This window comes from Pseudomonas sp. W2-17, assembly GCF_041060445.1.
In the GTDB taxonomy this organism is placed as follows: domain Bacteria; phylum Pseudomonadota; class Gammaproteobacteria; order Pseudomonadales; family Pseudomonadaceae; genus Aquipseudomonas.
On record NZ_JAUFNS010000002.1, the window covers coordinates 115,344 to 343,135 of the forward strand.

The window sequence follows — 227,792 nt, forward strand, 5'->3', positions numbered from 1 at the left end:
GTGGTGTTCGCCATTCGTGACCGCACCAGCCAACTGATCGGCGCCGCATTTCTGATGATGTTCTGGATCGCCGCATGAGCGCACCGTTGTATTCCTGGGGACGTTTCCCCCGTCGACCGCAACGCGGTCACGGCTGCGTGTGGCTGGACGAACTGCCGGCGCAGATGGACCGCGTGATCGGCGCCCACCGCAGCAGCCTGCCCTACGGCAACGGCCGCAGCTACGGCGACAGTTGCCTGGCCGCCAGCGACGAAGTGCTGCACATGCGCTCGCTGGACCGGCTGATCGAGGCCGACTGGACCACCGGCGTGATCAAGGCCGAAGCCGGCATCACCCTGGCGGAAGTGCTGGCCGTGGCCATCCCCCAAGGCTGGTTTTTGCCGGTGACGCCCGGGACTCAGTTCGCGACGCTGGGCGGCGCCATCGCCAACGACGTCCACGGCAAAAACCATCACCTGCGCGGCACCTTCGGCCGTCATGTGCTGGGCTTCGGCCTGTTACGCCATGGCGAGCCGGAAGTGGCGTGTTCGCCTGATGCCCACCCCGACCTGTTCGCCGCCAGCATCGGCGGCCTCGGCCTGACCGGGGTCATTCACTGGGCGCAGATTCAGCTGATGCCGATCCGCGCCAGCCAGATCGACACCACCACCGTGCGCTTCGCCAATCTCGCCGAGTTCTTCGCGCTGTCTGCCGAGCTCGACGCGCGTCACGAGTACAGCGTTGCCTGGGTCGACTGCCTGGCCAAGGGCGCCGACACCGGACGCGGTGTGTTCATCGTCGGCGATCACGCGCAGTACGGCTCACTCGACGTCGGTCAGCGCAAGAAGCTCAGCGTGCCGCTGACGCCGCCGGTGTCGCTGATGAACAAAATCTCCCTCAGCGCCTTCAACAGCCTGTACTGGCGCCTGCACCCCAGCCAGCGCAAGCAGGGCCGCAGCGCTTACGAACCTTTCTTCTACCCACTCGACCGGATCCTGCACTGGAACCGTATTTATGGCCGTCGGGGGTTTCAGCAATACCAATGCGTGGTGCCTGCGGCGAACGCCCAAGCGGCCATGGGCGAACTGCTGCGCACCATCGCCGACGCCGGCCAGGGCTCGTTCCTCGCCGTGCTCAAGCGTTGTGGCGACATTGCCTCGCCGGGTCTGCTGTCATTCCCGCTGGAGGGCACTTCGCTGGCGCTGGATTTTGCCCAGAGCGAGGCGCTGGAAAACGTTCTGTTCCCGCGCCTGGACGACATTGTTCGCGCTGCCGGCGGGCGGTTGTACCCGGCCAAGGACGCCCACATGAGCGGCGCCGATTTCCGACGCGCCTACCCCGCCTGGGAGCAGCTTGAAGCGCTGCGGGATCCCTCTTTGATGTCCCGTTTCTGGAGCCGTGTGATCCTATGAAAACTGCAGTGAAGAAAATCCTGATCATCGGCGCCACCTCCGCCATCGCCAGTGCGTGCGCACGGTTGTGGGCCACGGAAGGCAGCGATTTTTTTCTCGTGGCGCGTAACGTCGAGAAGCTGCAGCAAACCGCCGCTGACCTCAAGGCGCGCGGGGCGACCCACGTCACGCTGCACGAGATGGACGCCAACGACATCGAGGCGCACCCGCTGATGATGGGGCGCTGCCTGACCGCTCTGGGACAGATCGACATCGCCCTGATCGCCCACGGCACGCTGCCGGACCAGAAGGCCTGCGAGCGCGACGTGCACATGGCCCTCAAGGAATTCGCCAACAACTGCACCTCGGTGATCGCCCTGCTGACCGTGCTGGCGATGCAGTTCGAAACCCAGCGCTGCGGCAGCCTGGCGATCATTTCTTCGGTGGCGGCTGACCGAGGCCGCCCTTCCAACTACCTCTACGGCAGCGCCAAGGCGGCGGTGTCGACCTACTGCGAAGGCTTGCAGGCGCGGCTGTTCAAGGTGGGCGTGCACGTCACCACCATCAAGCCGGGATTTGTCGACACGCCGATGACCCAGGGCCTGTCGTTGCCGGCGGCCTTGCTCGCACAACCCGCGCAGGTCGCCCAGCGCATCGTCAAAGGCATCGCCAACAAGGTGCCGACGCTCTACGCACCGGGTTTCTGGGCGCTGATCATGCTGGTCATTCGTTCGATCCCGCAGCCGGTGTTCAAGAGGCTGAATCTATGAGCGAAGCCGTGCCAGAGCCTTCGCACCTGTCCGGCTGGCGTTACCGCGCGGTGGTGCTGTCGGTGGTCGGTTCGGCGCTGGGGTATCTGGGCTTTTCGCTGTGGGGCGGCTGGCAGGCGGTGGGCGCCGCAGTGAGTGAGGTCGGATTGGTCGGCATCGTCATCGCGCTGTTCATGTCGTCGGTCAATTACGGTCTGCGCTTTGTGCGATGGCAGACCTACCTGAAGGTGCTCGGCCATCCGATGCCATGGCAGCCGAGCCTGAACATTTATCTGGCCGGGTTTGCCCTGACCACCACGCCGGGTAAGGCCGGTGAGGCGTTGCGCGGCGTGCTGCTGAAACGCTGGGGCGTGCCCTACCCGCAGAGCTTCGCGGCGTTTTTCAGCGAACGGCTTTCGGACCTGTTTGCGGTGGTGTTGCTGACCCTGTTCGGCCTGTCGCTGTACCCCCAGGCGTGGCCGATGATCGTGGTCGGCGTGGCGCTGGTGGCGGTCGGGCTTGTGGTGCTGTCGCAACGTCGCCTGCTTGAGCGGATCACCGAAACGGTACCGGCCGGTGGCAGCAAGGTGCTCGGGCTGCTGCGCCATCTGCTGCAGGTGCTGGTGCATGCGCAGCAATGCCATCGCCTGCGCCTGATGCTCGGCCTGACCGCCTTGAGCGTCGTCGCCTGGAGCGCCGAGGCCCTGGCGTTCGACTGGATTCTGAAATGGATGGGCGCCGACATCCCGCTGACCTTCGCGGTGTTCGTCTACGCCCTGGCAATGCTGGCCGGCGCAGTGAGCTTCATGCCCGGCGGCCTCGGCGGCGCGGAGGCGGTGATGGTCGGGCTGCTGGTCTGGAAAGGCATGAACAGCGCCGACGCCGTGGCCGCCACCGTACTGATTCGGCTGGCGACGCTGTGGTTCGCCGTGGCCATCGGCGCGGTGATGCTGATCAGGCTCAAAAGCGAGGCGGCGACGCCTCAGGCTCAACCGATTCAATAACGCTTTTCGACGGGATTAAGGGACAGGAGTGCAAGTCATGGTGGCAGCAGTACGTTATCGAGCGTTGTTTGGCATTCCCCTGTTGCTGGCGGTGGCCGCCGTCCTCTGGAGTTTTCTGGCGTCCAGCGGACCCATTCAATGGATGGACAATGGCACTTTCATCGCCGACGCCTCGGAGGGCCGCTACTTCAGCGACACCCTCGGGCCGCTGGATCACCCGTTGTACCTGTTCGTCACCACGGCGCTGTTCGCCCATTTCGGCCCGTTGGTGCTGAGCTTCATGAACTCGATGCTGCTGATCCCGCTGGGCTGGGCGATCTTCCGTCTGGCCAAAGGTATCGGCGCCACGTCGCAGCAGGCCTTGCTGGCGATTGCCGCTGCGGTGCTGTGCCATTGCGTGTTCTGGGTCTCGACCAAGGCCGAGGTTTACTTGCTGCACACGCTGCTGGTGACCCTGGCGTACATGGTGCATTTTCGCGATAAATCGCGTCTGGGCCTGCTCACCGCGTTGTTCGTCATCGGCATCCTCACTGGGCTGGCTGCGGCCATTCATCAACTGACGTTCATCGTGTTGTTCCCGCTGTATGTGCAACTGGTGTGGCAGCACAGGGCGCGGGTTTTGCTGACGATTCCGGGGTTTGTGCTGGGCTTTGCGGTGGCGATTCCCGGTGTTCTGCAGGAGATGCAGAATGGCCTGAGCCTGATCGACATCGGCCATCGTTACCTGATCGGCATCCCCGACAACCCCACCGAGCAAAGCTGGCAAGGCTCGCTGTTTCGCTTCGACGACATGTGGCACGAAAAGAACTCGGTGGGGCTGCTGATGCTGTCGTTGCTTGGCCCGCAACTGGTGGCGCTGGTGCTGTTCCCCAGAAGCCGGCGCCTGCGACTGTTGTGGTGCGCGGCGGTGCTGAACTTCATCTTTGCGGTGTCGTACAACGTCACCGATCGTTTCACGTTTTTCCTGCCGGGTGCGGTGCTGTTGAGCATCATCGGCGTGATCCATGTGCAGGCATGGCTGGCGCGTCGCAAGGCCGCCGTCGTCGCGTACGCCCTGCCTTTCAGCGGCCCGGTGACCATTCTCGCGGTGTACGCGGTTTACGCCAGCGGCGCCGTTTCGCTGCCGACCCACAAGGAAGCGCTGCCGTTCCGTGACGATATCCATTACTTCATGGCGCCGTACCTGCGGGACCGCTCGGCGGAAACCTTCGTGCACAGTTACGAACAATCGGCTCCGCAGGGCGCGCTGATCGTCGCCGACTGGACCCCCAACGGTGCGCTACGTTCGGCGCAGGCCAGCGGGTTGCTCAAGGGTCGAACGATAGCGCTGTGTGAAGGCGCGCAGGACATCGAGTCTTATCTGAACGGCCCCGGGGCCTTCCTGGCGCGGACCAGCTACTGCTCGAGCATTTCTGATCGCTTTGATCTGCAGACGTTGGCGGTGGGATACGAGCTGCGCGCGAAATAAGCAAACCTCGTTGATCGTGGATGACCGTTCGTCGGGACGAATGCACCTCTTGCATTCCCCGACTGACCAATAGGTATCCATGACAACAAAGGGATTCACATCATGATCAAGACAAAATTGACTGCCCTGACACTCGCTGGCCTGATGGCTGTTGCTACTGGCTCCGCATTTGCAGGTTCCACCGGCCCGACCGATCCGATCGACAAGAACGGTCCTAAGCCAAGCACCTCCACCAGCGGTCAGAGCAGCGACGGCAGCTCGCCAGGCACGTCGACCCCAGGCACTAAAGGCATGGGCAGCACCAATGGCACCAACCGCACCGACGCTGATGGCGGTGGCATGACCAACGGCAACGGCATGGGCGGCAGCGGCGGCGGTACTGGCGGTGGCGCAAGCGGGTCCAGCGGCAGCAAGTAATCGCTGCTGTGCTGACAGTGTGCCCTTGAGCGCGACTGCGCAGGGGGCAGCACTGAATACGATGAAGGGCCGAATGTGATTCGGCCCTTTTTTCGTTTCTGGGGATCAGCCATTGGTCCCGTGATCTTCTGGGCAATTGGACGTAGCCGAGTTGCTTCTGCGGGCTTAGCGTAGTGGTCATCAATCGCTGCCGGATGATCCGCTCATGAAACCCCTCAATCCCCTCACCGCCCCGCTCTGCTGGCTGGCCTTCGCCGGCTTGCTGTCCGTGGGGAGCGTCCAGGCCCACGATGCCGAGCAGGAAAAGGTCACCGTGCTGGAAGAGCACCCGATGCTCAATGCACCGGGCAAAAAGGCCATGGTCCTGACCGTCGATTACACGCCGGGCCAGGCCTCCATCGCCCACAGTCACAGCGGCAGCGCGATCGCTTACGTGCTGGAAGGCGAGGTGATCTCGAGAGTCAACGACGGCAAGGCGATCACCTATAAGGCGGGCCAGACGTGGTACGAGCCGGCTGGCTCCAAACACTACGAATCGCGAAATGCCAGCGCCATCCAGCCTGCGAAGTTGCTGGTGTTCATTCTGCTGGACGACAAGGCCGACATCCTCACCCCTCTGCCGAAGTGATGCCGCTGTCCCGTGGGACCGGCTTTAGCCGGGAAGGCGCCGGGCGTCACACCGCAAAAGCCGGCAGAGAAACCCGGGGCTAAATTTTCCGCCGCCGCTGTCGATACGTTATTCGTAGAGCCCGAAATGTCGGGTCGGACCGGATCAGTGAAAGGCACAGGTATGTACACAAACATTTTTCTGCTGGTAGAGCATGGCCGCGATCAAGGTGAAGTTTCTGTTTTGGGCTGGTTCGATGACGAACGCGCCGCGCAGGACACCGCCGAGGCGATGGAGTGGAAAGCGTATCGCGATGAAGCCAAGCGTCATCACCAGTGGTCGAGCCAGCCCTTGCTGCCGCCGGACCAGAATCCTCATCGGCGATTCTGGGTCAAAGGCATCTCCAAATTCAGCCACACCCCGGCACCCCGTTCGTGGGCGGTGCATTGATCCCTGTTGCGCAGAAACTCAGCGCAGCGGGCACCGCCAAGGTGCCCCGTTTCCGGCAATGTCCAGCTCCTTGATCTGTGGAAGATCGCGGAGATGCCCTAGCGGTTTTTTTGGGTGTTGATGAAGTTCAGAAAATCATGGGAGGGCAATGCTTTCGAGTACAGCCAACCTTGAGCGTAATCCACCTTATGCATTCGCAGGTAATCCGCCTGATGGGGGCTCTCGACCCCCTCGGCAACAATGTCCAGACCCAGTGTTTTAGCCATTGCAATAATATGCGTCACCACCGAACTGGACGCTGACGATTTATCGATGGCGTCCACGAAAGATTTATCTATCTTGAGCACATTGACCGGAAGGCGCTCAAGGTATTGCAAACTCGAGTACCCCGTACCAAAGTCATCGATTGCAATCCTGAACCCCAGCGCCCGCGCTCTTTCAAGTGTCGTAACGGCCGACTCAACATCAATGAAGCCTCGCTCAGTTGCCTCTATCCATATTTGACTGTTGTCAATCATGGAGCCTTTCAACGCATGATCAAGCGTGTCAAGAAAACGCCCGGATTTCAGATCATCTGCACATATGTTGATGGCGACATGGAGATCACGGTTGTCCCGTAGAAGTGGCGCCATGTCTCGGACGACGCCCTGGATGACTTGGTCAGTGATGGGCAAAATCAGCCCTGTTTCCTCAGCCAGCGGAATGAACTGATCAGGGGCCACAACCGTTCCGTCTGGTCTCAGCCATCGGACCAATGCCTCGGCCCCTGTACATTGTTCTGTTTCAAGATCAATGATCGGTTGATAGTGGACAGTGAACTCCCGCTGGGCGATTGCGATCTGCATCTCCGCCATCGGCGAGAGTCTGATGCGCATGATTCGGATCACGGATAGCACAACGACGAAACCGATACCTATGCCAATCGGCAGCATCCAGGCCAGCTCGCTGTAAAAGCTTGTGTCGACGCTGGTAATGGGCTCCATCACAAGCGCGGACCAGTCGTCCTGAGTGGAAGCCGCATGGAGATAGTCTTTATTATTTCGATCGTGACTTGATGCAAGTCGGGAGATCGTCTTTTCATCCGCGCCCCGAGAGATATTCACTAACTGACCTTGGTAAAAAACCCCGAGCTGCATTCGATCATCCAGAATGATGTCGCTCAGCCTTTCTGCATTTATAAGTACGTTGTAGGCACCACGATGGATGATGGTAATCGGCTGGATCCCGTGGTCACGCGGGATGAGGCGAACATTGATTTTATAGCCTCTCGCATCGGTATAGGTCGACGTCGTCGATCCAGACAGTATCGACGTGACGCCCCATGAGGTACAAGCAAGCGACCCTTGCTCAAGATAATCAATTTCTTCCACCGCACGAGTGTTCACGGTCGCTTTTCGCATCAACGAAATATGCTCGGGAGAGCACGGAGTTCCGGACCAGTTCTCCATGTCCGATATAACGTTGAGTCCTTGCTGCAATGACAAACTAATGTTTTTGAGAGCCCGCTCGGAGTAGGTCTCCAAATGCGCTCTTTCTTTGGCCAGGGCCCTTTCCCAGGAAATGTAGGCCATCGTTATCATGGGCAAAACAGCCCCTATCAGCCCTGACAGGGTGGCTATTATGATGACTCTTGATTTACGCATTCCCTTGCCTCAAAAAATGGACTCATCCTTTATCGATGATCATGACCTGGCGTTCGGAGTTTGATTTATCCTGGACTACCGGGCAAGGAGGCGGAAGGTTTTGCCACCCGAACACTTTGCGCCGACTTTCTTTCCGCGCTCTCAATGCAAAACGGAAAAACGCTGACGTTCGGGCCAGTCACACATCACCTCTCGAAAACCGAGAGGCCACCCACGCTCTGGACGGATATCAACCACCTGGGATAGCGTGCGCCTCCAACGAAACTCGAGGCGTCCACATGACCGACCGTCAACTCATCGTCCCGGACGAAATGCGTCTACTCGCCGAGCGCGCGGGCTATGCCCCTGCCATCAAGGTCGGCAAAACGCTTTACTGCGCCGGTCAGGTCGGTCGCACCCCTGAGCTGACAGTCATCGAAGACCCGGAGCAGCAATTCCTGGCCGCATGGGAAAACCTGCGGCTCGTGCTGGCCGCTGGAGGATGCACCTTCGAAGACGTCGTCGACCTGACCACCTACCACGTCGACCTGCACCGTCACATGGCCGTATTCAGGGCGGTGAAAGACAGCGTCTTCCCTCGTGGCACCTGTGCATGGACATGCATGGGCGTCAGCGAACTGGCCCGGCCCGGCCTGCTGGTGGAAATCAAGTGCGTGGCGGTGCAGCGCTGATCATCAGAGGCGTGGCCAGTGTGAGCGACACGCAGGTGCATCGGCTTCGGGAAACCCAGGCTGATGCGTCAGTTATCCCGACGCTTCAGCCTGCCAGTCACCCTCAACGCGCGGTGATTTTCCACGCGCGGTGGATTTTGCCGTTGCGTGCAAAGTCCGGGTCGACGGTGTGCTGGGTGATTTCCTCCACCGCATAACGCTCCACCAGCGTCTCTTCGAGCTGGAACTTGCGGAAGTTATTGGAGAAATACAGCACGCCGCCCGGCGCCAGGCGCGCCATCGCCAGGTCGATCAGTTGCACCTGATCGCGCTGCACGTCGAACACGCCTTCCATGCGCTTGGAGTTGGAGAAGGTCGGCGGGTCGATGAAGATCAGGTCGTACTCCTCGCGGCTGGCCTCCAGCCACACCATCACGTCGCCCTGCTCCAGACGGTTCTTGTCCGAAAAGCCATTCAGCGACAGGTTGCGACGCGCCCAGTCCAGGTAAGTTTTCGACAGATCGACACTGGTGGTGCTGCGCGCGCCGCCTTTGGCCGCGTGCACGCTGGCCGTCGCGGTGTAGCAGTAGAGGTTGAGGAACCGCTTGCCCGCCGCTTCGCGCTGGATCCGCATGCGCATCGGCCGGTGATCGAGGAACAGGCCGGTGTCCAGGTAATCCGTGAGGTTGACCAGCAGCTTCACGCCGCCTTCGTTGACCTCGTTGAATTTACCCTGGGCGCTCTGGCGCTCATACTGCTTGGTGCCGCTCTGGCGTTCGCGACGCTTGACCACCACGCGGCTCTTGTCGATGCCGAGCGCCTGAGGAATGGCCGCCAGCGCATCGAACATGCGGATCGAGGCCTTTTCCGGGTCAATGGACTTCGGCGCGACATACTCCTGAACGTGGACCCAGTCGTGGTACAGGTCAATGGCCATGGCGTACTCGGGCATGTCCGCATCGTAGACGCGGTAGCAGTCGATGCCTTCGCGCTTGACCCACTTGCTCAACGCCTTGACGTTCTTCTGCAGGCGATTGGCGAACATCTGCCCGCCTTCGCTCAGGCGCGGTTGCTCGATGACCGGAGCGGGGGCCGGTGTCGGCTTGATCGGATTGCCATTCTTGTTGTACTGACGCTCTTGGGGCTCGTCCGGCGCCTGATCGTAAGCGGCTTGCTCACGCTCGGCCTGACGCTGCTCCGGGGTGCGACGCTCGCCGGTGACGAACTGATCCGGCAGCACTTTGATCAACAACAGCTTGCACGGCAGTGCGCCGTTCCAGAACGCGTACTGCTTGTGGCTGCGAATGCCCATGCGCTTGCCCAGGTCAGGCGCACCGGTGAACACCGCCGCTTCCCAGTTCAGGCAGGCCTGACGCAGACGTTCGCCGAGGTTCTGATAGAGGTACAACAGGCTGGCTTCGTCACCGAGACGCTCGCCATACGGCGGGTTGCAGATGACCAGACCGGTCTGGTTCTGGTCGGGACGCGGCTCGAAGGTCGCCACTTCCCCCTGATAGATCTTGATCCACTCGCTCAGGCCGGCGCGTTCGACGTTGTTGCGGCCTGGCTGAATCAGCCGCGGATCGGCTTCGTAACCGCGAATCCACAGCGGCGGCTTGGCCAGACCCGCTTGCGCACGCTCCAGCGCTTCGTCGTGCAGTTTGCGCCATATTGCGGGCACGTGGCCCAGCCAGGCCGAGAAACCCCAGCGCTCGCGCTTGAGGTTGGGCGCGATGTCGGCGGCAATCATCGCCGCTTCGACCAGGAAGGTCCCCACGCCGCACATCGGGTCAGCCAGCGCGCCGCCTTCAGCGGCAATGCGCGGCCAGCCAGAACGAATCAGGATCGCGGCGGCCAGGTTTTCCTTGAGCGGCGCGGCGCCTTGCTGGAGACGGTAGCCGCGCTGGTGCAGGCTGTGGCCGGAGAGGTCCAGGGACAGAATCGCTTCGCCGCGGTCCAGACGCAGGTGCACGCGCAGGTCCGGGTTGAGCTTGTCCACCGACGGGCGTACCCCGTCTGCCGTGCGCAGGCGGTCAACGATGCCGTCTTTGACCTTCAAGGCGCCGAAATGGGTGTTGTCGATGCCCGAACCATGACCGCTGAACTCCACGGCCAGCGTGCCTTCCGCTTCCAGGTGGTCAGCCCACTCGATGTCATGCACGCCGTGGTAGAGGTCCTCGGCGTCCTTCATCGGGAAACGCTTGAGCACCAGCAGCACCCGGTTGGCCAGACGCGACCACAGACACAGCCGGTAGGCGGTTTCCATGTCGGCGGTGCCGCGGATGGCGGAAGTGTGTTCGCGGGTTTCCTCGAGACCGAGGGCGGTGGCTTCCTCGGCCAGCAAGCCTTCGAGGCCTTTTGGGCACGTGAGGAAAAGTTCGTAACGGTCCGACATGAGTATTCCAGAGCCTAGGGCTATAGCGGCCGGACAACGCATTGTCCGGCCCGATTCCAACAGACGCCTTTCAAGGAGGACGCCTGCGCGGCACACAGTTTGTGCCTGTCCCTCGCACCGATACATTTCGAGTGCGACGGTCCGCCAGCGCATGGACGCCGACGTTTTGATATTAAAAAACCACTATTCAGCACGACGGTGGCTGCAATAAAAAGTCACATCGCTGACCCTTCGTCGTTTTTCCACTGACCGCAAACGGCCAGCACTCTCAATTGCGAAACACTTGCACCGCCATGGGAAAGCCCCGGTTAACAGGGGTCCCCTCAAAAAACACTTGTCAAACGAGTGGTTGCTTATGGTCTTAATGCCTGAACGGTTACGTTCTTATGACAAAACGATCATTCACAGCGCATCTTTCATTGGTTAGAAATCACCCAAGGTCATCGCCGCAACGGCGGCGGCCTCAAGCCCGCGACGCCGGCAGCGGGCCGCTAACGGCAGAAGATTTTCTGCCGGACCTCAACCTGAGGTCTCCAGGGACATTACAGTCAACAAACGAGGGCAACACCCTATGAGAAGACTTAAGCGTGATCCGATGGAAAGAGCATTTTCGCGCGGATACCAGTACGGCGTATCCGGTAAATCCCGTGAGCTTTGCCCATTTACTCTACCGTCAGTGCGTCAAGCCTGGATCAATGGCTGGCGAGAAGGACGCGGCGACAACTGGGACGGTATGACCGGCACTGCGGGCATTCACAGACTCAACGAACTTCACGCGGTCGGCTGACGCCACCCTTACGTTACAGCCTGACCTAAAGCTTCTTCGACATTCCTGATCGCTTCATCATTACCACGCACGCCCCACCCGGGCGGCGGGCTAAAGCCCAAGAGGGGTTCCAGTCGGAACCCCTCTTTTCGTATACGCCGTTAACGACTGGACCGCTTAGCGAGTCATCGACGCAATCGCGTCCACCGACTCGCGAATCAAAGCCGGCCCTTTGTAGATAAAGCCCGAATAAATTTGCACCAGACTCGCCCCCGCCGCGATCTTCTCGGCTGCGTGCCTGCCTTCGGTGACGCCGCCAGCGGCAATGATCGGCAAGCGCCCGCCCAACTCACCGGCCAGCACCTTGACGATGTGCGTGCTCTGTTCGCGCACCGGCGCGCCCGAAAGCCCGCCCGCTTCGTCACCGTGGGGCAAGCCCTCGACGCCCTTGCGGCTGAGGGTGGTGTTGGTCGCGATCACCGCGTCCATCCCCGATTCCAATAACGCGCTGGCCACCAGCACGGTCTCTTCGTCGCTCATGTCCGGGGCAATCTTGATCGCCAGCGGCACGCGTTTGCCGTGGATCAGCGTCAGGGCTTCCTGACGTACCCGCAGGGCTTCGAGCAGTTGCTTGAGCGAATCGCCGAATTGCAGGCTGCGCAATCCCGGCGTGTTGGGCGAGCTGACGTTGACGGTGATGTAACTGGCGTGGGCGTACACTTTGTCCAGGCAGATGAGGTAGTCATCCACGGCACGCTCAACCGGCGTGTCGACGTTCTTGCCGATGTTGATGCCCAGCACGCCGTTGTACTGCGCGGCCTGCACCCGGCTGACCAGCTGGTCGACGCCCAGGTTGTTGAAGCCCATGCGGTTGATGATGGCTTGGGCATTGGGCAGACGGAACACGCGCGGTTTTGGATTGCCCGGCTGCGGGCGCGGCGTGACGGTGCCGATCTCGACGAAACCGAAGCCCAACTGGGCGAAGCCGTCGATGGCCGCGCCGTTCTTGTCCAGCCCCGCCGCCAGCCCGACCGGGTTGGGGAAGCGCAGGCCCATGACGGTCACCGGCAACTGCATCGGCGCCTTGTTGAACAGGCCGTTGAGCCCCAGACGCCCGCCCGCTCCGATCAGGTCGATGGACAGATCGTGGGAGGTTTCCGGGGAGAGTTTGAACAGTAACTGGCGGGCCAGGTTATACATGGGCGGGGGCGGCTCGATTGCGGCTGGGATCAGCGGCGGATTATAAACGCCGGTACGGGCGAAGCGCGAGGCATGTCGAGAACTTTGCTTACAACCTTGGCTCACGCTGGCATATGGCTTGCTTGGTGTCCTGTATCAACTCGATCCAATGGCGGAGCGAGACACAGGACAATGACGTCGCTGGCGCCCCGGGTCAATCGGGGCGAGGCGGCGTTTTTTTTGGACGATCGGCAGCGCTGACCAGCGCGTCGGCCTCCACGCGGAATGACACTCATGAATGACACGCTTACCCCCTCGCTGGCCTGGGTCAACGGCAGCGATGCGCCGGAATTGGCCAGTGTCGACCTCGGCTTCATGGCGCTGACCGACAGCGCCTCGCTGATCGTCGCCGCGACCCAGGGCTTCGCCCAGCCTTACGGCCTGCACATCAACCTGCACCGGCAGACATCGTGGGCCAACCTGCGCGACAAACTGGTCAGCGGCGAACTTCACGCAGCCCACAGCCTTTACGCTCTGGTTTACGCCGTGCAATTGGGGCTGGCCGGGCCTGCAAAAAACATGGCCGTGCTGATGGGGCTGAACCAGAACGGCCAGAGCATCAACCTGTCGAGGGCGCTGCAGGATGCCGGCGTGACCACTCCTGAGGCACTCGATCGGTGCACGCACCAAAGCGACTCAAAACTGACCTTCGCCCAGACCTTTCCCACCGGCAATCATGCGTTGTGGCTGTATTACTGGCTCGCGAGCCAGGGCATTCATCCGCTGCGCGACGTCGACAGCGTGGTGGTGCCGCCGCCGCAGATGGTCGAACACTTGCAGGCCGGGCGCATCGACGGTTTTTGCGTCGGTGAGCCGTGGGGCGCCAGCGCGGTTCAGCAGAACCTGGGCTTCACCCTGGCAACCTCCCAGGCCATCTGGCCGGATCACCCGGAAAAGGTGTTGGCGTGCAGCCTGGAATTTGCCGAGCAGTACCCGAACACCGCGCGGGCGCTGGTGATGGCGGTGCTTGAAGCCAGCCGTTTCATCGAAGAAAGCATCGACAACCGGCGCAGTACCGCGCAGCTGCTCAGCGCCGCCGAGTACGTGAATGCACCGGTGGGCGCCATCGAATCCCGGCTGCTGGGCGAGTACGACGACGGGCTCGGCAACCGATGGCGCGACCACCACGCCATCCGATTCCATGGCGACGGTCAGGTGAACATGCCCTGGCTGTCCGACGGCATGTGGTTCATGACCCAGTTCCGCCGCTGGGGATTGCTGCGCGAAGACCCGGATTATCTCGACATCGCCCGCAGCGTCCAGCAACTCGGCCTGTACCGCCAGGCCGCCGAGGCACTGGGCATTGCCGTGCCGCCGTCGGCCATGCGCAGCAGCCAGTTGATCGACGGCAAGATCTGGGACGGCAGCGACCCGGCGCGTTACGCCCGCAGCTTCAAGCTGCACGCGCTGGCCGATGCGGCCCTCGTTCATGCTGATCGCTGAGGAGACGCCGATATGCTGCGAATCCTGTTGATCAACGACACCCCCAAAAAGGTCGGTCGCCTGAAAGCGGCGCTGACTGAAGCCGGCTTCGAGGTCATAGACGAATCCGGGCTGATCATCGACCTGCCCGCCCGGGTCCAGGCCGTGCGCCCGGACGTGATCCTCATCGACACCGAATCGCCGGGCCGTGATGTGCTGGAGCAAGTGGTGCTGGTGACCCGCGATCTGCCGCGCCCGATCGTTATGTTCACCGATGAGCACGACCCGGTCGTGATGCGCCAAGCGATCAAGTCCGGGGTCAGCGCCTACATCGTCGAAGGCATTCACGCGCAACGCCTGCAGCCGATTCTGGACGTGGCCATGGCCCGCTTCGAAAGCGATCAGGACCTGCGCGCGCAACTGCATGCCCGCGACCAGCAACTGGCCGAACGCAAGCGCATCGAAACGGCCAAGGGGTTGTTGATGAAGATGAAGCAGTGCAACGAGGAAGAGGCCTACACCCTGATGCGACGCCAGGCCATGAGTCGGCAGCAGAAACTGATTCAGGTGGCGGAACAGATCATTGCCATGAGTGAGTTGCTGGGCTGAGCCTTATCATTTTAGGGCCGGGCGTGCTTTTCATTCAGTCCGTCTGATCCAGCCCGTCTCTCCTGCTCAACACCCCGGGCACATTTGGCCCATGTATTGCTAGCTACACATCACAGGTAGCCAACGGCGGTTGCCCACTCACGACAAAGACGTCGCACCCCTTCGCGTAAGCGCACAGGGCTGCGGCGTTTTTTCGTTTTTGCCCTGAACACATCGGGGCGGGTGGAGTGCCGGTCTGGTGCTTCGCCTGCATGACCTGACCCGTAGCGGTGCGAGCGACATCTCCACCGAACACGAATCCCTGCAGATGAGGTGGTAGATGAACACGAGTTTCTGGAAAGCCGGCCATAAACCGACACTGTTCGCAGCGTTCCTGTATTTCGACCTGAGCTTCATGGTCTGGTACCTGCTCGGCCCGATGGCCGTGCAGATCGCCGCCGACCTGCACCTGACCACCCAGCAACGCGGCCTGATGGTCGCCACGCCGATTCTCGCGGGTGCGGTGCTGCGCTTCATCATGGGCATGCTCGCCGACCAACTGTCGCCCAAGACCGCCGGAATCATCGGCCAGGTCATCGTCATCAGCGCGCTGCTGGGCGCCTGGCAACTGGGCATTCACAGCTATGAACAGGCGCTGCTGCTCGGCGTATTCCTTGGCATGGCGGGCGCGTCTTTCGCGGTGGCCCTGCCCCTCGCCTCCCAGTGGTACCCGCCGCAGCACCAGGGCAAAGCCATGGGCATCGCCGGCGCCGGCAACTCCGGCACTGTGTTCGCGGCACTGATCGCGCCCGTCCTCGCTGCCAGCTTCGGCTGGAACAACGTGTTCGGCTTTGCCGTGGCGCCATTGCTGCTGACCCTCATTGCCTTCTCGCTTATGGCAAAAAACGCCCCGGAACGCCCCAAAGCCAAATCCATGGCTGACTATTTCAAAGCCCTGGGCGACCGCGACAGCTGGTGGTTCATGTTCTTCTACAGCGTGACCTTCGGCGGCTTCATCGGCCTGGCCAGCGCCCTGCCCGGCTACTTCAACGATCAATACGGCTTGAGCCCAATGACGGCGGGTTACTACACCGCGGCCTGCGTCTTCGGCGGCAGCATGATGCGCCCCCTGGGTGGCGCCCTCGCCGATCGCTTCGGCGGGATTCGCACGCTGTCGGGCATGTACGCCGTCGCCGCCATCTGCATCGCCGCCGTCGGGTTTAACCTGCCCAGTTCATGGGCCGCACTGGCGCTGTTCGTCGCGGCCATGCTCGGCCTCGGTGCCGGTAACGGCGCGGTGTTCCAGCTGGTGCCGCAACGCTTTCGCAAGGAGATCGGCGTGATGACCGGCCTGATCGGCATGGCGGGCGGCATCGGTGGCTTCCTGCTCGCCGCCGGGCTCGGCGCGATCAAGCAGAACACTGGCGAGTACCAACTGGGCCTGTGGCTGTTCGCATTCCTTGGCGTGCTGGCCTGGTTCGGCCTGATGAACGTCAAGCGTCGCTGGAGAACCACCTGGGGCTCGGCCGCGGTCACCGCCGCCCGTGTCTAGGCCGTGAGCGTCAATCCGCCTCTGACGCCGGTCGCGCCCACTGCGACCGGTTTGCAACTGCGCGTCGCCGAATTCAGCGCCACCGGGCCGCGGGCGGAGAATCAGGACGCCCTTCGCGTGGTCACTCCTGCTCCGGCGCTCGCGGCCAGCAAGGGCTATCTATTCGCCCTCGCCGACGGCGTCAGCCAATGCGCCGATGGCGGTCTGGCGTCCCGGGCCACGCTGCAAGCGCTGGCGATGGACTACTACGCGACGCCGGAAACCTGGAGCGTTGCCCAGGCCCTTGACCGCCTGCTGCTGGCACAAAACCGCTGGCTGCTGGCCAACGGCTTGTTGACCACCCTCAGTGCGCTGGTCCTGCGCGGGCGCCGCTTCACCCTTGCCCATGTCGGCGACTGTCGTGTGTACCGCTGGCACTCAGGGCTGCTCCACCGAATCAGCCAGGACCACGTCTGGGAACAGCCAGACATGCAGCATGTGCTGAAACGCGCGCTGGGTCTGGATCGATACGTGGTCATGGATTACCTGGACGGCGAACTGCGGCCCGGCGAGCGCTTGCTGCTGGCCAGCGACGGCGTGTGGGCAACGCTGGGCGATGACCGAATCGGCTCGATTCTCAACGAGCAGGCAGATCTGGACACGGCTGTCCGAACGCTGGTCAACGCCGCGCATCTTTCGGGCAGCGCCGATAATGCGAGCGCCTTGCTGATTCAAGTGGATCAACTGGGCTCGGACAGCTTGGGCGAAACGCTGCTGCAACTTCAGCAATGGTCTGCCCCACCCCTTCTCAAAGCAGGCCAGACGTTTGAAGGCTGGCAGGTCGAAACGCGCTTGAGCGACTCGCGACAGTCCCTTCTGTATCGCCTACGCGATAGCCAACAGCAACCGTGGCTGCTGAAGACGCTGCCGCCCTCACGCGTTGACGAGGCCGGCGCGGCAGAGGCCTTGTTGCTCGAAGAGTGGTTTTTGCGTCGCGTCGCGGGTCGCTTCTTTCCCGAGCTGCACCCACTCGGCCAGCGCCAGCATTTGTACTACGTCATGCGCGAGTACCCCGGGCAGACCCTGGCTGACATCTTTGAGCAGGAAGGGCCGATGGCGATGTCGCCGTGGCTGAGTCTGGCCAGGGAGTTGATCGCTGCCGTTGGTCTGCTGCACCGGCGCAACATCATTCACCGCGACATCAAGCCGGAGAATCTGCTGCTCGAGCAGGCGGGAGGTTTGCGCCTCCTGGATTTCGGGCTCGCCTACAGCCCGGGCCTGTCAGTGGATCAAGCCGGCGACGTACCCGGTACGCCCAGCTTCATGGCGCCTGAAGTCTTTGAAGGCGCAGAACCCAGCCCGGGTTTCGACCTGTATGCCGCCAGCGTCACGCTGTATTTCCTGCTGACCGGTCATTACCCCTACGGCGAGATCGAGCCTTTCCAGCGCCGCCGCTTTGGCAAACCGCTGTTGGTCAGTCGTTACCGACCGGATGTCCCGGAGTGGTTGGAGCAGCATCTGCAACGCGCGCTGCAGGCTGATCCGCTGAAGCGTTTCGAGACTGCCGAGCACTGGCTCGTGCATTTTCAACAGGGCGAACTTTCGCCGCTGGATAAACGCACTGTCCCACTGCTGGAACGCGAGCCGCTCAAGGTTTGGCGTGCAATTGCCCTGATCTCGCTGCTGATCAATCTGGTTTTGTGGGCTTTGCTGCTCAAACGCTAATGCGGGCTTAGTCGCTGAAGGGCATCGGCTTAGATGGATCCAGGTTTATTTCTGTCTATTCGCTTAGACGATCAGACCGGGAATGAATGAGGACGAGAGGAGGTTAAATCGCAGGCAAAGAAAAACCCGGCCGGAGCCGGGTTTTTCGTGAAGCGAGGCTAATTACTTAGCTTGGGCTTCTACTTGTGCTTCTACGCGACGGTTTACAGCGCGGCCAGCGTCAGTTGCGTTGTCAGCAACTGGGCGGGTTTCACCGTAGCCAACCGAGTTTACGCGGTTAGCGCCAACACCGTACTGGTTAACCAGAACTTGCTTAACGGCGTTTGCACGACGCTCGGACAGCTTCTGGTTGTAAGCGTCAGGACCGACGGAGTCAGTGTGACCTTCAACAGTGGTGGTGGTTTGTGGGTACTGCTTCATGAAGTCAGCCAGGTTCTTGATGTCGCCGTAGCTGTTTGGCTTCACAACCGACTTGTTGAAGTCGAATTTAACGTCCAGCTCAACGCGAACGACTTCAGCAACAGCTGGGCAGCCGTTAGCGTCAACAGTCACGTTTGCAGGGGTGTCAGGGCACTTGTCAACGTTGTCGCAAACGCCGTCGTTGTCGCTGTCGGAGCACACTTCAGCTACTGGAGCCGGTGCTGCTTCAACTTTCTTCGAACCGCCGCCGAAGTTCACACCGATACCGACGCTTGGCGCCCACTCGGTGTCGCCTTGGTCGATGTTGTACTGAGCTTCGACGCCAGCACGGGCATAGAAGTTGTCAGTGAAGTACAGCTTGGCACCGCCGCCGATGTTGGCGAAGGTGGAGCGGTTACGACCGTTGCTGCCGTTCTGATCGATGCTCTGATCGGAGAAACCAGCCGAAACGTATGGACGCAGCATGTCGCCCGGGTTGTTGAAGTGGTACAGAGCGTCCAGAGCGGTGTTCGCGCCCTTGATGTTCTGGCCATTGTCGCTACGGACGTTGTGCACTTCGTCATAGCCCAGACGCAATTCAACGTCGTCGGTCAGGAAGTAGCCAACAGAACCGCCGAACAGGTTGCCGTCGTTTTTGAAATTACGAGCGCTGTCGAACTGTTCTTTCTTGGCGAAGCCTTCGATTTCGACTGCGCCTTGGCCTTGAGCCAGAGCGCCGAACGAAGTTGCGGCAACAATAGTACCAATGGCCAAGCCCAAGGTGTTTTTCAGTTTCATCCGTTAAATCCCCATCTGGTGATTGTAAAGCAGTCCCCCTTAGCGAGAGACAACTCGTCGGCAAGTCTATCAGAACTTGCCTGCTCGTTAGAGATATTTGCACCGAGTTAAGTTTCGGTAACGCCTGCAAATTTCTCACGTAATTTATCAAGTGCCCGTTTGTAACGCATTTTCGTGGCACTCAGGCCCATGTGCATGATGTCGGCGATCTCCTGAAATTCCAGCTCTGCGACAAATCGTAGCACCAGAATTTCCCTGTCGATCGGATTCACATGCACAAGCCAACGATCAAGCCCGCCCTTTTCTTCTGGTTTCGGCGTCTTTTCTTCCGACGCTTCCTCGAGGGGGTCAAGACTCAAAGCGTCCAGCAACCGACGCTTTCGCCGCTCCTTCCTGTACTGCGTGATGCATTCGTTGTACGTGATGCTGTAGAGCCAGGTTTTGAACTTCGATTTACCCTCGAAGTTCTTCAAGCCATACAACACCTTAAGCATCACTTCCTGACAGACATCGTCAGCATCGCGATCGTTCCCCAGATACCGTGCGCAGACGTTAAAAAGTGTCCGCTGGTAACGACGCATCAGCTCTTCGTAGGCACGCGTCACATGAAACAGCTCGGCGTGCGAACGCGCAACCAGCTCCTCATCGGAGAGCTCGCGTGGGTCGTAGCGCAGAGAGGGCGTTTGAGCGTTATTCAAAACAAGTCGTGCCGACAGTCGGGTAGATGTCCGCCGCGTCCGGGAATTGCCCGGGTTTTGCGGCGGCATACATTAGCAGATTCGCCGGCTCAACGGCTGCTCACTCGCTGCTCGAGGAGGATTCGGTTGGACAAAGACACCAACTCGCCTTCCTCGGTCAGCAGAGTGGTCTTCACCGTGCCAATTTCTTCGATCTGCCCTTCGACCTCACCCACACGCACTTGTTGCCCTACCTGGTACAACTCACGTACATAAATTCCTGCCAGGATCTGGCTCGCGATTTCGCGGCTTCCCAGGCCCATGGCCAGCGCAACGGCCAGACCAACGGTAATCAATCCGATAACAATAACGTGGTTCAGCAGGTCGGTTTTGACCTCCAGCTGACTGATCGCCACCGAAATACTGATGATGATCACCAACCACTGGGCGATTCGCCCCAGGCCGGCCGAGTAATCCAGGCCCACCCCTTCGGCGGCGCCCCGCACAATACCGTTGACCAACTGCGCCAGCAAGACACCTACCAGCAACACCAGCGCGGCACCGAACACCTTCGGCAGATACAGCGCCAGCATGTCCAGCGTCGCCGAGACCCGCTCCAGCCCCAGCGATTCTGCCGCCGACACCAGAAAAATCAAGAGCACGAACCAATAAACGATCTTGCCGATCAGGGTCGAAATCGGGACCTGAATGCCCGCGCGGCTGATCAGCTTGGTCAAACCGGTGCCGCCCATCAGGCGATCCAGACCGAGTTTGGCCAACAACTTCGAAAGCAGGGTGTCGAGCAGCTTTGCCACCACGAAGCCCAAAAGCACTACGACCAGCGCGCCGAACAGATTCGGGATGAAATTCGCGACTTTAGTCCACAGCGCAGTCATTGCGGTAACCAGGCTCTGCGTCCAGAGATCCAATTCCATATTCAATCAGCCTTGTCTTGTGTACCGGCACCGGTAAACGTAGTACCGGCACGTGTCGCCTTGCGGCGGGAAACGGGTGAAACGTGAGCGGAGCCGTTATTGACGGCGATCATCAAAGCCTGCGTGCAACGCCCCAGAAGACTGAACAGATCACCGGCGCCCACCTGACGGTTGGCGGTCTTCAACACTCGGCCCAGAACGGCATCGTCGTCCCGGCTGCTGGACGACGAGTTGAGCATGTCTCGCAGTGATTCTTCAAACGGGTCGTGCATAGGCACCTCACGCAATGTCACTGAAAGACGCAGCCCATTCTGCCTGAGTCACACGACACACCTGAACGCCTTCCGATTTTTCATCCTCACACCCAGCGCAAACGCTTGAACAGCCACATCTGGCCGACGGCCACAATGAGCATCAGGCCGCAGGCGTACACAAATCCGTAGGGATTTTCCGACCCCGGGATGCCCCCCACGTTGATCCCCAACAATCCTGTCAGGAAGCTCATCGGCAGGAAGATCCCAGTGATGATGCCAAACCGATACATGGTCCTGTTCATTCGCTCGTTGAGGCGCCTGTCTTCCGCCTCAAGCACCAGCCCCACGCGCTCTCGGGTCAATTCGAGCTCTTCGAGATAGCGCGTCAGGCTGTTGTTCAATTCGTTCCAGTAATCCGCATCGTCTTCTACGAACCATGGCATCTTGCTGCGCGTTAGCTGGGCGTAGATTTCGCGCTGCGGTGCAAGGAATCGACGCAGTCCCGCCGCTCGCCTGCGGATGTGAACCATGTTGCCGTGCTCGGGCAGATACCGCTCGTCGGCATCTATGCGTTCTTCCATGTCATCGACCAGTTCGGTCAGCTCGCTGACCACTGCCTGAACCTTGTCGGTGAGAAACTGAGCCAGATACAACAGCAATTCCGAGGCTGTTTTCGGGCCCTTGCCTTCGTTCAACGACGCGATCAGCTCGTCGGTTGCGCGCAGCGAGCGCAGGCGCAACGAGATCACCCGCTGGGCGGCGGCAAAAATCCGCACCGAAACCATGTCTTCCGGCTCGGCGCCAGGGTTCAGGTTGATCCCGCGCAGGAACAGCAACAGCTCGTCGTCGGGCAAGGCCAGCAGCCGTGGCCGTGTGTTTTCTTCCAGCATCAGGTCACACACGAACTCGCTGAGACCGCTGGTCTTGCGCAGCCAGGTCTGGGTCTGCGGATGGCTGCGGTCCCAGTGGAGCCACACACTTTCGTGGGGCTCCAGTTGAAGGCCATCCAGTGCAGTTCGGGGGATGGAACGCGCCCCGCCCTTTCCGTCCAATACGAGGGCATGAACCAGCCCCCACTGCGCGTTTGTTTCGTCGAACATTCGTGTCCTTGCTGAGTGAATAGCGACCAGCGTGAAGAGGGATAAAACCGATCAGTCCGGCATCTTCAGTGCGCTGGGCGAAACGATGATGCCGTTGTTGTCGGCATAGATGAACTCGCCCGGCTTGAACGTCACACCGCCAAAGGTCACCACCTTGTTCAGGTCACCGAGGCCACGCTTTTCGGTCTTGAGCGGATGACTGGCCAATGCCTGCACGCCGAGGTCGGTCTGTGCCAGTACATCAACGTCGCGGACGCAGCCAAAAATAACCATGCCCTCCCAACCGTTTTTCGCTGCTTTTTCGGCAATCATGTCGCCGAGCAATGCGCAACGCAGCGAGCCTCCACCGTCCACGACCAGCACTTTTCCGTGGCCAGGCTGGTCGGCCTGCTCGCGCACCAGCGAGTTGTCTTCGAAGCACTTGAGCGTGACGATCTCGCCGCCGAATGAATCACGGCCACCAAAGTTGCTGAACATCGGCTCCACCACCTGAACCCGCTCAGGGTAGGCGTCGCACAAGTCCGGGGTGATGTAATGCATGGGTAACTCCTGTCAGAAAAGCTCTGTGATGAGGTAGACAACCACTAGGATAGACGGCGACGAGAATAGGCGGACTGTTTGCACGCCCGACGCTCCACCGTGTTGCATCCTTATATAGCACCTCACACAGAACACAAACCTGACCAGCGAGTCGCCACCTGCCGTTCGGCCCCGGCGATGAGAATGGGTGCAGCTTAGCGACAAGTCGGCGCCCAAGGAATGGTTGCGCCCGTCACAATCACAGAGTTGCCATCATGTTCAGCGTTGATTCAGCCTCTTCTACAGCCACATGACGGTTCAGCCAGTCCGCTACGCGCGGCCACACCTGGGTTTGCGCGGCTTTGCTGACCAGCATCGGCACGTGGCCGAAGTCTTCGCTGAAGCCCTGTTCGCGGCCCAGGACGAGAAACGTCTTGTCTTCGCTGCCGAACCGCTCGAAGAGCTCGCGGCACGCCCATTCCGGGTCCTGATGGTCGCCAGCGCCAGCCACGCACAGCAGCGGGACCGTCACCTGTTGCAGCCCGGCCCACCAGTCCTCCTTCTTGTGCCCGAAGCCGCCGAACAGGCCGTGCCAGCGCATGCTTTCCAGCAGGACGCCCATGGGCTCGTCTTCCGGGCCGCGCTTGAAACGCGGGCCTGACACGTGCTCGAGGCGTTTAAGCAGCAGCCGTGCAGCCCATTGCAGCGGCGGTACTTTCAGCGGCCAGTGGCTTCGGGTGACCTGACTGCCGAACAGCGCCACCGAGGCCGCATCGTCCGCCGTCAGGTACTGCCCGCCGAATGCTGCGGCCAGGGTCGTGCCGCCCAGGGAGTGGCCGATCCAGTGGGGCGCCTCGCCGGTCTGCTCGCGCACGAACGCAGCGATGGCCGGCAGATCAAAGCGGGCGTAATCGGCCACGCAATTGGTTTTGTACGCACTGTTGCGCGCCGACAGGCCGTGACCGCGCATTTCCGGGATCCACACATCGAACCCGGCGCGGGCCAGATACGCGCCCAGGCCGATGCCCTTGGGCGAGTACCAGAAGCGCCGATTGGAAAAGCTGCCGTGCAGCAGGACCACCGGCACGCCTCGGGCATCCGGTGCAGCCACAAGACCCAGCCGGGTGACGGCGATTTCGACAGTGAAGTCCGGGCTGTTGCCGGGTTTCAAACGATAGACGTCCTCGGTCAGGTCGCCACGACGCTCGGCACTGATCAGGGCCACGGGAAAGAGATGACTGCTGCTTTGCATGGTGCTTTTGCTGGACGCTCTTGGTGGATGGGTGAATGGCGGTTGCGCGGAACAGCAGGTTGACGCTGCCAGCGCATTGAGAATCACCCACAAAAAAGGGCGGATTCGTTAAAAACCGCCCTCTCGGGAAACCGGCCCATGGAAACGGGCCGGCATCTTACTCGATCTGCATCAGGTTGGAGCGTCCTCTTCGGACAGGAAGAACCAGGTTTCCAGTACCGAATCGGGGTTCAGGGACACGCTTTCGATCCCCTGCTCCATCAGCCAGCGCGCCAGATCCGGGTGATCGGACGGGCCCTGGCCGCAGATGCCGATGTATTTGCCGGCCTTGTTGCAGGCCTGAATGGCGTAGGACAGCAGCTTCTTGACCGCAGGATTACGCTCGTCGAACAAGTGGGCGATGATCCCGGAATCACGGTCCAGGCCCAGGGTCAGCTGGGTCAGGTCGTTGGAGCCGATGGAGAAACCGTCGAAGAACTCAAGGAACTCATCGGCCATCAGGGCGTTGGAAGGCAGTTCGCACATCATGATCACGCGCAGACCGTTCTCGCCACGGGCCAGACCGTTCTCAGCAAGTAAATCGATAACCTGACTCGCTTCGCCCAGTGTGCGGACGAACGGCACCATGATTTCGACGTTGGTCAGGCCCATCTCGTTGCGCACGCGCTTGAGGGCACGGCATTCCAGCTCGAAGCAGTCGCGGAAGTTTTCGCTGATGTAACGCGACGCGCCACGGAAGCCCAGCATCGGGTTTTCTTCTTCCGGTTCGTAGAGCTTGCCGCCGATCAGGTTGGCGTATTCGTTGGACTTGAAGTCCGACAGGCGCACGATGACTTTTTTCGGCGAGAACGCCGCGGCCAGGGTGCTGATGCCTTCCACCAGCTTCTCGACGTAGAACCCGACCGGGTCGTCGTAACCGGCGATGCGTTTGTCGACGCTTTCCTTGATGTCCTGGGGCAGGTTGGCGTAGTTCAGCAGCGCCTTGGGGTGCACGCCGATCATGCGGTTGATGATGAATTCCAGACGCGCCAGGCCGATACCGGCGTTGGGCAGCTGGGCGAAATCAAACGCGCGGTCCGGGTTGCCAACGTTCATCATGATTTTGAACGGCAGGTCAGGCATGGCGTCGACGGAGTTCTGCTTGATGTCGAAGCCCAGCTCGCCCTCGAAGATGTAACCGGTGTCGCCCTCGGCGCAGGACACGGTGACGCCCTGACCTTCCTGCAACAGCTCGGTGGCATTGCCGCAACCCACTACCGCCGGAATGCCCAGCTCGCGAGCGATGATTGCTGCGTGGCAGGTGCGCCCGCCGCGATTGGTGACGATGGCGCTGGCGCGTTTCATGACCGGTTCCCAGTCCGGGTCGGTCATGTCGGAGACCAGCACGTCGCCGGGCTGGACCTTGTCCATCTCGGATACGTCCTTGATGATCCGCACCTTGCCGGCGCCGATGCGCTGGCCGATGGCGCGGCCTTCCACCAGAACGGTGCCCTTTTCCTTCAGCAGGTAACGCTCCATGACGTTGGCCGAGGTGCGGCTTTTCACGGTCTCGGGACGCGCCTGCACGATGTACAGCTTGCCGTCGTCGCCGTCTTTGGCCCACTCGATGTCCATCGGGCACTGGTAGTGCTTTTCGATGATCATCGCCTGGCGCGCCAGGTTGCTGACTTCCTCGTCGCTGAGGCAGAAACGCGCGCGGTCGGCCAGGTCGACGTCGATAGTCTTGACCGATTTGCCGGCCTTGGCTTCTTCGCCGTAGATCATCTTGATCGCCTTGCTGCCGAGGTTGCGGCGCAGGATCGCCGGGCGACCGGCTTCAAGGGTGTTTTTGTGAACGTAGAATTCGTCCGGGTTGACCGCGCCCTGTACGACGGTCTCGCCCAGGCCGTAGGCGCCGGTGATGAAGACCACATCGCGGAAACCGGATTCGGTGTCCAGGGTGAACATGACGCCAGCGGTGCCGGTTTCAGAACGGACCATGCGCTGCACGCCAGCGGAGAGCGCCACCAGCTTGTGGTCGAAACCCTGATGCACGCGGTAGGAAATGGCGCGGTCGTTGAACAGCGAAGCGAACACTTCTTTTGCCGCGCGGATCACGTTTTCGACGCCACGGATGTTCAAGAAGGTTTCCTGCTGACCGGCGAAGGAGGCGTCCGGCAAATCTTCAGCAGTGGCGGAAGAGCGCACGGCCACCGCGATGTCCGGGTTGCCCGCCGAGAGCTCGGCGAAGGCGGTGCGGATTTCGGCGTTGAGCTTCTCGGGGAACTCAGCCTCCATGATCCACTGACGGATCTTGGCGCCGGTTCTCGCCAGCTCGTTGACGTCGTCGACATCCAGCGCGTCGAGGGCCTGATGGATCTGATCGTTCAGGCCACTCTGCTCGAGGAAATCACGGTAGGCCTGAGCGGTAGTGGCAAAGCCACCGGGAACGGACACGCCTGTGCCCGCCAGGTTGCTGATCATCTCGCCGAGGGATGCGTTCTTGCCCCCCACGTGCTCAACATCATGTTTGCCGAGCTTATCGAGGGAAACTACGTACTCTACCAAGGTGATCTCTCCACTAACCGGTTATTGTTGGAAACGCTTTGGTGCGGGAATCGCGGCGATTGAAAACGGGTAGAATGCGGCCAGCCATGGCCCGCAAGCCGGCCTATCATATCCACAAATTGTCTTCAGCTTAAGGCCCCGGGGCGCAAATGAAACGATCCGCTTTTTTCATCTCCGATGGCACCGGCATTACCGCCGAAACCCTTGGCCAGAGCCTGCTAGCGCAATTTGAGAACATTACGTTCAACAAGTTCACGCGCCCCTACATCGACAGCGTCGAGAAGGCCCGGGCCATGGTGCAGCAAATCAACAAGGCCGCCGAGAAGGACGAGGCCCGTCCGATCATCTTCGACACCATCGTCAATCAGGACATCCGAGAGATTCTCGCGACCTCCGACGGCTTCATGATCGACATCTTTTCGACCTTCCTCGCCCCGCTGGAGCTGGAGCTTAGTTCACACTCCTCCTACTCGGTGGGGAAATCCCACTCCATCGGGCACAACTCCAATTACATGGAGCGGATCGAGGCGGTGAACTTCGCGCTGGACAACGACGACGGCGCCAGAACCCATTACTACGACAAGGCCGACATCATCCTGGTGGGCGTGTCGCGTTGCGGCAAAACCCCGACCTGCCTGTACATGGCCATGCAATTCGGCATCCGTGCGGCCAACTACCCGCTGACCGAAGACGACATGGAGCGCCTGCAGTTGCCCGCTGCGCTGAAACTGCACCGGGACAAGCTGTTCGGCCTGACCATCGACCCCGACCGCCTTACCGCCATACGGCACGAACGCAAACCCAACAGCCGCTACGCCAGCTATGCCCAGTGCGAGTTCGAAGTGCGCGAAGTCGAGGGCCTGTTCCGCCGCGAAAACATCCCGCACATCAACTCCACGCATTTTTCGGTCGAAGAAATCTCGGCGAAGGTGCTGGTGGAGAAAGGGGTCGAGCGGCGGTTTAAATGATTGAGACAGCATTAGAGTTCTAGAACTGCATCGCTGACCTTCCCGCTGATGAGGGACTGTGGGAGCGACCGGGGTGGCGCTCCACCTTGCTCGCAAAGAGTTCGGCACATCCGCTAAATCTTCAGCGGCTGAAATACCGTCTTCGTGAGCAAGCTCACTCCCACACTGACAGTGCTTGCCGCATGATTACGCAGCGTCTGCACTTTAGAAATTGTCACCCGGCACCCGCACCCATCCTTCCATCAAAACACGCGCGCTGCGGCTCATGATGGCTTTTTTGACTTGCCATTCGCCGTCGACCAGGACCGCTTCGGCGCCGACACGCAGGGTCCCCGATGGGTGGCCGAAGCGCACGGCACTGCGCTCGCCGCCGCCCGCTGCCAGGTTGACCAGTGTGCCCGGAATCGCTGCCGCCGTGCCGATGGCCACTGCCGCGGTGCCCATCATGGCGTGGTGCAGTTTGCCCATGGACATGGCGCGGACCAGCAGATCGGTGTCCTCAGTCGTGACCCGCTTGCCGCTGGAAGACAGGTAGTCCGCAGGCGCGGCCACGAACGCCACTTTGGGCGTGTGCTGACGCGTCGCTGCCACCTCGACAGTGCCGATCAGCCCCATGCGCACGGCCCCATAGGCGCGGATCGTTTCGAACATGCTCAGGGCTTTCGGGTCGCTGTTGATCGCGTCCTGCAATTCGCTGCCGCTGTAACCGATGTCACGGGCGTTGACGAAGATCGTCGGGATGCCGGCATTGATCATCGTCGCCTTGAACGTCCCTACACCCGGCACCTCAAGCTCATCCACGAGATTGCCGGTGGGGAACATCGAGCCGCCAGCGCCCTCCTCGTCCGCCGCCGGGTCCATGAACTCCAGCTGCACTTCCGCCGCCGGGAAGGTCACGCCGTCGAGCTCGAAATCGCCGGTTTCCTGCACCGCGCCGTCAGTTATCGGCACGTGGGCGATGATGGTTTTGCCGATGTTGGCCTGCCAGATGCGCACCACCGCCACGCCGTTGCGGGGGATGTGCGCCGGGTCAACCAGACCGTTGCTGATGGCAAACGGGCCAACCGCCGCCGACAGGTTGCCGCAATTGCCGCTCCAGTCGACGAAGGGCTTGTCGATGGCGACTTGGCCGAACAGGTAATCGACGTCGTGATCGGCTTTTTCGCTCTTTGACAGAATCACCGTTTTGCTGGTGCTCGACGTCGCACCGCCCATGCCATCGATTTGCTTGGCGTAGGGGTCGGGGCTGCCGATCACCCGCAGCAGCAAGGCGTCACGGGCCGGGCCGGGAACCTGCGCTGAGTCAGGCAAGTCCTGCAGAAGAAAAAACACACCCTTGCTGGTGCCACCGCGCATATACGTCGCGGGAATCTTGATCTGTGCTGTGGAAGCCATGAACTGTTCCTTCTTGTTCTTTCTTATATAGAGAGCAGAGCGCGCGGCGGCTCAGGCGACGGCCGAGGATTCGAGGAAGTCCTGGGCGAAGCGTTGCAGCACGCCCCCGGCTTCGTAGATCAACACCTCTTCACCCGTGTCGAGGCGGCAGATCACCGGCACCTCCACACGTTCGCCGTTCTTGCGCTGGATGATCAGCGTCAGCGTGGCACCCGGCGTGCGCGCGCCGATCACGTCGTAGGTTTCACTGCCATCGATGCCCAGGGTCAGGCGATTGGTGCCCGGCTTGAACTCCAGCGGCAGCACGCCCATGCCCACCAGATTGGTGCGGTGGATGCGCTCGAAGCCTTCGGCGACGATTACTTCGACGCCCGCCAGGCGCACGCCCTTGGCGGCCCAGTCCCGGGACGAACCCTGGCCGTAATCGGCGCCGGCGATGATGATCAGCGGCTGCTTGCGCGCCATGTAGGTTTCGATGGCCTCCCACATCCGCGTGACCTGGCCTTCCGGCTCGATCCGCGCGTAGGAACCCTGCTTGACCTTGCCGTTCTCCACCACCATTTCATTGAACAGCTTGGGATTGGCGAACGTGGCGCGCTGGGCCGTCAGGTGGTCGCCGCGATGGGTGGCGTAGGAATTGAAGTCCTCTTCAGGCAGGCCCATTTTGTCCAGGTATTCGCCGGCCGCGCTGTCGAGCATGATCGCGTTGGACGGCGACAGGTGATCGGTGGTGATGTTGTCCGGCAACACCGCCAGCGGACGCATGCCCTTGAGGGTTCTCTCCCCGGCCAGGGCGCCTTCCCAGTAAGGCGGGCGGCGAATATACGTGCTCATCGGGCGCCAGTCGTACAACGGCGCGACTTTCGGGCCGGTGTCTTCGTGGATGGCGAACATCGGGATGTACACCTGACGGAACTGCTCCGGCTTGACCGAGGCCTTTACCACCTGATCAATCTCGGCGTCGCTTGGCCAGAGGTCTTTCAGGCGGATTTCTTCGCCATTGGGCCCAAGACCCAGCACGTCTTTCTCGATATCGAAGCGGATCGTTCCGGCGATGGCGTAGGCCACCACCAGCGGCGGCGAGGCCAGAAACGCCTGCTTGGCGTAAGGGTGAATGCGCCCGTCGAAGTTGCGGTTGCCCGAAAGCACTGCCGTGGCGTACAGGTCGCGGTCGATGATTTCCTGCTGGATCACGGGGTCCAGCACGCCGGACATGCCATTACAGGTGGTGCAGGCAAACGCGACGATGCCGAAACCCAGTTGCTCCAGCTCGCCGGTCAGCCCTGCTTCATCGAGGTACAAGGCGACGGTTTTCGAGCCCGGCGCCAGGGACGACTTGACCCAGGGTTTGCGCGTCAGGCCCAGGCGATTGGCGTTGCGCGCCAGCAGGCCTGCAGCGATGACGTTGCGCGGGTTGCTGGTGTTGGTGCAACTGGTGATGGCGGCGATGATCACCGCGCCGTCCGGCATTTCCCCCGGGGTTTCCTCCCAAGGCGCCGCAATGCCTTTGGCGGCCAGATCAGCGGTGGCTACACGCGCATGGGGGTTGGACGGCCCGGCCATGTTGCGCACCACGCTGGACAGATCGAAACGCAGCACGCGCTCGTATTCGGCCGTGACCAGACTGTCGGCCCAGAGCCCGGTGTGGCGGGCAAAGGTCTCGACCAATTGCACCTGCTGGTCTTCGCGACCGGTGAGCCGGAGGTAGTCGATGGTCTGTTGATCGATGCTGAACATGGCGGCGGTCGCGCCGTATTCGGGGGCCATGTTCGAGATGGTCGCGCGGTCGCCAAGGGTCAGCGCGCGGGCGCCTTCGCCGTAGAACTCCAGGTACGCGCCGACGACTTTTTGCTGACGCAGGTATTCGGTCAGTGCCAGCACTACGTCGGTGGCGGTAATGCCCGGTTGCGGACGGCCCGACAGTTCGACGCCGATGATGTCCGGCAGGCGCATCCACGAGGCACGGCCGAGCATGACGTTCTCGGCTTCGAGGCCGCCGACGCCAATGGCAACGACGCCCAGCGCGTCGACATGGGGCGTGTGGCTGTCGGTGCCGACCAGCGTATCCGGGAAGGCGACGCCGTTCAGCGTCTGAATCACCGGTGACATCCGCTCCAGATTGATCTGATGCATGATGCCGTTGCCCGGCGGGATCACTTCGACGTTCTTGAACGCCTGCTTGGTCCAGTTGATGAAGTGGAAACGGTCTTCGTTGCGACGGTCTTCAATCGCCCGGTTCTTGCTGAAGGCGTGCGGGTCGTAGCCCCCGCATTCAACGGCCAGGGAGTGATCGACGATCAACTGCACCGGCACCACCGGATTGACCTGCGCAGGGTCGCCGCCCATGTCGGCGATGGCGTCGCGCAAGCCGGCGAGGTCCACCAGCGCGGTCTGGCCGAGGATGTCGTGGCAGACCACGCGCGCCGGAAACCACGGGAAATCAAGATCGCGCTTGCGTTCGATCAATTGCGTCAACGAGGCCGTCAGCGTCGTCGGATGGCAACGGCGCACCAGGTTTTCGGCGAGCACGCGGGAGGTGTAGGGCAGCGTGGCATAGGCGCCGGGCTTGATCGCATCGACCGCCGCGCGGGCATCGAAATAATCCAGCACAGTGCCGGGCAGGGCTTTGCGGTATTCAGTGTTCATCGTCAGGACTCGATTACGGAAAAGTTACGGGTGGAGAGCCCCGTGGAACTCCCCTTTCCCCGTCAGCGCTGTTCGATGGGCACGAATTTGCGCTGTTCGACGCCGATGTACTCGGCGCTCGGTCGGATGATGCGGTTGTTGGCGCGCTGTTCGAACACGTGGGAGGCCCAGCCGGTCAGGCGCGAGCAGACGAAGATCGGAGTAAACAGCTTGGTCGGAATGCCCATGAAGTGATACGCCGAGGCGTGATAGAAGTCGGCGTTGGGAAAGAGTTTCTTCTGTTCCCACATGGTCTTGTCGATGGCTTCGGACACCGGGAACAACACCGTGTCGCCCACCTCCTCCGCGAGCTTTTTCGACCAGCCCTTGATCACCTCGTTACGCGGGTCGTTGTCCTTATAGATCGCGTGACCGAAGCCCATGATCTTGTCCTTGCGTTCGAGCATCGCCAACGTGCCACGGGTCGCTTCTTGGGCCGACGAGAACTTCTGGATCATCTCCATCGCCGCTTCATTGGCGCCGCCGTGCAAAGGCCCGCGCAATGTGCCAATGGCCGCCGTGATGCAGGAAAACAGATCGGACAGGGTCGATGCGCAGACCCGGGCGGTGAAGGTCGAGGCGTTGAATTCGTGCTCGGCGTAGAGAATCAGGGACACGTCCATGACCTTGCGGTGCAGTTCGCTCGGCGCCTTGTCCAGCAGCAGCTTCAGGAAGTGCCCGGCGATGGACACCTCGTCGGTGACGCAGTCGATGCGCTTGCCTTCGTGGCTGAAACGGTACCAGTAGCACATGATCGCCGGGAACGCGGCGAGCAGGCGGTCAGTGGAATCGAGCTGTTGGGCGAAACTGGCTTCGGGCTCGAGATTGCCGAGCATCGAGCAGCCGGTGCGCATGACGTCCATGGGGTGGGTGTCGGCGGGAATGCGCTCGAGCACTTCTTTCAGCGCCTGGGGCAGGTCACGCAGGCCCTGGAGTTTCTTCAGGTAACCGTCGAGTTGTGGCTGAGTCGGCAGTTCGCCGTACAGCAGCAGGTACGCGACTTCTTCAAAACGGGCATCGGCGGCGAGTTCACGCACGTCATAGCCGCGGTAGGTCAATCCGGCGCCGGCCTGGCCGACGGTGGACAACGCGGTCTGTCCGGCCACTTGGCCTCGCAGGCCTGCGCCGCTCAATACTTTTGCTTCAGCCATTGCTGTCTCCAGTCTTGTAGTTGTGTGGGAATCGGCAATTCAGTTGCGGCTTTTCTACGATTTCTTCTGCGCAAACAGGGCATCGAGCTTCTGCTCGAACGCGTGATAGTCGATGCGCTCGTACAACTCCATGCGCGTTTGCATGGTGTCGATGACGTTCTTCTGCGTGCCGTCGCGACGAATCGCGGTGTAGACGTTTTCCGCTGCCTTGTTCATCGCGCGGAACGCCGACAGCGGGTACAGCACCAACGCCACTTCGGCGGACTTCAGCTCGTCGGTGGTGAACAGCGGCGTCGAGCCGAATTCGGTGATGTTGGCGAGGATCGGCGCTTTCACCCGGGAGGCAAACAGCTTGTACATCTCAAGCTCGGTGATCGCTTCAGGGAAAACCATGTCCGCGCCCGCTTCGATGCAGGCAGCGGCGCGGTCCAGAGCAGACTCCAGCCCTTCCACCGCCAGCGCATCGGTGCGCGCCATGATCACGAAACTGTCGTCGGTTCGCGCATCCACCGCCGCCTTGATCCGATCGACCATTTCCTGCTGCGAGACGATTTCCTTGCCGGGCCGGTGACCGCAGCGCTTGGCACCAACCTGGTCTTCGATGTGCATCGCCGCCGCGCCGAACTTGATCATCGACTTCACCGTGCGCGCCACGTTGAACGCCGAGGCACCGAAGCCGGTGTCGACGTCCACCAGCAGCGGCAGGTCGCAGACGTCGGTGATGCGGCGCACGTCGGTGAGCACATCGTCCAGACCGGTAATGCCGAGGTCCGGCACGCCGAGCGACCCCGCCGCAACACCGCCGCCGGACAGATAAATGGCCTTGAAGCCGGCCCGTTGCGCCAGCAGCGCGTGGTTGGCGTTGATCGTGCCGACCACTTGCAGCGGATGTTCACTGGCGACAGCGTCACGGAAGCGTTGGCCGGGAGTGGTTCTTGTGGTCATTGTTCACCTCGGGCAGTGGCAGCGTGGAAGTGCTGCTCAATGTTGCGTTTAGATGCGGCAATGTGGCGGCGCATCAACAGCTCGGCGAGCTCGCCGTCACGTTCGGCGATGGCATCGAGAATACGGTGGTGCTCGGCGAACGCCTGGCGCGGGCGGTTGGGCGTCGTCGAAAACTGAATGCGGTACATGCGCACCAGTTGGTACAGGTCATCGCAGAGCATCTGGGTCAGCGTGCTGTTGCGCGCGCCCTGGATGATCCGGTAATGAAAGTCGAAATCGCCTTCCTGCTGGTAATAGCCGACGCCGGCCTGAAAGGCGCTGTCGCATTCATGGGTTTCCAGAACCCGGCGCAGCTCGTCGACCTCTTCAACGGTCATGCGCTCGGCGGCCAGTCGACAGGCCATGCCTTCGAGGGATTCGCGGATTTCGTACAGCTCGACCAGCTCGGCATGGCTCAGGGAGACCACGCGAGCGCCGACGTGGGGCACGCGGACCAACAGGCGCTGGCCTTCGAGCCGGTGAATGGCCTCGCGCAACGGCCCTCGGCTGATGCCGTAAGTGCGCGCCAGTTCGGGCTCGGAGATCTTGCTGCCGGGGGCGATGTCGCCTTTGACGATAGCCGCCTGAATACGGCGGAACACGTTCTCGGACAGGGTCTCGGCATCCACGGGCGAGGCAGGCAGAATTTCTGCGGCATCCAACATTGTTGACACCTGCTGATTGAATGCCAGCAAATCTAGCGAAATAAGCCAGATTCGTCAAAGCAAAACAATTTATTGTCGACAATCTCCTCATAGCGACACTTTTTGACGAAATGTCCTACAGCTCGTATCCGCGCCGCCCTTCGCTGGTGCCGTAAAAGCTTCATGCTAGAATGCCGGCCGCCTCAGAACGCCCACGCGGGCAGCAGGCGGCTTTCGCAGGAGCGGCACCCTTGGTCAAACCAAAACCACTTTTCGACGTCAAAGCAGCTTCTTCACTTTTCATCGCGCCTGGACTTATGAGCCGCCACCCTCTTCTCTTCCTCTTATCCCTGTACCTGCCAGGCCTCTTTTTGCCCGGTTTTTTTCTCCCCAGCCTGGCCCTGGCCGCTGAAAAGACGGTGTATGGCCTGAACGAATATGCCGAGCTGGCCGACATCGACCTGCAGGTCGCGGCCAAGCTGGACACCGGCGCCAAAACCGCCTCCCTGAGCGCCCGCGACATCAAACGCTTCAAGCGCAATGGCGATTCCTGGGTGCGTTTTTACCTGGCCATCGACGACGCCCACGAGCACCCCATCGAACGCCCCCTGGCGCGGGTCAGCAAGATCAAGCGCCGCGCAGGTGACATCGACGCCGATGACGACAAGAAATACACCGCACGCCCGGTCATCAGCCTGGATGTCTGCATGGGCGGGGCGCTGCGCACCATAGAAGTGAACTTGACCGACCGCAGCGCATTCCAATACCCGCTTTTGATTGGCTCCGAAGCCCTCAAGCACTTCGATGCGCTGGTCGATCCAAGCCTGAAATACGCAGCGGGCAAGCCTGCCTGCGTCAATGCTCCAACCGCAGAGTAACGACATGCGCTCTCTTACCCTCCATCTGAAGATCCTGATCGCGACCCTCGTCACGCTGGGCATCTCGATCACGGCTTATCAGATATTGGTACTCGGCATTCCGGTGACCGAAGATGAAACCGACGACCTGTGGAACATCGACGCCAAGGTTGAGTTCGTCGCCAACCCCAAGGACACGGTTAAGGTGCAGATGTACGTGCCGCCGCTGTCCCGCGATTACATCAGCCTCAATGAAAGCTTCATCTCCAACAACTATGGCGTGAACGTCAACCGCGCCGACGGCAACCGCAAGGTCACCTGGTCCGCGCGCCGGGCCACCGGCAATCAGACGCTGTACTACCGACTGGTATTGACCAAGCGCTACAGCGGCGAGAAAGCCAAGATCAAAGGCCCGATCTTCCGCGACAGCATCGTCATCGAAGGGCCGGAAAAAATCGCCGCCGACGCCCTGCTTGCGCCCATCCGGCAGCACTCCGCCGATGTCGAAACCTTCGTCAGCGAAGCCATCAAGCGGGTCAACAATCTAAGCGACGACAACGTCAAACTGCTGCTGGCCGGCGATACGTCGGTGGCGAACAAGGCGCGCATCACCGAAACCCTTTTGTCCATCGCCCACGTGCCAGTGGAGAAAGCCCACACCATCCGCTTGGTCGCCGATCAGCCGCAGTCGCCGGAACTGTGGCTGCGCAGCTTCAATGGCAAGGACTGGCTGTATTTCAATCCGGAAACCGGTGAAGCGGGCCTGCCCCAGGACCGCCTGCTGTGGTGGATCGGCAATGACAACCTGATCTCCGTCGAGGGCGGCAAAAAGGCCACGGTCAATTTCAGCCTGAACAACAGCGAGATGAACGCGATTCGTCTGGCCAAGCTGACCGATGAAAGCACCGACGCCGACTTCCTCGAGTACTCGCTCTACAGCTTGCCGCTGCAAACCCAGCAAACCTTCATGATCATGGTGATGATCCCGATCGGCGTGCTGGTCATCCTGATCCTGCGCAACCTCGTGGGCCTGCAGACGCTGGGGACCTTCACCCCGGTGCTGATCGCGCTGGCGTTTCGCGAGACCCAGCTGGGCTTTGGCATCGTGTTGTTCACCATCATCACGGCGCTGGGCCTGTCCCTGCGCTCGTACCTGGAACACCTCAAGCTGCAAATGCTCCCCAGGCTGTCGGTGGTGCTGACCTTCGTGGTGGTGCTGATTGCTGCCATCAGCCTGTTCAGCCACAAGTTGGGCCTTGAGCGCGGGCTGTCGGTGGCGCTGTTCCCGATGGTGATTCTGACCATGACCATCGAACGCCTGTCGATCACCTGGGAAGAGCGCGGCGGTGGGCATGCCATGAAAGTCGCCATCGGCACGCTGTTCGCGGCCTCCCTGGCGCACATCATCATGAGCATTCCGGAGTTCATCTACTTCGTGTTCACCTTCCCGGCGATCCTGCTGATTCTGGTGGGCTTCATGTTGGCGATGGGGCGTTATCGCGGTTATCGGCTGACCGAGCTGATTCGCTTCAAGGCCTTCCTCAAGGAAGATGCCGAGCGGGAACACCATCAATGATCGGCTGGTGGAAAACCTGGAAGGCGCTGGAAGCCAAGGGGATCATGGGCATCAACCGGCGTAACGCCGACTACGTGCTCAAGTACAACAAGCGCAGCCTCTACCCCATCGTCGATGACAAGATCATCACCAAGGAGCGGGCCATCGCGGCGGGCATTCATGTGCCTGAATTGTACGGGATCATTTCCACCGAAAAGGAAATCGACAAGCTCGACACCATCATCGGCGGGCGCAGTGACTTTGTGATCAAGCCCGCCAAAGGCGCGGGTGGCGACGGCATTCTGGTCATCGCCGACCGTTTCGAAGAGCGCTTCCGCACGGTCTCCGGGCGCATCATCAGCCACGATGAAATCGAGCATCAGATATCCAGCATCCTCACCGGGCTGTATTCCCTGGGTGGCCACCGCGATCGCGCGCTGATCGAATACCGGGTCACGCCCGATCAGATTTTCAAGAGCATCAGTTACGAGGGCGTCCCGGACATCCGCGTGATCGTGCTGATGGGCTATCCGGTGATGGCCATGCTGCGGCTGCCCACCCGGCAGTCTGGCGGCAAGGCCAACCTGCACCAGGGCGCCATCGGTGTCGGCGTCGATCTGGCGACCGGCCTGACGCTGCGCGGCACCTGGCTGAACAACATCATCAGCAAGCACCCCGACACCACCAATGCGGTGGATGGCGTGCAACTGCCGAACTGGGACGGTTTCATGAAGCTCGCGGCTGAATGCTACGAGCTGTGCGGGCTGGGGTATATCGGCGTCGACATGGTGCTGGACCAGGATCGCGGGCCGTTGATTCTGGAGTTGAATGCCAGACCTGGGCTCAACATCCAGATCGCCAACGATTGCGGGCTGACTCACCGGACCGTGGCGGTGGAGAAGCGGCTGGAAGAGCTGGCGGCGGAAGGTGTTCAGGAAAGCCCGGAAGAGCGGGTCAGGTTTGCTCAGGGGTTGTTTGGGCACGTTTGAGCGTCTGTCTGTTGATCACGATGTTCAGTGTTCCTCTGACACATTGATGCCGCTCACACCGGCCCCTTCCCGGCTGAAGCCGGTCCCACTAAATACCGCGTGCTGTCAATGGGACCGGCTGAAACGCCGACTGTTGGCTGGACCTCGACTGTGGGACCGGCTTTAGCCGGGAAGACGTCAGGCGTCACACCGCAAACCCCGAGCCGAACTCCCCAGCCACAACCCCTGCTAAATGAAGATTCTCCCCCTGCGGCATCCCGTCCCTAGAGAACCCCCGTTTATCGCTGTATAGTTTTTTACATACCGAAACAATGAGTGACAGATGTCTTCTGCCAAGCTGTATTCCCCTCTGTTGCTCAGCCTGTTGGCATTGATCGTGACGGCCGCCTGCGCGCTGTTGCTGGGGCGTTATCACGTATCAATAAACGACCTCTGCTCGTTTGTCGCAACCATGCTGGGCATCAGCGACATGCCCGCCCGGCGCTACGACCTGCTGCACAGCCTGATCATCGAGGCGCGCCTGCCACGGGTCATCGCCGCGGTGCTGGTGGGCGCCGGGCTTTCTGTTTCGGGCGCGGCGTATCAGGGCGTGTTCCGCAATCCGCTGGTGTCGCCGGGTTTGCTCGGCGTGTTGAGCGGTTGTGCGTTCGGCGCTGCGCTGGGGATCATCTGGCATCTGCCGCCCTTGGCCATTGCGCTGGTGGCGTGCGTGACCGGGCTCATCGCCGTGGCGGTCGGTCTGGGCATCGCGCACATGTTCCAGACCCCCTCGATCCTCCTGTTGGTGCTCGGCGGCATTGTCGCGAACGCCCTCTTCACCTCGCTGCTGTCCATCGCCCAGTACATGGCCGATCCGCTGGACCAGTTGCCGAGCATCGTCTATTGGCTGCTCGGCAGCCTCAGTGCCGTGGACGTGCAGGCGCTGTGGATCATCGGCCCGATCCTCGCCATCGCCATCGTGCTGCTGTGCCTGACCGGCCGCGCCATCGACGCGCTTTCCCTGAGTGATGACGAGGCCCTGAGCCTGGGCGTGCCGGTCGAGCAGATTCGTGGCGGCCTGATTGTCCTCACCACGCTGATCTGCGCACTCACTGTGAGTCTGGCGGGGATGGTCGGCTGGATCGGTCTTTTGATTCCGCACTTGGCGCGGTTGCTGGCCGGCCCCGGCAATACGCGTCTGCTGCCCCTTAGCGCCTGCCTGGGCGGGATCTTCCTGCTGGCGGCCGACGGCGTCGCCCGAAGCGTGTCGGCGGGAGAAATCCCCCTCGGCATCATTACCGAGTTGTTCGGCGCGATCGCCTTTGTGCTGGTGCTGCATCGCGTGCGCAAGGGTTGGCTATGAAGCGCTTGCAGGCCCGCGGACTGACCTATCGGATCGGCGAGCGCTTGATCCTCGATAACGTCTCGCTGGACATTGCCGCCGGCGACAACATTGCCCTGCTGGGGGCCAACGGCGCCGGAAAAAGCACGTTGATGAGGCTGCTGCTGGGGTTGCTGACGCCGCACTCCGGCGAGGTGCTGATCGACGGCCAACCGATGCGCTCGATGAAGCGCCGCGCCGTGGCCCGGCAGATTGCCTACGTGCCGCAGAGCCACGTCCCGAGCTTTCCGTTCAGCGTCGCCCACATCGTCGGGCAGGGCCGATTGCCCACAGTGGGGCTGGGCCATGCACCGAGCCGCGACGACAAAACCTCTGTGCAGCATGCCCTGACCGACCTGGGCATCCTGCACTTGAGTGAACGGCCGTACACCGAACTGTCCGGCGGTGAGCGCCAGTTGGTGCTGATCGCCCGGGCCATGGTCCAGCGCGCCAACATCATCGTGCTCGACGAACCGGTCACCGGGCTCGATTACGGCCATCAGTTACGCCTGCTGGCCTTGCTCAAGCGCCTCGCTGCCCAAGGCATCAGCATTCTGTCCAGCACCCATCGCCCCGAACACGCCCTTGCGTCGGCCAATCGCGTGCTGGTGCTGCACGACGGCCGACTCATCGCCGACGGCTCCCCCCACGACGTCATCGACAGCGCGCTCATGGCGCGTCTTTACCAGGTCGCCGTCGAGCAGATCGACACCGGCGGCCACCGCTTTTTTATTCCTTGCTGAGTGATTTCATGATCCGATCCTTTTCCACGCGCCTGGCGTTCGCGCCGCTGTTGTTGGGCGGCTTCGCCCAGGTCAGTCTGGCGCAAGAAATGACCCTGGCGCCGCTGGACATCAGCGCCGAACAGTCGATTGCCGATCAGGCGCGGGAGAAGTCGGCGACCCTCGGCCCGATGGGTGAGCGCAGGCTGCTGGACACGCCCTACTCCATCAGCGTGCTGTCCTCCGACCTGATCGACAGCCAGCAGCTCAAGAGCTTCAAGGACATCATTCGCTACATGCCCTCGGTGCAGGCCGACGGCGCCCGGCCGCAAACCCGGGGCCTGCAGGGCAGCGTGGTGCAGAACAGCCGGCTGGATGGCCTCAACGTGGTGTCGACCACCGATTACCCGGCAGAACAACTGGGCGGGGTCGAAGTGCTGAGCGGCCTGTCGGGGTCGCTGTATGGCCCGGCGAATCCGGCCGGCACGTTCAACCTGCTGTCGAAACGCCCGACGGACTTCACCCGCAATCGGGTGACGGTCGGCGTAGGCACCGGGCTGACCTGGCTCAAGGCCGCTGACCTGAGCGGCCCGTTCGACCCGGACGGCAAGATCAAATACCGCCTGAACGTCGCCGACGAACAGGGCCAGAGTTATGCCCCCGGCAGCACCTTGCGCCGGCAGCTGGTGAGTCTCGCCACGGATGTCCAGATCAATGACGACAGCGTCATCGAAACCAACGTCAGCCACTACGACTACCTGTCCAAGGGACTGCCCGGCAAGTTCGCCGTCGCCTCGGGCGTGACGCTGCCCCACGCGCCGGACCCGACCCGTAGTAATCTCGGGCAAAATTATTCCGGCGACAACAACACCACGGACACCGCCAGCGCGCACTTCAAGCACGACTTCGACGGCAACTGGAAACTCGACGTCGGCGCACTGCGGCAGATCGCCGACCGAGAATCCACCGCGGTCACCAACACCCTGATCAACAACGCCGGCACCTATCGCAGCTCGGTGGCGAGCGCCACTGCCAGCCGTTTCACCATCAACAGCTACCTGGCCAACCTCAACGGCAGCGTCTACACCGCCGGTATTCGCCACGACCTGACCGTTGGCGTCACCGGCTTTGACTGGGACAACTACAACCCTGTAGCCGGCGGCACAAAAACCCTGGGCACCGCGTCCTTGAACAACCCGGTCGCCTTCGACGAGCCGGATTTTCCTGACTTCACAGACCGCTATCACTCGGCCAACGCCCGCCAGCGTTCGTTCGTGCTGGGCGACACCCTGACGTTCACACCGAAATGGAGCCTGATGCTCAGCGGCAGCCAGAGTCGCCTGACCGCCGACAACTATTCCCAGGCGGGGGTCCACACGTCATCACAAGACTCGGGCATCAGCACGGCGAGTAGCCTGATGTACAAGCCGGTGGACGACCTGACGCTGTACCTGACCTACGCCGACAGCCTGCAACAGGGCGACAGCGCGGCGGCCGGCAGCAGCAACGCCGGGGCGATCCTGTCGCCGTATCGCAGCCGGATGTGGGAGCTGGGCGGCAAATGGGTTGCGCGCGGGGTCAACCTGTCGCTGGCAGCATTTCAGATCAAGCGGCCGTTCGCCTACACCCAGCCGGATAACCTGTATGCGGTCGCGGGTGATCAGCGCAATCGCGGGGTGGAATTTCTCGCCGACGGCGACCTGACTCAGAATCTCAAGATGTTCGGCGGCATCACCTGGCTGGACCCGAAGCTGCTGTCCACCGGCAACGAAAACACCGAAGACACGCGCATCGTCGGGCTTTCACGGATGACGGCCAGTCTGCTGACCGAATACCGCATCGATCAGGTGCCGGGCCTCGCCGTCAACCTCAATGCCCGTTATGCCAGCGCCCGCCCCACCGACGATAGCAACGATCACTGGGTGGGCAGCTACACAACCTTCGACACCGGCGCCAGCTACACCACCCGGCTGATGAAGCGCGACACGGTCTACCGCCTCGAAGTCACCAACCTGGCCAACGAACGCTACTGGACCAACATCGTCCCCGGCGGGCTGAACGGCTACACCGGCGCCGGGCAAGCCAGCGCCACACCGGCCGCGCCGCGCACGGTGCAGGCGTCGATTCAGGTGGACCTGTGAAGATGCGGCAGTTCGGCATGCGCCATTTGCTGAGAGGCTTGTTGAGCGGTGTGCTGCTCGTCAGCCTGAGTGCCGGCGCCTTCGCTGGACCGCACAATGCCGGCCAGAAGAGTCAGGCCCCTCCGCTGAAACCCGGACAAGTGCAGGACGATAACGGCCAACGGGTCAGCATTCCCACCGAACCCGCGCGCATCGCTGACGCCTGGTATGCCCATCACGTGTTGCTGATGACGCTGGGGGCCGGCTCGCGCATTGTCGCGACGGTCAACCATCCTGAAAGCCAACCGTGGATGTTCAAGGTTCTCCCGGCACTCCACCAGGCCACGGCCATCGAAGGTACGGCGTTCAATGCCGAAACCTTGCTCGCCGAGCACGTCGATCTGGTGTTCACCGCCCTCGGCGACCGGCAGGCCATCGCCTATCGACAGCTCGGCCTGCCGGTCATGCAGATGGGCTACACGGACCTCGCCGGGCTGAAACGCTCGATGCTCAACACCGCCAGGGCCCTCGGCGGTGCGGAACCCACTGCGCGGGCCATTGCTTACAACGGGTTTCTGGATCAGCAGCTGGCAGCGGTCAATCACGTAGTCGCCGGTATCCCGACTGAGCAGCGGCCAAAAGTGCTGCACATCGCGTCAGTGAATCCGCTGAAAGTGGATGGCGCCGATACGTTGATCGACGACTGGATCAAGCTGGCCGGAGGCCGCAATGCCGCGACGGGACTCAAGGGCAATATGCAGATCGTGTCGGCTGAGCAGTTGCTGGCCTGGCAGCCGGATGTCGTCATTCTCGCAGCGAACGCAGGTCAGCTGGATCAGGCAGCGCAACCGCAGTTGCTGAACCAGCTTGATGCCGTGCGCAACGGGCGCGTCCTGCGCAACCCGGCCGGGGTTTTCCCGTGGGACCGTTACGGCACCGAAGTGGTGCTTCAGGTGGCGTGGGCCGCGCAGCAGTTGCATCCGGCGTTGTTCCCGAACGTCGACATGGCGGCACGGACGATGGACTTCTACCGGCGCTTTTTCGATTACCCGCTGACGCCGGAGGAGGCTCAACGAATTTTGCACGGCGAGCCGCCAGCGACTGCGCCTTCCCCCTAGGACTCGCCCTTGGGGAAGACTACAATCGCCGTCCTCGCGCACTGACTGATCCACGCCTCGCATGCCAACTTGCTCCGTACACCCGCTGCCCTATCACGCCGACCCCAGCGGCTACTTCGCCCGCGTGCGCCTTGCCCCGGGCGCCGTGCTGCTGGACAGCAGTCGCCCGAAGGCCGACCGTGGCCGCTTCGATCTGCTCAGCGCCTGGCCGCTGGAAACCCTGCAGCCGGTGGCAGACGAATCCGGGCCGGCCTTTCTTCAGCGCCTGCGTGAATCACTGGCCCGCCTCGGCGAAGCCGACCTGCCCGAACACTGCGCGCTGCCGTTCGCCGGTGGATTGATCGGCTATCTGGCGTATGACTTCGGCCGCCTGTTCGAACCCCTGCCCGATCAGGCCATCGATGACTTGCACCTGCCTTCCGCGCGGTTGGGGCTCTACGCCTGGGCGCTGATCAGCGATCACCACGAGCACACCAGCCAACTGGTGTTTCATCCTGCCCTTGATCACGTCGAACGCCAGCGCCTGATCGCGCTGTTCGAGCAACCGGCGGCGAAACGGGATGCATCGTTCAAGCTGACAGCACCCTTCGCGCCGGACATCGATGCCGAGCAGTACCGACAGGCCATCGTGAGGATTCACGCCTACATCCAGGCCGGTGACTGCTATCAGGTCAATTTCTCCCAGCGTTTTCGCGCGCAGTACCTCGGTGATCCGTGGGCAGCGTATCAGGCGCTGCGGGTCGCTTGCCCCACGCCGTTCGCCGGGTATCTGGCCCTGCCGGAGGGGGACGCAGTGTTGAGCCTGTCGCCGGAGCGGTTCGTGAAAGTCAGTCAGCGCCAGGTCGAGACCCGGCCTATAAAAGGGACGCGTCCGCGCGGGCGGGATGCCGATGAGGACGCCGCGTTCGCTCAGGAGCTGCTTTCGAGCGCGAAAGACCGCGCCGAGAACCTGATGATCGTCGACCTGCTGCGCAACGACCTGGGCCGGACCTGCCGCATCGGTTCGGTAAACGTGCCGGAGCTGTTCAGCCTGGAGAGCTATCCCAACGTGCATCACCTGGTCAGTGCCGTCACCGGCGAACTCGCCGACGGCAAGGACGCGCTGGACCTGATTGGCGGCAGTTTTCCGGGTGGCTCCATCACCGGCGCGCCGAAGATCCGCGCCATGCAGATCATCGACGAACTGGAACCCAGCCGTCGGGCGCTGTATTGCGGCTCGTTGATGTACCTGGACGTGCGCGGCAGCATGGACAGTTCCATCGCGATCCGCAGTTTGCTGGCAAAAGACGGCCAGATGGCGTGCTGGGGCGGAGGCGGCATCGTCGCTGATTCGCAGTGGGAGGCGGAATATCAGGAGACCTTCACCAAAGTGCGGGTGTTGATGCAGACGCTTGAGGGGTTGTGAGCGGCGTGGCGGGTGCGGATGGACCGACTCTCGATCGCGCAGACACCGCGCCGCGAGGCGGCGAACACGGTCCATGTGGGAGTGAGTTTGCTCACGAAGAGGTCGGTACATCCGCTAAATTTTTACCGGCAGGAATGCAGTCTTCGCGAGCAAGCTCGCTCCCACAGGATCGTGGGTCTCCTCAGGATTTCGGCCGGTTCGTTGGACCTGTAGGAGTGAGCTTGCTCACGAAGAGGCCAAACCAGCCAGCTACTTTCTCTGGGAAATGACAGTAAGCCTTCGCGAGCAAGCTCGCTCCCACAGGATCGTGGTTCGCCTCAGGATTTCGGCCGGTTCGTTGGACCTGTAGGAGTGAGCTTGCTCACGAAGAGGCCAGCCCAGCCAGCCGCTTTCTCTGGGAAATGACAGTAAGCATTCGCGAGCAAGCTCGCTCCCACAGGATCGTGGGTCGCCTCCGGATTTCGGCCGATTCGTTGGACCTGTAGGAGTGCGCTTGCTCACGAAGACTGCATTCCGGTCACTGGAAATCTAGCGGATGTACTGACCTCTTCGTGAGCAAGGTGGAGCGCCACCCCGGTCACTCCCACAGGTTTGCCGCCCGCCAAAGCACCCGTATCCTCACCGCTTTCAACCAAACGGCCCGACGTTTTTTGTTACCATCTGCGCCATTACGAGCGCCTAAGCGCCAGCCCTGATCAGGAAGCCGCCCAGATGAACCACCCTTTCGACGTTGATGACATCGCCACCACCTTCGCCCACAAATCCCCGTCCGACATCCTCAAATTCGCCTTTCAGCACTTCGGCGACGACCTGTGGATTTCCTTCAGTGGCGCGGAGGACGTGGTGCTGGTGGACATGGCCTGGAAGATCAACAAGAACGTCAAGGTGTTCAGCCTGGACACCGGCCGGCTGCACCCGGAGACCTATCGCTTCATCGATCAGGTCCGTGAGCAGTACAAAATCGACATCGACATCGTCAGCCCGGACCGCGAAAAGCTCGAGCCGATGGTCAAGGAAAAGGGCTTGTTCAGCTTTTACCGCGACGGCCATGGCGAGTGCTGCGGGATCCGCAAGATCGAGCCGTTGCGCCGCAAGCTGTCCGGCGTTACCTCTTGGGCCACCGGTCAGCGTCGCGACCAGAGCCCGAGCACGCGCAACAACGTCGCCGTGGTGGAAATCGACAGCGCGTTCTCGACCCCAGAGCGCAGGTTGTACAAATTCAACCCGCTGGCCCAGATGAGCAGCGCCGACGTGTGGAACTACATCCGCATGCTTGAACTGCCCTTCAACACCCTGCACGAGCGCGGCTTCATCAGCATCGGCTGCGAACCCTGCACGCGCCCTGTCCTGCCGAATCAGCACGAACGCGAAGGCCGCTGGTGGTGGGAAGAAGCGACGCAGAAGGAATGCGGGCTGCATGCCGGGAATATGATCGCGAAGTCCTGAGCGCAGATCGCAACGCTGTAGGAGTGAGCTTGCTCGCGATGACGGTCTGGCAGACGCCGTTCAGCGCCTGAATTGACGCATCGCGAGCAAGCTCACTCCTACAGGTCAAGCGCAAGGCGTGACCCGCAGGTCGGGCCTGTTAATGCTCCGGCAGCTCAACGCCGGCAAACAGCTCTTCCAGTTCCTGCTTGTTGTGGCACTGAATGGCTTTGGCCATGACGTCGCGGGTCAGGTGCGGGGCGAATTTCTCGATGAAGTCGCACATGAAGCCGCGCAGAAAGGTGCCACGGCGGAAGCCTATCTTGGTCACGCTGGCTTCGAACAGTTCGCTGGCGTCGAGCACCACCAGATCGCTGTCCAGCTTCGGGTCGACGGCCATTTTCGCGACGATACCAACGCCCAGTCCCAGTCGCACGTAGGTCTTGATGACGTCAGCGTCGGCGGCAGTGAACACCACTTTCGGCGTCAGGCCACGGTGGCTGAATGCTTCGTCGAGTTTGGAACGTCCGGTGAAACCGAACACGTACGTCACGATGGGGTATTCCGCGAGAATCTCCAGGGTCAGCTTCGACACCTTGGTCAGCGGGTGGCCCTGGGGCACGACCACGCAGCGGTTCCAGGTGTAGCACGGCATCATCACCAGATCGCCGAACAGTTCCAGCGCTTCGGTGGCGATAGCGAAATCGACCGTGCCGTCGGCGGCCATTTCGGCGATCTGCATCGGTGAGCCCTGATGCATGTGCAGCGCCACATCCGGGTACTGCTTGATGAAATTGCTGATCACCGGCGGCAGCGCATAACGCGCCTGGGTGTGGGTGGTGGCGATGGACAGCGTCCCCTTTTTCTCGTTGGAGAATTCCTGGGCGATCTGCTTGATGCTCTCGACCTTGCGCAGGATCTCGCCGGCGGTGGTGATAATGCGCTCGCCTGCCGGGGTGACGCGGGTCAGGTGCTTGCCGCTGCGGGCGAAGACTTCGACGCCCAGCTCGTCTTCCAGCAGTCGGATCTGCTTGCTGATGCCAGGCTGCGAGGTGTAGAGGCTTTGCGCGGTCGCTGAAACGTTGAGGTCGTGGTGCGCCACTTCCCAGATGTAGCGCAGTTGTTGAAGCTTCATATGTATCCCTCAAAGCCGGAAGACGCCACGGGCATCAGCGACGGTATATAACTGGATTATTGGTCAGGAAGGCAACGCTAGAACTTTTTATCACTTTTATCCGGTAATGGCACGCAGCTTTTAACGCCCTTGGCACATTCCCGGAACGCGATCACGTTTGTGTACGACTTTGCAGCATCGGCACCATGTACACCGGCACGTCGGCCAGTTGCAGCACTCGCGCCGCCGTTCGGCCAATCGGCGTATCGCCCTCCCCGCCGTGACTGCGACTGCCCACCACCAGCAGGTCGACACCCAGCAGGCGCGCCTGATCGAGTATCACATTGGATGGGTCGCCCTGGACCACACGAACGCTGCGAATCAGCGACAGGTCCTCATGCCCCTCGCCCAGTTCCTCGCGAAAACTGGCCAGCACCCGCGCCTCAATGCCGTCGATGACTGTGTTAACGCCCTCGCTGTGCAGCTCTTTCAAGACGTCTGCCGCCAGATAGCTCTGCAGCACGGACTCGGCGAACACGCCCATCGGCTCCACCACATGCACGACATGCAGTTCGGCATCGAAGGTCCGCGCCAACACCAGCGCGTGCTGCAACACATACGGCGCGTACACACCGAGGTCCGTGGCGTAGAGCATCGAACGGATCATGTGACCCCCGGGCAGCCTGTGAAATGAAGACTTCATCAGCGTAGCAGCGCGCCGCGCACTGCGACGGCCGACTGCTGCTTTTCGGTCTAACGCCTCAGGGTTTTAGCTCGTTGCTGATGCCGTGGGGCACATGCCCGGTTGCCACGACTTCACGCGCCCGCTCGCAGTGACCCGGCTGATCGTCGAAAAACACGTCCGCCGCGAAGGCTTCGAGAAACGCCGATTTGTCCAACCCGCCGAGAAACAGTGACTCATCCAGACGGATGTCCCACTCGCGCAGCGTACGGATTACACGCTCGTGAGCGGGAGCCGAGCGCGCCGTCACCAGCGCCGTGCGAATCGGGCAGGACTCTTCGGGGAATTCACGCTGCAGGGCGTTCAATGCCGCGAGAAAGGGTTTGAATGGGCCGCCGGGCAATGGCCTTCGCGCCGCCTCGCGCTCGTTGGCCTGGAACGCCTCCAGCCCACCGGACTGATACACGCGCTCGGACTCATCGGAGAACAGCACGGCGTCGCCGTCGAAGGCAATACGCAGCTCGGCACTGGCCGCACGACGGGCGCCCCCGGAGAGGATGGTCGCGGCGGCAAACCCCGCGTCCAGCGCGCTGCGCACGTTGTCGGCGTGGGTCGACAGGAACAGATGACTGCCGAAAGCGGCCAGATACGGAAACGGACTACGGCCGCCGACGAACGCCGCGCGGGAAATGTCGAGGCCGTAGTGCTGAATCGAATTGAACACGCGCAAGCCGGTGTCGGCGCTGTTGCGCGAAACCAGCACCACTTCCACCCGGGACTGGTTCAGGCTGGCGTTGAGGCTGAGCAGCTTTTCCACGAGCCGGAACGCATCACCGGGCTCGAGGATTTCATCCTCGTGGTCGATCTGGTACTGACGATAGGCAGCGACCCCATTGGCCATGTAAACGTCATGGCTTTCCCGCAGATCAAACAGCGCCCGCGAGGAAATCGCCAGCACCAGTTTGCTCCCCGGGGTTTTAACGTTCAGCTCAGTGCTCATCAGTCTTCCTTAAAGCAGCAGTTGGGCATGCGCACGGCCATGGCCGTCAACGATTGCCGCGATCAATGAACGCCAGCGCGTGATACAGGGCACGCACCTTGGGCATGTCACAGCCAGCGACAAGCGCAGCTGCGAGGGGCCGGGCATAGATGGCGTCGAGTTCCAGCGGGCGTTTTTCGGTGAAGTCGTGGTACATGCTCGGCCGGTAATCCGGCATATGGCCGGTGACCTTGAGCAACTGCTCGGCGTAACCCTCCGGCAGCACGTGGCCGCACGCTTCGGCGCCTTGCACCACTTCCGCCATCAGGCCCTGGATCAGCGCGCGACTGTCGGCGTCGGCCATCAGCGGCGTGGTGCTGGCGTTGAGCAGCACGGAAAGCCCGTTGTAGGGCACGTTCCACACCAGTTTCTGCCAGCGCGCCCTGTCGAGATTGTCCATCGCCACGGAGTCGATGCCGGCCTGGTGAAACAGTGACGCGCCCTGCTCGACCCACTTCGCGCGCGCTGCCGTATCGGCCGGACCACTGTGGTAGCCGATATTCACGGCGCCAAAGGCTTGGTGGGTGATCTGGCCTGGCCCTGTGCGATGCACCCACACAAAACACAGGCCGCCCAATAGATGAAGGGAATCCGGTAGCTCGGTGCGCAGGTCTTCCTCGACACCCAGCCCGTTTTGCAGCAGCAGAACTTTGGCGCTCGGCGCCGCAGCCTGAACGATCGCAGAAGCGACCCCGCCGTTGCCGGTGGTCTTGGCGCCGATCAGCAACCAGTCGCAGGGCGGCATGTCGGCGGCGGAGGCGTAGGCCTGGACATTTTCCAGCACCAACGGGCCATGCACATGGCTGTCTACCCGCAGGCCGTTGCGAGCGACGGCCTCGAATTCGCTGCGCAGCAGAAAGTGCACATCGAAGCCGGCCCGGGCCAGCATCAGGCCGTAGAAGCCGCCGATCGCGCCGGTGCCGATGATGCCGATCCGGGGTCTGGTTGCGTTTTCGCTCGCTGTGCTCTCGCTCATGGAAACTCCTCTTCAGGGCAGTTCGTCTGGCGGCGTTGCCAGCGCGTGGGCCAGGCCCGGGACAATGGCCTCGGCGGACATCTGCGTGCGAAGGGGCCCGAAGAAGGCACCGTCGCGGATCACAAACATCGTCGGCAGATGAAACACGCCGTAGCGCTGCACCGCGCCGCCGTTTTCTTCGGCATCGATCCAGCACAGGCGATCCAGCGGCAACGATTGCTCGGGCAAATGGTGTCGGGCCCAGCGGCAACTGGAGCAGCCCAGGCTGGTGAAAATCAGCAGTGAGACGCCGGGGAGGCTGAGAAGTTGCTGGTCGAGGTCGAAGTCCGTCAGTTGCAATTGATCCACGCGCTTCTCCTCTGAATGATGTTCGGGTGATGCCTGTCGCAACCCCAGACAGGTCAGACAATGCCGCAACCGTTGGACGAAAGCCACGTTTACCCATTGTCGAACCACCGGCTAACGCGCTAAGGTTCGGCTCCCCCGTTGCGCTCAATCATGCTCGGCTCCGCCGCACGGGGACGCTGGCGGCCAGCATCCGTGACCTGATGAGTAACACGATGGCTGATTTACCGATTGACGACCTCAACGTTGCCTCCAACGAGACACTGATCACCCCGGATCAGCTGAAACGCGAAATCCCGCTGACCGCCGCCGCCCAGGCCACTGTCAGCCAGGGCCGCGAAGTCATCCGCAACATCCTCGATGGCAAGGATCACCGCCTGTTCGTCGTGATCGGGCCCTGCTCGATCCACGACCTCAAGGCCGCCCACGAATACGCCGATCGCCTGAAAGCACTCGCCGCCGAGGTGTCCGATACGTTGTATCTGGTCATGCGTGTGTATTTCGAGAAGCCACGCACCACCGTGGGCTGGAAAGGCCTGATCAACGACCCGTACCTGGACGACTCTTTCAAGATTCAGGATGGTCTGCACATCGGCCGTCAATTGCTGCGCGACCTGGCCGAAAAAGGCCTGCCGACCGCGACCGAAGCCCTCGACCCGATTTCGCCTCAGTACCTTCAGGACCTGATCAGTTGGTCGGCCATCGGCGCGCGCACCACTGAATCCCAGACTCACCGGGAAATGGCCTCGGGCCTGTCCTCCGCAGTCGGCTTCAAGAACGGCACCGACGGCGGCCTGACCGTGGCGATCAACGCCCTGCAATCGGTGTCCAGCCCCCATCGCTTCCTGGGTATCAATCAGGAAGGCGGCGTGTCCATCGTCACCACCAAGGGCAATGCCTACGGCCACGTCGTGCTGCGCGGCGGCAACGGCAAGCCCAACTATGATTCGGTCAGCGTCGCGCTGTGTGAACAGGCGCTGAACAAGGCGAAGATCAAGCCGAACATCATGGTCGATTGCAGCCACGCCAACTCCAACAAGGACCCGGCACTGCAACCGCTGGTGATGGAGAACGTCGCCAACCAGATTCTCGAAGGCAACCAGTCAATCATCGGCCTGATGGTCGAGAGTCATCTGAACTGGGGCTGCCAGGCCATTCCCAAAGACCTCGCCGACCTGCAATACGGCGTGTCCATCACCGATGCGTGCATCGACTGGGAAAGCACTGAAAAGACCCTGCGCAGCATGCACGCCAAGCTCAAGGACGTATTGCCAGCGCGCAAACGCGACTGACCGTACCGCAGAAACGACAACGCCGAGCACATGCTCGGCGTTTTACTGTGTGAAGCGCTTCGGTCAGATCTTGGCAGCCTGGCGCTGGTTGCGCTCCATGTAGCGTTCCACGTAGGAGCACGAAGGAATCACGGTGTAGCCAATCCGGTCGGCGTAGTCGAGGGCCACCTTGGTCAATGCTGCCGCTATCCCCCGTCCGCGCAATTCGTTGGGAACAAACGTACGGTAGATATCCAGGGTCTCTTTACCCAGGTCCATGTACGTCAGATAGGCACGGTAGCCGTCGATGTTGACTTCGAACTGGTGACCGGTCTCGTCATGGTGGATGGACAACGCCTCGCTCATCACTACTCCTCGCGGGTCTTGGAATTGGACCCTTACCTTATCGACATTTTCCCGGCGAAGGAACCTCTACAGGCAGTATGAACACTATTGCCTTCTGCAATCGCGACTTCTGCAGTAGAGCTGACTGCGCCACCCTGTGCCGTTTGGACACCGCGAAGAGCGTCGCTGTTCTCAAACAATTTGAGCACAGGCAAATAGTAGGCGCCCTGAGCAAGTGCGCTCAAGTGAATCAACTGTTAATTGCGCTGCCGCACATCTGAAGGTGCGCACCATGGAACCTGTTGTCGCCGGGCAATGTCCATTAAGACGCAACGCCGGGACGCAAGTCACTTGAAGGTCATTAAAACCGCCCTAAGGGATGCGCCTGTCACGATCATCGACTATACAAAAATGGTCGCCGGTACGTCGCTGGTAGCGGGAAATCGCCTGGGCCGGAGTCACCTGACAGACACCAGCGCCTGGGGCTTTTTGCGTGCGAAGAAAAAGCGTGAGGAGATCGACGGAACCCGTTCAAACCCAAGAATTTTCTGCAGATCTTGCGCGCGGTCCGTTTACTTACTACAAACAATGAGTAAGATGTACGCCGGTCATTTTCTCACTCTCGAGAGATGACTAATTTGATAGAAGTCCTTTAAGGGGAACACGATGAACAACGTTCTGAAATTCTCTGCTCTGGCCCTGGCCGCAGTTCTGGCTACCGGTTGCAGCAGCGCATCCAAAGAAACCGAAGCTCGTCTGACTGCAACTGAAGACGCAGCCGCTCGTTCGCAAGCCCGTGCCGATGAAGCCTATCGCAAGGCTGATGAAGCTCTGGCTGCAGCTCAAAAAGCTCAGCAAACTGCTGACGAAGCCAACGAGCGCGCTCTGCGTATGTTGGACAAGGCTAGCCGCAAGTAATAATCCCTCGGGATTATTAATAAGCCGACCCGTTAACGGGTCGGCTTTTTTATTGCCCGGCGTTTGGCGCCGCAGCGTTACTGCAGCGTCATCGGCGCGCCGCCCACCACGGGCGCAGGCGTTGTCGGCACGGCAATTTCAACCGGCATGCCGTCTTCGGCAGCCACTACGTCCCGCACTTCGTCCCAATTGATGCGCAGGCTGTTGGCCAGGTCTTCACGCTTGAGCAGTGCGTTGATTACGGCGGTGTGCTTGTCGACCACCGACGGCTTGCCGCTTTCGTCCAGCGGCGTGTGCGCTTCAAGGTAGACCTTGCCGCCGCTGACGCCGAACTTGTACGGCTCGCTCATGATGCGCACGGTGGTGCCCACGGGAACCATGTCCGCCATTTCCAGTACGTTGTTGTTGTACATGCGGAAGCAGCCGTGGCTGGTGCGCATGCCGATGCCGAACTTCTTGTTCGAGCCGTGGATCAGGTAGCCCGGCAAGCCGAGGCCGAATTTGAACGGGCCCAGCGGGTTGTCCGGCCCGGCCGGGACCACGTTGGGCAGGATGTCGCCGTCGGCGGCGTGCTCGGCCTTGACCGACGCGGGCGGCGTCCAGGTCGGGTTCGGCGTTTTGGCGGTGACCTTGGTGGTGGAAACCGGCGAACCCCAGCCCTCGCGACCGATACCCAGCGGGAAGGTGTAGACCACATTCCGACCTTTCGGGTAGTAGTACAAACGGTACTCGGCCAGATTGATCACGATGCCTTCCCGCGGACCCGGCGGCAGGATGAAACGCGTCGGCAAGACTATTTGAGTGCCTGCGCCCGGCAGCCAGGCATCGACGCCCGGGTTGGCGGCGATCATTTCCAGGTAGCCCAGGTCGTAGCGGGTGGCCAGGTCGGCGAAGGTGTCTTCGTACTTGGCGGTGACGGTCTGCACCTGACCGATGATGTCCTCACCGGGCGGCGGCAACGGAAACTCCAGGGCGGAGACGGGGCCGGCCGCGCACAGCGCAGCGAGCGACAGACAGCGGGCGAAAGCTGGAATGCGCGACAACATCCGGAGAATCCTTGGTAAACGAAGGCTTGATTGTGCGCGATTGTACACGCACGCCTGTGGGTTCGGGAGGGTTCGGAAACCCTTAAACGCCGGTTTCCAGTTCCGGCCAGATCGGGTGCCAGCCGCGCCGTTGCGCGTCGATGATCGCCCGGCACAGCGGGCACAGTCGCTCATCCTGATAAACCGTCTGCCGGACTTCCGACCAGCGTGGCTGGGCGGGCAGCAACGTGCCGCACAAGGTGCGGTCGGCGGAGCCTGCCAGCTCGAGCTGGCGAGCGACCAGATGCACGAGGATTTCCTGGCACGCGAACAGGTCGAGCTGTTCGTCGGGCTCGATCAGTTGATAGGCATAAAGGGACCAGGCAGGACGGCGCGGCATTGGGGGCTCCAGAGCGGGGGCGCCACATTAGCCGAAAGCCCCCGTCCGGAAAAGGCCTGCAGGCCTTTAAATCAGCGGTTTTGATCTGAAGGTCGGGAAACCGCGCAACTGCCGCCGCGGCATCGACGGCTGCCCTCCGGATGAGGCAACCATGCCAGATGGGGACGCCAGCGGCAGAACAGCCGATAACCGAGGTTCAGCAAAGGCCTTAACGGCCGCCACGACAGCGGCGCAGCCCAGATGCCAAGCCCGGCTGCGCGCCAGCTCCAGAGGGTGGCGTCCAGGCCGGTGACCCAGGTACCATCGTCGAATCGGGCGTGCAATACCGACTCCATTTGCTCACGGCTAAATCCGAGTGCACCGGCGTCAAAACCGTCTTGGCTGATGTCGACGAACAGCAATTGCGCGTCGGATGCGGTTGGGTCGGCGTGCGCGGAAGCGTGAGAACGCAGGAGCTTGATCTCCCGCGCGCAAAGCGGGCAGTCACCGTCGAAGTACAGCGTGAGTGGCCACTGCTCTTTCTTGTACATCTTTTGGGTCCTGTACAGGTTTTCGCCACCATAGGCGCAAACCCGACTGCTGGCAATGAGCGGACCTTCGCACCTGATGGCTGACGCCCTGACTGGATCAGCCTGATCTTTGCGGCGGCGACTACAGCAACGGCTTCAGGACCGGCCAGACGTTATCCAGCAGGTAAGGCTGAGCCTGGACGTTGGGGTGAATGCCGTCCTGCTGGGTCATGTCAGGCCTGCCGCCTACGCCTTCCAGCATGAATGGCACCAGGGCGGCATCGGTGGCTTCGGCGACTTTCGGATAGACCGCCGCGAAGGCCGTGGTGTAGCGTTCCCCGTAGTTGGGCGGGATTTTCATACCCAGCAAGAGCACCTTGGCCCCCGCCGCTTTGGACTGCTCAACCATGTCGGTAAGGTTTTGTTGCAATTGCGCCGGCGGCTGCCCGCGCAGGCCGTCATTACCGCCCAGTTCGAGGATCACCAGATCCGGTTTGTGCTCGGCAAGCAGCGACGGCAGCCGGGCCTGGCCTCCGGCACTGGTGTCACCGCTGACCGACGCATTGACCACGTTTTCCTTGAAGCCTTCCTTCGCCAGACGCTGTTCCAGGAGACTGACCCAACCGACCCGGGTATCCAGGCCGAAAGCCGCGCTGATACTATCGCCAACGATCAGCACCGTGCCTGCCATCGCGCCTTGTGACAACAGCAGCAAACCCAGGCCAGCACTTAAAAACCACGCACGCATCGGATTCTCCATGAGCGAAAGTATTCTCAGTGCTCGGAACCTCAGCAAAGTGGTCCCAAGCACCGAAGGTGACTTGACCATCCTGCACGAACTCTCCCTGGAACTAAACAAGGGCGACACGCTGGCCATCGTCGGCGCGTCGGGCTCGGGCAAATCCACCCTCCTCGGTTTACTGGCGGGCCTCGACCTGCCCAGCGCCGGTTCCGTCGTCCTGTCGGGGCGCAACCTCAGCGAGCTGGACGAAGATCAGCGCGCCCGGGTTCGGGCCGAACACGTGGGTTTTGTGTTCCAGTCCTTCCAGTTGCTCGACAGCCTGAACGCGCTGGAAAACGTCATGCTGCCGATGGAGCTGGAAGGCCGCAAAGACGCCCGTGATCAGGCCCGGCATCTGCTGGAACGCGTCGGCCTGGGTCAGCGTTTGACCCATACGCCACGGCAACTGTCGGGCGGCGAGCAGCAACGCGTCGCCATCGCCCGTGCGTTTGCCGCCGACCCGGACGTGCTGTTCGCCGATGAACCCACCGGTAACCTGGACAGCCACACCGGCGAGCGCATCAGCGATTTGCTGTTCGAGCTGAACCAGGAGCGCAACACCACCCTGGTGCTGGTCACCCACGATGAGCGTCTGGCCCACCGTTGCCGGCGCCTGATCCGTCTCGAGGGTGGCCGACTGGTCGCCCCCATGGAGCCTTGATGGCACGCCTGCCTTTTTCCCGTCTGCTCAGCCTCGCGGCGCGCCAGCTCATGCGCGATGCCCGCGCCGGCGAGCTGCGCGTGCTGTTCTTCGCCTTGGTGGTGGCGGTTGCCGCCAGCACGGCCATCGGTTATTTCGGCGCACGCCTCAACAGCGCGATGCTGCTGCGAGCGACTGAATTTCTCGGCGCCGACCTTATTCTCGGCGGCTCCGCACCGGCGACGCCTGCGCAGATCGACGCCGGCAAGGCGCTGAAGCTGGATCATTCGCAGATCGTGATTTTCTCCAGCGTCGTGGCGACGGACAACGGCATCCAGCTGGCCAGCGTCAAGGCCGTCGATGAGGCGTATCCGTTGCGCGGCGAGCTGAAAAGCGCCCCTGCCCCCTATGAAGCCGAGACCATTGGCGGTGAGCCCCAAGCCGGCGAAGCCTGGGCGGAAGTGCGGATTCTGGTGGCGTTGAACCTGAAGGTGGGCGACAGCATCGACGTCGGGTCCAAGACCTTGAAGCTGACCCGGGTGCTGACCTACGAACCCGACCGCGCCGGCAACTTCTACAGCCTGACGCCCCGGGTGATGATCAACATGGCCGACCTTGAAGCCACCAAGGTCGTGCAGCCCGGCAGCCGCGTCAGTTATCGGGATCTGTGGCGCGGCACGCCGCAGGACCTCGCCGCCTACCGCAAGGCCGTTGAACCAGGGCTCGCGCCGAATCAGAAGATCGACGACGCCCGCGATGGCAATCAACAGATCGGCGGCGCGCTGGGCAAAGCCGAGCGTTACCTGAACATGGCCAGTCTGGTCGCCGTGCTGCTGGCCGGCGTGGCCGTGGCCTTGTCGGCGGCGCGTTTCGCGGTGCGCCGCTTTGACGCCAGTGCGCTGCTCCGTTGCCTCGGTCTGTCGCGCAATGAAGCGCTGGTACTGTTTGGCTTGCAGCTGGCCATGCTCGGCGTCGTGGCCAGCGCGGCGGGCGCTTTGCTCGGCTGGTTTGCCCAACTCGGGCTGTTTCATTTGCTGGAAAACCTGCTGCCCGCTGCCGTGCCGCCCGGAGGCTGGCTGCCCGCCGTCGCCGGAATCGGCACCGGACTGGTCGCCCTCGCCGGCTTCGCACTGCCGCCCCTGGCTGCTTTGGGTCGCGTGCCGCCGCTGCGAGTGTTGCGTCGGGACATGCTGCCGATCCCGGCGAGCACCTGGCTGGTCTACGGCGCGGCGCTGTTCGCACTGGGCCTGATCATGTGGCGCCTGAGCCTGGACCTGGTGCTGACCTTCGCCCTGCTCGGTGGCGGTCTGATCGCGGCGCTGATACTCGGCGGCGTGTTGCTGCTGGCCCTGAAAAGTCTGCGCCGTATGCTCGCCGGGGCCTCGCTGCCGTGGCGTCTAGGCCTGGGTCAGCTGTTACGCCATCCCATGGCCGCAGCCGGCCAGTCCCTGGCGTTCGGTCTGATTCTGCTGTCGATGGGGCTGATTGCGCTGCTGCGCGGCGAGCTGCTCGACACTTGGCAGAACCAGCTGCCCAAGGATGCGCCGAACTACTTCGCCCTGAACATCCTGCCCAACGACAAAGACAACTTCGCTGAACGCATCGGCCGCCTGTCGACCCACAGCGCGCCGCTGTACCCGATGATTCCGGGGCGTTTGATGACCATCAACGGCGAGCCGGTGAGCAAGTTTGTCACCAAGGACTCCCGTGGCGAAAACGCCACTCAGCGCGACCTCAACCTGACCTGGGCGGCGACGCTGCCGGAAGGCAACAGCATCACCGCCGGCCAGTGGTGGGCGGGCGATCAGCCGCCTGCCGATGGCGTGGTTCCCGGCGTGTCGGTGGAAACCAAACTGGCCAGCAGCCTGAACATGAAGCTGGGCGACACCCTCGGTTTCGTGATCGGCGGGCTGACCCGCGAGGTCAAGGTCACCAGCCTGCGTGACATCAACTGGGACACCTTTCAGCCCAACTTCTTCATGATCTTCCAGCCCGGCACCCTCAAGGACGTGCCGGCCACGTACCTGACCAGTTTCTATCTGGCGCCCGGCAATGATCAGCAGATCGTCGAGCTGTCCCGGGCCTTCCCGGCGGTGACAATCCTGCAGGTGGAAGCGTTGCTGGAGCAGCTGCGCAGCATCCTCGATCAGGTGACGATGGCGGTGCAGTACGTGCTGCTGTTCGTGCTCGCGGCGGGAATGGCGGTGTTGTTCTCCGGCTTGCAGGCGACACTGGACGAGCGGATCCGACAGGGTGCGCTGCTGCGGGCGCTGGGCGCCAACCGCGCGCTGCTGACCAAGGCCCGGCGCATCGAGTTCGGTCTGCTCGGGGCGGTCAGTGGTGTGCTGGCGGCGATTGGTTGCGAGCTGGTGAGCTTTGCGCTGTACCGCTACGCCTTCAACCTGCAGTGGCACCCCCACATATGGCTGCTGGTGCTGCCGCTGATCGGCGCCTTGCTGGTGGGCGGCGCCGGCGTGTTCGGCACACGGCGGGCGCTGAACGCCAGTCCCCTGCAAGTGCTGCGGGAGGGCTAACGGTGGGGTCTGACGGTGGGCGGCACTGCGCCGCCCACCGTCAACCAGCGCAAAGCCCCTGCTAGTTCAGGTATTCGATCTTGGTGATCCACCATTGCTTGCTGCCGGACGGAACCGGCACCGAGACTTCGTCACCGACTTCTTTCTTCAGCAGGGCACGGGCCATGGGCGAGTCGATGGAGATGTAGTCCATGCGTCCGTAGATCTCGTCATAACCGACGACGCGGAAACGCTTGCTCTCACCCTCCTCGTCCTCGACTTCGACCCACGCGCCGAAGAACACCCGGCCTTCCTGCTCCGGCGAATAGGCGACCACGCGCATGTCCTCCAGACGCTTGCGCAGATAGCGCACTCGCCGGTCGATCTCGCGCAGCAGCTTTTTGTTGTACTGATAGTCGGCGTTCTCGCTGCGATCCCCCAGGGAAGCGGCCCACGCCACTTTCTGCGTGATGTCAGGCCGGTGCTCGCGCCAGAGGTAATCGAGCTCCTTCTTCAGGGCGGCATGGCCCTCGACGGTGATTATTTTGGTGCTGATCTCACTCATTCACGCTGTCTCTGCCCCGGGCTGGGTGCGTTTGTTCTGTTAAGGGCGAAGCCTACAGGGTTGGGCTGGCCGAGGGGCAAATCAAGGCAGCGCTCATTTGACCAGACGCTTTTCTTTCGAAGGCCGATAGCCGAAATACGCGCTGTAGCATTTGCTGAAATGGCTCGGCGAGACGAACCCGCAGGCCACCAGCACTTCCACCTGGGTCAGCTCAGTGTGCTGCAGCAGGCGGCGGGCCTCGGTGATGCGCAATTCCAGGTAGTAGCGCTGCGGGGTGGTGCCCAGCTGTTCCTGAAACAACCGCTCGATCTGTCGCCGCGAACGTCCGGCGTATACCGCCAGTTGCTCCAGTTCCAGGGGTTCCTCAAGGTTGGCGTCCATCAGCTTGACCACTTCCTTAAGCGGCGCGCTGACCGTCATGTGCCGGCTCGGCTTGATCCGCCGATAGCGCGACTCCTCGAAAGACAGAATGTCCTCGATGCCTTCGATCAGAGCCTTGTCGTGCAGCGTCTTGATCCATTCCAGCGCCATGTGGAAGGCCCCGGCGGGACTTGCGGCAGTGAGACGATCGCGGTCGATGACAAAAGCTTCGCTGGTGACTTCGCTGACTTTGCAGATCTCCGCCAGGGCGGCGCGGTGCTCGGGGTGAATGGCGCACCGGTAGCCGTCGAGCAAACCCGCTGCGCCGAGGAACCAGGCGCCATTCCACAGCCCCGCGAGGGCGATGCCCTGTTCAGCGGCAGTGGTCAGCAGGTGCACCAGCGGCTCGTCGGCCTTGAGCTCGGTGCGATAACCGCCACAGATCACCAGCAGGTCCAGCGCCTTAAGCGCCGTCGCGTCGAGCCGCGTGTCGGGCCGGATCACCAGCCCCAGATCACTGATCACCTCGCCCTCGTGCAAGGCGAATGTCCTCGACGTGAACAGATCGGGGCGCAGCAGGTTGGCGGTGACGAACGTGTCCAGGGCCTGGGTGAAAGCCGGCAACGAAAAGTGTTCGAGCAGCAGGAAGCCGGTTCGGGTCTGGGCCGAGGGGCTTCGCCTGTTCTCATCCACGTAGCGAAGGTTTTTGCCCTTCATGCCTCCGCTGAATTCTCGCCGCTCGATCACTGCCGCCTCGCCTGTGCGTCCTGCCTGGGGGTACCGATGGTTGCAGCCGTTCGCAGCCAAAAAAGACCTTGATCAACGGCGGCAGGACCGGGTCCGCGCCATTCTAGCGGAACGGCGCCGGCGTTAAAGTTTTGTCGGGGTGGCCGATACACAACAGCCAGCGAAAGAAAGCCTCCCGGCGCTTCGACTCGCGACGACATTGCAACCCCTACACATCAGGCTGCTTATGGCGCTCGACCCGATCACCCTGCTGACGACGACCATCGCCCTCGCTGCGGCCGCCGCGCTGTACCTGGCCGTGGAGTGGCGCACGGTGAAGGAGCCGTCGCTGCTGTTCTGGAGCGCGGGGTTTGCCATTATTTCAGTGGGCTCGACCCTGGCATTGCTGCGCAGCAGCGGCATTTTGGTGATTGGCATCTGGTTCGCCAACGGCTTGCTGATCACCGCCCACTGGCTGTTCCTGCTGGGCGTCGCGCGGTTTACCGAGACCCGGCTGTCGCGGGCCTGGTACCTGATATTCGTCCTGTGGATCGGGCTGTTGCTGCTGCCAGACCAGCCGTGGTGGTCGAAAGTGATGTTGGCAGCCAACTCGCTGTTGATCTCTCTGCTGATGGTCAAGGCCAGCGGGTTGCTGCGCCCTCACGGCAAGTCCCTGAGCGTCGGCGCGGTGCAGTTGCGCTATGTGCTGCTGGCCCACGGCGTGTTCTATTTTTCCAAGGCGGTCACGGCGGTGGTGCCCGGCACGCTGATCGATCTGGCCGCCTTTCGTGGCGAGATCATCCAGATTTCGCTGGTCGAAGGGACGATGGCGGTGATGCTGATCGCCCTGTCGATGACCGGTTCGGAGCGTCATCGCCGGGAAAAACGCATCGCCCGGCTGGCGGCGCAGGATCCGCTGACGGCCCTGTACAACCGCCGCGCGCTGGAAGTGCGCGGGCAGCGGCTGCTGGAAAACGTGTCGCAGGCGCGGCCGGGGGCGCTGCTGCTGATGGACATCGACAACTTCAAGCTGGTCAACGACCTTTATGGCCACAGCGCCGGCGACCGACTGCTGGTCGCCCTCAGCGAAATTATCCGTGGGGCATTGCCCAACGGGTCGCTGGCCGCGCGCCTGGGCGGTGATGAGTTCGTGATGTTGCTCAGTGACACCTCCAGCGAGCATTTGCTGGCCGTGGGGAGCACGCTGCGCGAGGCCTTTCAGGCGACTGCCTCGGCAACCTTTTCCACGCCCCTGCCTGTCACGTTGAGCATCGGCGCCAATCTGTTCAGCCAGCCGCCGCCCAGCCTGGCCGTGCTGATCGAGCGCAGTGATGCGGCCTTGTATGAATCCAAACGCGGTGGACGCAACCGCATTCAACTGGTAGATAAGAACGTCAGCAGCAGCGATCCGCTGCAAATACTCTGAAGGCTAACCGAAGGATCACCCGCCATGGCCATGAGCAGCGCTCATCTGATCTACCGCGCACCGGAACCTGATGATCTGGCCCGCCTGTTCGTCATCTACAGCGACCCGCAGACCCAGCGGTTCAACCCTTTCGGGCCGATGACCGAAGAGGCCCAGGCAGCAGCCATGCTCAAGGGCTGGATCGAGCACTGGCAGACCCACGGTTTTGGCTGGTGGGCGATTGCGCACAAAGAGGCCCCCGAACACATCATCGGCTTCGGCGGCATCGGGTTTCATGATTTTTTGGGCGTGCAAAGGGTCAATCTGGGCTATCGGTTCGCCGTTGAGGCGTGGGGACAGGGGTTTGCCACGGAGATGGGCGAATCGGCGCTGGACTTCGGGTTTTCAAGCTTGAAGTTGGAAGATGTCTACGGTTACGTTCGGCCGAACCACGCGGCGTCGATTCGCGTGCTGGAGAAAATCGGCATGCACCGTTGCGGCGAGCTCGATGACGTACCCGGCCAGGCCCCGAGCCTGATGTTCAAGGTCGTGGCTGCACGGTAAAGGGCGCTACGGTTCAGTGAGAGGTCTGCAGCCCGCAGCTGGCGTCCAGTTCATCCCAGGGATGTGCGGCTTCCCGGGCATAGCCGCAAGTCGGCAAGTGAACGAAGGTCGCTTCCCGCTCCGCTTCGCTCTGTCTGGCTTTGCACGTCCTGCACAACACTGTGTGGTCGTTCAGCCGCCAGTGGCTGTTCCACCGGACAAGATCGTCGGTCACCATCTTACTTCCCCTCACCCTCACATACGTAACCAGTTGATTCAACTTGTCGCCGGAGGTTTCCCGCGCTGAGCGGCTACCTGATCGGCGGTCGTTGTTTTCGCTGGTTTGGCGCATTCATGTTCCGCGCCGCGAGGTAAAACCGAGGCTAAGAGCTGCGCCATCGCGCCGTTTGGGGGATCGGTCCGGGTTTACCCAACCTTTACCGATCCTAGACGTGGGTTTACACGGATCCGGTGTTTCATACGTCCATGGCGAACCCACTCTTTCGCCAAAGGAGACACCATGATTTCCAAGATGACCCAAGCCCTGATCCTGTCCGGTCTGCTCGCCAGCGCCGGTGCGGCGTCCGCCAGCGAACGCAACGTGATTGTGCCTGTCATCGCCGGAGCCGCCGTCGGTGCCGTACTGGCCGCGGTGATCAGTCAGTCGAACAACGACCGTCATGATCGCTATCAGGATTACCGCCCGCAACCGCGCTATGCGCCGCGTTATCAGCCGCAATATCAGCCCGTGGCTTATGTGCCAGTGCGTGAGCGGGTCGAATACCGCCGTTTCGCACCACCGCCGCCCCATGGCTATTACGACGGCGGCTACCGCCGGGGGTTTGATCACGGTCGTGGCAATGACCGCTGGTAAGTGCCTCAGCGACCGTTAATGTGGGACCGGCCTTAGCCGGGAAGGCGTCGGATGTCACACCGCAAATCTCGCGGTGTTCATGCAGGCCTCCTCCCGGCTGAAGGCGGTACCACTCATGCACCGCATGCATTCAACTCACGCGCTTTCCCTGGCAAAACTGCTAACGTGTTCGGCCATCACTCGCCCATCGATCACTGACAGCACACAGGGACGGACATGTTCGAATTCATCTACCTGGCCATTCTCATCGGCATTGGCGGCACGGCGCTGCTGGATCTCTGGGCTCTGCTGCTCAAGGCGCTGCTGGGTTTGCCGACCCCGCCCTGGCACCTCGTCGGTCGCTGGTTCGCCGGGATGCCCAAGGGGCACTTCGTGCACCGCAATGGCATTGGCAATTCCCCTCCCGTCGCCAATGAGCTGGCAATTGGCTGGTTCATGCATTACAGCGTCGGCGTCCTGTTCGCAGCGGCGCTGCTGTTTATCTGGGGCGTGCAATGGGCACACGCGCCGGCCTTTCTGCCAGCGTTGATCGTCGGGCTGGTCACCATCGGCGCCGGCTGGTTCATCCTGCAGCCCGGGATGGGTGTCGGGGTGGCGTGCAACAGAGCGCCGAAGCCGAACGTGGCCCGGTTGCAGAATGTGGTCGGCCATGTGGTCTTCGCCATCGGCATGTATGGCGCGGCGCTGCTGGTCGGATGAGTTAACGGAGGGCGCCGGCGCGGTGTGTGGTCGCACCCGGCCAATCGCGCTGAACCTATGGGCAGCGATGCCGTTCTGAAACCTGAGAGCTGCATCGTTATGAAGCTCGTTCAACCCGATCAAACAGGAGATCCCCATGACCCAAACGGCCTTGGTCGTCGGCGCCAGCGGCATCGTCGGCAGCGCAACCACTCAACTGTTGCTCGATAACGGTTGGCAGGTGGCCGCCCTCTCCCGCCGCCCCTCCCAGACGCCTGGCGTGATCCCCGTCGCGGCAGACCTGCAAGACCCCGCCTCGGTAGAGCAGGCCCTCGCGGACCTCAAGCCGACCCACGTCTTCCTCACCACCTGGTCGCGTCAAGCCACGGAAGCGGAAAACATCCGCGTCAACGCCGCCATGGTGCGTAACGTCCTGGACGCCTTGAGCCCGGCGAAGAGCGTCAAGCACGTTGCGCTGGTCACCGGCCTGAAGCATTACCTCGGCCCGTTCGAAGCCTACGGCAAAGGCACCCTGCCGCAGACGCCGTTCCGCGAGTCCCAGGGTCGGCTGGACATCGAGAATTTCTATTACGCCCAGGAAGATGAAGTGTTTGCCGCCGCCGAACGCGACGGCTTCACCTGGAGCGTGCACCGTCCGCACACCGTTACCGGGGTCGCAGTGGGCAACGCGATGAACATGGCGACTACCCTCGCGGTGTACGCGTCGATCTGCAAAGCCACCGGCCGCCCGTTTGTGTTCCCCGGCTCCCGCGTGCAGTGGGACAGCCTCACCGACATGACCGACGCGCGGCAACTGGCCAAACAGCAGCTGTGGGCAGCGACGACGCCTGCGGCGGCGGATCAGGCGTTCAACATCACCAACGGCGACGTGTTTCGCTGGAAGTGGATGTGGGGCCAGATCGCCGAGTACTTCGGTGTGCACCCTGCTGCATTCCCGGAGCAGGTGTCCCCGCTGGAAGAGCAGATGGCCAACGATCAAGGGGCATGGGACGAGCTCGTGCGCGCCCACGGTCTGAAAGAGGCCGACATCAGTCGCCTGATTTCGCCGTGGCATACCGATGCCGACCTCGGTCGTCCCATCGAAGTGGTCACCGACATGTCGAAAAGCCGGACCCTGGGCTTCAAAGAATTTCAGGCCAGTGACCAGGCGTTCTTTGACGTGTTCGACACGTTGCGGGCCCAGCGCCTGATTCCTTGATCGGCTGAACCGGCCACAAAAAACGCAGCGATGATTTCGGTCATCGCTGCGTTTTTGTATCCGGTCCATCTGTTATCAAAGACGCAGGACTCAAGCCTTTTCCAGCGCGTCCTCTTTGTGCATCGCCAGGTGCCCGGTCTTGTCGCTCTTGACCTCGTACTGCGGCGCGTCGGGCGAGGCATGGCGATGGCGGCCCATGAACTCCACCTCCTTGGTGTGCACCTTCGTCACTTTGCCGACGATGTGCCCGGCTTCGGAATTCCAGCGCACGTGATCACCGACCTTGAATGCATGAGCCATCGATTTTCTCCTTTGATCCTGGAAGTCAGGGCTGCCAGAGGGTCTGGCTGCCTTCGAGTTTGCGATCCAGAAAACTCGCCGCACTGATCAGTGCCAGGTGGCTAAGGGCTTGCGGCGTGTTGCCCAGGTGGTGGCCGTGGGCGTCGAACTCCTCGGCGTACAGACCCAGCGGGTTGGCATAGCGCAGCAATTGCTCGAACTCCAGATGCGCCTGCTCCACACGCCCGGCGCGGGCCAGGCACTCGACGTACCAGAACGAACAGGCCACAAACGCGCCTTCCTCACCCTCAAGGCCGTCCTGATGGTCATCGTCGTTGCGATAGCGGAAGACCATGCCGTCGCGCACCAGCGTGCGTTCGATGGCGTCCAGAGTCTTTAGCCACTTCGGATCACTGGCGCCGACGAAACGCACCAGTGGCATCATCAACATGGAAGCGTCGAGGTTCTTGCTGCCCTTGTGCTGGACGAAATGGCCCAGATCGGCGTCCCAGAAATTTTCCCAGATGTCGTCATGGATGGCCTGACGTTCCCGGTCCCAGCGCTCGAACGGCGCCGGCAGCGAGCGTTTCAGCGACAGCCGCAGCGCCCGGTCCAGCGCCACCCAGCACATCAGCCGCGAATGCAGAAAATGCTGGTCGTCGCCGCGCATTTCCCAGATCCCGACGTCCTTGCTGTTCCACGTTTCGCACAGCTCATTGACCAGCCGCGTGACGTGCTTCCAGCCCTCGTGGGAAATGGCCTCGCCGTATTTGTTGGCCAGGTACACCGCGTCGAGCAGCTCACCGTAGATGTCGAGCTGCGTCTGCTTGTAGGCCTCGTTGCCGATGCGCACTGGCGATGCGCCGCCGTAGCCGCTGAGGTGATCCAGTTCTTCTTCGGGCAATTCTTCGCGGCCGTCCAACGCGTAGAGAATGCCAAGCTTGTTGGCGTCTTCGCAGCAGTCGCCCATGCGCTCACGGACCCAATGCATGAAGGCATTGGCTTCTTCGGTATAACCCAGGCGCATGAAAGCGTAGACGGTGAAGGAGGCGTCGCGGATCCACGTGTAGCGGTAATCCCAGTTGCGCTCGCCGCCCTCTTCTTCCGGCAGGCCGAAGGTCGCCGCAGCGACAATGCCGCCATGCTTGCGCGAGGTCAGCAGCTTGAGCGCCAGGGCCGAGCGATTGACCACTTCACGCCAGCGGCCGCGGTAGTTGGAATGCCGACTCCAGTGCTGCCAGTAGTTGACGGTGTTTTTCAAATCGCAGTCGCAATTCGTGGCCTTGACCAGCGGATCATCGGCGCCGCCGAGCATGAACTCGACGACGTCGCCCTGTTTCATCTCGAACTCAGCCACCGCCGCCTGGCCTTCAAGGGTCAATGCCGTGGTCGCCGCCAAACGCAGGGCGGGCTGACCTTCGGCCTCAAAACGGATGTCCTCGCCGTCCATCTGCGCGGTCGTGTCAGCGCGGCTGTAGTCGTGGCGCACCCGGCAGAGCATGCGCACCGCCGTTTGACCGTGACGAACGTGGATGCGGCGGATCAGGCGCGGCAGCTTGTCGACTTCCGATGCGATGGGCATCAGATCTGTGACTTCGACGACGGCGTCCTTGGCGATCCAGCGCGTCATCAGCACGTTGGTTTCGGGCAGGTACAGTTGCTGGCGGCGGGCATCCGGCAGGATCGGCGCCAGCTGGAAAATACCCGCGTCGGGGGTGTCCAGCAGCGCGGTGAAGATGCTCGGGCTGTCGAAGTCGGGCCAGCAGCAGAAGTCGATGCTACCGGTGTCGGCGACCAGCGCCGCACTGCGCATGTCGCCAATGATCCCGTGGTTTTCGATAGCATTCTGCGGTTCTTGCTCGTTCTGCTCATCGGGGTTCGGGGTGTGTTCAGCCATTGTTGCGGAACTCCGGGTAGAGGCTCATGCCGCCGTCGATGAACAGCGTCGTGCCATGCACATAATCGGACGCATCCGAGGCCAGCCAGACGATGGCGTTGGCCACATCATCGGCCTCGCCCACACGGCCGTAGGGGATCAGCTCCAGCAGTTTCTTCTCGGCGTCGCCGCTGGTGGCCTTGGTGTTGATGGCGGTGCGAATCGCCCCCGGCGCGATGCTGTTGACGCGGATGCGCTGCTCGCCGACCTCTTGGGCAATGCTGCGCATCAACAGATCGACGCCGCCTTTCGACGCGGCGTAATTGACGTGGCCGGCCCACGGGATGACCTGATGCACCGAGCTCATGTGAATGATCTTGCCCAGGGCGCGAGACACCTCGGGGCGGATGTCCTGTTTGGCGAACTGCCGCACTGCCGCGCGCGCGCAGAGGAATTGGCCGGTGAGGTTGACGTTGATGACGGTGTTCCAGTCCTCGAGGGTGATGTCGGCGAAGGCCGCATCCTTCTGCAGCCCGGAGTTGGCGACCAGGATGTCCAGACGGCCGAACGCCTTCAGCGTCTCGGCGAACAGCCTTTCCACGTCCTGCTCGTTGGACACGTCCGCGCCAATGGCGATGGCCCGGCCGCCGGCGTCGATGATCTCTTGCGCGAGCTTCTGCGCGGGTTCGGGCTGCGAATGGTAGTTGACGACCACTGCCGCGCCGGACGCTGCCAGCCCTCTGGCCGCGCCTGCACCCAGTCCGGAACTGGCGCCGGTGACGAGGGCGACCTGGCCTTTCAAGGAAATCTGCATGGAATGTAGAGCCTCATGGTGAGCGTTTTAATGCTGACTCATGGGGTTCTGCCGAAGTTCATCGGGAAAGGTTCGCTCCAATGGCAAAACGCTGCGGGCGGTGGCATTGGCAGGCAAGGCTTGAGCGGTCACACCGCAAAATCGAGGGCGCCCGAACTGGCCTATTCCCGGCTGAAGCCGGTCCTACAATTCGCGGTCCAGCCGGTCCCACCAAGAGCTTGCGTATATTCAACAGGACTGGCTTTAGCCGGGAAGGCTGGACGCCGAACGATCGCGCTCCATAAACTGGTGCCCATCATGTCGCAGGCCTTCCACAGCAGGGTGACGAATGTCGGGTAACGGGGACGATGTATGAATCGCAATGAGCTGCGCAAGGCCGACATTAACCTGATGGTGGTGTTCGAGACCTTGATGCAAGAGCGTAACGTGACCCGCGCCGCCGAGAAGCTGTTCCTCGGCCAACCCACCATCAGTGCCGCCCTCAACCGCCTGCGTGCGCTGTTCAACGATCCATTGTTCATTCGCGTCGGTCACCGCATGGAACCCACGGCGCGGGCCAACGAGATCATCAGTCACCTGTCGCCGGCGCTGGACGCGATGTCTGTCGCCCTGAGCCTCACGCGGGAATTCGATCCGGCCAGCAGCGACATGACCTTCCGCATCGGGCTGTCCGATGACGTCGAATACAGTTTGTTGCCGCCGATGCTGCGCGCCATCCGTGAAGAAGCGCCAGGCATCGTCCTGGTAATCAAGCAGGTCAATTTCTGGAATGTCTCGGAATTGCTCATGTCCGGTGACATCACCGTTGGCGTCTGCCTGACCCGTGAGCTGCCGGCCAACGCCAAGCGGAAACTGCTGCGCAGCGTGCAGCCGATGGTGGTGCGGGCCGATTCTTCGCCTGAGCCGATCACCCTGGATGAATACTGCACGAGGCCCCACGTCGTGGTTTCCCACGTGGCGAACATTTCGAGTTTCGCGGATGAGTGGCTGGCGGCGATCGGACGCAAGCGCACCGCCGTACTGTCAGTGCCGCAATACAGCACGCTGCCGGCGTTGATGGAGGGGACGGATCTGCTGTGCAACTTGCCGGATCACCTGACCCGGGCCATGGCCCGAACCGGTCTGCGCGGTGAGCCGCTGCCGTTCGTGACGCCGAATCTGGAGCTGTCGATGGTCTGGCTCAGCGTCATGGACACCGACCCCGCCGAACGCTGGCTGCGCAAGCGGCTGGAGGCGTTCATGGGGGACTCAAGCGCTACCGGTTCCCCGCAATAGCGCCTGGCCTCTTCCCGGCTGAAGCCGGTCCCACTAATAGCCTGCGATCAAATGTAGGACCGGCTTTAGCCGGGAAGGGGCCGGTTTGTACACCACCCAATTTCCGGTGCAGCGGCGACGCATTCCCGGCTAAAGCCGGTCCCACTAACACCTCTTGCAGCGCCAGCGGTATTCCCACTCAGCCAAAACGACCGGTGATGTAATCCTCGGTCTGGGTCTTGGACGGCTTGGTGAAGATGGTGTCGGTGTCGCCGTGTTCGATCAGTTCGCCCATGAACATGAACGCGGTGTAGTCCGAGCAGCGCGCGGCCTGTTGCATGTTGTGGGTGACGATGATCACGGTGAACTGCTCTTTGAGCTCGGTGATCAGCTGTTCGATGCGACCGGTGGAGATCGGGTCGAGGGCTGAAGTCGGCTCATCCAGCAGCAGCACTTGCGGGCGTAACGCAATGGTGCGGGCGATGCACAGACGCTGTTGCTGACCACCGGACAGGCTTTGGGCGCTCTGTTTGAGCTTGTCTTTGACTTCGTCCCACAGCGCCGCGCCGCGCAGGGCCTGCTCGACGCGCTCTTCCATCTCGCGACGGGAGAGTTTCTCGTGGTGACGCACCGCGTAGACGATGTTGTCGTAGATCGACATCGGGAACGGCACTGGCTTCTGGAACACCATGCCGACGTTGCTGCGCAGGCGGTTCATCGAGTAACCCGGGGCGAGAATATTCTCCCCGTTGAGCATCACTTCGCCTTTGGCTTCCTGTTTCGGGTACATCGAGTAAATGCGGTTGAATACGCGCAGCAGCGTGGACTTGCCGCAGCCGGACGGCCCGATGATCGCGGTAATGCGCTTCTCGGGGATGATCATGTCGACCGACTTCAGCGAACGCTGAGCGCCGTAGTAGAAATCGAGACCGCGCACCTGGATTTTGGTTTTTTCGTCGGCGAGGGAAAGGTTGTTCATCAGGACGCCCTATTGCGCAAAAGGAGAAGACGGGAACTGAGGCTCAGTACCAGTACAAACATGGTCATAATCAAAGCGCCGGCCCAGGCCAGGGAATGCCAGTCATCGAACGGACTCATCGCGTACTGGAAGATCACCACAGGCACGCTTGCGATCGGTTTGAGGAGGTCACTGCTCCAGAACTGGTTGCCGAAGGCGGTGAACAGCAACGGCGCGGTTTCGCCGGTGATGCGCGCCAGCGCCAACAGGATGCCGGTCACGACGCCGGCCTTGGCCGCACGCAGGACGATCTGCAGCGTCAGCTTCCATTGCGGCACACCCAGCGCCAATGCGGCTTCGCGCATGGTCGAGGGTTGCAGCTGGAGCATTTCGTCGGTAGTCCGCACCACCACCGGGATCACCAGCAGGGCCAGGGCCAGGGCGCCGGCGATGGCCGAGAAACCGACCTGATGGTTGGTCACGGCGCTGAGGGGCAGGATCACCGCGGTGTACACGAACAGACCGAGCACGATCGACGGCGCCGACAGCAGAATGTCGTTGATGAACCGCACCGCATTGCCCAGCTTGGTGTTGCGGGCGAACTCCGCCAGCCAGATACCGGCCATCAAACCGATCGGCGTGCCGATCAGCAGGCCGATGCCGGACATCAGAATGCTGCCGTAAAAGGCATTGGCCAGACCGCCCGATGAGCCTGGTGGCGGGGTCATCTCGGTGAACAGCCGCAGGTTCAGCGCTTCGAACCCGTTGACGATCGTGGTCAGCAGAATCCACACCAGCCACAACAGGCCGAAGGCCGTCGCGGCGCAGCTCAGGACCATCGCGATCCTGTTCTTGATCGCGCGGGCGCGGTACAGGTTTTCGTTATCGGCCTTACTCATAGACCCTCCTTGCGCGACAGACGAGAGAGCATCAGACGGGCGATCGCCAGCACGATGAAGGTAACCACGAACAGCAGGAAGCCCAGGGCGATCAGCGCAGAACGGTGCAGGTCGGTGTAGGCCTCGCTGAACTCGTTGGCAATCACCGAAGCAATCGAGCTGCTCGGCATCATCAGCGATGCGGAGAACTGGTGGGCGTTGCCCAACACGAAGGTCACCGCCATGGTTTCACCGAGCGCACGGCCCAGGCCCAGGAACACCCCGCCGACCACCGCAGAGCGGGTGTAAGGCAGGACGATGTCCCAGACCACTTCCCAGGTCGTGCCGCCCAGTGCGTACGCCGACTCTTTAAGGGCAATGGGCACGCTGCGGAACACTTCGGTCATGACCGAGGTGATGAACGGGATAATCATGATCGCCAGCACGATGCCGGCGGTGAGCATGCCGATGCCCAGGGGCGGGCCCTGGAACACGGGGCCGATCAGCGGCAGCGCGCCGAGGTTGTCGTTGATCCACGGCGCCATGTATTGCGCCATGAACGGGCCGAACACGAACAGGCCCCACATGCCGTAGATGATCGAAGGGATGCCCGCGAGCAGTTCCACCGCCGAAGCGATGGGCATGCGCAACCAGGGCGGTGCGACTTCAGTCAGAAAAACCGCGATGCCGAAGCTCACCGGAACGGCGATCAGCAGCGCTAGAAAGGAGGTGACCAGCGTGCCGTAGATCGGCACCAGCGCGCCGAACTTGCCGTTGACCACGTCCCATTCGGTACTGGTAAGAAATTCGAAGCCAAAGGTCTTGAACGCCAGGGCACCGCCCCAGAGTGTCGAGCCGGCGATACTCGCCAGCAACAGCAGCACCAACAGAGCCGCTCCCAGCATCGTGCGCCGAAACCAGGCGTCGTGTCGGTGATCGCGGGCCGCGCGTTTTTCGCTCTCGGATAATGCATCCGGAATCACAGCGGACATGTATTGGGTGTTCTCATTCATGGTAGGTCCACTCGCAAGGAAACCCTGCCACCGAGCGCTCGGTGACAGGGGTTAGCCGGATTACGTCGAGTTACTTGGTGAACTCGGTTTTCCAGTAGTCTTCGATCTTGCTGACCAGCGATGCAGGCAGAGGTACGTATTCCAGTTTTTCAGCGGCGCTCTGACCTTTTTCCAGGGACCATTTGAAGAAGTCGAAAGCAGCCGCGCTTTTCTCGGCGTTCTTCGGTTGCTTGTACATGATGATCCAGGTGGTCGCGGTGATCGGCCATGCCGTCTTGCCCGGCGCGTTGGTCATGATCAGGTTGAAGTCTTTGGCGTTGGCCCAATCAGCCGTGTCAGCCGCTGCGGCGAACGCTTTGGCGTCAGGCTTGATGAACTCGCCAGCAGAGTTCTGCAGTTGGGTGAAAGCGATATCGCTTTTGGTGGCGTAGGAGTATTCAACGTAACCGATCGAGCCCTTGATCTGTTTTACGTAAGCCGCCACACCTTCGTTACCCTTGCCGCCCACGCCCACTGGCCATTGAACAGCGGAGCCGGTGCCTGGACCGGATTTCCATGCGTCGCTGACTTTAGTCAGGTAGCTGGTGAAGTTGAAGGAAGTACCCGAACCGTCCGAACGGTGAACGACAGTGATGTTGGTATCAGGCAGTTTCACGCCATCGTTCAGTTTGACGATTGCAGGGTCGTTCCACTTGGTGATTTTGCCCTGGAAGATGTCGGCCAAGACCTGGCCGCTCAGTTTTACGTCGTTGGCCTTGACGCCTTCGAGGTTGACGACTGGAACGATGCCGCCGATGACGCTTGGGAATTGGCCCAGGCCGCCGGCCTTGAGGTCTTCCGCGGACATCGGGGCGTCGGACGCGCCGAAGTCAACGGTGGCAGCCTTGATCTGGGCGATACCGCCGCCCGAACCGATCGACTGATAGTTCACGCGATTGTCAGCAGTTTTGCTGTAGTCCTGCGACCACTGGGAGATAACCGGGAATACGAAACTCGAACCAGCGCCCGTCACATCAACGGCGTGTGCCATACCCGACAGGCACATCGAAGCCATCAGAAGCGACAGGCGTTTTTTAGTCAGCAGAATCACGGCAATACCTCAGCAAGAGAATTTTGTGTGTGTGTGGTCACAGTTGAAGACCCGAGGCAGATTTAAAACTGGAAACATTTCTGTTTGATGACAGTCTTGAGACCACGCGCCAAAACGGAGGCGTCTGTCAGCCATTTCCTACAGGCTGTAAAACCGAAGTGCCCGGTTTTGTTGGCTAAGGCTGAGGTTGTCCAAGGGAAGGGAATTTAATATCAATGCGCCACATCTCAGCCTGAAGGCATCAAATTTGTGGCAATTGAGCGGTGCCTGGGGCGGCACAGGACTGTGTTGAGCCGTTGGCGGAGTTCACCGGCCGTATGGCGCGAATGATGCATCGGGGTCAATGTGTATCGAGATTTTACGGCTCGCCTCGATACACCTCGACGCTCGCCTTACACCCCAGCGGCAAGCCGCCCGATATCGGCCATCAGCGCGTTGATCTGCTCACCGCTGGCTTTCGATTCGGTGTAATACGCCGTTACCAGAACAGGCGGGCGGTCGCCGGGCCAGATCACGGCAACATCGTTGCTGGCGTTGTTGGCACCCGAACCGGTCTTGTCGCCCACACGCCAACGGGCAGGGACGCCGGCGCGCAGCTTTTTGTCGCCGGTCTGATTGTTCACCAGCCAGGCCGTCAATTGATCGCGCGAGGCCAGTGTCAGTTTTTCTCCCAGCACCAGCGTGTTCAATGTCTGCAGCATGGCGACGGGCGTGGTGGTGTCGCGCGAGTCACCGGCCCGGTTTTCATTCAGCTCGGGCTCGCGCCGGTCGAGGCGCGTTTGCGTGTCACCGATCGAGCGCAGCCAGGTGGTCAACCCTTCGGGACCGCCCAGGCTGTCGAGCAGCAGGTTGGCTGCGGTGTTATCGCTGAGCGTCATCGCCGCCTCGCACAGCGAACCGACGCTCAGCCCCTGCCCGCCCACGTGCAGCTCAGTGGTCGGTGAATACGGCACCAGTTGCTCGGTGGAATAGGCGATGCGCCGCGACAGGTCTTCCTGCTTTTGATCGACCCTCGCCAACACGCAGGCGGCGGCCAGGCATTTGAAGGTGCTGCACAGGGCAAAGCGTTCATCGCCGCGATGGCTGATCAGGCGCTGGCTGGCCGTGTCCAGAATGGCGACACCCAGCCGGCCGCCGTGACGACGTTCGAGGTCGGCCAGCTGCTGCTGGATGACTCGATCAGAAGAAGGCTCCGAGCGCCGCTCGAAAGCGAATGAAGGAAGACTCAGCAACGTGGGCACAGCCAGCAACGACGCGCCGATGAGGGTTCTGCGGGTGATCAAGATGAACGTCCTTGTGAGGGGCAACGAGCGCCGCACGGATCATGGCACTCACCCCGATGGGATGAGCCGCCGGCGAACCGCTGCGAACCGTGGGCAAACCGGCGCACATCATCCGGCCAGACGCCGGGACATTTCAACCATCAGTCGCTACACACGCACAATCATCGGCCCGCGCCCTCATCGCCCTTGCCGCGTTGCCTTCAGTGTGATCGTTTGAAGGCCGGGATCGAACGCACCCACATGAACAGCCGCTGGGTCGCCGGGGTGTCGACGGGCTCGTGGCTCGCGGCAAGCTCGCCGGCCAGGGACGCCAGCGACTGTGGCAACAGCCAGGAGATCTCCTGCTCGGTGGCCTGATAAGGCATCGGGGTTTCCTCTTTCTCGAACGCTGGCCATGGGTTCATTTCCGTCTCTCCCGCACATGCATGGATGGTTACAGATCGAGCACCAGAGGCCCTGAAGCCGGGACTGCGCAGCAGATCAGCACGTGGTCCGGCGCCGGCCTTTCAGCGGGCGCGACCGGATAATGCACCTGGCCACTGATGAGCCGGGTCTTGCAGGTGCCACAGGATCCGCCGCGGCAGCTGAATTCCGGGCTCAGCCCGCGGCGCTCGGCCAGTTCCAGCAAAGTGCCGCCGGCGGGTTGCCAGCGCGCTTCCTTGGCGGAGCGTTCGAACACCACCGGCACCGCTTCGGTCGCGGCAGGCGCCTGCTCAAAGGCACTCGCCCGGGAATCGCCGCTGCGCTTGAGGCTGGACGGGCCGAAGGTTTCGGCATGAATGCGCTCGTCGCGTATGTGCAGGCCGCGCAGGCCGTCGTAGATCTCTTGGGTAAACGCCGCCGGGCCGCACACATAGAAATCAAAATCGTTGAACGGCAGCAGCGCCTTGAGCAGATCGAGGTCGATGCGGCCGGTCAGGTGGAAATCTTCACCCACCCGCGCTGACGTTTCCGGCTGGCTCAGCACGCGGATCGCTGTCAGCTGGTCGCCAGCCTTCGCAATGAGTGTGTCCACTTCTTCGCGAAACGCCAGGTCGGCCAGACGACGGGCACTCTGGATGAACCAGGTCGCCCGCCCTCCCCGCACCCGTTTGCCTTCGTAGATGACCTCTCGCAGCATCGACAGCATGGGCGTGACGCCGATGCCCGCCCCCAGCAGCACCAACGGCCGGCGCTCTTGCGGGTCCACCACGAAACTGCCCTGGGGTGACCGCGCCTGAAGCAGGTCGCCAACGCTGACGTGGTCATGCAGGTACGCCGAGGCCAGGCCGTCGCGCTTGACGCTGATGCGGAAGAATCCGTCGGACGGCGCGCTGGACAGGCTGTAGGTACGAATCAGCGGCGGCGTGCGACCGTCCGGGGACAGGCGCAGCGGCAGGTGTTGACCGGCCTTGAACGCGGGCAACCCGGCGCCGTCGGCAGGCTCGAAATAGAACGAACGAATACCGTCGCTTTCGTCCTCGATCCGCGTCACCCGCATCGGGCGCCATTGATCGCGCAGAGCATCGGCCTGCAGGCGCGCGGCAGTCTGCTGCCAGTCGCCGGTCATCACGCTGTTCGGCGACCAGCCCTGGAATTCCCAGCGCGAGCGCAACGCCGCTGGCCGACGCACCACCTGCTCCACGCGCACCTGCCATAGCCGTTCGGCGCCTTGAAATGCCGCGATTTCCGGCCCGTCGAGGATCAGCGTGACAGTGCCGGCCACCTGCAACAGCTCGCCGGTCTGGAAATCAACAAACAGCAGACCGGCCTTGGGATTGACCTGAAAATTACCCAGCGTATTGAAGAAGAGGTTGCCGGCGAAATCCGGGACGGTCAGCACATCGCCGTCCACCCGCACGAACCCGGTCTGGCCGCCACGGTGGGACACGTCCACCGAACGATGGCGCTGCGCGCCCTCAAGGTCAACGTAGCTGGCGACGAAGAAGGTGTCGGCGACCCGAATGGTGGCGATGGCGGCGTCATCCAGTGCGGTCAATCGCTGCACCGGGGGACGCTCCGCCACAGCTTTGAGCGGCACCTGCTTCAATGCCCGCAGCTGAATGTACTGCGGGCAATTGCCATACGAATGCTCGACGCTCACGGAAAAACCGTTTTCCCGCACGTCGCTGATGTGGCCATTGATGCGGTTGCGACGGCGAGTGTGCAGGTCGATGCCGAGCATGCCCACCGCCGCGCCCGGCACGAATCCGGCGCCGGCCGGGTCGTCGGCGTTGGGACGTCGGGCGATGTCCAGCCGTCTGGCGTCGGGTGACTGGATAAACCCCGACCGGGCGTCCAGCAGGGTCGCCCATGGCCAGCCTTCAGCGTCCACGGCGCCGATGATCAGGTACGGCAGATGCTCGTAGAACTCACGGTGCTGATCGGGCATATAGTCGCGAATAACGCGCTTGCCCAGGGTTTCCATGCGCTCTGCAACGCCGACTTTGGCCTGCAGAGCGCGCTCGCCGGAATGCCATGGCGATGGTATTTCAGTGCGAATCTCGTTCATGGCGCGAACTCCCTGGACTCCCGGATGATTAGTTGACCAGCCCTGCCGCCGTGCGTGGCATGGGCGTGAAGCCCGGCAGGTTCTCGATACGCGTCAGCCATGCCTGCACGTTGGCGTATTCGTCCAGCGACACATTGCCTTCCGGCGCGTGGGCGATGTAGCTGTAGGCGGCAACGTCGGCGATGGTGGCGTGATCGGTGGCGAGAAATTCGCGGCCGTTCAGGTGCTGATCAATGACGCGGAGCGCGTCGTGGGCCCGCTGAATCGTGTCTTTCGGATCGAAACCCGCGCCGAACACCGTGATCAGCCGAGCCCGCGCCGGGCCCAGATAAATTGCGCCGGAGGCGGCAGACAACCAGCGCTGCACCTGTGCGGCGCCCTCGGGATCATTCGGCAGCCAGCGGCCCGACGGGTCGTACTTCTTTGCCAGGTACACCAGGATCGCCATTGAATCGGCGACGATGACGCCGTTGTCGTCAATCACCGGCACTTGGCCGAAGGCGTTGATGGCGAGGAATTCCGGCTTTTTCTGCTCGCCCTTGGCCAGATCAACAAACTGGATCTTCGGATCAAGGCCCAGCAGCGACAACATCAGCTCGGCGCGGTGGGAGTGGCCTGACAGCGGGAAGTGATAAAGCGTGATGGCGGTCATGGGGTGGGCTCCTGGGCAAGTGGATCAACTCAGCGTGGGGCGGCGATGCCGCAATGGTGAGCCGCGCTGGTGAAGTGAATAGTGGGCCTCGCCGCTGGATTGGAGAATGACCAGAAAAAGCAATCCACTGTTTCACGGAATGAAATGCCGGGCTTCGAATCCCGCTGCTTGAACCGCTCACACGTCTCCCGCCTTCCCTATCTGCAACATTCAGAAATATCCCCTTGACGGAGGCCCGATGGCTGAGCGTTCATATTGGAGTACAGCCATCATCCAACTGCTCTGCTCTCTGGTGAATTTCCATGGTTTCGTCCGTTCTGGCGGCTTCGCTGTCGCGCCGTCGCATTCACTACAGCTGGGTGATCCTGGCCGTTACCTTCCTGACCATGCTGGTCATGGCCGGCGCAGTGGGCGCGCCGGGTGTGTTCATCCGGCCGCTGCAAGCAGAGTTCGGCTGGGACACTGCCGAGATTTCTTCGGCGCTGGCGATACGCTTTGCCCTGTTCGGTCTGGTCGGCCCGTTTGCCGCCGCATTCATGAACCACTTCGGCGTGCGCAAGGTGGTGCTGACCGCACTGACGCTGGTCGCCAGCGGCATGGTCTTGTCGCTGTTCATGACGCAGTTCTGGCAGTTGGTGCTGCTGTGGGGCGTGGTGGTCGGCTTCGGTACGGGGCTGACGGCGATGGTGCTCGGCGCCACCGTCGCGACGCGCTGGTTCTCAAAACATCGCGGGCTGGCAATGGGTTTGCTGTCGGCGAGTTCTGCCACGGGCCAACTGGTGTTCATGCCGCTGCTGGCGAACATGACCGAGCATTTCGGCTGGCGCACGGCGCTGGCGTGCATCTGCACGGCCATCGTCATTGCCGGCGTCGCGGTGCTGGCGTTGATGCGCAACCGCCCTGCCGATCTGCAACTGCCACTCTACGGCGATGAGGACATCCAGCCCGTAGCCGCGAGCACCCAGACCTTCGTTCAGCTGTTGATCACCCCGCTGCGGGTGCTGCGCGACGTGTCGAAAACCTGGACGTTCTGGGTGCTGTTCATGACGTTCTTTATCTGCGGCGCCAGCACTAACGGCCTGATCCAGACCCACTTCATCAGTCTGTGCGGCGATTACGGCCTGGCCGCAACCACGGCGGCCGGAATGCTGGCGGTGATGGGGATTTTCGACTTCTTCGGCACCATCGGTTCCGGCTGGCTGTCGGACCGTTTCGACAATCGCTGGCTGCTGTTCTGGTACTACGGCTTTCGCGGCGTGTCGCTGGTGCTGCTGCCGTTTCTGGATTTCACCGTGTTCGGGCTGTCGGTGTTTGCCCTGTTGTACGGGCTGGACTGGATCGCCACAGTGCCGCCCACCGTGAAGCTGACTGCCCAGCGATTTGGCGCCGAGCGCGCCAATATCGTGTTTGGCTGGGTGTTCGCCGGCCATCAGTTGGGCGCCGCCTTTGCCGCCTTCGGCGCCGGCTGGACACGCACGCATTTCGCCACGTACCTGCCGGCGTTTTTCATCTCCGGCCTGTTGTGCGCCATTGCGGCGTTGATCGCGCTGTCCATCGTGCCGCCCGTGAAGTCGACCAGGGCTGCTACTGCGTAAACGGCTTAAAGCCACTGCCGCGCGGTCAGCCACATACCGTAACCCAAGGCCATCAGCGCCCAGGCCAGCAGCGGATGAAACACCACCCGCCAGGCCATCGCCCGCGGCTCGAAACCGACGCCATGGACGAACCCGCCGGCCACGCCCCACATGATCAGCATCAGCAGGCTGTGGGAGTAATGGCCGTTGGCGTCGAGCATCGACGCCGGGTGAATCAGCAGCACCAGGCTCAGGGGTACGGCCATCAGCAGGGACAGTGCCCGGCCGATGGCGTGCCTGAAGGGTGCATTCAGCGCTTCAGCGGTCACGGCCGCTCTCCAGCGCTGCAGCGTCGGATGACTCCAGCCACAGCGCGTTGATGATGCCGAAGCTGCAGGCCAGCAACACGCCGAGAATCCAGGCGAAATACCACATGATTGTCTCTCCTCTAGAACGCGGCTCAATAAAGGCCGTGGGGGTTGTGGTCGATGTGCGCGGTGGTGACCTTGCCCCACATTTTGGCGTAGCACCACAGCGTGTAGCAGAGGATCAACGGCACGAAAATCGACGCCGCGATCAGCATGATCATCAGGGTTTTATGGCTGGAAACGGCGTCCCACACGGTCAGGCTGGAGGCCGGGTCCAGGCTCGAAGGCATGACGAACGGGAACAGAGCAAAACCGGCGGTGCACAGCGCGCCGACGATCGCCAGGCTGCTGCCGAGGAACGCCGTCCTGCCCTGCCCCGCACTGGCACCGAGCAAGGCCAGCAAGCCACCGAAAATCCCGAGCAATGGCGCGATGACCGTCAGCGGGTGCTGCTGATAATTCGCCATCCAGCCGTGGTTGCTGGCCGTCACGGTTTTCGCAAGCGGGTTGAGCGCCGCGCCGGCATCGAACGCCGAGGTGATCGCCAGGCCCTGAATGCCGCCCAGCAACAACCACACGCCGGCGCCGATGAACGACAGCAGGAACAGCAGCGACAGCCACTGCGCCGCGCGGCGTGAGCGTCGGGCAATGGCGCCTTCGGTGCGCATCATCAGCCAACTGCCGCCGTGCAGACCGAGCATGCTCAGGCTGACCACGCCGGCCAGCAGCCCGAACGGGCTCAACAGCTGCCAGAAGTTGCCGTGATAGCTGGAGCGCAGGGTGTCGTCGAACTGAAACGGCACGCCGAGCAGCAGGTTGCCGAACGCCACGCCGAAGACCAGCGACGGCACCACGCCACCGACGAACAGGCCCCAGTCCCAGCTCTGCCGCCAGCGGGTGTTTTCCAGTTTGCTGCGGTAGTCGAACCCCACCGGGCGCACGAACAGCGCAAACAACACCAGCAGCAGCGCCCAGTACAATCCGGAAAAAGCAGCGGCATACACCAGCGGCCAGGCCGCGAACAGTGCGCCGCCGGCGGTGATCAGCCAGACCTGATTGCCGTCCCAGTGCGGGGCGATGGTGTTGATGACCACGCGCCGCTCGGTGTCGCTGCGTCCGACGTAGGGCATCAGCATCGCCGCGCCCAGGTCGAAGCCATCGGTGAGGGCGAAGCCGATCAGCAATACGCCGACCAGCACCCACCAGATCATTTTCAGTGTCTCGTAATCGAACATCGGGGATTCCTCAGGCCAGGGCCGGGTGTTTGGCGTGGGCAGCGTTGCCGGGCGCGCCTTGCTCGAAGTGGTAGCGACCGGTGTGCAGGCTGCTCGGGCCGAGTCGGGCGAACTTGATCATCAGGTACATCTCGATGATCAGCAGAACGGTGTAGAAGCCGACCAGCGCCACAATCGAACCAAGCACATCCCCTGCCGACAGGGTCGAGGCTGAAAGATGCACGGGCAGTACTTCACCGATGGACCAGGGCTGGCGGCCGTGCTCGGCGACCCACCAGCCGGTCTGGGTGGCAATCCACGGCAGCGGCAGGCTGAACAGCGCCCACTTGAGCAGCCAGCGCTTGCGGGTTTCGTTCTTGCGCGCTGACGCCCAAAAGGCACAGGCGAACAACAGCAGCATGAGCATCCCGCTCAGCACCATCACGCGGAAGGTCCAGAAGATCGAGGCCACCTGGGGGATCGAATCCAGCGCAGCCTGTTTGATCTGCTGCTCGTTGGCGTCGACCACCTTGTCGGTGTACTTCTTCAGCAAAAGGCCGTAGCCGAGGTCTTTCTTCACCGCGTTGAAGGCGTCGAGGGTCTGCTCGCTCTTGTCGCCGCCGCGCAGTTGGCCGAGCAGGCCGTAGGCAGTCATGCCGTTGCGGATGCGGCCTTCATGTTCGCGGACCAGGTCCTTGATCCCGGTGACCTGCTTGTCCACCGAGCGGGTGGCGATGAGGCCCATCACGTAGGGAATCTTCACGGCGTAATCGGTGCGCTGCTCGGCCTGATTGGGCAAGCCGAACAAGGTGAACGCCGCCGGGGCCGGTTCGGTCTCCCATTCGGCTTCGATGGCGGCCAGCTTGGTTTTCTGCACGTCGCCGATTTCGTAGCCGGATTCATCACCCAGCACGATCACCGACAGGATCGAGGCCATGCCGAATGCCGAGGCGATGGCGAACGAGCGCCGGGCGAAGGCGACGTCGCGTCCCTTGAGCAAATACCAGCTGGAAATCGCCAGGACGAAGATCGCGCCGGTGACGTAGCCGGACGCCACGGTGTGGACGAACTTGACCTGGGCGACGGGGTTGAACAGCAGGTCGCTGAAGCTGGTGAGTTCCATGCGCATGGTGGTGAAGTTGAACTCGGCGCCGACCGGGTTCTGCATCCAGCCGTTGGCGATGAGGATCCACAGCGCTGACAGGTTGGAGCCGATCGCCACCAGCCAGGTGACGGTGAGGTGCTGGACGCGGGTCAGGCGGTCCCAGCCGAAGAAGAACAGGCCGATGAAGGTCGATTCGAGGAAGAACGCCATCATCCCTTCGATGGCCAGCGGCGCGCCGAAGATGTCGCCGACGTAGTGGCTGTAGTAGGCCCAGTTGGTGCCGAACTGGAATTCCATGGTCAGGCCGGTGGTGACGCCGAGGGCGAAGTTGATGCCAAACAGTTTGCCCCAGAACTTTGTCATGTCTTTGTAGACTTGCTTGCCGGTCATGACGTAGACCGATTCCATGATGGCGAGCAGGAAGGTCATGCCCAAGGTCAGCGGGACGAAGAGGAAGTGGTACAGCGCGGTCATCGCGAACTGCAGCCGGGAGAGGTCGACGACTGATTCCGATATCATTTTGGGTTTTTCTCAGAGGGTGCGGATGGGGTGCTCAGTAGGTGCAGGCCGGCTTGCACGCCGTCGTCTTTGACTTCGACCGGGGCGTCGAACCAGACGCTGCGGATGCCCATGAGCAGGACCAGTTTGATCAGGAGGATCAGACTGATGTCTTTGGCCAGGGGGTGTTTGAGGAAGTCGAAAGGACCGGGCATGTTGAGGACTCGTCGGGGTGCGAGGTATTTTTCCTACAGGGCCTTCGTGCACCTTTGATCCAGGTCAAGAAACCGCGTTTACTCGGGTGTGGCGGAACGCCACAGCTCTGCCTAGCGGCAGATTGTTTCGCCTTCGGCGACTTACTTTTGAAAAGCACCAAAAGTAAGCAAAAGTGCCTGCTCGTGGTTGGGCCCCTCCTCCGTCGGGGTTCCTTCACTCCGGTCTTGCTCCGTGGGCCCGCGCCGAACGGACATCCATGTCCTAACGGCGCTCTCGCCGCATCCATGCGGCTCGGCCCACTCCGCAAAACCTGCGTTCAGCCTGCACCCAAGTCGCGTGTGGCGGTGTCTGTACCTTTTGTGTACGAAGATCAAAAGCAGATCAACAGCAGATCAACGGCTTCCCGGCTGAAGCCGGTCCTACTGACTGCACACGGCTTTTTAGTGGGACCGGCTTTAGCCGGGAAGAGGCCAGTCCCGGCACTGGAGATCGATGGCTGGCGCGCGATGTGGTGGATCTGGAGGTCGGGGAGTTTGCGTGAGGTTGTGCGCGGGAGTCGGGGAACCCGGCCTCCTCCACTCAAGCTGTTAGGACGACCGGCAGGAAGCCGTCTCAAGTGACGGATTATTCAGCCGATATCCCGATGTGCAAGGCAGTCGGTGACCGTTGTGCCGGAGTGTTCACGGCCCGGAATCTGTCACTTCTGCACCCCATGAGGTAGTTATCGATGACACTCCATTCGCTCATTCACACACTGGGCAGCGCACTCTGTGTGGCGCTGTTGCTGTGCGTGGGCACGGGCGCGTCGGGAGCTGAATCGATTAACTCGAACGCGGGTCGTGTCGAGATCCATGTGGTCACCGAAGAACTCCCGCCCTATAACATGACCCGCGACGGGGTGCTCACCGGCATGAGCACCGAGGTGGTCCAGGCGGTGTTGAAGGAGGTCAATGTGCAGGCTTCCATTCAATCCATGCCTTGGGCGCGGGCTTATGATCTGGCGCTGCACACGCCCAATGTACTGATCTACTCCATCACCCGCACCGCCGAGCGTGAGCGGCTGTTCAAGTGGGTCGGGACCATCGCTGCGTCGCGCTGGTTTCTGTATTCGTCGGCCAGTCATCCCGTCACGCTGCTGAGCCTGGACGATGCGCGAGACTGGCAAACCGCGACGGTCAACGAAGACGTCGGCGAGCAGTACCTGATGGCGCGCACGTTCGAGATCGGCCATCAACTGCAATCGAGCAACCGCTACGAATTCAACTACCAGAAACTGCAGACCGGCCACGTTGACCTGTGGATTTCCGACGAGCTCAACGCTTACTACCTCGCCCGGCAGGTCGGCGATGACCCCACCCGAACGCTGGTGCAATCCCTGCGTATAAAAGAGCTTGAAGAAGCCGGCGGCTTCAACATGGCGTTCAGCGTCGGCACACCCGACGCCACGGTGCAGCTGTTTCAGAAAGCCCTTGAGACCCTTCGCGCCAACGGCACCTACGACGCTATCGCGCGCAGGTGGCAATGAGCATGCCGTTCGAAACCCCTTCCGACTCACCCGGCGACACCCGCCCCACCCCACGCACCGGACAGCGCACCGGCTCGCTGGCGCGACGTCTGGTGCTGGCGACGCTGGCGTTCTGCGTGTTGTTCACGGCCGCGACGGTGCTGGTGCGCACCTGGTTCGCCTGGAACACCAATCTGGCGAACATGAACGCCGAGCTGAGCCTGGTCGATCAGGTGTTCCAGGGCACGCTGTCCAAAGCCGTGTGGGAAATGGATGATCAGGCGCTGCAGACCCAGATCGACAGCGTGGCCACGGCGGCGCCGGTCGGCCGGGTCCAGCTGAAAATCCTGCGGCCCGGTCGCGCCCCCGAGATTCTGGAACGCCAACACCCCGGCCACACCGGCTCGATCCGCGCCCCGGCGTTGCATCGGCAGCTGACGATTGCGCCCTACCCCGGCGCCAGCGAGGTGGTCGGCGAGCTGACCATCGAAGGCGACGAGAGCCTGCTGTGGAAACGCCTGTGGAAAGAAGTCGCGGTCATCATGCTCACCCAGATCATTCAGTCCCTGGCGCTCGCCGGGCTGATCATGGGCATGTTCAACCGCTCGGTGACCCTGCACGTGCGGCGCATTGCCCGCCACCTCGAACACTTGACACCGCTCAACCTCAAGACGCACCTGACCCTGGAGCGGCGCGGCAAGGGCGGTGACGAACTCGACCTGCTCGAAGCGGGCGTCAATGACCTGCAGGACAAACTGGCCGCCCACCTGGAGCGTCAGGCGCGCGATGAAGTCGCCCTCGCCGCCAGCCGCGACCAGCTCGCCGAACTGGTCGAGCAGCGCACCGCACAGCTCAAGGCCGCCAACACGCGACTGGAAGCCCTGACCCGCTTCGATCCGCTCACGGGGCTCGCCAACCGCCGTCATTTCGACGAACTCAAGGAGCTGGAATTCAACCGCGCCTTGCGTCATCGCCAGCCGCTGTCGGTGCTGATGTGCGACATCGATTTCTTCAAGCTTTACAACGACACCTATGGCCATGCCCGGGGCGATCAATGCCTGCGCGACGTGGCCCTGGCCATGAGCGCGCTGTTTTCACGCTCCGGCGAACTGGTGGCGCGGCTCGGCGGCGAAGAGTTCGCCGTGCTGCTGCCGGGCCAGGATGAGCAACAGGCGCTGGCCTCGGCCGATCGCCTGCGCGGGCTGCTGGCCCGGCAACAACTGGTACACAGCGCTTCACCGGTCTCGCCTTTCGTGACCTTGAGTATCGGCGTGGCCGAGCTCGACCCGGCGAACATGGAGCACTTCGATCAACTGCTGCAGAGTGCCGACCGGGCGCTGTACCGGGCGAAAAGCCAGGGCCGGGACCGCTGTGTGATCTGAACCGAGAGGAATGCCATGGGAACAATTCATCGTCAGCGCAGCGTTCTGGTCACTTTCCTGATGCTGTTCGTGTGCCTGAACGCTGGCGCCGCGACGTTGCAAGTGGTGACCGAAGACTCCTCCTACAGCGCACTCGACGGCGACAAGGTGGTCGGGGTCGCCAGTGAAGTGGTCGAGATGACCCTCGCCAACGCCGGCATCACCGATTACCACATGGCGTTGTACCCCTGGGCACGGGCCTACGACATCGCGCGGCTCCAAGCGAACGTGCTGATCTATCCGATGATCCGCAGCAGTGCGCGCGAAGGGCTGTTCAAGTGGGTCGGCGAGCTGGAACACGTCATGCCGTCGTTCTACAAACTCCGCGAGCGCCGCGATGTGGTGGTCAAGGCCTTGCAGGACGCCAGCCGTTACACCGTCGGTGTCGTGCGTGACGACTCGCGGCAGCAGTATCTGGAGGGCAAGGGTTTCAGCAGGATGGTGGTGTCGCCCAATAACCTCGACAACCTGCGCAAACTGATCAGTGGCCAGGTCGAGCTGATCCCCATGCCCGAGCGCGAGGCGCGGGAGCAATGCGCCGATCTGCACATCGCCTTCGAGGACCTGGAAAGCGTGTTCACCCTCGACGAACTGTCCAAAGGTCTCTACGTCGCCCTCAGCGCCAGCACCCCGGAGGAAACAGTGCAGCGAATCACCGCCGCCTTCGCCCGACTCAAACAGGACGGCACGGTGGACAGGGTCATCGCCGGGCAGTGACAGCAAGCCGTCCCAATCGCATCCCGGCCTGCTAAACCTGGTTTTCACGCCCCGGAAATCAGCGCCTTGGGGATTTCACAAAGCCTTCACAATTGTTTTGGAAAACTCCGCGCGGTCTGTCCCGCTTACCCTCCCGGCAGCCACTGACTGGCTCAATCTGACGTCTCGGCCCCACGGATGGAAATGCCTGCTGCACCCGCACCCCAGGCACTGCGCGGCCCTTATATGGAAATGAATTCGATGGTCAAACCGGTCACGTCTACTCGTCTGGTGATGCTGTTTTCCCTGTGCCTGGTGCTGTTTTACAACCTGGCGACCTGGCGCGCACTGGTTGATCTGGCGCAATTGCAGGGCGTCAAAGCCATCGCGTTTTATGTGTCGTTTGCCTTCCTGCTGTGGGCCGCGATCACCCTGCTGCTCACACCCCTTTCGTTTCGCCTGACGCTCAAGCCGGTGCTGAGTCTGGTGGCGCTGTGCTCGGCCGGCGCCGCGTACTTCATGAACACCTACGGCATCAGCATCGACACGACGATGATGCAGAACGTGCTCGAAACCAACCCCGGCGAGGCCGAGGCCCTGTTGAGCGGCAAGCTGTTTCTCTACCTGGGCCTGCTCGGCGTGCTGCCGATCGCGCTGATCTGGTGGGTGCCGGTGACCTACCGCCGTGTGCTGCCCGGGCTGGTCAACAAAGTGCTCGTCTGCATCGGCTGTCTGCTGGTGATCGCCGCTGCCGTCGGCCCCTTCTACTCGACCTATGCGCCGATCTTTCGCGATGAAGACAAGCTCACCCACTTCATCAACCCGACCAATTACATTTACGCCATCGGCAAGCTGACCAAGCAGACCGTCGCCATCAAAGAGACGCTGAAAATCCAGACCGTCGGCGCCGACGCGGCGCTCAGCCCGCAAGCACAACAGCGGCCGAAGAAGAGCCTGATGATCTTCGTCGTCGGCGAAACGGCCCGGGCCGACCACTTCTCCCTCAACGGTTACGGGCGGGAAACCAACCCGGAACTGAAGAAGCAGGACATTCTCAATTTCACCCACGTGGCCTCGTGCGGCACCTCCACCGCCGTGTCAGTGCCGTGCATGTTTTCGAAGTTTCCGCGCACCGATTACAGCGACAAAAAAGGCAAGACCTACGAGGGCCTGCTGGACATGCTTCAGCGCGCCGGTCTGAAAGTGCTGTGGCTCGATAACAACAGCGACTGCAAAGGCACCTGCCTGCGCGTGCCCCACAGCGATATCCCGAAAAACCAGCCGAGCCCGTTCTGTGATGGCAAGAACTGCCTCGACGAATCGCTGCTAGTGGGCTTGCAGGACTACATCGACTCGCTGCAGGACAACGCCATCATCGTGCTCCATTCCGATGGCAGCCACGGCCCGGAATACTACGATCGCTACCCCAAGACGCTCGAACGCTTCACGCCCGTCTGCCACACCAATCAGTTGGGCAGCTGCACGTCCGACGAGCTGAGAAACGTCTACGACAACACCATTCTCTACACCGATCACTTCCTGTCCCAGACCATCGAGTTGCTCAAACGCAACCAGGACAAGGTCGATGCCTCGATGATCTACGTCTCGGACCACGGCGAGTCCCTCGGCGAAAACGGCATCTACCTGCACGCCGCGCCGTACGCCATCGCACCGACGGCCCAGACCCACGTGCCGATGGTGATGTGGTTTGGCCACTCGACCCTGGAAGACGCCGGCGTCGATCGCACCTGCCTGGCGGCCAGGCAAGACCAGCCGGACCTGAGCCATGACTACATGTTTCATTCGGTGCTAGGCTTGCTCGGCGTTACCAGCACGGAATACCAGCCGGCGCTGGACCTATTTCACAGCTGCAAGCGCGACAAGGGATGAGTTGAAATGACCTGCCAGAACCCGGTGAAACGTCTTGATCAACCGGTGTTCTGGCGGGAGGCGCAGCTGCCGTTCATTGAAGCGCGCTCCATCGACGACGGACGCAAGGTCTGTTATTCCCGCCATTCCCACGACGTGTTTTCCATCGGCGCAATCACCGCCGGGCAAAGCACGTACCTGCACGAGAAAACCACTCAGACCATCGCCACCGGCACCGTTGTGGTGATGAACCCCGGCGAGGTCCACGCCTGCAATCCCATCGACGATCAGCCGTGGTCTTACCTGATGCTGTACGTGAACGCGCAATGGCTGGGCGCGCTTCAGCGGGATTGCGGGGTCAACAACGAGGGCATGTTTCGCGGGTATCCGGCCACCCACAGTCGTGACCCACTGTTGTTCGACGGGCTGCTGGCGCTGTGTAGGCAGCTGGTGGATTCGCAGCTGGATACGCTGGCGAAACAGGAGGCAGCTGTCGGGTTCTTCAGCCTGGTCGAACAGCGTCTGGGCGGCTCGACGCTGCCGGCCAGACGGCCCAACCCCAAGGTCGAACGCGCGGCGCGTTACATCGATACGCATTACCTGCAGCCGATTCGGCTGGAGGAGTTGTGCGCGGTGGCGAACCTGTCCGAGGCCTACCTGATTCGCGCGTTCGAGCAGCATTACCACATGACGCCCCACGCCTGGCTGGTCAACCGGCGCATCCAGCACGGCCAGGCGCAATTGCGCAGCGGCGAGCCCATCGCCGACATCGCCCAGCAGAGTGGTTTTGCCGATCAGGCGCACTTTCAGCGGGCGTTCAAAAAGCACCTGGCGGCAACGCCGGGTCAGTACAAGCCCTGATCGGCTGTTGCTGCTCGCAAGAGAGGGTTCAGACGTAAAACAGCGACACCGCACAGCCTGCCAGTAGCGCCGCCATGCTGCGGTTGAACACGCGGATGCGCCGAGGGCTGCGCAAGTAAGGGCCGAGAAAAGCACCGGCGTAGGCCCAGCAGCCCACCGACAGGTAGCACACGACGAAGTAAATCAGGGCAAACAGACCGATCAGTCGCGCCTCGCCATCGGCCACGAACGCACCCATCCCCGCCACCGCCGCAAGCCACGCTTTCGGGTTCAGCCACTGCATCGCTGCACCGTGCAGAAACGACGGCTCGCGGGTCGGTTTGGCGACGTCAAGGCGGCCGTCGTCCATGGCCAGCTTCCACGCCAGATAGAGCAAAAACGCCACCCCGGCCCAGCGAATCATCTCGGTCAGCATCGGGTAACGCTGCAGCACTTCATGCAGGCCGAACCCGGTGAACATCAGCAGCACGACAAAGCCCACCGTCGCGCCGAGCACATGGCGCAAGCTGGCGATCAGGCCGAACTGCGCGCCCGAGCTGAGCGCCACGACGTTCACCGGCCCCGGCGATATGGACGCGGCCAGTGCGAACGCCGCCATGGAAATCATCAGATTCATTGCACGTATCACCCTTCATTGACTGTGAAGTGAGTGTACGAAGGGCGCACGAGCTGGCGATTGAACAAAACTGACCAATCGCCGACGGTGTGCCTGGTTCAGGGTTCAGGGTTCAGTCGTGGGCTTGGGTCACTCTTGGGCCTGGGACAAGGGCCGCGCCACTTCTTCCAGAGATTTGCCTTCCGATGCCACGCCCCAGATCGCTTGCACCACGGCGGCCAGCAACATCAACGCGGCACCGATCAGGTAACCGAAAAACACCGGGCCCCGCTCATGGGTGTCGATCAACTGGCCGAACAGGGTCGGGCCGACGATGCCACCCAACGCCGTGCCGAACGCATAGAACACCGCAATCGCCAGCGCACGTATCTCCAGCGGGAAGGTTTCGGCGACGGTCAGATAGGCCGAACTGGCCGCTGCCGAGGCGAAGAAGAAAATAATCATCCAGGCGATGGCCTGTTGTGTGACATCCAGAACGCCCTGCTCAAACAGATAGCCGCTGAGGGTCAGCAAGACCCCGGACACGGCGTAGGTCAGGCTGATCATCACCCGCCGCCCCACCACATCGAACAGCCGGCCCAGCAACAAGGGCCCACAGAAATTGCCCAGCGCCAGGGGCAGCACGTACCAACCGATGGATGCCGATGGCACTTGGTAGAACTCGGTGAGCACCAGGGCGTAGGTGAAGAAAATCGCGTTATAGAAGAACGCCTGGGCGGTCAGCAACGTCAGGCCCACCAGCGCGCGACGGCGGTAGGTGTTGAACAGCGTGTGGAAAATCTCTTTCAGCGGCGTGTGGTCCCGCGCATGCAAACGCAAAGACGGGCCCGTTGGCGTGGAGAGGTCATGGCCCTGACGGCGCAGACGCTCTTCGATGCCTTCCACAATCACCCTCGCCTCCTCGCCCTGGCCGTGAATCAGCAACCAGCGCGGACTTTCCGGCAGCCACAGCCGCATCAGCAGAATGATCAGACCGAGCACCGCGCCGATGCCGAAACACAGGCGCCAGCCCATGTCCGCGCCGACCCACGAGGCGTCCAGCAGCACGATGGAGCCGACCGCGCCCAAGGCCGCGCCGATCCAGAAGGTGCCGTTGATGGTCAGGTCCACCCAGCCGCGAAAGCGTGCGGGCGTGAATTCCTGGATGGTCGAGTTGATCGCCGTGTACTCGCCGCCGATGCCCATCCCGGTCAGAAACCGGAACAGCAGGAAACTCCAGACGCTGAAGGAAAACGCCGTGGCGGCGGTCGCGGTGATGTACAGCGCGAGGGTGATGAAGAACAGTTTGCGCCGGCCCAGCCGGTCCGTCAGCCAGCCAAAGAACAACGCCCCCAGTACCGCGCCGCAGATATAAGCGCCGCCGGCCAGACCGATGTCGGCGTTGGTCAGGTGCAGGACAGGGCTGTCTTTCAACGCCCCGGACACCGAGCCCGCCAGGGTCACTTCCAGCCCGTCGAGCAGCCAGGTGATGCCCAGGGCAAACACCAGCAAGGTATGGAACCGGCCCCACGGCAGACGATCGAGCCGGGCCGGCAGATCCGTTTCAAACACTGCGCCTTTGGGGTCTGCCGCTACTGCCTGCACGCTGCTGATCGCCATGAGTCGTCCCCGTGGATCGGAAGTAATCTGTGGGTTCAGAGTTCGCGGGGGGCGCGGGAGTTCAGCGGGGGTGATGGGATCTGTGTCAGCCGCTGAACCTGTGGGACTGAGCTTGCTCAGGAAAAGGCCGGAACAGTCAGCCACTTTCTTCAGTGAGTAAGAGCAAGCCTTCGCGAGCAAGCTCGCTCCCACAGGATCGCGGACCGACTGGGGATATAAGGGGACTGATTTATTTACATCGCTTCACCGTAAATTAATCTGTCCCCGGCTGGACTGAACAATGAGGCTGCTCGTACCGGCCCCTTCCCGGCTAAAGCCGGTCCCACTAACTCAAAAAAAAACCCACCAAACGGTGGGTTTCTTTTTTCAACGCGGCTGCGTGGGTTAAACGTTGAACACCGTCACCAGCTTGGTGTTCAGGTACGCCTCGATCGCTTCAGTACCGCCCTCGGATCCGTAGCCGGAATCCTTGATGCCGCCGAACGGCACTTCAACCAGGCCGATGCCCTGGTGGTTGATCGACAGCATGCCGGCTTCGATGCGGGTGCTGAGGATGTGGGTGGTTTTCATCGATGAGGTAAACGCATACGACGCCAAGCCGAACGGCACGCGGTTGGATTCCTTGACGGCATCCTCGACCGTGTCGAACGGCACCAGCAGGGCCACCGGGCCGAACGGTTCTTCGTTCATGATGCGCATTTCGGTGGTCAGTCCGCTGATGACGGTGGGCTGGAAGAAGTAGCCCGGCCCTTCGATGGCCTTGCCGCCAACGTGGACCTTGGCGCCCTTGTCGCTGGCGTCCTTGATCAGCGCGTTCAACGCCGGAATGCGACGCTCGTTGGCCACCGGACCCATGGTCACGCCCTGCTCCAGGCCGTTGCCGACTTTCAGCTCGTGGGTGTGGCCGACGAACTTCTCAACGAACTCATCGAACACCCCGCGCTGGACCAGAATCCGCGTGGGTGACACGCAGACCTGCCCGGCGTTGCGGAACTTGGCGCCGGCCAGCGTGCGCGCCGCCAGGTCGATATCGGCGTCATCGAACACCAGCGCCGGGGCGTGGCCGCCGAGCTCCATGGTCGCGCGTTTCATGTGCTGACCGGCCAGCGCTGCCAGTTGCTTGCCCACCGGTGTCGAGCCGGTGAAGGTGACTTTCTTAATGGTCGGGTGCGCGATCAGGTAGCTGGAAATCTGCGCCGGGTCGCCATAAACCAGGCCGATGACGCCGGCCGGAACGCCGGCATCAACGAAAGCGCGGACCAGTTCGGCAGGCGACGCCGGGGTTTCTTCCGGGGCCTTGACGATGATCGAGCAGCCGGCCGCCAGCGCCGAGGACAGCTTGCGCACCACTTGGTTGATCGGGAAGTTCCACGGCGTGAACGCCGCCACGGGGCCGACCGGTTCCTTGATGACTTTCTGCTCGACCGAGACGTTGCGCGATGGCACCAGACGGCCGTAGGCGCGGCGGCCTTCTTCGGCCAGCCAGTCGATGATGTCGGCGGCAGACAGGGTTTCCATGCGCGCTTCGGCCAGGGGCTTGCCCTGTTCCTGGGTCATGATGTTGGCGATGTGATCGACGCGGTCGCGCAGCAGGTTGGCGGCTTTTTGCATGATTTTGTAGCGGTCGTAGGCCGGGGTGCTGCGCCAGGTTTCAAAGCCGCGTTCGGCCGCTGCGAGGGCCTGGTCCAGATCGGCGATGTCGGCGTGGGCAACGGTACCTAGGGTTTCGCCGTCGGCGGGGTTGATGACATCGAGGGTGCGGCCGTCTGCACTGGCACGCCATTGACCATCGATGAACAGCTGAACGTCTGGGTACATGGGGAACTCCGGATGCGCCTCGCGGGGAGGCGGAGGGAAGAAAGGCGCGCTGAACCTGGCGGATGCGCGCCGCTCGCGATCGGATCGGATCGGTTGCGGGACATCCTCAGAGATAGGGGCGGACGAGGCCGTTTTCAATGGCGCTGGACATGAAACTCGCGACTGGCGGTCTCTGGCCTTTTTGCGCATGAAGATCAAAAGCAAATCAAGATCAACGGCTTCCCGGCTAAAGCCGGTCCTACAGTCCGAGCCAATCCCACTGACTGCACACGGTGCCCTTGTGTTGATTGTTCCCACGCTCCGCGTGGTAACACCGCCCCGGACGCTCCGCGTCCTGCAGACGAGGCGGGGCACGTTAGATCAGCATCAACTGCCGAGCGTAGGCATGCAGCACCTCGCGCTGGATCATGAAGCTGGCGTATTTACCTTCGCGCAGAGTGGCGATGAGGCCGGCGCGTTCAAGCTCTTTGGTGTGGTGGGAAACGGTCGCGGCGCTGACCGGGTGGACCTTCAGCACTTCGGCGCAGGGCAGCGCCTGTTCACTGTCGCCGATCTGAACCAGAATCCGAAAGCGGCGGCTGTCAGCCAGCGCCCGGGCGATCAATGCGAATTGCGAGTCACTCAACGGAAACTGCTGTGCGGTGCTCTTGATCATTGTGACGCCTCAGTAAAAACCTCCTTGTCCAGAGATACTGCGGAACAAACTCGACAGGCTGATGACGGTCACCACTGATGGCGTTCGACACTGGCGGCCAACATTATGGAGGCTTTCGGCAAAAGATGGTTCAGCGTCGCGAGCATTGGCCTTGGAACCACCCGACATCGATCGCTGACCTGGTTAATGTTTTCTGGCATCCTGCGCGCCCTTTTTCCCACGACCGACTGCCATGCCTCGCCTTTCACTTTGTACACAATCTACTACCAAAATGTATTTATGCGTGTGGACATGTTGTACAGTCGTCAGTCCTGACCGGCAAGACAAGATGTCCGCACCGGTCGGAGATGTGTCATCCGCAAAGCCCATGACCCCATAAAAACAAAATGGCAGGCTATCCATGACCGCACCTCAACACAGCGCCCCGACCCGCTCGACTTCAGCTTCGTCCAGAACAGACCTCATCTACGGCCTGCATGACCGACCGCATTTCACCGCCGCGATCTTCGCCGCGTTGCAGCACGTGCTCGCCAGTTTCGTCGGCATCATCACCCCTACCCTCATCGTCGGCAGCGTGCTCGGGCTGGACAGTGAAGTGCCGTACCTGATCAGCATGGCGTTGTTCGTGTCCGGGCTGGGCACCTTCGTTCAGGCCAAACGCTTCGGCCCGATCGGTTCAGGGCTGCTGTGCCTGCAGGGCACCAGCTTTTCCTTCCTCAGCGTGATCCTCAGCGCCGGGTTTCTGGTCAAGAGTCGCGGCGGCGGCACCGACGAAATCCTCTCGACGATCTTCGGCGTGTGCTTCTGCGCGGCGTTCGTCGAAGTGGCCCTCAGCCAATTCATCGGCAAATTGCGCAAGCTGATCACCCCGGTAGTCACGGGTACGATCATCACCCTGATGGGCCTGTCGCTGTTGAAAGTGGCGATGACCGACATGGCCGGCGGCTTCGGCGCCAGCGACCTGGGTTCCGCGGCGAACATGGGCCTGGCCGGCCTGGTGCTGATCACCATCGTGGTGCTCAACCGGTTCAATATTCCGTTGTTGCGCCTGAGCGCAATCATCATCGGCCTGACCTTGGGCTTCGCCGTCGCCTGGTTCATGGGCCGGGTGGATTTCGCGCAGATGCCCCATGTCCCGGTGATGAGCCTTCCGGTGCCCTTCAAATACGGGTTTTCCTTCGATCTGCTGGCGTTCATCCCGATCGCGGTGATCTTTCTTGTGTCGCCGCTGGAGGCCGCCGGGGACCTCACCGCCAACTCGATGATTTCCCAACAGCCGGTGAGCGGGCCGGTTTACATCCGCCGGATCAAGTCGGGGCTGCTGGCGGACGGCCTGAATTCGGCGCTGGCCGCGACCTTCAACAGCCTGCCCATGGTCACGTTCGCGCAGAACAACGGGGTCATTCAGCTGACAGGGGTCGCCAGCCGCTATGTGGCGTTTTTTATCGCCGGGATTCTGGTGCTGCTGGGCCTGTTCCCGATCATCGGCGCGGTGCTGCAACTGATGCCCAAGCCGGTGCTGGGTGGCGCAACGCTGATCATGTTCGGCACGGTCGCGGTGGCCGGCATCAAGATTCTCTCGGAAGCCGGCCTGCATCGGCGCAACATGCTGATCGTGGCGATTTCCCTGGGCATGGGCCTGGGCGTCGCGGCCGTGCCGGAGGTCTTGCGCGAGCTGCCCAAGGCGCTGCACAACATTTTCGAATCGCCCATCACCGTTGGTGCATTCTGCGCGATCCTCCTCAATATCTTCCTGCCGGAGGAATACCAGGAGCCGGAGCTCACCGAATTCGACCCGGAAGCCGCCACGCTCAAGGTGCTGCAGGATCCGCCCCCTGGCCCCGCCGCGTGACCTGACGCAGAACCTCTCCCGGCGCGCGGGGTCGCACACTTGAATCGCCAGGACGTTTGAAGGGGCGTGTTGCGCCCCAACGGCCTGCCACGGGAGTCACCGATGCCGCTACGCCCGATCCGCACCCTCCTCGCCGGCCTGACCATGGTGCTCGCACTGAGCGCCTGCGCGCTGTTTCCCAACCGCGACCCGTTGAACATCAACGTGGTGGGCATCGATCCCCTGCCCGGCCAGGATCTGGAAATCCGCTTCGCCGTGAAGCTGCGCCTGCAAAACCCCAACGACACCGACATCCAGTACGACGGCGTGGCGCTGAACCTGGACGTCAACGGCCGCTTGCTGGCCTCTGGCGTCAGCGACCAGAAAGGCACGATCGGGCGGTTTTCCGAAGGCGTGTTGACAGTGCCGGTCACCGTGTCAGCCTTTGCCGCCCTGCGCCAGGCGGTGGGCCTTGCCGATCAGCAGCGCCTGGACAACCTGCCCTACGAATTGCACGGCAAGCTGGCCGGCGGACTGTTCGGCACGATGCGCTTCGAGGACAGCGGCACGCTGAGCCTGCCGAAACCGGCCAGCGGCACTTGGTGATAGCAAACTGAGCGACCGGATTTACGCTTTTAGTGGGACCGGCTTTAGCCGGGAAAGCGTCAGCCGCCACACCGCAAACACGGGCAAAAATGATGTCGCCAGGACTGGCCTATTCCCGGCTGAAGCCGGTCCCACTAAACCACGCATGGCAGGACCGGCTTCAGCCGGGAAGGCGTCCGACGGGCTAAACCGAAACCTACCCCCGCGCAGCCGCCACCAGTCGATTCACCTCGGCGCGCACCATGTTGGCGTACTCCGGCGGCGACATGGCGTCGAGCTCACCGCGCACCCACTCCGACCATTTGCCCTTGCGCTTGGCCCGCTCGCCCATCAGCCGCGCGGCGTCACCTTTGGCCTTGCCCAGATTGCTCTGCCACAGATCGAACAGGCGCGACTTTTCGTCCTCGATCGCGGCACGTTCCGGAAGGGTTTTATTGGCCAGGTTGTAGCTCATGGTATGTACCTCGGTGGTCAAAACGAAATGCATAAACGGAGCCGGTGACGGGCTCGAAAAACGTCAGCATCTTACACCCGCCGACCGTGAATCCCGACCCCTATACGCGCACTTTTTGCCCGCTGGCGGAAATGCGCTGCAACTTTTCAGGCGCTCAAAACTCCATTGCACACTGCCATAACCACTGAAAGGAAATTTGCCATGGCTCGTAAAACTGCTGCCCAAAACGCCGCTGTCGAACAGATCAAGGATCAAGCGTTCAGCGAACTGGCCGCCCTCATTGAAGAGTCCGACAAACTGCTCAAGGACAGCGCTTCCCTGGTCGGCGAAGAAGCCGACACCGTGCGTGCCCAACTGAGCCAGAAGCTCAAGCAGGCGCTGGAATCCGTGGGCAGCGTGCGCGAACGCGCCAAGCCAGCCGTTGATGCCACCGAAAATTACATCGGCGGCCACCCATGGCAGACCGTGGCAGTCTCGGCAGGCTTTGGTCTGGTAGTGGGTCTGTTGCTGGGCCGTCGTTGATCAACGACGTTTGAACGGCTGACGGATAGGCTTCAGTCGGAAAGTCTCAGGCATCGGCTCTGACTTTGAGGGTGCCTGAGGTGGCCTCTTCCCGGCTGAAGCCGGTCCAATAACGGCGTAATCCGCTTAGTAGGACCGGCTTTAGCCGGGAAGCCCTCATAAAATCTTTATGACCGCGGCGCGATCACTTCCAGCTGTGAAAGGCGATGGCCCTTGACCATCGCGGCATCGATCTCTGTCTTGGCTTTCTCGGCATCCGCCTGAGACTCGAACGGCCCGATCATCACCACTTCCCTGCCATCGACCTTCACCACGTAAGACGGGTAATGGTGCTCGACCAGCCAATAGGTCATGTCGCTCAGCGCTTCCTTCAAATGAACACGAATGGTCCATTGCTGCGAAGCGGGCGTCGGCGCTTCAGCGGTCGAATCAGTGCTCGGAACCTGGGCAGGTGCCGCCGGCTTGCCACCATCACAACCCGCCAGCATCAACACCGCCACCATCATTGCCATCTTGCGCACGTCTGTCGCTCCTCGTTTGAAGTGGCGGGAGTCTATCACCGCAGACAGGCGGGAGTTGTAACGGCCCGACGCTACACTGCCCGGCTGCAGCAATGGACCCGCCTTCATCCCTCCCCGGTTGCGGAGCCCTGAAAAGATTGCTGCCCGCCCCACAAATAACCGAACCCGATGATGGCACTGTGGTCAATCTCTCAAGTATTTCGAGGCGCACCATTCATGACGTTCACTTCAGCTAATGCGAGCCTGCGCTTCGCCGACAGTGTATCGTTGCCAGCCCGCCACCCAGGCGCGCAATCCACGAAAGCCGATCTATCGTGAACACACCCATGACTCCCGCGACGCCCGCGCCGATGACTGACACCTCTCACCGCCAGGCTCATGCATCCGAACAGCCGCCCGTTCCAGCGATCGCCGAGGCGCAGACCCGCGCCGATCAGTGGATCATCTGTGAGCATTGCGACTCGGTCTATGAGGCCATGCCCCTGAACAAAGGCGAGGCTGCCTACTGCCTGCGCTGCGCTGCGATTCTTCGTCGCAGTCACCGGATGACCGTCGAGCAACTGCTCGCCCTGACCATCGCCGCCTGCGTCCTGTTCATCTTCGCCAACGTATTCCCGGTCATCAGCATCAGCATGCAGGGCCTGCACAACGAAGTGACGCTGTGGGGTTCGGTTCAGGCGCTGGCCCAGGGGCAGATCACACTGATCGCGCTGGTCGCGGGACTGGCCATCATTCTCGCGCCAGCGCTGCAGATCGCCTTGCTGTTCTGGGTACTCGCCCACGCCCATCGCGGCGAGATCGCCCCCGGCTTCAAGATGTGCATGCGCACCCTCGAACATTTGCGGCCCTGGAGCATGCTGGAGGTGTGCCTGCTGGGGATTCTGGTGGCCATCGTCAAACTGGCGGGCATGCTGGACGTGCACGCGGGCGTCGGCCTCTGGGCCATGGCGATGCTGATGGTGCTGATCGTACTGATCGCCGGCAAAGACATCCGCCGTCTGTGGGACGAATTGGGAGTCGGACCTGAATGAACGGCATTCCCTACGCCCGCGAGTACAACGTCACCCTGTGCCATATCTGCAGTTACGTCTGCCCGGAAGACGCCCATGAATGCCCGCGCTGCGAGTCGCCGGTGCATCGGCGCAAACCCAACAGCCTGACGCGGACCTGGGCCTTTCTGATTGCCGGGCTGATCTTCTACCTCCCGGCCAACCTGTTGCCGGTGATGTACACGACCATGCTCGGCAGCAGCAGCGAGAACACCATCATGAGCGGGGTCATCGAGTTCGCCGAAGGCGGCTCGTGGGACATTGCCATTCTGATTTTCATCGCCAGTGTGGTCGTGCCCTGTATCAAGTTTCTGGTGCTGGGGCTGTTACTGATCACGTGCCAGCGCCGCAGCACCTGGGCGATGCGCGAGCGTTCGCGGCTGTTTCGTTTCATTGAATTGATCGGCTACTGGTCCATGCTCGATGTGCTGGTGGTGGCGCTGGTGGCAGCGCTGGTGCAGTTTCGCGGGCTCAGCACCATCGAGCCGCGCCTTGGCATTCTGTTTTTTGGTTTGGTGGTGGTGATGACCATGCTTGCCGCCATGACGTTCGATCCCCGGCTAATCTGGGACGCAGAGGTTGAAGATGTCCGATAACACCCTACCCCCCTCCCCGCCGACCCGACCGCAGGTCAAGGCCCGCAAGGTGCGCGTTTCGCTGGTCTGGCTGGTGCCGATCGTCGCAGCCCTGATCGGCCTGTCGATGGTGGTTCATGACTTCCTCAACGTCGGCCCCAAAGTGGTGGTGAGCTTCCTCACGGCCGAGGGTCTGGAAGCCAAGAAAACCCAGGTCAAGTACAAGAACGTGGTCATCGGCATGGTCACCGACATCGAACTCAGCGATGACCGCACCCACGTGCTGGCGAGCATCGACCTGAACCAGTCGGCCGCGCCCTTCACCCGCGCCGACACGCAGTACTGGGTGGTGCGTCCGCGCATCGGCGCCCACGGCGTCACCGGCGTCGACACCTTGTTGTCGGGGGCTTTCATCGGCGCCGACGCCGGCAGCTCGGAAGACACCAAAAAAGACTTCACCGGTCTGGAAACCCCGCCGGCCGTGACCTTCGGCGAGAAAGGCAAGCGCTTCATTCTGCACACCGACGACCTTGGCTCTCTGGACATCGGCTCGCCGGTGTACTTCCGCCGCATTCAGGTGGGTCAGGTGGTGGCCTACGAACTGGCGAAGGACGGCAAGGGCGTGGACGTCGAAATTTTCGTCGGCGCGCCAAACGATCAGTTCGTCCTCGATGATTCACGCTTCTGGAATGCCAGCGGGGTCGACGTCACCCTCGGTGCTTCGGGCCTGAAGGTATCGACCCAGTCCATGGCCTCGATCCTCTCCGGCGGTATCGCCTTCCGCGAACCCAAGTACAGCCCGGACGCCAAACCAGCAAACGGCAACGCCGAATTCAAACTGTTCGAAGACCAGGCCACTGCACTGGCGCCGCCCGATGGCGAACCCAAATACATTCGCATGCGCTTCAACCAGTCGCTGCGTGGTCTGGTGGTCAACGCGCCGGTGGACTTCCTCGGCGTCAACGTGGGCCGCGTCGTGTCGGTGGACCTCGACTACGACCCGGCAACGGGCACGTTCCCCGGGATCGTCGGCGCGGTGATCTATCCGCAACGTCTGGGCGCAGCCAATGACAAGCTGAAGCAGCAGGCCGGCGGTGGCGACGATGAAGAGCAGACCTCCAGGATCCTCGGCCAGTTCGTCGAGCGCGGGCTGCGGGCGCAGGTGCGCACCGGCAACCTGCTGACCGGCCAGCTTTACGTCGCAATGGATTTCGATCCGAAGGCGACGAAGGTTTCCTACAACGCCAAGGCACGGCCGCTGGAGATCCCGACGGTGCCCGGCAGCTTCGACAAATTGCAGGAGCAATTGCAGGCGTTCGTCGACAAGCTCGGCAAAATCCCCCTCGACGACCTGGCGAAAAACCTCAACGGCAGCCTGATCGAACTTCAGAAAACCATGAAGCAGGTCAACAGCGACGTCTTGCCTCAGATGCGCGGCGCGTTACAGCAAGCGCAGAAAACCCTGGGCACGGCCAACGAAGCGCTGTCGGATGACTCGCCAGCGCGTCAGCAACTGGGTCAGGCCATGGACGAAGTCCAGCGCACGGCGCGCTCGGTGCGCGTGTTGACCGACTTCCTTAGCCGCCATCCCGAATCCCTGATTCGCGGTCGCACCGGCGATGCGGCGCCAGGCTCGTACAAAGGATCTTCCTCTTCCCGCGAAATCGCTCCGGAGCCTGCTCAATGACCTTGCGTAACTCTCTTCTTGCCCTGGCCTGCGTGCTGGGCGTGACGGCCTGCGCCTCCACGCCAACCCACTATTACACCTTGATAGCGCCAGCCACTCCGGCTCCGGCGAATGCAAGTCCGGCGCCGTTCCAGTTTGAAATGCAGGCGGTGCTCATGGCGGTGCAGGTCGATCAGCCGCCGCTGGTGATCCGCCAGGGCAACGGCAGTCTGGCGATTCTGGAGAATGAGCGCTGGGGCGCGCCGCTGGGCGATGAGTTCCATGATGCGTTGACCGGCCAGCTCGAACGCCGCTTCGGGTCCCGAGACCTGGCGGGCTTGCCTAAACAAAGTGACCAGCCAGTGCTGTCGGTTCGCACTGACGTACGTCGCTTTGAATCGGTACTGGACCAATACGCGCTGATCGACGTGGTCTGGAACCTGAGCCTGCGTGGCAGCGGAGCCGGTCCAGGTAGCAAACGGCAGACACTCACCTGCAGCAGCGTCATTCGGCAACCGGCGGGCGTCGGCATGGAAAATCTGGTGGTCGCTCACCAGAAAGCCGTTTCGACACTGGCCGATACAATCGCCCGCACCGCCAACCAGTGGGCTCGTCAACCCGACGCACGCTGCCCTTCCTGACATCGACAACGCCGGGGCACCACCCCCCCCGGCCGCTCGCCGACCCGCCGCCATTTTGAGCCACTATCCAAAAACGCTGGTTAGCGACATCAGAAACGCTTCATTCGAATAGTTATCATACAACTGTTTGAGAAAAGTCCTACAAGCCGGTATTTTTGGATCCTCTTTACCACCAGATGGCTGTATTGTCCGGTGTGAATAGATAAAACCGCCTAAGCTGCACCCGTTTGCGTTGATCTGCTCCTGCTTCTGCCGAGTCGATCCATGAAGTCGCAGCCAGCAGCCTACTGTCACGATCGTCAAAGGGAGTTGAATGCATGAAAGGCATTGGCCTGAGACTCAGGCAGGAACGCAACAGATTGAAGCTGTCACAGAGCGCATTGGGCGCGATCGGCGGCGTCGAGACCAACGCGCAGGGCAATTACGAGAACGGCACTCGGTCGCCGAAGGCCGATTATCTGTTGCGCATCGCGGAGGCCGGTGTCGACCTGAACTACGTCATGAGTGGCAACAGGGCATCGCCGGACGCAATGAACAGCGCACCGGTAATCGATCATGAGGAAAGCCCGGACGTTTACCCCCATCTGACCAAAGTCACCCATCAGCTGCACCGTAATCTATACGGCCTGATTGATGCATCGTTGCAGCTGACGCAACTCATCGAAGTGCGCAACCACGACGCCCGGTTCAATGAGGCAAAAGTGCAGCTGGAGACGATCCGGGTTGAAGCGCAGTCGCTGGCCCAGGCCACGATGAAGTTGATCTTCGAGACCTCGAAGCTGGTGTAAGGCGGCTTCGCAGGAGATAAGGCTGTGTGGGGGGACGCCTCCCCACACAGCGAACGACTGAGGACTCCGAATCAGCGACGCTTCAACCGGTCGATGATCACCGCGAGCAACAGGATCGTGCCGCGGATCACATACTGGTAAAACGTGTCGATGTTCTTTAGGTTCATGGCGTTCTCGATGATCGCCAGAATCAACACCCCGGCGATGACATGGCGAATCATGCCGATGCCGCCGCTCAGGGACACCCCGCCGAGTACGCATGCGGAAATGACCGTCAGCTCGAAACCCTGGCCGATCATGGGCTGACCCGAGGTCATGCGCGAGGCCAGCACCACGCCGGCCAGCGCACCAATCAAGCCGTGCACGGCGAAGATGATGATCTTGGTCCGGTCGACGTGGACGCCTGCCAGCAACGCCGCTTCCTGGTTGCCGCCGATGGCCAGCGTGTTGCGGCCGTAAGTGGTGTAGTTCAGCAGCCAGCCGAAGAATACGAAGCAGACAATAGTGATCAGAATCGGCACCGGCACGCCGAACAGCTGGCCGTTACCGAACACAAAAAAGGCCTCGTCGCCTACGCCCACCGCTTTACCGTTGGAGAAGATGTAGGCCAGGCCCCGGACGATCTGCATGGTCGCCAGCGTGGTAATCAGCGCGTTGATGCGCAGCTTGGCGATGACGATGCCGTTGATCAGCCCGACCAGCAAGCCCATGGCCAGCGCCGCCGATACGCCCAGAAACACGCTGTCGGTGTCGCGAATGACGATCCCGGCAATAACGCCTGAGCACGCGAGTACCGAGCCGACCGACAGGTCGAAATGCCCGGAGGCCAGGCAGTAGAGCATGGTGCAGGCGGCGATGCCGACCGTGGAGATCGCCAGACCCAGGCCGCGCATGTTCAGCGGCGACATGAAGTTGTCGATCAGCAGCGCACAAAGCACAAAAATGCCCAGGGCGGCCATGAGCATGGCCCAGTCGTCGACGAATCGACGCAGGTTCATGCCTTGGCGGGGAGCCGTCAGGCTGGATTCGGTAGACATACGCACCTCGTTCTTATTTTTCATAGCCAGTTTTCATAGCCAGGTTCAACCGCGGGTACGCGGCAATGCCAGTTGCAGAAGACGCTGTTCATTAGCCTCTTCCCGGGACAGCTCGCCGGTAATGGCGCCTTCACTCATGACCAGAATCCGATCGGAAATGCCCATGACCTCCATCAGGTCGCTGGACACCACGATGACCGCGATACCATCGGCGGCGAGATTATGGATGATCTGATAGATCTCGGATTTCGCGCCGATGTCGATGCCACGGGTGGGCTCGTCCAGCAGCAGGACCTTCATCGGCATTGACAGCCAGCGGCCCAGAATCGCCTTCTGCTGATTGCCGCCCGACAGAAACAGCATCTGCTGCTCGGGCGAAGGCGTCTTGACGTTCATCGACTTGATCTGATGCCGGGCGTTGTCACGCTCCCAGCGTCCCTGGATCAGGCAACCCAGACTGACGTGCCGAGGCCGCGCGCCGATGTTGATGTTTTCGGCGACGCTGGAAAGCGGCACGATGCCTTCTTTCTTGCGGTCTTCCGGGCACAACAGAATGCCGGCGTCGATGGCGTCCCGGGGTGAACGCAGGTTCAGCGGCTTGCCTTCCAGCTGCAAGGTTCCGGCCTGACTGCGCGTCAGCCCCGACAGCATGCGAAACATCTCGGTCCGACCGGCACCGACCAGGCCGAAGAAGCCGAGGATCTCGCCCTTCTCCACTACAAAACTGGCGGGCTCCTGCAAGCCAGGTCCCATCAGGCCGGTCACCCGCAGGCTCGGCCCCTGATGCTGGCGGGTCCGGTAGTTGTAGATGTCCTGAATGTCGCGCCCGACCATGCAGGTCACCAGGCGGTCATGGTCCAGATCGGCCATGTCCTCGAAGGTGCGGACGAAGCGGCCGTCCTTGAACACGGTCACGGCGTCACACACGCGGAAGATTTCTTCCATTCGGTGGGACACGTAAAGAATGACCCGGCCTTCGTCCCGCAGCTTGGTGATGATCGCCATCAGCCGATCGATCTCGCGCGCCGACAGGCTGCTGGTGGGCTCGTCGAAGGCAATGACGTGGGCATTGCGCGACATGGCCTTGGCGATTTCCACCAGTTGCCGCTGCCCCAGGGAGAGATCGCCCAGGCGCGTGTTCGGGTCGATCTCGTCGGCCAGGCCTTTGAGCAGCTCCCGCGCACGGCGGACCATGGCCCGACGGTTGATCATGCCCCAGCGATTGGGCATGTGGCCGAGGAGCAGGTTTTCCGCCACCGACATTTCAGGGACCAAGTGCAGTTCCTGGTGAATCACTGCCACGCCGGCGGCGATGCTGTCGGCGGTGGATTTGAACGCCAGGTGCTGATCGCCGATCTGCAGATCGCCGCTGTTGGGCTGGTACGAGCCACCGAGAATCTTCAGCAGCGTGGATTTACCCGCGCCGTTCTCGCCCATCAGCGCGTGAACGCTGCCTGGCCGAGCTTCAAAATTGATGTCCGTCAGCGCCTTCACACCGGGAAAAGTCTTGCCGATCCCGTTGAAGCGCAGGCTGCCGCCAGGCTGAGCCTGTTGTTGAACCGATGCCTGTTGCATGAACCACCTCCACCCCGCCCCACCCTTGCCGGGTGGGACGGGGCCTCGCAGATATCCGCCTGATTTTCAGGCGTCCCGACTCGACTGCCGCGCTTACTTGTACAGACCGATCTTGGTCAGCACTTCCTTGAAGTTGGCGCGGGTGATCAGCGTCACGTCGTCCATCGCGGTGTATTTCGCAGGTTCTTTGCCGGTGGTGACCCACTCAAACATCTGCAGGGCGGTGTTGTAGCCTTCTTTGTCGGGGCTGGGCAGCATCGATCCGAAGAAGCCGCTTTCCTTCTTCTTCAGCTCGTCGATGGCGTCAGTACCGTTGATGCCGATGCCGATCACGTTGGCCGGCGCGAAGCCTGCGCCCGCTGTGGCACGCACGCCGCCCAGAACGGTGTTGTCGTTCATGCCGCCAACGATGAGGTTTTTCGCCCCGCTTGGCAGTTTGGGCAGGGCAGCGCCGGTGGAGTCCATACTGCCTGGCACGTCGAGGGTCTTCTGCGGCGCGAAGAGGATGTGATCCTCAGGCAGGCCGGCTTTCTTCAGCGCATCCACCGAACCGTCGGTGCGCTTCTTGCCGGTGTCCAGCTCGTTGTAGGTGTTGATGATCGCGTAGGTTTCTTTCCAGTCCCACTTGCGATTCTTCGCTTCGTCGGCCATGGCCGCACCCTGTTTCTGGCCGACTTCGAACGCAGCCATGCCCAGGTACGGCACGTCTTCCATAAACTTGCCTTTGGCGTCGACGAACCGGTCATCGACGGCCATGACTTTCAAATCGTTGGCCTTGGCTTTGGCGACGATGGACGGGCCGAGGGAAACATCAGGCGGGCAGATGACAAAACCTTTGGCGCCGTTGGCGGCGAGGCTGTCGATGGCGGAGAGGGTTTTTTCACCGTCGGGAACGGCGATTTTGATGACTTCGAAACCGTGGTCTTTACCGGCCTTTTCGGCAAACTGCCACTCGGTCTGGAACCAGGGCTCTTCAGCCTGCTTGACCAGAAAACCGATCTTGACCTTTTCGGCGTCAGCGGCGGATATACCGGCGCTCATACCCAGAATGGCGGTGGCAACAGCAGCACAGCACAGGGAACGAATCCCGTGGCGACTCAACATAGCTAACTCCTTATTTTTATTGACTAGCTACAGCGTTCAGCAGTGAGTGTCAGAGCGGCATGCAGCAGGAAACACAGCACGCCGCTCGACTGAAAACAGTCATATCATATTATCAATGAAGCCAATGTAACCGAGTGTCACACCTCGACAACGCAGGGTTTGGGTCACCCCGCAAAGCGGTGCGAAGCCATACCCTTGATGCCAATTTCCATCTGAATCACAGCTCCGTCCAGCGCCAGCGCGCCTTCTGCAGGCCGCGCGCTGGTGACAAACAAGGTGGTCATGTCCGGCCCGCCGAACACGCAGCTGGTCGGGTGACTAACCGGCAGTTCGACGATCCGGTCAACGCTGCCATCGGGGGCAAAACGGATCAGGCAGCCGCCGCCCCAGCGGGCGTTCCAGACAAAACCGTCTTCGTCCATCGCCGAGCCATCGGGTGCACCACGGGAATGCTCATGGGCCCAGACCTCGCGGTCACCCAAAGAGTCATCGTCGTTGATCGGGTAACGATAGATCACGCCGTCCAGAGTGTCGGCGGTCAGTACGGCAGAATCGTTATCTGGCCAGACCAGGGTGTTGACGATGCCTTGCCCACTGAGCAGAGGCGCGACTGAGGCATCACCGTCGACGCGGTAAAGCCCGCCGGATCGACGCTCGATCGGCAGGTCGCCGCCCTCTTCGTCCAGGTTGTTCTGCATGGTCCCGAGCCAGAGTCCGCCATGCCCGTCGCAACGGGCTTCGTTGGCACGGTTGCCGGGCACAGGATCGGCAACGCACAGCAGAGAGACAGTAGGTTGATGGGACGGGGAATCGAGGTCGAGGCGATGGACGCCGCTGGCAAGGGTGACCAATGCGTCGCCTGCCGTGGTGGGTATGAAGGCGGAGACCGGCTCGCTGAACTGCCAGTGGGACACCTCACCAGCGTGCAGGCGCAACGCGCGGAAGCCGGCAATGTCGACCCAGTACAACGCTTGGTGGGCGTGGTCCCAGAACGGCCCTTCGGCCAATTTGAAACGCTGGTCGCAGACCGGCAGCCATTTCATGGAAAATTTCCTGCTTATTATTGTAGGTCCGTGAGCCACTCAAAAAGCTCACCTGTAAAACGTCAAACGTGCCTGCTCAGGAACGGCGCGACAACGGTTGCTCCCGTGAACGCGCAATCACCTCACCGGCGTTTTCGATCAGGCTCATGCAGGCCCAGACACCCCGCGCCGAATCCCGGTTGGCGATGGCGTCCGCCAGATCCTTGTGCAACGGCAAGGTTCTGCCGAGCTCTCCGGGCACCGCCGACGAGACTTCGAACGAAATGGCCAGCAACGCACCCAGTGCCGGCAACATCTGCTCGATGAACTGGTTATGACTCGCCGCGAGCACTGCTTCATGGAAGCGTTGGTCCGCCGCGTTGTAGTCACCCGGGTCAGCGACGCTGGCCGCCAGCCGAACATAAGCCGCCTGAATTCCGGCAATCTGCTCCGGTGTCGCCCTTTCACAGGCCCAACGCACGGCCATCGGTTCAATGGCGCGCCTCAAATCCAGCAGGTCCAGCACAAAACTCTCCGGCAGGCCTTTCGCCGCCAGCCATCCCACGACCTGCGGGTCAAACAGATTCCAGCTGCGCACCGGCAATACACGCGTGCCCACCTTGGGTCCGACTTCCAGCAACCCTTTGGCCACCAAGGTCTTGATGGCTTCGCGAATCACCGTCCGGCTGACCCCGAATTCTTCACCCAACGCCGCTTCAACCTTCAGCGACTGTCCCGGCATCACATTGCCTTGAGCAATCCAGGCTCCCAGGCGGTCTACCGTCGACGCGTGAAAACTGCTGCTCATTGATCCGCCCCTGTTCGCGGTGTGTTCCGCAAATCGAGGCTAATGATCATACGATTAGGCGTCAATTACCTGTACAGAAGGCCATTCCTGGACTAGACCTTCCCGCACTGGGACGGACACGTCCTTTCGCCAAATAGTATTACAATTTATTTTTAAAGCGAGTGCTTTTGATCTATAACTCGAAATATCGGGGCCTTCCAAGCTGAATAGTATGACCAATCGCTAGATCCAGGCCATTGACGTACTGCTTGGCGGTAGCGCTTCGAGTAATGAGGCTGAAGCCTTCGGGCAACACCCCCGAAATACTCACCACAACACGCCTATAAAAACAAAAGGATCGACGCAATGAGAAAGACGCTTATCCCTGCCCTGGGCCTGTCGCTGATGGCCGCCGCCCTGCAAGTGCACGCCGCCGGACTGTCCACTGAACACGGCGCCTTCGGCAAACTCGCCGACGGCACCCCGGTCGAGAAATACACCCTGCGCAACAGCAAAGGCATGCAGGCCACGGTGATCACTTACGGCGGCACGCTGCAGTCGCTGCTGGTGCCGGACAAGCACGGCAAGGCTGAGGACGTGGTCCTGGGCTTCGATGATGTGGACGGCTACGTCAAAGGCACCGCATTTTTCGGCGCCACCATTGGCCGCTTCGGCAATCGTCTGGCAGGCGGCAAGTTCTCTCTGGATGGCAAGAGCTATCAGGTGCCGCTGAACGACAAGACCAACTCACTGCACGGCGGGCCGAAAGGCTTCGACAAGCAGATCTGGAAGGCTGAGGAGGTCAAGGACAAAGGCTCGGTCGGGGTCAAGCTGACGTACGTCTCGGTCGATGGCGAGATGGGTTTTCCCGGGACGCTGAAAACCGAAGTCACCTACAGCCTGAACGACAAGAACGAGCTGCGCATCCAGTACCACGCGACAACGGACAAACCGACCGTCCTCAACCTCACCAACCACAGCTACTTCAACCTGGCCGGCGCGGGTAACGGCGACATCCTTGATCAAGTGGCGGTGGTGCATGCTGCGCATTACACGCCGGTCAACGAGACGCTGATCCCGACAGGCGAGCTGCCGCCAGTGGCCGGCACACCGTTTGACTTCCTCAAGCCGGTCGCCTTCGGCAAGCGCATCCGTGAAGACAACCAGCAGCTCAAGTTCGCTGAAGCGACCCAAGGCGGCTACGACCACAACTGGGTGCTCGACACCAAGGGCAAGCTGTCGAATCTGGCCGCGGACGTGGTTGATCCGAAGTCCGGTCGCCGTCTGCAGCTGTTTACCACCGAGCCTGGGGTTCAGCTGTACACGGGCAACTTCCTCGACGGCACGGTCAAGGGCAAGGCCGGCAAGATCTATCCGCATTGGGGCGCGTTTACACTGGAAACCCAGCACTATCCGGATTCGCCTAACCAGCCGGCCTTCCCTTCCACGCGCCTGGACCCTGGCAAGGCTTACACCCAAACCACGGTGTTCAAATTCCTGACAAAGTAATCATTTGAGTGTGAAACCTGCGCGGCAGGGCGACTTCGAAGGTCGCTCCTGCCGCATAGGCCATTGCTTCATGCCGCCATGGCGTCGCTGAAACCGCTCAAAACCGGGGCTGTGCCATTCATTTGCAAGGGTCGCCACCTGTTTGCTCATCGTTCTGTACTAAAGCTAACCATTTGGCTTAGAACGCTAACTTCGAGTGAATTTTCCTGACGGTGACGACTCAGTTACAAAGAGAGTGACTGATAGGGAGGTTTGCAAGCGTGGCACAGTACAAGCATTTCAGAATCGATTACCTGCTGCATGGCAGCTACAAAAGCTTCTACATCAGCGCTGAAGCCATGGACAACGCATCTGCCTGGCACTGGGCGTCGGTGGATGCCGGGTTTGGTCAGATTCCCAAATATCGCTCCGACCGGGTTCCGAAAGTGACCAAGCCAAAAGCCGAGCAGCTGGGTTTGACCGATGTTGAGTGGGCTGAATCCTGATCAGCCCATCAGGGCTTATTCTCCTCTGAGTTTTCGCTGACCTTCCACCTGACTTTCCCCTGCGGAAATCTGCCTCGGAAGCGCGTCATCCTCGACGCGCTGACGGGCAGTCCAATGCCTGATCCCCCTGGCTTAATTCCACCCTCTTGAAGCCTGATCTGAAGAGAATTCTGACCATTAACTCGCTGCATCGGCGCCATTGGCGAACCTGATCATTAAACGACCATTGCCGCTAACGCCTTGCAACTACTGGCTTACAGAAACTTATCCACAGAGATATTCACGCTTTCCGTGGACAACTATTTCAACGATATAGCGTTGACTTTGTTGCGCTCTCCGGCCTAGCCAGCGTCGCGAGAAATTCCTCCAAATCCATGATTTCAGGCCTCAAGCGGCGCTGAGCACTCGAGCCAGTGTCGCCTTGACCTTGCCGATTCCATCGTGCAAAGCCTGCTCGATTTCCGCCATCGTGATGACCGCCGCCGACTTGCCGGCGGCCGGGTTGACCACCAGCGCCAGGCAGGCATATTCCAGTTCGAGTTCACGCGCCAGCGCAGCTTCCGGCATGCCGGTCATACCAACGATGTCGCAGCCGTCACGCTCCAGCCGCACAATCTCGGCCACGGATTCCAGACGCGGCCCCTGGGTGCAGGCGTACACACCGAAGTCGCTATGGGCGCAGCCTTCGGCCGCCAGCGCTGCGATCAGTCGAGCCCGCAATGGCGCGCTGTAGGGGAAGCTGAAATCGATATGGGTCACGTGCTCCAGGTCATCGGCAAAGAACGTGTGCTCACGGCCGCTGGTGTAATCCACCAGATCATGGGGCACGCAGAAGTGGCCGGTGCCCATGTCAGGATGAATCCCCCCGACGGCGTTGACCGCCAGAATCGCTTCGGCCCCGGCCTGTTTCAGCGCCCAGATGTTGGCGCGGTAGTTGACCTTGTGTGGCGGAAAGCGGTGCGGATGCCCGTGACGAGCCAGAAACATCACCTCACGGCCGGCGTATTCGCCGAGATGGATATCGCCGGACGGCGCGCCGTATGGGGTATTCACTGACATGGACTGACGGATCGTCAGCCCTTCGAGCTGGGTCAGGCCGGTGCCGCCGATAATCGCGTAAACAGTCATGGGAATTCCTTATTCGATCAGTTGAGCAGCGCGCAGGGCGGTCAGCGCCGCCAGCCAGCGGGGATGCTGCCGGTATTCGGTGGACGCCATGCCCTGCCCGCGCATTCTGTGAAGCCGCGCCGCAGGCGGCGAGACCTTCAAGCGCTGCGCCGCGCTCAATGCCAGCTCAGCCGCAGCACGGTCGTTGCACACCAGGCCCATGTCACAGCCGGCCGTGAGCGCCGCCTCGATGCGACTGGCGGCGTCACCCACCACATGGGCGCCAGCCATCGACAGGTCATCGCTGAAGATCACGCCATCGAAACCCAGCTCACCGCGCAGGATGTCCTGCAGCCAGCGACGGGAAAAGCCCGCCGGCTGCGAATCGACCTGGGGATAGATCACGTGGGCGGGCATGACCGCTGCGAGGTGTTTGCTCAAGCGCTGAAAGGGCACGAGATCATTGGCGCGGATCGTTTCAAGACTGCGCTCGTCATTCGGGATAGCCACATGGGAATCCGCCTCGGCCCAGCCATGCCCCGGGAAATGCTTGCCGGTGGCCGCCATGCCCGCCGCATTCATGCCACGGATAAAAGCGCCAGCCAGTAGCGCCGCGCGCTCGGGGTCGCCTTCGAACGACCGGGTGCCGACGACCGCACTGCGTTGATAGTCCAGATCCAGCACCGGCGCAAAGCTGAGGTCCAGCCCCACCGCCAGCACTTCGGTTGCCATCAGCCAGCCGCAATGCTCGGCGAGGCTTTCTGCATTCGGATGCCCGGCAATGGCGCGCATCGGCGGCAAGCGCACAAAGCCCTGGCGCAGGCGCTGGACACGTCCACCCTCTTGATCGACAGCGAGCAGCAACTCGGGACGAATGGCGCGGATGGATGCGCAGAGTTCACGCACTTGCCGTGGGCTCTCGATGTTGCGCGCGAAAATAATCAAGCCGCCCACTTCGGGCTGACGCAGAAACTGACGGTCTTCGGAGGTCAGCCAGGTACCGGCGACGTCCACCATCAGGGAGCCTTGCAGGCCAGAATTCATAGGAAGATCCTTCAACAACCAATGCTCAGGCCGGCATGGTGAGGGATCGAAGGATGTGATGCAAATTACGCCACCGCCAGCCGGTGGCGCGCCTCAGACCTTGGCAGGTGCCGGTGTCGAGGTTTTGGTCCGGGGCCGAAGTTGCGCGCTGAGCATGGCCGTGTCGGTGACCCCCGTTTCGGCGCGCATGCCGGCCGCCAGGAACGGCACCATCAGGCGCATGACCTGTTCGATGGACGTGTTGACGCCGAAATCGGTCTCCGCAATGGCGCGCAGCGCCTTGATGCCGGACATGCTGAACGCTGCCGCGCCCAACATGAAGTGGACCCGCCAGAACAGCTCGATCGGAGGAATGCGCGGGGCTGCTTCGTTGACCAGCAGCATGTAACGGCGGAACACCTTGCCGTACATGTCTTCGAGATAACGCCGCAAGTGGCCCTGACTCTGACTGAACGCGAGGCCCAGCAGGCGCATGAAGATGGACAGGTCATTGTTGCTGCGCGGCTGAACCACCAGCGCCTGTTCGACGAGGATTTCAAGAAGCTCTTCAAGGGTGGGCTTGTGTTCAGGCTTGGCCTGGCGGCGCTCCAGCTCGCGGTCGAGACTGACGCAGAACGGCCCGAGGAAGCGGGAGAACACCGCCTGAATGAGGGCCTTCTTGGAACCGAAGTGGTAATTCACCGCTGCCAGGTTGACTGACGCCTTACTGGTGATCAGCCGCAACGAGGTTTCGGCAAAACCCTTCTCGGCAAACAGCTGCTCTGCTGCATCGAGAATTCGTTCAACTGTTTCCGACTGAGCCATGGTTCAACGCCTGACAAACACGTGTTTGAAACATACGTTTCATACACAGCACTGTCAACCCTGGGCGTCCGCCTTCTGTCCATGCAGTCACGGGCATTTAACCATACAAACCGGGGCCTGTAGCCACTTATGAAGGGGGCTCGCTGCAGGCGTGGCAAAAAGGACCATTGCCAAGACCCAAGCACTGTATATAATCCCAGTCACTGTATAAAAAGCCAGAGCGATGCACATGATCAAACTGACGTCACGCCAAGCCGAGATTCTGGACTTCATCAAGCGCTGCCTCGAAGACAACGGCTACCCGCCGACCCGCGCTGAAATCGCTCAGGAGCTGGGCTTCAAATCGCCCAATGCTGCCGAAGAACACTTGAAAGCACTCGCCCGCAAAGGCGCCATCGAAATGACCCCGGGCGCCTCCCGCGGCATTCGTATCCCCGGCTTCGAAGCCAAACCCGATGACAGCGGGCTGCCGATCATTGGCCGCGTCGCAGCCGGCGCGCCGATCCTGGCCCAGCAGCACATCGAAGAATCCCTCGCCATCAACCCGGCCTTCTTTCACCCGAGTGCAGATTACCTGCTGCGCGTTCACGGCATGAGCATGAAAGACGTCGGCATTCTCGACGGCGACCTGCTGGCCGTCCACACCACCCGTGAAGCACGCAACGGCCAGATCGTTGTGGCGCGAATCGGTGATGAAGTGACAGTCAAACGCTTCAAGCGTGAGGGCAACAAGGTCTGGCTGCTGGCCGAGAATGCCGACTTCGCACCGATCGAAGTGAATCTCAAAGATCAGGATCTTGTCATTGAAGGCTTGAGCGTCGGCGTGATTCGTCGATAAGGAGAACGTAGATGCAGTTCCCACAGACACCGCAACAACATGCACAACTGCCCCTGTTCGAAGCATTCATGGCGCCAGGCGTGCCCATGCTCGACGTTCCGCTGCTGCAGCTCCCGACCCTGGCAGAGATTGCCGAGTCGCCCTGGAGCAACGAACCGGAAGCCTTTAGTGAATTGTCATTGCGCGGCGCTGCCGGGAACTGCCTCAACTTGTTGGCGCCGATCCTGCGCGAGTTGAGCGAGGACACCAACGACCGCTGGCTGACACTGGTTGCACCACCCGCCAGCGTGACCCAGGCGTGGCTGCGTGACGCGGGCCTGAATCGGGAACGCATTATTCTGATGCACCCGCGCGGGACGCAGAGTGCGCTGGAACTGACCCGTGAGGTGTTGCGCCTGGGCCGCAGTCATACGGTGGTCAGCTGGATCAATCCCATCTCAGGCAGTGCGCGCCAGCAACTGGCCAGCGCAGCACGTATCGGCGATGCGCAGAGCCTCAACATTCGTCTGGGCTAAGCAGGTCGGCAGAACTATTCAGGGTATTTGGAGCGTGTCGGCGCTTCTTGCGAATCGAGAAGCGGAACGGCGTTTGAGCGAGCTGCGAATCCTGAGGATCAGTGCAGCACGCGCGGCCCTTCTTCATCCTTGGTCAATTCGCCTTCGGCCAGCCGCCCCGCCATCTGCACACCGACGCTGAGCATCGCCTTGGCGACTTCAACGTGCTGACCCTGCAAGAACGCTTTGGCGTCTTCCGAAAAATTCAGGGTGACCAGCGATCCTTCATCTTCGGCGCGGCGCAGCTCGATGCGACCGTCAGGCAGTTCAACAATTTCCAGAAACGAAGTTGGCATCAGGGCAGTTCTCCACGAAAGGCTCGCATTGTAACAGCCAGATGACTCAGTCCCTAGCCCATCGATCACCCTGACTCAGCACTCGCTCAGGCCTTCTCTGAACCGGATTGCGAGACCTTTGAGCTGCTGACGCCAGGTTTCCATCTCTTCGCGCGTCAACGCCTGTTCGGGCTCTTCTTCCGCCCCCACTGCAATGATAAGTGGCTGAGTGACGTCGCCCTTGGGTTTGCGCGGCGCCCTCGGCGGCATGAACAACGCCTGGTAGGAGGCCAGTAATTGCGCCAGCCACGTTTCGCGGTTGTGGGCGAGCTCGACCAATTCACCCATTTCCGGGATGGCGATAGCTTTCAGTACCTTCGGCGATAGCAGGTCCTCGGCACGCGGGGTGCTGGCCTGTGGCAGCCGGTAGAATCCGGCAATCTCGTGGCACAGCCCAAGCAGGGCGCCATAGAGATGAAAGATCGCCGACTCACGTTCCGCCTGCTCAAGCCCCTGGGCGTTCATCGCGCGGCTGTCCCTGGCCTTCGCCATCGCCTCCAGTGCCAGGCCTGCGAAGAACAGCTTCTGGTTGGTGCGGGTATAGAGTTCGTGAGCCATAACGGTGGCCTCTGTAGAGATGAGTGAATCGCCAGCCTGCCTGCCTCTAACGGTTCAGTCGCAGACAAAAAAACCCCTCGGCGCGCGCGAGCACGCCGAGGGGTTCTTTTAACGCAAAGCGTCGGAGCTGACCAGTCGGATCGAGCTCAAACGATCAACGCTTGTCCTCGACCTTCCACTTGCCGCCGTCGTAGAACGCACGCCAGCCAGTCGGCTTGCCGTCCACCTCGGTCTGCACGTACTGCTCTTTGGACTTGCGGCTGTAGCGGATCACCGCCGGGCGACCGTCCGGGTCCTTCTTCGGCGCTTCACACAGGAAGTGATACTTCGGATCGATCTCGTCCTTGTGCGGTGCAATCTCCATCACCAACGGTGCACGGGTCTCGCGGTTTTTCGGGAACTGGCTGGCCGCCAGGAACAACCCAGAAGCACCATCGCGCAGGATGTAGGTGTCGTCGACCTTCTCGCACTTGAGCTCGGGCATCTTCACCGGGTCCATCTTCGGAGGCGCCGCTTCACCGCTTTTCAGCAGCTTGCGGGTGTTCTTGCAGTTGGTGCAGCCGAAGAACTTGCCGAAACGGCCGGTCTTGAGCTGCATTTCGCCGCCGCACTTGTCGCACTCGACGCTCGGGCCTTCATAGCCCTTGATGCGGTAGGTGCCCTCTTCGATCTCGTAACCCGAGCAATCCGGGTTGTTGCCGCAGATGTGCAGCTTGTGCTTCTCATCCAGCAGGTAGGCATCCATCGCGGTGCTGCAGATCGGGCAACGGTGCTTGCCACGCAGCACGCGGGATTCGGACTCGCCCTCATCGTCGTCGGCGATTTCGTCGCCCGGCGTGAGGTTAACGGTAGCCTTGCAGCGCTCTTTCGGCGGCAGGCTGTAGCCCGAACAACCGAGGAATACGCCGGTGGACGCCGTACGGATCTGCATCGGGCGGCCGCAGACCTTGCACGGGATATCAGTCATAACCGGCTGGTTGGCGCGCATGCCGCTGTCGGGTGCTTCGGCCACTTCGAGTTTCTTCTTGAAATCGCCGTAGAACTCGTCGAGGACGTTTTTCCAGTCGCGTTGGCCTTGGGCCACGTCGTCGAGGTTCTCTTCCATGCCGGCGGTGAAGCCGTAGTCCATGAGGTTCGAGAAGCTTTCGGACAAACGCTCGGTGACGATGTCGCCCATCTTTTCCGAATAGAAACGACGGTTGTGCAGGGCCACGTAGCCACGGTCCTGGATCGTCGAAATGATCGCTGCATAAGTCGATGGACGACCGATGCCGCGTTTTTCCATTTCCTTGACCAGGCTGGCTTCCGAATATCGCGCAGGCGGCTTGGTGAAGTGCTGGCTCGGGTCGAGCTTGATCAGCTTCAGCTTGTCGCCCTGGGCCATGTCCGGCAGTACGTCGTCATCGCCCGGCTTGCTCATTTGCGGCAGCACGCGGGTGTAGCCGTCGAACTTGAGAATGCGGCCCTTGGCGCGCAGCTCGAAGTCGCCAGCCGCGACGCTGACGGTGGTCGACAGGTATTGCGCAGGCGGCATCTGGCAGGCCACGAACTGGCGCCAGATCAGCTCGTACAGACGCTCGGCGTCACGCTCCATGCCGGTCAGCTTGCTCGGGTGCGTGTTGACGTCGGAGGGACGAATCGCTTCGTGAGCCTCTTGCGCGCCTTCCTTGCTGCTGTAGACGATCGGCGATTCCGGCAGGTACTTCTTGCCGAACTCGGTTTCGATGTAGGTGCGGGCCATGGCCACTGCGTCGGCGGACAGGTTGGTGGAGTCCGTACGCATGTAGGTGATGTAACCGGCTTCGTACAGACGCTGGGCCATCATCATGGTTTTCTTCACGCCGTAGCCCAAGCGGTTGCTCGCGGCCTGTTGCAGCGTGGACGTGATGAAAGGTGCCGACGGCTTGCTGCTGGTCGGTTTGTCTTCACGCTTGCTGATGCTGTAGGCCGATGCCTTGAGCTTCTCCAGCGCCGCCATGGCGGTCGTTTCGTTCAGTGGTTTGAAGGCCTCGCCTTTTTCGCGGGCGACTTCAAAGCGAACGTTGGCGCCCTTCGCAGTGCCGAGGTCCGCGTGGATCTCCCAGTACTCTTCCGGGTTGAACGCACGGATTTCACGCTCGCGCTCCACCACCAGCTTCACGGCGACGGACTGCACACGGCCGGCCGACAGACCCCGGGCAATCTTCTGCCACAACAGTGGCGACACCATGTAACCCACGACGCGGTCGAGGAACCGGCGTGCCTGCTGGGCATTCACGCGGTCGATGTCGAGCTCGCCCGGTTTGGAGAAGGCTTCCTGAATGGCTTTCTTGGTGATCTCGTTGAAGACCACGCGCTTATAACGCGAGTCGTCGCCACCAATGGCTTCGCGCAGGTGCCAGGCAATGGCTTCCCCTTCGCGGTCCAAGTCCGTCGCGAGATAGATGGTGTCGGCGTCTTTGGCCAGGCGGCGCAACTCGTCGATCACCTTCTCTTTGCCGGGAAGGATTTCGTACTTGGCTTTCCAGCCGTGTTCCGGGTCGACACCCATGCGCGCAACGAGCTGGCGCTTGGCCTTTTCCTTGGGCGACAGCGCAGGCGCTTCGGCCACGGCCTTGCCGCGCTTGGCAGCAGGCTCTTTGGAGGCGCTAGCCGAACCGCTGGTGGGCAGGTCTCGGATATGGCCGATACTCGACTTCACCACGTACTGGTTGCCCAGGTACTTGTTGATGGTCTTGGCCTTAGCCGGGGATTCCACAATGACCAGCGATTTGCCCATGGATCGGAAAATTCCTAATGCGAGAAAAAAGACGTCAGAGCCGTCGAGGCCCCGCTATATATAGTGGCTGAAAGGTGAGGTCAAGCAATGGCTGCTGCAACGTCCTGCCTCAGGGCCGCGGAAAAAGATCCGGTTCGGCCTGAACCAAAGCAAAGCGCGGCACTTGCTCGCCGTCAACCTCAACTGACTGCAGAAACATGCTCAAAGGGCGTACCCACAGGCCGTATTCGCCGTACAGCGCTTGATAGCACACCACTTCTTCTTCGGTCTCCGAATGCCGCGCGACACCGATAACACGGTATTCGGGCCCTTTGTAGTGACGGTAGAGACCTGGCTGTAGCGGCATGCGGGGGACCTCGGGTGTGACAGGAAAAAAAGTGGCGAAAATACATTTTCGGAAAAAACAAAAGCCGGGGCACCAGGCCCCGGCTTGCACACTCACACCGTTTAGACGCGTTCGAATACGGTGGTAATGCCCTGACCCAGACCGATGCACATGGTGGCAACACCCAGGGTGCCGCCATTCTGCTTCATCACGTTGAGCAGGGTGCCGGAAATCCGCGCCCCCGAGCAACCGAACGGGTGACCCAAGGCGATGGCGCCGCCGTGCAGGTTAACCTTCTCGTCCATCTTGTCGAGCACTTTCAAATCTTTCAGCACCGGCAGGGCCTGTGCAGCGAACGCTTCGTTGAGCTCGAAGTAGTCGATATCGGCGATGCTCAGGCCTGCGCGCTTGAGCGCTTTCTGGGTCGCCGGAACCGGTCCGTAACCCATGATTGCAGGGTCGACACCGGCCACGGCCATCGAGCGGATCACCGCCAGGGGCTGGATGCCGAGGTCCATGGCGCGTTGACCGGACATGACGATCATGCACGAAGCGCCGTCGGTGATTTGCGACGAGGTGCCGGCGGTGACCGTACCGCCTTTCGGGTTGAACGCAGGCTTGAGCGCGGCCAGGCTTTCCAGCGTCGTCTCCGGACGAATGGTCTCGTCGAAGTCGAACATCTTCAGGAAACCGTTCTCGTCGTAGCCCTGCATCGGGATGATTTCGTCCTTGAACTTCCCTTCCAGCGTGGCCTTCTGAGCGAGCCTGTGGGAGCGCACACCGAACGCATCCTGCGCCTCACGGGTGATGCCGTGCATCTTGCCCAGCATTTCGGCGGTCAGGCCCATCATGCCGGAGGCTTTGGCGGCGTACAGCGACATGTGCGGGTTCGGGTCGACACCGTGCATCATGCCAACGTGGCCCATGTGCTCGACACCGCCGATGACGAAGACGTCACCGTTGTTGCTCATGATCGCCTGAGCCGCCGTGTGCAACGCGCTCATGGACGAACCACACAGGCGGCTGACCGTCTGCGCAGCGGAGGTGTGCGGAATCTGGGTCATCAGCGACGCCATGCGCGCGATGTTCCAGCCCTGCTCCAGGGTCTGGTTGACGCAGCCCCAGATCACGTCCTCGACTTCCGCCGGGTCGACCTTGTTGTTGCGTTCCAGCAATTTGCTGATCAGGTGCGCCGACATGTCTTCGGCGCGGGTATTGCGGTGCATGCCACCCTTGGAGCGGCCCATCGGTGTGCGACCGAAGTCGACAATCACGACGTCTCTCGGATTCAAGCTCATATCTTCACCTGTTCGTTGGGCACTTAGCCGAAGAAGCGTTGGCCGGTCTTGGCCATTTCACGCAGCTTCGCAGTGGGGTGGTACAGAGCGCCCAGATCAGCGTATTGGTCAGCCAGGGCCACGAATTCAGCGACACCGATCGAGTCGATGTAGCGCAGCGCGCCACCGCGGAACGGAGGGAAGCCGATGCCGTAGATCAGGCCCATGTCGGCTTCGGCAGCCGTGTCGACGATGCCGTCTTCCAGGCAACGCACGGTCTCGAGGCATAGCGGGATCATCATCCAGTTGATGATGTCTTCGTCGCTGACTTCACGCTGCTCGTAGATCACCGGCTTGAGCACTTCCAGCACGGACGCGTCGACCACTTTCTTCGGCTTGCCCTGCTTGTCGGTCTCGTAGGCATAGAAGCCCTTGCCGTTCTTCTGGCCCAGGCGATTGGCGTCGTACAAGGCGTCGACGGCGGTGCGTCGATCGTCCTTCATGCGGTCCGGGAAACCTTCAGCCATGACGTCGCGGCCGTGGTGGCCAGTGTCGATGCCGACCACGTCCATCAGGTACGCCGGGCCCATTGGCCAGCCGAATTTTTCCATGACCTTGTCAATGCGCACGAAGTCGACACCGGCACTGACCAGCTTGGCGAAACCGCCGAAGTACGGGAACAGGATGCGGTTGACCAGGAAGCCCGGGCAGTCGTTGACCACGATCGGGTTCTTGCCCATCTTCTTGGCGTAAGCCACGGTGGTGGCCACGGCGACTTCGCTGGACTTCTCGCCACGGATGACTTCAACCAGGGGCATCATGTGCACCGGGTTGAAGAAGTGCATGCCGACGAAGTTTTCCGGGCGCTTGAGGGCCTTGGCCAGCAAGCTGATGGAGATCGTCGAGGTGTTGGAAGCGAGGATGGTGTTTTCACCCACCTGCCCTTCCACTTCGGCCAGCACGGCTTGCTTGACCTTCGGGTTCTCGACCACGGCTTCGACAACGAGGTCGACGGTGCCGAAATCGCCGTAGGACAGTGTAGGACGAATCGCGTTGAGCGCTTCGGCCATCTTCGCGGTGGTCAGACGGCCTTTTTCGACACGCTTGCCCAGCAGCTTCGAGGCTTCGCCCAGACCCAGTGCGATGGCTTCTTCACGGATGTCCTTCATCAGGATCGGCGTGCCTTTGACAGCCGACTGATAGGCAATGCCGCCGCCCATGATGCCGGCGCCTAAGACCGCAGCCTGCTTCACGTCCTTGGCGACTTCGTCGTAGACCTTGGCCTTCTTTTTCAGCTCCTGATCGTTCAGGAACAGGCCGATCAGGCTCGCGGCGGCCGAGGTCTTGGCCATCTTCACGAAACCAGCCGCTTCCACTTCCAGCGCTTTGTCGCGACCGAAATTGGCGGCTTTCTGGATGGTCTTGATCGCTTCGACCGGGGCCGGGTAGTTCGGGCCGGCCTGGCCTGCCACGAAACCCTTGGCGGTTTCGAAGGCCATCATCTGCTCGATGGCATTGAGCTTGAGCTTGTCCAGCTTCGGCTGACGCTTGGCCTTGAAGTCGAACTCGCCGGAGATGGCGCGCTTGATCAGGTCCAGTGCGGCTTCCTGCAGTTTGCCCGGGGCGACCACCGCATCGACCGCGCCCACTTTCAGTGCGTCTTCAGCGCTGTTGTCTTTGCCGGACGCGATCCACTCGACTGCGTTGTCGACACCAATGAGGCGCGGCAGGCGGACCGTGCCGCCGAAGCCCGGATAGATACCGAGTTTGACTTCAGGCAGGCCGACCTTGGCAGTGGCGGACATCACGCGGAAGTCAGCGGCCAGGCACATTTCCAGGCCGCCGCCCAGCGCAATACCATTGATGGCAGCGAGGGTCGGTACGTTGAGGTCTTCGAAAGCGCTGAAGATTTTGTTGGCTTCGAGGTTGCCGGCGACGAGCTCAGCGTCCGGCAGCTTGAAGTTATCGACGAATTCGGTGATATCGGCGCCGACGATGAACACGTCCTTGCCGCTGGTGACGATGACGCCCTTGATCAAGCTGTCGGCCTTGATGGCTTCGATGGCCTGATTCAGGTCGTTGAGGGTGAGGCGGTTGAACTTGTTGACGGACTCACCCTTGAGGTCGAACTGCAGTTCGACGATGCCACTTTCAAGAGCCTTAACCGTGATGGCTTTACCTTCGTAAATCATCAACTGATCTCCACGATATGGAAGCTGAACAATACGCATCAGACGCTGAGATCCGGCGCTATGCACGACGTTGCCGTCGAGGCGAAACACCAAACGCCAGTCACCCCGTCGACGCGATTCGAGCGTCTGTCAGAGCATTCCTATGGCAAACGCTCAATTCATACGCCCGTTTGATTTGGGTGCGGCTACCTTCTGCCATATTCCAGCAATTGTCAATTCAGCAGACAGCGGGCAAAACCGGCAAATCGCAGGTAAAACGTGCGCCTGATAGAAGGCTATTCAGGCGCATGATCGCGGGGACATGAAATTGAAGAAGATGGGCGTAGCGGCGGGCAGCGGCTCGGAACGCAGCATGAAATAAACCGTGAAGCAGCAGACAAACGCACCATTAAGGTCTACATTCAGCGCACTGCGCATCAAGACGGGTCATTTAAGCGTCGTCAGCCAGTGATGTGTGACCCGGCGAGCGGCATTGCACCGCACCGCACAAGCATTACGGCCTGCCTGGCCAACCCCGGCCCGATGTTGCTATCGGGCTTTTTAATGCCCGCGATTCGGGCATCTGGACGGCTTACGCCAAGGCCTTCAGCACCGCTGCAATGTGCTGCAATACTTCGGGCTCGCCGCGCTCGGCCCAATACAGGGCGATCAGCTGCTTGCCCGCCTCCACTTTGTAGACGTCCGCCGGCAGCGTCTTGAACGGCTCGAGCAGGCGCGGATCTTCACACGGCTCGCGCCACTGGTTAACCCACACGCCCGGCTCCATCTGCCAGTACACCCAGACATCGGTCGCCCGCGCGGCACGTGGCCGGTGATACTGCGGGCACGGACTCGGCGGCTCGGTCGGCAACCAATGCGGCCACTCCTGAGGGATCAGCTGCATCGCCAGCCCCATTCGCCGCGCCTGCATGCGCATGGCCATTCTGCCGCTCTGCGAGCGCGAGGGGCGCAGCCAGACCAACGGACTTAAAACCACCGCAATGATTGACAGGATGATCCACACCGTCATATTTGTACGCCCCCCGCAGCGGCTGGCTGCTGGCGGACCACATCGGCGTGCCAGAGGCGCGTGAAAAGAGCCATAATCAAAACCATCGCAAACCTCAGAAGGAACACCCCATGTCCTATGAACATATCCTGGTAGCCGTGGACCTCACTGAAGAGTGCGATCCGGTTATCAAAAAAGCCATGGCGCTGGCGCTGGCCGGCCATTCCAAGCTTTCGCTGGTGCACATCGTCGAACCTATGGCCATGGCGTTCGGTGGTGATGTCCCGATGGACCTGTCGCAGCTGCAGCAACAGCAGTTTGATCAGGCCAAGGAAAAGCTGGAAGCGCTGAAACGCAAATACCCCGACGTTAAGACCGGCGACAGCCATTTGACCTACGGCCAGCCGCGTCAGGAGATCCACAACCTGGCGAAGGAGCACCACGTCGACCTGATCGTTGTCGGCAGCCACGGCCGTCATGGCCTGTCACTGCTGCTCGGTTCTACCGCCAACGACGTACTGCACGGCGCGCCATGTGACGTGCTGGCAGTGCGCCTGATCAAGCGCCCGGAGAAATAAGGGCGCCAATGCAAAAGCCCGGTCCTTGAAAAAGGTCCGGGCTTTTTTTATTGCTACAGGTTAGCGATCACTCGTCCAGCTCGGCCCAACGCTCAAGCAGTCCGTCCAGTTCGCCTTGCAGGCTTTCCAGCTGCGCCATCACGGCAGTGGTTTGCTCCGCAGGACGCTGATAGAAACCGGCCTCGGCCATCTCGGCAGTGAGCGCAGCCATTTGCGCTTCCACAGCGTCAATTTGCGCAGGCAGGGCTTCCAGCTCGCGTTGCAGCTTATAGCTGAGCTTCTTTTTGGCGACCGGCATTTCGGCCGCCGCGACGGGTGCTGCCTGAACCACGGCAGTGGCCAGCTCGGACTTGCCGGACTTGCTGTCGGTGACGCCCAGCAGACGCGGCGAGCCGCCTTGGCGAATCCAGTCCTGATAGCCACCGACGAATTCGCGGACCTTGCCCTCGCCTTCGAACACCAGGGTGCTGGTGACGACGTTATCGAGGAATGCCCGGTCGTGGCTGACCATCAGCACGGTGCCCTTGAAGGTCAACAGCACTTCTTCAAGGAGCTCGAGGGTCTCGACGTCCAGATCGTTGGTCGGTTCGTCGAGGACCAGCAGGTTGGCCGGCTTGCTGAACAGCTTGGCGAGCAGCAGACGCGCGCGCTCACCGCCCGACAACGCCTTGACCGGCGTCCGCGCCCGCTGCGGGCTGAACAGGAAATCGCCCAGGTAGCTGAGGACGTGACGGCTCTGGCCGTCGATGTCGATGAAGTCGCGCCCTTCGGCCACGTTGTCGATCACGGTCTTTTCCAGATCGAGCTGGTGACGCAGCTGGTCGAAGTAAGCGACGTCCAGACGGGTGCCGACTTCCACCTTGCCGCTGGTGGGCTGGAGGTTGTCGAGCATCAGCTTGAGCAACGTGGTCTTGCCGGTACCGTTGGCGCCAAGCAGACCGATGCGGTCTTCGCGCTGCAGGACCATGGAGAAGTCCTTGATCAGCATCGGGCCGCCCGGGTGAGCGAAGCTGACGTTGTCGAGCACCATCACCTGCTTGCCGGATTTGTCTGCCGTGTCGAGCTGGATGTTCGCCTTGCCGGTGCGTTCGCGACGGTCGCTGCGCTCAACGCGCAATGCCTTCAGGGCGCGTACGCGGCCTTCGTTACGGGTACGACGGGCCTTGATGCCTTGACGAATCCACACTTCTTCCTGGGCCAGACGCTTGTCGAACAGCGCGTTGGCGGTTTCTTCCGCCGCGAGCATGGCTTCCTTGTGCACCAGGAAGCTGGCGTAGTCGCCGTCCCAGTCGATCAGGCCGCCACGGTCGAGCTCAAGAATGCGGGTTGCGAGGTTTTGCAGAAAGGACCGGTCGTGGGTGATGAACAACACCGCGCCCTGGAATTCCTTCAGTGCTTCTTCAAGCCACGCGATGGCGCCGATGTCGAGGTGGTTGGTCGGTTCGTCGAGCATGAGCAGATCTGGCTCGGAGACCAGCGCCTGGGCCAGCAACACGCGACGACGCCAGCCGCCGGACAGTTCGGCGAGGGTCTTGTCGGCCGGCAGTTGCAGACGGCTGAGGGTGCTGTCCACCAACTGCTGCAGGCGCCAGCCGTCACGGGCTTCGAGGTCCGACTGCACGTGCATCAGCTTGTCGAGGTCTTCGGCGGTGACGATGTTCTGGCTGAGGTGGTGGTACTGAGCGAGCAGCTCGCCCACGCCATCGAGGCCTTCGGCGACGACGTCGAATACGGTTCGGCCGTCCGCGACCGGCAGCTCCTGGGGCAGCTCGCCGATCTTGAGGCCCGGCGCGCGCCAGACATTGCCGTCGTCGGGCATCTGAATGCCCTTGACGAGCTTCAACATGCTGGACTTGCCCGTGCCGTTGCGGCCAATGATGCAGACCCGCTCACCACGGGCGATCTGCCAGGACACCTTGTCCAACAACGGCATGGCGCCGAACGCAAGGGACACATCGCTGAATTTGAGCAGGGTCATGAGCTTCTCCAAAAACCGGGCGCGCATTCTACCTGAGATAACCCGGCAGATGGGCGGCTAATCGATGACAGGACGTCGTCCAGACCCGGTGGTAGTCCGATTGCAGGCCGGAGTTAGTTTCCATCTATCACGACGGACGAGGCAGCGCTTCAACCCGCGCGGGCAACAGGCTAAGCTAGCCGCACTTTTCACGATGCATCTGCACGGAAGTCTCATGCGCAGTCGTTTCTTCAGCCTTTTGTCCTGCCTGCTTCTGTCGGCCACCGCTGCCCAGTCCGTCCAAGCGGTCGATCTCACCACCCAACGCCAGTATTACGATGAAGCCAAGCGGGCTTTGGCCAAGGGCGACGGCGGCCCTTATCGCACCTATGCCGCCGCGTTGGCGGATTACCCCCTCGAACCCTACCTGGCCTACGACGAACTCACCGCCCGCCTGAACAGCGCGAGTGATGAGGAAGTCGAGAAATTCTTCGCCGAGCATGGCGACCTGCCGCAAGCCAACTATATGAAGCTGCGCTGGCTGCGGCTGCTCGCCTCCCGCGGTGACTGGCAGCCCTTCGTCAAGTATTACGACCCCAAGCTGAATTTCGTCGAGCTCGACTGTTTGTATGGCTCGTATCAGCTCAGCCACAACCAGCGCGCGGAAGGCTATGCCAACGCCGAGAAGACCTGGATGACCGGCAAGACGCTGCCGGCAGCCTGCGATACGTTCTTCACCCAGTGGGCGGTCGAAGGTCAGTTGACCGAGCAGAAACGCTGGCAGCGCGCCAAGCTTGCCGCGCAGGTGCGCAACTACGCGCTGGCCAGTCAACTGGTCAACAGCATGACCACCCTCGCGCCCCAGGGCCGTTTGCTGATCGCTGTCGCGCAGAAGCCGGAAATGGTCAACAACCAGGGCCAGTTCATGCCGGCCGACGAGGCGATGTCCGATGTGGTCGGGCTGGGTCTGCGTCGCCTGGCCAAGCAGGACCCGCAGCGGGCCATGGAGCTGCTCGACAGCTACGCGCCACTGCTGCATTTCTCCCACGAGGAACAGGTGCAGATCGCCAAGGAAATCGGCCTGACCCTGGCTCGCAGTTATGACGGCCGTGCCCTTGAGGTCATGACCAAGTACGACCCGGACCTGCGCGACAACACCGTCACTGAATGGCGCCTGCGCCTGTTGCTGCGACTGGGTCGCTGGAGCGATGCGTACGAGCTGACCCGTCGCCTGCCCCAGGACCTCGCGACCACGAATCGCTGGCGTTACTGGCAGGCCCGCTCCCTGGAGCTGTCCCAGCCCAACAGCCCCTTGCTGCCGGGGCTGTACAAGACGGTCGCGAAGGAGCGTGATTTCTACGGTTTCCTCGCCGCTGACCGCACACAGACGCCGTACATGCTCAACAACAAGCCGCTGGTGCTGAGTCAGGCGCTCATGACCAAGGTGCGCAACACGCCGGGCGTGCGCCGCGCGCTGGAGTTCTATGATCGCGGGCAGATCGTCGACGGCCGCCGCGAGTGGTACCACGTCACCCGTCGTTTCAGCCGGGACGAAATGGTCGCCCAGGCCAAACTGGCGTACGACATGCACTGGTATTTCCCGGCCATTCGCACCATCAGTCAGGCGCAGTATTGGGACGATCTCGACATCCGCTTCCCGATGGCCCACCGCGACACTCTGGTGCGTGAAGCGCAGGTTCGCGGGCTGCATTCAAGCTGGGTGTTTGCGATCACCCGTCAGGAAAGCGCGTTCATGGATGACGCCCGCTCTGGCGTCGGTGCCGCAGGCCTGATGCAACTGATGCCTGCGACCGCCAAAGAGACCGCGCGCAAATTCAGCATTCCCTTGGCTTCGCCGGCCCAGGTGCTTGACCCGGACAAGAACATCCAGCTCGGCGCCGCTTATTTGAGTCAGGTCCATGCGCAGTTCAATGGTAACCGGGTGCTGGCCTCGGCGGCGTATAACGCAGGTCCGGGACGTGTGCGTCAGTGGTTGAAGGGCGCCAATCACCTGGCCTTCGACGTCTGGGTCGAGAGCATTCCGTTCGACGAGACCCGCCAGTACGTGCAGAACGTGCTGTCGTATGCCGTTATCTACGGTCAGAAGCTCAATTCACCGCAGCCGCTGGTGGACTGGCATGAGCGGTTCTTTGATGATTTGTGAGGGCCGGATCCGGTCGGCAGCTGTCAACGGTCTAGGCCGAATGGAGCGGTAGGATTCCCCGCATTCGTCTGGCAGTTATGATTTCGCGCAGCAATCACAACCCCTGTGGGAGTGAGCTTGCTCACGAAGACGGCATTCCAGCCGCTGGAAATTTAGCGGATGCAACGGCCTCTTCGCGAGCAAGCTCACTCCCACAATTCATCTGACGGCGGAAAAATCAGCGGCGGTTTCATTTTCAAGGGATCCGGGAAGACGTACTGGCAAGCGCTCGACTACTCGAGCACTTCAACCTCCATCCCCACCTCGACCAGCCCTGGGCCATCGCTCACCAGGTTCTGGCCAAACCAGATCTCCCCTTCCCGCTCCCGATAGGTCTTCAGTGTGGTCATCGGTTCGCGATCCGCGCTGCGCTCACCGGTTGCCGGGTCGATCGTCGTCAGAATGCAACGGGAGCACGGCTTCAACACCCGCAGCTCAACGCCACCAATCCGAATCCGCTTCCAGCCATCCTCAGCAAACGCCTGGGCGCCGGACACCACCAGATTCGGGCGAAAACGCAACATCTCCAGCGGGCGGCCCACCTTCTGCGATAAATCGTCCAGCGACGACTGTCCGATCAACAACAACGGAAAACCGTCTGCAAACCCGACCCTGTCTTCAATGGCCCCGAAGCCGGAAGGCAACCAGCGAGCGCGCTCTTTCGGCACATGCACCAGCCGCGTGGGCTTGCCCACCAGGGCACTGACCCAACGCGCCGCATCCTCGCCCGCATCCGGCACCCGGAAACTGTCCCGCCAGATCGTGATGCCGCGCAGATTGGCTTCCTCGTCCACTGGCACCGGCACATCCAGACTGCCCAGGCCTGGCGCAGACAGCGTCACGCCGTCACCCTTCCACAGCACTGACAGCTGCGACATCTGCGGCAGCGCGCGCTGGCTGTAAAAGCGCCCAGTGGCCTCATCCACCAGCATCCAGCGACGATCGCCACTCATGCCCAACTCGTCGAAACTGGCCTGCTGCAGTGATTCAGCCATGGAGGATTTGAGGGGGTACCGATACAGTGCGCTGAGGTGAAACATGTACGCGTCCTTATGCCAAAGCGGAAAGCCACCACTCTATACGAGACGTCAGGAAACCAAGCGGTACAGATGCAAAAAAGCCCCTCCATACAGCAAGGGGCTTGAAACAGAACCGGATCAGTTGTCGAGCATGAGCCGCTCGCGGACCACGTCGACCAGCTTGTCCGGCTGGAATTTGGAGAGGAAGTTATCGCACCCAACCTTCTTGACCATGGACTCGTTGAAACTCCCGGACAGCGAAGTGTGCAGCACGACATAGAGGCCGCGCAGGCGTGGATCGTTACGGATTTCCGTGGTCAGGCGGTAGCCGTCCATTTCCGGCATTTCGGCGTCGGTGAAGACCATCAGCAGCTTGTCGGTCATGACCTCGCCGGTGTCTGCCCAGCCCTTGAGCATGTTCAGGGCTTTCAACCCGTCACGGGCAACGTGCATCTTCACGCCGAGCTGACCCAGGGTGTCACGCAACTGCGAGAGCGCCACGTTGGAATCGTCCACCAACAGCACTTCGCGGCCAATGGCCCGGGCGAGGACCGGATCTTCCAGCTTGTCGCGGGAGACCTTGGCACTGTACGGCACGATCTCGGCGAGGACTTTCTCCACGTCGATGATCTCCACCAACTGGTCATCGACCTTGCTGATGGCGGTCAGGTAATGCTGACGCCCGGCGCTGGTCGGTGGCGGCAGAATCGCCTCCCAGTTCATGTTGACGATACGGTCGACGCCGCCCACCAGAAACGCCTGAACCGAGCGGTTGTATTCGGTGACGATGATCGTGCTCGAAGGCCCCGGCACCAGCGGACGCATGCCGATGGCCTGGGACAGGTCGATGACCGGCAGGGTCTGCCCGCGCAGGTTGACCACGCCGCACACGAACGGATGACGCTGGGGCATCAGTGTCAGCTTGGGCAGTTGCAGGACTTCCTGCACCTTGAATACGTTGATCGCGAACAACTGTCGGCCGGCCAGGCGGAACATGAGGATTTCCAGGCGGTTCTCACCTACCAGCTGTGTACGTTGGTCTACTGTGTCGAGAATGCCAGCCATCTGTTGCTCCTGGAGCAGGGTTCAAGTAAGTCCGCCTACCCTGTATCGGCAGCCCCATGACAGACCTTAATCGGGATAGAAACGCGCGTCGCGCACTTGATATCACAATAACATCACCACGGACCCGTCAACAGACCCGAGCGCTGCAGACCGGCGAACGGCGCGGCTTTCAGATGCGCGGCCCGACGACCACCCAGTGCAACCTGCCACCGCGAGTAGGGGTAACCCCTAAGGGCAATCGGGGCGAACCTGATATTCGGCTTTTCCAATAGCCATTACTGTGACGCCCTTCTCGTAAATGAATGGAGTCAGGCATGCGGTTGCGCTCGCGGAAGTTTCCCCACTACTCGCCGGAACCCTTGCAAAGGACCCGTCTCTTGAGGCCTGGGTGCAGATGATCGTTTCACGCGTTCATGCTGATCACGCCACCCTGCCCGACCATTCGCAACAATCAGAAACGCCCTACAGACTTTCCAGTGCCTTCAACATTAACTTTGGGCCACTCGCCCCACGCGACCTGACGTCGCCATTTGTGAAGAGTGGAGATCGCCCATGCTGAACGGCAATGAATGGCAGCAGTTGCACGCAGAGTTTCTCAGCGATACCCAGACACTCATGTGCCGCGCCGATGAATGCCTCAGTCATCTGGAATTGATCAGCGATGATCGTGACGCGATGGAATGTCTGCTCACCACCTTGCACCACCTTGCCGGCAAGGCAGACACCCATGGCGTGGAAACGGTCTGCGGTTTCGCCCGGCAGTTGCGCTATCTCCTTTACTTCGCCAGCGCGGCCGGCCACTTGCAGCCAGAGGCATTGCCCACGCTCAAACGCTGCTTTGAGCTGATGGCCTGGCAGCTTGAACTCATCGACCCTCACACCGGATCGCTGGCGCTGGACGACTGCGAGCAGCGCGGTTTGCTGGACGTATTCGCCTGCCAGTGCGGAGTGGGCAGGCCGGACAATAACGTCGTCGCCAATCCGGGCTGGTCGGTCAATCCCGGGCAGCGCGACGTGCTCGCCGCCAGGCACGTCGATCGCAGTGAAACGCGATGAATGGCTGCTGATTTCGTGAATACGCACGCGCATTCAGGACTTGAAAGCTGACTGAACGGACAACCTGCTTGGTTATTGACAGGAGTCGGGGTTCAACCTCAGCCCTTAATAACGCCGACAATTAAGGTACTATCGGCGCGCTCGGAGGCGCGCTTCAATCAGCACTTATTCTGTCCATTCGAATAATCGTTAGAACATGCTCTACCCGTACAGAGGAAGTTCCGCATTGTGTTTTTCGCAATGCCCTTTCAAATGGCCTGGCAGATCCGTCAGGTGTAGACATCCATTATCGATGGCTTCATTCGCTATGCATGGCAGCAGCAAATTCCCTGGCGTTCTGCGAATGAACCCCGGCAGCACCATTCGCTGGGCAGCCCTGCTGTGCCTGGCGACCACGGGCTGCAATGTGATCGCGTACCTGGCGAGCGGCACCCTGCCGCTGGAGCTGGCCATCGTCAACGGGCTGGCATTTGCAGGCCTCTGTTACAGCATGACCCGCCCGAACCGGACCATTCAGTTCCAGCCCAAGGAACTCGCCGATCACATGCTGCAGGTTCAGGAAACCGAACGTCATCGCCTGAGCCGCGAGCTGCACGACGACATCGGCCAGATGCTCACGGCAGCAAAAATGCAGAGCGACTGGCTGCAGCGCCGCGCCCCGCAGGAGCTGCATGCGCAGTGCACGACGCTCATCAACACCCTTGATGAAACCCTGGCGAAGGTTCGCGACCTGTCCGCCATTCTCAACCCCCGACAGCTCACCAGCCTGGGACTGGAAGCCAGCCTGCGCGCGCATTTGCTGCGCACGCTGTCAGCCACTTCCGTGCAGTGGAGCCTGGAATGCCAGCAGCGCCTGGACGGTATTCCCGAAGAGATCGCGGTGGCGGCATTCCGCATTACTCAGGAAGCCGTGACCAATATGCTGCGCCACGCCCAGGCGCAAAACCTGCGCGTGCAACTGCAGCGCCGGCCGGACGGGTTGTGGCTGAACATTCGCGATGATGGTAAAGGCTTTGCGCCTGCGCTGAGCCCCGCCGGTCAGGGGCAGCGCGGTATGGCGGGCATGGCCGAGCGCGCGAGCTTGTTGGGGGGTGAATTGAACGTCGCCAGCGAGCCCGGGCAAGGCACTTGCATTCAGGCGTTGTTTCCCTGGGCGCCGCGTGTCCGCGGACGCGCTGAAGGCAGCAAGCCGTGAGTGTCTGCAACGTTCTGCTGGTGGATGATCACGCGCTGATCCGCGCCGGTGTCCGCGCGCTGGTGTCGGACATCCCGGGTTACGCTGTCATCGGCGAGGCCAGCAATGGCCATCAGTTGCTGGAAATGAGCCTGCAGCTGGAACCCGACATCATTCTGCTCGACATCTCCATGGGCGACAGCGACGGGCTGGACGCCTTACAACGCCTGCGTCAGACGCTGCCGGACAGCAAGGTGCTGATTCTGTCGATGCACACCGAGCCATGCCTGATCATGCGTGCGCTGGCGTGCGGCGCCCACGGCTACCTCCTTAAAGATGCAACCGCCAGCGAGATCGAACACGCGCTGAACGCCCTGCGCGATGGCGAACGCTACTTGAGCCCGGCGATCGCTCACACGGTCATCAGCCAGGCATTGGTCAGCAGCCAGCTGGCGCCTGTCGAACCCGCCGAGGGTCATAACCTCACCGCCCGCCAGCTGGAAATCCTGCGGCTGGTGGTAAGGGGCACCTCAACCCGCGAGATCGCCGGCGGCCTCGGTTTGAGCGTCAAAACGGTGGAGACTCATCGCGCGCAGATCATGAAACGGCTGCACATCTACGACGTGCCCGGGCTGGTGCTGTTCTGTGTGAGGGAGCGAATCATCAGCCTGGATGACTGACGGCGTCAGATGAGCGCGCGGTCGCGGCTCATCTGACGGCTGTTGATGCTCAGGCGAGCTGTCGCGTGTGCCCCAGCAACGGCGAATGCGACGGCAGGTGCACGCGCAACGCGCCTGCTCGGGCCTCGAAACGGGTTGCTTCGCCGCTCAGCGGTTCGCCGTCGAGATTGATATTCAGCCCTTGCGCCGACTTGAGCTCGACCCACGGCAGCCGCGCGCGGACGAACATGTTGTCGAGGCCCAGACCGCCTTCGAGCAGGCTCTTCAATGTGCTCACCACCTCTTGGGGCGCTGGCAGAATGCTGATGTCCAGCAGGCCGTCATCGGCGAGGGCTTCCGGGCATAGCGGGTGGCCGCCGCCCGCCTGACGACCGTTGCCGATCCCCAGCGCCAGCATCTCGCCCTTCCAGTGAAAATCCGGGCCGGTGAATTCGCCGTAGGCCGCTTTTAACTCGCTGAAACGCGTAAGGCCGGTGAACAGATAGGCTGCACCACCGAGGATCTTTTTCAGGTCTTCGGAGGTGTTGGCGGTGACCTGACTGCCAAAGCCGCCGGTGGCCATGTTGAGGAACATCTGACCGCCCACCGCACCCATATCAACCGCACGCGCCGGGACATCCAGCAGGTCGAGGGCCTGGTCGGGTTCCAGCGGCACGCCCGCCGAACGGGCGAAGTCGTTGGCGGTGCCCAGCGGCATGATCACCAGGCTGGCGTCGACTTCGGACAGCGCCAGCGCCTCCGCCACGTCGCGCAACGTGCCATCGCCGCCACCGGCGATGATCTGCCGATGACCGGCCTCCAGACCCTCACGCACCAGGCGCTGGGCATCGCCCGCTTCCCAGGTCACGCGCACGTCCAGTTCCCAGCCGTGTTTGCGCTTGCGCGCCACCGCCTCGCGGACATCCTCATTGAGCGCTTGCTTGCCGTGAAGAATCAGTAATGCCCTGCGCGCTGCCATATCCCTTCCTTTTGCGTGTTCGAGTTGATGCGTGATGTGTTGACCGCGCGTGCTGCAAAAAAAGCCCGGTGGATGAAAAATCTTTTAACCCGGCGTCCTCGACAAGAAACGCTTTGGAATTCACCCGGACACGGCTGAAGTTGGATGTCAGCCCGCTCAGTGATGGCAAAACGCCTTGAATGGCAGGGACTTACGCGCGCCGGCCTTGCCACCGCTTTGAGTTCACCTACAGGCAACGCCGAGTTGCCGGGGCTCCCGCCCCGTAAATAGGGGACGAGAGGCGTTAATTCTGCGTTACAGCCCCTTGAAATACACCGGCGGAAAGCGCCTAATCGACAAATAATTGGCTAATTCGCCCGAGTGCTACGATAAAGTCATTAAATTGACTTTCTTCGGAATGATCGGGAGTGCAGCCCCAGTCATTGATTCATGGATCGAAGAGGCGAGAAACCCCATGCAACTAATTCCCTGCATTATCGCTGGCGGCGCCGGCACCCGGCTGTGGCCTGTTTCACGGGAGGCAATGCCCAAACCCTTCATGCGTCTGCCGGACGGCGAAAGCCTGCTGCAGAAGACCTTCAATCGCGCCAGCCAGCTGGACGGCGTCGACAGCGTCCTCACCGTGACCAACCGGGAAGTGTATTTCCGCACCGTCGATGACTACCGGCTGCTGAACACGCACCAGTTGGCGCTTGAGTTTTTGCTCGAGCCGTTCGGCCGCAACACCGCGCCGGCCATCGCCGCCGCGGCGCTGCACGTTCAGGAGCGTTATGGCGACGACGCGCAGCTGTTGATTCTGCCGGCGGACCAGTTGATCACTGACGTTGCCGCGTTCGAGGCCGCCGTGCAGAGCGCACGCAAACTGGCCGACGAGGGCTGGCTGGTGACGTTCGGTCTGATCCCGTCCCGCGCCGAAACCGGTTTTGGCTACATCGAGAAAGGCCAGGCCCTCAGCAGCGAGGCCTATCAGGTGGCGCGCTTCGTCGAGAAGCCCGATGCCGTCACCGCCCAGGACTATCTCGCGGGCGGTCTGCATTTGTGGAACGCCGGGATGTTCTGCATGCGCGTCGATGTGCTGCTCGCCGAGCTGGAAGTTCACGCGCCAGACGTGCTGACCGCCGTGCGCCATTGCCTGGCGCAGTGCAACAGCAAGGAAGGCCGCAACGAGTTGCAGATCGAGCTGGACAGCACGACCTTCGCCCTGGCGCCGGACATTTCCATCGATTACGCGTTGATGGAGCGTTCGCAGAAGGTGGCGGTGGTGCCGTGCGAGATGGGCTGGAGCGACATCGGTTCGTGGCAGGCCATTCGCGAGCTGAGTCCGGCCGATGAAAATGGCAACCGATGCAACGGCGAGGTGGTGCTGCACGACGTGACCAATTGCTACATCGACTCGAAGAAGCGGCTGGTGGGTGCGGTGGGTCTGGACAACCTGATCATCATCGACACGCCGGATGCTTTACTGATCGCCGACGCCGATCGCAGTCAGGAGGTCAAGGTTATCGCCCAGGCGCTCAAGCGTCAGGGGCATCCGGCGTACTTGCTGCACAACACCGTGACCCGGCCGTGGGGGACTTACACGGTGCTGGAGGAAGGCAAGCGTTTCAAGATCAAGCGTATCGTGGTGAAACCCCAGGCGTCGTTGTCGTTGCAGATGCATCACCACCGCAGCGAGCACTGGATCGTGGTCAGCGGCATGGCGCGGGTTACCAATGGGGAGAAGGAGTTCATGCTTGACACCAATGAATCGACCTTCATCCAGCCCGGGCACACTCATCGGCTGGTCAATCCAGGGGTGATTGATCTGGTGATGATCGAAGTGCAGAGCGGGGAGTATTTGGGGGAAGACGATATCGTGCGGTTTACCGATGTGTATGGGCGTGTGCCTGAAGCAGCCAAGATTTAGGGGCTTGTTCGAAGATCCAGATCAAGGTCAAGGTCAAGGGCGTCTGCCTGGGGGCAGACTGTTTCGGCTTCGCCGAGTTACTTGGAAAAGCACCCCAAGTAACCAAGGGTGCATGCTCTCGGTTTGGCCCGACTTCGTCGGGTTCCCTCACTCCGACGACGCTCCGTGGGCCCGCGCCGAACGGACATCCATGTCCTGACGGCGCTCTCGCGGCATCCATGCCGCTCGGCCCACTCCGCGTCGTCTGCGTTCGGCCTGCACCAAAGTCGCGTTCTGCGGTGTTTGAGCTTTTTGCGTATGAAGAGCAAGAGCAGATCAGAAGCAAATCAAGAGCTTCCCGGCTAAAGCCGGTCCTACGAGTAGCCGCCGTTTGATCGTTCCCACGCTCCGCGTGTGAATGCATTCCGTGATGCTCCGTGTCACCTCACCGGCCTGAAGGTGCGTCATTTCCGGACGCGGAGCGTTCGGGGCGGTATTACCACGCGGAGCGTGGGAACGATCAGAAATAGCGGCGGCGACTTCGACTGTAGGACCGGCTTCAGCCGGGAAGCCTTTGATCTTGATCTTCATACACAAGAGGCTCAGTCACCGCCAATCGCGACTTGGGTGCAGGCTGAACGCAGGTCTCGCTCCGTGGGCCGAGCCGCATGGATGCGGCGAGAGCTGCCCCCCGCCATGGATGGCGGATGGCAGCGGGCCCACGGAGCGGGACCGGAGTGAAGGAACCCTGAGGAACGAAGGGCCCAACCGGGAGCAGGCACTTTTGCTTACTTTTGGTGCTTTTCAAAAGTAAGTCGCCGAAGGCGAAACAGTCTGCGCCCACGCAGACGCTCTTGATCTTTTTTACAGCCCCCGCGCGCCTTTGACGTACTCAACAAACCTCATCACCGCCGGGGCCTTTTCGTGGCGTCGGTGGATCACCGACAACGACGAGGTCGGCTGGCAATCCTCGATCCGCCGATACACCACATTCGGCAGACGAATGTGATCCACCACCGACTCCGGCACCACCGCCACACCCTGACCAAGACTCACCAGCGCAATCACCGACACCAGACCTCCCGGCTGCGGACCCAGGGTCGGCGCGAATCCGCCATGGGCCGCCACTTCCAGGGTGCCGGAAATCTGCTCAGGCAAGATGAACGTCTCGTTCTGCAGGTTCACCCCATGAATAACCTTGAGTTTGCACAGCCATGAACTGTCCGGCAGCGCGAGGGCAAACCCCTCCGTCAGCAACTGCACGGCGCTTACGGAATCGGGCAGTTGCATGGGGGAGCGGATGAAACCCACGTCCAGCCGGCCCTCCTCTATGAGCCGCGGCAGCGTCGGCATCAGGTGCTCGTTGATGCTGAATTCGACCTCAACATAGCGCTGCCGAAACTGACTGACGTGTTGCTGCAACACCCCCGAAAACACCGCTGAGGCGACGTAGCCCAACTCGATCCTGCCGGCCTCGCCACGCCCGGCGCGCTGGACGTTGTACTGCGCGGTCTCAAACTGACGCACCGCCAGTTCGGCCTCGATCTGCAGCGCGCGCCCCGCCTCCGTCAGCCTCACCTCCCGCTGTTCACGCAGAAACAGGCGGGTGCCCAGCGCGTTCTCCAGGTCCTGAATCTGCCGTGTCAGCGTGGGCGGCGCGATGCCCAGTTGCTCGGCGGCGCGGGTGAAATGCCGATGCCGGGCAACGGCCAGAAAGTAGCGAAAGTGACGGATTTCCATGGAGCGTTACCTGACAGGTAATGAAAACGCGGGGAGCGGGTAACAGAGCATAGGGGATATCCGCTTACTCTGTTCCGGCGCTGAACCACAAAGCCCCTTTAATATCGACCTGCGTTAGTCAGCACCTAACAGCGTCCGGAGCCCCCACACATGTCTCGACCCAGCCCCCGCCTGACCCTGCTCACAGCCTCCGGCGTGTGCGCGTTGATCGTGCTCGACACCAATATTGTTGCCGTGACCCTGCCGAGCATCGCGCGTGATCTGGGCGCCGGGTTTGCCGACATCGAGTGGGTCGTCAGCGCCTACATGCTGGCCTTCGCCGCGCTGTTGCTGCCAGCGGGCAGCCTGGCCGATCGCTTTGGCCGCCAGCGCATGCTGATCACCGGACTGGTGCTGTTCATTCTGGCGTCGCTGGGCTGTGGCGCGGCGCCGGACATTCTGTTCCTCGACTTCGCCCGAGCGATCAAGGGCGTGGGCGCGGCGTTGCTGCTGACCTCTGCGCTGGCGACCATCGGCCACGTTTTCCACGACGAAGCCGAGCGCGCCAAGGCCTGGGCGTTCTGGGGCGCGTGCATGGGTGTGGCCATGACCGCCGCCCCCACGATCGGCGGGTTGATTGCCGATCTGATCGGCTGGCGCTGGATTTTCTACCTCAACCTGCCCGTGGGTCTGGGGCTTTTGGTGATGGTCATGCGTAACATCCAAGAGTCGCGCAACGAGCAGTCGGCGCGTCTCGATCCCTGGGGCAGCCTGTTTTTCAGCGCCAGCCTGCTGAGCCTGATCTGGGGCCTGATCGAAGCCAACCGAATCGGCTGGGACCACCCGCTCACGTCCATGCGCCTGGCAGCGGGGGCGGTGCTGCTCGTGCTGTTCGTCATCGCCGAGCGCCTGCAACGTCGGCCGATGGTCGATTTGCAGCTGTTCAACTACCCGCGTTTCATCGGCGCCCTGCTCGGCATGTTCGCCTACGCCGGCTGCGCCCAGGTGATGATGACGTTGCTGCCGTTTTACCTGCAGAACGGTCTGGGCTTCAGTGCCATCGACTCGGGGCTGGGGATGCTGCCGTTCGCGATCACCATGCTGCTGTTGCCGCGCTTCGGGCCGACGCTGTCACGGCACCTGTCGCCGGCCGCCATGATGGCGCTGGGCCTGACCCTTGTGGGCATCGGCAACCTGCTGTGCGCCTGGGCCACGGGAATTGGCGGCTACCCGGCATTCGCGGCGGCGATGGCGGTGACCGGTGCAGGCGCGGGCTTGCTCAATGGCGACACGCAGAAAAACATCATGGCCTGCGTGCCCCGCGAACGCACCGGCATGGCGTCGGGGATGAGCACGACCATGCGTTTCAGCGCAATCATGTTGGCGATCGGCGTCTATGGCGCGCTGCTGGCCAGCCATACGCTTGGATCGCTGAAGAACGCACTCGCGACCGTCGCGCCCCACCTTGTCGATCAGGCCGAGCACATCGCCTCACGGGTTGTGGCCGGCGACATGAACGCTGCGCTGCAAACCGTCGACGCCAGCGCGCGGGGAATGATTCAGCCGCTGGCCCGGGACGCCTTTGTCTCGGGCTTCGGCTCGGTGTTGTGGGTTGCGGGCCTGATCGCCCTGTTGGCCGCGGTGCTGGTGGGCACGTTGATGCGCAGGCCGATTCCGCTGATGCACCTGAAAACCGCCTGATCGACGCGCCTGATCGAGGCGACAGCGCAGGCGAATCTTTAGCGGGCTGCAAGGGCCCACACCCGGGCGATATCCCGCGCGCGGTCATGGAGCAACGTCGCTGCGTTGGCGCAGGCGAACTCCAGCGTCATCGGCCCGCTGGTCACGGCGAAGGCGGCGCTGATGCCGTGGGCATACAGGTCGGCGTAGCCCTCCCCCAGCGTCCCGGCCAGCACGATGACCGGCACGTTGTTGCGTTGAGCCATCCGGGCGACGCCGAAGGGGGTTTTGCCGCGCAGGGTCTGGGCGTCGAAACGGCCTTCGCCGGTGATCACCAGGTCGGCGTCGGCCAATGCGTCGGCCAAGCCGGTCAGGTCGGCCACCACCTCCACGCCGGGACGGAACGACGCGTTCAAATAGGCCTTGGCGGCGAAACCCATGCCGCCCGCCGCGCCGCTGCCGGGGTACTCGCTGTCGTCGCGGCCCAATGCCTGAGCCGAATGCTCGGCGAAATGCCCCAGCGCTGCGTCCAGCGCCAGCACCTGCTCGGGGGAGGCGCCCTTCTGCGGGCCGAAGATGTGCGACGCGCCCTGCACGCCGCACAGGGGATTGTTGACGTCGGCAGCGACCTCGAACTGCACACTGCTCAGGCGCGGGTCGACCCCGGTCAGGTCGATACGCGTTAGTTGCGCCAGGGCCAGGCCACCGGGAGCAAGGGGCTGGTCGTCCCGGTCGAGGAAGCGCGCACCCAGCGCCGACAGCATGCCGGTGCCGGCATCATTGGTCGCGCTGCCGCCGATGGCCAGGATTACCCGCTCAGCGCCCGCATCCAGCGCGGCCTTGATCAGTTCGCCAGTGCCAAACGTGGTGGTGATCGTTGCGTCGCGCTGATCCAGGCTCAGCAGTTGCAGACCGCTGGCCATGGCCATTTCGATGATCGCCGTGCGCGTGTCCGCCAGCCAGCCCCACTGCGCCTGCACTGGCTGCGCAAGCGGTCCGCTGACCTGATTGCTCATCCAGTCACCGTCGCACGCCGCCAAGACCGCTTCGATGGTGCCCTCCCCGCCATCGGCCATCGGGCACTCGACCAGTTCGGCGTCAGGCCAGACGTCGATGAGCCCGGCGGCGATGGCGTGGGCGACACTTTGGGCGCTGAGGCTGTCTTTGAACGAGTCCGGGGCGATGACGATTTTCATGTTGTTCTCCTTGTCTGATGGCCGATCTTCGCACCGTGGGCCGACTTTACCGCCTTACGCTTGCACAACCGGAGGCTCTCTCGGTTGTTCATACGAACAACGCGGCGACAGCGCTTTACCTGACCACCATCTGCGCGCCGAGGTAGAGGCGCAGCAGGTCTTCGGTCCGGTAGGGATCGCAACCCGTCAATTCAGTGATTTTTTCAAGGCGGTAACGCAGGCTGTTGCGATGGATGCCGAGCGCGTCGGCGCAGGCCTGGCTTTCGCCGCTGTAGTCGAACCAGGCGCGCAGGGTGTCGAGCAACTGCGGGTTATCGAGCAGGCGCTTGATCGGCTCGGCGATGCCTTCGGCCAGCCAGTCGTGGCGGTTGCGCCAGAACAGCAGCGCGACGCGATGGCTGGCCAGCCGCAGCAGTTTGACGGTCGGCCGCAAGTGGCGCGCGTAATCGAGCAGGTCGCGGGCGGCGGTGCAGGCGGCGCGCAGGGAGGCCAGATCCGCCGAAGGTTCGACGGTCGCCATGCGTTGCACGGGCCAGCCTTGTTCGTCGAAAAGCGCCAGCAGCAAGGCGTCGTCGCGGTCCTTGCCCACCGCGCGGCACCAATAAATCAGCCCCGGCTCGCACGGCAGGCACCAGCTATTGGCGTAACGTCCCAACAGCCACGCGCTCATCGCAGCGGCATAGGTCGCGCCTTCAGGCAGTTCGAGCAACACGGCCTGGCGCGGCAACTGCGGCTGCAAACCCAGCTGTTCGGCTTCGGCGACCAGATGGGCAGCGCTTTCGCCAAGCAAGAGCCGCGACAGCAAATCCTCACTGCGCTGATGCCGCCATTGCTGATCGGCCTGCTGGCGTCGATGCTCCATGAGCATCTCGGCGGTCATCTTCACCAGCTCCGCGTAGACCCGCACATCATCGGGCTCGCCGGTGATGCCGAGCACGCCGATGAGTTTCTGATCCAGCATCAGCGGCAGATTCACCCCTGGGCGCACGCCGTCGAGCTGTCGGGCGGTGTGCGAATCGATCTCCACCACGCGGCTGTTGGCGAGGACCAGCTGCGCCCCTTCATGCCGTGTATACAACCGCTCCGCCTCGCCGCTGCCAATGATGATCCCCAGGTAATCCATGACGTTGACGTTGCACGGCAAAATCGCCATCGCCCGGTCGACGATGTCCTGGGCCAGGGCGTGGTCAAAGGCGAACATGAGGGGTGTCTGCGCAGCGAAGGGAATGAGGGTTCATACACATCAGGTCTTGTTTTTGTGGGTGGTGGGAGTCTGCCTGAATCTTGGTCCAGGCGCGATTGGCCGCTAGCATGGGATTTCAACTATAAGTAATATCCAGGCCAGACTTATGGAAGTCTTATAAGGACGCATGAATACGATCGCATGGACAAGGAAGGCCGTGAAACAACTCCTTAAGTTGCAAACAAGGCATCAGGTGCAAATCAGGGACGCTGTCAGCAAGCTGGAGTCAATGCCGGACGTGACCCACGTTAAATCTCTCGCTGGTCATAGCTGCGGCTACCGCCTAAGAGTTGGCGACTATCGTGTTCTGTTCGACTGGGACGGCGGGGTCAAAATTGTCAGTGTTCAGGAGGTCAAAAAACGCGATGAGCGCACCTACTAATAACATCCAGATCATCAACGGCCCCGACGGCAAACCCGCCTTCGTGGTCATCCCCTATGAAGAGTACGTCAGCCAGCACGGTGGGGAAGATCTGATCCCCCACGAAGTCGTCAGCCGGATTGTCGACGGCTCAACGCCAATTCGGGCGTGGCGCGAGTATCTGGATCTGACCCAGGAGCTTGTCGCCGGACGACTCGGTATCTCCCAACCCGCCTACGCCCAGCAGGAATCGGTGGCGCGTCCCCGCAAGCAGACTCGAGAAAGAATCGCCCAGGCGTTCGGCATCCGGCCCGATCAACTGGACATCTGAACACGCGAGAACTCAATTTGGCCCTGCACCGTCTCACCCTCCTCCTCTCCGCTCTGACCCTTCAGGCCTGCGCCTCCACCGAGGTGCCCCTGGGGCAGGCGAGTTTTGCCGACTATCGCCAGCAGACCATCGCCTGGATGGAGCAGAACCGGACCTTTCAGACGCCTGATCACCCTACCGAGATCGAGTGGAATGCACCTCGGGAATGGCGGCCCAAAGCGCCAGCCACGCGGGGGATTTTGTTGGTCCATGGCCTCGGCGACTCGCCGTGGTCGTTCAATGACGTCGGCGAGACGCTCGCGGCGCAGGGGTTTCTGGTGCGCACGGTGTTGCTGCCGGGGCACGGCAGCAAGCCGGCGGACATGCTGGATGTGACGCTCAGACAGTGGCAGCAAGTGGTGCGGGAGCAGACGCAGATTCTTGAGCGGGAGGTGCCGACGGTGTATCTGGGCGGGTTTTCGACCGGTGCGAACCTGGTGCTGGATTACGCGTACAAGCACCCGAATATCGCCGGTCTGGTGCTGTTCTCTCCGGCGTTTAAACCTGCGAACACCTACGCCTGGGTCACTCAATACATCGGCTGGTTTCGCCCCTGGCTGGCAAAACCGGATGATGGCGTGCGCCCGATGCAGACGCCGGTCCGCTACCTGAACGTGCCCACCAACGGTTTCGCCCAGTTCTACCGCAGCGCGCTATTGGCCCAAAAGCACCTCGACAAAGGGGCCTACGACAAGCCGGTGTTCGTCGCCATTACCGAGCACGATTCGGTGCTGGATACCGGTTACGTGCTGGACACCTTCAACGCGCGCTTCACCCACCCGCTCAGCCGACTGATCTGGTACGGCAACGACCCGGCTGCGGCGCAGAAAAACCCGAAGGTGCGGGTGCGCAGCGATCTCCTGCCGGAATACCGCATCGCCCAGTTCTCGCACATGGGGTTGATGTTCTCACCTGCAAACCCGTTGTACGGGGTGAATGGCCGTCAGCGGATCTGCTGGAACGGCCAGTCATCCGCCGACATGCAGAAATGCCTGAATGGCGAGCCGGTGTGGTATTCGGATTGGGGCCATCGTGAGCCGGGCAAAGCCTTCGCGCGGCTGACGTTCAATCCGTATTTCGAGTGGCAGTCGGGGGTAATGATGGAGGTACTGGCTTACCCATAGTGGGACCCCGCACGCTTAGTAGGACCGGCTTCAGCCGGGAAGTGGCCAGCTTGAGCACCCTCAGATTTGCGGTGTGACGCCCGACGCCTTCCCGGCTAAAGCCGGTCCCACTATGGGCTCAAGCCAGTCCCAGTGAAGGAGCGCATCACCTGTCGGTCACTCCACCGGCGCCAGCCGCTCCCGGCTGTTGCTCAGGTGAGTCCACATCGCGGCGCGGGCGGCGTCGGGGTCCTGGCGGCGGATGGCGGCGAGGATGGCTTCGTGTTCGAGGTTGGCCAGGTAGGCACTGTGGGTGAGGCTCGCCCCGGCCCGTTCGCTGGTGGCGATGCGGCTGCGGGGGATGACGGCGATGCCGAGGTTCTGCAGGATCTCCACGAAATAAGGATTGCCGGTGGCCTCGGCAATCAGCAGATGAAAGCGCCGGTCCGCTTCGACGCAACTGTCTTCCTTGGCCAGCAGGTCCTGATAATCATCCAGCGCGGCGCGCATCGCCGTCAGCTGTGATTGACTGCGGCGTTGCGCGGCCAGGGCGACGGCCTGGGTCTCCAGGCCCATGCGCAGTTCGATGATGTGCCGCACGCTGAACGCGGTTTCCACCTTCAAATGCAGCCCGCTCTGCTCCGAACGCGCGAGCACGTAAGTGCCTTTGCCCTGATGGGTCTCGACCAGCCCGGACGCCTGCAATTTGGAAATCGCCTCGCGCACGACGGTGCGACTCACGCCATGCTCGCGGACGATCTCGCTCTCCGACGGCAACTTCGCACCAGGTGGAATCGTCCCCATCAGGATCCGCTGACTCAGGTCGGTGACCAGGTCCGTCGCCAGGCTGTGCTGGCGACGCTTGGGTGGCAAGGGTCCGGTGCTGTTCAAAAAGAAGTCGTCCTATAAGTGCTGAAAAAGAACGGCGGCCGCCGAAGCCTGCCATCCACTTGTATTTTCCTGACCACCCGCGCTCGATGCACGCACTCAACCACTCGCCGGAAACTCATCGCGACACGGCCAGGACCCCTGAAAACAGAGCCAAACAGCAGCGCACAGCAACTCATTCCACTTGTCAGACAGGCGAGCCTAGCTCGACGAAATACTTCTCGCAACCCCCGCAAATCCGGTTGCCAGCGCGATCATTACTTGTATGATGACTGGCAACAGGGCTTACACACCTTGTCACACACAACGTGCTTGACCACCCGCATAAAAATAATCAGTGGGAGTTACCAGAGTGAACACATCCTCAACACGGGCGGATGACGCCTCCGATTCCGTCCTGCAATCGGCGGTCTCGAAAGTCAAACGACACATCCTGCCGCTGTTCGTCATCATGTTCATCGTCAACTACATCGACCGGGTCAACATCGGCTTCGTGCGTAGTCACATGGAACATGACCTGGGTATCGGCGCAGCCGCCTATGGCTTCGGTGCCGGCCTGTTCTTCATCGCGTATGCGATGTTCGAAGTCCCCTCCAACATCCTCCTGCAGAAAGTCGGCGCGCGCATCTGGCTGACCCGCATCATGCTGACCTGGGGCATCGTCGCCGCCTGCATGGCCTTCATCCAGACCGAGACCCACTTCTACATCCTGCGCTTCCTGCTGGGCGTGGCCGAAGCCGGGTTCTTCCCGGGCGTGATCTACTACTTCACCCGCTGGTTGCCCGGCGTCGAGCGTGGCAAGGCCATCGCCATCTTCCTCAGCGGCTCGGCCTTCGCGTCGGTGATCTCCGGCCCGCTCTCCGGCCTGTTGCTGCAGATCGACGCGCTGGGCTACCACGGCTGGCAGTGGATGTACTTCATCGAAGGCATGTTCTCCGTCGGCCTGTGCTTCTTCGTCTGGTTCTGGCTCGACTCCAAACCCCACGACGCCAAATGGCTGACCGAGGCCGAGAAAGACGCCCTGGTCAACACCATCGACGCCGAGCAGAAGGCTCGCGAAGCAGCGAATCCGGTGAAGCTGTCCATCGGCAAGCTGCTCAAGGACCCGCAGATCATCCTGTTCTGCCTGATGTACTTCTTCATCCAGCTGACGATCTACGCGGCGACGTTCTGGCTGCCGAGCATCATCAAGAAGATGGGCGACCTCACCGACTTCCAGGTCGGCCTGTTCAACTCGATCCCGTGGTTCATCGCCATCGTCTGCATGTACGGCTTCGCTTCGCTGTCGGCCAAGTGGAAGCACCAACAGGCGTGGGTTGCCGTCGCGTTGTTGATCGCGGCAGCAGGGATGTTCATGTCGACCACGGGCGGTCCGGTGTTTGCCTTCGTGGCCATCTGTTTCGCGGCGATGGGCTTCAAATCGGCGTCGTCGCTGTTCTGGCCGATCCCCCAGGGTTATCTGGATGCGCGGATCGCCGCCGGCGTCATCGCGCTGATCAACTCGGTAGGCAACCTCGGCGGCTTCGTTGCGCCGACCACCTTCGGCATCCTCGAACAGCAGACCGGTTCGATCCAGGGCGGCCTGTACGGTTTGACCGCAACCTCGATCATCGCCGCGATTCTGGTGTTCACCGTGCGCACCACGCCCAAGCCCGGCGCGGTGCCGATCGCCAAAGTCGACGTCACGCCCAGCCACACTTGAGCCAAGCGCTCTGAGCCCTAAGCTCTGAACCCGTAAACACAGCGCGCGCAGCGCCAGCGATTAGCAAGGAACTAGCAATGACTTCACAGAATTCCGGCAGCACCCCCGTCATCATCGACATGCAGGTCATTCCGGTGGCTGGCCACGATGACATGCTGCTCAACCTCAGCGGCGCCCACGGCCCGTATTTCACCCGCAACATCGTCATCCTCAAGGACAACGCCGGCCACACCGGCGTGGGTGAAATCCCCGGCGGCGAGAAAATTCGCCAGACCCTCGAAGACGCCCGCACGCTGGTGGTCGGCAGCAGCATCGGCAACTACCAGAAGATCCTCAACGACGTGCGCCGCACCTTTGCCGAGCGCGATGCCGGCGGTCGCGGTCTGCAGACCTTCGACCTGCGCATCACCATCCACGCGGTGACCGGCATCGAAGCGGCGGTGCTGGATTTGCTCGGTCAGCACCTGGAAGTGCCGGTCGCCGCGCTGCTCGGCGAAGGCCAGCAGCGTGACGAAGTGAAGATGCTGGGCTACCTGTTTTACGTCGGCGACCAGACGAAAACCAACCTGCCCTATCGCACCGAAGCCGACGCAGACAACGAGTGGTTTCGCGTTCGTCACGAAGAAGCACTGACCCCGGAAGCAGTCGTGCGACTGGCCGAAGCGGCTTACGCGCAATACGGTTTCGAGGACTTCAAGCTCAAGGGCGGCGTGCTCAGCGGCGATGCGGAAATCGAAGCAGTGACGGCATTGGCCGAACGCTTCCCGAAAGCGCGCATTACCCTCGACCCAAACGGCGCCTGGTCGCTGAAAGAAGCGGTGCGTCTGTGCCGCGATCAGCACAAAGTGCTGGCCTATGCCGAAGACCCCTGTGGCGCCGAGAACGGTTACTCGGGCCGCGAAGTCATGGCTGAATTCCGTCGCGCCACCGGCCTGCGCACCGCCACCAACATGATCGCCACCGACTGGCGCGAAATGGGTCATGCCATCCAGCTGCAATCGGTGGACATCCCCCTGGCCGACCCGCACTTCTGGACCATGCAGGGTTCGGTGCGCGTCGCGCAGATGTGCAACGAGTGGGGCCTGACCTGGGGATCGCACTCCAATAACCACTTCGATATTTCCCTGGCGATGTTCACCCACGCGGCCGCCGCTGCGCCGGGCAACATCACCGCCATCGACACCCACTGGATCTGGCAGGACGGCCAGCGCCTGACCAAGGCACCGCTGCAGATCATTGGCGGCAGCGTACAGGTGCCTAAGAAGCCGGGGCTGGGTGTCGAGATCGACCTGGATCAGGTGGCCAAGGCCCACGAGTTGTACAAAGGCATGGGCCTCGGCGCGCGGGATGACAGCGTCGCGATGCAATTTCTGGTGCCGAACTGGACATTCAACAACAAGCAGCCTTGTCTGGTGCGCTGATCGACTGACCCGAGCCGGTCCCCCTGCGGCTGAACAGCGGCGACCGGACAGAATCACCTAAACTGCCAAATGGCGACCGGCGCGTAACCCCTTGCGCGCCGTTTTTCTTCATCATCTGCTGTAGCGGCTGCGTGCTACTGTTCGTGCATCTCACTGCCGTGAAGTCCTCCATGTCCCGCCTTGCCAAGACCCACCCCCGCCTGACCATTGCCACCCTCGTCGGCGTCGCCGCCGGTATTGCCAGCGCGTTCGTCGCCCCGGATATTTCAGTGATCAGCAAATGCCTGATCGGCTGGAACGTCGCCGGCTGGCTGTACATGGCGATGATCATGCGCCGCACCTTCAAATCCAGCGCGGAAGACGTGCGCCGGGTCGCGGAAATCGAGGACGAGAACGCCGGCGTAGTCCTGTTCGTCGTCTGCGTGGCGGCGATTGCCAGCCTGGCGGCGATCATCCTGGAGCTGGCCGGCATTCAGGACATGAAGGACGCCGACAAAGCGCTGCATTACGCCTTCACCGGCTTCACCATCCTTGGCTCATGGCTGCTGATCGGCGTGGTCTTCAGCCTGCACTACGCCCGGGTGTTCTACACCTGGCGCGGCGACAAGCCGGCGCTGCGCTTTGCCGATGGCGAGGAAAACCCGGACTACTGGGACTTTCTGTATTTCTCCTTCACCTTGAGCGTCGCCGTGCAGACCTCCGACGTCGGCGTCGCCACCCGCGGCCTGCGCAAGGTGGTGCTGGCGCAGTCGCTGATCGGTTTTGTGTTCAACACCTCGATTCTGGGGTTCTCGATCAACATCGCGGCCGGGTTGTTTAATTGAACGTCATCCATGCACATCCATAAGCCCTGTCGCATTCCCTGTGGGAGCGAGCTTGCTCGCGAATAGGTAGGAACATCCACCAAATCTTCAACGGCTGAAATACCGCATTCGTGAGCAAGCTCACTCCCACATATGGAGCCTTTCAGGCTTCCAGAGCCGTGCAGGCAGGCGTACTGTGAGCGCCACTAAATCCAACTTCGCTGCTGAACGAGGCCTCGCTCAATGACTCAGGATTCCGGGTTGAAGATTGCCGTACTCGACGACTGGCAATCGGTCGCTGAAAACGTTGTGGACTGGACCGTATTGAAACCCATCGGCGAGGTCAGTTTTCTGCATGACTACCCGGCCGAAACTGATGCCATGGTCGCCCGCCTCAAGGACTTCCAGATCCTCTGCGTGATGCGCGAGCGCACGATTTTCGATGACGCCCTGCTCAGTCAACTGCCAAACCTGAAACTGCTGGTCACCGGCGGCATGCGCAACGCGGCGCTGGACCTCAAGGCCGCCGCGCGCCTGGGCATCACCGTGGTCGGCACCGACAGCTACAAGTACGCGGCGCCGGAACTGACCTGGGCGCTGATCATGGGCGTCACCCGCAACCTCGTGGATGAAGCCAACTCCCTGCGCGCGGGCGACTGGCAGATCGGCATCGGCAGCGACCTGTACGGCAAGACCTTGGGCATTGTGGGGCTGGGCAGCATCGGCCAGAAGATCGCCCGCTACGGCAAGGCCTTCGACATGAAGGTGATTGCCTGGAGCGAGAACCTCACAGCCGAACGCGCCGCCGAGCATGGCGTGACGTACGTCAGCAAACAGGCACTGTTCGAGCAATCGGACGTGGTGTCGGTGAATCTGGTGCTCAGCGAGCGCAGCCGCGGGCTGGTGGATGCTGAATCGCTGAAGCGGATGAAGCCGACGGCGTATCTGGTAAACACCGCCCGTGGGCCGATCGTCGACGAAGACGCGCTGATTGAAGTGCTCACGCAGAAGAAAATTGCCGGCGCCGCGCTGGACGTCTACAGCGTCGAGCCGTTGCCGGCCGATCACCCGTTCCGCACGCTGCCGAACGTGCTGGCCACACCCCACGTGGGCTACGTGACCGAGAACAACTACCGGATGTTCTTCAGCCAGATGATCGAGGACATTCAGGCCTGGCACGCCGGCGCGCCAATCCGCGTGTTTGCCTGACCGCAATCTTCACTCATCGCCTCAAGACCCAGCCTCAAGAATCACTGCATCAAGGACTCAGATGATGACCACGCTGCTTTCCCGATTGCCCTCCGACCCCCGCGCCGCGTTGCTGGTGATCGACATGCAATACGACTTCATGCCCGGCGGCGCGCTGGCCGTGGCCGACGGCGATGCGCTGGTGCCGCTGATCAATCGCCTCGGCGCGCAGTTTCGCAATGTGGTCATGGCCCAGGACTGGCACCCGCGCGGGCATGTGTCGTTTGCGTCGAGCCATGCCGGGCGCGCGCCATTTGAAAGCATCACCCTGCCCTACGGCGCGCAGACGCTGTGGCCCGATCACTGCGTGCAAGGCAGCCACGGTGCTGCATTGCACGCGGATCTGAATATCACCCACGCGCAGTTGATCCTGCGCAAGGGCTGCAACGCCGGCATCGACAGCTATTCCGCGTTCGTCGAAGCCGACCGCACGACGCGTACCGGGCTGGCCGGTTATCTGAGCGAGCGTGGCATCGACAGCGTGTTCGTGGTCGGTCTGGCCCTGGATTTCTGCGTGGCCTGGACCGCGCTGGACGCCCGGGCGGCAGGTTTCAACACCTGGGTGATCGCCGACGCGTGCAAGGCCATCGACCTGAACGGCTCGCTGGACCAGGCCTGGAAAGACATGGCGCTGGCGGGGGTCAACCGGATCGACAGTGCAGAGCTGATGGACTGAACACGTTGCCCACCCTGTGGGAGTGAGCTTGCTCACGAAGAGGCCGGGGCATTCAGTCATTTTCTCGGGGGGTGAAAGTAAGTCTTCGCGAGCAAGCTCGACTCCCACGGGATCGTGGACTGACTCTGTATTTCGGCTAGTTCGGAGGACCTATGGGAGTGAGCTTGCTCACGAGGAGGCCGGGACATTCAGCCACTTTCTCTGGCAGCTGAAAGTAAGCCTTCGCGAGCAAGCTCGCTCCCACGGGATGGTGGGCTGACTCAAAATCGCCGGTTGTTGCAGGACCGGTGGGAGTGAGCTTGCTCACGAAGAGGCCGGGGCAATCAGCCACTTTCTCTGGCGGCTGAAAGTAAGTCTTCGCGAGCAAGGTGGAGCGCCACCCCGGTCACTCCCACCAGATCGTGGACTGACTCAATATTTCGGCTGATTCGTAGGACCTGTGGGAGTGAGCTTGCTCACGAAGAGGCCGGGGCATTCAGCCACTTTCTCCGGCGGCTGAAAGTAAGTCTTCGCGAGCAAGGTGGAGCGCCACCCCGGTCACTCCCACGAGATCGTGGACTGACTCAATATTTCGGCTAGTTCGTAGGACCTATGGGAGTGAGCTTGCTCACGAGGAGGCCGGGACATTCAGCCACTTTCTCTGGCAGCTGAAAGTAAGTCTTCGCGAGCAAGGTGGAGCGCCACCCCGGTCACTCCCACGGGATCGTGGACTGACTCTGTATTTCGGCTAGTTCGGAGGACCTATGGGAGTGAGCTTGCTTACGAAGAGGCCGGGGCATTCAGCCATTTTCTCGGGGGCTGAAAGTAAGTCTTCGCGAGCAAGCTCGACTCCCACGGGGTAGTGGACTGACTCATATTTCGGCCAGTTCGGAGGACCGGTGAGAGGTTTAATCTTCACCCAACGCAAAGCGCTTCAACCCTTCCCCCTCCATCCGGTAACGCACCCACTCATCCTGGGGCTCGGCGCCGATTGATTTGTAGAAATCGATCGCCGGCTGGTTCCAGTCCAGCACGCTCCATTCCAGACGGCCGCAGCCGCTGTCGTGGGCGATGCGGGCCAGATGGCGCAACAGCTTCTTGCCCGCGCCGACGCCCCGTTGCGCGGCAGACACGTACAGATCCTCAAGATACAAGCCCTTGCGGCCCAGCCAGGTGGAATAGCTCAGGAAGTACACGGCGAACCCGATAGGCTGGCCGTCTAGCAGGCAGATCAGCGCCTTGGCCGGCGAAGCTTCGTCGAACAGGCTGCGCTCGATGTCGGCGACGCTGGCCTTGACCTCGTGCTCGGCTTTTTCGTAGATCGCAAGCTCGGTGATGAAGCCCAGAATGACGGCGGCGTCGTCACGGGTGGCATCGCGGATATGAAGGCTCAAAGGAGGGGCTCCCGGGTCAGTGAAAAGGCAGCCGCCGTTGGCGAACGACGGGTAACGGATTGTGTCTCAAGCAGCAGCGCCGCGCAGCAAGCACGTGCACGCCAGCCGCCGCCTCCCTCGAACATCGAAAGCAGAATGCTCTGCCCAAGAGCACTGAATCATCCAAAGGATCGCCATGGAACACGAACCAGACGGCAAGACCCCCGGCCTCACGGCGGAAGAAGAACGCGACATCGACGAAAACCAGCCACCCCGGGCCGCCGTCCTCCACGAAACGATCCGCATGCAGGGCGATCAAGAACTGGAGCGCAACGTCGCCGCATTGTTCTGGTCAGCCCTCGCGGCCGGGCTGACCATGGGCCTGTCGTTGATGGCGATGGGGCTGTTGAATTCTCGCCTGCCCGATGCCGAAGGCTTCAAAGTCATCGCCAGCTTCGGCTACTGCGCAGGCTTTCTGGCGGTGATTCTCGCCCGTCAGCAGCTGTTTACCGAAAACACCCTGACCGCCGTGCTGCCAGTGATGAGCAAGCCGACGCTGAAAAACGTCGTCCGCCTGTTGCGGCTGTGGACCGTGGTGCTGGTAGGTAACCTGTGCGGCACGCTACTGGTGGCCTACGTCATGCTGCACCTGCCGATCTTCGACACCAAGACCGACCAGGCCTTTCTCGAAATCGGCCGCAAGGTGATGGAGAACGACAGCGGGCAGATGTTCGCCAAGGGCATTATCTCCGGCTGGATGATCGCCACCATGGTGTGGATGATCCCCTCCATGGAATCCGCCAAGGTCGCCATCATCGTGATGATCACTTACCTGATGGCGCTGGGAGATTTCACCCACATTGTCGTTGGCTCCGCCGAGGTCTCGTATCTGGTGTTCGCAGGCGAGCTGCCGTGGAAGGATTTCTGGCTGACGTTTGCGGGCCCTACCCTGGGTGGCAACATCATCGGCGGCAGCTTCATCTTCGCGTTGATCAGCCATGCGCAGATCAGGAGCGAGGGTGAAACGCCGGACAAGAAAGGCAAGAAGAAAGCGCTGGACGAAAAGCTGAAGCAAGCGCTGCGTCAGCCCAAAGCTGAATCCGATCGCAAAGGTGCTTGAAGCGGTAGGAAATGTGACAGTGACCGGTGTGCCTGAGTGTGACACTGGTCCTGTTGGAGTGAGCTTGCTAGCACCAAAAAGCCCCTCATGCCCTTCTTAAATTATTTTTAAGAAATTCCGACTACGTTTAAAGGCAAAATGCAGCCTTCTGTCCTCTCACGTGGCCCTGACCTCACATGACGCGAATCCTGACAATCGAAGACGATGCCGTCACCGCGAAGGAAATCGTTGCCGAATTGAGCAGCCATGGCCTGCAAGTGGACTGGGTCGACAACGGCCGCGAAGGCCTCGTCCGCGCGGTCAGCGGCGATTACGACCTGATCACCCTCGATCGGATGCTGCCGGAAGTCGACGGCCTGGCGATTGTCACCACCATGCGCGCCCTGGGCATTGCCACGCCGATCCTGATGATCAGCGCGCTGTCCGATGTGGATGAACGGGTGCGTGGGTTGCGTGCTGGCGGGGATGATTACCTCTCCAAACCCTTCGCCTCCGACGAAATGGCCGCCCGTGTGGAAGTCTTGCTGCGCCGCAGCAATCCGGGGACCCAGGCCGAGACCATGCTCAAGGTCGCTGACCTCGAACTCAATCTGATCACCCGTGAAGCCAGCCGCGCCGGGCAGCCGCTGAACCTGCTGCCCACCGAGTACAAGCTGCTGGAATTCCTGATGCGCAACAGCGGGCAGATCATCACCCGCATGATGATTTTCGAAGAAGTCTGGGGTTATCACTTCGACCCCGGCACCAACCTGATCGACGTGCACATCGGTCGCTTGCGCAAGAAAATCGATCCCCCTACCCTGACGCCGCTGATACGTACCGTTCGAGGCTCAGGTTATGTCATTGCCGAACCCGTCTAAGGGCTGGCGCTCCTCCAGCAGCCGGCTGCTGGCGCTGTACAGTTTCCTGTTTGTGGCCTGGAGCAGCATCCTCATGGGGGTGCTGTACTGGGAAGTCACCAGTTACCTCAACACCCTCGCCCGCCACTCGCTGATGCAGCGCCAGCAGCTTTTTTCGCGCTTTGAAGGCGCGCAGCTGGACGATGCGTTGCGCACCAGCGACAAATTCGACATGCGTTCGGTCGACGCCTATGGGCTATTCGACAAGGACATGAACCCCATCAGCGGCCCGATCCAGAGCATTCCCGACGGCCTCAAGCTGACCGGGGAGATTCAGGAGCTGGCCACCTGCATCGATTCCGATGACCCAGACCTGCCCAGCTCGGGCTGCGACGCCGTGGCGATTCACACGCTGGATGATCGCTGGCTGATTCTGGTGCGCGACAACGGTTCGCTGTTCGCCGTGACCACGCTGATTCTGCGCGCGCTGCTGTGGGGCATTTCGCTGACGATCATTCCGGGTATCGCCGGCTGGCACTTGCTGGGACGCCGGCCGCTGCAACGCATCCGGGCGATTCAGGCCAGCGCCGAGGCCATCGTCACCGGCGACCTGGCCCGACGCCTGCCGGTGTCGGACCGACGCGACGAGCTGGACATGCTCGCCGACATCGTCAACGCCATGCTCGACCGCATCGAGCGCCTGATGAACGAGGTCAAGGGCGTCTGCGACAACATCGCCCACGACCTGCGCACCCCGCTCACGCGCCTGCGCGCGCAGCTCTATCGAATCCAGCAGCAGTCCCCGGAAGATTCGGCGCTGGGCGAACAGATGGCCCAGGTGATTGCCGACGCCGACACGCTGATGGCGCGCTTTCGCGGGCTGCTGCGGATTTCAGAACTGGAAGACCACCAGCGGCGCTCGGCCTTCGGTCAGCTCGATCCGCAGCCGCTGTTGCAGGAGCTGCATGATTTTTACCTGCCGCTGGCGGAAGAAGGCCGCGTCTCGTTGCAGTTGAAAGTCGCCGAGCAACTGCCGCCGCTGGTGGGTGACCGCGCGCTGCTGTTCGAGGCGCTGTCGAACCTGCTGAGCAACTCGATCAAGTTCACCCCGCCGGGCGGGCAAGTCCTGCTCATCGCCCGCGCCGAAGGTGACACGACCTTCATCGAAGTTCAGGACACCGGTCCCGGCATCCCCGACGCCGAACGCGAAGCGGTATTCAAGCGCTTCTATCGCAGTGAAAACGGCAATCAGCAAAGCGGTTTCGGCCTGGGATTGTCCATCGTCGCCGCGATCGTCAACCTGCACGGCTTCAAACTGCGCATCGGCAGCAGCCCGTCCGGCGGCGCGAGCCTGGTGCTGGAATGCCGACGGGTGTTGGCGTTGGGGTGAAGGGGTGGGGCTTTGGGCTGCAAGCTGCAAGCTGCAAGCTGCAAGCTGCAAGCTGCAAGCTGCAAGCTGCAAGCAAAAACGACAAAGCCGCCTCAAGGGCGGCTTTGTTTATTGGGGGGCGTTACATCTTCCGGGCTTGCTCGATGATCTTTTCCTGCCGCGCCCAGGCTTTCTCCATGACCTCCAGATAAACCCGTTCCTTCTCCTCGAACCGCTGATCATCCAGCAGCCGGAATGCCGCCTTCGTGAGCAAGCTCACTCCCACATGGACCGTGTATGCCGCGCGGCAGCGCTGGGTCTAACAAACAGGATGAAAACGCAGATCATCTGGCAGATGGAGCACCTGTGGGAGCGAGCTTGCTCGCGAATAGGCCCGTATATCCGCCAAATATCCAGCAGCCGGAATGCCGTCTTCGTGAGCAAGTTGGGGCGCCACGCCGGTCACTTCACATGGATCAGGTGTACCGCGTGACAGTGCGCGACATGACCCGAACCACAAAGCACCCTTCCCTCACCCCGGCATGCACGTGAAGTCCACGCTGTGCCCCAGCGACTTCCCTTTCGCGTCTTCGAGTTTCACCCGGTATTCCTCGCCCAGGCTGGACTCCACCAGCTTGTAATGCTCACCCGCCTGGAACTGGCTGTACTGAATGCCCGTTTCGCAGTTCATCTCACCGTTGTCGCCGCTGCGTTCGACGATCAGGTTGACGTCGAGGGTGTGGGCGCCGGGTTTGACTTCGAAGAAGCGACCGTCATTCAGGCGCTTGCCGTCCAGGTCCTCGGCCATCAACACGTCGGCAGGCTGTTCCTGCAAGCTGATCCACGCCTCGCCCGGGTCGGCTTTGGGCATGGGACCGGCGCAGGCGGACAGCACCGCAACCAGGCTGAACATCGGGACCAGCAATAACGATTTGGCTTTCATGACGCGACCTCGGCAGTTGAAAAAATCCCTGATGTGCAGGGTGGAATTTCGAGGTGCGCAGGGTGCGTGGGCCACGGATGAACAACAAATGAATCCAGCATGAAAGCAACCTGCTCGCCGCACTAACGTTTTGTTCATCTCGCTGAAAGCTGCGTGTTAGGTACGTCCACCAACACTGCGCCCATTCGAAATGGGAGGTTTACGGCATGCTTGGGCTGGTCAGGACTGCATTGCTAAAGCCGTACACGTTTATCGTGTTGGCGATTTTCATCTGTATTGTCGGGCCGATGGCGGCCCTTAAAACGCCCACCGATGTGTTTCCGGACATCGGCATTCCGGTGGTCGCGGTGGTCTGGCAATACGCCGGGCTGTCGCCGGATGCCATGGCCGGTCGGGTGATCTACACCTACGAGCGCTCGCTGAGCACCACGGTCAACGACATCGAACACATCGAGTCGCAGTCGCTGCCCGGTATGGGCATCGTCAAGATTTTCTTCCAGCCGGGCGTGGATATCCGCACCGCCAACGCGCAAGTGACGGCGGTCTCGCAGACGGTGCTCAAGCAAATGCCGGCGGGCATCACCCCGCCGCTGATTCTCAACTACAGCGCCTCGACCGTGCCGATCCTGCAGATGGCCTTTTCCAGCCCGACGCTGTCGGAAGCGAAGATTCGCGATCTGGTGCAGAACAGCGTCCGGCTGCCGCTGAGCGCCGTGCCGGGGCTGGCGATGCCGACGCCCATGGGCGGCAAGCAGCGGCAGATCACCCTGGACCTCGATCCGCAGGCGCTGGCCGCCGAAGGCCTGTCCGCGCAAGACGTCGGCAACGCACTGGCCGCCGGCAACCAGATCATCCCGGTGGGCACGGCGAAGATGGGCGGCGACGAATACACTGTGCTGCTCAACAACAGCCCCAAGGCCATCGACGAACTCAATGACCTGCCGATCAAGACCGTCGACGGCGCGCTGATCACCATCGGCCAGGTGGCCCACGTGCGCGACGGTTCGCCGCCGCAGACCAACATCGTGCGCGTTGACGGCCGTCGCGCCGTGCTGATGCCGGCGCTGAAGAACGGCAACATCTCGACCCTGTCCATCGTCGACAACATCCGCAACATGCTGCCGCTGATCAACGAAACGCTGCCGCCGGCCCTGAAAACCTCGCTGCTGGGCGACGCCTCGGTGTTCGTCAAAGCGTCGGTGGGGAGTGTGGCCCGGGAAGGCATCATCGCCGCCTTGCTGACCAGCGTGATGATCCTGCTGTTTCTCGGCAGCTGGCGCTCAACGCTGATCATCGCCGCGTCGATTCCGCTGGCGGTGCTCTCGGCCATCGCGCTGCTTTCCGTGACCGGACAAACCCTGAACGTCATGACTCTCGGCGGCTTGGCGCTGGCGGTGGGGATTCTGGTAGACGACGCGACGGTGACCATCGAGAACATCAACTGGCACCTGGAACAGGGCAAAGCGGTGAAGGACGCGATCATGGACGGCGCGCGGCAGATCGTCGGCCCCGCGTTCGTGTCGCTGCTGTGCATCTGCATCGTCTTCGTGCCGATGTTCATGCTGCAGGGGATCGCCGGATTTCTGTTCCGGCCGATGGCGCTGGCGGTGATCTTCGCCATGGCCAGCTCGTTTCTGCTGTCGCGCACCCTGGTGCCGACCCTGGCGATGTTTCTGCTCAAACCCCACGTGCTGGAAACCGGCCCGGGCCATCACCCGGAAGACCCGTTCATCAATCACCACGAAGGTGACCAGCATGGGCGTCAACGCAACCTGATCCTGCGCGGCGCATTGAAATTTCAGCAGGGTTTCGAGGCACGTTTCTCAGCGATTCGCGACACCTACCACGGCCTGCTGAGCCTGGCACTGAAGCGGCGCAAGTCATTCCTCATCGGCTTTCTCGCCTGCGTGGTCGCCAGTTTTGCGCTGCTGCCCAGCTTGGGCGAAGACTTCTTCCCGGCCACCGACGCCGGCGCGCTGTCGATGCACGTGCGCCTGCCACTGGGCACGCGCATCGAGGAAAGCGCGGCGGCGTTCGACCGCATCGAGCAGCGCATCCGCGAGATCATCCCGGCCGACGAACTGGACACGGTGATCGACAACATCGGCATCCCCCTGAGCGGCATCGACATGGCCTACAGCAGCAGCGGCACCATCGGACCGCAGGATGGCGACATTCAGGTCACCCTCAAGGCCGATCACGCGCCAACCGCCGATTACGTCAAACGCCTGCGCGAAGCCCTGCCGCAAAGCTTTCCCGGCAGCCAGTTCGCGTTCATGCCCGCCGACATCAGCAGCCAGATCCTCAACTTCGGCGCACCCGCGCCGCTGGACCTGAAAATCTCCGGCCCCAACGGCGACGCCAACCGCGCCTACGCACTGGAACTGCAGCGGCTTTTGCAGCACGTGCCGGGCATCGCCGACCTGCGCATCCAGCAATCCACCGGTTACCCGTCGTTGCAGGTGAACGTTAATCGGCTGCGCGCCAAGCAACTGGGGATCACCGAAAAAGACGTGACCACCAGCCTCGGCGCATCCCTGGCCGGGACCTCCCAAGTCGCGCCGACGTACTGGCTGAACCCGAAAAACGGCGTCTCGTATTCGGTGGTCGCGGCGACACCGCAATACCGGCTCGACAGCCTGCCGAGCCTGGAAGCCCTGCCGATTACCGGCAGCAACGGGCAGTCGCAGATCCTCGGCGGCCTGGCGACGATCAGCCGCGTCGACAGCCCGGCGGTGGTCACCCACTACAACATTCAGCCGACCCTGGACCTGTTCGCCAACGTGCAGGGCCGCGACCTCGGCGGGGTGGCGGCGGACATCCAGAAGGTCATCGACGACACCGCGCACCTGCGGCCGAAAGGCGCGACGGTCAGCCTGCACGGCCAGATCGACGCACTGCATGAAGCGTTCAGCGGTCTGAGCCTGGGCCTGCTCGGCGCCGTGGTGCTGATCTACTTGCTGATCGTGGTCAACTTCCAGTCGTGGATCGACCCGTTCGTGATCATTACCGCCCTCCCCGCCGCGCTGGCCGGCATCGTCTGGATGCTGTTTCTCAGCGGCACGTCGTTGTCGGTCCCGGCGCTGACCGGGGCGATCCTCTGCATGGGCGTGGCCACCGCCAACTCGATTCTGGTGGTGAGTTTCTGCCGCGAGCGCCTGGCCGAACACGGCGATGCCCTGCTCGCCGCGATGGAGGCTGGCTACACGCGCTTCCGCCCGGTGTGCATGACCGCGCTGGCGATGATCATCGGCATGCTGCCGCTGGCGATTTCCCAGGAACAGAACGCGCCGCTCGGCCGTGCGGTGATCGGCGGCCTGATCCTCGCCACCACTGCCACCCTGCTGTTCGTGCCGGTGGTGTTCAGCCTCGTTCACCGCCACTCAACACCCTTGCCTGCGAATGCCCTTGATGGAGAAACACCCCATGTCGTCTGAACACGCCCCTTCGCGCAAACGCCTGATGTTGCTCGGCATTGGCGGCCTGACTTTAGCGGCGCTGCTGGTTGCCAATGGCCTCGCCGCACGCACCCGCGAGGCACACGCCGTCGACGCCTGGACCGAGCGGCAATCAGTGCCCGTCGTCAGCGTTGTCGTGCCGACCCAAAGCGCCCAAGGCAACACCTTGCGCCTGCCCGCTCGCCTTGAGGCCTGGAGCAATGCGGCGATCAACGCGCGGGTCAGCGGTTACCTGAAAGACTGGGACGCCGACATCGGCAGCCATGTGCAAGCCGGTCAGGTATTGGCCCACATCGACAGCCCCGAGCTTGATCAGCAACTGGCCCAGGTCCGGGCGCGTCTGGCCCAGCAACACGCCAACGCGCGCATTGCCCAGACCACGGCGGCACGCTGGCAGCATCTACTGACCACCCATTCAGTGTCGCAACAGGAAGTGGATGAAAAAGTTGCCACCGCCACGGCTGCCAATGCCGATGTGCAGGCGGCAGACGCGGAATATCAACGGATCGTCGCGCTGGAGGAATACAAGACCATTCGCGCGCCATTCAGTGGGACCGTGACCGCGCGCAACACCGACATCGGTCAGTTGATCAAAGCCGATGACGGCGGCGCCCGCCCGCTGTTCAGCCTGGCCGACACCCATCGCCTGCGGCTGTACGTGCCGATCCCGCAGAACTACGCCAGCGTGGTCCGCCCCGGCATGCAGGTGCAACTGAGCGTGCCCGAGCATCCGGGGCAGACCTACACCGCCACGTTGCTGGGTGACTCCACGGCGGTGGATCCACGCTCCGGCACCCTGCTGGCCCAGTTCATCGCCGCCAACCCGGACGGCGCGCTGATGCCCGGCGACTACGCCGACGCCACGCTGCCGGTAAACAACGCCAGCGGCGGGCTGAGCATTCCGGCCAGCGCGTTGATCTTCCGCGCCAACGGCACCCAGGTTGCCACCCTCGATGGCGCCGGCCATGTGCACCTGCGGGACATCCACATCGCGATGGATCTGGGGGACCGGCTGATCATCGATCAAGGCCTCAAACCGGCCGATCACGTCATCGACAACCCGCCCGATGCTCTGCGGGAGAACGATGCCGTGCAACTGGCGGACGCCGGAGGTGACCATGCGCACAAGGCTTGAAGCGCTGACGCTGGCCATCGCCGTGACGCTGCAGGGCTGTTCGCTCGCACCGGTTTATCAGGCGCCGGCGGTTCAACTGCCCGCGCATTTCGCCGAGGACGCCGGCCCCTGGCACCCGGCGCAGCCTGCCGATACGGTGCAGGCCCAGTGGTGGAAAGCGTTCGAGGACGCGCAACTGAATGATCTGCAACGACGGCTGCTCAATGCCAACCCGGATTTGACCGCCGCGCTGGCGCACTACGATGCCGCGTTGGCGTATGCGGGTCAGTTGCACGCCGGGCTGATGCCTCAAGTCAACGCCAATCTGAGTCCGGTTCGCCAACGGCAGTCGGATCGACGGCCACTGCGCAGCGGCACGCAGCCCTCGATCTACAACAGCGACACCGCCGGGTTCAGCCTGAATTTCGACCCGGACCTGTGGGGCAAGATCCGCAATCAAGTGGCGGCCGGCGACGCCCAGGCCCAAGCTTCGGCGGACGATCTGGCGGTCGCGCGCCTGAGCCTGCAGCGCCAGCTGGCGACGCTGTATGTGCAGGTGCGCGGGCTGGACGCGCAAAGCCGCATCCTGCAGACCTCGCTGGACGACTACACCCAAGCCCTGCAACTGACCCGCGATCGCTACCAGGGCAAGATCGCGTCGGCACTGGACCTGACCCGTGCGCAAAGCCAGCTCGCCGAAGCCCGTGCGCAGCTGGATGACGTCAACGCCCAGCGCGACCTCAGCGAACACGCCATCGCCGAACTGGTGGGCGCGATGCCCGGAGACGTTCGTCTGGCCCAGAGCGCGCAACCGCTGAAACTGCCCGGCATCCCCCATACCTTGCCCGGCAGCCTGTTGCAACAACGCCCCGACGTTGCCGCCGCAGAGCGCCGGGTGTTTGCCGCCAACGCCAACATCGGCGTGGCGAAAGCGGCGTGGTACCCGGACTTCAGCCTGACCGGCCTGCTCGGCGGACAAACCCAGGGCAGCGGCAATCTGCTGGCAGCCGCCAATCGCTACTGGGCGCTGGGGCCGCTGGTCAATCTGCCGATTTTCGACGGCGGCCGCCGCAGTGCCAACGAGCGGCAAGCCAAAGCCGAGTTTGAAGAGGCCGCCGCGCAGTACCACAGCCAGGTGCTCAAGGCGGTGCGCGAGGTCGAAGACAATCTGGGACAGCTGCGCAATCTGCAGCGTGAGTCCGAGGACCAGCACGCCGCCGTCGACGCCGCACAAAGCGCCGAACAGATGGCGATGAACAGCTACCAGGCCGGGGCCGCGAGTTACCTGGACGTAGTGACCGCGCAAACCGCGGCGCTTCAGGCACAACGGCGGTTGCAGGTGGTTGAGACCGACAGGTTGCAGGCCAGTGTCGGGCTGATGGCGGCGTTGGGTGGGGGGTGGAAAAGCGGGTGAGCTTAGCGCCCTGTGGGAGTGACCGGGATGGCGCTCAATCCTGTTCACGAAGAGGCCGGGGCATTCAGCTACATTCTCTGGTGGCTGAAAGTGAGCCTTCGCGAGCAAGCTCGACTCCCACGGGATGGTGGCCTGCCTCGATATTTCGGCTAGGTTGGAGGACTTGTGGGAGTGAGCTTGCTCACGAAGAGGCCAGTACATTCAGCCACTTTCTCTGGCGGCTGAAGGTCAGCCTTCGCGAGCAAGCTCCACTCCCACGGGATGGTGGGCTGACTCAATATTTCGGCCAGTTCGGAGGACTTGTGGGAGTGAGCTTGCTCACGAAGAGGCCAGTACATTCAGCCACCTTCTCTGCTGGCTGAAAGTAAGTCTTCGCGAGCAAGCTCGACTCCCACCAGATAGTGGGCTGCCTCGATACTTCGGCCAGTTCGCTGGACCTGTGGGAGTGAGCTTGCTCACGAAGGGGCCAGTACATTCAGCCACCCTCTCTGCTGGCTGAAAGTGAGCCTTCGCGAGCAAGCTCGACTCCCACGGGATGGTGGGCTGACTCAATATTTCGGCCAGTTCGGAGGACCTGTGGGAGTGACCGGGCTGGCGGTCCACCTTGTTCAAGAAGGCTCATTGATGGGCCATGACTCAGGCAGATCATTGTTGATGCCTAATAAAAGCTTAAGAAACTCACTCCCGGACTCTCCGAACTCGACCCCTGAACCTGGCAACCCAATGGAGTCCCATAGTGGATAATCTCCGACCCGGCTGACTAACCCTGCCCGGAGAGGATTGGACACGATATAGCGGGCGAAGTGAATCAGATCATCCTCATGGCGTGCGGCTGCATCGTGATATCCAGGCTGCCACAGTCGCCCCTGATTGCCGGTGACCCTGTTCACTGCAATGGCGGTCTTCGACTTGACTCGCTGAACAATGCCCGCAAGCGAGCCGTGATGTAGCTTCACTAACCAGTGAAAATGGTCAGGCATCACAACCCACGCCAGCGTTTTTGCAAATCCGCACTTGTGCACATCTCTCATTTCCTTTACGAGCAGCCGACCCACCCGCCAATCACTAAAATCATTTCTCATACGGTCGAGCCGGGAGGTAACCAGATAGATCCTCCCCATTTCGGAATACCGCCCTATGCGCAAGCTGTGCGAACGAGCTTTCGTGGCCATGCTGACTACCTCGACTGTGGATGCACAAACCACGGTAGCCGCTTCATGAGCCATGCCTGTGAGGGTGTATTTCGGGCTGTGTCATGTTCATCCGCAAAAGTTGAATCCTGCGGGCGCTTGCTACCAGGGGATGGCAGTTCGGCTTGAGATGTCGAGCCAGGCTGAGGACCTGTGGGAGTGAGCTTGCTCACGAAGGGGCCAGGACATTCAGCCACTTTCTCTGGCGGCTGAAAGTAAGTCTTCGCGAGCAAGCTCGCTCCTACGGGATAGTGGACTGACTCATATTTCGGCCAGTTCGGAGGACTTGTGGGAGTGAGCTTGCTCACGAAGAGGCCGGGACATACAGCCACTTTCTCTGGCGGCTGAACGTAAGTCTTCGCGAGCAAGCTCGCTCCTACGGGATTGTGGACGGACTCATATTTCGCCCAGTTCGGAGGACCTGTGGGAGTGAGCTTGCTCACGAAGGGGCCGGGGCATTCAGCCACTTTCTCTGGCGGCTGAAAGTAAGTCTTCGCGAGCAAGCTCGACTCCCACGAGATGGTGGTTCAGCTCGATATTTCGGCCAGTTCGGAGGACCTGTGGGAGTGAGCTTGCTCACGAAGAGGCCGGGGCATTCAGCCACTTTCTTTGGCGGCTGAAAGGATCCGAACCTCCTCACAAAAAACAACGCCTCCACAGGGGAGGCGTTGGTTATGACGCGCTGCAGGCTAAAAAACCCTGACCTCAAGCAAGATCAAAGCGGTCCAGCTCCATCACTTTGGTCCACGCGGCGACGAAGTCCTGGACGAACTTCTCTTGCCCGTCCGCACTGGCGTAGACCTCGGCCACGGCCCGCAATTGAGCGTGTGAACTGAACACCAGGTCGACCCGGGTGCCAGTCCATTTGACGGCGCCGGTGTTACGGTCACGGGCCTCGAACAGCTGGTCGCCGCCCGACACCCCTTTCCACTCGACGCCCATGTCCAACAGGTTCTTGAAGAAGTCGTTGCTGAGCGTACCCGGCTTCTCGGTCAGGACGCCGTGCTGGCTATGCCCGGCGTTGATATCCAGAACGCGCAAGCCGCCGATCAGGACGGTCATCTGCGGCGCCGTCAGGTTCAGTAACTGCGCCTTGTCGACCAGCAGCTTCTCTGCCGAGACGCGGTAATGGCCCTTGAGGTAATTGCGGAAACCGTCGGCGATGGGTTCAAGGAAGCCGAACGATTCGACGTCGGTCTGCTCCTGAGAAGCATCCATACGGCCCGGGGTGAACGGCACAGTGACGTGATGACCGGCATTTTTCGCGGCCTGCTCGATACCCGCGCTGCCGCCGAGAACGATCAAATCAGCCAGCGAAATCTGCTTGCCGCCGGACTGGGCGCCGTTGAATTCATCGCGAATCCGCTCCAGGGTTTGCAGCACGCCCGCCAGATTGGCCGGCTGGTTGACCGCCCAGTCTTTCTGCGGAGCCAGACGCAGACGGCCGCCGTTGGCACCGCCACGTTTGTCGGAGCCCCGGAAGGTCGACGCCGCCGCCCAGGCCGTGCCGACCAGCTGCGAGACCGCCAGTCCGGACGCCAGGATTTTTTCCTTGAGCGCAGTCACGTCGTTGGCGTCCACCAGCGGGTGGTTGACCTCGGGAATCGGGTCCTGCCACAGCAGCTCTTCCCCTGGCATTTCCGGGCCGAGGTAACGGGCGAGCGGGCCCATGTCCCGGTGGGTCAACTTGAACCAGGCGCGGGCGAAGGCATCGGCCAATTGGTCAGGGTTTTCCAGGAAGCGTCGGGAGACCTGCTCGTAAGCCGGGTCCACGCGCAGCGCCAGATCGGACGTCAGCATGCGCGGTTCCTGGCGTTTGGCAGGGTCGAAGGCATGGGGGATCTTGCCCGCGCCAGCGCCATTTTTTGGCCTCCACTGATGGGCTCCGGCCGGACTCTTGGTCAGCTCCCACTCGAAGCCGAACAGGTTTTCCAGGTACTCATTGCTCCACTGGGTTGGGGTGGAGGTCCAGGTCACTTCGAGCCCGCTGGTGATGGCATCGCCGGCCTTGCCGGAGCCATAAGTGCTGCGCCAGCCCAGCCCTTGTGCTTCAAGGCCTGCAGCTTCCGGTTCAGGCCCGACATTGTCAGCGGGCCCGGCGCCGTGGGTCTTGCCGAAGGCGTGGCCGCCAGCGATCAGGGCAACGGTTTCCTCGTCGTTCATGGCCATACGGCCGAAGGTCTCGCGGATGTCCCGCGCCGAGGCCGCCGGATCAGGCACGCCTTCCGGCCCCTCAGGGTTTACATAGATCAGGCCCATCTGCACGGCGGCCAACGGGTTTTCGAGATTGCGCTCGCCGTTGGCGGTGCGGGTCTGTTCTTCGCTGTGGTGCTCCGGCTCGGCAACCAGCGTGCCCTCGCCCGGCTGTTGCATGTCCTTGTGCGCGCCGTAGCGGTCTTCACCGCCGAGCCAGGTGGTTTCAGCGCCCCAGTAAACGGCCTCGTCCGGTTCCCAGACATCGGCACGCCCACCGGAAAAACCGAAGGTCTTGAAGCCCATGGATTCCAGCGCGACGTTGCCGGTGAGCACGATCAGGTCGGCCCAGGAAATCTTGCTGCCGTACTTTTGCTTCACCGGCCAGATCAGTCGGCGCGCCTTGTCGAGGTTGACGTTGTCCGGCCAGCTGTTGAGCGGTGCGAAGCGCTGCTGCCCGGCCCCTGCGCCGCCACGACCGTCAGCGGTGCGGTAGGTGCCGGCGCTGTGCCAGGCCATGCGAATGAACAGCGGACCGTAGTGACCGAAGTCGGCCGGCCACCAGTCCTGGGATTGAGTCATGACCTCAAGCAGGTCGCGTTTGACGGCGGCAATGTCGAGGCTCTTGAATTCTTTGGCATAGTCGAAGCCCTCGCCCATCGGATCGGTCAATGGCGAGTGCTGGTGCAGGATCTTCAGGTTCAGCTGGTTCGGCCACCAGTCACGGTTTGTGGTTCCGCCTCCGGCTGCGTGGTTGATCGGGCATTTCGATTCAGTTGACATGGTCTACTCACCTTCTTGTTTACTTTTTACTTTTCGGCCATCAGCGAGACAGCCCAGGGTAGCACTCGCACAAGACTAGACGACTCAGGCCAGCCGTCTAATAGGCAAATGTTTGGGCGACGATAGAGTGGTTCTGTTGGCGGAGTATTTAACGCAGGTGCTTGTATTTTCTGGCGCTTGAGCTCAACTCTAACGACAGCATCAAGTGCAGAGCCGGCGTCGACCGGCGTCTTGATCACCGTGGCAATCTCCAGGAGATTCAGGCATGGCCACCACCGCTTCACTGGCCCCGTTGTTCCGGCAATCAGTGGGCTTTGACCGCTTCAACGACTTTTTTGAATCTGCCCTGCACAGCGAAATAAACGCCAGCGGCCCCCCTCACAACGTCGAACGGTACGGCACTGACCATTACCGAATCGTGATCGCCACGGCAGGGCTTGCCGCCGCCGACCTTGACCTGACCCTGGAAAGAAATGTGCTGACCGTTTGCGGAGGTGAAGCCCACACCGATGGCGGCGTGACGTACCTGCATCAGGGCATCGCCCATGGGCCATTCCGGCTGGTCTTCCATCTGGCCGATCACATTGAGGTGCAGGGCGCGACCTTCAAGAACGGTTTGCTGATCGTCTTCCTGCTGCGTGTCGAACCCCAAGGGGCCAAGGCCAGACGGATCAGCATTCACAGCCCCGAGGACGATCCCGACCGGCCGCACATCAGCCGGCCTTGATCAGCGGAGAGAAACGCGCGCCTCAAGCCGGATCAGGCCTCGGTCGGCGGGAAATCAAACAGCACCTGGGGTGCGTCGATGAGCAAGGAGCGCATCAATGGCGCAGTGCAGCCCAGCGCCTGCAGCTGCTCGAGCACAGAGCCATAGCTGATAGTATTTTCATGCTGGGTGTGAGGCCAGTCACTGCCCCAGACCAGCCGCTGCTGACCGAAAGCGTCGACCAGCAACGGCAGCGCGGCACGAGCGAAATCGAGGTTTTCTTGTGCGCTGCCCTCCAGACGGTAAATGCCCGAGACTTTCATCCACAGTTGCCCGCTGCGGCCCAGTTCCAGCATCTGGCGAAAGCCCGGTTGATCGAGGCCCAGTCGGGCATCGGGCCGACCAAAGTGGTCAATCACGATCTTCATGCCGAACGGCATCAGTCCCGCCAGCAGCATCGGTATATCCGCGACTTGCCGGTGCACTTCTACGTGCCAGTCGAGCGCGGCGATGTGCCCGAAGAACACCTGCCACTGCGGTTCGGAAAAGTCCGGCAGCGCTTTGCCCATCAGGTTCAGACGCACGCCGACGACGCCCAACTGGTCCATTTCTTCCAACGCGGCACGGCTGATATCGCGGTCGACCACCACCACGCCACGCAGTTGATCCGGCGCCTGTTGAAGGGCGTCGAGCAAGTAGCGGTTATCGGTCCCGAGGAAACTCGGTTGCACCAGCACACCATGGCTCAGGCCGTGCTGGTGAAGTTGATCCCGGTACATCGCCAGCGTGGCGTCGTAGTCCGGTGAATAGCGTCGTGCCGATGTCTGGTCCAGCTCCCTGCTGAAGACGTGTGCGTGACCGTCGATGCCAAGGATCGACGCGGGGGAGACGGAAAAGAGGTCGGACATGGATCTCATCTATCAAAAGATGCGCGACGCAATAGGCGCCGCGCGGAAGGGAACATCAGGCGCGGGCGGTTTCGCTGCGTGTCTCTGCAACGGCGCCGGCAGTAGGGCTGGCTTCCAGGCTGCGACCGCGGGTTTCCGGCAGGCACAACGCGGCGATCACGGCGACGCCATAGGCGATCCCGGCGTCGATGCCGATGGCTGAACCCAGCGACATCGATTCGCTCATGTGGCCCACCAGAAACGGGAAGACCGAGGACAGCACACGGCCGAAGTTGTAGCAAAAGCCCACCCCTGCCCCGCGCACGTCAGCCGGATACAGCTCGTTGAACAGCGCGCCGAGGCTGGCCGGAATGCCGGCGGCGAAGAAGCCCAGCGGGAAACCGAGGAACAGCATTTGGGTGTTGGTCAGCGGCAGGAACACGTAGCACTGCACGGTGACGACACAGCACAGGGCGAACAGCACGATGTTCAGGCGGCGGCCGATGCGGTCGATGAGAAAGCCGCTGGCGATACAGCCGCACCAGAAGGCGACAATGATGACTGCCAGGTAGCCGCCGGAGTTGAGCACCGACAGATTGCGTTCGGTTTTCAGGAAGGTCGGCAGCCAGGTCATCACGGCGTGGTAGCCGCCGTGGGCGCCGAGGCCGAGCAAGCCGCCGAGCAGCGTCACGCGGATCAATTCCGGGCGGAAGATGCCGGCCAGGGATTTGAAGAAGCTCTGCGGGATGGCGTTGTCTTTTTGCAGGCGCTGGAAGCTGTCCGGCTCCTCGACGTTGCGGCGCACCCAGATGATCAGCAGCGACGGCAGCAGGCCGACCAGAAACATCACCCGCCAGGCCATGTCCTGGGGCACGAACGAATAGATCAAGGTAAACACGCCGACCGCCAAACCCCAGCCCACCGCCCAGGCGCTCTGCACGGTGCCCATGACCTTGCCACGGTATTTCGGGTTGATGGTTTCAGCCATCAGCACCGCGCCTGCGGCCCACTCGCCACCGATGCCAAAACCCTGCAGCGCCTTGACGATCAGCAGCGAGCTGAAGCCAGTGACGAACGCCGACAGAAAGGTGAAAAACGAGAACCAGAGGATCATCCACTGCAGCGTGCGCACCCGGCCGTAGCGGTCGGACAGCGTGCCACCGACCCAGCCGCCCAGGGCCGAGGTGATCAGCGTCACGCCACTGATCAGCCCGGCGTCACCCTTGGTCAACGCGAAGGCGGCGATCAGCGCCGGAATCGCCAGGCCGAACATCTGAACTTCGAGGGCGTCCAGCGACCATCCGCCGAAGCAGGCCCAGAACGTTTTGCGCTCCCGAGGAGTGACGTGGCGATACCAGTTGAACATGGTTTTTGTCCTTATAAGTGTGAAGCAGCAGGTGCTGTAGAGCCCGTTCTGAGTGACGGGCTTGGGTGCAGATTTCGGCAGTCGACGGCGCGGGTTAGCGGATGTCGACGCTGTAGCGGAAGTGGCTGGCGTGACCGCGGGACCGTCGCCATTCCAGCGGTTGTCCGGCGTAGTTGCGCGCCAGACGCTCGATCACCACCACCGGGCTGTTGACCGGCACCTGCAGCAAGCGGGCGTGGGTGTCGTTGATGGCTTCGGCGGTCAGGGTTTCTTCGGCGTAGGCCACGACCTGGCCGCATTGCTCTTCGTAGATCGGATAGAGCAGCGGTCCCTGGCGACTGAGGTCGATTTCCAGCAGCGTCTGAAACTGCACCTGGGGCAGCCAGATTTCTTCGGCGAGCACGGGCTGGGCGTCGAGCAGACGCAGGCGGATCAGGCGAATCACCGGCGCGTCCAGCGGCAGACCCAGGGCGTGGGAAACGGCCGAGGGCGCGGTCACGGCTTCGATGGAGAGGATGCGGCTTTCAGGCACCTGGCGTTCACCGGAGACGCTTTGAAAGCGGAAGAAGCGGAACAGCGAGGACTGGAACTGCGGGCGGCGAATGAAGGTGCCGCGGCCCTGTTGTCGTTCGAGGATGTTTTCGTTGACCAGCATGTCGATGGCTTTGCGCACGGTGCCGGTGGACAGGCAGTACTCGCTGGACAGCGCGGCTTCGGTGGGAATGGCTTCGCCCGGGCGCCAGCGGTTATTGGCGATCTGTTCGGCGAGCTGGTCTCGCAAGCGTTGGTAGAGCGGCAAGCGGACATCGCTGGAAAGTCGGTTCATGGAGGCGCTTCGCTGTTGTAGTTATGTAGTCATCTATATGAATCTGCGCTGAGTATTGTCCCGTTACAAATGGGCGTCAAGGGTGGGGATGGGGGTTGGCGGATGAATGGCGTTTGGGGGTTTGAGGTTTCACGTTTTTCAGGGGAACGCGGAAACGGCAGAGCGTGTGTCTGCCGTCAGGTTGCGGGGAGCGCGGGGGGTGTCAGGTCGGGATCAGGTCGGGGAGATGGTGGCGAGGGCGCCGATCATAAGGGTCAGGGCAAGAAAGCCGAACAGGAAGATGGCGAGCTTGGCCATGGGTTTCTCCTACGCAAGTTTGAAGTACTAGGGATTTCGGGCCGGATGATGCGGACCGGTCGGGCTTGATCGGTCTGCCGGGAGTGAAGTGATTTTGCGGGTTGTCGCTGTTTCAGTACAGATTCAGGTAAGGCTTATAAATACGGATCAGATACAGGGTTATGCACACGTCACCCAAGTCGCGATTGGCGGCGTCTGGGCGTTTTGCGCAAGAAGATCAAGATCAAAAGCAGATCAAGAGCTTCCCGGCTGAAGCCGATCCTACGGTAGGGGGTTTCCACCGCTTTCACTGAATGCACGCGCTGCTGTTAGTGGGACCGGCTTCAGCCGGGAAGAGGCCGGCATGAGCGTCACACGATGTTCGATCGTCCCAATGCTCCGCGTGGGAGTTCATCCCGTGACGCTCCGCGTCACCTTGCGGCTGACATGACACCCCACCAATCGCGCTGCTACGCTCCCTGTCCTCTCTCCACTTCAGGCGCCAGCCATGCCCATCATCCGCCCCATGACCCTGGACGATTACGACGCCATCACCCAACTCATGGGTGACACGCCGGGCATCTCCATGCGTGACGCGGACTCCCGCGAGTCCACCGAGCGGTATCTGCTGCGCAACCCCGGACTGAGTTTTGTGGCGGAAGACGGTTCACTCATCTGCGGGTGTGTGATGTCGGGCCATGATGGCCGGCGCGGGTATCTGCAGCATTTGCTGGTGCTGCCTGAGTATCGGCGGCAGGGAATCGGGCAGGCGCTGGTCGAGCGCTGTCTGGTCAGTCTGGAGGCGGAAGGTATTCACAAATGCCATATCGACGTGCTCAAGACCAACCCGGCCGCAGCAACCTATTGGGCGAATCAGGGCTGGCAGTTGCGGGTCGATATCCACCGTTTCTCCTTCACCCGTCCGGGCAATGAAAACGCCTGACAGTCAGATAGGTCCTGATCAGACCTCACTGACAGGCGCCGCGGGTTGGCGTCTGGCGTAAACCATCAGACCGCTGAGGAAAATAAGTCCGATGCCAAACAGCGAGGCGGTGCCCGGGAAATTGCCGAACAGCAGAACCCCGTAAGCCACCGCGAAGATGATTTGCAGGTAACCCAACGGTGCGAGCACAGACGAAGAAGCATAACGATAAGACGTGGCCATCAAAAAGTGCGCGCACAGCCCCAGACCGCCCAGCACCAGCAGCAACCCCATCTGCAACCAGTCAAGTTTGGCCCAGTAAAACGGCACAATGGCGCTGAGGATCAGGGTGCAGAACACGCCCACGTAGAAGCTGCACACCGAGGGGCTGTCGGTCTCCCCTGCCAGTTGCGTGAGCAGTTGGTACAGCGCAAAGAACAGCGCGGTCGCGAGGGGAAACAGCATCCACAGCGAGAAGGTGTCGCTGGCCGGGTTGATGATCACCAGCACGCCGATGAAGCCCAGCACCACCGACAGCCACTGCCAGCGGTCCGCCTTGATGCCGAAGATCAGTGGCGACAGGATCGTTACAAAAGCAGGGGCAAGGAAGACCAGCGCCGTGGATTCGGCAATCGGCACGTGGGTCAGGCCGAACAGGAAAGACAGGCTGTCGGCGAGCAACACCACCGCGCGCAGCAGGTGCAGCCAGGGCCGGCGGGTGTGGAAAACGTTTGCCCCGCCGTTGCGCAGCAGCACGGTGGTCACCAGGGTCGAGTGAACCAGGTAGCGGGCCCACGCGACGAAGATCACCGGCAGGGAATAGATCAGCGTCTTGGAAATCGCATCATGACTGGCGAACGTCAGCGCCACGCCCGCCATCAACCACATGCCGATGACTTGCCGGTGCGCGCTGTGATGGGGAGTCATTGCAAAACCTGCCACAGAAAATGATGCGCAGGAGTTAACCACAGAACTCGGCCCAGGCGCCTTGCGCACGTTGACCAAGCACCCGCGCACCTCGCCCAAGCGCCCCGCAGACTTAATCGCGGGCAATAAAAAACCCGCCTGAGCGGGTTCTTTTCTTTCAACACCATTCCAACATCCTGTCAGTAGCCGTCCCGGCAAATGGTGGATCATCCATGACCTGCGAAGCACATCCAGCGCCTCGGTTGATGGATCCAAGGTTGCGCTTGTGGCGCTTCGCTGTACAGGGCGACATTGCTCCAGAGCGTGTAAGCCTTTCGCTATACCGCATGGGCGGCGGCCCTCTGACGCTCCGCATGTAGAGCACCTGCGCAAGCCTCGCGGCAAAGGCATGGCGGAGGCATAATGTGCGCCACACGAATACGCCTGCCGACCTGAGCTGCGTTGCCCACCCACGCCTCAGTCGGTTTCAAACCAGCCCGGCCCTGCCGCGCAACGGGAAGCGATATGCCCATTCTTGTTCAGACATCCTGCCCTCTACTCCCCGGCTCACGGTCGTCGCAGTCATGATCGAAGTCACCGAAGTCTCCATCGCGCAGTTGCGCGCGGCCCTTGAAGCGGGCCAGACCACCGCCGTCGAACTGGTCCAGGCGTACCTCGCCAGAATCGACGCCTATGACGGCACCGACACCAACACCGCGCTCAATGCCGTGGTCGTGCGCAATCCCCAGGCCCTCGACGAAGCGCAAGCTTCCGATGACCGTCGCGCGCGAGGCGAAACCCTTGGCCCCCTTGACGGCATTCCCTACACAGCCAAAGACAGCTATCTGGTCAAAGGCCTCACGGCAGCATCGGGCAGCCCGGCGTTTGCCGAACTGGTCGCTCACCGTGATGCGTTCACCATCGAGCGGTTGCGTGGGGCCGGTGCGATCTGTCTGGGCAAGACCAACATGCCGCCGATGGCCAATGGCGGCATGCAGCGCGGCGTCTATGGCCGCGCTGAAAGCCCTTACAACGGGGATTTCCTGACGGCGCCGTTTGCGTCCGGGTCATCCAACGGCGCCGGCACTGCAACGGCCGCGAGTTTCGCCGCATTCGGGCTGGCCGAAGAAACCTGGTCGAGCGGCCGCGGCCCTGCGTCGAACAACGGCCTGTGCGCTTACACGCCATCGCGCGGGGTGATTTCGGTGCGCGGCAACTGGCCGCTGACGCCGACCATGGACGTGGTCGTGCCCTTCGCCCGGACCATGGCCGATCTGCTCGACGTGCTGGACGTGGTGGTCGCCGAAGACCCCGATACCCGCGGCGACCTGTGGCGCTTGCAGCCCTGGGTGCCCATCCCCTCGGTTGACTCGGTGCGCCCGGCTTCCTACGCCGACCTCGCCGCCAGCCCGCAAACCCTGGCCGGTAAACGCTTTGGTGTGCCGCGCATGTACATCAATGCCGACCCTGAAGCGGGCACCTCCGAAGCGCCCGGCATTGGCGGTCCCACCGGCCAGCGCATCATCACCCGTGGCTCGGTGATCGACCTGTGGGAACAGGCGCGCCAGGCACTCGAAGCCCAAGGCGCCGAAGTCGTCGAGGTGGATTTCCCGCTGGTCTCCAACTGCGAGGGCGATCGTCCCGGCGCGCCGACGGTGTACAACCGCGGCATCGTGTCCAGAGAGTTCCTGCACCACGAACTGTGGGACCTCACCGCCTGGGCGTTCGACGATTTTCTACAAGCCAACGGCGACCCGAAACTGAACCGCCTGGCCGACGTCAACGGCCCGCTGATTTTCCCCCATGACCCCGGCACCCTGCCCAACCGCGAGGGCGATCTCGCTGCGGGCATGGACGAGTACGTGAAGATGGCCCAGCGCGGCATCACGCCGTGGGACCAGATCGACACCTTGCCGGACGGCCTGCGCGGCCTGGAACATACCCGCCGTATTGACCTCGAAGACTGGATGCAGCGGCTCGGGCTGGATGCGGTGCTGTTCCCGACCGTCGCCGATGTGGCCCCGGCCGATGCCGACGTCAACCCGGCGTCGGCGGACATCGCCTGGAGCAATGGGGTCTGGGTCGCCAATGGCAATCTTGCGATCCGCCACCTCGGCGTGCCCACCGTCACTGTGCCGATGGGCGTGATGGCCGACATTGGCATGCCCGTGGGCCTGACCTTCGCCGGCCGTGCTTACGACGATTCCGCCCTGCTGCGCTTCGCTTCTGCTTTCGAATCCATCGGCAGCCAGCGCCTGATTCCACCGCGCACACCGCCGTTGGCTTCTGCTCGATAAACAGTGTTAAAGGGTCGGGGCCAGCGCGCCTCGATCCTTCCCGCTAAAACTGACCCTCAGGAGAAGTGTTCAATGAGCAAGGCACCTTACGTCCCGCCTACCGTGTGGAAACACGAAGCGCCCTCCGGCGGCCAGTTCGCCAGCATCAACCGCCCGACGGCCGGGCCGACCCACGAGAAAGTCCTGCCGGTGGGCAAGCACCCGTTGCAGCTGTATTCGCTGGCCACGCCAAACGGCGTCAAGGTGACGATTCTGCTTGAGGAGCTGCTTGCCCTCGGCCACAGCGGCGCCGAGTACGACGCCTGGCTGATCCGTATTAATGAGGGCGATCAGTTCGGCAGCGGCTTCGTCGACATCAACCCCAACTCGAAAATCCCCGCCCTGCTGGATCGCAGCGTCGAACCCAACCTTCGCGTGTTCGAGTCCGGTTCAATCCTGCTGTATCTGGCGGAGAAATTCGGCGAGTTGCTGCCCAAGGACCTGGCCGGACGCACCGAAACCCTGAACTGGCTGTTCTGGCAGATGGGCGCTGCGCCGTATCTGGGCGGCGGCTTCGGGCACTTTTACGTGTATGCGCCGGAGAAGTTTGAGTACGCGATCGACCGCTTCACCATGGAAGCCAAGCGTCAGCTGGACGTGCTGAATCGCCGCCTCAGCGAAAGCGCTTATCTGGCCGGCGACAGCTACACCATCGCCGACATCGCCGTGTGGTCGTGGTACGGGCAAGTGGTGCGCAACACCGTGTACGGCGCCGCTGAATTCCTCGCTGCCCACGAATACACCCACGTGCAGCGCTGGGCTGAAACCATTGCGCAACGGCCGGCAGTGATTCGCGGCATGCGCGTCAACCGGACCTGGGGCGACGAAGCCACCCAAGTGCCGGAACGGCATGATGCGTCGGACCTGGATTGATAGGCTGCAAATCCCGGTAGGACCGGCTTCAGCCGGGAAGGCGTCGGTCGTCACACCGCAAATTGATGGTGCTCACACCGGCCTTTTCCCGGCTAAAGCCGGTCCCACAAGGGCACCGCATTCATCCAGTTGCACCGCGTGTTCTAAATGTGGGACCGGCTTCAGCCGGGAAGGCGTCGGTCGTCACACCGCAAATTGATGGTGTTCACACCGGCCTCTTCCCGGCTAAAGCCAGTCCCACTAAAGCATGCGTTCCTCCAGGGGGACCCCATGCGCCAGACGTAGGGCCGGCGTAAGCCGGGACAGCTTCAGGCGCTCTGCCCGTCGAGTTCGGCGAGCATTTCCTGGGGGATCACCAGCTCGGCTGCCGTCAGGTTTTCGTGCAGATGCGCCACTGAGGAGGTGCCCGGGATCAGCAGCAGATTAGGCGCACGCTGCAGCAGCCATGCCAGTGCCACGCACATCGGCGAGGTGTCGAGGCGTGTGGCGACGTCCGACAGCGTCTGCGACTGCAACGGCGTAAAACCACCCAATGGAAAGAACGGCACATAGGCGATGCCCTGCTTGCCGAGTTCTGCGATCAGCTGCTCGTCATCCCGGTGGGCCAGGTTGTAGTGGTTCTGCACACAGACCACCTCGGCAATGCTCTGCGCCTCGATGACCTGTTTTGCACTGACGTTGCTCAGGCCCAGGTGCTGAATCAGCCCCTGACGCTGCAATTCAGCCAGCGCACTGAACTGCTCGGCTATCGACGCTTCATCCGGTGAATGCCCGGTGCCCCACGCCCTGAAGTTCACCACGTGCAGCGCTTCCAGGCCGAGATTGAGCAGGTTGTCGTGCACCGCGCTCACCAACTCCGCCGGGCTGTTGGCGGGATTCCATGAAGCGTCGGTCCCTCGGGAGGCGCCGACCTTGGTGACAATCAACAGCTCGTCGGCGTACGGGTGCAAGGCCTCACGGATCAGTCGATTGGTGACATGAGGGCCGTAGAAGTCGGCCGTATCAATGTGGTTGACCCCGGAAGCGACCGCCTCACGCAAAACGGCAATCGCGGCCGCGTGGTCTTTCGGCGGCCCGTAAACGCCCGGCCCTGCCAGCTGCATGGCGCCGTAACCCATGCGGTTGACGGTGCGACCGCCTAATGGAAAGTGTCCTGCCTTGCTGGCCTGGCTCATGGGTGACGCCTCGTGATCAAGTGTGTGCAGCGACTATAGGCGTTGACCGATGCGCTGATAATCAGGTGCAATCGGCACGGGTTGTACGAGCGAGCGGACAATGGCGACAGACATTCAGGATTTGCTGGCCTTCGTGGCCGTGGTCAACGCGGGCGGATTTCGGGAAGGCGCGCGGCTGAGCGGCAAGTCGGCGTCCAGCCTCAGCGACGCCGTTCGACGCATGGAATCGCGCCTGGGCGTACGCTTGCTCAACCGCACCACCCGCAGCGTCGTGCCGACAGAAGCCGGCGCGCGGCTGATGGAGCGGATCGTCCCCGCCCTCGGCGAAGTCGAATCGGCACTGGACGTGGTCAATGATTTCCGCGACCGCCCTTCCGGCACGCTCAGGCTCAACGTACCGGTCAGCGCCGCCCGCCTGATATTGCCGGCGATCATCACCCCGTTCCTGCAAGCGCACCCGGACATCCGCATGGAAGTGGTCACGGAGGAAAGCTTCGTCGACATGCTCGCCGCCGGTTGCGATGCCGGCATTCGCTACGACGACCGCCTGGAACAGGACATGATTGCCGTACCCATCGGCCCGCGCGTTCAGCGTTTCGCCACGGCAGCATCGCCGGCTTATCTCGACGCCCGGGGCCGGCCTGAGCATCCACGGGATCTGTTGACCCACAGTTGCCTGCCCGGCAAATTCCCCAGCGGTTCTATTCCGCTGTGGGAGTACGAGCGTGACGGAGAAAATGTGCGTGTCGACCCGAGCGGACCACTGACTGTACGGATTGGCGGCGCATTTGACCTCGCCGTGCAAACCGCCATCGACGGCCTGGGCATCGTCTCGTTGTTCGAAGACTGGTTGCGCCCCCACCTGGACAGCGGCGCGCTGGAACCGGTGCTCGAACCCTGGTGGCCAAGTTTCAGCGGGCCGTTTCTGTATTACCCGGGACGGCGCTATGTCCCATCACCGCTGAGAGCCTTCCTGGACTTCATCCAGCAGCGGGCGTGATGCTTATCGACGCTAAGGCATAAATGGGTCATTTAAATATGTCGGCCGCCAGCGCTAGTTCATGCCGGTATAGGCTCCACCTAAATATTCAGGCAAAAAAAACGCTGCATTCAATGCAGCGTTTCTTTTATAGCGTTTGTAGTTGAAGCCGCCAGGGCACTGGCGATCAACCATTTTGACGACCGTAACCCATGATGGTGTAGTCAAGGCTATGTGTCACGCCGGCGTGGTCAATATAAACCATGGTGGATTGCACCGGACCATCAACTTTCTGTGGGTCCTGGGCGTTTTTGATGCTGATCACTTTAGCGACGTCGATGCCTTTGTGGCGGTTGTATTGTTCAACCTGGGTCAAGGGCTGCTGGTGGGTGGGTGGGAGTTCGCCGGCAGCGGCAAAAACACTGACGAGGGACAGAGCAGCGAAGGCTAATACTTTCATGGTCATTCTCCAGAAGTTCATTGAGTAGTGATTAAGCAAAGCGCTTGTCGTTTGCTTCTGGGGCCATTCTGTTCGTGATCGGCGCAGATGATAAATACTTCCAATCGATAAGACCCATCACTGTCATTGATGCGCGATTTAATTACATCAACTTCAGTAATAGACTTTTGCGCATTCTGTTAACCCATAACTTTGTGCGCGACGGGTGGGCCCTGCGCAAATAACCTTTTCTGAGCGGCAGATCCAGGGACTGCACTTTCCCGGAGCGCGTCATGTTGTCGCGGGCCATTTAACGGTGCCTCGGGAAATATTTTCAGCGCAATCAAACATTTCCAATGATGAACGTACTACCATTCATCCCGCTGACTCGTCCCGAACCAAAATGTCCGAGCAGACCTATATAAAGCGCTGGCCACTGGCACGGCGCTATTTTTTTTAAACAAACCGAAGCCTTGATGCCGCCTCACGAGCCTGCTCGTGGCGCAGTGCGTCAACCGTGATGACCGTCTGAGGTTGTGATGCAGAAATTGATGATTAACGGCCAGGAGCACGACCTGGATGTCGCCGACGACATGCCATTGTTGTGGGTCCTGCGCGATGTGATGGGCCTGACCGGCACCAAGTACGGCTGCGGCATTGCCCAGTGCGGCGTGTGCACCGTGCACCTGGACGGCCAGGCCGTGCGTTCATGCGTGCTGCCGGTCAGCGCCGTGGCGGGCCGCAAGGTCACGACCATCGAAGCGGTCGGTGAGCAGGCCGTGGGTCAGGCGGTACAGAAAGCCTGGCTGGACCACGAAGTCGTGCAATGCGGCTACTGCCAGTCGGGGCAGATCATGTCCGCCGTCGCGCTGTTGCAGGAACACCCCAAAGCCAACGACGAACAGATCGTCAACGCCATGTCGGGCAACCTCTGCCGCTGCGCCACCTACACCCGCATTCGCGCCGCCATCAAAAGCGTCACCCAGGCCTGAAGGAAGTCATCATGTCCGAATCACAAACACCCGCCGCGATGCTCTCGCGTCGCGGGCTGCTCAAGGGCAGTGCGCTGCTGGGCGGCCTGGTCATCGGCACCTACCTGCCGGCGACGATTACCCGCAGCTTCGCCGCCGATCTGGTCCAGGGCGCGAGCCTCGGTGACAACGCCGAGCAGGGCTATGGCGCGTTCGTGCGCATTGACCACAGCGGCGCCGTCACCCTGATTTCACCGAAAATCGAAATGGGCCAGGGCGTGCAGACCGGCATCGCCATGATGGTCGCCGAAGAGCTCGAAGTGCCGTTGAGCCAGATCACCATCACCGAGGCGCCGCCCAATGCAGCGCTGTACACCGACGCGCTGCTGAGCTTTCAGGCCACCGGCGGTTCGACCTCCACCCGCTACAGCTGGGAGCCCCTGCGCAAGGCCGGCGCCGGTGCGCGCATTGTGCTGATCCAGGCCGCGGCCATGCGCTGGAAAGTCGCGCCGAGCCAGTGCCACGCCGAGAACGGCCGGGTCATTGGCCCGAACGGTCAAAGTGCCGGTTACGGTGAGTTGGTGGATGCTGCGGCGAAGCTGCCGCTGCCGACCGACATCCCGCTCAAAGCCGTCAGCGAATTCAAGCTGCTGGGCAAGCCGGTCCAGCGACTGGACACCCCGAACAAGGTCAACGGCACAGCGAAATTCACCATCGACCTGCAAGTGCCGGGGATGCTGATTGCGTCCACCCTCACCTGCCCGGTTCATGGCGGCAAGCTGCGCGGCGTCAAGAATGAAGACGCTGCGCGCAAGGTCCCCGGCGTGCGCGATATCGTCCGTCTGGACAACGCGGTGGCGGTGACGGCGAGCAATTTCTGGTCCTGCCAGCAAGCGCTCAAGGCGCTGGACATCGACTGGGACCTCGGCCCCCATGCTGGTCTGGATTCAGCGCAGCTGGACAAATCGCTGTTCGACGCGAGCGCTGGCGACGGTGTGTTCGCGCACCAGTCCGGTGACATCGCCGAGGCGTTGAAAAACGCCTCCAGCCGCTTCGAAGCGATCTACGAGCAACCCTTCCTGTCCCACTCGCCGCTGGAGCCGATGACCTGCGTCGCCCATGTGCGCGCCGACGCGTGCGAGTTGTGGGTCGGCTGTCAGGCGCCGGGGATGGCCCAGGCGGGCGCCGCCAAAGTCTGCGGCATGCCCGTGGAAAAGGTGGTGATCCACAACCAGTTGATCGGCGGTGGTTTCGGCCGTCGCCTTGAGTCTGACTTCATCTTCCAGGCCGTGGACATCGCGCGCCAGCTGAGCTACCCGATCAAGCTGATCTGGAGCCGCGAAGAGGACATGACCCACGACCGTTATCGTCCGCACTACGTCGACCGCCTCAATGCGGCGCTGGACAAGGACCTGCGTCCGCTGGGCTGGGAGCATCGCATCGCCGGTGCCTCGGTGGTCGCGGCCTACATCGGCGCATTGCCGGCTGACGGCGTCGATGGCGATGCCGTCGAAGTGGCGAAGGACCCGATCTACACCCTGCCCAACTTAGAGGTGCGCTACATCCGTCACGACCCGGAGGTGATTCCGGTTTCGTGGTGGCGCGGCGTCGGACCGCTGCGCAGCACCTACGCCATCGAGTGCTTCATTGACGAGCTGGCGCACAACGCCAAGGTCGATCCGGTGAAATACCGCCTGGCGCTGATGCAGTCGCAACCCCGCGCCCAGGCAGTGCTGACCAAGGCCGCGCAACTGGTGGAGTGGGACAAGCCGCTGCCGGCCGGTTCGGGCCGTGGCGTGGCGGTGACGGCGGTGTTCGGCAGTTTCGTCGCAACCATCGTCGAGCTGGAGAAGCAGGGCGAAAAAGGCCTGCGCATCAAGCGGCTGGTGACGGTCATCGACTGCGGCTTCGCGACCAACCCGACCTCCGTGGCGTCGCAGATGGAAGGCGGCACGCTGTTCGGTCTGTCGGCCGCGCTGTTCAACGAAATCCTCGTCGAGAAGGGTCAGGTGCAGCAGACCAACTTCCACGAGTACCGGCAGATCCGCATGAGCGACGCGCCACCGGTGGAGGTGCACATCGTCGACAGCGTCGAGACCCCGGGCGGTGTCGGTGAAACCGGTGCCGTGCCGGCCGCAGCCGCGCTGGTCAACGCCGTGTACGCCGCGACCGGTGTCCGTGAGCGTCGTTTGCCGTTGAGCCGCTTTGGCTATTTCACTGTTTAAGGAGCGCGTCATGAACGTTTTCAACACTGCGCTCGGACTTGTGGCCGGTTTGCTGGCCAGCACCGTTTACGCGAGCGACACCCCGGCGATGAGCAAGGGCGAATACCTGACCCGCGCGGCTGACTGCGTGGCTTGTCACGTCGTGCCGGGCGGCAAGCCGTACGCCGGCGGGCTGGAATTCAAGTTGCCGTTCGGCAGCCTGTATTCGCCCAACATCACCCCGGACAAAGAAACCGGCATCGGCAACTGGACCGACGACGAGTTCGTCGACGCCCTGCAAAAAGGCGTGGGCAAGGACGGCAAGCATTACTATCCGGCCTTCCCTTACACCTCGTACACGCTGATGTCCCGTGAAGACATCCTGGCCATCAAGGGCTACCTGTTCAGCCTTGAGCCGGTGAAGCAGATGCCGCCTGAGAACAAGATTTCGTTCCCGTTCAATCAGCGCTGGGGAATGATGTTCTGGAACGCGATTTTTGCGGGCAACGAGCGCTTCGTCCCCGACAGCAAGCAATCGGCGGAGTGGAACCGTGGCGCGTATCTGGTGCAGGGCCCGGGCCACTGCGGCGAATGCCACACACCACGCAACATCTTCCAGGCGATGAGCTCCAGCAACTCGCTGGCGGGTGCGGAACTGGGCAACTGGATGGCCTACAACATCAGCTCCGACGCGAAATACGGCATCGGCGCCTGGCCGGAAGAAGCGATCGTCAGCTACTTGTCGAAGGGGTACGCGGCCGGTTTCGGCGCCGCGGGCGGGCCTATGGGTGACGCCGTCGAGCACAGCCTGCGCTACCTCGACCCGGCTGACCTGAAGGCCATCGCGGTGTACCTCAAGAGCACGCCGGCGAGAAGCGAAGGCATTCCTCGCCCAAGCATGGCGGTGAACGATGCGGCGCTGCAAAAAGGGCTCGGCCAGAAGCTGTTCAACGACACCTGCGTGGCCTGTCACCAGATCGATGGCAGTGGCCGGCAATCACCGGCGGGCGGGTTGGCCGGCTTGAAAACCGTCAACGACCCCAAAGGTCGCAACCTGATGGCGACGCTACTGGAAGGCCACACGCCAACGGCGGCACGGGTCGACCAGCGCATGCCTGACTTCGCCCGCAGCTACAGCGACGCTGAACTGGCGGCCGTGAGCACCTTCGTGCTGCGTCGATTCGGTCAGAGCGACGGCGAGGTCAAAGCCGAAGACGTCGCGAAAAACCGCGCCAGCGCGTTGCATTGATGGAGGCGTGGCGCTGCTGATTCTCGTCTGAGTCAGCCGCGCTGCCAGGCCATTCGGCGGTTCAGGGCTTCGGCACCTGCGCCGCCACCGCCGCCTTGTCTATCACCGACGCGACGTTGACGATACGCCCCGCCTCAAACGTGTAGAACACGTTCTCCGTAAACTGCACCCTCCTCCCGTTCACCGCCACCTCGAACAGCTCGCCCACCGGCGTGCAATCGAACGTCAGCCGCGCGGCAATGTGCGGTGGCTCGGCGATCAGCAGATCGATGACGAAACGCAGGTCAGGGATCGCGCGGAAATCCCGCTCCAGCATCTTCCGATAGCCGGCCAGGCCGACGCGCTCGCCGTTGTAACGCACGTCCTCGCCGACAAAGTCTCCCAAGGCAGCCCAGTCCTGGCGATTGAGGCAGGCGATGTAGCCGGTGTAGGCATCTTTCAGTGTTGGGTTGTTCATTGTTTCTCCCGGGGGTGAATGGCTCGCACGAATGCTAGTTCCACTGGATGCACGCGACGCTTTCAGTGGGACCCGCTTTAGCCGGGAAGAGGCCCGCGTGATAACCCTCAATCCTGCAGTGTGACCACTGACGCCTTCCCGGCTGAAGCCAGTCCCACTGAATGACTGCGGAGTGTCAGCGCTACTGGCTGCAAGACGATGCCTCAGCCAGGAAGTGCTAGGTTATCCGCACTAACTCAATGAAGGCGCAATCATGTCCACCCACCCTCCTTTCTCCGGCGCAAAAGTCGCGATTCTGTGCAACGGCTCGCTGCTGACGTACCAACGCGATGACAAACCCGAGATCCCGTGGCCGAATCTGTGGGACCTGCCCGGCGGCGGGCGTGAGGGGGACGAGACCCCGGAAGAGTGCGCCGTGCGGGAGACGATGGAGGAATTCGGCATCGTCCTCGACCCCGCTTCATTCATCCACAAACGGGTCTACCCGGGTCAGGGCGTCAACGGGCTCGACACCTGGTTCTTCGTCGCTGAAGTGGCTGACGGCCTGTTCGATCAGGTGGTGTTCGGCGACGAAGGCCAGCGCTGGCAGGTGATGACGGTCGAGGCGTTTCTTGCGATGGACAATGCGGTTGACCGCCTGCAACACCGTTTACGCGAGTTCATGGATCAGCAGCGTTGACACGTCCAGCCCCGAAGGACGCCCGCCCCGATCCACCAAAACAGAGACAAATTGACGCAGGCATGGCGTTTTTTTGCTATCGTCGCCGGAATTAACTAACCGGTTAATTACGCGCCGGATAACGCCGGAAGAATCGCATCTGGCAGCCATCACGCTCTGAACCCTTGTCCTCACCTCACTTGATCGGTCGTCCCCGACCCTTCTTCGCGTCAGCAGGAATGTCTCATGAATCACTCACAACCTTCGGCAGCCGTCAGCCGCTGGCCCATCCGGGTCGTCGCGCTGGGCGTGCTGGTTTTCGGATTACTGTTTGCAGCGGGGGGCGGCTACCTCGTCACGCTAGGCGGCAGCGCGTATTTCCTGATGGCCGGTCTGGGCCTGATTATCTCGGCCGTCCTGCTGTTCCGGCGTCGCCTGTCAGGCGCCTGGCTGTTTGCAGCGGTGATGCTGCTGACGCTGATCTGGGCGCTGGCGGACGCCGGGCTGGTGTTCTGGCCGCTGGTTTCCCGCCTGTTTGCCCTCGGCGTTCTGAGTCTGCTGGTCGCGCTGATCTACCCATCCCTGCGCAAGGCCAATGGCCTCGCAGCCGGTCGCGGCGGTTACCTCGTTGGCGGTGTGCTGGCGGTGGCGATGGTCGCCGGGTTCTGGGGGATGTTTCAGCCCCACGCCTCTGTGTCGCCCACGGGCGATGGCCCGGCGCTGACCAAGGTCGATCCGGCCCACGCGCAGAAAGACTGGGCCCATTACGGCAACGATGAAGGCGGCAGCCGCTTCGCCGCGCTGGACCAGATCAACCGCGACAACGTCAGCAAGCTGGTGCCGGCCTGGACCTACCACACCGGCGACGTCGCCATCAGCGACGGTAATGGCGCCGAAGACCAGATGACACCGCTGCAGGTCGGCGACAAGGTGTTCATCTGCACGCCCCACAACAACGTCATCGCGCTGGACGCCGACACCGGCAAGCAGCTGTGGAAAAACGAAATCAACGCCAAGTCCGCCGTGTGGCAACGCTGCCGCGGGCTGGCCTATTTCGATGCCAGCGCCGCCGTCGCGCCACCTACCGATGGCAGCACCCCAGCCGCGCCGGTCGCAGTGCCGGCCGGCGCCAACTGCCAGCGTCGTTTGCTGACCAACACCATCGACGCGCGCCTGATTGCTGTGGACGCCGACACCGGCGAGTTCTGCCAGGGCTTCGGCAACAACGGCCAGATCGACCTCAAGGCCGGTCTGGGCAACGTGCCCGATTCCTACTATCAACTGTCATCGGCACCGCTGATGGCCGGGACCACCGTGGTGGTCGGCGGACGCGTAGCCGACAACGTTCAGGCCGACATGCCGGGCGGCGTGATTCGGGGCTTTGACGTGGTCACCGGGCAGATGCGCTGGGCATTCGATCCGGGCAATCCCGAAGACAAGCAGGCCCCTGCCGCCGACAAAACCTATGTGCGCAGCACGCCGAACAGTTGGGCACCGATGTCCTACGACCCGGCCATGAACACGCTGTTCCTGCCGATGGGCAGTTCGTCCACCGATATTTATGGCGTCAAGCGCACCGAGCTCGACCACACCTACGGCGCCTCGGTGCTGGCATTAAACGCCACCACCGGCGTGCAGAAGTGGGTGTATCAGACGGTCCATAACGACCTCTGGGATTTCGACCTGCCGATGCAGCCGAGCCTGATCGACTTCGCCAAGCCTGACGGCAGCAAGGTGCCGGCGCTGGTCATCGGCACCAAGGCCGGGCAGATTTTCGTCCTCGATCGTCACACGGGCCAGCCGCTGACCGAAGTCAAGGAAGTCCCGGTCAAGGCGTCGAACATCCCCAACGAACCTTACTCGCCGACCCAGCCAAAATCTGTCGGCATGCCGCAGATCGGCGCGCAGACCCTGACCGAATCTGATATGTGGGGCGCCACGCCATTCGACCAGTTGCTGTGCCGGATTTCGTTCAAGAAGATGCGCTACGACGGCCTGTTCACCGCGCCGGGCACCGACATTTCCCTGAGCTTTCCGGGCTCCCTGGGCGGGATGAACTGGGGCAGCCTGTCGACCGACCCGGTGCACGGCTTCATCTTCGTCAATGACATGCGCCTGGGCCTGTGGATTCAGATGGTGCCGCAGCTGAAGGACGCCATTGCGGCGTCCGGCGGTGAAGCGCTGAACACCGGCATGGGCGCCGTGCCGCTGAAAGGCACCCCGTACGCGGTCAACAAAAACCGCTTCCTGTCCGTGGCCGGCATCCCGTGCCAGGCGCCGCCATTTGGCACGCTGACCGCCATCGACATGAAGACCCAGAAGATCGCCTGGCAAGTGCCGGTGGGCACCGTTCAGGACACCGGCCCGATGGGCATCAAAATGCACCTGCCGCTGCCGATCGGCATGCCGACGCTGGGGGGCACGCTGTCGACCCAGGGCGGTCTGGTGTTCATCGCCGGCACCCAGGATTACTACCTGCGCGCGTTCAACAGCGCCAACGGCGAAGAAGCCTGGAAAGCCCGCTTGCCCGTCGGCAGTCAGGGCGGCCCGATGACGTATGTGTCGCCGAAGACCGGCAAGCAGTACATCGTCATCACCGCCGGCGGCGCCCGCCAGTCGGCGGATCGTGGTGATTCTGTGATTGCCTACGCGTTGCCTGACGGCAAGTAAACGCACCCACAAAAAAACCGCTGACGCCTTGATGAGGGGCGCAGCGGTTTTTTGTTGTATCAGGGGAAAGGCTCAGGCCGGATTTACGTTATGGAACTGCATTCACCTTGGGACCGGCTTCAGCCGGGAAAGCGTCGGGCGTCACGCTGCAAAATCGAGGGTGATCAGACCGGCCTCTTCCCGGCTAAAGCCGGTCCCACTATCGAACCGCGTTCAACTCGTGGGACCGGCTTTAGCCGGGAAGGCGTCGGTTGTCACACTGCAAATCCAGGGTGATTACACTGGCTCCTTCCCGGCTAAAGCCAGTCCTACAGTGTGCGCGCAGTCCCGCCAAAGCCCTGCGTAAATCCAGCGATCAATTACTCGCCACTTCCGCCGAATTACCGGTGGTCACCAGCGCCTTGAGCGAGGCATCGAACTGCTTCAGGGCATTGATCTGCAGGTCGCGCTGCTGGTTGATCTGCGCGGCGATCTCTGGAGCGGCCTTGTCGTGGACCCACACCGAGGTCAGCTCTTTGGCGCCGAGGCCTTCAGCCTTGCCGATGTATTGCAGGTTCGAGTCGTAGAACTTCGCGATGAAGCGCGCTTCCACCTGAGAATTGCGCTGGGACACCAGGCGGCTGTAGGTGTCGAGCATGACCACCACGTCCGGCCGCGCCTGCATCAGCGCGTCGAGATTGTCGTACACGGTCACCGACGCGAACTGCTTCTGCAACGAGCCTTTCAGCCAGTCCATCGCCAGCTTCGGATCGGAGCTGCTGACGAACGCTTCACGAATCCGCGAATCCAGCCCGCCGTTCTTGACGCCTTTCAGCGCCACGGCGTGATAACGCTCAAGGTATTCGAGGGTGCTGACGGTGTTTTCGCTGTAGAGCACGCCAACGCTTTGAGAGGACTGCAGCGCCACACGGCTTTCAACCACCGGCAGCAAATGGCACGCCTCGGCGTCTGCCGCCGAAACAGTAACCGCCGCGCAAGCAGAACCCGTAGCGACGAATCCGCTGGACAGCACGGCGACGAGGGTCAGCAGGGTTGAAATTTTCATCGCGTGGCGTCCTTCTCAAGCCAGTTCGGTATGGGGCCATCCTCCTCTCTTCCGTGAAAAAGAGAACTCGCCTACCGTGATGGTCACTATCGATTTCAGGAATGGTAGGCGGAGTGAGAAACACCTTTACCGATGCTTCAACAAAGCCCGCTGCCGCCCTTTCCTTTCGCACCCTTCAATACACGTACCGGCCGACCGCTCGACATACTTCCTGCAACGCAACCCGCAACGTATCAAGGTCCAGAGAGCCCAACGCCAGGCGAATCCCGTGGGGGACGACGCTGGACGTGGCGAAGGGCTCGGCAGTCGAGACCGCCACCTTGTTCGCCAGCAGCGCCATGGCCACCTGATCGGCCCTGGCATCTTCCGGCAGTTGCACCCATAAAAAATAGGACGCCGGGTGACTGATGACGTTCAACCCGATTAACAGCTCCCGGGCGAGCGTCTGTCGGGTCCGTGCGTCGAGCCGTTTTTCCGCCTCAAGGCGCGCGACGGTGCCGTCCTCGATCCAGCCGCAGACCAGCGACGTCATCACCCCCGGCGTGTTCCAGACCGTCGCCCGGATCGCCCGCTCGATGGCCGAAACCCCTTGCAGCGGCGCGACCACGTAACCCACCCGCAGCCCGGTCGCGACGTTTTTCGAGAACCCAGAGACGTAGACAGTCAGCTCCGGCGCCAGGGCCTTCAACGGCGCGGGTGGCTCGTCGGCCAGAAACGCATACGCTGCGTCTTCGATCAACAGCAACCCATGCTGGCGAGCGATGCGCACCAAGTGTTCGCGCCACACCAGGTCCATCACCCAGCCCATGGGGTTGTGCAGCGTCGGCATCGTGTAGACCGCCTTGATCCGTCGGCGCTGGCAGAGCTTCTCAAGCGCGTTCAGATCGGGGCCGTCATCGGCATAGGGGATCGCGATCAGTTCCAGCCTGTGCGCGTCGGCCAGCACTTTGAAGCCCGAATAAGTGAGCGCATCCACCGCCACCACATCGCCCGGCTTGAGCAACGCCATCACCGTGACCGCCAGGCCATGCTGCGCGCCGCTGACGATCACTACCTCCTCGGCCTCGACCACCAAACCCCGAGCAGCAAGGTGCCGCGCCATGCACGCGCGCTCATGGCTTCGACCGGCATGGGGCTGATAGCGCAGCAGTGCCTCCAGATCACCCGACAACGCCAGTTGGCGAAGGCCGTTGCGCAGCAGCTCGGCCTGCCCCGGCAGGGTCGGGTAGTTGAAATTGAGATCAAGTACGCCGGGCGCGCTGGTCTGCTGATCAACGCCATGGCTGAGCGGCAGGGCGATTTCCCGAACGAAAGTGCCACGCCCGGTTTCGCCGCTGACCAGGCCCATGGCTTCCAGCTCGGTATAGACCCGGGACGCCGTGACCAGCGCCAGGCCTTCAGCTGCCGCCAACTGACGATGGGGCGGCAGGCGCGTCCCGGGCGCCAGCTCACCAGACGCGATCTGCGCGGCGAACCGGTCGACAAGGTTTTTGTAGCGGGCGCGGGGCATTAGGGCTGTATCCATGACAATTTTTTGATTGTGCTGATTCTGCCCCTTACGCTGGCTCGACAGCAACCAACAAGCCGACGCCAGACCCAGGCTAAGCCGACAGCCTCACTACCCAGCCCCCACGAGTACGACGCGCATGGAAATCTCTTCAAAGCCCCATCCCGTGGCGGCCATATCCTCCACTGCCGGATGGCTGAATGGCCTGATCGGCGTGATCATTTTCAGCGGCTCTCTGCCTGCCACGCGCCTCGCCGTGCTGGAGTTCACGCCGCTGTTTCTCACGGTCGCCAGAGCGTCGATTGCCGGTTTGGTCGCTGTCTGTCTGCTGCTCGTGTTGCGAGAGAAGCGCCCGCAGCGTGGCCAAGTCATTCCGCTACTCATCGTCGCCAGTGGCGTGGTGATCGGCTTCCCGCTGCTCACCGCGCTGGCGCTGCAATACGTCACGTCGGCGCACTCCATCGTTTTTGTCGGCCTGTTGCCGTTGGCGACTGCCGTGTTCGCCGTGCTGCGCGGCGGCGAGCGTCCGCGTCCGGTGTTCTGGGTATTCTCGTTGCTGGGCAGTGCGCTGGTGGTCGGGTTCGCCTGTGCTCAAGGGCTGTCGGCGTCACCGGCGGGGGATCTGCTGATGTTGCTGGCGATTGTTGTCTGCGGCCTGGGTTACGCCGAAGGCGCCACGCTGTCCCGAACCCTCGGCGGGTGGCAGGTCATCTGCTGGGCGCTGGTGCTGGCGTTGCCGCTCATGCTGATCCTGACCCTGTTCAGCGCGCCGCCATCGCTGTCCACCATCAGCGCACCCGCCTGGGTGAGCCTGGGCTACGTGTCGCTGTTCAGCATGTTGATCGGCTTCGTGTTCTGGTACCGCGGTCTTGCCCAGGGCGGGATAGCTGCGGTGGGACAACTGCAGTTGCTGCAGCCCTTTTTTGGTCTGATGCTGGCCGCGACCCTTCTGCATGAACGCGTCAGCGTGGGCATGCTGGTCGTAACCGTCGGGGTGATCGCGTGCGTGGCGGGCGCGCGTCGGTTTTCACGCTAGCTGCAGGCACGGCCAAGGGGCCGCCTAAACGAAAAATGCCGGTGATCATCACCGGCATTTTTCATTTCATCGCTAAGGGATCACTTGGCCTGACTGACGCGCCAGACCTTGTTGCCCACATCGTCCGCCACCAGCAACGCGCCCTGTTTGTCGAGGATGACGCCGACCGGACGGCCCTGCGCGTCGCCGTCGGCGTTGAGGAAGCCGGTCAGGACGTCCACCGGCAGGCCGGTCGGGCGGCCATCCTTAAAGCCGACGAAGACGACTTTGTAGCCGGCCTGGGGATTGCGGTTCCACGAACCGTGCTCGCCGACAAACACACCGTCGGCAAATTTGGCCGGCATGCCGCGCGGGTCGGACCAGGTCAGGCCCAGTGGCGCGACGTGGGTGCCGAGGGCGTAATCCGGGGCGATGGCCTTGGCGACCATGTCCGGGCGCGGCGGCTGCAAGCGGCTGTCAACGTGATTGCCGTAGTAGCTCCACGGCCAGCCGTAGAACGCGCCGTCCTTGACCGAGGTCAGGTAGTCCGGCACCAGGTCACTGCCGATTTCGTCACGCTCGTTGACCACCGTCCACAGCTCGTTGCTGCCAGGCTTCCAGGCCAGCCCGTTGGGGTTGCGCAGGCCGCTGGCGAACAGGCGTTTCTGCCCGGTCTTGACGTCCACTTCCCAGACCGACGCGCGGCCTTCTTCGGCTTCCAGGCCGTTCTCGCCGACGTTGCTGTTCGAGCCGACGGTGACGTACAGCTTGGTGCCTTCGCGGTTGGCGATGATGTTCTTGGTCCAGTGGTGATTGATGCCTGCTGGCAGGTCGGTGACTTTCACCGGCGTGGCGGTGCTTTCAGTCTGGCCGTCGTTGTACGGGATTTTGACCACGGCATCGGCGTTGGCGATGAACAGGTCATTGCCCACCAGCACCATACCGAACGGCGAGGTGAGGCCGCTGATGAATACCTTCTTCATCTCCGCACGGCCATCGCCGTCGGCATCGCGCAGGATGCTGATGCGGTTGGCGCTTTCGGCTTCGGCGCCGACCCGACTCATCACGATTCCGGTGGCGGTGCGTTTGATCCAGGCCATCACCCCAGGCCCGCCGTCCGTCGCGCCTTCAGGCTTCGGCGGCTTGTTGCTTTCGGCCACCAGAATGTCGCCGTTGGGCAGGCTGTACAGCCAGCGCGGGTGGTCGAGGTTCTCGGCCAGCGCGCTGACCTTGAAGCCTTCGGCGGCCTTGGGCGTGTCGGTGCCCTTCCAGCCGACGGCCTTGGACACCTTGACCGTCGGAATCAACGTGCTGTTCGGCTCGGGCAGTTGCGGCTGCGCGCCCACCCCGGCCTGGAACGGCAGCTTGGCGGTCTCGCCGCAGGCACTGAGCATCGCAGCAGTGGTCATCAGCAGTGCAAATCGGTGCATCGCAATCATCGTTCAACCTCGCGGCGGCCATCCGTGGGCCCATTGTTTTAAGAAATAAGAAGCGCTGAGAAACAGAAAGCTTGGGGAAGCAGAAGCTTCGAGGGACATAAGGCTGACAAGTATCGCCACGTCGACCGACAGCAAACAGCTCATGGGACGCAAATGACATTTGCCTTCAGGGCACTAGTAAAACGACCACTGCGTGAGCGTCAGGGTTCAATAATCCGCGCCGACACGTCGCACGCAGGGCCTAGGGGTTAGCCATGCTGGCGGATTTTAGATACGCTGCCCTCCCACCACCCCAGAGCCAGATCCGATGACCCGCCCAGAGTTTGCTTTGGATGTTGAGGCGATCAGTGCAATCCCTGCCGTGCCCGTCATTCTGAGCATGGTCAAGCACATCACCGGCATGCGCTTTGCGGCAATCGCCAGGGTCACGGAACATCACTGGGTGGCGTGCGCCGTCGATGACTCAATCAATTTCGGCCTCAAGCCGGGCGGCGAACTGGTTCTGGAGTCGACCATCTGCCACGAGATCCGCCAGCACCACACCCCGGTGGTCTTCGGCCACGCCAGCGCCGACCCGCACTTCGCCACCCACCACACGCCCCTCACCTACGGCCTGGAAAGCTACATCTCGATCCCCATCGTTCTGGCCGACGGTCGATTCTTCGGCACGCTGTGCGCGATCGATTCGGTGCCGGCCAACCTGGGCGACCCCGCCATCGTCAAGACGCTGACCCTCTTTGCGCAATTGATCGCCATGAGCCTGGACACCCAGGGTCACCTGGAGAGCGCCCGCGCCGAACTTAGCGACGCCACTGAAAACGGCCGGCTGCGCGAGCAATTCATGGCGGTGCTGGGCCACGACCTGCGCACGCCGTTGAGTGCGATCCGCATGAGCGCCGACCTGCTGGCGACCAAAACCGAAGACAAGCGCTCGCTGGGGCTGGTGGCCGCCATACGGCAGAGCTCGATCCGCATGGGCGTGCTGATCGAGAACGTGCTGGATTTTGCCCGCGGCCGAATGGGTAGCGGCATTCCGGTGAAGCGCCACCTCACCGACGATCTTGCCGACGTACTGAAATCGACGGTGGACGAGATCCGCGCGTCGCACCCGCAGGCGAGCTTCATCGAGGCCATCACCCTCAGCGGAACCGTCTACTGCGACCCGCTTCGCATCAGTCAGTTGCTGTCCAACCTGCTGGGCAACGCGGTCACCCACGGTTCCCCCACCACGCCGATCCATCTGCACGTCTGGCAGGAATGCGATCAGGTCATCATTTCTGTCATGAATCATGGCGCGCCCATTTCGCCACGGCTGATGCCGCTGCTGTTCGAGCCCTTCACCCGGTCCGAAGCCGGTGGTCGCGGAGAGGGCCTGGGCCTTGGGCTGTATATCGCCTCACAGATCGCCACCGCCCATGACGGGATCCTGACCGTGAGCTCATCGGCCGAACTGGGCACCTGTTTCATCGCGCGTTTTCCTTCTGAGCCGCCCGCCTGAGCGCCGATTGACGATTTCGGCGCGCCCACCCGGCAGCGCTGCGCGCACATTGATTTTTCGCCATAACCCGGTTTTCTGAAGCCCCCTTCCCTGAGGAGAGCACCTGACATGCTTCTGCACCAGTCCACGTGGATCGAGATCGAGCAGTTTCTCAAACGCAGCCGCACGATCATCGTGCCCATCGGCTCGAACGAACAACATGGCCCCACCGGCCTGCTCGGCACTGACTGGATGTGCCCGCAGATCATCGCCCACGAAGCGCAGAAGAGCGCCGACATCCTGATCGCGCCGACCTTCAACATCGGCATGGCGCAGCACCATCTGGGCTTTCCCGGGACGATCTCGCTGCGCCCCTCGACGTTCATCGCCGCCATTGGCGACTGGGCTCGCTCGCTGGCGGGTCATGGCTTTGAAAAGATCCTCTTTCTCAATGGTCACGGTGGCAACGTCGCGTCGATCGAGGCGGCGTTTTCCGAGCTGTATGCCGAGGCCAGTTTCGCCGGACGGTCTGCCGGCTTCGCCCTGAAGCTGACCAACTGGTGGGACCTGGAAGGCGTTGGCGAACTCGCGCATCGGCAGTTCCCGGTAGGTCACGGTTCCCACGCGACGCCGTCCGAGATAGCGGTGACCCAGTGGGCCTACCCGGAGTCGATCAAGTCTGCGGACTACTCGCCGCAGATTGCCCCGACCGGCCCGATCCGCGAGGCGAAGGATTTTCGCGCGCGCTTCCCCGATGGGCGCATGGGCTCAGACCCTGCGCTGGCCACGCCTGAAAAAGGCGGCGAGCTGGTGGCGCTGGCCGCCAGAGGATTGGTGCGTGCAGTTGACGCGTTCAGTCGCGAATCAACGCCGCAGTGACGGGGCAGTGACGGGGCTGCGTTGACGGGGCTTAGCCGTGCGGCAATAGCGCGCGGGCGTTGAACTCGTCAGCGAAACGGCGGCCATAGTGGTGTGCGCTTTTTGAAACGGTATTGGATCTGGGGCAGGCAGCAGCGCAACGACCTTGCCCGGTCCCCTTGGCTGACAGGTGATATGTGAATACTTTTATCCCACTGGACAAAGTTGAAGAAATTGATCTGCAGGATTACCACGAGGTCTGGCTGACCACCTCGGAAACCTGGCCGCAGGACCCGGCGACCGTTCACCGCAAGTGCCTGTGGCGCCAGGACCGCGAGATGACCTCTGATGTGGAAATCGACGGCGTGTACTTTGAAAATCTTCCGCACCTGTGGCTGCGGGTGGACGACCTCGATGATCAACAGGACATCGACCTGGTCATCGAAAAGCTCAAGACGCGCATTGCCGCGCTGAATCTCAAAGGCGAGTTCTTTCCTCCCGAGCTGCCGACAGCGGCGCCTCACAAGGACGAAGACGAAATCAAGAAAGACCTGCGCAGCTAATTCGCTCTACCCCCCGCTTCTCTGACGCGCGCCGTTGCTGATCTTCAGCACGGCGCCGTTTTTGTTTCTGCTGCGCGCATTTCCCGTCAGTGGGACCGGCTTCAGTCGGGAAGAGGCCAGTATGAACACTATCAATTTCTCAGCGTGGCATCCGACGCCTTCCCGGCTAAAGCCGGTCCCACTAGGTGCACGCGCTGTGTCAGTGGGACCGGCTTCAGCCGGGAAGAGGCCAGTGTGAACACCCTCGATTTTGCAGCGTGAGGCGTGTCCACTCTGGGCTAGAATCGCCCGCTCAGACCATCAAGGAGTGAACCCCTGTGCAGATGTCCCCGGCAATACCGCTGATTCGTATTTTTTCCGAAGCCAAGGCGAAAGAATTCTACGTCGATTTTCTCGGCTTCAGCCTGGACTGGGAGCACCGCTTTGAACCGGGTCTGCCGCTGTATGCCCAGGCCCGCCGCGACAACCTGGTCATCCACCTGACCGAACACCACGGCGACGCGACGCCGGGCTCGACGATCTTCGTGCCGGTCAGCGACATCGCCGAACTGCAGCGTGAACTGCTGGCGAAAAACTACGGCTATTCACGCCCCGGCATTCAGGACCTCGACTGGGGCAAGGTCATGGAAATCGCCGACCCGTTCGGCAATCGCCTGCGCTTCTGCGAGCGCTCCGAGGACTGAAACGCGCCGCCGTCAGAGGCGGAAATACTGCCCGATCGCCCGCCGCAGCAGGTCCACCGCGTCATCGCCGTGGGAGGCTGACGAGCGCACGACGATGATGTCGTGATCGGCGATCAGCGGCAGGCCGTCCAGGATGCGCATGCCGTCGGTGACCCGGGCGCGGTCGATCACGCTGATCCCCAAGCCTGCTTCGACGCAGGCCTTGACCACCTGATTGGACGAACTCTCCAGCACGATGCGCATGCGGCGACCGCTGCGCTTGAGCGATTCGATCATCGCTTGCCGGTACGAGCACTGCGCAGCATGCACGGCCAGCGGCAACGGGTCCGGTAAATCCCCCGAGTGATGTGCGGCGCCGACCCACACCGGCGTCGTCGGCACCAGCAGTTGATCGTCCGCACCCAACTGGCCTTCGGGCAGGGCGATGACCGCCACCTGCAGCCGCCCCCGCCGCACCTGATCGCGCAGGATGAAGCTGGGCGCGGTCTTCAGCTCCAGAACGATGTTCGGCCACGCGGCGGTGAAAATCGGCAGCACGTCGCGAATCAGGTGCGTGGCGTATTCATCCGGCACGCCAAGGGTGATACGCCCCGCCAACTGCGTGCCCTGCAGCTCAGCCAGCACTTGATCGTGGGTGCTCAGCAGCGCGGCGGTGGAGGTCAGAAAACGCTTGCCCAGCGGCGTCAGCGACACCGACTGGTTGTCGCGATTCAGCAGCCGCCCGCCCGCCACCGCTTCCAGCCGCTGCACGTGCACGCTGACTGCCGCCGGGCTTTTGTGCAGCTGTTCCGCCGCCGCACTGAACTTGCCGATGCGCGCCACGGCGTGAAAGGTGCGGACCTGTTCGATATCAAGAATGGCGCTCATGATTCACTGATCCCGAAGCACTGCTGTCGTTTATTTTGATTTATTAGACTACGGCGGTTGGGTACGTTGGGTCCATGAACACTTCAAACGAACTGACCAACGTGAGCCTTCCCCTTCCGTCGCGACGCCGGGCGATGCCCTTGCCGCTGCTCGAAGCCGGGCTGGTGATCATCTGGAGCTCGGGCTTCATTGGCGCGCGCTTCTCCATCGATTTCGCGCCGGCGTCGCTGGTGGTGTTCTGGCGTTGCCTTTTGGTCACGCTGATTCTGTTTCCCTTCGTCGCCCGGCAACTGCGCCAGACACCGCCCGCGGTGCTGCTGAAAAACGCCGGCATCGGCCTGCTGGCCATGGCCGGTTATCTGTTCGGCGTGACCGAGGGGATTGCCCTGGGAGTGCCCGCCGGGCTGGCGGCGCTGTTCGCCGATCTGTTGCCGATCGGCATGGCCGTGCTCGCGGCCGTGGTGCTCCGCCAGCGATTGACCCACAGCGTATGGATCGGTTTGCTCATCGGCCTGGCGGGCGTAATGCTGGCGACCCACGACGCGCTGGCCTGGGGCAACGCACCTCCATGGGCCTACGCCCTGCCGGTGTTGGGCATGCTGTCGCTGGCGGTCGCCACGCTGTGGCGAAAACATTCCCCGGACCCGACGGCGTTGGGCCTGCTGCCCAACCTGTGGCTGCAGTGCTTCGTCTCGACCTTCGTGTTTGCCCTCATTGCCGGACTGCACGGGAGTCTCGCCCCCGTCCCCGATTCAGGCTTTGCGATGAGTGTGCTGTGGACGTCGGTGTCGACAGTCGGCGGTTACGGGCTGTACTGGATGTGCCTGCGCCGGGCCACGCCAACGCGGGTCGCCAGTGTCCTTTACCTCAGCCCGCCGCTGACGCTGCTGCTGGCCTGGGCCATGTTCGACGAACCGCTGTCGTGGCTGATGGCCCTGGGCATGGCGGTCTCGGGGCTCGGCATCGGTCTGGTGATACGCGGCGAGGCACGGCAGGCGGCAAGGCACGGGTGATGTGGAACCGTTAGGCGCGCCGGGTCCACTCAGGCATTTTTAACCATAAGCGCGCCCTTATGACTCCTATCCGAACTTCTTCGCCTTTCATCCCGGCTGTCACCTCGCACAGCCCTTCGGCCAACGCTGAAACCTCCGAGGCCAGCCCGACGCTGCACGCGGCCGTGGCCAATCGCGACGCCGAGGCGCTGGCGCGCTTGCGCAAGGACGGCCAGCGCGCCAACACCTTGAACGCCGAAGGCCATTCGCCGCTGGATGTGCTCGACAAAATGCGCGACATCGACGAGCGCAGCCGCTCAGGTTTGCGCATGGCCCTGCTGCAGTCACTCAACCCGACGGCGCCCTTGCCCTATGCCAAGCCGGAGGCGTTGCACGGCACCCCGTGGGGACTGGAAATCCTGCAATCCGGGGCGCTGAAGGGCGGCGTCAATGATGCCAAAGGCGGCACCCAGTCGTTGGAAGGCAAGGTGTTTTTCTCCGATCGCACCCGGGAGAGCTCGACCGACACGACCACCCGGCCCAACCTGCGCAGCAAGGCGCGCGTCTATGCGGCAGGCAAAGGACTCAACACCAGTAACGCGCACTCGCGGGCGCTGCAACACCGCATGGCGCAAGTAATTCTGCATGCGCTGAACAACGGCAAAGCACTGCCGAGTAACGCCATGGCCCCCACCCTCGACATAGCCGATCCCGAGCAGCTGCCGGGCGAAAGTGCGGCATGGCTGCAGCGTTTCCTGCACGCCAGCTATATCAACAGGCCCGTCGGCAGGAAATTCATCGGCGCGTCACTGGACGAACATCTGGGTGACCTGAAAATGCCGGGGTCCATCGGTTTGAGGACGGGCGGACAGGTCAACGAGCTGCGGGGTGATGACCTGAACCGTTTCTATCATCAGGCCGCCAGTGAGCTGCTGCGCTCTCTAGAGGATGGAAAGGCCCCGTACCTTGGCGTGTTGAATCGGGGCAGCATTGTCCCGTTGGTGTTCGGCTTCGAGAAGATCAACAACTTGTCCACCCACGCCATTCAGTACACCTCCGACACCAAGCAATATTCCTATCAGAACAAGGAGCATCCGCTTTCTGGCAGCCCGGAAAACGGTGGCAAACTCAAGGAAATGGAAGTGCGAGGCCTGGATGATTTCGCCACGGTGTGCCTGGGCTGCGCCATAAAAGGTGTCGAACTGCCCGCCGATCTGGTCGTGCGAGTGAAAGCCCAGAAGAGTGAAAAAGCCCTGTACCTGGACGCCTCCCAGACCGCGCTGTTCAGGCAGAAGCTGGCGGCTGAAGTGGCCGAACAGGCGGGAGATAAGCCACTGGGCACCCTTGATCTGCACCACTTGCAGCGGATCAATTCCGACATACGGGCCAAGGATTTAAGTGAATGGCTCTCAGTTTGATGATAGGAGTGTGCGCCGCACACCCCACCTTCTACTGGAGCGCATCCCCATGAAAATCGGCTTTTTGGGCCTCGGCAATATGGGTCAGGCCGTGGCTGGCAATCTGTTGAAAGGCGGTCATGAACTGCTGGTCTGGAACCGTTCTCCCGACGCGGCGAAGCCATTGGTCGAGCAAGGCGCCACGGCAGTCACCGAGCCTGCGCAAGCGTTCGCCGCCGACGTGGTGTTCAGCATGCTCGCCGACGACAAGGCCATGCGCGCGGTGCTGCTGGATTCCGGTCTGCTCAAGTCACTCAAGGGCCCGCTGATCCACATCAATATGGCGACCATTTCCGTGACCTTCGCCGACGAGCTGGCCGAGCTGCACGCCGCACAGGGCATCGATTACATCGCCGCGCCGGTGATGGGCCGCCCCAACATGGCTGCCGCCGCGAAGCTGAACATCATGGCTGCCGGCTCCGCTGAAGCCATCGAGAAAGTGCAGCCGTTGCTCGACCTGATCGGCAGCAAGACCTGGCGCATGGGCGACAAACCCTCCAGCGCCAATGCCATGAAACTGGCCATGAACTTCATGCTGGTTTCGGCCATCGAGGCGATGAGCGAAGCGGCCGTGCTGGTCACCCGCCACGGCCTGAAATCGGCCGATCTGGTGGAACTGGCGGCGGGGACGATCTTCCCCGGCCCGGTGTACGCCGGTTATGGCGCGCTGATCGGTGAACGCACGTACGAGCCGGCCGCGTTCAAGGCGGTGCTTGGGCTCAAGGACGTGGATCTGGTGCTGGCGGCGGCGAGTCAGGTCTCCGTGCAGATGCCGAGCGCCGAGATGATTCGCGCCCACTTGCAGGACGCCATCGACCATGGTCAGGGCGAGATGGACCTGGCGGTGTTGGCCGAAGTGGCCGAGCGACGCAACCCGCGCTGAGTCCTTTTGCGTTTACCGTTGCTGTGAGGTGCAAACGTCAGCTCATGCCCGGGCGACATGGAGCCGGTGCAGGGTGATCTTGCGCACTTCCTGCTTGCTGATTTCGATGTGCCGCGCGAGCAACTGCTGCGCCTGCCCGGTGTGACCGTTGAGCACGGCGTCGAGAATTTGCCCGTGCTCGTCATAGGTCGCCTCGATACGCGCCGCCTGGGTGAAATCCAGGCGACGAATGATGCGGATCTTCTCGGTGATCTCCAGGTGCAGGCGCGCCATCTCGGTGTTGCCTGCCGCCTCCAGCAGTGCGCAGTGGAAACGCTCGTCCAGCGCTGACACCTGCTGGGCATCTTGCAGGCGCTCGGGGTGCGTGACGAGCCAGGTGCGTTTCAGCTCGTCGATGACCGGGTGCTGCTCCAGATCCAATGCCTCGAGACGCGCCAGTGCCGCGCATTCCAGCACGATGCGCACGTCGTAAAGCTCTTCGAAATAATTGAAATCGAACGCCCTCACCCGCCAGCCGCTGCGGAAATACACCTCCAGATAGCCTTCGCGCTCCAGCCGATACAGCGCCTGCCGCACCGGCGTGCGGCTGGCCTGCACGCGTTCGGCTACCTCGCCTTCGCTGAAGCGATCCCCCGGCAGAAGGCGGAACTCGAAGATGTCTTCCTTGAGCTGCTGATAGATGCGCTCGGCCATGTTCTCCGGGCGCAGTTTGGGTTTCTGTGAAGGGATGATGGCGGGGGTCCTCGTTCGAATAATGGTGGGGGCGTGACGCAGTCGTTTTTCTCGGACCGCGTCAGGCGGCGGCTCAGGCTTTTTTCAGGCTGGCGATGTACGCGCGCCAACCACCGAACGAGGTGATGTCCAGCGCGCCATCAATCGCCCAAGGCTCGCAGATGAAACCCTTGACGCTACGACCGTCTTTCAGCGTCAGGTTGCCGATGCCCAGCGGCGCAGGAATCTCGGCCACGAACTCGCCAAAGCGCGCCAGCGGGATGTCCCACAGCTCGACGATGATCGACGCTCCGCCTGGGGATTTCACCAGCCCCGGCTTGGGCGGCACGGTGCCGGGCAAGGCGTAGAGCCGGTAGTCGCCTGCGGTCAGGGTTTGCTCGACGAGCGCGGCATCGCGACTCGTGAGCTGGACGTTGAGCGGCATGCCGGTCAGGTGCGCGCCCACCACGGCAACCCGCACGCTGCCGCGCGGTGCGGGCGCTGGGGAAAGTGTCGGCGCTGGCGACGCGGGCATTGCGCGGCCGGTTGCGCCCATGGGCAAACCGACGCTTTCCTGCCAACGCTGGCCGAACCGGGCGAGCGCGGTGTCGTGCCAGGCCGGAGCAATCAAGGTGATGCCCGACGGCAAGCCATCAGCACGCATACCGGCAGGCAATGCCAGGGCCGAAAGGTCCGCCAGGTTGGTGAAGTTGGTGTAGAAGCCGAACTGCGAGTTGTACAGCACCGGCTCGGCGGCCATTTCCGCCTGGGTGCGCAGGGTCGCGGAAGTGGGCACGACCAACGCGTCGAAACCGGCCAGCGCGTCGTTGATCTGCCGGCTCAGCGTGGCGCGCAAGTACTCGGCGCGGTAGGCGTCACAGGCGCTGTACGCCAGACCGTTTTCGACGATGCCACGCACCACAGGATTGATGGCGTCGGGGTTGGTTTCCAGCATCGAGGTCAGGGCCACCGTGCGCTCGGCGACCCACGGGCCGTAATACAACTGCTCGGCCAAGGCCTTGAACGGGGCGAAGTCAATGCGGGTGATCTCGGCGCCCATGCCGCTCAAGCGGTGCAGCGCCTGTTCGAACACAGCCTGATTCTGCGCATCACCGAAGAACTCCAAGGTGTCCGGCACAGCCAGCGTCATCGCCGCCCGGAAGCCCACCGGCGCCGTGCCGGGGTTGTGGCGGGAATAGGCGTCATCACCGTCGAAGCCTTCGGCGAGGCCGGCGACTTTCTGCGCGTCGTCTACGGTCAGCGCGAAGATGGAAACGCAGTCCACCGTCTTGCACGCCGGCACCAGCCCGGTGTTAGGCAAACGGCCCTTGGTCGGTTTCAGGCCGACGATGTTATTGAAGCCCGCCGGCACCCGGCCAGAGCCTGCGGTGTCGGTGCCCAGCGAAAACGCCACCAACCCCCGCGCCACCACCGACGCCGAGCCAGAGCTGGAGCCGCCGCTGACGTAATCGGAGTTGAAACTGTTGGGCACGGCGCCGTAGGGCGAGCGCGTACCGACCAGGCCGGTGGCGAACTGATCGAGGTTGGTCTTGCCCATCAAAATCGCCCCCGCCGCGCGCAGTCGGGCCAGCACCGTCGCGTCCTTGCTTGCGGTGTAGGCGAATTCCGGGCACGCCGCCGTCGTCGGCCAGCCGGCTGCGTCGATGTTGTCCTTGATCGCGAACGGCACGCCGTACAGCGGCAGTAGGGTGATATCGCCGTTCAACGCCCCGCGCCGCTCGGCGAGGGCTTCGAGCTGCTCGCTGATCTGCGCCTGACTGGCACGGGCGATCCACGCGGTGTCGGTTTCCGGGTAAGCGCCGGGAAGCGAGAGCAGGACTTCAGGCGACAACTGCCCGGTCTGATAAGCCGTCAGCCACTCGTTAATCGTCCAGCCGAACTGAGGGTTTTGGAGGTCATGCATGGGAGGCTTCCATCTTGTATCCAAGTTTGGATTCAATAAAAGCAAAAGCTGGGCCATGGGGATGGGAGGCCAGGTAGGCGTAGGGTGCGGGTGGTTTTCAGATTATTAGAGGAGCAATCGTGCGCATCAAAAAAGCGCGGCGTGCCGGGTTTTGGTGCTGGCTGGCACACCGCGATCACCTAGTGGGACCGGCTTTAGCCGGGAAGACGTCGAGCGCAATACTGCAAAAGTGATGTCGAACACACCGGCCTCTTCCCGACTAAAGCCGGTCCCACAATGAGAGCGCGTTCCTTCAGCCAGACCGGGACGCGGAGCGTCGGGGGATGCATTCTCACGCAGAGCGTGAGGAACGATCGGAAAGTTGGTGGTGAACACACTGGCCCCTTCCCGGCTAAAGCCGGTCCCACTAAAAGCAACGCGTGCAGTCAGAGGGACCGGCTTCAGCCGGGAAGCTGTTGATCTGCTTTTGATCTTCCTACGCAAAAAGCCCAAGCACCACCAAACGCGACTTGGGTGCAGGCCGAACGCAGACGACGCGGAGTGGGCCGAGCCGCATGGATGCGGCGAGAGCGCCGTCAGGACATGGATGTCCGTTCGGCGCGGGCCCACGGAGCGTCGTCGAAGTGAGGGTATTCCGACGAAGGAGGAACCCAACCAGGAGCAGGCACCCTTGGTTACTTGGGGTGCTTTTCCAAGTAACTCGCCGAAGGCGAAATGTCTGCCCTTAGGCAGACGCTCTTGACCTTCTCCCAGCCTCACCTCAGACCAGATACTTCCTGAACCAATCCACCGTCCGGTCCCACGCCAAAGTCGCGGCAGCATCGTCATACCGCGGCGTCGAATCGTTATGAAAACCGTGATTGGCGCCCTTATAAATATGCGCCTCATACGTCTTGCCCGCCGCCTTCAGCGCCGCCTCATACGCCGGCCAGCCATCGGTGATCGGCTTGTCGAGCTCTGCGTAATGCAACAACAACGGCGCCTTGATCCGGCTGACATCCTCGGCCCTGGGCTGACGGCCATAAAACGGCACCGCCGCCGCCAGCTCCGGATAAGCCACGGCAGCAGCATTGGCTACGCCCCCGCCGTAACAAAACCCGGTGATCCCGACTTTCCCGGTGGAAGCGTGGTGAGCCATCAGCCACTCGATGCCGGCGAAAAAGTCATTCATCAGCTTCTCGGGATCGACCTTCGCCTGCAGCTCGCGACCTTGGTCGTCGTTGCCCGGATAGCCCCCGACCGAAGACAAACCGTCAGGCGCCAGGGCGATAAAACCGGCCTTAGCCACACGCCGGGCGACGTCTTCGATGTAGGGATTGAGGCCGCGATTCTCATGCACCACCAGCACCGACGCGAGTTTGGCATCGGCCTTCGCCGGCCGCACCAGATACCCGCGCACCTGGCCATTGCCCTTGGGCGACGGATACGTGATGTACTCGGCGATGATGTCCGGGTCGGTGAACTTGACCTGCTCGGCCAGCGCGTAATTGGGGCTCAGCGAAGCCAGAATCGTCGTCGCGGCAAGCCCGCCCACGGCGAACACCGCCGCGCGATCGAGAAACTCCCGGCGATTGATCTTGCCGTGAACGTAATAGTCGTAGAGCTCAAGCAATTCCGGGGCGAAGTCTTTGGCGGTGAGACGGGTCATCTGTGCGCATCCTCATCGGTATGACAGCGGTCAATGGCGCAGAACCGAACGCCTGAACGTGCGGCAGCGAGCCCTCAGTAAAGCAGTGTTTGCCGAGGCTGCGAAACACATCCTGCCTTCTGTGACTCAGGCCATGGCGCGGTGTTCTACAGAACCGTCGTGGCCAAGCCTGTTTTTCGGGCTGCGTAGCCGCTGCACCCTCTGCCGATGAGCATACATAGCCCAGGCCAGCGAATTCGGTCGGGCGGTGCGAGTCGCGAGCGCCAACGGAACCGCAGGCCCGAAGCGCGCCACACAGGAGATTTACCTGCGAAAGACTTCGTCATGCCATCGAACCGTATTTCCTCCCTTCCCTTGCGCCCGAACCTGAATGCGCCCCAGGAGGAAAGTCGCGCTCAACCCGGCCCCTCCTCATCCCGTCATCGACGCACCAGAACCAACGAACCGCGGCCAGAACCTCGCAAACGTCCGGACCCCATCAAACCGGGCAAGGATCAGATTTACCTGTCTGACAAGCGCGGCCCGGTCATCGATCTGAACATGGAAGTGACCACACCGATGGTGAAATGCCGCCATCTGGCATTCAACTATCTGTTCGCAGACGAACCAACGGGGTTGCGCGGGGGCAAACACTTTCTGGACCGCGTGGCGAAGTCCAAACCCGACTTGCAACACTTCTACAATCACCGCAGCGACCCTCACGCCCGCGCCGACAATGGCACGGATGAACTGGAGTTCATGACCGGGCGTAACAACCCGTTGCTGACCCCGGCGCATTTCGGACGCTGGCTGGACGATATGGTTCGGCAGGTCGTCGACAAGCGCCTGCCTGAGGCGCGAGTGATGCTACGCACCTTTAACCATGATTTGCCGGTCCACATTCAGAACAAGGATCACCGGATTACCGTAGCGTTCTACGATCCCAACGACACGAACGTGCATCGCCGGATCGAGCGGTATCCCGACAAAAGCATTGCCGATGTCACCTTCGACCAGGCGTTTCCCGACAACGAAGGCTATTTCCAGACGGGCAGATACCCCTTCATCCAAGCGGTGAGCGCGGATGTGGGCCATCCGGCGAACGACATGAAATACTTTCGCAGTGGCTCCCGGTTGCCTGTGGAAGTCGACCGGAAATTGCTGTTCAGCCTCTGGAACGTCAGCTCCAGCCAGGCGTTTCTGGGTTTGTGCGAGTACATGAGTCGCAAAGGCTTGGTTGGCAATAAGGCGGTGCCGTATCTGCGGGCCAGCCCGGAACGGCTGCGTGCGTTTGCGCAAGGCGTGAGCGCCGAAACCATGAACTACGACCTGCAGCTGCGCAGCTTCATGATCATGGCCACCGGGTTGAGCACCCTGAAAGTATCCCCTTCGGTGGCCAGACAGATTCTCGCGCCGAAAGTAGAAGGTGCGCGCAACCCGATAGGATGCGCACTGCATTCACAAGGGAGCAATCCCGAGTTTGTCACCGACTACCTGAGGTTATTGCGCGATGCAGGGCTGCGCAGCGCTGACCGGTTCGATGTTATCCGCGGCGATCCCGGCGATAACAATGTGGCAGTGGCGATGGAGCATCAGAAACTGAATGAATTTCATCGCCTGTTTGACGAGCTTGAAAAGTTGCGTCTCGACAAAGGCAAGCTGGCCGGGCTGCTGGGTTCCAGAACATCGAGCGGCGGGACTGCGTTGGGTGACGCCGCATCGTTCGGTCATCCTGCGATGGTCGCCGCCTTCGTCGAGCGAGTGAGTCAGAGCAGCGCGCTGGACAAACAGGAGAAACATCGTCTGCTGCAGGGCAAGGACAGCGACGCCGATACCTGCCTTCAGCGTGCCGCCGCCTATGAAGACGCGGGATGCATCAGCGCATATTTGAGTGCGTTGCGAAGCAGCGGTTTCAGCCCACGAGAACTGAGCACGTTGCTCGGCAACCCCGAGCAGGACCAGCCTAATATCATCCCGGACATCTGTCTGGCGCCGAGCGGTGGCTGGACGCCGATTGCCATCACTAACGTCAAGCAGATGCTGGTGGCTTATTTCGACGGGATCGCCGCGTTATCCCTGGATCCGCGCACGCTACACAAGGTGCTCACGCCAGGCCACGTAGAAAGCAACGCCGTCTGCCGGGTCATATCGGGCGACGACCCGGATGTCAGCGCCGCATTCAATGCCTTACTGGACGGCTTGCGCCCTACAGATGCCATAGAGGTGATCAAGGGCAGTTCAGGCCATGGGCGCAGCACGCTGGACTTGATACGCAAGACCAACGACGCTCATCTGGAAACAGCGTACTTCAAGATGCTCGACCGCCAGCAGCAGCGACTGTCTGGTACGCGCGCGGGTGACCGGCAATATGCCGAGCACCGATCAGACGCGTTCAGGCGTCGGCATTTGGTCGGTGACCACTGAGACGCCGAGACCTGATCCCGGCAAGCCTGGGGAGCCTGCATCGCCCTGTTCGGCGATGGCTCCACCACGTTCAGAGCCTCCCTTTCCAATACACCCATTCTGGGCTAGCCTGAGTGGCGCAGTTGTACGACGACGTACAAAGTCATTTTCTCCAGGAATGACCCTGCATGACGCCTCCATCAACAATAAAGAAGGATGCACTAATGACCCAACTCAAACTGACCCTCGGTTTCTTGTGCCTGTTTTCAGGCTTCGTGGCCGCCGCCCCTTCTGCCGATGAACAAGCCGTCGCCAAGGCCGTCGACAACATGACCCAGGCGATGCTGCACAAGGACATCGCCGGCCTCAAAGCGTTGACGTCCGACAACGTCACCTACGGCCACTCCAGCGGCAAGGTGCAGAACAAGGATGAATTCATCGCCGACATCGAAACCGGTCGCAGCGGCTTCAACACCCTGGAAATGAAAAACCAGACAATCAACATGAACGGCGACACGGCCCTGGTGCGCAACCACTTCTCTGCCGAAGCCGTGAACAGCGGCAAGGTCGTGCCGACCGAGATCGAAAATTTTCAGGTCTGGCAGAAACAGAAAGGCCACTGGCTGCTGATCGGGCGCCAAGCGTTTAAATTCTGATGGCATGACTTCAACGTTGTAACCGACCGGGCGCCTGACAGGATCAAGCCCCGGTCGGCTACACGTCTGTTTTCAACTTCCGTTGCGCTACAACGCTTCCAACTCCTGCAACACCTCCAGCACATAGCGGGTCGAGCGTTCGACGCTTCCGGCCCGGTGCGCGACGCCCAATTCCCGCCACAACGCCGGCTGCAACGGACGCATGACAATGCGGCTCTCCGGCGCGGGCGTGGACGCTTCATGGGGCAGCAATGTCGCGCCATAGCCCGCCCCCACCAGACTCTTGATCGCGTCGTTGTAATTAAGCTGAATGCGCGGCGTCGGCTGCGGCCCCTCACCGGCAAACCACTCGGCCACCTGACGAGACAGCCGCGTGGTGGCGTCGTTGAGAATCAGCGGCTGACCGGCGAGCCATGTTGGCGTGATGACCGACGGGCAGTCCCAGCGTGCCGGCAGAAACGCCATCACCGGATCCCGGCGCCACGGCTGAATCGACAACCCCTTCACCGGCGCCTGGGGCAGCGCAATCACGCCGATGTCCAGGCTGCCGTCCGCGAGCTTTTGCAGCGTTTGTTGCGACGTCAGCACCGCGACCTGCACGTCGATGCCGGGGTGTAACTGCTCCAGGGTTTCCAGCGCCTGGGGCAGCAGTTGCGCGATGACGCCCGTCGAAGCACCCAGTCGCACCCGCCCGGCCAGTCCCTGAACCTGGCGCTCGACGTCTTCGAGCGCCTGCTCGGCATCGGCCAGCAAGCGCCGCGCGCGCGCGATCAGGGTGTCGCCGATGGCCGAGGGCTGAACCCGACCGCGGGTGCGCGAGAGCAACACGCCGCCCACTCGCTGCTCCAGGTCAGCGATGTGCAGGCTCACCGTCGGCGGCGCGAGGTTGAGCACCCGTGCCGCTTCGGCGAACGACCCGTAGTCGGCGATGGCCACCAGGGTGCGCAAACGATCCAGACTGATTTCCCGCACCCTGATGATCCTCCTTCAGAAAAGCTGAAGTCTACCGTCAATAAATTCAACTTTCTCTATCCATGAGCGGGCTGGAAGATGGCCGACATTGACGACCTTCTGCGGAATTCAAATCCCATGTCTTTAAAACAAGCGCCCCTCCCTATCGTTTTCATCGACGGCGACCAAGGCACCACCGGCCTGCAAATTCACCAGCGTCTGCAAGGCCGCACCGACCTGCAGGTGGTGACGCTGCCCGCCGAGCATCGCAAAAACCCGGAAAGCCGAGCCGCCGCGATCAACGCATGCGACATCGCGGTGCTGTGCCTGCCCGACGAGGCCGCCCGCGACGCAGTGGCGAGCATCACCAACCCGGACGTGCGGGTGATCGACGCCAGCTCAGCGCACCGTACCCACCCCGACTGGGTCTACGGTTTCGCGCAAATGAGCCAAGCGCAAAAACAACGCATCGCCAGCGCCCGCCGCGTCAGCAATCCGGGCTGCTATCCCACCGGTGCGGTCGGTTTGTTGCGGCCGTTGCTGGAGGCGGGACTGCTGCCGCGCGACTACCCGATCAGCATCAATGCGGTGTCAGGCTATTCGGGCAAAGGCCGCGCCGGGGTCGACGAATTCGAAGGGCCGCACGTTGCCCAGGCGATTCCATTTCAGGTCTACGGCCTTAGCCTCACGCACAAGCACGTCCCGGAAATCCAGCAGTACAGCGGGCTGAGCGAGCGGCCGGTGTTCGTTCCGGCCTATGGCGCGTTTCGTCAGGGCATCGTGCTGACCATCGCGCTGCAAACGCGCTTGCTGCCCCACGGCGTGACGGGCACGACGCTGCACGCGGCGCTGGCTGAGCATTATCGAGGCAGCGGCTTTGTCGAAGTGCTGCCGATGGAGCAATCCTGCGCGCTGAGCGGGATCGACCCCCGCCAGCTCAACGGCACGGATAACCTGCGGCTGATGGTGTTTGAGAACGACGGGCATGTGTTGCTGGCCGCCGTGTTCGACAACCTGGGCAAAGGCGCGGCCGGGGCGGCGGTGCAGAATCTGGATCTGATGATTGCGGGTGGCTGACACGCGTTACAGCCATCTCGCGTCGCCACTGCCCAGTGCGCTCGCCGGTAAATCCCAGTGGGTCGGCGTGCCGTCGATCTGCCCGGCGGGTTTGAGGCGCAGCGCCGGGCCCCAGGCGGTGTGCTCGATGTCATCGGAGTAATCACTCGGATTCCGCGGTTGCAGGGCTGCAGGCTGGGCCTCGGTTGGGGTAAGCGACATCAACGATAACGCGGTGCGCGCCAGGGATGCCTGCACTTGAACGCCTCGTCCGGTGATACGTCGCTCGGTCAGACCGCGCACCGCTGCCGCCGCCATCAGATACCCGGTGGCGTGATCCAGCGCCTGCACGGGCAGCGGCACCGGCCGATCACTGCCCGCTGCGACCCTGCCGGCGTCGGCGATGCCGCAACTCATTTGCACCAGGCTGTCGAAACCCCGTCGCTCGCGCCACGGGCCGGTCCAGCCGTAGGCGTTTAGCGATACATCCACCAGACCGGGATTGAGCGCGCGGCGGCGTTCGGCACTGAGGCCGAGGCGTGCCAGGGCATCGGCGCGGTAACCATGGATCATCACGTCAGCTCCGCTGATCAGGCCCTCCAGCACTGCGCGGTCGGCAGGGTCGCGCAAATCCAGCCGCGCGCAGCGTTTGCCAAGCACCACCTCCGGGACGGTGCCGGGTTCGTCCCAGCCAGGGGGATCGATGCGCAACACCTCGGCGCCGAAACCGGCGAGAAACCGCGTCGCCACGGGGCCGGCCAGAATACGCGTGAGGTCGAGCACGCGAATGCCGCGCAAGGGCCGTTCACAGGGGACGATCCATTCGGGTCGTGCGGGGTGTGACTGATGGGCTGGAGCCGGTGCTGCAGTGGCCTGCGCACGATGCAGCAACGGTTCGGCGGCGACGGCGCGACCCTGAGGATGTTCGCGCCAGGCCGAAGCGCTGAGCATGGCGGCGGCACAACCGTGATGGTCGACCACCGCGCTTTCCAGCTCGCTGGCCTTCCAGCCCAGAACCGCCTGGCTGACGGCATCGCGCTCGGGTGCGGTTTTCAGCACGGCGAGCGCGGCCTGACGATGGTGCGGCGCGTTGGTGTGCAACCGGATCCATCCATCTGCCGCGCGGTAATCCCCTGCCACCGCGTCCCACTGCGCCGGCAGCGACCAGCCTTGGGGCTGAAGGGACGTTGCGAACCAGAACGAGGCCAGGCGCCGATCAACCGTGATCGGCGGCAACGTGCCGTGGGCCTGATCGATCAATTCGCCCACCGCCAGATGCGCGGCAGCGATGGCGGCAGTGGCGAAATCGGTGACCGGGAATGCCGACGCCAGCGCGCCTTCGCCGATGGTCTGGAGATGGCCAAGATAGTGAGGCGGCCCGCCGAGGGCCAACCAGAATTCGCGCAGGAAATGCGTGCAGGCAGTGTCGGACTGGGCAATCGGCATAGGGCAGCGCTCTCGGAAGTGGTGTGAGCAGCCTAGCAAAAGAGTCTGAAAAGGGGGGCGAAGGCGGCGTGTTTGCTGTTGGAGATGCAGCGAATGCACTGGCCTCTTCCCGGCTGAAGCCGGTCCCACTAAAAGCACCGCGTGCCTCCAGTCAAGCTGGCTGTCACCTAAAATGTGGGACCGGCTTTAGCCGGGAAAGCGGTGCCTCTGCCGGTGGATATGCAGCGGATGCACGGGCCTCTTCGTGAGCAAGCTCACTCCCACACGTTCTGCAGGATGGCTCAGATACAGGGTCGAACACGATTCTGTGGGAGCGAGCTTGCTCGCGAAGGCTGCGTCTCTGTCGGTAGAGATTCAGCGGATGCACTGGCCTCTTCCCGGCTGAAGCCGGTCCTACTAAAAGCACCGCGTGCCTCCAGTCAAACTGGCTGTCACCTAAAATGTGGGACCGGCTTTAGCCGGGAAGGCGTCAAAGAACACACCGAATATTCAAGCCGTGCACAAGCTGACGCGGAGCGTCACGGGAGGCATGTCCACGCAGAGCGTGGGCACGATCAAGGTCCCAGCAGAAAATTCCCCGGCCGGCTGCCCTCGCCCGCTTCCAGCACCGGCACTTGCGCATCGTCCTTCAAACTCACGCCGGACAATTGCCGGCGCCAGGCCTCGCGCATCAGGTACAGCAACTTGTGCGCCGCCATCGCGTAACTCATGCCTTCAAGGCGCACGTTGGAAATGCAGTTGCGCGCAGCGTCGTTCAGGCCCACCCGCGGTGCGTACGTAAAGTACAGGCCGAGGCTGTCCGGCGAGCTGAGGCCCGGCCGTTCACCGATCAGAATCACCACCATGCGCGCCTTGAGCAGTGCGCCGATTTCATCGGCAACGGCGACGCGTCCCTGTTCCACCAGCACCACCGGCGCCAGGCTCCAGCCTTCCGCCGCTGCCATTTCGTCGATGCGTTCCAGCATCGCCGGGCTGTGGCGTTGCACCGCCAACGCAGACAAGCCGTCTGCGACCACCAGCGCCAGATCAAATCCTTCAGGATGCGCAGACGCGTGGTCCTTCAGTTGGGCAGCCGACGCCTCTGACAAACGCCGCCCCAGATCAGGCCGTTGCAGATACGTATGGCGGTCAGTTGCCGAGCTCTGCAGGGTCAGCGTTTCGCGGGACCGGCCGGCCAGTTGCTCGGCCAGCGCCCCGTGATCGAAGGCCAGGTGCACGGCGTCGCGGGCCTGGGCGTGGGCGAACTGGAAATCCAGCTGCGCCGCCGTCGGCAGGCTGGTGCCCGCATGCCCGAGGGCGATTCGCGCCGAGGTCAGCGAGCGCAACTGCTGCCAGGCATCGGCGTGTGCGGGTGATTTCTTGTCATCGCTCATGGCTCAAGCCCTTATCTGAACTGCTGATCAAGCGACTAATTCAACTGCGCCAGCGCCTTGCGGAACAGCGGCGGCACGCCCTGCCCCAGCCGCACGCCGCCGTCGTCCTGACGCAGGATGTCCATGCGCGTCAGCCATTCCTCGAACTCCGGCGCCGGACGCAGGCCGATGGTCTTGCGCGCATACAAAGCGTCGTGAAACGAGGTGGTCTGGTAGTTGAGCATCACGTCGTCGGACCCCGGGATGCCCATGATGAAATTGATTCCCGCGACGCCGAGCAAGGTCAGCAGCACGTCCATGTCGTCCTGATCGGCTTCGGCATGGTTGGTGTAGCAGATGTCGCAGCCCATGGGCACGCCAAGCAGCTTGCCGCAGAAGTGATCTTCAAGCCCCGCGCGAATGATCTGCTTGCCGTTGTACAGGTATTCCGGGCCGATAAAGCCGACCACGGTGTTGACCAGAAACGGATTGAAGTGCCGCGCGACGGCGTAGGCCCGGGCCTCGCAGGTCTGTTGATCGACACCGTGGTGCGCGTTGGCCGACAAAGCGCTGCCCTGGCCGGTTTCGAAGTACATCAGGTTGTCGCCCAGCGGCCCGCGCTTCAGGCTCAGACCGGCTTCGTAGCCTTCGCGAAGGATTTCCAGGCTGATGCCGAACCCGCTGTTGGCCGCTTCGGTGCCGGCGATGGACTGGAACACCAGATCCAGCGGCATGCCCTTTTCGATGGCCGCCACTGACGAGGTGACGTGGGTCAGCACACAGGACTGGGTAGGAATTTCGTAATGACGAATGACGCCGTCGAGCATCTTCAGCAGTTCGCTGATGGCGCTGACGCTGTCGGTGGCCGGGTTGATGCCGATCATGGCGTCGCCGTTGCCGTACAGCAGACCGTCGAGCACGCTGGCGGCGATGCCAGCCGGGTCATCGGTGGGGTGATTGGGTTGCAGCCGGGTCGACATGCGTCCGCGCAGGCCGACGGTGTTGCGAAAGCGGGTGACGACACGAATCTTCTGCGCCACCAGCACCAGATCCTGCACGCGCATGATCTTCGACACCGCCGCCGCCATCTCCGGGGTCAACCCCGGCGCCAGGGCCTTGAGGCTGGCCTCGGTGGCGTCGTCCCCCAGCAGCCAGTCGCGAAAGCCGCCGACCGTGAGATGGCTGACCGGAGCAAAGGCGGCGCGGTCATGGCTGTCGACGATCAAGCGGGTGACTTCATCTTCTTCGTAGGGAATCAGCGCTTCGGTGAGAAATCGCTTGAGCGGCACGTCGGCCAGGGCCATTTGCGCCGCCGCACGTTCGGCATCGCTGCTGGCGGCGACTTCTGCGAGAAAGTCACCGGAGCGTGCGGGGCTGGCCTTAGCCATGAGTTCCCGCAGGCTGTCGAAGCGCCAGACCATGCCACCGATGCTGTGGGAAAAGCTCATGCACACCTCTTTATTCGAACCGCGTGATTAACCGGCGACCGCGACCGCCGCACTGCGCCCGCGGACCATTTTGCAGAACAGCGCGCCCACGGCCATCAGGCAGATGAATATGGCGCAGATCAGCAGGTTGAACCAGACCATGGCGACCAAACACACCACCGCCAGCACCAGGGCAATGCCCGGCACGATCGGGTAACCCGGGGCGCGGAAGCTGCGCTCAAGGTGCGGTTCGCTGCGGCGCAACTTGAACAGGCTGAGCATGCTGATGATGTACATCACGATAGCGCCAAACACCGACATGGTGATCATCGCCGCGGTCAGCGTCATGCCCTGCAGGTTGATCACGCCGTCGCTGAGGATCGCAATGATGCCGATCACACCGCCCGCGAGGATGGCGCGGTGGGGGGTCTGGAAGCGCGACAGTTTGGCCAGGCTCGGCGGCAGAAAGCCCGCCCGGGCCAGGGCGAAGAACTGCCGCGAGTAACCGAGGATGATGCCGTGGAAACTCGCCACCAGACCGAACAGGCCGATCCACACCAGCATGTGCATCCAGTTGGAGTTGCCGCCGACCACCGCTTTCATCGCCTGGGGCAACGGGTCATTGATGTTCGCCAGCGTACGCCAGTCGCCCACGCCACCGGCGAAGATCATCACGCCAATCGCCAGCACCACCAACGTCAGGATGCCGCCCACGTAAGCGCGCGGAATGGTGCGTTTCGGGTCCTTGGCTTCTTCGGCCGCCATGGCTGCGCCCTCGATGGCGAGGAAGAACCAGATGGCAAACGGGATCGCCGCGAACATGCCGCTGATGGCCGGCAGGCCGAAGGTGTCGGAACCGGCCCAGCCGCCCAGGACGAAATTGCTGAAGCTGAAGCCCGGCGCGACAACGCCCATGAACACCAGCAGTTCAGCGACCGCCAGAATGGTGACCACCAGTTCGAAGGTCGCTGCGATGCTCACGCCCAGGATGTTCAGGGTCATGAACACGAAATACGCGCCGATGGCCGCGACCCTTGGATCAAGGGAGGGGAATTGGACGTTGAGGTAGGCGCCAATCGCCATGGCGATGGCCGGCGGGGCGAAGACGAACTCGATCAGCGTCGCCAGCCCGGCGATCATCCCGCCAGTCACGCCGAAGGCACGCAGGCTGTAGGCAAACGGCCCGCCCGCGTTGGGTATCGCGGTGGTCAGCTCGGTGAAACTGAATATGAAGCAGGTGTACATCACCGCGACCATCAGCGTGGTCACCAGAAAGCCCAGCGTCCCGGCGGTGCCCCAGCCGTAACTCCAGCCGAAGTATTCGCCGGAGATCACCAGGCCGACGGCCAGTCCCCACAAATGCAGGGTTCCCAAGGTCGGTTTGAGTTGTGATGCAGTCATGAGTGTGTACCCCGGTAGCCAGGCGACGGTATTTGTCTGACGTCGAGCATAGTCATAGGCGACAGGCCAAGGCTTGACCGTACGGCGCGCGGTCTGTCGCCTGCGGTCAAGTTTTCCGGGTATCTGCCGGGGGTGCGCCACGCTGGCGCGTAAAAACGGCCCGGTGCTTTATTGGGGGTCACGCAATGCCCGAGTTTGCTGACCGCAGTGGCACCAGACTTCCCAACAGCTTGGGCAGCAGATGAGTCGTCGAGTAGCACCGGTGCCCATGTAGGAGTGACCGGGGTGGCGCTCCACCTTGCTCGCGAAGAGGTCGGTACATTCGCCGAGTATGCAGCGGCTGGAATGCAGTCTTCGCGAGCAAGGTGGAGCGCTACCCCGGTCCCTCCCACAGGACCGTTGATTTCCCCCGACGATGCATGCGGCTGACACAAGGTATGACATTTGCTTGCACACTTTGCCTACACACCGTAAGAGCCCTCACCCCCATGCTCCAGACCCTCGTACCCGCCGCCGCATCGAACGCGCCCGCCGCCAGCAATCGCGGCGTGCTGTCGGCTGCAGCCAACGGGCTCGATGGCTTCATCGTGCAGCACGGCGGTGATCTGGACCGGGTGTTCGGCCGCTCCGGCATCGACCCCGAGCAGCTGCTGCACCCGACCCTGAGCCTGCCGCTGACCAACTACTGCAAAGTGCTGGAAGAAGCCGCGAGCCAGACCGGCTGCGACAATTTCGGCCTGCGTTACGGCCAGCAATTCCGGCCCCAAGCGCTGGGCCTGCTGGGCTACATTGGCCTGTGCTCGGCAACGCTGGAAGACGCCCTGATCAATTTCTCCGCCGCCTTCCCGTTCCATCAGCACAGCACGCTGATCGAACTGGTCGATCAAGGCAAGTGCTACCGTTTCGATTACCAGGTGCGCCACGGCGCGATCAACGAACGCCGCCAGGACGCCGAGCTGACCATGGGCATGGCGTTGAACCTGGTGCGCCATGTACTTGGCCCGGACTGGGCACCTCGGCAAGTGGCCTTCGAACACGCCCAACCCCAGGGCTGGCACGAACACCGCGACGTGTTCCGCGCTGACGTGCGTTTTGGGCAGAGCTGCAATTCACTGCTGATCCCCAAGCGCGATGTCGTGGGCAAAGCCATGCCCGGCAGCGACCCGATTCTGCTGATGCTGATCAAGGACGCGATCCGCCAGCTGGGCGATAACGGCAGCAGCACAGGCAACGGTCCCGAGGCTACGCTCCTCGACCGCGCCCGCCAGGCCATCCTCGCCACCCTGCACCTGGGCGAACCGGCACTGGACGACATCGCTCACGCCCTCGGTTTGTCCGAATGGACCCTGCAGCGCAAACTGCGCGAACAGGGCATCAGCTTCACGCAGCTGGTCGACCAGATCCGCCAGGACTCGGCCCTGAATCACCTGAAACAGCAGAACCTCAGCATCACCCAACTCGCCTCGCTGCTCGGCTACTCGGAAACCAGCGCCTTCTCACGGGCGTTCAAACGATGGTTTGGGGTGAGTCCGAAGCAGTGGCGTGGTGGGGATTGCCGGGTTTAAAAAGTCATTGTCCGGATTCTCGCCCCCGGCTGAAAGCCGGATTTCAGCGGTGATAAACCAAATGTCGGTTATCTGAAAGCCGAGTTACGTCCCGCTGCGTAATGCCGCGTCTGATACGGCAGCAGGGTCTGCACTTTCAACCCTAACCCCTCGCTAAGTCCCCACGACACTGCAAGCTCGTCCCGACGGTCACGCAGGCGAGTCTCCGCTATTTGCTGGTCGTCGCCCTGACGCGGAAAACGCTGCATCAGCAAACTCAGCGCGTGCAAGGTCTCGCGCACCCGCTCGTCAGTCGCACAGGGGAACCGGGTCAGCTTTTCCAGAAGGTACCCCACTCGGCGCGCCGCCAGCTCGCCAGGATTGCTGGCGAGAAATCTGCGCAATTCTGACTCCATGCTCGAGTGCTCATACCAGACCTCCTGAGCCAGACTCACCAACGCGCAATCATCGGCCTGACTTAGCGGTTGATCAGCGAGTCTGGCCATCGCTTCGGAAAGTAAGTGGCGCTCAGCCGGGCTGTCCATCGGCGGTCTCCAGGTAGTCCTGCAAAATATTGGTGAGGATGGATGTGGGAGGTTCGTGATTGCCAACATAGCAATCAATGGCCTGCAGGGCCAAACGCTCAAACTCGGCAGCAAGGATGAAGCCGGTACGCAACAGGGCGAAGATATCGCTGACGTCCTGCTCAGTCCCGCGTCCGAGCTTGGAAATAGCAAGATCGACCGGCGACGCTATCAGAACTCGCAATGGCGACAGCGGCCCGAAGGAATCAAGCGGCACTCCGCGTTCCAGATAGTCCTCATGCAATGGGCCCAATCCAGACGTGAAGTTGAGGTCGTAAGACAATTCCACCACTCGACCGCTTTGCTCATCCACGAATGTCTGGGGGACTGCCGCCAGCATAGTCTGTAAATCCAGGCTCGAAGGCAGCTCCGACGCAAAGAATTCTGCATCGACATCACTGGAAACCCGATGACTTGTATACAGATGCACCGCGCACCCACCAAAGATAACGACGGTAAGCGCCGCAGGCGGGGCCTTCTCACAAGTCAGTTCGCTCTCAACCAACTTGAACATGGCCACCAATGCTCTTCCCAACGCGGTCTCGCAATTAAGGATGGCAGGCCGTACATCATAAGCAGCGTTCTTGTTCACGGTTCGTCCCTGGATCGCTAAAAGGTCGATCAGAAATTTACCGATGAATAAGCTGGTACGAAGTCAGCGTGGATCGTCCCTGTGTGTAGGAGCCGCCGGAAATAAGGGAAGGCAGTCCCGCTTAAAACGGATCGTTACCGAGAGAGTTGTCCGCCCCCTACTTACGCCCCAAATCCTGCAACCAGTCATTCATGTTTCCCGGCAGCAGCAGTTCGTGCCGGGCGCGGGAGCTGGCGGTGTAGAGCAGTGAGCACACGCTGGCCAGTGAATGCGTCGAGCCCTCACGAGGTGGGCGCATGAGGTCGCGGGAGAGCAGCACCGAGTCGAATTCCTGATTCTTCACGTCTTCGACTTTCGCCAGTTTGAGAATGGCGGCCGGGTCGTTGCAGAAACGCTGGGTCGTCTCGACGAAGTCCTGCAGGCGGTTGCCCTGGCCGAGCCACTCGTGCATCGCTTTGAATTCGTGACTGCCGCCCATGGCCGAGGCCAGGGCGTCCCAGTAAGCGAAGCGGAAGATCAGCCGGTGCTGCGGGCGCAGGTCTTCGCGGTAGAGCAGGTCCAGGCCTTTGACGAACAGCGTGAGGTTTTCGAGGGTGCGTGGCGGCATTTGAAAACGCGCGCCGGCTTCGGTCAGGCGCTTGAACCAGGCAAACAGGCCCCATTCGTTGGCGACCAGAATCGTCGTGGGTTTTTCTGGAATCGGCATGACGCCGTGGCCGATGATCCGCGTCGGGTGGGGCGCGCGACCGACGAAACCTTCCTTTATGTCGCTGGGGTGCAACTGAATCATCGGGTTGAGCACGTCGGCCATTTGCTTGCCGGCGCGGATCGACTGGGTCATGAAACGCTGGCGAATAAAGCCGCCGTGGCGCGGGGTCTTGCCGCTGAGCTGCTGGAATTCGTCGCCCAACGTAATGACCGCCTGAGGACTGCGATCGAGGATCTGCACCATCGGCGCCGTCAGTTCATGGCTCTCGTCGATGATGATGTGGCTGTAGTTCTCGGGGATCACTTTGTTGGTCAGCGCCAGAAACTTGATCCGGTGGCTGTTGCGGATCGGCAGACGAATCTGCGGCGCCGACGGCCTGACCGTTTCGCGCCAGAGCAGGCGGCTGTATTCCAGCAGCAGGGCGATGTCCGCCTGACTCGCCGCGTGGCCCAACGACGGCAAGTGCCGCGCTTCGATATTGGCCAGCGGCGACAGGCTGAAACTGTGCACGGTGCTGCGGCAGACCCGCGCCACATCACGGGGCTGCAGCTTGCCCACCGCTTGCAGGTTCAGCCATTGCGCCACTTGCCGGTCATCGACCAGCGAGCTGGCGCCGGTGCGCTGAATGTCGGTGTTGCGCCAGCCGCGCGCCGTCATGTCGCGGTTAAGCAGCAGGTTGGCCATGTGGCCGAAGGTGCACGCATTGATCCGCGCGTCGGGGTTGGCCTGACGCACCCGCGCCTGAAGCGCGCTCACCTGACCCGGAAAGGTCGCCATGAGCAAGGTCTTTTCCGGGACCAGGACCTCAAAGAACTTCGCCAGCAGGTAGGTCTTGCCCACCCCGGCATAGGCCTGCAGGTGGAACGACTCTTCGTTGCAGACCTTGAACTCGTCGAAGATCCGGCTCTGCTGATCACTCAGACGCAGGACATCGCCGGACGGCATCACGACCTCGCGTGTCAGGGGTTCGAGTTTGGCGCGATGGCGCAGGCCGAAACCGAAGTCCCACTGCCCTTCCCCGTCGAGGTAATCCTGCTGCTCGATATCAGCGTCTTCGAGAAGACTGACGCCGGCAACTTCAAGCACCGAGAGCCCAGCGGCCATATGGTCGGCGGTGAACCTGCCACGCACCAGATCGGCAAAACGCCCGCCGGCTTCTTCAACGGAATCGGCCGCGCGCAGGACATCATCGAGCATGCGTTCGAGCTGTTCGACGGCGGTGTTTTGCGCGACCAGCGCGTTGAGATTGAGCAGCAGCATCAGCGCGGCGAGTTGCGGCCGGCCCGCCTGCTTCAGGAAATCGTCCAGCGATTCGCCAGCGGCCAGGCCCTTGCACACCTCTTCGGTCAGGGGCAAAAACAGGGATGGCGGTGGCGCGAAGGTAGCGGGTGATCTCATTGCGGGCGTCAGGTCCTGAGCGGCGCGTGGGCGCGGGCAGTCAAAAAGGAGCACAGCTTACTCCTGCCGCCCGATCACCGCCCACTTGCGTGTCGCCGTTACCTGCCAGCCTCAGTTGTCCTGCGGGCAGTTCTGGGCAACGGTTTCGTAGTTCAGGGTCCGTTGCTGACCCTGGGAATCGAGGTAGCGCAGGTGGGCGTTGACCACGCCGCAGGTCGGGGTTGAGTCGACTTCGGTGGACAGGGCCTTGGCGATGTCCAGGTGATCGCCGTACATGTAAGTGTGCGCTTGGGCAACGGGCTGGGCTTGTGCGGTCAGAGCGCCGAGGCTCAGGGCGGCAAACAGAGTGGCGATGCTGAGGTTCTTCCAGTTCATGGTGTTCTCCGGTATTCAAAGGGTCATTCGGTTGGGGTTCGAGGCGGTGTGTGTCTGTCGTCTCGATGGGTCCCATTGAACGCCCCGCAGGTATCTCGCTTGTGTCGCGAACCGCCGGAAAATCATCCTTACGTGTCAGAGCGCGCTGCAGATACACAGCGATACATTCGCGCCGAAAAACCTGCCTTTTGCATGCGCATGTATGCCCGGCAGCGCCAGATACAGTGGAATACAAACCCCGGCAGGCAAGTCACGCGCGACTGGTTAAGATGCGCCACACACATGAATACGGGAGCTGCGGCAATGGAGCACGTCGATCACATTCTGATTGTCGATGACGATCGCGAGATTCGAGAGCTGGTGGGCAACTACCTGAAGAAGAACGGCCTGCGCACCACGGTGGTGGCGGATGGCAGGCAGATGCGTTCGTTTCTGGAATCGACGCCCGTCGACCTGATCGTGCTCGACATCATGATGCCGGGCGACGACGGCCTGTTGCTGTGCCGCGAGCTGCGCACCGGCAAACACAAGACCACGCCCGTGCTGATGCTCACCGCCCGCAGCGACGAAACCGACCGCATCATCGGCCTGGAAATGGGCGCCGACGACTACTTGGTGAAACCCTTCGCCGCCCGGGAATTGCTCGCGCGGATCAACGCCGTGCTGCGCCGCACCCGCATGCTGCCGCCGAACCTGATCGTCACCGAAGCCGGGCGTTTGCTGGCCTTCGGCAAATGGAAGCTGGACACCACCGCCCGCCACCTGCTCGACGCCCAAGGCACGGTCGTTACGCTCAGCGGCGCGGAATACCGCCTGCTGCGCACCTTCCTCGATCACCCGCAGCGGGTCTTGAGCCGCGATCAACTGCTGAACCTGACCCAGGGCCGCGACGCCGATCTGTTCGACCGCTCCATCGACTTGCTGGTCAGCCGCTTGCGTCAGCGCCTGGCCGACGACGCCCGCGACCCGGCCTACATCAAGACCGTGCGCAACGAGGGTTACGTGTTCACTTACGCCGTGGAAATTCTCGGGGAAAGCCCATGAAGCTGAGCTTCGGATGGCCGCGCACCCTGGCGTCACAGCTTTCGTTGATTTTTCTGATCAGCCTGGTGCTGGCCCACGGGTTGTCGTTCGGCCTGCAATTCTATGAGCGCTATGAAAGCGCGATGACCACGATGCTCGGCAATATGGAGCGCGACCTCAGCATCACGGTCGCCGTGCTCGAGCGCCTGCCGGCCGACGAACGTCAGGCCTGGCTGCCACGCCTCGAACACCCGACCTACGGCTACATCCTCGGTGCCGGCCAGACCGGGACGCCGGTGGACATGGACAAGGCGCCGATGTCAGTGCATTCGATGCAGGACAGCCTGGGTCACGATTACGAACTGACGTTCAATAACATTGCCGACAGCCGCCCCCACTATCAGGCGCATCTGACTCTGAAGGACGGCAACCCGCTGACGATCGACGTGCGCCCGCAGATCACGCCGCTGTCGCCCTGGCTGCCGTTGTTGTTGATCGGCCAACTCGTGCTGCTGTTTGTCTGCACCTGGCTGGCCGTACGCACGGCCATTCGTCCGCTGACGCGCCTGTCCCACGCCGTCGACAACCTCGACCCGAACGGCGAAGGCATCCGGCTGGATGAAAACGGCCCGACCGAAGTGGCGTTTGCTGCCGTGGCGTTCAACACCATGCAGCAACGGATTTCCACCTACGTGAAAGAGCGCATGCAACTGCTGGCGGCGATCTCCCACGACCTGCAAACCCCGATCACCCGCATGAAACTGCGCGCCGAGTTCATGGACGATGGTGTCGAGAAAGACAAACTCTGGAGCGATTTGAGCGAGATGCAGCACCTGGTCCAGGAAGGCGTCGCGTACGCGCGCAGCATGGACACCTCGACCGAGTTAGCGCGGCGCGTGGACATGGATTCATTCCTCGACAGCATGGTGTTCGACTACCAGGACGTCGGCCGCGACGTGCAGTTGAACGGCAAGACCGGCGCCATCATCGACACCCGCCCCCACGCCCTGCGCCGGGTACTGGTCAACCTGACCGACAACGCGTTGAAGTTCGGTGGAGCGGCGGAGATTCAGGTCATAGCCCACGCCGACCAGAGCCTGTCGCTGCACGTGCTCGACCGCGGGCCGGGGATTGCCGAAGGGGAATTGTCGGAAGTGATCAAACCCTTCTACCGCGTCGAAAGCTCGCGCAACCGCGACACCGGCGGCACCGGGCTGGGCCTGGCGATCGCGCAGCAATTGACGATTGCATTGGGCGGCACGTTGAGCCTCACCAACCGCGAAGGGGGCGGGTTGTGCGCGCAATTGAAGCTGCCCGCGCGGGTAGCGACGAGGGCGTTGAAGATCACGGATTTTTAGCAAGCTTGATCGTCCCCACGCCCCGCGTCACTTCTCCAGGCTTGAGTGCGCAGCGTCTGCGGGACGCAGGGCGTGGGGGCGATCGGGATCAGGGATGCGCATTATGACGGTCTGACTATTTGTCGAACGATACAACCGTGATTTTTCCATTCTCAGGGTTCACGGAATAACTCACTCCATTCCAGTTGCCCGCAATAAGATCGTGGTTCTGGCCTATGTTGATATTCACATACGGTTTGTCATCTTGAGTTCCATGGGGGCTTTCTTCTATCTGCCAGAGGACTTCGCCCTCATGGCTAATCCCATAAACATTCCTGTTGAAAATGACACCGGCTGGAGGTTCGACGCGAACGATAATCAAATCATGATAAGTAAGTGCCTCTTCGACAGGATGCGGAAGATCGAATGTCCGGTCACCGATGGTAAGTTTTCCGTGGACTATCAAAAATGCAATGTTATTCATTGGCCAAGCCTTATAGTGTTTTTAAACGCGGAGGTGGGCAGTCGTTGAAGCAGCTCGTACTGCGTGGCATTTCCCGTCCCACCAAACACTGGATTTACTACTCCGGTCCTAATCCGGGTTCCGGCTGGAACAGATACTTCTGACATGAAGGTGGGGAGCTCAGGAAGTGCAAATTTAGACTTGATTTCCGCTGCTGTAAGCCCCTTTATGGCCTCTGATTTCATCATCCAGGAGCGCGCCATATTCGTCTCTCCATGTACCCTTACATAGACGTCATCAACAGTGGATGTAAATTCCGTGACTCGGGTCCCAGGCTTATAAGGTGGCGACCAACCTTCAGGAAACGTCGAGTTCACTTCAGCTGCGGAGCGAAACTCAATATCTGTTCTTTTGGCATACTTGCCAGGCGCAATGTTCTTTGAAGGCTCGATATCCGGCTCTGCGACTTTCCCTGAAGGATTCGTCTCATCGACTCGCAACTCGGGATTGGAAAGCATCTTTTGCTGATTTCGCTCAAGCCAAGCCGCCAGCTCTCTGTTAGGCATTCCGGCCCGCAAGCTTGCACTTCGTGTGGCGACGGTTTCCATGGTGTTGAGCACACCACCCACTATCCGCCCGCGATTGAGGTAACTGACGATAGCCGTGAAGAGAAGCAACACCAGTTGTTCCTGACCACTTGCGAGCTGCCGCGCTGCACGACCAAGGCGTTCGTCTATCATGGCTGCGGAACCACCTGTAGGGTCTAACCCCGCTGGCGTTAAACCATCCTCGGCGCACCACGCCATAGTTACGCCTTCGTACAAGGCGATTACGCAAGGCATCAGTCCCCGGCAAAAGTATTCACTTATGGCTGCCAAGCCGAGAGCCATCAGGATTAGGTTGCCCACCTGCAAGCCAATGCTCCCACCGATCATGGCTCCAGGCGCCGCGCCTGCACCAAACGCCATCGACCCTGCGATGCCGCCTGCAAGCGTCCCGACCGCGACGCTCCCACCCACAATCATTACGACTTCTCGAATTAACTGCATCAAGACCGGAAGAATCTTTTCGATTTCGATCGATGCCCACTTTCGCGTCAGGTCAGCATGAACAATCGGGTAAGACATGGCCACTGCGAGCCGTAAAGAGTCAATGTGGCTACCGCCCGCGTAGCCGTAAGCCGTCGTAGCGGCACTGCCGATACGACGAGTGAATCCGTCCCAGCTATCGTTTGCGCTTTGCAAACCATGATCGATGCTTTGATTTATCTCGTTGAATCTATGATCGAGGTTTCGCTCCACGTCATCCCAACTTGGAACGTTTTTTAGAAGATCCATTTATTACCTCAGTCCTTCGCAAAGAGTGGTAACTGCCTCCAATGCGGGTTTGAATTTACCGAAAGCCTACGCCTGAGCTAGAAAACCATTTAGCCGGAGAGGTCGAATGCCTCAAGCCGCACCGGTACCATAGTCATTACCCCGGATGCATGCGGCAATTGCTCCATGCAGAGATCCTAGCCCTGCATAATGTGCCGCAGATTAACAAGCTTTTCGAGAGATTCGAGTTTTATGCCAAAACCGGCGCGGTCATCGACACCCGCCCCCACGCCCTGCGCCGGGTGCTGGTCAACCTGACTGACAATGCGTTGAAATTTGCCGGAGCGGCGGAGATTCAAGTGCAGACCCACACCGACCAGAGCCTGACGCTGCGAGTGCTGGACCGCGGCCCCGGGATTGCCGAAGGGGAATTGTCGGAAGTCATCAAACCCTTCTACCGCGTGGAAAGCTCACGTAACCGCGACACCGGCGGTACCGGGCTGGGCCTGGCGATCGCGCAGCAATTGACGATCGCACTGGGCGGCACGTTGAGCCTCACCAACCGCGAAGGGGGCGGGCTGTGCGCGCAATTGAAACTGCCCGCGCGGGTAGCAATTGGGGTGGTGAAGATCACGGATTTGTAGGAGCCTGCTTGCTGGCGAACCGGTTTGTTGATCGTCCACACGCTCTGCGTGGTGATGCATCCCGTGACGCTCTGCGTCATCCCTGAGATTGAATGTGCATCGCTATTGGACGCAGAGCGTCCGGGGCGGCTTTACCAAGCAGAGCGTGGGAACGATCGACATGCTGCAGGGTGACGCCTGACGCATTCCCGGCTAAAGCCGGTCCCACTAAAAGCAACGCGTGCAGTCAGTGGCACCAGTTCACGGCGCCCCCTGTAGAACCGGCTTCAGCCGGGAGCTCTTGATCTGCGCAGCGCCTTTGATCTTGATCTTCCTACGCAAAAATTCCGGACGACACCCATCGCGACTTGGGTGCAGGCTGAACGCAGGTCTCGCGGAGTGGGCCGAGCCGCATGGATGCCGCGAGAGCCGCCCCCGCCATGGATGGCGGATGGCCCACGGAGCGAGACCGGAGTGAAGGAACCCTGAGGAACGAAGGGCCCAACCAGGAGCATAAGCCCTTGGTTACTTGGGGCTTTTCCAAGTAACTCGCCGAAGGCGAAACACGAGGCCGTTAGGCCGACGCTCCTGATCTTGATCTTGAGAAATCAAAAATCCAGCTTCACCCGCGCCACCAACTGCCGCGGCTCGCCGATGGAAATCGCCGGCGAACCCAACCCGCTCGCCGAGGTGTAGTACTTCTCGTCGAACACGTTTTTCAGATTCAACTGCAGCGTCACATCCCGCTCATCCAGCTTCACCTTGTACGCCACAAACGCATCCGCGACTTTCGAAGACGGCAGGTAATACTCCTTCCCCGCGCCATCATTCACACCCCACCGGCTGGCAAACCGTGCACCGGCGCCCGCGCGCAGATCACCCACACCAACGTGGCCGAAGTCACGGGTCAGGTACACCGCGCCGGTGTGCTTCGACACACCGTCCAGCGGCTCGCCCTTGAGAATCGGGTCCTCCAGCACTTTGGTGTCGGTATAGGCGTAGCTGCCGGTGATACTCCAGAACTCGTTCAACTGCCCGGTGATGTCCGCTTCCAGCCCGCGCGAGCGCACCTCGCCGGACACCCGCGTGCAGGTCTCGGTGCCGCACGCTTCGCTGGTCTGTACGTTCTGCTTGTTGATGTTAAACAGCGCCACCGTCGCCGTTATGGCCTCGTTCTGGAACTTGGTGCCGATCTCGTAGGCCTTGCCCTCCTCCGGCGGCAGATCGCCAATCGGCGAAGCAATCGAGGTGTTCGGGCGGAACGACTCGGTGTAGCTGCCGTACACCGACCAGTCCGGCTGAATCAGGTAGACCAGCCCGACGCGGGGCACGACCTTGCTGTCCTTCACGTCGGCGCCGACCACGAACGGCCGGCCCTTGCCGGTCAGCTCGTCGAACGCGTCATAACGCAGGCCGGTCTGCAGAATCCACTTCTCGCCCAGGTGCATGGCGTCCTGAACGAAGAATGCATGGGTGCGCAGGTGATCGGTCTGGTCGCTTTGCGCGGCACTGACCGTGCTCGGCTCCTGAGTCACCCCATACACCGGCGCGTTGTAATTGAAATCGACCTTGTTGGCGCTGCGATACAGATCGCCCAGATCGCGGTCGTTCTTCATGTAATCGGCGCCGATCAGCAGCTCGTGGCGCACGTCGCCCCAGTACAGATTGCCGAGAGCGCTGACGGTGGCCGTGTGCGCGAACTGCACGGCGTCGCGGGTGGCGTCGCCGCGACGGGTCACGGCACCGGTGTTGTAGTTGGCCGAGATGAAGCGTGACTGGTAGTCGTTGTAGTAATTGCGGCTGTAGGCGTAACCGGTGCGCAGGGTCCAGGTGTCGTTGAGGCGATGATCCATGCGCACGTCAAGGGAATCGGAGCGCCCGCTGGTGACGTTGAACGGCTCGTCGAGACGCCGGCTGCGCGGGATGTCCAGCACCTTGCCGGTCTTGGTGTTGAGCTGCGTGCCACGGTCGAACGGCACCGAGTATTCCATGTGCTCGTAAGCAACGGACACCGTGGTGTCGTCGCCATACCAGGCCAGCGACGGCGCGATGACCGACTGATCGATGCTGCCGAAATTGCGCCAGTAGTCGTAGTTCTGCTTGTCGGCGATCACGCGGTAGGCCAGGCCGTTGGTGCCGATCGGGCCGGTCAGGTCAATCTGCTCGCCGCCGCCGCCAAAACTGCTGCCAAACGCCGAAATTGAGCGCGCCTCGACCAATTGCGGTTTCTTCGTCACCACATTGATGACGCCACCCGGGTCCTGCACGCCGTAGAGCATCGACGCCGGGCCCTTGAGCACTTCGATGCGCTCGGTGGTCGGCGTGAAGTTGCGCGCCTGCACCGATTGCATGCCGTCGCGCATGATCGAGTTGTCGCGGTTGGTGCCAAAGCCGCGCTTCTGAATCGCGTCCTGGGTGCCGCCCAAGGTGTTGCCCTGCTTGACGCCGCTGACCGCATTGATCGCCTCGTCCAGGCTAGACGGCTGGCGGTCTTCGATGACTCGGTTGGTCACCACGTTGACGCTTTGCGGGACTTCCACCAACGGTGCTTCGGTGCGCGTGGCTACGGTCGCCTTGCGCGCCTGATAGCTGTCGCGGCTGTGCTCGGTTTCGCTAACCTCGGGCTGGGACGTGGCGTCGATGTTGACCGCGTCCAGCTGCATTTCTTCAGCCCAGGCGACGGGGCTCATGCCCAGCGAGCACAGCAGCGCGGTGGCTGAGCACATGCCCAACAGGGAGGTGGGACGAAGAACAGGAAGACCGGATTGAGCTGTCATGGAAGCAAGAACCTGAGGCGTCGATAAGCGATGCGGCCGTTACGAAACGCATCTGATTCTCACTACACGGATGCCAACCTGGTTTACCTCACATCAATTTGAAAATAATTGTGAATCAGGTGCCCGTGTCCCTCGGTGGATCGCACGAAACACCCTGTATCATTCGCTGCGCTTACCCTCTTCTTACGTAACGAAATCAAGGACTGTTCATGCGTATCCGCTCCCTGACTCCTCTTGCTTTGATCATTGGCGCGACGATGGGCGGCCAGGCCCAGGCCAGCAGTGACAACTCCTGCTACCCCACCTGGTCACTGTTGCGCGATTCACTGGACGTCTGCAACAACCTGCCCTTCCTCACCCCCGGCAACGACAGCCGCGTCAACCTGCGTCTGCTGCTGGCCGATCGCAAGGCGCTAACGCTCAAGCCCAACGCGCTGACCGAGCAGGAACTGGTCGAGGGCTATGGCCCGGTGCCGTTTGCGGCGTTCAGGTTGGCGAATGAAGACATCGAGGGCGACGAAAGCGAGGAGTCAGGCGCCGCCGCCATGGGTGACCTGCTGGGCAAACTCAGCCTCAGCCGCGACAGCACCGACACCGCCGGCCAGGGCTTCTTGCAGGGCGAAGGCAGCCGCTGCCGCAGTAACCGCGACGAGAGCGCTGCCGATTTCATCGGCCAGTTACTCGACACCGAAGGATTGTCCGCCACTGAGCGCCAATCCCTGGCCCGCGCCCGTCTGCAACTGCTGGACGCGTGCACCTGGGAGGCGGAAAAACAGGCCAGCCTGTTGCCGACCGATGTTCAGTCGCTCGAGGCCAAAGCGTTCGTCGTTTACCTTCGCGCGGCGTCGGACTTTTACAGCGGGCGCTTCAGCGACGCTGAAAAAGGGTTCAACAGCCTCGCCGACAGCACCCAGCCGTGGCTCAAGGAAACGTCGCTGTACATGATCGCCCGCACCCGGATCAACGCCGCCGAGCAGGACGCGTTCGACGAATACGGCAGCCTGAAGGAAGACCGCGATCGCGCCGCTTACGCAGGCGGCGGTCAAGCCATCGAACGTTACCTCAGCGCTTACCCCGACGGCCGCTACAGCCGCTCCGCCACCGGCTTGCTGCGCCGGGTCCACTGGCTGTCGGGAGACACCGACAAACTGGCGGCCGACTACACCTGGCAGCTGACGGAAGCCGGCGAAGCCCGCGCGTCAAACTCGCCCGAAGCGTTGATTCAAGAGGCCGACAACAAACTGCTGACCGCCCTCACCGACGCCACGTCATCGCCGTTGATGACAGCGACCCATGACCTGATGATCATGCGCCCGGACCTGCCAAACCGGCTGACCCGCGAAAAGCTCGCGGCGCAAAAAGCGCTGTTCGCAGAGCAACCGGCGATGTTCGACTATTTGCAGGCCGCCTTCGCGTTCTTCGTCGACAAGAATCCGGCCGAAGCGCTGAAACGCCTGCCGAACGAGGTCCCCGAGAAACTGGATTACCTCGCTTTCAGCCAACAGACCCTGCGCGGCCTCGCGCTGGAAGCCGGCAACGACCTGCCCGCCGCCCAGGCGCTGTGGCTGAAACTGCTGCCGCTGGCGCAGCAACCCTTGCAGCGCGAACAACTGGAACTGGCGCTGGCGATGAACGACGAGCGCAGCGGACAACTGACGAAGGTGTTCGCCAGCGATTCGCCGATCACGTCCGCCCAGGTGCGGTTGATTCTGCTGGGCAAGGTGGCCGACGCGGCGCTGCTGCGCCAGCAGATCGGTCAGGGCATCAGCGATACCGAGAAGGCCACCGCCCAGTTCGTCCTGCTCTATAAGGAGCTGCTGCACAGCCAGTACGCCGCGTTCGCCGATGATTTGAAAACCCTGCCGGAGCTGCCCGCCGACACCAAACTGGGCACCAGCCTGGGTTATGTCTATGACGCCGGTCAGACACTGCAGTTGTTCCGCTGGAACGGCGCCAAGGCCGAGTCGGGTTACGCCTGCCCGAGCATCGGCGAGATCGCCGCCGCGTTGCAGGTCAACGACAAGGACGCCAAAGGGTTGAATTGCCTGGGTGAGTTCATCCTGCGCAACGCCCTGGACGGCATGCCGCTGGACAGAAAGCCCGACGCGGGTGATTTGGGCAGCAGCGAGCCCGGCTTCAAGGGTGAGGTGTTCTCTCGCCTGAACGGCTATCAGACGGTGATCGCCGACAGCAAGGCCGCGCGGGACGACAAGGCCTACGCGCTGTTTCGGGCGATCAACTGCTACGCGCCTTCCGGCTATAACAGTTGCGGCGGCAAGGACGTCG

Annotated in this window: 201 protein-coding genes and 2 pseudogenes (2 of these 203 cut by a window edge); 99 read left to right on the forward strand and 104 right to left on the reverse strand. The window is 62.0% G+C overall.

Going from position 1 to position 227,792, the window contains the following annotated elements; all coding sequences use genetic code 11:
• The 8 genes from QWI20_RS02860 to QWI20_RS02895 all read left to right on the forward strand — a co-directional run.
• Positions 1-78: the 3' portion of a UbiA family prenyltransferase gene (locus tag QWI20_RS02860; protein ID WP_369304085.1), read on the forward strand. Its footprint begins 1,374 nt before the window's first position; only the last 78 of its 1,452 coding nucleotides appear in the window; its start codon lies off the left edge, out of view; the stop codon is at positions 76-78.
• Complete coding sequence (locus QWI20_RS02865; protein ID WP_369304086.1) at positions 75-1,391, forward strand: FAD-binding protein; 1,317 nt, start codon at positions 75-77, stop codon at positions 1,389-1,391. The genes QWI20_RS02860 and QWI20_RS02865 overlap by 4 nt, the downstream gene beginning before the upstream one ends.
• Before the next feature lie 8 nt (positions 1,392-1,399).
• A complete protein-coding gene (locus QWI20_RS02870; protein ID WP_369304285.1) occupies positions 1,400-2,140 on the forward strand; it encodes an SDR family oxidoreductase in 741 nt (246 codons plus the stop codon).
• Positions 2,137-3,123: a YbhN family protein gene (locus QWI20_RS02875; protein WP_369304087.1), complete on the forward strand. Its 987-nt coding sequence runs from the start codon at positions 2,137-2,139 to the stop codon at positions 3,121-3,123. Before QWI20_RS02870 ends, QWI20_RS02875 begins: the two co-directional genes overlap by 4 nt.
• Before the next feature lie 37 nt (positions 3,124-3,160).
• Entirely contained in the window at positions 3,161-4,591 is a 1,431-nt protein-coding gene (locus QWI20_RS02880; protein ID WP_369304088.1) for a DUF2723 domain-containing protein, read from the forward strand.
• Between the two features lie 102 nt (positions 4,592-4,693).
• Complete coding sequence (locus QWI20_RS02885; protein ID WP_192172452.1) at positions 4,694-5,008, forward strand: hypothetical protein; 315 nt, start codon at positions 4,694-4,696, stop codon at positions 5,006-5,008.
• Positions 5,009-5,213: 205 nt separating this feature from the next.
• Entirely contained in the window at positions 5,214-5,636 is a 423-nt protein-coding gene (locus QWI20_RS02890) for a cupin domain-containing protein (RefSeq protein ID WP_369304089.1), read from the forward strand.
• Between the two features lie 162 nt (positions 5,637-5,798).
• Positions 5,799-6,065, forward strand: a complete 267-nt coding sequence (locus tag QWI20_RS02895; protein WP_192172450.1) for a hypothetical protein — start codon at positions 5,799-5,801, stop codon at positions 6,063-6,065.
• A 98-nt stretch (positions 6,066-6,163) separates the two neighbouring features.
• Here the strand turns inward: QWI20_RS02895 and QWI20_RS02900 are convergent, their stop codons facing one another.
• Positions 6,164-7,636, reverse strand: coding sequence for an EAL domain-containing protein (locus QWI20_RS02900; protein WP_369304090.1), 1,473 nt, complete (start codon positions 7,634-7,636; stop codon positions 6,164-6,166).
• Between the two features lie 350 nt (positions 7,637-7,986).
• Here QWI20_RS02900 and QWI20_RS02905 point away from each other — a divergent pair, with 350 nt between their 5' ends.
• Complete coding sequence (locus QWI20_RS02905) at positions 7,987-8,379, forward strand: RidA family protein (RefSeq protein ID WP_369304091.1); 393 nt, start codon at positions 7,987-7,989, stop codon at positions 8,377-8,379.
• A gap of 103 nt (positions 8,380-8,482) precedes the next feature.
• On the opposite strand, the gene rlmKL is transcribed toward QWI20_RS02905, so the two are convergent.
• Positions 8,483-10,753 carry a bifunctional 23S rRNA (guanine(2069)-N(7))-methyltransferase RlmK/23S rRNA (guanine(2445)-N(2))-methyltransferase RlmL gene (rlmKL, locus tag QWI20_RS02910; RefSeq protein ID WP_192172447.1) on the reverse strand — a complete coding sequence of 757 codons (2,271 nt, stop codon included), beginning with the start codon at positions 10,751-10,753 and terminating at the stop codon, positions 8,483-8,485.
• Positions 10,754-11,324: 571 nt separating this feature from the next.
• Here rlmKL and QWI20_RS02915 point away from each other — a divergent pair.
• Complete coding sequence (locus QWI20_RS02915; protein ID WP_074887169.1) at positions 11,325-11,540, forward strand: ribosome modulation factor; 216 nt, start codon at positions 11,325-11,327, stop codon at positions 11,538-11,540.
• Between the two features lie 156 nt (positions 11,541-11,696).
• On the opposite strand, the gene QWI20_RS02920 is transcribed toward QWI20_RS02915, so the two are convergent.
• A complete protein-coding gene (locus QWI20_RS02920; RefSeq protein WP_369304092.1) occupies positions 11,697-12,719 on the reverse strand; it encodes a quinone-dependent dihydroorotate dehydrogenase in 1,023 nt (340 codons plus the stop codon).
• Between the two features lie 273 nt (positions 12,720-12,992).
• Here QWI20_RS02920 and QWI20_RS02925 point away from each other — a divergent pair, with 273 nt between their 5' ends.
• The 4 genes from QWI20_RS02925 (at position 12,993) to QWI20_RS02940 (ending at position 18,024) form a co-directional block, all read left to right on the forward strand.
• A complete protein-coding gene (locus QWI20_RS02925; protein WP_369304094.1) occupies positions 12,993-14,201 on the forward strand; it encodes a CmpA/NrtA family ABC transporter substrate-binding protein in 1,209 nt (402 codons plus the stop codon).
• A gap of 12 nt (positions 14,202-14,213) precedes the next feature.
• Positions 14,214-14,789 (forward strand): ANTAR domain-containing response regulator, encoded by a 576-nt coding sequence (locus tag QWI20_RS02930; RefSeq protein WP_172612633.1) that lies wholly within the window; start codon positions 14,214-14,216, stop codon positions 14,787-14,789.
• Positions 14,790-15,108: 319 nt separating this feature from the next.
• On the forward strand, positions 15,109-16,320 hold the full coding sequence (locus tag QWI20_RS02935; RefSeq protein ID WP_369304095.1) for a nitrate/nitrite transporter: 1,212 nt from the start codon (positions 15,109-15,111) through the stop codon (positions 16,318-16,320).
• A 51-nt stretch (positions 16,321-16,371) separates the two neighbouring features.
• A complete protein-coding gene (locus QWI20_RS02940; protein WP_369304286.1) occupies positions 16,372-18,024 on the forward strand; it encodes a protein kinase in 1,653 nt (550 codons plus the stop codon).
• A 162-nt stretch (positions 18,025-18,186) separates the two neighbouring features.
• Here QWI20_RS02940 and QWI20_RS02945 read toward each other — a convergent pair whose 3' ends face one another.
• The 8 genes from QWI20_RS02945 to ppsA form a co-directional block, all read right to left on the reverse strand.
• On the reverse strand, positions 18,187-19,221 hold the full coding sequence (locus QWI20_RS02945; RefSeq protein WP_037011036.1) for an OmpA family protein: 1,035 nt from the start codon (positions 19,219-19,221) through the stop codon (positions 18,187-18,189).
• 107 nt (positions 19,222-19,328) lie between these two features.
• Entirely contained in the window at positions 19,329-19,919 is a 591-nt protein-coding gene (gene sigX / locus QWI20_RS02950) for an RNA polymerase sigma factor SigX (protein WP_369304096.1), read from the reverse strand.
• Positions 19,920-20,008: 89 nt separating this feature from the next.
• Complete coding sequence (locus tag QWI20_RS02955; RefSeq protein ID WP_037011040.1) at positions 20,009-20,833, reverse strand: mechanosensitive ion channel domain-containing protein; 825 nt, start codon at positions 20,831-20,833, stop codon at positions 20,009-20,011.
• 2 nt (positions 20,834-20,835) lie between these two features.
• Positions 20,836-21,105 (reverse strand): CrfX protein, encoded by a 270-nt coding sequence (locus tag QWI20_RS02960; RefSeq protein ID WP_192172442.1) that lies wholly within the window; start codon positions 21,103-21,105, stop codon positions 20,836-20,838.
• Between the two features lie 86 nt (positions 21,106-21,191).
• Positions 21,192-22,187: a zinc transporter ZntB gene (locus QWI20_RS02965; protein ID WP_369304098.1), complete on the reverse strand. Its 996-nt coding sequence runs from the start codon at positions 22,185-22,187 to the stop codon at positions 21,192-21,194.
• 51 nt (positions 22,188-22,238) lie between these two features.
• Positions 22,239-22,727 (reverse strand): ribonuclease E activity regulator RraA, encoded by a 489-nt coding sequence (gene rraA, locus QWI20_RS02970; protein ID WP_369304099.1) that lies wholly within the window; start codon positions 22,725-22,727, stop codon positions 22,239-22,241.
• A gap of 238 nt (positions 22,728-22,965) precedes the next feature.
• A complete protein-coding gene (locus QWI20_RS02975; RefSeq protein WP_369304100.1) occupies positions 22,966-23,958 on the reverse strand; it encodes an alpha/beta fold hydrolase in 993 nt (330 codons plus the stop codon).
• Positions 23,959-24,129: 171 nt separating this feature from the next.
• Positions 24,130-26,505 carry a phosphoenolpyruvate synthase gene (gene ppsA, locus QWI20_RS02980; RefSeq protein WP_369304101.1) on the reverse strand — a complete coding sequence of 792 codons (2,376 nt, stop codon included), beginning with the start codon at positions 26,503-26,505 and terminating at the stop codon, positions 24,130-24,132.
• 149 nt (positions 26,506-26,654) lie between these two features.
• On the opposite strand from ppsA, the gene QWI20_RS02985 reads away from it, so the two are divergent.
• Positions 26,655-27,473, forward strand: coding sequence for a pyruvate, water dikinase regulatory protein (locus QWI20_RS02985; protein ID WP_074887131.1), 819 nt, complete (start codon positions 26,655-26,657; stop codon positions 27,471-27,473).
• 204 nt (positions 27,474-27,677) lie between these two features.
• Here QWI20_RS02985 and prpF read toward each other — a convergent pair whose 3' ends face one another.
• The 5 genes from prpF to QWI20_RS03010 form a co-directional block, all read right to left on the reverse strand.
• Entirely contained in the window at positions 27,678-28,868 is a 1,191-nt protein-coding gene (gene prpF / locus QWI20_RS02990) for a 2-methylaconitate cis-trans isomerase PrpF (protein ID WP_369304102.1), read from the reverse strand.
• Positions 28,869-28,919: 51 nt separating this feature from the next.
• A complete protein-coding gene (gene acnD, locus QWI20_RS02995) occupies positions 28,920-31,514 on the reverse strand; it encodes a Fe/S-dependent 2-methylisocitrate dehydratase AcnD (RefSeq protein WP_369304103.1) in 2,595 nt (864 codons plus the stop codon).
• 62 nt (positions 31,515-31,576) lie between these two features.
• Positions 31,577-32,704: a 2-methylcitrate synthase gene (gene prpC / locus QWI20_RS03000; protein WP_369304104.1), complete on the reverse strand. Its 1,128-nt coding sequence runs from the start codon at positions 32,702-32,704 to the stop codon at positions 31,577-31,579.
• Between the two features lie 54 nt (positions 32,705-32,758).
• On the reverse strand, positions 32,759-33,649 hold the full coding sequence (prpB, locus tag QWI20_RS03005; RefSeq protein WP_172612643.1) for a methylisocitrate lyase: 891 nt from the start codon (positions 33,647-33,649) through the stop codon (positions 32,759-32,761).
• Positions 33,646-34,353, reverse strand: coding sequence for a GntR family transcriptional regulator (locus QWI20_RS03010; RefSeq protein ID WP_369304105.1), 708 nt, complete (start codon positions 34,351-34,353; stop codon positions 33,646-33,648). The genes prpB and QWI20_RS03010 overlap by 4 nt, the downstream gene beginning before the upstream one ends.
• 296 nt (positions 34,354-34,649) lie before the next feature.
• Here QWI20_RS03010 and QWI20_RS03015 point away from each other — a divergent pair, with 296 nt between their 5' ends.
• The 9 genes from QWI20_RS03015 (at position 34,650) to QWI20_RS03055 (ending at position 45,904) form a co-directional block, all read left to right on the forward strand.
• Entirely contained in the window at positions 34,650-35,210 is a 561-nt protein-coding gene (locus tag QWI20_RS03015; RefSeq protein ID WP_369304106.1) for an ATP-dependent zinc protease, read from the forward strand.
• Positions 35,211-35,214: 4 nt separating this feature from the next.
• Positions 35,215-36,765, forward strand: a complete 1,551-nt coding sequence (locus tag QWI20_RS03020) for an inactive transglutaminase family protein (RefSeq protein ID WP_369304107.1) — start codon at positions 35,215-35,217, stop codon at positions 36,763-36,765.
• Entirely contained in the window at positions 36,765-37,733 is a 969-nt protein-coding gene (locus tag QWI20_RS03025; RefSeq protein ID WP_369304287.1) for an alpha-L-glutamate ligase-like protein, read from the forward strand. Before QWI20_RS03020 ends, QWI20_RS03025 begins: the two co-directional genes overlap by 1 nt.
• Positions 37,734-38,055: 322 nt before the next feature.
• A complete protein-coding gene (locus QWI20_RS03030; RefSeq protein ID WP_369304108.1) occupies positions 38,056-39,075 on the forward strand; it encodes a FecCD family ABC transporter permease in 1,020 nt (339 codons plus the stop codon).
• Positions 39,072-39,836, forward strand: a complete 765-nt coding sequence (locus QWI20_RS03035) for an ABC transporter ATP-binding protein (protein ID WP_369304109.1) — start codon at positions 39,072-39,074, stop codon at positions 39,834-39,836. The genes QWI20_RS03030 and QWI20_RS03035 overlap by 4 nt, the downstream gene beginning before the upstream one ends.
• 8 nt (positions 39,837-39,844) lie before the next feature.
• Complete coding sequence (locus tag QWI20_RS03040) at positions 39,845-41,956, forward strand: TonB-dependent receptor (RefSeq protein WP_369304110.1); 2,112 nt, start codon at positions 39,845-39,847, stop codon at positions 41,954-41,956.
• A gap of 2 nt (positions 41,957-41,958) precedes the next feature.
• Positions 41,959-43,053 carry an ABC transporter substrate-binding protein gene (locus QWI20_RS03045; protein ID WP_369304288.1) on the forward strand — a complete coding sequence of 365 codons (1,095 nt, stop codon included), beginning with the start codon at positions 41,959-41,961 and terminating at the stop codon, positions 43,051-43,053.
• 61 nt (positions 43,054-43,114) lie between these two features.
• Positions 43,115-44,458: an aminodeoxychorismate synthase component I gene (pabB, locus tag QWI20_RS03050; protein WP_369304111.1), complete on the forward strand. Its 1,344-nt coding sequence runs from the start codon at positions 43,115-43,117 to the stop codon at positions 44,456-44,458.
• Positions 44,459-45,169: 711 nt separating this feature from the next.
• A complete protein-coding gene (locus QWI20_RS03055) occupies positions 45,170-45,904 on the forward strand; it encodes a phosphoadenylyl-sulfate reductase (protein ID WP_369304112.1) in 735 nt (244 codons plus the stop codon).
• 139 nt (positions 45,905-46,043) lie between these two features.
• Here the strand turns inward: QWI20_RS03055 and cysB are convergent, their stop codons facing one another.
• The 5 genes from cysB to QWI20_RS03080 all read right to left on the reverse strand — a co-directional run bounded on the left by cysB (position 46,044) and on the right by QWI20_RS03080 (position 50,042).
• Entirely contained in the window at positions 46,044-47,018 is a 975-nt protein-coding gene (gene cysB, locus QWI20_RS03060) for an HTH-type transcriptional regulator CysB (RefSeq protein WP_369304113.1), read from the reverse strand.
• 151 nt (positions 47,019-47,169) lie between these two features.
• On the reverse strand, positions 47,170-47,664 hold the full coding sequence (locus QWI20_RS03065) for a universal stress protein (RefSeq protein WP_369304114.1): 495 nt from the start codon (positions 47,662-47,664) through the stop codon (positions 47,170-47,172).
• Positions 47,665-47,758: 94 nt separating this feature from the next.
• Positions 47,759-48,679: a 5'-nucleotidase gene (locus QWI20_RS03070; protein ID WP_369304115.1), complete on the reverse strand. Its 921-nt coding sequence runs from the start codon at positions 48,677-48,679 to the stop codon at positions 47,759-47,761.
• A gap of 46 nt (positions 48,680-48,725) precedes the next feature.
• Positions 48,726-49,694, reverse strand: coding sequence for a putative 2-dehydropantoate 2-reductase (locus tag QWI20_RS03075; protein ID WP_369304116.1), 969 nt, complete (start codon positions 49,692-49,694; stop codon positions 48,726-48,728).
• 12 nt (positions 49,695-49,706) lie between these two features.
• Positions 49,707-50,042 carry a thioredoxin family protein gene (locus QWI20_RS03080; RefSeq protein ID WP_369304117.1) on the reverse strand — a complete coding sequence of 112 codons (336 nt, stop codon included), beginning with the start codon at positions 50,040-50,042 and terminating at the stop codon, positions 49,707-49,709.
• Between the two features lie 212 nt (positions 50,043-50,254).
• Between QWI20_RS03080 and QWI20_RS03085 the strand changes: the two genes are divergently transcribed.
• Entirely contained in the window at positions 50,255-51,331 is a 1,077-nt protein-coding gene (locus QWI20_RS03085) for a 3-deoxy-7-phosphoheptulonate synthase (RefSeq protein ID WP_369304118.1), read from the forward strand.
• Between the two features lie 63 nt (positions 51,332-51,394).
• Here QWI20_RS03085 and QWI20_RS03090 read toward each other — a convergent pair whose 3' ends face one another.
• Positions 51,395-51,676, reverse strand: a complete 282-nt coding sequence (locus QWI20_RS03090; protein ID WP_065988521.1) for a GNAT family N-acetyltransferase — start codon at positions 51,674-51,676, stop codon at positions 51,395-51,397.
• Positions 51,677-52,321: 645 nt separating this feature from the next.
• Here QWI20_RS03090 and oprI point away from each other — a divergent pair.
• A complete protein-coding gene (gene oprI / locus QWI20_RS03095; RefSeq protein WP_003199355.1) occupies positions 52,322-52,573 on the forward strand; it encodes an outer membrane lipoprotei OprI in 252 nt (83 codons plus the stop codon).
• A 77-nt stretch (positions 52,574-52,650) separates the two neighbouring features.
• Here the strand turns inward: oprI and QWI20_RS03100 are convergent, their stop codons facing one another.
• From QWI20_RS03100 to QWI20_RS03115, 4 genes are all read right to left on the reverse strand, one after another.
• Positions 52,651-53,619 (reverse strand): L,D-transpeptidase family protein, encoded by a 969-nt coding sequence (locus QWI20_RS03100; protein WP_192172423.1) that lies wholly within the window; start codon positions 53,617-53,619, stop codon positions 52,651-52,653.
• Positions 53,620-53,701: 82 nt separating this feature from the next.
• The gene (locus QWI20_RS03105) at positions 53,702-53,998 is read right to left on the reverse strand and encodes a hypothetical protein (RefSeq protein ID WP_369304120.1); all 297 of its coding nucleotides are present in this window, start codon (positions 53,996-53,998) and stop codon (positions 53,702-53,704) included.
• A gap of 71 nt (positions 53,999-54,069) precedes the next feature.
• Positions 54,070-54,528 (reverse strand): thiol-disulfide oxidoreductase DCC family protein, encoded by a 459-nt coding sequence (locus tag QWI20_RS03110; RefSeq protein WP_369304121.1) that lies wholly within the window; start codon positions 54,526-54,528, stop codon positions 54,070-54,072.
• Positions 54,529-54,649: 121 nt separating this feature from the next.
• A complete protein-coding gene (locus tag QWI20_RS03115; RefSeq protein WP_369304122.1) occupies positions 54,650-55,255 on the reverse strand; it encodes an arylesterase in 606 nt (201 codons plus the stop codon).
• Positions 55,256-55,265: 10 nt separating this feature from the next.
• On the opposite strand from QWI20_RS03115, the gene QWI20_RS03120 reads away from it, so the two are divergent.
• Positions 55,266-55,949 carry an ABC transporter ATP-binding protein gene (locus tag QWI20_RS03120; RefSeq protein WP_065988527.1) on the forward strand — a complete coding sequence of 228 codons (684 nt, stop codon included), beginning with the start codon at positions 55,266-55,268 and terminating at the stop codon, positions 55,947-55,949.
• The gene (locus QWI20_RS03125) at positions 55,949-58,462 is read left to right on the forward strand and encodes an ABC transporter permease (RefSeq protein ID WP_369304123.1); all 2,514 of its coding nucleotides are present in this window, start codon (positions 55,949-55,951) and stop codon (positions 58,460-58,462) included. Before QWI20_RS03120 ends, QWI20_RS03125 begins: the two co-directional genes overlap by 1 nt.
• Before the next feature lie 61 nt (positions 58,463-58,523).
• On the opposite strand, the gene greB is transcribed toward QWI20_RS03125, so the two are convergent.
• Together greB and QWI20_RS03135 are read right to left on the reverse strand one after the other, a co-directional pair.
• Positions 58,524-58,997, reverse strand: a complete 474-nt coding sequence (gene greB / locus QWI20_RS03130; RefSeq protein WP_369304289.1) for a transcription elongation factor GreB — start codon at positions 58,995-58,997, stop codon at positions 58,524-58,526.
• A gap of 102 nt (positions 58,998-59,099) precedes the next feature.
• Positions 59,100-60,083 (reverse strand): GlxA family transcriptional regulator, encoded by a 984-nt coding sequence (locus tag QWI20_RS03135; protein WP_369304124.1) that lies wholly within the window; start codon positions 60,081-60,083, stop codon positions 59,100-59,102.
• A gap of 256 nt (positions 60,084-60,339) precedes the next feature.
• Between QWI20_RS03135 and QWI20_RS03140 the strand changes: the two genes are divergently transcribed.
• From QWI20_RS03140 to QWI20_RS03160, 5 genes are all read left to right on the forward strand, one after another.
• Positions 60,340-61,518 (forward strand): GGDEF domain-containing protein, encoded by a 1,179-nt coding sequence (locus QWI20_RS03140; RefSeq protein ID WP_369304125.1) that lies wholly within the window; start codon positions 60,340-60,342, stop codon positions 61,516-61,518.
• 24 nt (positions 61,519-61,542) lie between these two features.
• On the forward strand, positions 61,543-62,061 hold the full coding sequence (locus QWI20_RS03145) for a GNAT family N-acetyltransferase (protein WP_369304126.1): 519 nt from the start codon (positions 61,543-61,545) through the stop codon (positions 62,059-62,061).
• Positions 62,062-62,560: 499 nt separating this feature from the next.
• Positions 62,561-62,914, forward strand: a complete 354-nt coding sequence (locus QWI20_RS03150; protein WP_369304127.1) for a hypothetical protein — start codon at positions 62,561-62,563, stop codon at positions 62,912-62,914.
• Positions 62,915-63,130: 216 nt separating this feature from the next.
• Positions 63,131-63,613: a DUF2938 family protein gene (locus QWI20_RS03155; RefSeq protein WP_369304128.1), complete on the forward strand. Its 483-nt coding sequence runs from the start codon at positions 63,131-63,133 to the stop codon at positions 63,611-63,613.
• Positions 63,614-63,749: 136 nt separating this feature from the next.
• Positions 63,750-64,811, forward strand: coding sequence for an SDR family oxidoreductase (locus tag QWI20_RS03160; RefSeq protein ID WP_369304130.1), 1,062 nt, complete (start codon positions 63,750-63,752; stop codon positions 64,809-64,811).
• A 90-nt stretch (positions 64,812-64,901) separates the two neighbouring features.
• On the opposite strand, the gene QWI20_RS03165 is transcribed toward QWI20_RS03160, so the two are convergent.
• Genes QWI20_RS03165 through QWI20_RS03175 form a run of 3 tightly spaced genes read right to left on the reverse strand, consistent with a single transcriptional unit; the run spans position 64,902 to position 67,780 of the window.
• Positions 64,902-65,111: a DUF2945 domain-containing protein gene (locus QWI20_RS03165; protein WP_172612667.1), complete on the reverse strand. Its 210-nt coding sequence runs from the start codon at positions 65,109-65,111 to the stop codon at positions 64,902-64,904.
• Between the two features lie 25 nt (positions 65,112-65,136).
• A complete protein-coding gene (locus QWI20_RS03170; protein ID WP_369304131.1) occupies positions 65,137-66,987 on the reverse strand; it encodes a glycoside hydrolase family 15 protein in 1,851 nt (616 codons plus the stop codon).
• Positions 66,980-67,780: a glucose 1-dehydrogenase gene (locus tag QWI20_RS03175; RefSeq protein WP_369304133.1), complete on the reverse strand. Its 801-nt coding sequence runs from the start codon at positions 67,778-67,780 to the stop codon at positions 66,980-66,982. Before QWI20_RS03175 ends, QWI20_RS03170 begins: the two co-directional genes overlap by 8 nt.
• Before the next feature lie 351 nt (positions 67,781-68,131).
• Here QWI20_RS03175 and QWI20_RS03180 point away from each other — a divergent pair, with 351 nt between their 5' ends.
• A complete protein-coding gene (locus QWI20_RS03180; protein WP_369304134.1) occupies positions 68,132-69,055 on the forward strand; it encodes a LysR substrate-binding domain-containing protein in 924 nt (307 codons plus the stop codon).
• 178 nt (positions 69,056-69,233) lie between these two features.
• Here QWI20_RS03180 and pstB read toward each other — a convergent pair whose 3' ends face one another.
• The 8 genes from pstB to QWI20_RS03220 all read right to left on the reverse strand — a co-directional run bounded on the left by pstB (position 69,234) and on the right by QWI20_RS03220 (position 77,399).
• Positions 69,234-70,013: a phosphate ABC transporter ATP-binding protein PstB gene (pstB, locus tag QWI20_RS03185; RefSeq protein ID WP_369304135.1), complete on the reverse strand. Its 780-nt coding sequence runs from the start codon at positions 70,011-70,013 to the stop codon at positions 69,234-69,236.
• A complete protein-coding gene (pstA, locus tag QWI20_RS03190; RefSeq protein WP_192172407.1) occupies positions 70,013-70,891 on the reverse strand; it encodes a phosphate ABC transporter permease PstA in 879 nt (292 codons plus the stop codon). Before pstA ends, pstB begins: the two co-directional genes overlap by 1 nt.
• Entirely contained in the window at positions 70,888-71,883 is a 996-nt protein-coding gene (pstC, locus tag QWI20_RS03195; RefSeq protein ID WP_192172406.1) for a phosphate ABC transporter permease subunit PstC, read from the reverse strand. The genes pstA and pstC overlap by 4 nt, the downstream gene beginning before the upstream one ends.
• Positions 71,884-71,953: 70 nt before the next feature.
• Complete coding sequence (gene pstS / locus QWI20_RS03200; RefSeq protein WP_346628907.1) at positions 71,954-72,973, reverse strand: phosphate ABC transporter substrate-binding protein PstS; 1,020 nt, start codon at positions 72,971-72,973, stop codon at positions 71,954-71,956.
• A 392-nt stretch (positions 72,974-73,365) separates the two neighbouring features.
• The gene (bla, locus tag QWI20_RS03205; RefSeq protein ID WP_369304136.1) at positions 73,366-74,256 is read right to left on the reverse strand and encodes a class A beta-lactamase; all 891 of its coding nucleotides are present in this window, start codon (positions 74,254-74,256) and stop codon (positions 73,366-73,368) included.
• A 200-nt stretch (positions 74,257-74,456) separates the two neighbouring features.
• On the reverse strand, positions 74,457-74,660 hold the full coding sequence (locus QWI20_RS03210) for a hypothetical protein (protein WP_369304137.1): 204 nt from the start codon (positions 74,658-74,660) through the stop codon (positions 74,457-74,459).
• Between the two features lie 29 nt (positions 74,661-74,689).
• Entirely contained in the window at positions 74,690-76,747 is a 2,058-nt protein-coding gene (locus tag QWI20_RS03215) for a pyridoxamine 5'-phosphate oxidase family protein (protein WP_369304138.1), read from the reverse strand.
• Positions 76,748-76,775: 28 nt separating this feature from the next.
• Positions 76,776-77,399: a glutathione S-transferase family protein gene (locus tag QWI20_RS03220; RefSeq protein WP_369304139.1), complete on the reverse strand. Its 624-nt coding sequence runs from the start codon at positions 77,397-77,399 to the stop codon at positions 76,776-76,778.
• A 302-nt stretch (positions 77,400-77,701) separates the two neighbouring features.
• On the opposite strand from QWI20_RS03220, the gene QWI20_RS03225 reads away from it, so the two are divergent.
• Positions 77,702-78,994, forward strand: a complete 1,293-nt coding sequence (locus QWI20_RS03225) for an MFS transporter (protein ID WP_369304140.1) — start codon at positions 77,702-77,704, stop codon at positions 78,992-78,994.
• A 5-nt stretch (positions 78,995-78,999) separates the two neighbouring features.
• Here QWI20_RS03225 and QWI20_RS03230 read toward each other — a convergent pair whose 3' ends face one another.
• The 5 genes from QWI20_RS03230 to cydP are packed head-to-tail and all read right to left on the reverse strand — an operon-like array spanning position 79,000 to position 82,373.
• A complete protein-coding gene (locus tag QWI20_RS03230; protein WP_369304141.1) occupies positions 79,000-79,302 on the reverse strand; it encodes a cyd operon YbgE family protein in 303 nt (100 codons plus the stop codon).
• Positions 79,292-79,408 (reverse strand): cytochrome bd-I oxidase subunit CydX, encoded by a 117-nt coding sequence (gene cydX / locus QWI20_RS03235; protein WP_065988546.1) that lies wholly within the window; start codon positions 79,406-79,408, stop codon positions 79,292-79,294. Before cydX ends, QWI20_RS03230 begins: the two co-directional genes overlap by 11 nt.
• Positions 79,409-79,433: 25 nt before the next feature.
• Positions 79,434-80,576, reverse strand: a complete 1,143-nt coding sequence (gene cydB / locus QWI20_RS03240) for a cytochrome d ubiquinol oxidase subunit II (RefSeq protein ID WP_369304142.1) — start codon at positions 80,574-80,576, stop codon at positions 79,434-79,436.
• A 10-nt stretch (positions 80,577-80,586) separates the two neighbouring features.
• Positions 80,587-82,179: a cytochrome ubiquinol oxidase subunit I gene (locus tag QWI20_RS03245; RefSeq protein ID WP_369304143.1), complete on the reverse strand. Its 1,593-nt coding sequence runs from the start codon at positions 82,177-82,179 to the stop codon at positions 80,587-80,589.
• Positions 82,176-82,373, reverse strand: a complete 198-nt coding sequence (cydP, locus tag QWI20_RS03250; protein WP_172612680.1) for a cytochrome oxidase putative small subunit CydP — start codon at positions 82,371-82,373, stop codon at positions 82,176-82,178. Before cydP ends, QWI20_RS03245 begins: the two co-directional genes overlap by 4 nt.
• A gap of 728 nt (positions 82,374-83,101) precedes the next feature.
• On the opposite strand from cydP, the gene QWI20_RS03255 reads away from it, so the two are divergent.
• The 5 genes from QWI20_RS03255 to QWI20_RS03275 all read left to right on the forward strand — a co-directional run bounded on the left by QWI20_RS03255 (position 83,102) and on the right by QWI20_RS03275 (position 88,725).
• Positions 83,102-83,899 carry a substrate-binding periplasmic protein gene (locus QWI20_RS03255; protein ID WP_369304144.1) on the forward strand — a complete coding sequence of 266 codons (798 nt, stop codon included), beginning with the start codon at positions 83,102-83,104 and terminating at the stop codon, positions 83,897-83,899.
• 2 nt (positions 83,900-83,901) lie between these two features.
• Entirely contained in the window at positions 83,902-85,260 is a 1,359-nt protein-coding gene (locus QWI20_RS03260; protein ID WP_369304145.1) for a diguanylate cyclase, read from the forward strand.
• Between the two features lie 15 nt (positions 85,261-85,275).
• Complete coding sequence (locus QWI20_RS03265; protein WP_369304146.1) at positions 85,276-86,016, forward strand: substrate-binding periplasmic protein; 741 nt, start codon at positions 85,276-85,278, stop codon at positions 86,014-86,016.
• A 225-nt stretch (positions 86,017-86,241) separates the two neighbouring features.
• Positions 86,242-87,885: a phosphoethanolamine transferase gene (locus QWI20_RS03270; protein ID WP_369304290.1), complete on the forward strand. Its 1,644-nt coding sequence runs from the start codon at positions 86,242-86,244 to the stop codon at positions 87,883-87,885.
• Between the two features lie 6 nt (positions 87,886-87,891).
• Positions 87,892-88,725, forward strand: coding sequence for a helix-turn-helix domain-containing protein (locus QWI20_RS03275; RefSeq protein ID WP_369304147.1), 834 nt, complete (start codon positions 87,892-87,894; stop codon positions 88,723-88,725).
• 28 nt (positions 88,726-88,753) lie between these two features.
• Here QWI20_RS03275 and QWI20_RS03280 read toward each other — a convergent pair whose 3' ends face one another.
• The 4 genes from QWI20_RS03280 to QWI20_RS03295 form a co-directional block, all read right to left on the reverse strand.
• A complete protein-coding gene (locus tag QWI20_RS03280; protein ID WP_369304148.1) occupies positions 88,754-89,341 on the reverse strand; it encodes a LysE family translocator in 588 nt (195 codons plus the stop codon).
• A 129-nt stretch (positions 89,342-89,470) separates the two neighbouring features.
• Complete coding sequence (locus QWI20_RS03285) at positions 89,471-90,940, reverse strand: MFS transporter (protein ID WP_369304150.1); 1,470 nt, start codon at positions 90,938-90,940, stop codon at positions 89,471-89,473.
• 384 nt (positions 90,941-91,324) lie between these two features.
• A complete protein-coding gene (locus QWI20_RS03290; RefSeq protein WP_369304152.1) occupies positions 91,325-92,758 on the reverse strand; it encodes an NAD-dependent succinate-semialdehyde dehydrogenase in 1,434 nt (477 codons plus the stop codon).
• A gap of 355 nt (positions 92,759-93,113) precedes the next feature.
• A complete protein-coding gene (locus QWI20_RS03295; protein WP_369304153.1) occupies positions 93,114-93,413 on the reverse strand; it encodes an ArsR/SmtB family transcription factor in 300 nt (99 codons plus the stop codon).
• A 400-nt stretch (positions 93,414-93,813) separates the two neighbouring features.
• Here QWI20_RS03295 and QWI20_RS03300 point away from each other — a divergent pair, with 400 nt between their 5' ends.
• Together QWI20_RS03300 and QWI20_RS03305 are read left to right on the forward strand one after the other, a co-directional pair.
• Positions 93,814-95,265 carry a nucleobase:cation symporter-2 family protein gene (locus QWI20_RS03300; protein WP_369304154.1) on the forward strand — a complete coding sequence of 484 codons (1,452 nt, stop codon included), beginning with the start codon at positions 93,814-93,816 and terminating at the stop codon, positions 95,263-95,265.
• Between the two features lie 102 nt (positions 95,266-95,367).
• Positions 95,368-95,850: an LEA type 2 family protein gene (locus tag QWI20_RS03305; protein WP_369304155.1), complete on the forward strand. Its 483-nt coding sequence runs from the start codon at positions 95,368-95,370 to the stop codon at positions 95,848-95,850.
• 196 nt (positions 95,851-96,046) lie between these two features.
• On the opposite strand, the gene QWI20_RS03310 is transcribed toward QWI20_RS03305, so the two are convergent.
• Positions 96,047-96,304, reverse strand: coding sequence for a hypothetical protein (locus QWI20_RS03310; protein ID WP_122534790.1), 258 nt, complete (start codon positions 96,302-96,304; stop codon positions 96,047-96,049).
• Positions 96,305-96,505: 201 nt separating this feature from the next.
• Here QWI20_RS03310 and QWI20_RS03315 point away from each other — a divergent pair, with 201 nt between their 5' ends.
• Positions 96,506-96,826, forward strand: coding sequence for a YqjD family protein (locus tag QWI20_RS03315; RefSeq protein WP_192172383.1), 321 nt, complete (start codon positions 96,506-96,508; stop codon positions 96,824-96,826).
• A gap of 167 nt (positions 96,827-96,993) precedes the next feature.
• Here QWI20_RS03315 and QWI20_RS03320 read toward each other — a convergent pair whose 3' ends face one another.
• Entirely contained in the window at positions 96,994-97,347 is a 354-nt protein-coding gene (locus tag QWI20_RS03320) for an SPOR domain-containing protein (protein WP_369304156.1), read from the reverse strand.
• Between the two features lie 476 nt (positions 97,348-97,823).
• Between QWI20_RS03320 and QWI20_RS03325 the strand changes: the two genes are divergently transcribed.
• The 5 genes from QWI20_RS03325 (at position 97,824) to QWI20_RS03345 (ending at position 102,066) form a co-directional block, all read left to right on the forward strand.
• Entirely contained in the window at positions 97,824-98,378 is a 555-nt protein-coding gene (locus QWI20_RS03325) for a paraquat-inducible protein A (RefSeq protein WP_369304291.1), read from the forward strand.
• A complete protein-coding gene (locus tag QWI20_RS03330; RefSeq protein ID WP_369304157.1) occupies positions 98,375-98,992 on the forward strand; it encodes a paraquat-inducible protein A in 618 nt (205 codons plus the stop codon). Before QWI20_RS03325 ends, QWI20_RS03330 begins: the two co-directional genes overlap by 4 nt.
• Entirely contained in the window at positions 98,982-100,658 is a 1,677-nt protein-coding gene (locus tag QWI20_RS03335; RefSeq protein WP_369304158.1) for an intermembrane transport protein PqiB, read from the forward strand. Before QWI20_RS03330 ends, QWI20_RS03335 begins: the two co-directional genes overlap by 11 nt.
• Entirely contained in the window at positions 100,655-101,278 is a 624-nt protein-coding gene (locus tag QWI20_RS03340) for a membrane integrity-associated transporter subunit PqiC (protein WP_369304159.1), read from the forward strand. Before QWI20_RS03335 ends, QWI20_RS03340 begins: the two co-directional genes overlap by 4 nt.
• Before the next feature lie 317 nt (positions 101,279-101,595).
• Entirely contained in the window at positions 101,596-102,066 is a 471-nt protein-coding gene (locus tag QWI20_RS03345) for a helix-turn-helix domain-containing protein (protein WP_369304160.1), read from the forward strand.
• A gap of 71 nt (positions 102,067-102,137) precedes the next feature.
• Here QWI20_RS03345 and araH read toward each other — a convergent pair whose 3' ends face one another.
• The 5 genes from araH to QWI20_RS03370 form a co-directional block, all read right to left on the reverse strand.
• Positions 102,138-103,103, reverse strand: a complete 966-nt coding sequence (gene araH / locus QWI20_RS03350) for an L-arabinose ABC transporter permease AraH (RefSeq protein ID WP_166650464.1) — start codon at positions 103,101-103,103, stop codon at positions 102,138-102,140.
• Positions 103,104-103,148: 45 nt separating this feature from the next.
• Entirely contained in the window at positions 103,149-104,678 is a 1,530-nt protein-coding gene (gene araG, locus QWI20_RS03355) for an L-arabinose ABC transporter ATP-binding protein AraG (RefSeq protein WP_369304161.1), read from the reverse strand.
• Between the two features lie 93 nt (positions 104,679-104,771).
• Complete coding sequence (locus QWI20_RS03360) at positions 104,772-105,782, reverse strand: substrate-binding domain-containing protein (protein ID WP_369304162.1); 1,011 nt, start codon at positions 105,780-105,782, stop codon at positions 104,772-104,774.
• Positions 105,783-105,946: 164 nt separating this feature from the next.
• A complete protein-coding gene (locus QWI20_RS03365; RefSeq protein WP_369304163.1) occupies positions 105,947-106,825 on the reverse strand; it encodes an SMP-30/gluconolactonase/LRE family protein in 879 nt (292 codons plus the stop codon).
• A 76-nt stretch (positions 106,826-106,901) separates the two neighbouring features.
• Positions 106,902-107,612 carry a FadR/GntR family transcriptional regulator gene (locus QWI20_RS03370; RefSeq protein WP_369304165.1) on the reverse strand — a complete coding sequence of 237 codons (711 nt, stop codon included), beginning with the start codon at positions 107,610-107,612 and terminating at the stop codon, positions 106,902-106,904.
• A 345-nt stretch (positions 107,613-107,957) separates the two neighbouring features.
• Here QWI20_RS03370 and QWI20_RS03375 point away from each other — a divergent pair, with 345 nt between their 5' ends.
• Entirely contained in the window at positions 107,958-109,100 is a 1,143-nt protein-coding gene (locus QWI20_RS03375; RefSeq protein ID WP_282371905.1) for an aldose epimerase family protein, read from the forward strand.
• A gap of 260 nt (positions 109,101-109,360) precedes the next feature.
• The gene (locus QWI20_RS03380) at positions 109,361-109,585 is read left to right on the forward strand and encodes a DUF6555 family protein (RefSeq protein WP_037011182.1); all 225 of its coding nucleotides are present in this window, start codon (positions 109,361-109,363) and stop codon (positions 109,583-109,585) included.
• A 387-nt stretch (positions 109,586-109,972) separates the two neighbouring features.
• Here QWI20_RS03380 and QWI20_RS03385 read toward each other — a convergent pair whose 3' ends face one another.
• The 3 genes from QWI20_RS03385 to psrA form a co-directional block, all read right to left on the reverse strand.
• Positions 109,973-110,713, reverse strand: coding sequence for an S-methyl-5'-thioinosine phosphorylase (locus QWI20_RS03385; protein ID WP_369304166.1), 741 nt, complete (start codon positions 110,711-110,713; stop codon positions 109,973-109,975).
• A gap of 9 nt (positions 110,714-110,722) precedes the next feature.
• Positions 110,723-111,724, reverse strand: coding sequence for a beta-N-acetylhexosaminidase (nagZ, locus tag QWI20_RS03390; protein WP_369304292.1), 1,002 nt, complete (start codon positions 111,722-111,724; stop codon positions 110,723-110,725).
• Positions 111,725-111,829: 105 nt separating this feature from the next.
• Complete coding sequence (gene psrA, locus QWI20_RS03395; RefSeq protein WP_369304167.1) at positions 111,830-112,540, reverse strand: transcriptional regulator PsrA; 711 nt, start codon at positions 112,538-112,540, stop codon at positions 111,830-111,832.
• Positions 112,541-112,769: 229 nt separating this feature from the next.
• Between psrA and lexA the strand changes: the two genes are divergently transcribed.
• Positions 112,770-113,378 carry a transcriptional repressor LexA gene (gene lexA / locus QWI20_RS03400; protein ID WP_065988571.1) on the forward strand — a complete coding sequence of 203 codons (609 nt, stop codon included), beginning with the start codon at positions 112,770-112,772 and terminating at the stop codon, positions 113,376-113,378.
• Positions 113,379-113,389: 11 nt separating this feature from the next.
• Complete coding sequence (gene sulA, locus QWI20_RS03405; protein ID WP_369304169.1) at positions 113,390-113,893, forward strand: SOS-induced cell division inhibitor SulA; 504 nt, start codon at positions 113,390-113,392, stop codon at positions 113,891-113,893.
• A gap of 98 nt (positions 113,894-113,991) precedes the next feature.
• Here sulA and QWI20_RS03410 read toward each other — a convergent pair whose 3' ends face one another.
• The 7 genes from QWI20_RS03410 to QWI20_RS03440 all read right to left on the reverse strand — a co-directional run bounded on the left by QWI20_RS03410 (position 113,992) and on the right by QWI20_RS03440 (position 122,386).
• On the reverse strand, positions 113,992-114,228 hold the full coding sequence (locus QWI20_RS03410) for a hypothetical protein (protein WP_037011193.1): 237 nt from the start codon (positions 114,226-114,228) through the stop codon (positions 113,992-113,994).
• 75 nt (positions 114,229-114,303) lie between these two features.
• The gene (locus tag QWI20_RS03415; protein WP_369304170.1) at positions 114,304-114,825 is read right to left on the reverse strand and encodes a DUF6586 family protein; all 522 of its coding nucleotides are present in this window, start codon (positions 114,823-114,825) and stop codon (positions 114,304-114,306) included.
• A 154-nt stretch (positions 114,826-114,979) separates the two neighbouring features.
• Positions 114,980-117,583: a type I DNA topoisomerase gene (gene topA, locus QWI20_RS03420; protein WP_369304171.1), complete on the reverse strand. Its 2,604-nt coding sequence runs from the start codon at positions 117,581-117,583 to the stop codon at positions 114,980-114,982.
• 109 nt (positions 117,584-117,692) lie between these two features.
• Positions 117,693-117,929, reverse strand: a complete 237-nt coding sequence (locus QWI20_RS03425) for a DUF1653 domain-containing protein (RefSeq protein WP_065988576.1) — start codon at positions 117,927-117,929, stop codon at positions 117,693-117,695.
• 101 nt (positions 117,930-118,030) lie between these two features.
• Positions 118,031-119,206 (reverse strand): acetyl-CoA C-acyltransferase FadA, encoded by a 1,176-nt coding sequence (gene fadA / locus QWI20_RS03430; protein ID WP_122534498.1) that lies wholly within the window; start codon positions 119,204-119,206, stop codon positions 118,031-118,033.
• Between the two features lie 23 nt (positions 119,207-119,229).
• On the reverse strand, positions 119,230-121,377 hold the full coding sequence (fadB, locus tag QWI20_RS03435) for a fatty acid oxidation complex subunit alpha FadB (RefSeq protein WP_369304172.1): 2,148 nt from the start codon (positions 121,375-121,377) through the stop codon (positions 119,230-119,232).
• A gap of 571 nt (positions 121,378-121,948) precedes the next feature.
• Positions 121,949-122,386 carry a hypothetical protein gene (locus tag QWI20_RS03440; RefSeq protein ID WP_369304173.1) on the reverse strand — a complete coding sequence of 146 codons (438 nt, stop codon included), beginning with the start codon at positions 122,384-122,386 and terminating at the stop codon, positions 121,949-121,951.
• A 110-nt stretch (positions 122,387-122,496) separates the two neighbouring features.
• Here QWI20_RS03440 and QWI20_RS03445 point away from each other — a divergent pair, with 110 nt between their 5' ends.
• Positions 122,497-122,943, forward strand: coding sequence for a universal stress protein (locus tag QWI20_RS03445; RefSeq protein WP_192172363.1), 447 nt, complete (start codon positions 122,497-122,499; stop codon positions 122,941-122,943).
• Between the two features lie 67 nt (positions 122,944-123,010).
• Here QWI20_RS03445 and QWI20_RS03450 read toward each other — a convergent pair whose 3' ends face one another.
• Complete coding sequence (locus QWI20_RS03450; RefSeq protein ID WP_282371897.1) at positions 123,011-124,921, reverse strand: ATP-binding cassette domain-containing protein; 1,911 nt, start codon at positions 124,919-124,921, stop codon at positions 123,011-123,013.
• A gap of 214 nt (positions 124,922-125,135) precedes the next feature.
• Between QWI20_RS03450 and QWI20_RS03455 the strand changes: the two genes are divergently transcribed.
• Positions 125,136-127,064, forward strand: a complete 1,929-nt coding sequence (locus tag QWI20_RS03455; protein ID WP_369304175.1) for a transglycosylase SLT domain-containing protein — start codon at positions 125,136-125,138, stop codon at positions 127,062-127,064.
• A gap of 272 nt (positions 127,065-127,336) precedes the next feature.
• On the opposite strand, the gene QWI20_RS03460 is transcribed toward QWI20_RS03455, so the two are convergent.
• Positions 127,337-128,143, reverse strand: coding sequence for an MOSC domain-containing protein (locus QWI20_RS03460; protein WP_369304176.1), 807 nt, complete (start codon positions 128,141-128,143; stop codon positions 127,337-127,339).
• Between the two features lie 117 nt (positions 128,144-128,260).
• Positions 128,261-129,187: a chemotaxis protein CheV gene (locus tag QWI20_RS03465; RefSeq protein WP_192172359.1), complete on the reverse strand. Its 927-nt coding sequence runs from the start codon at positions 129,185-129,187 to the stop codon at positions 128,261-128,263.
• Between the two features lie 552 nt (positions 129,188-129,739).
• On the opposite strand from QWI20_RS03465, the gene QWI20_RS03470 reads away from it, so the two are divergent.
• From QWI20_RS03470 to QWI20_RS03480, 3 genes are all read left to right on the forward strand, one after another.
• On the forward strand, positions 129,740-130,243 hold the full coding sequence (locus tag QWI20_RS03470) for a hypothetical protein (RefSeq protein ID WP_369304177.1): 504 nt from the start codon (positions 129,740-129,742) through the stop codon (positions 130,241-130,243).
• Positions 130,244-130,586: 343 nt separating this feature from the next.
• Positions 130,587-131,438 (forward strand): sensor histidine kinase, encoded by an 852-nt coding sequence (locus QWI20_RS03475; protein ID WP_369304178.1) that lies wholly within the window; start codon positions 130,587-130,589, stop codon positions 131,436-131,438.
• A complete protein-coding gene (locus tag QWI20_RS03480) occupies positions 131,435-132,097 on the forward strand; it encodes a response regulator (protein ID WP_369304179.1) in 663 nt (220 codons plus the stop codon). The genes QWI20_RS03475 and QWI20_RS03480 overlap by 4 nt, the downstream gene beginning before the upstream one ends.
• A gap of 49 nt (positions 132,098-132,146) precedes the next feature.
• Here the strand turns inward: QWI20_RS03480 and yegS are convergent, their stop codons facing one another.
• The gene (yegS, locus tag QWI20_RS03485) at positions 132,147-133,055 is read right to left on the reverse strand and encodes a lipid kinase YegS (RefSeq protein WP_369304181.1); all 909 of its coding nucleotides are present in this window, start codon (positions 133,053-133,055) and stop codon (positions 132,147-132,149) included.
• Between the two features lie 454 nt (positions 133,056-133,509).
• Between yegS and QWI20_RS03490 the strand changes: the two genes are divergently transcribed.
• The gene (locus QWI20_RS03490) at positions 133,510-134,961 is read left to right on the forward strand and encodes a mannose-1-phosphate guanylyltransferase/mannose-6-phosphate isomerase (protein ID WP_369304182.1); all 1,452 of its coding nucleotides are present in this window, start codon (positions 133,510-133,512) and stop codon (positions 134,959-134,961) included.
• Positions 134,962-135,804: 843 nt separating this feature from the next.
• Here the strand turns inward: QWI20_RS03490 and QWI20_RS03495 are convergent.
• Positions 135,805-136,680: a LysR family transcriptional regulator gene (locus QWI20_RS03495; protein ID WP_369304183.1), complete on the reverse strand. Its 876-nt coding sequence runs from the start codon at positions 136,678-136,680 to the stop codon at positions 135,805-135,807.
• Between the two features lie 150 nt (positions 136,681-136,830).
• Between QWI20_RS03495 and QWI20_RS03500 the strand changes: the two genes are divergently transcribed.
• Entirely contained in the window at positions 136,831-138,360 is a 1,530-nt protein-coding gene (locus tag QWI20_RS03500) for an MFS transporter (RefSeq protein WP_369304184.1), read from the forward strand.
• A gap of 38 nt (positions 138,361-138,398) precedes the next feature.
• On the opposite strand, the gene QWI20_RS03505 is transcribed toward QWI20_RS03500, so the two are convergent.
• Complete coding sequence (locus QWI20_RS03505) at positions 138,399-139,535, reverse strand: glycerate kinase (protein WP_369304185.1); 1,137 nt, start codon at positions 139,533-139,535, stop codon at positions 138,399-138,401.
• Positions 139,536-139,650: 115 nt separating this feature from the next.
• Positions 139,651-140,736, reverse strand: a complete 1,086-nt coding sequence (locus QWI20_RS03510; RefSeq protein WP_369304186.1) for a CdaR family transcriptional regulator — start codon at positions 140,734-140,736, stop codon at positions 139,651-139,653.
• Positions 140,737-140,905: 169 nt separating this feature from the next.
• Between QWI20_RS03510 and QWI20_RS03515 the strand changes: the two genes are divergently transcribed.
• The 3 genes from QWI20_RS03515 to QWI20_RS03525 are packed head-to-tail and all read left to right on the forward strand — an operon-like array spanning position 140,906 to position 142,633.
• Entirely contained in the window at positions 140,906-141,160 is a 255-nt protein-coding gene (locus QWI20_RS03515) for a type II toxin-antitoxin system RelE/ParE family toxin (protein ID WP_369304187.1), read from the forward strand.
• Positions 141,144-141,470 (forward strand): helix-turn-helix domain-containing protein, encoded by a 327-nt coding sequence (locus QWI20_RS03520; protein ID WP_192172350.1) that lies wholly within the window; start codon positions 141,144-141,146, stop codon positions 141,468-141,470. Before QWI20_RS03515 ends, QWI20_RS03520 begins: the two co-directional genes overlap by 17 nt.
• Before the next feature lie 17 nt (positions 141,471-141,487).
• On the forward strand, positions 141,488-142,633 hold the full coding sequence (locus tag QWI20_RS03525) for an alpha/beta fold hydrolase (protein WP_369304188.1): 1,146 nt from the start codon (positions 141,488-141,490) through the stop codon (positions 142,631-142,633).
• Positions 142,634-142,789: 156 nt separating this feature from the next.
• Here the strand turns inward: QWI20_RS03525 and QWI20_RS03530 are convergent, their stop codons facing one another.
• Positions 142,790-143,503 carry a FadR/GntR family transcriptional regulator gene (locus tag QWI20_RS03530; protein ID WP_369304189.1) on the reverse strand — a complete coding sequence of 238 codons (714 nt, stop codon included), beginning with the start codon at positions 143,501-143,503 and terminating at the stop codon, positions 142,790-142,792.
• A 349-nt stretch (positions 143,504-143,852) separates the two neighbouring features.
• Here QWI20_RS03530 and QWI20_RS03535 point away from each other — a divergent pair, with 349 nt between their 5' ends.
• The 5 genes from QWI20_RS03535 (at position 143,853) to pncA (ending at position 149,350) form a co-directional block, all read left to right on the forward strand.
• A complete protein-coding gene (locus QWI20_RS03535; protein ID WP_369304191.1) occupies positions 143,853-145,202 on the forward strand; it encodes an MFS transporter in 1,350 nt (449 codons plus the stop codon).
• Between the two features lie 77 nt (positions 145,203-145,279).
• The gene (gene gudD, locus QWI20_RS03540) at positions 145,280-146,623 is read left to right on the forward strand and encodes a glucarate dehydratase (protein ID WP_369304192.1); all 1,344 of its coding nucleotides are present in this window, start codon (positions 145,280-145,282) and stop codon (positions 146,621-146,623) included.
• Positions 146,624-146,793: 170 nt separating this feature from the next.
• Positions 146,794-147,447: a DUF1345 domain-containing protein gene (locus QWI20_RS03545; protein ID WP_369304193.1), complete on the forward strand. Its 654-nt coding sequence runs from the start codon at positions 146,794-146,796 to the stop codon at positions 147,445-147,447.
• Positions 147,448-147,669: 222 nt separating this feature from the next.
• Positions 147,670-148,635, forward strand: a complete 966-nt coding sequence (locus QWI20_RS03550; protein ID WP_369304194.1) for a D-2-hydroxyacid dehydrogenase family protein — start codon at positions 147,670-147,672, stop codon at positions 148,633-148,635.
• Between the two features lie 64 nt (positions 148,636-148,699).
• Complete coding sequence (pncA, locus tag QWI20_RS03555) at positions 148,700-149,350, forward strand: bifunctional nicotinamidase/pyrazinamidase (protein ID WP_369304195.1); 651 nt, start codon at positions 148,700-148,702, stop codon at positions 149,348-149,350.
• A gap of 887 nt (positions 149,351-150,237) precedes the next feature.
• Here the strand turns inward: pncA and QWI20_RS03560 are convergent.
• The gene (locus QWI20_RS03560; protein ID WP_369304196.1) at positions 150,238-150,723 is read right to left on the reverse strand and encodes an N-acetyltransferase family protein; all 486 of its coding nucleotides are present in this window, start codon (positions 150,721-150,723) and stop codon (positions 150,238-150,240) included.
• A 175-nt stretch (positions 150,724-150,898) separates the two neighbouring features.
• On the opposite strand from QWI20_RS03560, the gene QWI20_RS03565 reads away from it, so the two are divergent.
• From QWI20_RS03565 to QWI20_RS03575, 3 genes are all read left to right on the forward strand, one after another.
• The gene (locus QWI20_RS03565) at positions 150,899-151,822 is read left to right on the forward strand and encodes a formate/nitrite transporter family protein (RefSeq protein ID WP_369304197.1); all 924 of its coding nucleotides are present in this window, start codon (positions 150,899-150,901) and stop codon (positions 151,820-151,822) included.
• Positions 151,823-151,998: 176 nt separating this feature from the next.
• Positions 151,999-152,682 (forward strand): response regulator transcription factor, encoded by a 684-nt coding sequence (locus QWI20_RS03570; RefSeq protein ID WP_062387311.1) that lies wholly within the window; start codon positions 151,999-152,001, stop codon positions 152,680-152,682.
• Positions 152,660-154,051, forward strand: a complete 1,392-nt coding sequence (locus tag QWI20_RS03575) for an ATP-binding protein (RefSeq protein ID WP_369304198.1) — start codon at positions 152,660-152,662, stop codon at positions 154,049-154,051. Before QWI20_RS03570 ends, QWI20_RS03575 begins: the two co-directional genes overlap by 23 nt.
• Positions 154,052-154,172: 121 nt before the next feature.
• Here the strand turns inward: QWI20_RS03575 and QWI20_RS03580 are convergent, their stop codons facing one another.
• Both QWI20_RS03580 and QWI20_RS03585 read right to left on the reverse strand, forming a co-directional pair.
• A complete protein-coding gene (locus QWI20_RS03580) occupies positions 154,173-154,310 on the reverse strand; it encodes a hypothetical protein (RefSeq protein ID WP_369304199.1) in 138 nt (45 codons plus the stop codon).
• Between the two features lie 252 nt (positions 154,311-154,562).
• Positions 154,563-154,973: a hypothetical protein gene (locus tag QWI20_RS03585; RefSeq protein ID WP_369304201.1), complete on the reverse strand. Its 411-nt coding sequence runs from the start codon at positions 154,971-154,973 to the stop codon at positions 154,563-154,565.
• A 206-nt stretch (positions 154,974-155,179) separates the two neighbouring features.
• On the opposite strand from QWI20_RS03585, the gene QWI20_RS03590 reads away from it, so the two are divergent.
• The 3 genes from QWI20_RS03590 to QWI20_RS03600 are packed head-to-tail and all read left to right on the forward strand — an operon-like array spanning position 155,180 to position 160,959.
• On the forward strand, positions 155,180-158,410 hold the full coding sequence (locus QWI20_RS03590) for an efflux RND transporter permease subunit (RefSeq protein WP_369304202.1): 3,231 nt from the start codon (positions 155,180-155,182) through the stop codon (positions 158,408-158,410).
• On the forward strand, positions 158,400-159,566 hold the full coding sequence (locus tag QWI20_RS03595) for an efflux RND transporter periplasmic adaptor subunit (RefSeq protein ID WP_369304203.1): 1,167 nt from the start codon (positions 158,400-158,402) through the stop codon (positions 159,564-159,566). Before QWI20_RS03590 ends, QWI20_RS03595 begins: the two co-directional genes overlap by 11 nt.
• Entirely contained in the window at positions 159,550-160,959 is a 1,410-nt protein-coding gene (locus QWI20_RS03600; RefSeq protein WP_369304204.1) for an efflux transporter outer membrane subunit, read from the forward strand. Before QWI20_RS03595 ends, QWI20_RS03600 begins: the two co-directional genes overlap by 17 nt.
• 716 nt (positions 160,960-161,675) lie before the next feature.
• On the opposite strand, the pseudogene QWI20_RS03605 reads toward QWI20_RS03600, so the two are convergent.
• Positions 161,676-162,131 (reverse strand): annotated as a pseudogene (locus tag QWI20_RS03605) (transposase); the annotation flags it as partial.
• 723 nt (positions 162,132-162,854) lie between these two features.
• Positions 162,855-165,125, reverse strand: coding sequence for a catalase/peroxidase HPI (gene katG, locus QWI20_RS03610; RefSeq protein ID WP_369304205.1), 2,271 nt, complete (start codon positions 165,123-165,125; stop codon positions 162,855-162,857).
• 265 nt (positions 165,126-165,390) lie between these two features.
• Between katG and QWI20_RS03615 the strand changes: the two genes are divergently transcribed.
• A complete protein-coding gene (locus QWI20_RS03615; RefSeq protein ID WP_369304206.1) occupies positions 165,391-165,852 on the forward strand; it encodes an Hsp20 family protein in 462 nt (153 codons plus the stop codon).
• Between the two features lie 32 nt (positions 165,853-165,884).
• On the opposite strand, the gene QWI20_RS03620 is transcribed toward QWI20_RS03615, so the two are convergent.
• The 3 genes from QWI20_RS03620 to QWI20_RS03630 all read right to left on the reverse strand — a co-directional run bounded on the left by QWI20_RS03620 (position 165,885) and on the right by QWI20_RS03630 (position 168,910).
• Positions 165,885-166,739 carry an amidohydrolase gene (locus QWI20_RS03620; RefSeq protein WP_369304207.1) on the reverse strand — a complete coding sequence of 285 codons (855 nt, stop codon included), beginning with the start codon at positions 166,737-166,739 and terminating at the stop codon, positions 165,885-165,887.
• A gap of 55 nt (positions 166,740-166,794) precedes the next feature.
• Positions 166,795-168,099 carry an MFS transporter gene (locus tag QWI20_RS03625; protein WP_369304293.1) on the reverse strand — a complete coding sequence of 435 codons (1,305 nt, stop codon included), beginning with the start codon at positions 168,097-168,099 and terminating at the stop codon, positions 166,795-166,797.
• 79 nt (positions 168,100-168,178) lie between these two features.
• Positions 168,179-168,910 carry a GntR family transcriptional regulator gene (locus QWI20_RS03630; protein WP_192172330.1) on the reverse strand — a complete coding sequence of 244 codons (732 nt, stop codon included), beginning with the start codon at positions 168,908-168,910 and terminating at the stop codon, positions 168,179-168,181.
• Positions 168,911-169,694: 784 nt separating this feature from the next.
• Between QWI20_RS03630 and QWI20_RS03635 the strand changes: the two genes are divergently transcribed.
• Positions 169,695-170,129 (forward strand): GNAT family N-acetyltransferase, encoded by a 435-nt coding sequence (locus tag QWI20_RS03635; RefSeq protein WP_369304209.1) that lies wholly within the window; start codon positions 169,695-169,697, stop codon positions 170,127-170,129.
• Between the two features lie 18 nt (positions 170,130-170,147).
• Here the strand turns inward: QWI20_RS03635 and QWI20_RS03640 are convergent, their stop codons facing one another.
• Positions 170,148-171,035: a DMT family transporter gene (locus tag QWI20_RS03640; RefSeq protein WP_369304210.1), complete on the reverse strand. Its 888-nt coding sequence runs from the start codon at positions 171,033-171,035 to the stop codon at positions 170,148-170,150.
• Between the two features lie 563 nt (positions 171,036-171,598).
• On the opposite strand from QWI20_RS03640, the gene QWI20_RS03645 reads away from it, so the two are divergent.
• Together QWI20_RS03645 and yghU are read left to right on the forward strand one after the other, a co-directional pair.
• Entirely contained in the window at positions 171,599-173,311 is a 1,713-nt protein-coding gene (locus QWI20_RS03645; protein WP_369304211.1) for an amidase, read from the forward strand.
• A gap of 72 nt (positions 173,312-173,383) precedes the next feature.
• Positions 173,384-174,223, forward strand: coding sequence for a glutathione-dependent disulfide-bond oxidoreductase (gene yghU, locus QWI20_RS03650; protein WP_346627850.1), 840 nt, complete (start codon positions 173,384-173,386; stop codon positions 174,221-174,223).
• Between the two features lie 308 nt (positions 174,224-174,531).
• On the opposite strand, the gene QWI20_RS03655 is transcribed toward yghU, so the two are convergent.
• Entirely contained in the window at positions 174,532-175,398 is an 867-nt protein-coding gene (locus tag QWI20_RS03655; protein WP_369304212.1) for an aldo/keto reductase family oxidoreductase, read from the reverse strand.
• Positions 175,399-175,498: 100 nt separating this feature from the next.
• On the opposite strand from QWI20_RS03655, the gene QWI20_RS03660 reads away from it, so the two are divergent.
• Positions 175,499-176,398, forward strand: coding sequence for a LysR family transcriptional regulator (locus QWI20_RS03660; protein ID WP_369304213.1), 900 nt, complete (start codon positions 175,499-175,501; stop codon positions 176,396-176,398).
• 166 nt (positions 176,399-176,564) lie between these two features.
• Here the strand turns inward: QWI20_RS03660 and QWI20_RS03665 are convergent, their stop codons facing one another.
• Positions 176,565-176,837 carry a DUF2790 domain-containing protein gene (locus QWI20_RS03665; protein ID WP_369304214.1) on the reverse strand — a complete coding sequence of 91 codons (273 nt, stop codon included), beginning with the start codon at positions 176,835-176,837 and terminating at the stop codon, positions 176,565-176,567.
• A 518-nt stretch (positions 176,838-177,355) separates the two neighbouring features.
• Here QWI20_RS03665 and QWI20_RS03670 point away from each other — a divergent pair.
• The 3 genes from QWI20_RS03670 to QWI20_RS03680 all read left to right on the forward strand — a co-directional run bounded on the left by QWI20_RS03670 (position 177,356) and on the right by QWI20_RS03680 (position 181,240).
• Positions 177,356-177,808, forward strand: a complete 453-nt coding sequence (locus QWI20_RS03670; protein ID WP_369304215.1) for a (2Fe-2S)-binding protein — start codon at positions 177,356-177,358, stop codon at positions 177,806-177,808.
• Positions 177,809-177,819: 11 nt separating this feature from the next.
• The gene (locus QWI20_RS03675; RefSeq protein WP_369304216.1) at positions 177,820-180,012 is read left to right on the forward strand and encodes a molybdopterin cofactor-binding domain-containing protein; all 2,193 of its coding nucleotides are present in this window, start codon (positions 177,820-177,822) and stop codon (positions 180,010-180,012) included.
• A gap of 88 nt (positions 180,013-180,100) precedes the next feature.
• Positions 180,101-181,240 carry a c-type cytochrome gene (locus tag QWI20_RS03680; RefSeq protein WP_369304294.1) on the forward strand — a complete coding sequence of 380 codons (1,140 nt, stop codon included), beginning with the start codon at positions 180,101-180,103 and terminating at the stop codon, positions 181,238-181,240.
• A gap of 61 nt (positions 181,241-181,301) precedes the next feature.
• Here the strand turns inward: QWI20_RS03680 and QWI20_RS03685 are convergent, their stop codons facing one another.
• The gene (locus QWI20_RS03685) at positions 181,302-181,697 is read right to left on the reverse strand and encodes an ester cyclase (protein ID WP_369304217.1); all 396 of its coding nucleotides are present in this window, start codon (positions 181,695-181,697) and stop codon (positions 181,302-181,304) included.
• 253 nt (positions 181,698-181,950) lie between these two features.
• Between QWI20_RS03685 and QWI20_RS03690 the strand changes: the two genes are divergently transcribed.
• Both QWI20_RS03690 and QWI20_RS03695 read left to right on the forward strand, forming a co-directional pair.
• Complete coding sequence (locus QWI20_RS03690) at positions 181,951-182,376, forward strand: NUDIX hydrolase (protein ID WP_369304218.1); 426 nt, start codon at positions 181,951-181,953, stop codon at positions 182,374-182,376.
• Positions 182,377-182,601: 225 nt separating this feature from the next.
• Positions 182,602-185,025: a glucose/quinate/shikimate family membrane-bound PQQ-dependent dehydrogenase gene (locus QWI20_RS03695; RefSeq protein WP_369304219.1), complete on the forward strand. Its 2,424-nt coding sequence runs from the start codon at positions 182,602-182,604 to the stop codon at positions 185,023-185,025.
• 355 nt (positions 185,026-185,380) lie between these two features.
• On the opposite strand, the gene QWI20_RS03700 is transcribed toward QWI20_RS03695, so the two are convergent.
• Entirely contained in the window at positions 185,381-186,070 is a 690-nt protein-coding gene (locus QWI20_RS03700; RefSeq protein ID WP_369304220.1) for an ATPase, read from the reverse strand.
• Between the two features lie 175 nt (positions 186,071-186,245).
• Positions 186,246-187,580, reverse strand: coding sequence for a PLP-dependent aminotransferase family protein (locus QWI20_RS03705; protein ID WP_369304296.1), 1,335 nt, complete (start codon positions 187,578-187,580; stop codon positions 186,246-186,248).
• Between the two features lie 136 nt (positions 187,581-187,716).
• Here QWI20_RS03705 and QWI20_RS03710 point away from each other — a divergent pair, with 136 nt between their 5' ends.
• Positions 187,717-188,613: a DMT family transporter gene (locus QWI20_RS03710; RefSeq protein WP_369304221.1), complete on the forward strand. Its 897-nt coding sequence runs from the start codon at positions 187,717-187,719 to the stop codon at positions 188,611-188,613.
• 80 nt (positions 188,614-188,693) lie between these two features.
• Here QWI20_RS03710 and QWI20_RS03715 read toward each other — a convergent pair whose 3' ends face one another.
• Positions 188,694-190,031, reverse strand: coding sequence for a sorbosone dehydrogenase family protein (locus QWI20_RS03715; protein WP_369304222.1), 1,338 nt, complete (start codon positions 190,029-190,031; stop codon positions 188,694-188,696).
• Between the two features lie 307 nt (positions 190,032-190,338).
• Here QWI20_RS03715 and QWI20_RS03720 point away from each other — a divergent pair, with 307 nt between their 5' ends.
• The 4 genes from QWI20_RS03720 (at position 190,339) to QWI20_RS03735 (ending at position 193,612) form a co-directional block, all read left to right on the forward strand.
• Entirely contained in the window at positions 190,339-191,529 is a 1,191-nt protein-coding gene (locus tag QWI20_RS03720) for an ATP-binding protein (protein WP_369304223.1), read from the forward strand.
• Between the two features lie 108 nt (positions 191,530-191,637).
• Positions 191,638-192,387, forward strand: a complete 750-nt coding sequence (locus QWI20_RS03725; RefSeq protein ID WP_369304224.1) for a creatininase family protein — start codon at positions 191,638-191,640, stop codon at positions 192,385-192,387.
• 176 nt (positions 192,388-192,563) lie between these two features.
• On the forward strand, positions 192,564-192,929 hold the full coding sequence (locus QWI20_RS03730) for a hypothetical protein (protein WP_369304225.1): 366 nt from the start codon (positions 192,564-192,566) through the stop codon (positions 192,927-192,929).
• 317 nt (positions 192,930-193,246) lie between these two features.
• A complete protein-coding gene (locus QWI20_RS03735; protein ID WP_369304227.1) occupies positions 193,247-193,612 on the forward strand; it encodes a glyoxalase superfamily protein in 366 nt (121 codons plus the stop codon).
• Positions 193,613-193,624: 12 nt separating this feature from the next.
• Here the strand turns inward: QWI20_RS03735 and QWI20_RS03740 are convergent, their stop codons facing one another.
• A complete protein-coding gene (locus tag QWI20_RS03740) occupies positions 193,625-194,479 on the reverse strand; it encodes a LysR family transcriptional regulator (RefSeq protein WP_369304228.1) in 855 nt (284 codons plus the stop codon).
• Between the two features lie 74 nt (positions 194,480-194,553).
• Here QWI20_RS03740 and QWI20_RS03745 point away from each other — a divergent pair, with 74 nt between their 5' ends.
• The 3 genes from QWI20_RS03745 to QWI20_RS03755 are packed head-to-tail and all read left to right on the forward strand — an operon-like array spanning position 194,554 to position 197,811.
• A complete protein-coding gene (locus QWI20_RS03745; RefSeq protein ID WP_369304229.1) occupies positions 194,554-195,492 on the forward strand; it encodes a DMT family transporter in 939 nt (312 codons plus the stop codon).
• A gap of 59 nt (positions 195,493-195,551) precedes the next feature.
• On the forward strand, positions 195,552-196,889 hold the full coding sequence (locus tag QWI20_RS03750; protein WP_369304230.1) for an ankyrin repeat domain-containing protein: 1,338 nt from the start codon (positions 195,552-195,554) through the stop codon (positions 196,887-196,889).
• Between the two features lie 49 nt (positions 196,890-196,938).
• Positions 196,939-197,811, forward strand: coding sequence for an NAD(P)-dependent oxidoreductase (locus tag QWI20_RS03755; RefSeq protein ID WP_369304231.1), 873 nt, complete (start codon positions 196,939-196,941; stop codon positions 197,809-197,811).
• Positions 197,812-197,853: 42 nt separating this feature from the next.
• Here QWI20_RS03755 and QWI20_RS03760 read toward each other — a convergent pair whose 3' ends face one another.
• The 3 genes from QWI20_RS03760 to yghX all read right to left on the reverse strand — a co-directional run bounded on the left by QWI20_RS03760 (position 197,854) and on the right by yghX (position 202,094).
• Complete coding sequence (locus QWI20_RS03760) at positions 197,854-198,504, reverse strand: GntR family transcriptional regulator (protein ID WP_369304232.1); 651 nt, start codon at positions 198,502-198,504, stop codon at positions 197,854-197,856.
• A gap of 112 nt (positions 198,505-198,616) precedes the next feature.
• Positions 198,617-200,446: an allophanate hydrolase gene (gene atzF, locus QWI20_RS03765; RefSeq protein WP_369304233.1), complete on the reverse strand. Its 1,830-nt coding sequence runs from the start codon at positions 200,444-200,446 to the stop codon at positions 198,617-198,619.
• 760 nt (positions 200,447-201,206) lie between these two features.
• Positions 201,207-202,094, reverse strand: a complete 888-nt coding sequence (yghX, locus tag QWI20_RS03770; protein ID WP_369304234.1) for a YghX family hydrolase — start codon at positions 202,092-202,094, stop codon at positions 201,207-201,209.
• A gap of 324 nt (positions 202,095-202,418) precedes the next feature.
• Here yghX and QWI20_RS03775 point away from each other — a divergent pair, with 324 nt between their 5' ends.
• Positions 202,419-204,497 (forward strand): ShET2/EspL2 family type III secretion system effector toxin, encoded by a 2,079-nt coding sequence (locus tag QWI20_RS03775; protein ID WP_369304235.1) that lies wholly within the window; start codon positions 202,419-202,421, stop codon positions 204,495-204,497.
• 203 nt (positions 204,498-204,700) lie between these two features.
• Positions 204,701-205,132 (forward strand): nuclear transport factor 2 family protein, encoded by a 432-nt coding sequence (locus QWI20_RS03780; protein ID WP_369304237.1) that lies wholly within the window; start codon positions 204,701-204,703, stop codon positions 205,130-205,132.
• 87 nt (positions 205,133-205,219) lie between these two features.
• Here the strand turns inward: QWI20_RS03780 and QWI20_RS03785 are convergent, their stop codons facing one another.
• Entirely contained in the window at positions 205,220-206,104 is an 885-nt protein-coding gene (locus QWI20_RS03785) for a LysR family transcriptional regulator (protein WP_369304238.1), read from the reverse strand.
• A gap of 117 nt (positions 206,105-206,221) precedes the next feature.
• Between QWI20_RS03785 and argC the strand changes: the two genes are divergently transcribed.
• Complete coding sequence (gene argC / locus QWI20_RS03790; protein WP_369304239.1) at positions 206,222-207,160, forward strand: N-acetyl-gamma-glutamyl-phosphate reductase; 939 nt, start codon at positions 206,222-206,224, stop codon at positions 207,158-207,160.
• A gap of 6 nt (positions 207,161-207,166) precedes the next feature.
• On the opposite strand, the gene QWI20_RS03795 is transcribed toward argC, so the two are convergent.
• From QWI20_RS03795 to eat, 4 genes are all read right to left on the reverse strand, one after another.
• Positions 207,167-208,585, reverse strand: a complete 1,419-nt coding sequence (locus tag QWI20_RS03795) for a CoA transferase (RefSeq protein WP_369304240.1) — start codon at positions 208,583-208,585, stop codon at positions 207,167-207,169.
• Positions 208,586-209,139: 554 nt separating this feature from the next.
• Positions 209,140-209,958 (reverse strand): ethanolamine ammonia-lyase subunit EutC, encoded by an 819-nt coding sequence (eutC, locus tag QWI20_RS03800; RefSeq protein WP_369304242.1) that lies wholly within the window; start codon positions 209,956-209,958, stop codon positions 209,140-209,142.
• Between the two features lie 35 nt (positions 209,959-209,993).
• Positions 209,994-211,385, reverse strand: a complete 1,392-nt coding sequence (locus QWI20_RS03805; RefSeq protein ID WP_369304243.1) for an ethanolamine ammonia-lyase subunit EutB — start codon at positions 211,383-211,385, stop codon at positions 209,994-209,996.
• Between the two features lie 27 nt (positions 211,386-211,412).
• Positions 211,413-212,765, reverse strand: coding sequence for an ethanolamine permease (eat, locus tag QWI20_RS03810; protein ID WP_369304245.1), 1,353 nt, complete (start codon positions 212,763-212,765; stop codon positions 211,413-211,415).
• Positions 212,766-213,253: 488 nt separating this feature from the next.
• Between eat and QWI20_RS03815 the strand changes: the two genes are divergently transcribed.
• Entirely contained in the window at positions 213,254-214,330 is a 1,077-nt protein-coding gene (locus QWI20_RS03815) for an AraC family transcriptional regulator (protein ID WP_369304246.1), read from the forward strand.
• Between the two features lie 68 nt (positions 214,331-214,398).
• Here the strand turns inward: QWI20_RS03815 and QWI20_RS03820 are convergent, their stop codons facing one another.
• The 4 genes from QWI20_RS03820 to QWI20_RS03835 form a co-directional block, all read right to left on the reverse strand.
• On the reverse strand, positions 214,399-214,854 hold the full coding sequence (locus QWI20_RS03820; protein ID WP_369304247.1) for a hypothetical protein: 456 nt from the start codon (positions 214,852-214,854) through the stop codon (positions 214,399-214,401).
• Positions 214,838-215,485, reverse strand: coding sequence for a DUF6036 family nucleotidyltransferase (locus QWI20_RS03825; protein WP_369304248.1), 648 nt, complete (start codon positions 215,483-215,485; stop codon positions 214,838-214,840). Before QWI20_RS03825 ends, QWI20_RS03820 begins: the two co-directional genes overlap by 17 nt.
• A gap of 157 nt (positions 215,486-215,642) precedes the next feature.
• Positions 215,643-217,592: a hypothetical protein gene (locus QWI20_RS03830; RefSeq protein WP_369304249.1), complete on the reverse strand. Its 1,950-nt coding sequence runs from the start codon at positions 217,590-217,592 to the stop codon at positions 215,643-215,645.
• Positions 217,593-217,703: 111 nt separating this feature from the next.
• The gene (locus tag QWI20_RS03835) at positions 217,704-217,967 is read right to left on the reverse strand and encodes a DUF2790 domain-containing protein (protein WP_369304250.1); all 264 of its coding nucleotides are present in this window, start codon (positions 217,965-217,967) and stop codon (positions 217,704-217,706) included.
• Between the two features lie 303 nt (positions 217,968-218,270).
• Between QWI20_RS03835 and QWI20_RS03840 the strand changes: the two genes are divergently transcribed.
• The gene (locus QWI20_RS03840; RefSeq protein WP_122534429.1) at positions 218,271-219,011 is read left to right on the forward strand and encodes a response regulator; all 741 of its coding nucleotides are present in this window, start codon (positions 218,271-218,273) and stop codon (positions 219,009-219,011) included.
• Positions 219,008-220,348, forward strand: a complete 1,341-nt coding sequence (locus tag QWI20_RS03845; RefSeq protein ID WP_369304251.1) for an ATP-binding protein — start codon at positions 219,008-219,010, stop codon at positions 220,346-220,348. Before QWI20_RS03840 ends, QWI20_RS03845 begins: the two co-directional genes overlap by 4 nt.
• Before the next feature lie 115 nt (positions 220,349-220,463).
• Here QWI20_RS03845 and QWI20_RS03850 read toward each other — a convergent pair whose 3' ends face one another.
• On the reverse strand, positions 220,464-220,811 hold the full coding sequence (locus tag QWI20_RS03850; RefSeq protein ID WP_369304252.1) for a hypothetical protein: 348 nt from the start codon (positions 220,809-220,811) through the stop codon (positions 220,464-220,466).
• Positions 220,808-222,127 carry a DUF6861 domain-containing protein gene (locus tag QWI20_RS03855; RefSeq protein WP_369304253.1) on the reverse strand — a complete coding sequence of 440 codons (1,320 nt, stop codon included), beginning with the start codon at positions 222,125-222,127 and terminating at the stop codon, positions 220,808-220,810. The genes QWI20_RS03850 and QWI20_RS03855 overlap by 4 nt, the downstream gene beginning before the upstream one ends.
• Before the next feature lie 242 nt (positions 222,128-222,369).
• On the opposite strand from QWI20_RS03855, the pseudogene QWI20_RS03860 reads away from it, so the two are divergent.
• A pseudogene (locus QWI20_RS03860) lies at positions 222,370-222,750 on the forward strand (ATP-binding protein); the annotation flags it as partial.
• Positions 222,751-223,337: 587 nt separating this feature from the next.
• Here QWI20_RS03860 and QWI20_RS03865 read toward each other — a convergent pair.
• A complete protein-coding gene (locus tag QWI20_RS03865; protein WP_369304297.1) occupies positions 223,338-225,464 on the reverse strand; it encodes a TonB-dependent siderophore receptor in 2,127 nt (708 codons plus the stop codon).
• 251 nt (positions 225,465-225,715) lie between these two features.
• Between QWI20_RS03865 and QWI20_RS03870 the strand changes: the two genes are divergently transcribed.
• Positions 225,716-227,792, forward strand: partial view of an outer membrane assembly lipoprotein YfiO gene (locus tag QWI20_RS03870; RefSeq protein ID WP_369304254.1) — the 5' portion only. 89 nt of this gene lie beyond the right edge of the window; the window shows 2,077 of its 2,166 coding nt (coding positions 1-2,077); the start codon lies at positions 225,716-225,718; its stop codon lies beyond the right edge, outside the window.

What these genes read in the sequence shown, in the direction of transcription:
- QWI20_RS02865 (WP_369304086.1), top strand. Translation starts at nt 75, where the DNA reads ATGAGCGCACCGTTGTATTCCTGGGGACGTTTCCCCCGTCGACCGCAA.
- QWI20_RS02875 (WP_369304087.1), top strand. Translation starts at nt 2,137, where the DNA reads ATGAGCGAAGCCGTGCCAGAGCCTTCGCACCTGTCCGGCTGGCGTTAC.
- QWI20_RS02880 (WP_369304088.1), top strand. Translation starts at nt 3,161, where the DNA reads ATGGTGGCAGCAGTACGTTATCGAGCGTTGTTTGGCATTCCCCTGTTG.
- QWI20_RS02885 (WP_192172452.1), top strand. Translation starts at nt 4,694, where the DNA reads ATGATCAAGACAAAATTGACTGCCCTGACACTCGCTGGCCTGATGGCT.
- QWI20_RS02890 (WP_369304089.1), top strand. Translation starts at nt 5,214, where the DNA reads ATGAAACCCCTCAATCCCCTCACCGCCCCGCTCTGCTGGCTGGCCTTC.
- QWI20_RS02895 (WP_192172450.1), top strand. Translation starts at nt 5,799, where the DNA reads ATGTACACAAACATTTTTCTGCTGGTAGAGCATGGCCGCGATCAAGGT.
- QWI20_RS02900 (WP_369304090.1), bottom strand. Translation starts at nt 7,636, where the DNA reads ATGGCCTACATTTCCTGGGAAAGGGCCCTGGCCAAAGAAAGAGCGCAT.
- QWI20_RS02905 (WP_369304091.1), top strand. Translation starts at nt 7,987, where the DNA reads ATGACCGACCGTCAACTCATCGTCCCGGACGAAATGCGTCTACTCGCC.
- rlmKL (WP_192172447.1), bottom strand. Translation starts at nt 10,753, where the DNA reads ATGTCGGACCGTTACGAACTTTTCCTCACGTGCCCAAAAGGCCTCGAA.
- QWI20_RS02915 (WP_074887169.1), top strand. Translation starts at nt 11,325, where the DNA reads ATGAGAAGACTTAAGCGTGATCCGATGGAAAGAGCATTTTCGCGCGGA.
- QWI20_RS02920 (WP_369304092.1), bottom strand. Translation starts at nt 12,719, where the DNA reads ATGTATAACCTGGCCCGCCAGTTACTGTTCAAACTCTCCCCGGAAACC.
- QWI20_RS02925 (WP_369304094.1), top strand. Translation starts at nt 12,993, where the DNA reads ATGAATGACACGCTTACCCCCTCGCTGGCCTGGGTCAACGGCAGCGAT.
- QWI20_RS02930 (WP_172612633.1), top strand. Translation starts at nt 14,214, where the DNA reads ATGCTGCGAATCCTGTTGATCAACGACACCCCCAAAAAGGTCGGTCGC.
- QWI20_RS02935 (WP_369304095.1), top strand. Translation starts at nt 15,109, where the DNA reads ATGAACACGAGTTTCTGGAAAGCCGGCCATAAACCGACACTGTTCGCA.
- QWI20_RS02945 (WP_037011036.1), bottom strand. Translation starts at nt 19,221, where the DNA reads ATGAAACTGAAAAACACCTTGGGCTTGGCCATTGGTACTATTGTTGCC.
- QWI20_RS02955 (WP_037011040.1), bottom strand. Translation starts at nt 20,833, where the DNA reads ATGGAATTGGATCTCTGGACGCAGAGCCTGGTTACCGCAATGACTGCG.
- QWI20_RS02960 (WP_192172442.1), bottom strand. Translation starts at nt 21,105, where the DNA reads ATGCACGACCCGTTTGAAGAATCACTGCGAGACATGCTCAACTCGTCG.
- QWI20_RS02965 (WP_369304098.1), bottom strand. Translation starts at nt 22,187, where the DNA reads ATGTTCGACGAAACAAACGCGCAGTGGGGGCTGGTTCATGCCCTCGTA.
- rraA (WP_369304099.1), bottom strand. Translation starts at nt 22,727, where the DNA reads ATGCATTACATCACCCCGGACTTGTGCGACGCCTACCCTGAGCGGGTT.
- QWI20_RS02975 (WP_369304100.1), bottom strand. Translation starts at nt 23,958, where the DNA reads ATGCAAAGCAGCAGTCATCTCTTTCCCGTGGCCCTGATCAGTGCCGAG.
- QWI20_RS02985 (WP_074887131.1), top strand. Translation starts at nt 26,655, where the DNA reads ATGAAACGATCCGCTTTTTTCATCTCCGATGGCACCGGCATTACCGCC.
- prpF (WP_369304102.1), bottom strand. Translation starts at nt 28,868, where the DNA reads ATGGCTTCCACAGCACAGATCAAGATTCCCGCGACGTATATGCGCGGT.
- acnD (WP_369304103.1), bottom strand. Translation starts at nt 31,514, where the DNA reads ATGAACACTGAATACCGCAAAGCCCTGCCCGGCACTGTGCTGGATTAT.
- prpC (WP_369304104.1), bottom strand. Translation starts at nt 32,704, where the DNA reads ATGGCTGAAGCAAAAGTATTGAGCGGCGCAGGCCTGCGAGGCCAAGTG.
- prpB (WP_172612643.1), bottom strand. Translation starts at nt 33,649, where the DNA reads ATGACCACAAGAACCACTCCCGGCCAACGCTTCCGTGACGCTGTCGCC.
- QWI20_RS03010 (WP_369304105.1), bottom strand. Translation starts at nt 34,353, where the DNA reads ATGTTGGATGCCGCAGAAATTCTGCCTGCCTCGCCCGTGGATGCCGAG.
- QWI20_RS03015 (WP_369304106.1), top strand. Translation starts at nt 34,650, where the DNA reads ATGAGCCGCCACCCTCTTCTCTTCCTCTTATCCCTGTACCTGCCAGGC.
- QWI20_RS03020 (WP_369304107.1), top strand. Translation starts at nt 35,215, where the DNA reads ATGCGCTCTCTTACCCTCCATCTGAAGATCCTGATCGCGACCCTCGTC.
- QWI20_RS03030 (WP_369304108.1), top strand. Translation starts at nt 38,056, where the DNA reads ATGTCTTCTGCCAAGCTGTATTCCCCTCTGTTGCTCAGCCTGTTGGCA.
- QWI20_RS03035 (WP_369304109.1), top strand. Translation starts at nt 39,072, where the DNA reads ATGAAGCGCTTGCAGGCCCGCGGACTGACCTATCGGATCGGCGAGCGC.
- QWI20_RS03040 (WP_369304110.1), top strand. Translation starts at nt 39,845, where the DNA reads ATGATCCGATCCTTTTCCACGCGCCTGGCGTTCGCGCCGCTGTTGTTG.
- QWI20_RS03045 (WP_369304288.1), top strand. Translation starts at nt 41,959, where the DNA reads ATGCGGCAGTTCGGCATGCGCCATTTGCTGAGAGGCTTGTTGAGCGGT.
- pabB (WP_369304111.1), top strand. Translation starts at nt 43,115, where the DNA reads ATGCCAACTTGCTCCGTACACCCGCTGCCCTATCACGCCGACCCCAGC.
- QWI20_RS03055 (WP_369304112.1), top strand. Translation starts at nt 45,170, where the DNA reads ATGAACCACCCTTTCGACGTTGATGACATCGCCACCACCTTCGCCCAC.
- cysB (WP_369304113.1), bottom strand. Translation starts at nt 47,018, where the DNA reads ATGAAGCTTCAACAACTGCGCTACATCTGGGAAGTGGCGCACCACGAC.
- QWI20_RS03065 (WP_369304114.1), bottom strand. Translation starts at nt 47,664, where the DNA reads ATGATCCGTTCGATGCTCTACGCCACGGACCTCGGTGTGTACGCGCCG.
- QWI20_RS03070 (WP_369304115.1), bottom strand. Translation starts at nt 48,679, where the DNA reads ATGAGCACTGAGCTGAACGTTAAAACCCCGGGGAGCAAACTGGTGCTG.
- QWI20_RS03075 (WP_369304116.1), bottom strand. Translation starts at nt 49,694, where the DNA reads ATGAGCGAGAGCACAGCGAGCGAAAACGCAACCAGACCCCGGATCGGC.
- QWI20_RS03085 (WP_369304118.1), top strand. Translation starts at nt 50,255, where the DNA reads ATGGCTGATTTACCGATTGACGACCTCAACGTTGCCTCCAACGAGACA.
- QWI20_RS03090 (WP_065988521.1), bottom strand. Translation starts at nt 51,676, where the DNA reads ATGAGCGAGGCGTTGTCCATCCACCATGACGAGACCGGTCACCAGTTC.
- oprI (WP_003199355.1), top strand. Translation starts at nt 52,322, where the DNA reads ATGAACAACGTTCTGAAATTCTCTGCTCTGGCCCTGGCCGCAGTTCTG.
- QWI20_RS03100 (WP_192172423.1), bottom strand. Translation starts at nt 53,619, where the DNA reads ATGTTGTCGCGCATTCCAGCTTTCGCCCGCTGTCTGTCGCTCGCTGCG.
- QWI20_RS03105 (WP_369304120.1), bottom strand. Translation starts at nt 53,998, where the DNA reads ATGCCGCGCCGTCCTGCCTGGTCCCTTTATGCCTATCAACTGATCGAG.
- QWI20_RS03110 (WP_369304121.1), bottom strand. Translation starts at nt 54,528, where the DNA reads ATGTACAAGAAAGAGCAGTGGCCACTCACGCTGTACTTCGACGGTGAC.
- QWI20_RS03115 (WP_369304122.1), bottom strand. Translation starts at nt 55,255, where the DNA reads ATGCGTGCGTGGTTTTTAAGTGCTGGCCTGGGTTTGCTGCTGTTGTCA.
- QWI20_RS03120 (WP_065988527.1), top strand. Translation starts at nt 55,266, where the DNA reads ATGAGCGAAAGTATTCTCAGTGCTCGGAACCTCAGCAAAGTGGTCCCA.
- QWI20_RS03125 (WP_369304123.1), top strand. Translation starts at nt 55,949, where the DNA reads ATGGCACGCCTGCCTTTTTCCCGTCTGCTCAGCCTCGCGGCGCGCCAG.
- QWI20_RS03135 (WP_369304124.1), bottom strand. Translation starts at nt 60,083, where the DNA reads ATGAAGGGCAAAAACCTTCGCTACGTGGATGAGAACAGGCGAAGCCCC.
- QWI20_RS03140 (WP_369304125.1), top strand. Translation starts at nt 60,340, where the DNA reads ATGGCGCTCGACCCGATCACCCTGCTGACGACGACCATCGCCCTCGCT.
- QWI20_RS03145 (WP_369304126.1), top strand. Translation starts at nt 61,543, where the DNA reads ATGGCCATGAGCAGCGCTCATCTGATCTACCGCGCACCGGAACCTGAT.
- QWI20_RS03150 (WP_369304127.1), top strand. Translation starts at nt 62,561, where the DNA reads ATGATTTCCAAGATGACCCAAGCCCTGATCCTGTCCGGTCTGCTCGCC.
- QWI20_RS03155 (WP_369304128.1), top strand. Translation starts at nt 63,131, where the DNA reads ATGTTCGAATTCATCTACCTGGCCATTCTCATCGGCATTGGCGGCACG.
- QWI20_RS03160 (WP_369304130.1), top strand. Translation starts at nt 63,750, where the DNA reads ATGACCCAAACGGCCTTGGTCGTCGGCGCCAGCGGCATCGTCGGCAGC.
- QWI20_RS03165 (WP_172612667.1), bottom strand. Translation starts at nt 65,111, where the DNA reads ATGGCTCATGCATTCAAGGTCGGTGATCACGTGCGCTGGAATTCCGAA.
- QWI20_RS03170 (WP_369304131.1), bottom strand. Translation starts at nt 66,987, where the DNA reads ATGGCTGAACACACCCCGAACCCCGATGAGCAGAACGAGCAAGAACCG.
- QWI20_RS03175 (WP_369304133.1), bottom strand. Translation starts at nt 67,780, where the DNA reads ATGCAGATTTCCTTGAAAGGCCAGGTCGCCCTCGTCACCGGCGCCAGT.
- QWI20_RS03180 (WP_369304134.1), top strand. Translation starts at nt 68,132, where the DNA reads ATGAATCGCAATGAGCTGCGCAAGGCCGACATTAACCTGATGGTGGTG.
- pstB (WP_369304135.1), bottom strand. Translation starts at nt 70,013, where the DNA reads ATGAACAACCTTTCCCTCGCCGACGAAAAAACCAAAATCCAGGTGCGC.
- pstA (WP_192172407.1), bottom strand. Translation starts at nt 70,891, where the DNA reads ATGAGTAAGGCCGATAACGAAAACCTGTACCGCGCCCGCGCGATCAAG.
- pstC (WP_192172406.1), bottom strand. Translation starts at nt 71,883, where the DNA reads ATGAATGAGAACACCCAATACATGTCCGCTGTGATTCCGGATGCATTA.
- QWI20_RS03210 (WP_369304137.1), bottom strand. Translation starts at nt 74,660, where the DNA reads ATGAACCCATGGCCAGCGTTCGAGAAAGAGGAAACCCCGATGCCTTAT.
- QWI20_RS03215 (WP_369304138.1), bottom strand. Translation starts at nt 76,747, where the DNA reads ATGAACGAGATTCGCACTGAAATACCATCGCCATGGCATTCCGGCGAG.
- QWI20_RS03220 (WP_369304139.1), bottom strand. Translation starts at nt 77,399, where the DNA reads ATGACCGCCATCACGCTTTATCACTTCCCGCTGTCAGGCCACTCCCAC.
- QWI20_RS03225 (WP_369304140.1), top strand. Translation starts at nt 77,702, where the DNA reads ATGGTTTCGTCCGTTCTGGCGGCTTCGCTGTCGCGCCGTCGCATTCAC.
- cydX (WP_065988546.1), bottom strand. Translation starts at nt 79,408, where the DNA reads ATGTGGTATTTCGCCTGGATTCTCGGCGTGTTGCTGGCCTGCAGCTTC.
- cydB (WP_369304142.1), bottom strand. Translation starts at nt 80,576, where the DNA reads ATGTTCGATTACGAGACACTGAAAATGATCTGGTGGGTGCTGGTCGGC.
- QWI20_RS03245 (WP_369304143.1), bottom strand. Translation starts at nt 82,179, where the DNA reads ATGATATCGGAATCAGTCGTCGACCTCTCCCGGCTGCAGTTCGCGATG.
- cydP (WP_172612680.1), bottom strand. Translation starts at nt 82,373, where the DNA reads ATGCCCGGTCCTTTCGACTTCCTCAAACACCCCCTGGCCAAAGACATC.
- QWI20_RS03255 (WP_369304144.1), top strand. Translation starts at nt 83,102, where the DNA reads ATGACACTCCATTCGCTCATTCACACACTGGGCAGCGCACTCTGTGTG.
- QWI20_RS03260 (WP_369304145.1), top strand. Translation starts at nt 83,902, where the DNA reads ATGCCGTTCGAAACCCCTTCCGACTCACCCGGCGACACCCGCCCCACC.
- QWI20_RS03265 (WP_369304146.1), top strand. Translation starts at nt 85,276, where the DNA reads ATGGGAACAATTCATCGTCAGCGCAGCGTTCTGGTCACTTTCCTGATG.
- QWI20_RS03270 (WP_369304290.1), top strand. Translation starts at nt 86,242, where the DNA reads ATGGAAATGAATTCGATGGTCAAACCGGTCACGTCTACTCGTCTGGTG.
- QWI20_RS03275 (WP_369304147.1), top strand. Translation starts at nt 87,892, where the DNA reads ATGACCTGCCAGAACCCGGTGAAACGTCTTGATCAACCGGTGTTCTGG.
- QWI20_RS03280 (WP_369304148.1), bottom strand. Translation starts at nt 89,341, where the DNA reads ATGAATCTGATGATTTCCATGGCGGCGTTCGCACTGGCCGCGTCCATA.
- QWI20_RS03285 (WP_369304150.1), bottom strand. Translation starts at nt 90,940, where the DNA reads ATGGCGATCAGCAGCGTGCAGGCAGTAGCGGCAGACCCCAAAGGCGCA.
- QWI20_RS03290 (WP_369304152.1), bottom strand. Translation starts at nt 92,758, where the DNA reads ATGTACCCAGACGTTCAGCTGTTCATCGATGGTCAATGGCGTGCCAGT.
- QWI20_RS03295 (WP_369304153.1), bottom strand. Translation starts at nt 93,413, where the DNA reads ATGATCAAGAGCACCGCACAGCAGTTTCCGTTGAGTGACTCGCAATTC.
- QWI20_RS03300 (WP_369304154.1), top strand. Translation starts at nt 93,814, where the DNA reads ATGACCGCACCTCAACACAGCGCCCCGACCCGCTCGACTTCAGCTTCG.
- QWI20_RS03305 (WP_369304155.1), top strand. Translation starts at nt 95,368, where the DNA reads ATGCCGCTACGCCCGATCCGCACCCTCCTCGCCGGCCTGACCATGGTG.
- QWI20_RS03310 (WP_122534790.1), bottom strand. Translation starts at nt 96,304, where the DNA reads ATGAGCTACAACCTGGCCAATAAAACCCTTCCGGAACGTGCCGCGATC.
- QWI20_RS03315 (WP_192172383.1), top strand. Translation starts at nt 96,506, where the DNA reads ATGGCTCGTAAAACTGCTGCCCAAAACGCCGCTGTCGAACAGATCAAG.
- QWI20_RS03325 (WP_369304291.1), top strand. Translation starts at nt 97,824, where the DNA reads ATGCCCCTGAACAAAGGCGAGGCTGCCTACTGCCTGCGCTGCGCTGCG.
- QWI20_RS03330 (WP_369304157.1), top strand. Translation starts at nt 98,375, where the DNA reads ATGAACGGCATTCCCTACGCCCGCGAGTACAACGTCACCCTGTGCCAT.
- QWI20_RS03335 (WP_369304158.1), top strand. Translation starts at nt 98,982, where the DNA reads ATGTCCGATAACACCCTACCCCCCTCCCCGCCGACCCGACCGCAGGTC.
- QWI20_RS03340 (WP_369304159.1), top strand. Translation starts at nt 100,655, where the DNA reads ATGACCTTGCGTAACTCTCTTCTTGCCCTGGCCTGCGTGCTGGGCGTG.
- QWI20_RS03345 (WP_369304160.1), top strand. Translation starts at nt 101,596, where the DNA reads ATGAAAGGCATTGGCCTGAGACTCAGGCAGGAACGCAACAGATTGAAG.
- araH (WP_166650464.1), bottom strand. Translation starts at nt 103,103, where the DNA reads ATGTCTACCGAATCCAGCCTGACGGCTCCCCGCCAAGGCATGAACCTG.
- araG (WP_369304161.1), bottom strand. Translation starts at nt 104,678, where the DNA reads ATGCAACAGGCATCGGTTCAACAACAGGCTCAGCCTGGCGGCAGCCTG.
- QWI20_RS03360 (WP_369304162.1), bottom strand. Translation starts at nt 105,782, where the DNA reads ATGTTGAGTCGCCACGGGATTCGTTCCCTGTGCTGTGCTGCTGTTGCC.
- QWI20_RS03365 (WP_369304163.1), bottom strand. Translation starts at nt 106,825, where the DNA reads ATGAAATGGCTGCCGGTCTGCGACCAGCGTTTCAAATTGGCCGAAGGG.
- QWI20_RS03370 (WP_369304165.1), bottom strand. Translation starts at nt 107,612, where the DNA reads ATGAGCAGCAGTTTTCACGCGTCGACGGTAGACCGCCTGGGAGCCTGG.
- QWI20_RS03375 (WP_282371905.1), top strand. Translation starts at nt 107,958, where the DNA reads ATGAGAAAGACGCTTATCCCTGCCCTGGGCCTGTCGCTGATGGCCGCC.
- QWI20_RS03385 (WP_369304166.1), bottom strand. Translation starts at nt 110,713, where the DNA reads ATGACTGTTTACGCGATTATCGGCGGCACCGGCCTGACCCAGCTCGAA.
- psrA (WP_369304167.1), bottom strand. Translation starts at nt 112,540, where the DNA reads ATGGCTCAGTCGGAAACAGTTGAACGAATTCTCGATGCAGCAGAGCAG.
- lexA (WP_065988571.1), top strand. Translation starts at nt 112,770, where the DNA reads ATGATCAAACTGACGTCACGCCAAGCCGAGATTCTGGACTTCATCAAG.
- sulA (WP_369304169.1), top strand. Translation starts at nt 113,390, where the DNA reads ATGCAGTTCCCACAGACACCGCAACAACATGCACAACTGCCCCTGTTC.
- QWI20_RS03410 (WP_037011193.1), bottom strand. Translation starts at nt 114,228, where the DNA reads ATGCCAACTTCGTTTCTGGAAATTGTTGAACTGCCTGACGGTCGCATC.
- QWI20_RS03415 (WP_369304170.1), bottom strand. Translation starts at nt 114,825, where the DNA reads ATGGCTCACGAACTCTATACCCGCACCAACCAGAAGCTGTTCTTCGCA.
- topA (WP_369304171.1), bottom strand. Translation starts at nt 117,583, where the DNA reads ATGGGCAAATCGCTGGTCATTGTGGAATCCCCGGCTAAGGCCAAGACC.
- QWI20_RS03425 (WP_065988576.1), bottom strand. Translation starts at nt 117,929, where the DNA reads ATGCCGCTACAGCCAGGTCTCTACCGTCACTACAAAGGGCCCGAATAC.
- fadA (WP_122534498.1), bottom strand. Translation starts at nt 119,206, where the DNA reads ATGAGCTTGAATCCGAGAGACGTCGTGATTGTCGACTTCGGTCGCACA.
- fadB (WP_369304172.1), bottom strand. Translation starts at nt 121,377, where the DNA reads ATGATTTACGAAGGTAAAGCCATCACGGTTAAGGCTCTTGAAAGTGGC.
- QWI20_RS03440 (WP_369304173.1), bottom strand. Translation starts at nt 122,386, where the DNA reads ATGACGGTGTGGATCATCCTGTCAATCATTGCGGTGGTTTTAAGTCCG.
- QWI20_RS03445 (WP_192172363.1), top strand. Translation starts at nt 122,497, where the DNA reads ATGTCCTATGAACATATCCTGGTAGCCGTGGACCTCACTGAAGAGTGC.
- QWI20_RS03450 (WP_282371897.1), bottom strand. Translation starts at nt 124,921, where the DNA reads ATGACCCTGCTCAAATTCAGCGATGTGTCCCTTGCGTTCGGCGCCATG.
- QWI20_RS03455 (WP_369304175.1), top strand. Translation starts at nt 125,136, where the DNA reads ATGCGCAGTCGTTTCTTCAGCCTTTTGTCCTGCCTGCTTCTGTCGGCC.
- QWI20_RS03460 (WP_369304176.1), bottom strand. Translation starts at nt 128,143, where the DNA reads ATGTTTCACCTCAGCGCACTGTATCGGTACCCCCTCAAATCCTCCATG.
- QWI20_RS03465 (WP_192172359.1), bottom strand. Translation starts at nt 129,187, where the DNA reads ATGGCTGGCATTCTCGACACAGTAGACCAACGTACACAGCTGGTAGGT.
- QWI20_RS03470 (WP_369304177.1), top strand. Translation starts at nt 129,740, where the DNA reads ATGCTGAACGGCAATGAATGGCAGCAGTTGCACGCAGAGTTTCTCAGC.
- QWI20_RS03475 (WP_369304178.1), top strand. Translation starts at nt 130,587, where the DNA reads ATGAACCCCGGCAGCACCATTCGCTGGGCAGCCCTGCTGTGCCTGGCG.
- yegS (WP_369304181.1), bottom strand. Translation starts at nt 133,055, where the DNA reads ATGGCAGCGCGCAGGGCATTACTGATTCTTCACGGCAAGCAAGCGCTC.
- QWI20_RS03490 (WP_369304182.1), top strand. Translation starts at nt 133,510, where the DNA reads ATGCAACTAATTCCCTGCATTATCGCTGGCGGCGCCGGCACCCGGCTG.
- QWI20_RS03495 (WP_369304183.1), bottom strand. Translation starts at nt 136,680, where the DNA reads ATGGAAATCCGTCACTTTCGCTACTTTCTGGCCGTTGCCCGGCATCGG.
- QWI20_RS03500 (WP_369304184.1), top strand. Translation starts at nt 136,831, where the DNA reads ATGTCTCGACCCAGCCCCCGCCTGACCCTGCTCACAGCCTCCGGCGTG.
- QWI20_RS03505 (WP_369304185.1), bottom strand. Translation starts at nt 139,535, where the DNA reads ATGAAAATCGTCATCGCCCCGGACTCGTTCAAAGACAGCCTCAGCGCC.
- QWI20_RS03510 (WP_369304186.1), bottom strand. Translation starts at nt 140,736, where the DNA reads ATGTTCGCCTTTGACCACGCCCTGGCCCAGGACATCGTCGACCGGGCG.
- QWI20_RS03515 (WP_369304187.1), top strand. Translation starts at nt 140,906, where the DNA reads ATGAATACGATCGCATGGACAAGGAAGGCCGTGAAACAACTCCTTAAG.
- QWI20_RS03520 (WP_192172350.1), top strand. Translation starts at nt 141,144, where the DNA reads ATGAGCGCACCTACTAATAACATCCAGATCATCAACGGCCCCGACGGC.
- gudD (WP_369304192.1), top strand. Translation starts at nt 145,280, where the DNA reads ATGACTTCACAGAATTCCGGCAGCACCCCCGTCATCATCGACATGCAG.
- QWI20_RS03545 (WP_369304193.1), top strand. Translation starts at nt 146,794, where the DNA reads ATGTCCCGCCTTGCCAAGACCCACCCCCGCCTGACCATTGCCACCCTC.
- QWI20_RS03550 (WP_369304194.1), top strand. Translation starts at nt 147,670, where the DNA reads ATGACTCAGGATTCCGGGTTGAAGATTGCCGTACTCGACGACTGGCAA.
- pncA (WP_369304195.1), top strand. Translation starts at nt 148,700, where the DNA reads ATGACCACGCTGCTTTCCCGATTGCCCTCCGACCCCCGCGCCGCGTTG.
- QWI20_RS03565 (WP_369304197.1), top strand. Translation starts at nt 150,899, where the DNA reads ATGGAACACGAACCAGACGGCAAGACCCCCGGCCTCACGGCGGAAGAA.
- QWI20_RS03570 (WP_062387311.1), top strand. Translation starts at nt 151,999, where the DNA reads ATGACGCGAATCCTGACAATCGAAGACGATGCCGTCACCGCGAAGGAA.
- QWI20_RS03575 (WP_369304198.1), top strand. Translation starts at nt 152,660, where the DNA reads ATGTCATTGCCGAACCCGTCTAAGGGCTGGCGCTCCTCCAGCAGCCGG.
- QWI20_RS03585 (WP_369304201.1), bottom strand. Translation starts at nt 154,973, where the DNA reads ATGAAAGCCAAATCGTTATTGCTGGTCCCGATGTTCAGCCTGGTTGCG.
- QWI20_RS03590 (WP_369304202.1), top strand. Translation starts at nt 155,180, where the DNA reads ATGCTTGGGCTGGTCAGGACTGCATTGCTAAAGCCGTACACGTTTATC.
- QWI20_RS03595 (WP_369304203.1), top strand. Translation starts at nt 158,400, where the DNA reads ATGTCGTCTGAACACGCCCCTTCGCGCAAACGCCTGATGTTGCTCGGC.
- QWI20_RS03600 (WP_369304204.1), top strand. Translation starts at nt 159,550, where the DNA reads ATGCGCACAAGGCTTGAAGCGCTGACGCTGGCCATCGCCGTGACGCTG.
- katG (WP_369304205.1), bottom strand. Translation starts at nt 165,125, where the DNA reads ATGTCAACTGAATCGAAATGCCCGATCAACCACGCAGCCGGAGGCGGA.
- QWI20_RS03615 (WP_369304206.1), top strand. Translation starts at nt 165,391, where the DNA reads ATGGCCACCACCGCTTCACTGGCCCCGTTGTTCCGGCAATCAGTGGGC.
- QWI20_RS03620 (WP_369304207.1), bottom strand. Translation starts at nt 166,739, where the DNA reads ATGTCCGACCTCTTTTCCGTCTCCCCCGCGTCGATCCTTGGCATCGAC.
- QWI20_RS03630 (WP_192172330.1), bottom strand. Translation starts at nt 168,910, where the DNA reads ATGAACCGACTTTCCAGCGATGTCCGCTTGCCGCTCTACCAACGCTTG.
- QWI20_RS03635 (WP_369304209.1), top strand. Translation starts at nt 169,695, where the DNA reads ATGCCCATCATCCGCCCCATGACCCTGGACGATTACGACGCCATCACC.
- QWI20_RS03640 (WP_369304210.1), bottom strand. Translation starts at nt 171,035, where the DNA reads ATGACTCCCCATCACAGCGCGCACCGGCAAGTCATCGGCATGTGGTTG.
- QWI20_RS03645 (WP_369304211.1), top strand. Translation starts at nt 171,599, where the DNA reads ATGATCGAAGTCACCGAAGTCTCCATCGCGCAGTTGCGCGCGGCCCTT.
- yghU (WP_346627850.1), top strand. Translation starts at nt 173,384, where the DNA reads ATGAGCAAGGCACCTTACGTCCCGCCTACCGTGTGGAAACACGAAGCG.
- QWI20_RS03655 (WP_369304212.1), bottom strand. Translation starts at nt 175,398, where the DNA reads ATGAGCCAGGCCAGCAAGGCAGGACACTTTCCATTAGGCGGTCGCACC.
- QWI20_RS03660 (WP_369304213.1), top strand. Translation starts at nt 175,499, where the DNA reads ATGGCGACAGACATTCAGGATTTGCTGGCCTTCGTGGCCGTGGTCAAC.
- QWI20_RS03665 (WP_369304214.1), bottom strand. Translation starts at nt 176,837, where the DNA reads ATGAAAGTATTAGCCTTCGCTGCTCTGTCCCTCGTCAGTGTTTTTGCC.
- QWI20_RS03670 (WP_369304215.1), top strand. Translation starts at nt 177,356, where the DNA reads ATGCAGAAATTGATGATTAACGGCCAGGAGCACGACCTGGATGTCGCC.
- QWI20_RS03675 (WP_369304216.1), top strand. Translation starts at nt 177,820, where the DNA reads ATGTCCGAATCACAAACACCCGCCGCGATGCTCTCGCGTCGCGGGCTG.
- QWI20_RS03680 (WP_369304294.1), top strand. Translation starts at nt 180,101, where the DNA reads ATGAGCAAGGGCGAATACCTGACCCGCGCGGCTGACTGCGTGGCTTGT.
- QWI20_RS03685 (WP_369304217.1), bottom strand. Translation starts at nt 181,697, where the DNA reads ATGAACAACCCAACACTGAAAGATGCCTACACCGGCTACATCGCCTGC.
- QWI20_RS03690 (WP_369304218.1), top strand. Translation starts at nt 181,951, where the DNA reads ATGTCCACCCACCCTCCTTTCTCCGGCGCAAAAGTCGCGATTCTGTGC.
- QWI20_RS03695 (WP_369304219.1), top strand. Translation starts at nt 182,602, where the DNA reads ATGAATCACTCACAACCTTCGGCAGCCGTCAGCCGCTGGCCCATCCGG.
- QWI20_RS03700 (WP_369304220.1), bottom strand. Translation starts at nt 186,070, where the DNA reads ATGAAAATTTCAACCCTGCTGACCCTCGTCGCCGTGCTGTCCAGCGGA.
- QWI20_RS03705 (WP_369304296.1), bottom strand. Translation starts at nt 187,580, where the DNA reads ATGCCCCGCGCCCGCTACAAAAACCTTGTCGACCGGTTCGCCGCGCAG.
- QWI20_RS03710 (WP_369304221.1), top strand. Translation starts at nt 187,717, where the DNA reads ATGGAAATCTCTTCAAAGCCCCATCCCGTGGCGGCCATATCCTCCACT.
- QWI20_RS03715 (WP_369304222.1), bottom strand. Translation starts at nt 190,031, where the DNA reads ATGATTGCGATGCACCGATTTGCACTGCTGATGACCACTGCTGCGATG.
- QWI20_RS03720 (WP_369304223.1), top strand. Translation starts at nt 190,339, where the DNA reads ATGACCCGCCCAGAGTTTGCTTTGGATGTTGAGGCGATCAGTGCAATC.
- QWI20_RS03725 (WP_369304224.1), top strand. Translation starts at nt 191,638, where the DNA reads ATGCTTCTGCACCAGTCCACGTGGATCGAGATCGAGCAGTTTCTCAAA.
- QWI20_RS03740 (WP_369304228.1), bottom strand. Translation starts at nt 194,479, where the DNA reads ATGAGCGCCATTCTTGATATCGAACAGGTCCGCACCTTTCACGCCGTG.
- QWI20_RS03745 (WP_369304229.1), top strand. Translation starts at nt 194,554, where the DNA reads ATGAACACTTCAAACGAACTGACCAACGTGAGCCTTCCCCTTCCGTCG.
- QWI20_RS03750 (WP_369304230.1), top strand. Translation starts at nt 195,552, where the DNA reads ATGACTCCTATCCGAACTTCTTCGCCTTTCATCCCGGCTGTCACCTCG.
- QWI20_RS03755 (WP_369304231.1), top strand. Translation starts at nt 196,939, where the DNA reads ATGAAAATCGGCTTTTTGGGCCTCGGCAATATGGGTCAGGCCGTGGCT.
- QWI20_RS03760 (WP_369304232.1), bottom strand. Translation starts at nt 198,504, where the DNA reads ATGGCCGAGCGCATCTATCAGCAGCTCAAGGAAGACATCTTCGAGTTC.
- atzF (WP_369304233.1), bottom strand. Translation starts at nt 200,446, where the DNA reads ATGCATGACCTCCAAAACCCTCAGTTCGGCTGGACGATTAACGAGTGG.
- yghX (WP_369304234.1), bottom strand. Translation starts at nt 202,094, where the DNA reads ATGACCCGTCTCACCGCCAAAGACTTCGCCCCGGAATTGCTTGAGCTC.
- QWI20_RS03775 (WP_369304235.1), top strand. Translation starts at nt 202,419, where the DNA reads ATGCCATCGAACCGTATTTCCTCCCTTCCCTTGCGCCCGAACCTGAAT.
- QWI20_RS03780 (WP_369304237.1), top strand. Translation starts at nt 204,701, where the DNA reads ATGACCCAACTCAAACTGACCCTCGGTTTCTTGTGCCTGTTTTCAGGC.
- argC (WP_369304239.1), top strand. Translation starts at nt 206,222, where the DNA reads ATGTCTTTAAAACAAGCGCCCCTCCCTATCGTTTTCATCGACGGCGAC.
- QWI20_RS03795 (WP_369304240.1), bottom strand. Translation starts at nt 208,585, where the DNA reads ATGCCGATTGCCCAGTCCGACACTGCCTGCACGCATTTCCTGCGCGAA.
- eutC (WP_369304242.1), bottom strand. Translation starts at nt 209,958, where the DNA reads ATGAGCGATGACAAGAAATCACCCGCACACGCCGATGCCTGGCAGCAG.
- QWI20_RS03805 (WP_369304243.1), bottom strand. Translation starts at nt 211,385, where the DNA reads ATGAGCTTTTCCCACAGCATCGGTGGCATGGTCTGGCGCTTCGACAGC.
- eat (WP_369304245.1), bottom strand. Translation starts at nt 212,765, where the DNA reads ATGACTGCATCACAACTCAAACCGACCTTGGGAACCCTGCATTTGTGG.
- QWI20_RS03815 (WP_369304246.1), top strand. Translation starts at nt 213,254, where the DNA reads ATGCTCCAGACCCTCGTACCCGCCGCCGCATCGAACGCGCCCGCCGCC.
- QWI20_RS03820 (WP_369304247.1), bottom strand. Translation starts at nt 214,854, where the DNA reads ATGGACAGCCCGGCTGAGCGCCACTTACTTTCCGAAGCGATGGCCAGA.
- QWI20_RS03830 (WP_369304249.1), bottom strand. Translation starts at nt 217,592, where the DNA reads ATGAGATCACCCGCTACCTTCGCGCCACCGCCATCCCTGTTTTTGCCC.
- QWI20_RS03835 (WP_369304250.1), bottom strand. Translation starts at nt 217,967, where the DNA reads ATGAACTGGAAGAACCTCAGCATCGCCACTCTGTTTGCCGCCCTGAGC.
- QWI20_RS03840 (WP_122534429.1), top strand. Translation starts at nt 218,271, where the DNA reads ATGGAGCACGTCGATCACATTCTGATTGTCGATGACGATCGCGAGATT.
- QWI20_RS03845 (WP_369304251.1), top strand. Translation starts at nt 219,008, where the DNA reads ATGAAGCTGAGCTTCGGATGGCCGCGCACCCTGGCGTCACAGCTTTCG.
- QWI20_RS03850 (WP_369304252.1), bottom strand. Translation starts at nt 220,811, where the DNA reads ATGAATAACATTGCATTTTTGATAGTCCACGGAAAACTTACCATCGGT.
- QWI20_RS03855 (WP_369304253.1), bottom strand. Translation starts at nt 222,127, where the DNA reads ATGGATCTTCTAAAAAACGTTCCAAGTTGGGATGACGTGGAGCGAAAC.